The following is a 190,095-nucleotide window of genomic DNA, read 5'->3' as shown; positions in this document are numbered from 1 at the left end:
CGTGTCCGAAAGGGAAACAACCCAGATCGACAGCTAAGGCCCCCAAGTCCATGTTAAGTTGACCAAAGGAGGTCGGACTGCACAGACAACTAGGATGTTGGCTTAGAAGCAGCCATTCATTTAAAGAGTGCGTAATAGCTCACTAGTCGAGCGGTCCGGCATCGAAAATGTCCGGGCATCAAACATGGCGCCGAAGCTTCGGATTGGTGGTTTACTACCATCAGTGGTAGGGGAGCATTCCAGCGGCGTCGAAGCCTCTCTGTGAGGAGGGGTGGAGCTTCTGGAAGCGAAAATGTAGGTATGAGTAACGACAAGACAGGTGAGAAACCTGTCCGCCGTAAGCCTAAGGGTTCCTGTTCAACGTTAATCGGAACAGGGTTAGTCGGGACCTAAGCCGAGGCCGAAAGGCGTAGGCGATGGAAAACGGGTTTAATATTCCCGTACCACCTGACAGCGTTAACGTAAGGCGTGACGCAGAAGCGTAAGGTCCGCGTCCAGACGGAATTGGGCGTTGAAGTGCGTAGGCCGAGGGGTAGGTAAATCCGCCCTTCATATAGGCTGAAACACGACAGTAGGGGGAGCCGCCAGGCAAACCCATAGTGGCCCCGAGCATGCTGCCGAGAAAAGCGTCGTACGTTGCCAAAGGTGCCCGTACCGCAAACCGACACAGGTAGGCGAGGAGAGTATCCTCAGGCGCTCGAGTGATTCATGGTTAAGGAACTAGGCAAATTAGCCTCGTAACTTCGGGATAAGAGGCACTCTCCCCCACTAAAAGCAAGGGAGAGTCGCAGTGAAAAGGCCCAACCGACTGTTTATCAAAAACACAGCTCTCTGCTAAGTCGCAAGACGAAGTATAGGGAGTGACACCTGCCCGGTGCTGGAAGGTTAAGGAAGGTTGTTAATGGGTTCGCCCATGAAGCTCCCGACCGAAGCCCCAGTAAACGGCGGCCGTAACTATAACGGTCCTAAGGTAGCGAAATTCCTTGTCGGGTAAGTTCCGACCTGCACGAATGGTGCAACGAGTTGGGCACTGTCTCAACCATGAGCTCGGTGAAATTGTGGTGCCGGTGAAGACGCCGGCTACCCGCAACGGGACGGAAAGACCCCGTGCACCTTTACTACAGCTTAGCATTGACTTCGGCCAAAACGTGTGTAGGATAGGCGGGAGGCTGCGAAGCGGCGTCGCCAGGCGTCGTGGAGCCACCCTTGAAATACCGCCCTCGTTTTGGTTGAAGCCTAACCCGCGACCGTGATCCGGTCGGGGAACAGTGTTAGGTGGGTAGTTTGACTGGGGCGGTCGCCTCCTAAAATGTAACGGAGGCTCGCAAAGGTGTCCTCAGCATGGTCGGTAATCATGCGTAGAGTGTAAAGGCACAAGGACGCTTAACTGCAAGACATACAGGTCGAGCAGATGCGAAAGCAGGCCTTAGTGATCCGGCGGTTCCGAATGGAAGGGCCGTCGCTCAAAGGATAAAAGGTACGCCGGGGATAACAGGCTTATCTCCCCCAAGAGTTCACATCGACGGGGAGGTTTGGCACCTCGATGTCGGCTCATCGCATCCTGGGGCTGGAGAAGGTCCCAAGGGTTGGGCTGTTCGCCCATTAAAGCGGTACGTGAGCTGGGTTCAGAACGTCGTGAGACAGTTCGGTCCCTATCTGTTGCGGGCGTAGGAAATTTGAGTGGATCTGTCCTTAGTACGAGAGGACCGGGACGGACTGACCGCTAGTGTACCTGTTGTGGCGCCAGCTGCATCGCAGGGTAGCTACGTCGGGAAGGGATAAGCGCTGAAAGCATCTAAGCACGAAGCCCACCACAAGATGAGATTTCCCTTATAGGTCGTTCTAGATGAGGACGTTGATAGGCGGCAGGTGTACGCGTAGCGATACGTTTAGCCGAGCCGTACTAATTACCTATGAGACTTAGATCCATAGTGCGCTTCCGCACGTGGATTTGAACCACAGCGCTCAGGCGCTTGGTGACCCGCTAGGACCCTTCGCTACTTGCATCGTGTCAAATATTTTGAGTACGTCCAGCCGGTAAGGCTGTAGTCGTAGCTCGCCGAGTTCTTGGTGGCTATTGCGCAGGGGAAACACCTCTTCCCATACCGAACAGAGTAGTTAAGCCCTGCTGCGCCGATGGTACTGCGCTAACGCGTGGGAGAGTAGGTCGCCGCCAAGTTCCTTTAGAGCCCCGTTGCCTGATGGCAGCGGGGCTCTTTTGTTTTGGGTATCAGCAATGAGGGGTTTGGCATGCTGCGGCCCATGTCGGGTCGCGGAAGTTCAGGAGGCCTTTGAACCAACTCATGCCCGGTCCGTAGATTCGGCGCGACCGGTATTACTCCATACTCCACGCCCGCATGGCTCGCCCGTCCTCCGATGCCCCTTCTGCTTCCAGTGAGCAAGACCGCACCCTCGTTTCTGAAGCGCTAGAGGGTGGGCAAGAGGCCTATCAGCAACTCATGCAGAAGTACCAAGAACCCATCCGTCGCCATGTGCATCGGATGGTTCGTGATAAGGGGATGGTAGATGATCTCGTGCAGGAGAGCTTTATCAAAGCGTTTACGTCACTCAGCTCTTATTCTAGCGATTACGCGTTCTCGACCTGGCTCTACAAGATTGCGACCAACCATACCATTGACTACCTGCGCAAGCGGAAGCTTTCGACGTTCTCAATAGATCAGCCGGCGCCGGGGAGCGATGACAGTCGCACGTACGAAGTACCCGACACCACCTATCGCCCCGACCGGCATGTGATGGAAGATCAGCGGCGTGAGTTGATTCAACTCGCCATCGACGCGCTGCCTCCTAAGTATCACCGTGTTATCGTGATGCGACACCAGCAGGATCTGAGCTACGACGAGATCGCAGTGGAGTTGGATCTCCCGTTGGGTACGGTAAAGGCACACATCTTCCGCGCGCGTGCACTCCTCTACAAATATCTCCGCGATCAGCGCGAGCATATCTGAAGTGGCAGGGGGGAGTGAAATGGGCGCGAGGAGTGAATGGAAGCGTGTGAAGGCGTAACCAGTCTCGCCTCCCGCGCGTACAGCCGACCATGAGAACCCGACCGACACTCCGGCTGCGCCCCCTTCTCTTGTTTGTGCTCGTAGGCAGCGCTGTGCCGGTGCTAGCGGCCATCACAGAGCGATACTACTTCGAGGTCCCGCACGAGAGAGAGTCGGCGCTGCGAGCTGACTTCGATCTTGCCCTCGGACACGTCACCGTAGCAAAGGCGGAACCGGGCTACCTGTTTCAGGCCGAAGTCGCGCTGGAAGACGAAGGCATGGTGCCTGAGATGAGCTACGAGCGCGATGGTGCGACAGGAGAACTGACGCTCGGCTTCGACTCGGGGGGGAAAGGAGGCGATGGGCTAACAGTTCGCGGATTCAGTATTCCCGAGGACAACGAGTGGCTGCTATTCTTCTCCGACCGCGTCGCCCTCGACTTATCGTTCGAGTTAGGGATGACGGAGGCCGAGCTGGATCTGACAGGTCTGCGCGTGGAGCGCCTCCGAGTCGAGAGCGGGATGGCAAAGACGATGCTGGCGTTCGACGAGTTGAATCCCGTGACCATGGAGCATCTCGACGTGGAAGCGGGGATGACGAAGTTCGTCGGACGGAAGCTGGGCAATGCTCGGTTCGAGCATTTCGCGCTCGAAGGTGGAGCCGGCTCGTTCGATCTGGACTTCACGGGTGGACCGTTGCCGCCCGGAGCCGAGGCTGAGATCGAAGTCGGCGTGTCGTCGCTGCTGGTGAGACTGCCGGAGAACGTGCCGGTCATTCTCTACGCGCCGGACTCGTGGCTGGCGCGCGTCGAGGTCCCGAACGGGTTCATCAAGCGGGGGAAGGGGCTGTGGCACAGCCAGCAGGTGCAGCGCGAAGAGGATGCGTTCATCGTTCGCATCGAAGCGGGAATGGGGAAGGTGGCGGTGAATGTCGAGTGAGGCGCGGCGCGTAGCGTACAGCGGGTGGTAGCTTCCAGTACTTCGTCACGGACCCGTTTGGACGCTATGATCGACCGATATACCCGCCCCGAGATGGGCGACCTCTGGAGTGAGCACGGCCAATTCCAGGCGTGGCTCGACGTCGAACTGGCGGCGTGCGCGGCGTGGAGCGACGTGACCGGCTCCATCCCGAAAGAGGATGTCGAGACGCTCTATCGCGAGGCGTCGTTCGACATCGATCGGATCCACGAGATCGAAGAGACCACGCGGCACGATGTCGTAGCCTTCACTCGGGCGGTGTCGGAGACGCTGGGCGAGGAGCGGAAGTGGGTACACTACGGGCTGACGTCATCGGACGTGGTCGACACGGCGCTCAGCCTTCGGCTCCTCCGGGCGAACGAGCACATCGCCGCCGCGCTCGACCGGATGATCGACGTGCTTGCCGAGCGGGCGAAGGAGCACCGGGCCACGCTGACGATCGGCCGCACGCACGGCGTCCACGCCGAGCCGACGACGTTCGGGCTCAAACTCGCGCTCGCCTTCGACGAGATGACGCGCAACCGCGAGCGCTTTAAAACATCGGCCGAGGATATCCGCGTCGGGAAGCTCAGTGGAGCCGTCGGGACGTTTGCCAATATCCCGCCGGAGGTGGAACGGGTGACGATGGAGCGGCTCGGCCTCCGCCCCGCGCCGATCTCGACGCAAGTGCTCGGCCGCGACCGGCACGCGCACTACCTCGCCACACTCGCCGTGATCGGCGCGAGCCTGGAACGGCTCGCCGTCGAGATCCGCCACCTCCAGCGCTCGGAAGTACTCGAAGCCGAAGAGGCGTTTGGGAAAGGGCAGAAGGGATCGAGCGCGATGCCGCACAAGCGGAATCCCATCGGGTCGGAGAACGTGACCGGGACGGCGCGGCTGCTGCGCGGCTACATGGTCGCGGCGTACGAGAACGTCGCGCTCTGGCACGAGCGCGACATCAGCCACTCCTCCGTCGAGCGCGTGATCCTGCCTGACGCGACGACGATCCTCCACTACGCGCTCCACCGGATGGCGAACATCATCGAGAATCTGGTTGTCTATCCCGAGCGGATGCAGGAGAACATGGACCGGACGCACGGGCTCGTGTTCAGCCAGCGCCTCCTGCTCGGGTTGATCGACGCGGGGCTCAACCGGGAGGCGGCGTACGACCTGGTTCAGCCGCTCGCGATGCAGGCGTGGCGCGAGGGCCGCAGCTTCCGCGCGATCGTCGAGGACTCCGTCGTCACGGAGCACCTCTCGGCTGAGGCCATCGCCGAGGCGTTCGATCCGGCGTACCATCTCCGCCACGTGGACGAGATTTTCGAGCGCGTCGGGCTGGAATAGAGGCAGCCGGAATCGTGCGTTCTTCGGCGCCTTTCAATTGAACGGGGCCGCCGCGTGCCGTACCTTCGTCCGGATACGCCCTTTGTCTCGCGCCGCCGCTATGCTCGTCGAATTCCTGCCCATCTTCCTCATGCTCGTGCTGGCCCTCGGGCTGGCACTCACCCTGCTCAAAGCGGCGGAGTACCTCGGCCCGAGCCGGCCGCGCGCCGTGAAGTCGAGCCCGTACGAGAGCGGGATGGACCCGATCGGGACGGCCCGCGAGCGGTACTCGGTGAAGTTCTACCTCGTCGCGATGATCTTCATCGTGTTCGACGTGGAGGTCGTGTTCATGTACCCGTGGGCCGTCAGCTTCCAGACGTTCATCGAAGCCGGCGCCGGCCTCGGTGCATTCGCCGTCGTCCTCGTCTTCATCCTCATCCTCGTCGTCGGGCTCATCTACGACATCAAGAAGGGCGGGCTGGAGTGGGACTAGGCGGGTCGCCCCGTGGTGAAGTTTTCAGCCACGAATGAAAACCTGTAGCTCGTCCCGAAACGTTCGCCCTGTCCTCCGGTTGGAGTAGTCCTCCAACGTGACCCCGAACCCCCATGCAAGAAGGCTTCCTCACCACCACCGTCGACGCCGTCACGAACTGGGCGCGCTCGAACTCGCTGATGCCCATGCCGATGGGCCTCGCGTGCTGCGCCATCGAGATGATGGCCTTCGCCGGTCCCAAAGCCGACGTGGCCCGCTTCGGCTCCGAGGCCATGCGCTTCTCCCCCCGCCAGGCCGACCTGATGATCGTCGCCGGCTGGGTATCGTACAAAATGGCGCATGTCGTCCGCCGCATCTGGGACCAGATGCCGGACCCGAAATGGTGCATCGCGCAGGGCGCGTGCGCTTCCACCGGGGGCATGCACCGCTGCTACGGCGTCGTGCAGGGTCTGGACAACTTCGTCCCCGTCGATGTGTACGTGCCCGGCTGTCCGCCGCGCCCGGAGGCGATCCTCCACGCGCTGATGGACATCCAGGAGAAGATCCGCAACGAGCACTCCGTGACGATGGACGAGCGCGAAGACGTGCCCGCCATCCGCCCGGCCTCGGCCGAGGAGACCCGCCGCCTCGCCGGCTCGCACGCTTAATCCCCGCTCCCGATGCGCGACGACGTCCGAAACGTAAAGCCCCGTGTGGACCCGGACCAGGAGAAGCAGGTCCTCAAGTTCCACTTCACGCCCGTCGCCCCGCCGAACGAAGCCGAGGCGACGCAGAACCCGCACGCCAAAGCGACCACGCAGGTCGCCGACGTGATCGAAGCGCTGCGCGAAGAGTTCGGCGACGCCGCGGGGGAGACGGTGGTGTACGCGGGCGAGCACACCGTCTACGTGGACCGCGACCGGATCGTGGATGTCTGCCGCTTCCTCAAGGAGTCGCAGGGATTCAACTACCTCTCCGACCTCGGCGCGAACGACCGCTTTACCGAAGAGGACCGGTTCGAGGTGTTCTACAACCTCGTCTCGATGCAGGGACGCAAGCGGATCCGCGTCAAGCTCCGCACCGACGAGGATACGCCGGTGCCGTCCGTCACCGGCGTCTACCGTGCCGCCAACTGGCACGAGCGCGAGGCGTGGGACATGATGGGCATCCGCTTCGACGGCCACCCCGACCTCCGACGGATGTTCATGCCCGAGGACTTCGAGTTCCACCCGCAGCGGAAGGAGTTCCCCACGCTCGGCATCCCCGGCAGCCTCCCGCTCCCGCCGCAGCACACCGGCGGCGCCCTCACCGCCGACCCCTTCGCCCGCGCCCACGGCGACGTCCCAACCGACTAGTTGGAGGTGAGAGGTTTGAGGTTGGGGGCGAAAAACCCCAAACTCCGAACTTCGGACCCCGAACCCGACATGGAAATCAAGAAGCAGTCCTACGACCTCGGTGCCACGCGCGACATGGCCGCCGACCACAGCTTCACGTTCTGGCCCCGCCACAACGAGGCGCTCTACAAGCGGCTCGAGAACAAGCACGTCTACGTCGAGCGCGACGCCGACCCGCTCGAGTCGCAGATGATCCTCAACATGGGGCCGCAGCACCCGGCGACCCACGGCGTCCTCCGCGTCGTCATCCGCCTCGACGGCGAGACGATCGAGACGGCCGTCCTCGATCTTGGCTACCTCCACCGCGGGATTGAGAAGCTGGCGGAGGTGAAGACATTCCAGGAGTTCATGCCCTACACGGACCGCATGGACTACTTGAGCCCCTACTCCAACAATGTCGCGTGGTGCCTCGCCGTCGAGAAGCTCGCCGGGATCCCGGTGCCCGAGCGCGCGCAGTGGATCCGCACGATGATGTCGGAGCTCGCGCGGATCTCGGCCCACCTGCTCTGGCTCGGCGTGGCGCTCATGGATGCTGGCGCGCTCTCCGTCTTCCTCTGGACGTTCAAGTACCGCGAGGAGGCGTACTCCATCTTCGACGAGGTCGCCGGCGCCCGCTTCACCGTGAGCCACAGCCGCATCGGCGGCGTAGCGTCCGACGTGAGCCCCGAGGCGCTGACGCTCCTGCGGGAGTTCTGCGACAACTTCTCCAAAGACATCAAGGAGTGGAAAAAGCTCCTCAACCGCAACCGCATCTGGCTCGACCGCAACGACGGCATCGGGATCGTGACAGCCGAGGAGGTCGTCGAACTCGGCTTCACCGGGCCGAACCTCCGCGCCTCGGGCGTTGACTACGACATCCGCCGCTTCGAGCCCTACCTCAAGTACGAAGAGATCGACTTCAACATCCCGATGCGGACCGAGGGCGACAGCCTCGCCCGCTACTTCGTCCGCATGGAGGAGATGGAGGAGTCGATCAAAATCATCCGGCAGTGCCTCGACCGCCTGCCCGACGGGCCCATCCGCGTCGACAACGCGAAGGAAGCGTACCCGAGCAAGGACGAGGTCTATTACTCGATGGAGGGGATGATCCACGACTTCATCCTCACCGACAACGGCCCCGCCGCGCCGCAGGGCGCCGAGTCCTACCACGCCATCGAAGCGCCGAAGGGCGAGCTCGGGTTCTACCTCGTCTCCGACGGCACGGGCAGCCCGTATCGCATGAAGATCAACTCGCCCAGCTTCTGCAACCTGCAGGGGCTGGAGTACATGCTCGAAGGCGCGATGATCGCCGACACCGTCGTCCTCATCGGCTCCATCGACCCGGTGATGGGCGAGGCTGATAAATAGAACCACGAATGACGAGCGCCGAGTGACGAATGGTTGCTCGCAGCACCCACTCGTCATTCCGCACTCGTAACTCGACACTCGAAAGATGGACGCTTCGCCGAAACCGATGTACCTCCCCACCGAGGAGCCCGAGCGCCACGTCGCGCCGGCCGACCTCGTGTGGACCGCCGACGAGCAGGCGCAGATCGATGCGTGGGTCGCCAAATACCCCACGGCCGACGGCGCCGTGATGTGGGTGCTTTGGCTGGCGCAGGAGAAGTTCGGCTGGCTCCCCGCCGAGGTGATCGAGCTCGTCGCCGACTCGCTGGAGCTGCCGTACGCGAAGGTCTACGGCGTCGCGACGTTCTACACGCAGTACTACAAGAAGGAGATGGGCAAATTCGTGCTCGACGTCTGCACGTGCTTCTCCTGCCAGCTCTGCGGCGGCTACGACATCCTCCACTACCTCGAAGAGAAGCTCGGCATCCCGAAGGGCGGGACGACGCCCGACGGTCTGTTCTCGATCCAGGAGGCCGAGTGCCTCGGCGCCTGCGGCTCCGCGCCGATGCTCCAAGTCACGAACGGCGAGTACGTCCACAACCTCACGCCCGAGAAGTGTGACCGGCTCATCGCCTCGCTCCGCGCCGGCGAGATGCCCGCCTTCGAGAGCGTCACGCTCCCGCAGGACGAGACCGACCTGGGCGGCAACCGCCGCTCCGACGTCGACGTCACCGAGCAGTACGTCACCCCGCCCGTCTCTGAGACGATCCACTAACGCCGTCATGTCGACGCTCACTGCCCCGTCAGACACTCCGCCCGTCCGGCTGCATCGTTGGACGCGGGCGGAGTATGAGCGGATGGTGGAGGCCGGGGCCTTGCGTCCTGACGCGCGGTTGGAATTGATTGCGGGCGAAATCGTCGAGAGAATGAGCCCTCAAGGGAGTCGCCACGCCACCACCGTCCAACTCGTCGCCGCTGCCCTGCGCCGTACCTTTGAAGCCGGCTTCGACGTGCGGGTACAGCTTCCGATTGCGCTCGGCGAGCGGTCGGAGCCGGAGCCCGACGTGTATGTGGTGCGGGGAGCCACGCTCGACTACCTCGACGCCCATCCCACAGAGGCTGTGCTCCTCGTCGAGGTGTCGGACGCCACGCTCGCGCTCGACCGGACGGTGAAGCTTGCTGTGTATGCAGCGGCCGGCGTTCCCGAATATTGGATCGCCAACGTCCCTGAAGCCTGCCTCGAAGTGTACCGCGACCCGGCTGGCGAAACGTATCGTTCGAAGACGACGCTGCGCGCCGGCGCGACCGTTGCTCCTACGGCCCAGCCCGATCACGCGATTCCCGTCGCCGACCTGATCCCCTAGCTCTTACCCGATGGAAGCCCCCAAGCTCAACGACGGAAAAACGAAGGCCGGTGACTGGCGGAACTACGAGCGCGTGCTGCTCCCGCCCGTCCGCGACCTCCACAAGCTCGACGTGTACGAGCAGCAGGGCGGCTACTCCGCCCTCCGTGCCGTGCTCAGCGACGGCAAGTTCGATCCGAAGGGGCTCGCTTCGCACGTCCGCGAAAGCGGCCTGCGCGGGCGCGGCGGCGCGGCGTTCAACACCGGGCTGAAGTGGAGCTTCATGCCGCCCGTCGACCCCGACGTGCCGCGCTTCCTCTGCTGCAACGGCGACGAGTCCGAGCCCGGTACGTTCAAAGACCGGCAGCTCTTCGAGTACAACCCGCACCTCGTCATCGAGGGGATGGTGCTCGCCAACTACGCGATCTCCGCGGCGGCGTGCTACATCTACATCCGCGGCGAGTACGCCCACTGGATCCGCCACTTCCAGCGCGCCGTCGACGAGGCGTACGCGAAGGGCTACATCGGACAGAACATCCTCGGCTCCGGCTTCTCGACCGACATCGTCGTGCACAAGGGCGCGGGCGCATACATCTGCGGCGAGGAGACCTCGCTGATGGAGAGCCTCGAAGGCAAGCGCGGCTATCCCCGCGTCAAGCCGCCGTTCCCCGCGCAGAAAGGCATCTGGGCGCGGCCGACGACCATCAACAACGTCGAGACGCTCGCCCACGTCCCGCTCATCGTGAACCGCGGCGCTAGCTGGTTCGCCGGCGTCGGCGCGGAGAAGCACCCCGGCCCGACGATCTACGGCATCTCCGGCCACGTCGTGAAGCCCGGCGCGTACGAGTACCCGACGGGCATGCTGATCTCCGACCTCATCGACGAGGTCTGCGGCGGGATGCGGAACGGGAAGAAGTTCAAAGCGCTCGTCCCCGGCGGCTCGTCCACGCCCGTCCTCACCGCCGAGATGTGCGCGGGCACGACGATGGACGCCGACAGCCTCCGCGAAGCGGGCTCGATGATGGGCACCGCCGGGATGCTCGTGATGGACGAAGACACCGACATGGTGAGCTTCCTCCGCCGCATCACCCACTTCTACCACCACGAGTCCTGCGGCCAGTGCACACCGTGCCGCGAGGGCACGGGCTGGCTCGAAAAGCTCGTCACGCGCATCGACGAGGGCGAGGGCAACCTCCGCGACCTCGACCTCCTGCTCGAGCTCTGCGACAACATGGAGGGCCGCACGATCTGCGCGCTCGCCGACGCCGCCGCGTGGCCCGTCCGCTGGACGATCCGCCGCTTCCGCTCCGAATTCGAGGCGAAGTGCCGTCAGGCCACCTTCGCCGGGGCCGACCTCGAAGGCGACGGCGCAGGCCGCGCCGCCGAGCCCGCTCCCGTCTCCTGATCCATCGCACCAATCGACACCCAACCCATGCGTCTCGCTGCTCTCGCTCTCACCGCCGGCCTGTTGCTCACAACGGGCTGCTTCGAATCACAAGAAGGCCACGTCGTCACCGATGATGACGCCCTCGCCGCCGTGCCCACGATCCCGGCCGGGTACGACGGCTACGGCGACCCGCTCGACCTCGACGGGGACCTCGTCGCGCTCACGCCTGCGGCGGTGACGCAGGATGTCGGGACGTACAACAACACCGTCGTCCGCGTCGAGGGCACCGTAGCGCAGGTGTGCAAGATGCAAGGGTGCTGGCTGACGCTGCAGAACCCGACCGGGCAGCCGATCCGCGTGCAGGTCCCCCGCGACTCCTCGGGCTACGTCTTCACGTTCCCCACCGACCTCGGCATCGCCGAGGTGATCGTGGAAGGGACGGTGACGGCGGATACGACGAGCGTCGAAACCCTCCGTCACTTCGCCGAGGACGAGGGCCGCTCGCAGGAAGAGATCGACGCCATCACTGAGCCCGAGCCCACGGTCGTCCTCACCGCGCGCGGCGCGCTCGTCAAGCGGCCCGCCGACGCCGTCCAATCGTAACCGTTCTCCGATCTACCGTCACCCGACTGCAATGCCCACTGTTACGATCGACAACCAGCAGCACGAGTTCGAGCAGGGCGACACCCTCCTCCAGTACTGCCTGGACCGGGGGATCGAGGTCCCGCACTTCTGCTACCACCCGGCGATGTCCGTCCCGGCCAACTGCCGGCAGTGCCTCGTGAAGATCGGGACGCCGATGAAGAGCCGGCAGACGGGCGAGATCGAGCGCGACGAGCACGGCAACCCCGTCATCAACTTCATGCCGAAGCTGCAGCCCTCCTGCGCGGTCGACATCACCGACGGGATGGTGGTCCACACCCAGCTTTCGGACGCCGAGGTCGAGCACGGGCAGGTGGCGAACCTCGAACTCCTGCTCATTAACCACCCGCTCGACTGCCCGATCTGCGACCAGGCTGGCCAGTGCCCGCTCCAGATCCAGGCCTACAAGTACGGCCCCGAAGGCTCGCGCTTCGAGTTCGAGAAGGTCCACAAGCCGAAGCGCGTCCAACTCGGCCCGAACGTCACGCTCGACGCCGAGCGCTGCATCAACTGCACGCGCTGCACGCGGTTTACGAGTGAGATCACCGAGACGCACCAGCTCACGATCCACAACCGCGGCGACAAGAACTACCCGATGACCGCGCCGGGCGTCGAGTTCGACGACCCGTACTCGATGAACGTGTGCGACATCTGCCCCGTCGGCGCGCTCACCGAGACGTACTTCCGCTTCAAGGCCCGCGTGTGGGAGATGTCGAAGACGCCGAGCGTCTCGACGTACGGCAGCAAAGGCATCAACGTCGATTACTGGGTCAAGGACAACCAGGTCCTCCGCATCACCCCGCGCCAGAACCTCGAGGTCAACGAGTACTGGATGCCCGACGCCGCGCGGCTCGTCTACACCGAGTTCAACGAGCACCGGCCCGAAGGCCCGCGCATCCTCTACCGCGACGGCGGCTTCGGCCCGGCGACGTGGGAGCAGGCGTACGACGCCGCGGCCTTCCTGCTTAAAGACGTGGACGGCGGCGAGGTCTTCTTCCTCGGCTCCGCGTGGGCGACGGTCGAGGACAACTACCTCCTCACGAAGCTCGCCGACGCCCTCGGCGCGCCGACGCCGCAGTACATCCCCCACGTCGAGTCCGGCGCGGGCGACGACTGGCTCGTCACCGACGACCGCGCCCCGAACGCGCAGGGCTGCGAGCGCCTCGGCATCGAGCCCGCCGACGCGGACCTCCTGCGGTCGCGGCTCCAGAGCGGCGAGATCAAAGTCCTCTACGTGCTCGAAGACGACCCCGTCGCCGCCGGCGTGCTAAGCGAGGCCGACCTCGACGGCGTGCAGGTCATCCTCCACCACTACCACACCACAAACGAGACGCTGCCGTTCGCGAACGTCGCGCTCCCGGCAGCGATGGCCGTCGAGACGGTCGGGACGTACGTCAACGGCGCGGGCCGCGCGCAGCGCCTCCGCCCGGCCAAGGCGATCCGCGGCGTGAACCGGACGCTGATGATGGAGATGGGCGTGAGCCGCCTCGACCAGCAGGGCACGCCGTTCGACCGCTGGCACGACGAGAGCCACAAGGTCGACTGCCAGCCCGGCTGGGCCGCGCTCCCCGAAATCGCCGAGCGCCTCGGCCACGCGATGCCGTACGCCGGCCCCGCCGCCGTGATGGCCGAGGTCGCCGAGCGCGACGCATTCGCCGGCGCCACGCACAAAGCGATGGGCCACCTCGGCGTCCAGCTCGAAGACACGGCACAGCCTGCTTGATTTAACGCCGTAGGGGCGACCGGCCGGTCGCCCCCACCCATCACCCCTCGCCCGCATGGCTACGATTCTCGCGATCTGGGAGTTCATCGATCTCCCGCTCGTCATCTTCATCCTGCTCAACCTCCTGCTCATCTCGGCGTCGGCGCTCGTCTACGCCGAGCGGAAGGTGGCTGCGTTCATCCAGGAGCGGTCGGGTCCGAACCGCGTCGGGCCGAAGGGGCTGTTGCAGCCGTTCGCCGACGTGTTCAAGCTCATCTTCAAAGAGGACATCGTCCCGACCGCCGCGAACCGGTTCCTCCACTCGTTCGCGCCGACGCTGATGGTGGTGATCGCGATGACGACGGCGAGCGTGATCCCGTTCGCGCGCGGGCTCGTCGTGGCGGACATCAACGTGGGCATCCTCTTCATCCTCGCGCTCACGTCGCTCTCGGTCTACGGCGTCACGCTCGCGGGGTGGTCGTCGAACTCGAAGTACTCGCTCCTCGGCGGGCTGCGGTCGTCGGCGCAGATGATCTCGTACGAGCTCGCGATGGGTGCCGCCGTGATCTCGGTCGTGCTGCTGAGCGCGTCGCTCAACATGACGGCGATCGTCGAGAGCCAGAACCACCTCGGCAGCCTCTTCGGGTGGAACATCTTCCGCAACCCCGTCGGCTTCTTCCTCTTCACGATCGCGGCGTTCGCCGAGACGAATCGCGCGCCGTTCGACCTGCCCGAGGCCGAGCAAGAACTCGTCGGCGGCTACCACACCGAGTATTCGGGGATGAAGTTCGGGATGTTCTTCCTCGCGGAGTACGTCAACATGTTCATCGCGAGCATGATCATCGCGACGCTCTTCCTCGGCGGCTACCTCGTCCCCGGCGAGATCTTCTTCGCCGACGCGCTCTACGCGAGCGGGCTCGGCTGGCTGATGGCCGTGCTGCAGGTCGGCGCGTTCTTCCTCAAGTCGGCGTTCATGGCGTTCGTGTTCATCTGGGTGCGGTGGACGCTCCCGCGCTTCAAGTACAACCAGCTCATGAACATCGGCTGGAAGTACATGCTGCCGATCTCGATCGCGAACATCCTCGTGATCGCGCTCCTCGTGGCGGCTTGGCACACGTTCTTCGTCTGATCCGTAGGGAAATACAGATTTTACGCGGGGGCGATTGGTAAAGTCGTCCCCGCGTTGTTTAATGTGGCTTGGCCCGTGCGGAGTTTTCCTCCGTCTTACCTTCCCTCTTCCGCCCACCTCGCCCCGCTCGTCATGGCTGAATCCGCCGTTGCCCTCTCCGAGACCGAACTCCACCGCCTCCAGGACCTCGCTGCGAACACGCTCCGCGGCCTCGCCATCGACGGCGTCGAGAAAGCGAACTCCGGCCACGCCGGCCTCCCGATGGGCATGGCCGACGCTGCGATCGTGATCTGGACCGAGTTCCTCCGCCACAACCCCGCCGAGCCGACGTGGGCCGACCGCGACCGGTTCGTGCTCTCGGCCGGCCACGGCTCGATGCTGCTTTACAGCCTGCTCCACCTCGCGGGTTACGAAGAGATGACGATGGACCAGCTCAAGAGCTTCCGGCAGTGGGGGAGCAAGACGGCCGGCCACCCCGAGAGCTTCCTCGCAAAAGGCATCGAGACGACGACCGGACCGCTCGGGCAGGGCATCTGCAACGCCGTCGGCATGGCGATCGCGGAGAAGCACCTCGCCGCCGTGTTTAACACCGAGGAGACACCCATCGTCGACCACTGGACCTACGTCATCGCCTCCGACGGCGACCTGATGGAGGGCGTCTCGAACGAGGCGTGCTCGCTCGCCGGCCACCTCGGCCTCGGCAAGCTCGTCGTGCTCTACGACGACAACGAGATCACGATTGACGGGCCGACCTCGCTCTCCTTCTCCGAGGACCCCGTCGCCCGCTACGAAGCGCTCGGCTGGCACACCATCGGCCCCATCGACGGGCACGACCGCGCGGCCATCCGCGACGCCATCCACACGGCGAAGGGCGTGCTCGACCGGCCGACGCTCATCGCCTGCCGCACGACGATCGGCTTCGGCAGCCCCAACCTTGCGGGCACGCACGACGTCCACTCCGATCCGCTCGGCGAAGAGGAAATCAAGCTGACGAAAGAGAACCTCGGCCTCCCGGTCGACAAGACGTTCTACGTCGCCGACGAGGTGCGCGAGCTGATGGGCAAGGCAACGTGCGACCTCGCCGAGGCGCACTCCGACTGGAAGACGCGGTGGGACGCATGGCGCAGCGCGAACCCCGACCTCGCCGCGCAGTGGGACGCGATGCACAGCCCGACGCCCGGCGGCGACTGGGAATCCGCGCTGCCGACGTTCGACGCCGACGAGAAGGGCATGGCGACGCGCGCCGCGAGCGGCAAAGTCATCGACGCCATCTTCCCCGTCGTGCCGTCGCTGATGGGCGGCTCGGCCGACCTCACGCCGTCGAACAAGACGCAGGCGAAAGGCGCACAGGACTTCTCGCAGGCGACGCCCGAGGGCCGTTACATCCGCTTCGGCGTGCGCGAGCACGGGATGGGCTCCATCCTCAACGGCCTCACCGTCCACGGCGGGCTGCGCGGCTTCGGCGGCACGTTCCTCGTCTTCTCCGACTACATGAAAGCGGCCGTCCGCCTCTCGGCGCTGATGGAGATCCCGGTGACGTGGATCTTCACGCACGACTCCATCGGCCTCGGCGAAGACGGGCCGACGCACCAGCCGGTCGAGCAGATCGCCGGGCTGCGGGCGATCCCGAACATGTACACCCTCCGTCCGGCTGACGCGAACGAGACCGCCGAGGCTTGGCGCATCGCCCTCAGCCGATCCGACGGGCCGACCCTCCTTGCGCTCAGCCGGCAGGGCCTCCCCACGCTCGACCGCTCCGTCTACGCCTCGGCCGAGGGGACACGGCGCGGGGCGTACGTCCTCGCCGACACCGACGGCGAGCCGGACGTGCTGCTCCTCGCGACGGGCTCCGAAGTCCCCCTCGTGCTCGAAGCGAAAGAGCAACTCGCCGGCGACGGCATCGCCGCGCGCGTCGTCTCGATGCCGTGCTGGGAGCTGTTCCGCGAGCAGGACAAATCGTACCGCGACGAAGTGCTGCCGCCGAGCGTTACCGCTCGCGTCGGCGTCGAAGCCGGCAGCTCGATGGGGTGGCACGAGTGGGTCGGTCTGGGCGGCGCGCTCATCACCGTCGACCGCTTCGGGTCCTCCGCCCCCGGCGATGTGGTGATGCGCCACTACGGCTTCACCGCCGATGCCGTCGCCGACGCCGCGCGTAAGCTGGTCAACGGCTAACCCCTTTTCGCAGACTTGCTGCTCCGCATGTACAGACGCGACACGTCGCGTCTCTACCTCCGATTTCGATGATGCTCTCCGCCTCCATCCTCGGCGCCGACCTCGGCCACCTCGAACGCGACGCCCGCGCCGCAATTGACGCAGGCTGCGAGTGGTTACACGTCGATGTGATGGACGGTCATTTCGTGCCCAACCTCTCGCTCGGTTTCCCGGCGATGCGGGCGATGAAGCGGCTCTCCGACGAGACCGGGACGCCGCTCGACGTGCACCTGATGATCGCGGAGCCGGAGCGCTACGTGGACGCCTTCGCCGAGGCGGGCGCCCACGTCATCACTGTCCATCAAGAGGCGACGCCGCACCTCCACCGCGTCGTGCAGCAGATCAAAGCGACGGGCGCGAAGGCCGGCGTCGCGCTCAACCCCGCGACGCCGATCTACCTCCTCGAAGACGTGCTGCCGCTGCTCGACCTCGTGCTCATTATGTCGGTCAACCCCGGCTTCGCGGGGCAGTCGTTCATCCCGGCCTCGGTGCGGAAGGTCGGGCGGACGCGTGGGCTCATCGATACGCTCGGGGCGGGCGCGCTCGTGGAGGTCGACGGCGGCGTGAGCCCGGAGAACGCGCAGGCGCTCACGGATGCCGGGGCCGACGTGCTCGTAGCGGCGAGTGCGATTTTCGGCGGCGATATCGCCGAGAATGTTGCAGCATTTCGCCAGGCCGTGCTTCGGACGGCTTAAGCCGGCACAGCCATTGCAGATCTCTTGAGCGCGCCCGCGAGGGCGTCTAGCGCAGCCCGCTCTTCTCCTGGGTGTCCTCTTTATGTGACACCGTCCTGGGCTCCGTCCATATCACATCTAGTTGAGGCAGGACATGGGTGACAATACCCCAATCGAAGTGCTCATCGTGGAAGACAATCCGGGCGACGTGGAACTAGCCAAAGAGGCACTTCGGGACACCTCGTTTCCCGTCAACTTGCACGTCGCTCGCGACGGCGAGGAGGCGATGCGCTTCCTGCGGCGCGAGGACGAGCAAGCCGACGTCCCGCTCGCGGACCTCGTCCTGCTAGACCTCAACATGCCCAAAAAGAGTGGCCACGAAGTGCTGGAAGAGATGAAAAAAGACGCGGACCTTCGCCTCGTCCCCGTCATCGTGTTCACGTCGTCCTCGGCGCGCGAGGACATCGAGCGGGCGTACGACCGCTACGCCAACTGCTACATCACGAAGCCGGGCGATCTCGACGAGCTCGTAAAGGTGGTGCGGGCGATCGAGTCGTTCTGGCTCAACGTCGTGCGGCTGCCGCGCCGCATCGCTGCGTAGTCGCGCTGGATTATCACGGGGACAGGCGCTGAGGCATCGTAGATTCGCGGGCGAACCCATCGCTGCCCATGCCCGCCACCGCCCGCGTCGTCCCGCTCACCCCCGTCGATAAGGTCTACACGTACCTCGTCCCGGCGGAGTTCGAGGCGGAGGCCGTCCCCGGTGCGCGCGTCGTCGTCCCGTTCGGGCCGCGCACGCTGACGGGCGTGATCGCTGCGCGAGGCGAGGGGAGCGGCGACCGGCTCAAGCCGCTCCGCGACGTGCTCGACGAGGCGCCGTCGTTCTCGCCCGTGTTGCTGCGGCTGACGAAATGGATCGCGGCGTACTACGTCTGCGCATGGGGCGAGGTGCTGAAGGCAGCGCTTCCCGCCGGCGCGACGGTCGAGAGCCAACGCGTGGTGCATCGGACGGAGCGGCCCGCGCTCGAACTGAATGGCGCGGCGCGGCGTGTGCTCGACGCGCTCGACGCGGGTGGACCGCAGCCGGTGGGCTCGTTGCAGAACGGGGTGAAGGGCGCGACGGCGAGCCTGCTGCGGCGGCTCGAACGCGACGAACTCGTTCGCATCGAGAAAGAGATGGCTCCGCCGTCGGCGTCGGTCAAAACCGAGTGGCACCTCCGGCTCGCCGACGGGATCGACGCGACCGAGGTCGCCAGCTCACTGCGCGGGGCGAAGCAGACGGCCGTCGTCGAAACGCTCGCCCGGCTTAGCAGCGACGGCGAGGCCGAGCCCCGGCAGGCCGACGTGCTCGCCGCGACCGGCGCGTCGAGCGCGACGGTGAAGAGCCTCGTCGAGAAAGGGCTCGTCGAGCGGAGCGAGCGAGAGGCGATCCGCACGCCGTTCGACGCCGAACCGGAGCCCGCGCCGCCGCCGATCCACGCGCTCCACGCCGGGCAGACGACGGCCCTTGCGCAGATCGGCGAAGCGCTCGAAGCGCGCGAGGCGAAGACGTTCCTGCTCCACGGCATCACGGGCAGCGGCAAGACCGAGGTCTACCTCCAAGCGCTCAAGCAGACGCTCGCGCAGGGGCGGACCGGGATCGTGCTCGTCCCCGAGATCGCGCTCACGCCGCAGACCGTCCGCCGCTTCCGCGCCCACTTCGGCGACCGCGTGGCCGTGCTCCACTCGCGGATGAGCGCGGGCGAGCGCTACGACGCGTGGCGCCACCTCCAGAGCGGCCGGTTCACCGTCGCCATCGGGCCGCGCTCCGCCATCTTCGCGCCGCTCACCAACGTCGGGCTCGTCGTTGTCGATGAGGAGCACGAGGCGAGTTATAAACAGTTCGACCCCGCGCCGCGCTACCACGCCCGCGACGTCGCCGTGATGCGGGCGCACCTCGAAGGGGCCGTCTGCGTCCTCGGCAGCGCCACGCCGAGTCTCGAGAGCTACCTCAACGCGAAGTCCGGCAAGTACACCCTCCTCCGCATGCCCGCCCGCGTGCCCATCGACGGGGGCGACGCGGCCGAGCTTCCGCCCGTCGAAATCGTCGACTTGACGTGGGAGAAGAAGGTGCGGCGGCTGAAGGGCGCGCTCTCGCACCCGCTCCGCGAGGCCATCCGCGACCGGCTCGCGAAAGGCGAAGGCATCATCCTGTTGCAGAACCGGCGCGGCTACAGCCCCGTGGTCACGTGCGACGACTGCGGGTGGACGCCGCACTGCCGCGACTGCGCCGTCAGCCTCACGTTTCACAAAAGCCACCGCCACCTCCGCTGCCACTACTGCGGCCGCGTCGAACCCTTACCCACAGCCTGTCCACAGTGTGGATCGGCGGACCTCGCGCAGCTCGGGGCCGGAACGCAGCGCGTCGAAGAGGAACTCGCCGCCGTCTTCCCCGACGCCCGCGTGCTGCGGATGGACCTCGACACCACCTCCCGGAAGAACGCGCACCAGAAGATCCTCGACGCCTTCGGCCGGGGCGACGCCGACATCCTCATCGGCACGCAAATGGTCGCGAAAGGGCTCGACTTCGACCGCGTCACGCTCGTCGGCGTCGTCGATGCCGACACGGGGCTGCTGCTGCCGGACTTCCGCTCGGCGGAGCGGACGTTCCAACTGCTGATGCAGGTCGCGGGCCGGGCTGGTAGGGGGGCGCTTCGCGGTGAGGTCATCCTCCAAACGCGGAGCCCGGAGAACGCCGCGCTCGGATGCGCCGCCGAGCACGATTTCCTCGGCTTCCTCCGCACCGAGATGCCGGACCGGAAGGCGCTCGGCTATCCGCCCTTCGGCCGGCTCGTCGGCGTCGAGTTCAAAGGGCCGGACGAGCGCGGCGTGCAGGCCGTGGCGGAGCGGTGGACGCGGCTGCTCCAGCGTGCGGCGCAGACGCAGGCCGGCGGCACCGAAGTGCTCGGCCCGAACCCCGCGTTCATCGGCCGGGTGAAGAAGCAGTACCGCTTCCACACGATCCTCAAAGGGACGCCGTCGCAGCATGCGTACGCGCTCCCTCGTCTCGTCCGCGCCGTGAACGAGCAGTTCGGGAGCCCGCCGAAGGGCGTCCGCATCAATATCGATGTGGACCCGGTCGGGCTCTTGTAGGAACAACGGTTGAAGTTCGCACGGCGGGAACCGAAAGGGCGGAGGCCGCCGTATATTGCGATCACTGGTTATTAGTCGATCGCCTACGCGAGTGGGCCCGTCGACGAAATAAGGGCAAGTCCCGTACGGCCAGCTCCCCTCGAACTCCGTCAGGGCCGGAAGGCAGCAGCGGTAGAGGGTCGTAGCGGCGCGATGCGGGTCGCTTGCCCTTATTTCGTTTATGCCGCCCGCGGCGCCCCGTCGTAGCTTCCCGCCGCTCTCTTTTTCGCGAACCGCCCAATAGCTATGTCTTCGTACGACGCCATCATCGTCGGGGCCGGACCCGGCGGCGCCACCGCCGCCGCCTTCATGGCCCGCGCCGGCCTCCGCCCGCTCCTCCTCGACAAGGATACGTTTCCCCGCGACAAGATCTGCGGCGACGCGATCTCCGGCAAAAGCGTCGACGTGATGAAGCGGCTCGGGATGATGGACGACATGGTGGCCGCCGAGCAGATCGGGAGCTGGGGCGTGACCTTCAGCGGTCCGTTCGGCGACGAAGTCGCGATCCCGTTCACGAAGATGCTCGATCAGCCCGTCGCGCCCGGCTTCGTGTGCGCCCGGCTGGAGTTCGACCAGATCGTCTTCGAGCAGGCCGTGAAAGCCGGCGTCGAGATCTGGCAGAACGCCAAAGTCACCGGGCTGATCATGGACGACGCCGGCCGTGTACTCGGGGCCGAGGTAGAGCACGAGGGCGAGACGAAGGAAGTCCGCGCTCCGCTCACGATCGGGGCCGACGGGCCCTACTCCACCGTCGTCCGCGCGCTCGGGATGGACCAACTCGACGAGAAGCACTACTGCGCCGGGCTCCGATCGTACTACAAAGGCGTGACCGGTTTCCACGAGCGCAACCACGTCGAAATCCACTTCGTGGACGAAGCCATCCCCGGCTACTTCTGGATCTTCCCGATGGCGAACGGGATGGCGAACGTCGGCGTGGGTATGCTTTCGAGCGTGATCAAGAAGAAAGACATCAAGCTCAAGCCGCTCCTCGACGTCCTCGTCGACCACCCCCGTTTCCGCCACCGGTTCGAGAACGCCGAGCGCGTCGGGAAGGTGCAGGGCTGGGGCCTCCCGCTCGGCTCGAAGCCGCGCACGATGCACGGCGACGGCTGGCTGCTCCTCGGCGACGCGGCGAGCCTCATCGACCCGTTCACGGGCGAGGGCATCGGGAATGCGATGGTCTCGGGCGAGAAGGCCGCCGAGTGGGCCGGCTACGCGAAGTCGTTCAACAACTACTCGGCGGCGCACCTCAAAGGGTACGAAGACGCCGTGCTGAGCTACCTCGGCGACGAGCTCAAGCTGAGCCACGCCATGCAGCGGCTCGGCAACTTCAAGTGGCTGCTCAACAAGGTCATCCAGAAGGCCAGCCGTTCCCACGAACTCGCCGACGCGATCTCGGCCATGTTCGACGACGAGAGCCAGCGGCAGAAGCTCGTCTCCCCGCTGTTCTACCTCCGCGTGCTCACGGCGTAGGAAACCCGGTAGAGGCGGCGCGTTGAAGGCGCATGCCTCCTGACCCTTCCTGCCTCATCGTCGGCGGCGGCCCTGCCGGGGCCGTGCTGGCCCTGCTGCTCGCCCGCCGCGGCGTCCCCGTCACCGTCCTCGAAAAGCACACCGACCTCGACCGTAGCTTCCGCGGCAACACGCTCAACCCGGCCGTGCTGGAACTGCTCGATGGACTCGGGTTGGCCGATCGGGTCCTCGCGCTGCCCCACGCGAAGACGACCCACTTCACCGCCGTCGACGCGGCGGGCGCCGTCCGCTTCGCGGAGTTCAGGGATCTCGACAGCGCGTTTCCGTTCATCCTGCTGATGCAGCAGGCGGACTTCCTGCCGTTCCTCTTCGCCGAAGTCGCCCGCTACCCCCACGCCCGGCTCATCACCGGCGCCGACGTGCAGGGGCTGGTCTGGGAGGGCGACGCGGTGCGCGGCGTGGTCTACGAGCGCGACGGCGAGCGCCACGAACTCCGTGCGCCGCTCACCGTCGCCTGCGACGGGCGAAACTCGGTTGTCCGGGCCGAGGCGGGGCTGGCGGTCAAGCGCTACGGCGTGCCCATCGACGTGCTGTGGTTCACGCTGCCGCGCGCGGCCGACGACGACCGGCAGGCGGGGGCGTACTTCCGCTTCGGGCGCGGCGCGATGCTCGCGCTGATGGACGCCGGGACGCACTGGCAGGTCGGCGCGATCCTCCGAAAGGGCAGCTTCCCTGCCCTTCGCGACCGTGGCCTCGACGCATTCCGCGATGCCGTGGCCGCGACGGCCCCCGAGTTCGCCGACCGGCTCGATGCGCTGACGGACTGGAAGCAGATGGCGCTGCTCGGCGTCGAGGTAGACCGGCTCCGCCGCTGGTATCGCCCTGGCTTGCTCTGCCTCGGCGACGCCGCGCACGCGATGAGTCCGGTCGGGATGGTCGGGATCAACCTCGCCATTCAGGACGCGGCGTGTGCCGCCGAGATACTCGCCGAGGGGCTACAGGCAGGTGATGCTCGTACGCATGACCTCCGCGCCGTGCAGCGGGCCCGTGAGCGGCCCGTGCGCCGGATCCAGCGGATGCAAACCATCGCCCACCGCTTCGTCCTCGCTCCGATGCTGAGCGCCGAGCAGCCCCGCCTGCCAGGGCCGGTCCGCTGGCTCATGGCGCAGCCGACGCTCCGCGGGGTGGTGTCGCGCCTCATCGCGTACGGTCGGTGGCGGGGGATAGCGTCCCGCGCTTTGCCGCCGGCCGTCGGGCTGCGCGAGCCTGCCTTCGAAGCGGAGGCAGCCTAAACACAGAGCGAGCGCCCGTGACTGCTGATCACGGGCGCTCGCCGCAGAACTATGAACTGCGCCGTGCTACTCGGCGGGCATGAGCGTCACGATGGACTCGCTACCGTCCGCGTAGTAGAAGCCGACGGTCAGCACGGAGAAGTCGGGCGCCGCTTTGCCGTAGGCTTTGGCGATGACCTCACCGCTCGAGTCTTCGATCGAGAACGAGAGGGCCTCGTCTTCGAACGAGCCGGAGTGGACGAAGCACTCGGGAGCCTGCTGGGAGATCTCCATGATCTCGGTCGCGTCATTCGAGGAGCACATGCCAGAGCCGACGAAGGCGGACTCGGCGCGGAACGGGGCCGCCTCGTCCTGGATGAACGTGAGCTCGTACTTGACCTGGTCGTCCGACCCGACCCACGAAGCGTAGAGGCTGGGCTCGGCGCCCGGTACATCCACGGCGGTCGGGACGTCCGCGGCGCGCTCGACGGCCTGAACGGGGGTGGAGACGAGGTCCGACTCGGGGCCGGTGAGGCCATCGGCACAACCGCTGAGGGCGAGGGCGCCGAAGCTGAAGAGGGCGATGAGAATACGCATAGTGTTGGGGGTAGGGCGTTTTGGAGTGAATGCGACCCTGGCCGGTACCGGTCAGAGGTTCGCACATCGCCGTCGCACCGACGGGTCGGCAGGGCGAGGGACGAATCGTTGCAGCCGCTATCGGAGATGAAGAGGGGGCGCTAACCTTTTTGGGGATAAAAGGGAATCGCGTCAAGAGATCGGTCCACAAGCGCCTATCGAACGGTTGAAGACGGCTGGGAGGCGGGGTGAGCACGTGGTTGCGGTCGTATCTTCGAGCGCCCCATCCATCACCCCCACCTGGTTATGACCACCGTGCTCGCGCTCCACGTCTTCCTCCTCAGCGGCCCGCCCCCCGAAGGCGGCGGCGGCGGCCTCGCGTCGCTGTTCCTGCCGTTCCTGCTCGTCTTCATCGTCTTCTACTTCTTCATCATCCGCCCGCAGAAGAAGCGCGAGGACACGCGGAAGACGATGATCAGCGCCGTCAAGAAAGGCGACCGGATCGTGACCATCGGCGGCGTCCACGCCACCGTGACGAAGGTCGACGAGACGAGCGTGCTGGCCGAGGTGGACGAGAACGTCAAGCTCCGCTTCGACAAGGCCGCCATCGCCTCCGTCGCGACGAAGGAGTAGCGGGACGGGGTCTTTTCCCCGGACCCTTCACCCGTCGGGCTGAACCCGACACTGCGGGCCCCGTTGAACCGGCACACCAGCGCGGAGCTATGATGACCGACCGACCCCTGTTTGACCGGATCGAAGACGCCCTCGCCGACCTCCGGGACGGCCGCCTCGTGATCGTCGTGGACGACGAGGACCGGGAGAACGAAGGCGACTTCATCGGCGCGGCCGAGGCGATGACGCCGGAGCTCGTCAACTTCATGACGAAGTACGGGCGCGGGCTGATGTGCGTCCCGCTAACCGCCGAGCGCGCGGTCGCCCTCAAGCTCCCGATGATGGAGCAGGTGAACACCTCGCTCTACGACACGCCGTTCACCGTCTCTGTCGATTACAATCAGGGCACGACAACCGGCATCTCGGCCGCCGACCGCGCGAAGACGATCCGCGCCCTCGCCGACGCCACGACGCCCGCGACGGAGTTTGCTCGGCCCGGCCACATCTTCCCGCTCCGCGCGCAGACCGGCGGTGTCCTCCGCCGCGCCGGTCACACCGAAGCCGCCGTCGACCTCGCGCGCCTCGCCGGGTTCGCGCCCGTCGGCGTGCTCATCGAGATCATGAACGACGACGGGACGATGGCCCGCGTAGGGGATCTCCGCCGCCTCGCGGACGAGTTCGACATGAAGCTCATCACCATCAAAGACCTCATCGCGTACCGGATGCGGACGGAGCAGCTCGTCCGCCCCGTCGTCAGCGTCGAGATGCCGACGAGGTACGGGCGGTTCATGCTCCACGCGTACGAAGAGGTGCTGACGGGTGAGGTGCATCTCGCGCTTGCGAAGGGCGAGTGGACGGAGGACGACCCTGTGCTCGTGCGCGTCCACAGCCAGTGCGTCACCGGCGACATCTTTGGCTCTAACCGCTGCGACTGCGGCGACCAGCTCTCGACGGCGCTCCGGCAGGTCGAGCGCGAGGGGCAGGGCGTCGTGCTCTACATGAAGCAAGAGGGGCGCGGGATCGGGCTCATCAACAAGCTCCGGGCCTATAAGCTGCAGGAGGAGGGGCTCGACACCGTCGAGGCGAACGAGGCGCTCGGCTTCCAGCCCGACCACCGCGACTACGGGACCGGCTGCCAGATCCTCCGCGACCTCGGCGTCCGCAAGCTCCGGCTGATGACGAACAACCCGACGAAGCGGATCGGGCTCGGCGGCTACGGCCTCGAGATCGTCGACCGCGTGCCGATTGAGATCGCGCCGAACGAGGACAACGTCGCCTACCTCCAGACCAAGCGCGACCGGATGGGCCACCTCATCCTCGCCGATGCGAGCGCGCACGACGAGGCTGTCCTCGGCGAGATCCTCGGCGACGAGTGAGGCACTTCGCAGCGAGGGGATAGGGTTTTATTTTGTAAGTATTTGTTATGCAGCGTCGCGACACCCTCGGCGCAACTAACGACTCACTCCGCTTGCGTTTCCTCAGCCTGCTCACGGTCCTTCTTTTATCCCTCGCTGCGTCTGAGCTCGCCTCTGCTCAAGACACCCTCTCGGTGGCATCGGACCCGGTGCAGCCGTCCGTAAGAATCGGGGCTGTAGGCGGGCTTACCCGAGCGGGTCTCTACAGGGAGCTGTTCGAGGGGCCATCCTTTGTGGACGACGAGGTGTTCGGCTTCAACGCGGGGCTCACGATACAGTGGCTCCGAGAACGGACACGACTCTCAGCCGAGGTAGCCCTTCGGCAGAAAGGGCAGCAGTTCGGGGGGGAAAACGGAGCGAACGTGTTACGCCTGTGGGACGTCACGCTGGAGGGCTCCTTCGCCTACGTCCTTACAGACGGACCTCGCGCTGGTTTTCTCTTCATCGGTCCCCGGCTAGACGTTCTCGTCAGCAAGAGCTTGAGCGACCCCTCCAACGACTACCTACTCAACGGGCCCGTGACCTCCGTGTTCGGTATGGCGATGGGAGTCGGTGCCGATCTATCGGAGCGGTTCACCCTCGAGTTTCGGTATGACCTCGATGTTCTCCCGTCGTTCGAGCAGTACGACGCTGACCAACGTTGGAGCCGAGCGCTGGAACTCCGGCTCCGGCTCTGGCTGAGGTGAGGTGAGGTACGAGGCGGTGCGTTCACAACGCCTATGTTCTCGGTAGGGCATCGTGGTTGTGGCGGCATGCGTAAGCAGCGACCGCAGGGCGGCGGCGGAGGGCGGCGGGGGAGGCAGCACGGAGCGGACTGGCAGGCTTCTCGGCGTGCGGGGTTGCGCAGAGTAGCGAAGCCCTTGTCGAGCGTCACCCCTTGCGGATCCCGCGAGGGAGTCAGCGGAGCAGCAGGATCCCCACGCTCATGAGGAGCACAAGGGCCGCCGGGAGCGCCTTCATCAGTGGGTCCTTCACTTTGAGGTGCATGGCGAGGGCCCCGAGCATGAGGACGGCGACGACGATCGCGGCCGGTACCACGAGGGCCTCCACCCAGATGCCGAGGAGGAGCGCCACCGCCGCGCCGATCTTCAGCGCGCCGACGAGGTAGAACATCCACTCGGGCAGCCCGTACTCGGCGAACTCCTCCTTGAGCGACTGCGCCCCGCCGCCCCGGTACGATGTCGATGAGCGTGCCCGCACCAGCCACACGTTGAGAAGGCCTAGACTGACGGCCACTTGGAGAAGGATAGAGAGCCAGTTCATGCGTTCACCGGTGGAAAATCGGCAGCTAGGAAACCCCTAAGCTACGCGCTCCGCCCCCAGCGTGCCGATCGCCCATGCACATCGCCTTCCAAGCCGCCCTCGGCCTCTCGGTCGTCCTCTTCCTCTATTACGGTCTCGACTGCCTCTTCGCCGACGGGATGGTCGCCGAGTTCGAGCGGTACGGGCTCAGCCGCTACCGGAAGCTGACCGGGAGTCTGGAAGTGCTCGGAGCAGCCGGGCTCGTCGTCGGATACGTCGTCCCCGCCGTGCTCATCCTGGCTTCGGCCGGGCTCACCGCGCTGATGGCCCTCGGCGTCGCGACGCGGCTCCGCGTCCGGGACCCGCTCCTCGAAACGGTTCCAGCGTTCGTGCTGATGCTGGTCAACGCGTACATCCTCGTCTACGCGCTCGCGCTGCGCCCCTGAGGAAGCGTCGTGCGTGGGTGCCGTCTGCAACGATGCCGTCCCGGAACCGATCCAGCGACGAAGAGGCTCCGGCAACGCCGCTCACGCAGGGGCTGACGTGAACCGACGGTAGAGCGCCTCGACTTGGGCACGGAGGTGGGTGAGGTCGCCGTCGTTCTCGATCACGAAGTCGGCGCGGCGGCGGAGGTCGGCGGCGGGGAGTTGGTGCTGCATCCGGGCGAGGACGGCTTCGCGCGTCACGCCGTCGCGCTCCACCACGCGGGCGATGCGTGTGTCGATTGGCGCGTCGACGACAGCTACGTGGTCGAGCACGCGGTCCGCGCCGGTCTCGAAGAGGAGCGCGGCCTCGTAGACGAGCAGGTCAGTGCCGTCGGCGCGGGCCTTGTCGATGAGGGCGAGCATGCGCTCGCGGACACGAGGGTGGACGAGCGCGTTGAGCCGGGCGACCTGCGTGGCGTCGCCGAACACGCGGGCGGCGAGGTGGGGGCGGTTCAGCCGGCCCTCGGCGTCGTAGCTCTCCGACCCGAACGCCTCGGTGATCGCGGCTCGCAGCGCTGAGTCCTGATGCATCAGCTGCTTCGCCTCGACGTCGGCGTAGACGACGCGCGCGCCGAGTTCTTCGAAGATCCGGCACGCCGCCGATTTCCCGCTGCCGATGCCGCCGGTGACGCCGAGCGTGGTCATGGCGCCACCGTCTCGCCGAACCCGTCGGTCATCAACTGATCCGTCCGCGCCGCCACGTCTTCGGTCGAGGTGAGCTGGCTGAAGGCGCGTTCGAGCGAGGCCGAGGCAGTCACGGTCTTGAGTTCCTCCGGCGAGCCCTCGCCGATGATGTGCCCGTCGCGGATCACGATGACGCGGTCGGCGATGCGCTCGACGGCGTCGAGGATGTGGGAGGAGTAGAGGACGGTGCGGCCGGCGTCGGCCCAGCGGCGGAAGAGGGCGCGGGCGAGGAGGACGGCCTCGGCGTCGAGCCCGGAGAGCGGCTCGTCGAGGAGGAGGACGGGCGGGGCGTGGAGGAGACCGGCGCTGAGGAGCACCTTCTGCTTCATCCCCTTCGAGAAGCCGACCATCTTCCGCTGCGCCTCGCCGTCGAGCTTCCAGTAGCGGAGCAGCGCCGCGAGCCGGGTGCGGACGAGGTCCTCGTCGAGCCCGTACATCCGCCCGATGAAGAGGAGGTATTCCTCCGGCGTAAAGCTCTCGTAGAGGTGGCCGTGCTCGGGCACGAACCCGTAGCGCCGCTTCGCCTCCAGTGGGTGCTCCACCACGTCGATCCCTGCGAGCGTGATGCGTCCGGCGTCGGGCTTCAGCGTGCCCGTGAGCAGGCGCATCGTCGTCGTCTTGCCCGCGCCGTTGGGGCCGACGTACCCGGCGATCTGCCCGCCGCCGACGTGGAACGAGACGCCGTGCAGCACCTCTTTGCCGTCGTAGGCGACGTGGACGTTCTGGACGTGGATCATTCGGTATCTGAGATCAGCCGGGCGGCCACTGCAGGCCGCGCCCGCCGAGGAGGTGGAGGTGGATGTGGAAGACGGACTGCCCGGCCCCTTCGCCGTTGTTCATCACGAGCCGGTAGTCGCTCAGCCCTTCGTCGCCCGCCACGGTCCGAGCCACGGTGAACAGGTGGCCGACGAGCGCCTCGTCCTCTTCCTCGATCGCGTCGGCGCGCGGGATCGGTTTACGGGGGACGATGAGGAGGTGGGTCGGGGCCTGCGGGTTGATGTCGCGGAAGGCGATAACGCGGTCGTCCTCGTAGACGATGTCCGCCGGGATCTCGCCGTCGGCGATCTTCTGGAAGAGGGTTTTGCTCATGGCGGTGGGAGGTGGACGTGAGGGACAGGCAAAGGCTGTGCGCGGGCGGCTGAGGGGAAGATAGGCGGGGCGATGGGGTGCGCACGCGTGCCGTGGAAAGAGCGTGTCTGCACGGCGGCAGGGGAGGAACGAACGGCGGCGGGGCGTGTTCAGAACCGGGACTCCAATCGTTGTTGCACCGACTATGCCGACCGTCTACGCCACCCGCACCGTCCGCTTCAACGCCGCGCACCGGCTCCACAACCCGGCAAAGTCGGACGAGTGGAATCGGGAGACGTTTGGGAAGTGCAACTACCCCAACTGGCACGGCCACAACTACACGCTCGACGTCACCGTGGCCGGCGAGCCGGACCCCGACACGGGTTACGTGATCGACCTCGGCGCGCTCAAGCAGCTCCTCCACGACCGCGTCGTCGACAAGCTCGACCATCGGAATCTCAACCTCGACGTGGACTTCCTACAGGGCGTGCTGCCCTCGACAGAGAACGTCGCCGTGGCGATCTGGAACGAGATCGCGGACGAGATCGCGCGCGATGCGCCGCGCCGTCGGCTCCACGCCGTCCGGCTCTACGAGACCGAAAACAACATGGCCGAATACCGAGGCGAATGACGCAGCCCATGGACGACCACACGAACACCGACCCCGACCACTTCGGCCCCGGCGCCTCCGACCTCGCGACCGACCTCTACTCCCCGGAGCACTACGAGCGCCGCGACATCTACCACGCGGAGAAGACGGAGCGGCTCGCCGAGCACGCCCGCGAGATCCTCCGCCTCGTGGGCGAGGACCCCGAGCGCGAGGGGCTCGCGAAGACGCCGGAACGGGTCGCGAAGGCGCACCAGTTCCTCACCCACGGCTACGGCCTCGACCCCCACGCCATCCTCCGCTCGGCGCTCTTCGAGGAGGACTACAACGAGATGATTCTCGTGCGCGACATCGAGGTGTACAGCCTCTGCGAGCACCACATGCTCCCGTTCTTCGGGAAGGCGCACGTCGCGTACATCCCGAACGGCCGGATCGTCGGGCTCTCGAAGATCCCCCGCGTCGTTGACGTGTTCGCCCGCCGGCTGCAGGTGCAGGAGCGACTGACGATCCAGATCCGCGACGCCATCCAGGAAGTGCTCGACCCGCAGGGCGTCGCCGTCGTGATCGAGGCGCAGCACCTGTGCATGATGATGCGCGGTGCCGAGAAGCAGACCTCGTTCACCGCCACGAGCGCGATGAGCGGCGTGTTCATCGACAACATCCACACCCGCGCCGAGTTCATGCGGCTCATCAACGGGCACTGAGCCGCCGATGCCCGCGCCGAACTACGACGGCCGCCGCTTCCGCACTGTCGCGAACACGGCGAACGGGGAGGTCGGCGCCGAGACCGTCTTCGAGTACCGCCAGGAAGGCGAGGCGGTGTGGGCGACGTACCGTGGCGGCGGCGTCGCTCTCGGCACGCTCGTCGCGACCGTGGACGACGACGGCCGGCTCGATATGCGGTACGCGCACGTCAACGACGCTGGCGAACTCATGACCGGCGTCTGCACTTCCACGCCCGAAACGCTCCCCGACGGCCGCCTCCGCCTGCACGAAGTCTGGCAGTGGACGAGCGGCGACGGGTCGAGCGGCACCTCCATTCTCGAAGAAATTTGAATCCCCCGAGCCCATGACCGTTCTCATCACCGGAGCCAGCCAGGGCATCGGCGCCGCGATCGCCGAGGCGTTCGCCGCCGAACCCGAAGCGCGGCTCGCCCTCGTCGCGCGGACCGAATCGAAGCTCGACGCCGTGGCCCAGCGGTGCCGCTCGCTCGGCGCCGAGGCCGCCGTCTTCCCCTGCGACGTGACCGACGACGAAGCGGTCGCGGCGATGGCCGAGGCGGTGCGCGAGCGGTTCGGGACGCCAGACGTGCTCGTCAACAACGCGGGGTCGTTCGCGCCCGGCGGCGTGCTCGAGATGAGCGTCGCCGACTTCCGCGCGCAGATCGACGTGAACCTCACGAGCGCGTTCCTCGTGACGCAGGCGTTTCTGCCGGCCTTCGTCGAGCGCGGCTCGGGCGACGTGTTCTTCATGGCGTCGGTCGCGTCGATCCAGGGCTACCCGCGCAGCGTGGCGTACGGCGCGGCGAAACACGGGCTCCTCGGCCTCGCCCGCAGCCTCCGCGAAGAGGTGCAGGACCTCGGCCTCCGCGTGATGACGCTCCTCCCCGGCGCGACGTACACCGACAGCTGGGCCGCGAGCGACCTCCCGCCCGAACGCCTCATGCCGCCCGAAGACATCGCCGCCGCCGTCCTCGCGATGCACCGCCTCACCGGCCGCACGGTCGTTGAAGAACTCCTCCTCCGCCCGCAGTTGGGCGACATCTGAGAGACGCAACATGTTGCGTCTCTACGTTCCCACATCGTCTCCATGCCCGATTTCCCCGTAGCCAACAACCCCGAGCAGAGCCGTTTCGAAGCCGTCGTGGACGGCGAGACCGCCGTGCTCGACTACCAACTCGACGGCGACGTAATCGCGTTCACCCACACCGGCGTGCCGCCTGCCATCGACAACCGGGGCATCGGAACGGCGCTCGTCCGCACCGCGCTCGACTACGCCGAAGAGCACGGGCTCCGCGTCCGGCCGATCTGCGTGTTCGTCGAAAGCTTCATCGAGAAGCACCCGGACTACCAGCACCTCGTCGACGGGTGAGGACCCGCGACGATGCTTAGTTTGACGCCTCGCGGAGTTCGAACGGATTGGAGACGCGCTCGCCGAGCGGCGTCGGTACGATGCGCTCCGGGTCTTCCGTCCGGTCCACGCCCAGCACGAGGCGGTACGTGCCCTCGACCGGTAACGTCTCGAACTTGGGATAGAGGTTGTCCGACGGCAGCCCGGCGAGGACGTGCAGCGTGTCGCGGTACGCCTGCCCCGCGCCGACGCGGACCGACGGGCCGAGGCACTGCGTCACGACGGGCGACCACGCCTCGACCCACGCTCCATTGACCAGCTTTTGGAGCGACGGCGGGTTCGGCCCCGGGCAGCCCGGCACGTAGACCGCCCGCGAGCGCGCGTTCGTGAAGGTGAAGGCGATGGGGTCGAGTTCGAGGCCGTAGCCGGTCCGCCGCGCCTCGTAGCGGCCGGCGTCGGTGCGGAAGGTGGTGTCGTCGGTGTCGCTGCTGAACAGGGAGCAGCCGCCGAGCAGGAGCAACGAGAGCAGAGTGGAGAGGCGCATGGTTCGGAGAAGGAAGGGAAACGTGCGAAAGGTCAGGCGACAGTATACCGAGCCGGGGCTCTCCGTTCGGCTTGGGCACGGCGATTTGCACGGGCGGAATCACATCGTTTCCTGACGGGCGCGCCTGAACGCCGGCACCGCGCGGGCGTATCGTGGAGGACACCAACTCGCCTCCCATGTCCGACCTCTTCCAGGCTCGCGCCGACGACCTCCGCGCCGCGAGCGCCCCGCTTGCCGACCGGATGCGGCCCCGCACGCTCGACCAGTTCGCCGGGCAGCCGCACATCCTCGGCCCCGGCAAGCTGCTCCGCCGCGCCGTCGAGGCCGATCGCGTTACCTCCGTCATCTTCTTCGGTCCGCCCGGCACCGGCAAGACCACGCTCGCGCGGATCATCGCGAACACGACGGAGAGCCACTTCGCCACGCTCAACGCCGTGCTCGCCGGGGTGAAGAACATCCGCGAGGAGATCGACGCGGCGCAGCAGCGGCTCCGCCACCACGGCCAGCGCACGATCCTCTTCGTCGATGAGGTGCACCGTTTCAACAAGGCGCAGCAGGACGCGCTCCTCCCGCACGTCGAGAACGGCACCGTCGTGTTCATCGGGGCGACGACGGAGAACCCGTACTTCGAGGTCAACAAGGCGCTCGTCAGCCGAAGCCGCGTCTTCGAGATGCAGACGCTGACGGAAGACGATCTGAGGCAGGTCGCCCGCCAGGCCCTCGCCGACGAGCGGCGCGGCTACGGCGACCGCGCCGTCCGCGTCGACGACGACGCGCTCGACCACCTCGTGAACACGGCGAACGGCGACGCGCGGAGCCTGCTCAACGCGCTCGAACTCGCCGTCGAGACGACGCCGGCAGACGCCGAGGGCGTGGTCCACGTCGACATGGCCGTGGCCGAGGACTCGATCCAGCGCCGCGCCGTGCTCTACGACAAAGAGGGCGACGCCCACTTCGACACGATCTCCGCCTTCATCAAGAGCCTCCGCGGGAGCGACCCCGACGCCGCGTTGTACTGGCTCGCGAAGATGGTCTACGCCGGCGAGGACCCGCGCTTCATCCTCCGCCGCATGCTCATCTTCGCCTCCGAAGACATCGGCCTCGCTGACCCGCGCGCGGTCCAGGTGGCGACGGCCTGCGCCGCCGCGTTCGACTACGTCGGGATGCCCGAGGGCCAGTTCCCCCTCGCCGAGTGCTGCCTCTACCTCGCGACCGCGCCGAAGTCGAACAGCATCTTCGCCTACTTCGACGCGCTCAGGCACGTGCAGAACGAGACGACGGGCGACATGCCGAACGCGCTCAAAGACGGCAGCCGCGACAAGGCAGGGCTCGGCCACGGCGTCGGCTACAAGTACCCCCACGCCTACCGCGACGGCTACGTCCCCGAGCAGTACCTCCCCGCCGAGATGCAGGGGCTCTACTTCTACACGCCGCGCGACCTCGGCTACGAGCGGACCGTCGCCGAGCGGCTCGCCGTGTGGCGCGCGCGCGACGAGGAGGAGTCCGTCGAGAAGCGCGCCCGCCGCTACGCCGACGACGAGGAGTAGTCTCCGACGCCGGGGAGCTGCTTCGTCAGGCCGCTTTGGCTCTGGTCAAGTCCCCTTCCGCGTCGGCCGTGGAGAGCGACGCGCACAGCGACGCGCACGGAAGCTCGAACCAGAACCGGGTGCCCTCGCCGGGCGCGCTCTCGACACCGCAGGTACCGTCCAGCCGCTCCGCGATGCGGCGCACGATCGAGAGCCCGAGGCCGTGCCCCTCGACGGCCTCCGTACCGACGCGCGAGAACGGGATGAACAGGCGCTGCTGGGCGCCGGGCGGGATGCCGGGGCCGTCGTCGTGGACCCAGAACCGGGCCTGCCCGGACGCAGCGGCCTCGGCCCCGAGCGTGACCGTCGGGCCGCCATACTTCGCGGCGTTCGTGAGGTAGTTCACCCAGATCTCCTCGACCCACGGCGCGTGGCCCGACGCCTCCGGCCACGACACCGGGAGCGTGACTTCGCTGGCGTCACCTCGCGCATGCTGGGCCCGGTCCAGCGCCTCCTCCACGACCGCGTCCATCGCGATCGGCTGCGGCTCGACGGCGGTCTGCCGTACGACGGCGAGGAGCAGGAGCTCGTGGACGACGCTGCCCATCTTGCGCGCCTGCCGGACCAGGTCGTCCGCCAGCGCGTGGTGGGCGTCGGGCGGAAGCTCCGGGCCGTCGTCGCGCAGGAGTTCGGCGTAGCCTAGCACGTTGTGGATGGAGTTCTTGAGGTCGTGCGCGACGGTGTGGGCGAACGCATCGAGCTCTTCGTTGCTCGCTTGCAACTCGGCGTTCGCCTCGGAGAGGGCGGCGTTGGCTCGGCCCACCGCGGCCTGCTCTTCGCGCCGGTGCGACACGTCGTGCAGCAGCACGAGGCGGCCGGAGGCGCGGCCATTGCGACCGGAGAGCGGCGAGACGCGGAGGTCGAAGTACCGCGCGTCCGCGCCGTCGCCGACGCGGAACGGCAGGGTGGGAGCCTCGGCGATGGCTTTATCCAGCAGCGGATCCACGTCGTGGAGCGGGCACCCGATGAGCGCGTCGGGCTCTCCCAGAATGCTTCGCATCGCAGGATTTACGTCGGCGATGCGGCCTCGGGCGTCGAGCACGAGCATCCCTTCGTGGAGGGCGTCCACGAGTGCCGCGCGGGCGACGGGCCGGAGGTCCAGGAACTGATAGCGTGCCAGACCGAGCGCGAACGCCCCGGACGAAATGGCGAGGGCGAGCGGGGTGAAGTCCTTCGCGAACGGCCCCAGCCCGAGCAGGAAGCCGACGTTGAGCCCCATCGGCACGAGGGCCCCGGCCACGATCCACCACGAGAGGGTGCGGGCCCGCTCGCCGGCCCCGGCGTACGCCACCAGAATCGCCCCGAACGAGACCGTCATCGCCACCCACATGAACGCGGTCTGCGCCCACGCGAGCGGACCCAGGGTGTACGCGAGTCGGAGGAACGGGCCGTCGGGGACCGCTTCCCACGTTGCCCACACGAGCCGGTGCGCGTCGTTGGTGAGCGCCATCCCGCTGAAGAAGAGGCACCACGCGGCGAGCGCCCCGACCGCGATCCGCGCGGCGCGCGAGAAGCGCTCGGTGTAGCTCAGCACGAAGGCGAGCCACACCGTACCCAGGAGCGAGGCGAACAAGAGCGTCGCTTGCGTGAGGCGGAGGGTCGCCTCCGGCGTCGGCGCGACGAGCGCCAGCGTGTCGCACGCGAGCCAGCCCGCCTCCAGGATCGAGAACGCGAAGAGCGCCCGGCCACCGGGCTCCGCGCGCCGACGCCACGCGAAGTGCGCCACCACCAGCATGAGGATGGTGGCGACCGGGGCGAGGCTGACGAAGACGAGGGATTCCATGAGGCGTTGAAGATAGGCTCTTCTGGAATCGCCGGGTTCTGCGGATCGCTTAACCACCCCCTCGATTGAGGAAACGTGGGAAGGCAGACGCCGCTGGGCAAATCACCGCCGAGGACCGAGTGCGCCCGGCGCCGGCGAGACACGAATGGAGCCGGCCGGGCCCGAAGGTCCGGCCGGCTCCATAGCCGTGCGCTGAGCCGAGAAGGTCAGTCGATGAGGACGACTTTCTTGGTCTGGGAGAAGTCCCCGCTACGGACGGAGACGAAGTACACCCCGGTCGGGAGGCCCCGCGCTTCGAGCCCGAACTGGTGCTGGGTCGCGGCGAGCGGGCCGTCGTGCAGCGTGGCGACCGCGCGGCCGAGCACGTCGTAGGCCTTGACCGTCGCGTGCGCGACCGGCTGCTCGGCCCGGAGCATGACCGTGGCCGAGACCCGGAACGGGTTCGGGAAGACCCCGATGAACTCGAAGGCGCCCGGCGCCGCGTCGGCCTCGTTGGCGACCGCGAACGGCTGGGACTTGAAGCCCGACGTGAGCACCTCGACCCAGTCCGACTTGATGTCGATCGCCCCGTTGTTGATGGACCCGTCGATGATGCCGTCATCGCCGAAGGTGATCAGCCGCGCGCTGGAGGCGAGGTCCGGGTTGACGCCCTCGAACAGGAAGATCCACGCCTCGTTGTTGGTCGGGTCGTCGTCGTCACCGAAGTTCGTCGCGCCGCCCTGGATGAAGTTGGCGACGGTGTCCATGAAGAGGTCGCCCGGCAGGGGGATCATCGCGACGGTCTCGCCCGTGGTGAGGTCCGCCTGGTAGAACCCGGCGCCTTCGCCGTCGCCGGTCGGGACCATGCCGATGAACCGGTTGTTCTCGTTGTCATAGGCGCCGGAGAGCGGGCAGTGGTTCGGGTCAGTGAACGTGATGAGGGGGCGGGCTTCCAGCGTCTGGACGTTGAGGGACCAGAGTTGTCCGCCGGCTTCTGCCGTACACGCCTGGAAACGCCCGAGGAGGATCATCTCGCCGGTGCTGGTGTCCAACCCGCCGTCTGCCCACTGGGGGAGGTCGGCGGAGAAGGGGATCTCATTGCCGAGCGCGTCGAAGTAGGTGATCTCGAGTTCTTCGAGCTGCTCCCCCGTGTCGAAGTTGTACGCGGCGAGCGTATCTACGCCGACGCCCGTCTGGTTCCGGTCGAACTGCTTGACGTAGTAGAGGATGCCCTCGCCGTCTTCGGTCGTGATGACGGTTCCGGCGAAGGCGCTCACGGGATAGGGCTCGATGCACTGCGCCGTGAAGTCGTCGGTGGGATCGAAGCTGCCGTAGCAGTCGCTGTCGGGGCCGGGCCGGTTGTGCATCCCGTAGTTGAGCCCCTCGTCGATCCGCCGCACCTCCACGATGGGCGTGCTGGGGATCACGTCGCTGGGGGTAGACGGCGCCACGGTGGCGGGGGTGATCTCGGGACGCGACTGCGCGGCGGCCGGCAACGCCGATCCCACGCAAAAGACTCCGAGGCTCAAAGAGAGTAGAAGATGTTTCATGAGGAGGATGGGGTTAGGGAGGAAGGGGGGACGAGGAGGCGCATCGGCGAACTCGCCGGCACGCGCTCCACAAAAAGTATAACGCATAGGCTCGTACGTTCCAATGCGGTACGCGATGCCTAATTGCCTTTGCTCGTGTTTATCGCCCCGCCGCCGCACGCGCCGGACGGGAGCCCCACGCACCGGGGGGGGCGCTCGCATCGCACGGAACGCCGGCTACTGGACGACGACGAGCTTGCGCGTGAGCGTCTGCGTCCCGGCGCGGAGACGGTAGAAGTACAGCCCGCTCGGTAGGCCCGCCACGCTCACGTCCACGGCCTGCTCGCCGGCCCCGAACGTGCGGTCGGCGGCGACGGCGACCTCGCGGCCGAGCGCGTCGTAGACGGCGATGCGGACGCGCTGCGGGGCGTCGAGCGAGAACGGGATCGCGGTGCGGCCGGCGACGGGGTTCGGGTACGCTTGTCCGAGCGTCACGCGCTGCGCGACGGCGATGCCCTCGGCGTCCGTCGTCATCGTCGTGCCGTTGACGGCGAGCACCCACGCCACGCCCGGGAAGCCTGCGCCGACGTCCGCGAGGTCCGTCGGCTCGGGCAGGCCGCAGGCCGCGGCGGAGAGGTACGTCGGCCCCGTCTGGCCCGCGCTGTTCGCGCCGTAGAACACGGCGCCGCCGTCGTCTCGGAGGTCCGGCACGTTCCACTCGACGACGAGCACCTCGCCTACGGCGAACGCGCCGGTGATGTCCACGGTCACGACCGAGAGGGCATTCCTTTCCCGTACATCGAACTCGGTTTCTTCGACGCGGGTGAGGTTCGCCCGCGTGAAGTCCCCGTCGAGCGCGTGCAGCCGGAGGTCCGTCGCGAGCGCGCTGGATTTGAGGTCCACCAGCTCGATGCCGATGTCGATACTCGTGACGGTGAAGGGCTCGGTGAGGCCGAACGCGCCGAGGTCGAACACGCGCCAGTAGCTGTTCTCCGCCGTCAGCCCGGAGCTTTCGACGTTGCAGTTGATCGCGGTGCGGGCCACGAGGGTGTCGCTCACGGAGTGGGTGAGGGCGAGCCCGCCGGCGCGCGACGATAGCGCGCGAGGTCCGTGATCGGCGTCCACGTACGGGCCGACGTCGGTGCTGCCTACGGCGTTCGCGAGGCGCTGCGCGAGGGCGGTCTGCGGCAGGAAGACGAGGGCTGCGAGCAGGAGGAGAGCGGGGCGGAAGGAAGGCATGATCGACGTCGTCGGAGCGAGGGGCGCTGGTAATCGCGCGCGGGACGCGCCAACTTAGGCCCCGATCTCCCGATCCACAACCCGACCCACCACAGCGTGCGGGCCGCGCAGCGGGTGTGGGGGCTACGCCGCAAACGCGCCGTCGCGGAGCCACGCCGCCACGGTCCGGGCGAGGGCGATCCGCGTGCTCGAAAAGAGGTGGTCGTCATCGAGCGTCGTTGTGGTGAGTCCGGCCGCGTCCGGGCCGAAGGCGTCGACGAGCGGACGGTGGTGGAGGAGGGGAATCGCCGTCTCGTCGCGCTCGGCCGCGACGAGGAGCACGGGCCGATCCCGCAACGCCGGCACGCGGTCGAGCAGGTTCCAGTCGGCGCGGCGGGCGGCCATCTCCTCGACGAGCCACTCGGCGGTGGCGCCCTGGAGCGGCGGCATGAGGGGCGCGAGCTCGTTGAGGGTGCGGGCGCGGATGTCGGGGACCCGGTGCATCAGCCGGGCGTGGAGCCCGAAGTTGAACGCGGCGAGCCCGGCGACGGCCGGCACGCGGTCGTCCGACGCCGCGGCCATGAGCGCCACGAATCCGCCCATCGAGTGACCGACGGGCACGATCCGGTCGGGGTCGATGCGGAGGGCAGCGGCGTGGGCCTCGTCACGGAGGAAGGCGAGCGCGGCGGGCACGTCGGCGACAGCGCCCGCAATCGAGAACGTGCCGTCGCTGCCCCACGCGCCGCGGTAGTGGAAGAGCGCGACGTTGAAGCCGGCCCGCCGGAGCGCGTGCGCGAGGTCGAAGTTGCGCTCGTTGCCGGGGCAGCCGTGGAGGAGGAGCGCGGTCGGGTGCGGCCCCGGCCCGTCGGCGACGTAGATGCAGCCAAGCAGGCGGTGCCCGCCGCTCTCGAACGTGAACGCATGGAGCGTCGGCGGGTACGCCCGGTCGACCGCCGCCGGGTCGTGCGTGACGGGGTTCATCTATTGAGTGATTGGTCGATTGGCTGCGCCGCTGCTTCGCGGTCGCTGATTGGGTGATTGGGGAGCCCGATCGGCAAGTCACGCTATCACCCGATCAGCGAATAAACATCGTCAGCCTTTGGGGCGGAGCGGGCGCATCATGACCTCGGAGATGAGGTAGTTGTCCGGCCCTTCGATCACGTGGACGACGGTGTCGGCGACGTCCTCCGGCTGCATCGGGTTCGCGGAGCCGCTCGACCCCGCCTCGTCGGCGAAGTGGGTTTCGACGGAGCCGGGGTAGATGCACGTCACCTTGATCCCGTCCTCGCGCAGCTCCTTCATGATGGCCTCGGAGAACCCGCGCACGGCGAATTTCGTGGCGTTGTACCCGCTGATGTTCGGGTTGCCGACGAGCCCGGCGACGGAGGCGATGTTGACGATGTGGCCGCCGAAGCCGCTCGCGGCGTTCTGCGCTTTCATCATCGGGATCGCGGCGCGGGTGCAGAAGAAGAGGCCGGTCACGTTCGTGTCCATCATCACGTCCCACGCGTCGTCGTCGTAGTCCTCGACGGCGCCGAAGCGGCCGAGCCCGGCGTTGTTAATGAGGACGTCGCAGCGGCCGGCGTCGTCGCTCACAGTCTTAAAGGCGCGGTGGACATCGTCGGGGTCGCGGACGTCGCATTCGACGGGGTGGAAGGCGTCGCCGATGGCGGCGCTCACGTCGGCGAGGTCGCCTTCGCTGCGGGCGAGGCCGTAGACCTGCGCGCCCTTCGCGGCGAGGGCTTCGGCGAAGGCGCGGCCGAGCCCGCGGCTCGCCCCGGTGACGACGGCGACTTTGTCTTGGAGGTGCATGAGGAAAGGGAAAAGGGTGAAGGGAAAAGAGAGGCGAGCGCAGACCGCGACGGCTAGCTTCGTCCACACGTCCACACGTCCACACGTCGTCGCGCGGGTATCTTCCAACGGCACCCGTTCCGCTTTGTTCAGCCCGCTTTGTCCGCTTCGTTCTTCCCCGATCCCTCGTTCGAGTTCGGCGGCCGTGCCTTCGGCGCGGCCGAGGTCATCGAGCGGCTGACGCCGTTCATGGACGTGGCGCGGTGCGAGCGGATCGCCGACGTCGTGGCGGCGCGGACGTACCGCGTGGTGCCGGTGCTGGAGCGCGTGCACGACCTCGGCAACGTCAACGCCGTGCTCCGCAGCGCCGAGGGACTGGGCTACGGCGCGGCGCACCTCGTCGACCTGCAAGGCGATGCCGCCGACTGGGCCGCCTCGTTGGAAGACGACGCGGAGGGGCGAGCGGATGGCGGTCCTGTCGAGGGTGGGATGGGGCGGGCGCGCCGCCAGAGCCAGGGCGCCGACAAGTGGATCGATCTCCGCCTCTGGCCCGACGCCGGCGCGGCATGCGACGGGCTCCGCGCGCAGGGCTACCGCATCGTCGCCACGCACCTCGCCGCCGATGCCGTGCCGATTGCAGACGTGGATTTCTCGGTCCCGACGGCGCTCGTCTTCGGGAACGAGCGCGACGGGATCTCGCCCGAACTCCTCGCCCGCGCCGACCTCAACGTGGTGCTCCCCATCGACGGGTTCATCCAGAGCTACAACATCTCGGTCGCCGCCGCGCTCGGGCTCTACCACGCGCGGCAGGACCGGCTCGTCCGGCTCGGCCGCCACGGCGACCTCTCGGCGGGGGAGCAGGAAGCCCTCGCCGCGCGCTACTACATTCGCTCGGTGAAGGCCGCCGCGCTTATCCTCGCGCGACTGGCGGGTTAATCCTCGACGTGGAGCGAGCGCCGACGCAGGCAGGGCACGGAATCCTCGGCTGCGTTACTTTCTGCGGACTTTCTACTTCGTGTCCACGCATTAAACGTCCTCCATGCGCTGCGCCCTCCTTGCCCTGGCCGGGATCCTCTTCGTTCTTGCTCCTGCCGCGCCGGCACAAGATGTGCGCGCGGGGCTGCGCCTCGGCCGGACGTCCAGCACATTCGGAGGCGGGGAGGCTCACTTCTTCATCACCTCGAACCACTTTCGCCACGGCGTGTTCGAGCGCGCGTCGGGGATCGAAGGGATGGGCTTCCTCCGTCTCCCGGTCGTGGCGTCGGTCGGGCTGCAGTGGGAGTTCGGGTACGGTCGCCGGGGCGCGCGCCAGATTCTCGCCAACGGGGCGAGGCGGGACGAACTCGAGTACCAGTTCGGCTACGCGCAGACGGCGCTGCTCCTCCGAGTCGCCGCCGTCGACGGACCGCGCTTCGGGCTCGGGGCACACATCGGTCCCTACGCGGGATACATGACGTCGAACAGCGTGGCGTTCGAGCAGATGCGGTTCGATGGGGAAGTGAACGCGGGCACGGCCGACGACCTCGAAACCCTCCGCGACATCGATGCCGGCCTCATCCTCGGGGCGGACGTCACGCTTAGCCGCTGGTTCGTGCTCGACGCCCGGTTCAGCTTCGGCTTCAGCGACTTCGTCGACGCCGACCGGCTGAACTCATTCGCGCGAAGCCAGCACTCGGCCTTGCGGAACACCTCTTTCGTGCTGAGCGCGGGGATCGCGATCTAGCAAGCACTGCCGTTACTCATCCCCGGACTCACAGCGGCTTTGCATTAATCCAACGCTCCCTCCCAATGCCGCTTACCCGCCTCGCCCTCCTCCCGCTCGCCCTCGCGCTCCTCCTCGTCGCCGGCTGCAAAAGCGCGGACGAACTCTACTCTGAGGGGCAGGACCTCGAACTGCGCGGCGGGTACGAGGCCGCCGCCTTCCGCTACGCCGATGCGGTGGAGAAGCAGCCGGACCTGCAGAAAGCACGCGGCCGCCTGCTTGAAGCCGGCAAGCTCGCCGTCGAGAGCTACCGCGCGCGGCTCGCCGACGCCGAGACGGCGGGGGATTGGGTCGAGGCCGGCGACCTCTACCTCGGACTCGACCGGCTCGTGGGGAGGGCGGGCGAGGTCGGCGTGGCGCTCCCGCTCCCGGCCGACTACGCCACGCAGCGCCGCGCGGGCTTCGAAGCCGCGATCACGACGCTCCTCGACGAGGGCAGCGCGGCCGTCGCGCGCGGCGACTTCGGCGGGGCCATTCAGCGCTACGACCGCGCCCGTCGTTACGAACCGACGCGCGACGACGAGGCCGACCTCGCGCTCGCCTCGTCCGATGCCTACATCGCGTGGTCCGAGGCGGCTGCGGCGCGCGGCGAATTCCGCTCGGCGTACGACCTCGCCGGGCAGGCGCTCGCCTTCGTCCCGCCCGGCAGCGCCGCCGCCGCGCAGATCGTCCGGCTGCAGACCGAAGCGATTGATCTCGGCAGCGTCCGCGCCGCCCTCGCCCCGCTTCGCAATTCGGCCGGACGCGACCTCCCGCGCGGCTTCGTCACCGCGCTCAACGACGATCTCGAGATCGAGCGGTGGACCCGGCCGCCGCCGTTCGTGCTCGTCATCGAGCCGGCCCTCGTCCGCCGCGCCCTCCGCGACCTCGGGCTCGACCGTGATCCACTCCGCCCCCGCGACGCCGCCGACCTCGGCCGCGCCCTCGCCGTGGACGCCGTCTTCGCCGGGGAGATCGAGCGCTTCCGCCGCGTCGCCGAGGAGCGGAAGCGGGAGGAGCGGACGGCCCGCACGGAGGGCGGCGACCGCGCGACGTACCTCCGCATCGAAGAAGAGGTGACGCTCTCCGCCACCGTCGCGTTCGAGATCGTTGACGTGGCGTCGCGGCGGCCGGTGTGCGAGCGTGAGGTCGAACGCTCCGTGCAGCAGCGGATCGTGCGGGGCGAATACGACGGTCCGCTCCGCACGCTCGACCTCGACCGCGACGAGCGCCGCCTCTTCGACGCCGACGAACTCGCCGAGCGCGAGCGGGAGGTGGAGGACGCCCTCGTGGATCAACTCACCGTGCACGTCGCCGAGGCGGCCTACGCGTGCCTGTTGCAGGGCGTCCGCTAGCCCCGTTCTTCTTCCTCGTATCTGCACGCCGGCTGCACGTAAACGTCGCGGAATCAGGGGGCTGTTTCCCTGCGGAATCGTACGTTGAGGGAGGACGCATCGCGTCCCGTCGATCCTTCTCCACCCTCCTCCGGATTGTCATGAAGAAGAACATGGGCACGATTGACCGCGCGCTCCGCTTCGGGCTCGCCGTCCTCGTCGCCGTCCTCTATTTCACGGGCGTCATCAGCGGCACCGTCGCGATTGTGCTCGGGATCATCGCCGTCGTATTTCTCCTCACGAGCTTCGTCGGCACCTGCCCGGCGTACCTCCCGTTCGGCTTCTCGACGCGCGGCAAGGCGGCGCACGGCTGACGGCCGGAGCGGGGAGGCCGAGGCCGCCGTATCCTTCGGCCCGCGCTCCCGGTCTCCCGATGCTCCTCACGTATTACACCCTCACCGCGCTCGCCGCCGAGTGGGCCGCGTCGCTCCCCGGCTCCACTGTCGGAGACGCGTACTCGCAGAACCGGGACGAACTCTCGCTCGCGTTCGACGGGTCCGACACGGAGGGCGCCGAGGCGTGGACGCTCGTCGTCGAAACGCGGCCGGATCTGCGGCTGCTCTTCCGCAACCCCGGCCACGGGAGGGCGCGGCGCAACAGCGCGTCGCTCTTCGAAGCGGCGCTCGGCCGACGCGTCGAGGCCGTGCGGACGGCGGAGCGGGACCGCGTCGTGTTCGTCGATTTGGAGGGCGGAGCGGCGTTTCAGATTCAACTCTTTGGCCCGCGCCCGAACGTGTGGCTCGTCGAAGGCGGGGTCGTGAGGGCGGCGTTTCAGTCGGGCGAGGAGTGGGAGGGCGAGCCGCCGCCTGCGCCCCGCGCCGCACCGATGGTCGCGACGTTTGAGGACTTCGAAGCGCGGTGGCGGGCGAACCGGAAGACCGTCGAGCAGGCCGTCGCGGCGGCGCTCCCGCTCTTCGACCGCACGCTCGCTGCCGAGGCGGTATTTCGCGCCGACGTGGAGACGGAGTCGCCGGGCGATTGTTCGGAGGCCGAGCGGCGGGCGCTGTTCGAGGCGGCACGAGAGATCGAGGCGGACCTCGCCGCGCCGACGCCGCGCATCCTGTGGCGCGGCGGCCGGGCCGAGGCGTTCGCGCTCATCGACCTCCGGCACCGGGCGGACGATGGGCTGCGCGAAGAGCGCTTCGACACCGTCGACGAGGCCGTGCGGATCTTCTCGCGCCGGAGCCTCGCGCAGCAGCGGTTCGACGCGCTCTACCGCCCGCTCGAACAGAAGCTCGCCGCCGCCGCCGACCGCCTTGCCCGCAGCGCCGAGCGGATGCTCGACGAGCTCGGCAGCCCGAGCCGCGCCGCGACGTACGAGACCTATGGCCACCTCCTCATGGCACAGGCGGTGCAACCCGGCCCCGGCTCCGAAGAGGTCACCGTGCCTGACATCATCGGCGGTGGTGAGCCCGTCACGATCCCGCTCGACCGCGCGCTCTCCGGCATCGAGAACGCCGAGCGCTACTACGACAAAGCCCGTCGCACGCGCGCTGCCCGCGCCCACGCCGAGACGCGGTGGGAATCGGTGCAGGCCGACGCCGAAGCTGCGGCAGCGCTGCTCGAATCGCTCCGGGCGACGGAGCGGCTGCCCGATTTGGAGGCGCTGATCGAACAGGAGAAAGACGCGCTCGCCGGGTTCACCGGGCGGGAGGGCGTGGGGGAGGAGCGCGAGCCGTTCCGCCGCTTCGCCCTGCCCGGCGGGTTCGAGGCGTGGGTCGGCAAGAACGCGAAGGGGAACGCCGAGCTGACCACGCGCTACGCGCAGCCGCACGACCTCTGGCTGCACGCGCGCGGCGTGCCCGGCTCCCACGTCGTCATCCGCCGCGACAGCAAGACAGCGATGCCGGACCGCCGCGCCGTCGAACGCGCGGCGGCGCTCGCGGCCTACTTCAGCACGGCCAAGACGCAGTCGCTCGTGCCCGTCATCGTGACCGAGCGGAAGTACGTCCGCCCGATCAAAGGCGGCCCGCCGGGGCTCGTCCGCATCGACCGCGAAGACGTGGTGCTCGTCGAGCCGAAGCGGCCCGAGGGATCGCAATAACCTCACGGCGCGGCGCGGCGTGGGCGCGTACCTTTGGCGCTCTGCCCCTCTCCCCTCGACCGCTTCGCTCATGACCTGGTGGGAAGCCATCATCCTCGGCCTCATCCAAGGCCTCGCCGAGTTTCTGCCCATCTCCTCCTCCGGCCACCTCGTGCTCGGGCAGTACTTCCTCGGCGTCTCGGAGCCCGACATCACGTTCGAGGTGTTCGTCCACTTCGGGACCGTGCTCTCGATCGTCACGGTGTACCGGCACCGGATCGTGACGATCCTCCGCGAGCTAGCGAAGGCGGTCGTGCGTCCGGCCACGCTCCGCGCCGCCCTTCGCCCCGGCCCCATCGAGCACACCCCAGACGAGCCGTTCGCGGCCGAGGTCGGAGCCGCGGGAGACCGCGGGCGGACGCCGTCGGGGGCCGTGCGCCTCGCCCTCTTCATCCTCCTCTCGATGATCCCGACGGGCATCGTGTACGTCCTCTTCGGCGACACGCTCGAAGGACTCTTCGAGTACCCGAAGTTCGTGTGCGGGATGCTGCTCGTGACGGGCGTGCTCCTCCTCCTCATCCGGTTCCGCCCGAACCCCGACGGCCCGTACTCCGCGGGGAAGGCGCTCCTCGTGGGCCTCGCGCAGGGCGCGGCCATGATCCCCGGCATCTCCCGCAGCGGCTCCACGATCTCGACGGCGATCTACCTCAACGTCGACCGGAAGGACGCCGCCGACTTCTCGTTCCTCATGTCGCTCCCCGTCATCGTCGGCGCGACCCTCCTGAAGGTGCTCGACCTCGTCGAGATCGGTGCCGCGATCGACTGGGTGCCGCTCGCGCTCGGGACGCTCGTCGCCTACGCCTCGGGGATCTGGGCCATCAAAGTCGTGATCGCGTTCGTGCAGCGTGGCGACCTCCAGTACTTCGCGTACTACTGCTTCGCCGCCGGTACGCTCGGCCTGCTGCTGATCTGAGGAGATAACGCCCCGCTGATGCCGGTAGAGACGCAGCATGCTGCGTCTCTACGGCAGGCCCCACGCTGGCGGGGAAGCCGGACGTTCCCGATCTGAGACGAGAGAGAAAAACCGAGACGCGGGCTTTATCGATCTGAGACGTCGCCGATACCGGGAGGGTACCCTTCCTCCGTTTTCTGCCTCCCGCTCTCCGATCCATGCCCTACCGTCTCTTCGTCGTCGACGACGACCGCCACTACGCCCGCCTCCTCTCGTACCGGCTCGACAAGCACGACGACCACGAGGTCGAGGTGTTTTACAGCGGGGAGGAGCTGATGGAGCGGATCAGCGGCGGCGGGAGCGCGCCGCCGGACCTCGTGCTGCTCGACATCATGATGCCGGGGATCGACGGGGTCGAGACGCTGGAGCGGCTGCGGAAGCAGCGCCCGGACCTCCCGGTCGTGATGATCTCGGCGCAGGGCAACGTCGAGACGGCCGTCGAGGCCATGCGGCTCGGGGCCTACGACTACATCACGAAGGGGCAGGACGACCTCGTGAAGCTCGACAAGGTCGTCGGCCACATCAAAGAGCGCGTGGCGCTCGCCCGCGAGGTGGAGAGCCTGCGCGGCGAGATCGCCGAGAAGTACGGGCTCGAAGAGATCGTCGGCGACAGCAAGGCGATGGAGGACGTGTACCGCCTCATCCAGAAAACCCTCCGCGGCGACCTCACCGTCGCGATCCAGGGCGAGAGCGGGACGGGCAAGGAGCTCGTCGCCCGCGCCATCCACTTCAACTCCAACCGTAAGCGCGGCCCGTTCGTCGTCGTCAACTGCGCGGCGATCCCGCGCGAGCTGATGGAGTCGGAGTTCTTCGGCCACGAGAAGGGCTCGTTCACGGGGGCCCACGCCCGCCACATCGGCAAGTTCGAGCAGGCCGACGGCGGCACGCTCTTCCTCGACGAGATCGGCGAGCTCGACCTCGACTTGCAGGCCAAGCTGCTGCGCGCGCTGCAGAACCGCGAGATCACGCGCGTCGGCGGCTCCGACACGATCAAGTTCGACTGCCGCGTGATCTCGGCGACGAACAAGGACGTGCTCCGGATGATCGAGGGCGGGCGCTTCCGTGAGGACCTCTACTACCGTCTCTTCCAGTTCCCCGTCACGCTCCCGCCCCTCCGCGAGCGCGGGCAGGACGTGCTCGTCCTCGCCCACCACTTCGTCGAGGCCTACAAAGCCGAGCACGACGGGTTCGACGAGAAGCTGCTCTCGAAGGCCGCGAGCAAGGCGATCCTCAAGCACTCGTGGCCGGGCAACGTCCGCGAGCTGAAGAACGCCGTCGAGCGCGCCATCCTCATCTCCGACGGCGAGCAGATCAGCGCCGAGGACCTGATGCTGGACCTCAACACCGGCATCACGCCGTGGACCGAGCGCGCCGATACGAAAGCCGCCGCGCGCAAGCCGTCCGGCTCGTCCGTCCCGCCGCATACGACGCAACCTCTGTCCACCGGCGACGGTATAGAGGCCGGCGCGTCCGACGATCCCCCGATGCTCTCGGTCCCCGCCTCCGACGAGATCGTCCCGCTCGAAGAGCTCAAGCAGCGGGCCGTGGAGCGGGCCTACGAGATCTGCGAGGGGAACGTGGACCGCGCCGCCGTCGAGCTCGGCATCGGCCGGGCGACGATGTACCGCCTCCTCAAGAAGTACGAGATTACTACGGAGTAGTCACTTGTCAGTCGTCAGTGGTTCTTTGTTGACACCGACTCGACAAGTGACCACTGACAACGGACAACGGACTACCCCATGCGCCTGACCGAGTACGAGAAGCAAGCCCAACGCGAGATCGACCGCTGGCAGCACGGCGAGGCCTCGTTCCTCCAGCAGGCCATCGACTTCGCGATGAAGCCCGTCGACTGGGCCTTCGACCAGGTCGTCCCCGTGGACCTCATCGACCGGCTCTCCGACGCCATCGTCGACGGCCTCGGCGTGCTCAACGACGCCTCCGAGTGGACCTACGAGGAGGACGACGTGCTCGACAAGGCCCGTGCTCGCGGCCTCGACGTGGACACCGTCGACGACCTCCGCGACAAGCCGCTCGAAGAGCTCGACCCCCTCGCCCGCGAGTTCGTCAACCAGAACGCGATCCTCGCCGCCATCGAAGGCGGCGGGACGAGTCTCGGCGGCCCGCTCTTCATCGCTGCCGACATCCCGCTGCTGTTCACGATCAACTTCCGCGTGATCCAGCAGATCGGCGGGGCCTACGGCTTCCCCCTCCGCAAGCCCGAGTTCAAGCCGCTCGTCATCGCGATCTACAACGTCGCCGCGAGTGGGAGCCAGCAGTCCAAGAGCGACGCCGTGCGCGAGCTGAGCGTGGCCGCCGCCGCGTTCGCGCACGACACCGAGTACCGGGGCCGTCGCGGTTCGGGCACGTTCCGCGACCAGAACCGCCACGTCCCGCGCGAGCTGGCGAAGAACCTCGCCGCGCGGAAGCTCGGCCAGCTCATCCCCGTCGCCGGCGCGGCGATCGGCGCGGGCGTGAACTACTGGTTCACCGACCAGACGGCGAAGACCTCGGCCATGCTCTTCCGCGCGCTCTACCTCGAACGCAAAGAGCGGCTGTAGCGGTGGACAACGAGATCCTGTCGTATTTCGAGATGTGCCAGCGGGAGCGGACGAGTCTCCAGCAAGGCATGAACTTCGGGATCGGTGGCGATCACTCTGTCATCCTGACGTCGGTTCAGCACAACGCGCCGTACGACGACCGATTTGAGGACGACGGCTCGACCCTGATCTACGAAGGCCACGACGTGCGGAGAGGTGAAGGAGTCGAGCCGAAGTCTGTGGATCAGACGGCGGTATACCCTACGGGAGCCCTCACACAAAACGGGAAGTTTCACGTCGCGGCGTCAGATTACAAGGCAGGAGTCCGTGAGCCTGAGCGCGTTCGAGTGTACGAGAAGCTGCGCACCGGCATCTGGTCGTACAACGGCCTCTTTCACCTCATCGACTCTTGGCAGGAGCGCTCCGGTCAGCGGACCGTGTTCAAGTTCAAACTGGTCGCCGTCGTGGAGGAGTCCACGGCTCCGATGGCGAAGCTGCCCGAGCGTCGACGGCTCATTCCATCTGAGGTGAAGCGCGAGGTGTGGAAACGCGACGGGGGCCGCTGTGTACTCTGCGGGGCAGAGGATGACCTGCACTTCGACCACGTCATCCCGTACTCCAAAGGCGGAGCGTCCGCTACGACGGAGAATGTTCAGATCTTGTGCGCGCGTCACAATCTGGCAAAGGGTGCTGAGATTCAGTGACAGAGTAGAACGATGTCATTGCGAGCGCAGCGAAGCAATCTCCACGGGATGAGCAGGCCGGAGGAGATTGCCACGTCGCTGTCGCTCCTCGCAATGACGAGCGGGCGGTGCCGCGCCATCGGATCGAACGCGCTCACATCAGGTACCACCGCGACCTCTTCCACGCAGCCGCTGACGATTGATGCCCACGAATTCCTCGTACGATGCCATCGTAATCGGAGCCGGGCCGAACGGGCTGGCGGCGGCGATCACGCTCGCCGAGGCGGGGCAGCGCGTCGTCGTGCTCGAAGCGAACGAGACGGCGGGCGGCGGCGTCCGCTCGCTGCCGCTGACGAAGCCGGGGTTCGTGCACGACTTCGGCGCGGCGGTTTTCCCGCTCGGGCTCGGCTCGCCGTTCTTCAAGCGGCTCCCGCTGGAGCGCTACGGCCTCCGCTGGATCCACCCCGACATGCCGCTCGCGCACCCGCTCGACGGCGGGCGGGCCGCGCTCCTGCACCGCTCGGTCGAGGCGACAGCGGCTGGGCTCGGGCGCGACAGGGCGGCGTACCGCCGCCTGTTCGAGCCGCTCGCCGCCGCGTGGCCGAAGCTGGCCGAGGAGATCCTGCAGCCGCTCGTCCACCTCCCGCGCCACCTCCCGGCGCTCGCCGGCTTCGGCCTCCGCGCGATCCTTCCGATCCAGACGCTCGCCGACCTCGCGTTCCACGACGAACCGGCGCGGGCGCTGTGGGCGGGCTCGGCGGCGCACGCGGCGCTGCCGTTCTCTGCCGTCGGTGGCTCGGCGTTCGGGCTCGTGCTCGGCGCGCTCGGCCACCGTGTCGGCTGGCCGATTCCGGAGGGCGGGGCGCAAGCCATCACCGATGCGCTCGTGGCGCACCTCACGGCGCTCGGCGGCGAGGTCGTGACGGGCGAGCGAGTGACGGACCTCGTCGACCTGCCGGCGACGCGGGCCGTGCTCGCGGATGTCTCTCCAGAAACGATGCTCATGCTAGCGGGCGACCGGCTGCCCGCCCGCTACCGAAGCGCGCTGGAGGGGTGGCAGCGCGGCCCCGCCGCGTTCAAGCTCGACTACGCGCTCGATGGCCCGATTCCGTGGGCGAACCCCGACTGCGCCCGCGCCGCGACGGTCCACCTCGGCGGCACGCTCGAAGAGATCGCTGCGAGCGAGCGGGCCGCAGCGGACGGCCGTCCCGACCCTAACCCCTACGTCCTCCTCGCGCAGCCGAGCCTGTTCGACTCTACGCGCGCACCCGGGGGGAAGCACACAGCGTGGGCGTACAGCCACGTCCCGCTTGGCTCGACGATGGACGTGACCGCTACGATCGAGGCGCAGATCGAGCGGTTCGCGCCGGGCTTCCGCGACCGTGTGATCGCGCGCAACGTGCTCCCGCCCGCCGCGCTCGAACGGCACGACGCGAACCTCGTCGGCGGTGACATCTTCGGCGGGTCGCAGGATCTGTGGCAGGTGGCGGCGCGCCCCGTGTTCCGCCCCAACCCGTACGAGACGGGGGTGCCGGGGCTCTACCTCTGCTCGTCGTCGACGCCGCCCGGTGGAGGCGTCCACGGGATGTGCGGGTACAACGCGGCCCGGTCGGCGCTCCGCGACGTCTTCGCGTGAGGCCAACCGGGCCGATACATCCGACTGATAGCGTAGAGACGCAGCATGCTGCGTCTCTACCGTGAAGCCGAGGCGGCGTCAGTTCTCAAAGAGGGCGGCGTACTGGCCGTAGCCCTCGGCTTCGAGCTGGTCGGCGGGGATGAAGCGGAGCGCGGCCGAGTTGATGCAGTAGCGGAGCCCGGTCGGTTCGGGGCCGTCCTCGAACACGTGGCCGAGGTGGGAATCGGCACCGACGGACCGGACCTCGTCGCGCGTCATGCCGAGGGAGTTGTCCTTCGCCCAGTGGACGTTGTCGGCTTCGAGCGGCTGCCAGAAGCTCGGCCAGCCGGTGCCGGACTCGAACTTGTGCGTCGAGGAGAAGAGCGGCTCGCCGGAGACGATGTCCACGTAGATGCCGGGCTTCTTGTTGTCCCAGTACTCGTTGCGGAAGGGCGGCTCGGTGCCGTCTTCCTGCGTCACGCGGTACTGCATCGGCGTGAGGATGTCCTTGAGCGAGTCCTCAGCGGCGGTGGTGTCGTCCGATACGACGGCCTCAGCCGGGGTTTGGGACGACGCGAGCGCAAAAGCCGCGACGCCGACGACGGCGATCAGGACGAAGAGGAGGGTGCGGGGGAAGGTCGATTTCATGGCGGAGCTCAGAAGGTGGAACAGCAAGGAGGTCGGGACAGCTCAGCAGCGGCGCGGATCAGCCGAGCGGGCCGGGCTCGCCGGCGGCGTCGCCCCAGATCGCTTCGAGGCGGGCGTCACGGCCGCAGCCCTTCCGGTACGAGTAGTAGCGGTCGGGATTCGTGCGGTAGAAATCCTGGTGGTAGTCCTCGGCGGGGTAGAAGTCGGAGACCGGCTCGACGGTCGTCGCGATCTGCTCGTCGAAGCGGGCGTCGAGGGTCTCGTACGACGCCTCGGCGACGGCCTGTTGCTCGGCGTCGCGGTAGTAGAGGACGGAGCGGTACTGCGCGCCGCGGTCGCAGAACTGGCGGTCCACGGCGAAGGGGTCGATGTTGTGCCAGAAGACTTCGACGAGCGTTTCGAAGCTGACGACCTCGGGGTCGTAGATCACGCGGACGACCTCGGCGTGGTCGGTCTGCCCGGACGAGACCTGTTTGTACGTCGGGTCCGGCGTGGTACCGCCGGCGAAGCCGGAGACGACGGAGAAGACGCCGTCGAGCTTCTCGTAGGGCGGCTCCATGCACCAGAAGCAGCCGCCGGCGAAGATCGCCGTGTCGGCCGCCGCGGTGGGCTCGGTGTCGAGCGAGACGGGCTGCGACGGCGCGTTGGTTTGGGCCTCGGTCTGCGATGCCTCGGTGGCGGGGGCGGGGTCCGCGCAGGCGGCGGCGGTGAGGGCGAAGACGGCGACGAGGCCGAGGGCTACGATTTTAGTTTTCATGGGGATCGTCGGCGGATTGGATCGGTTATTTCAGGCAAACAAGCAGGGCCGGCCCAGGTTTCGGGAGCGGGGATGGCGCATGCGCAACGCCGGACGGGATGCAGAATAGGCGAAGCCCCCGTGCCGTGCGCGGAACGGCGTAGCTTGAACGCCGTAGGGCTCCCATTCCTTGTCTTTACTCCCGCTGTTCGAGCGTTCTCCATGCCCCTCGTCGCCATCGTCGGCCGGCCCAATGTCGGCAAGAGCACTCTCTTTAACCGGCTTACGGAGCAGCGGCAGGCCATCGTCCACGACGAGCCCGGCGTCACGCGCGACCGGATCTACGGCGACGCCGAGTGGAACGGCCGGACCTTCGACCTCGTCGACACCGGCGGCTTCGTTGCCCGCTCGGCCGACCGGTTCGAGGCGGCCATCCGCGAGCAGGTCCAGATCGCGCTCGACGAGGCCGACGCCATCATCTTCGTCGGCGACGTGACGACGGGCATCACGGACCTCGACGCGGAGATGGCGACGGTCCTGCGGCGGACGGATAAACCCGTGTTCGTCGTGGCCAACAAGGCCGACAGCGCGACGCGCCGGCTCGACGCAGCGGAGTTCTACGCCCTCGGGCTCGGCGAGGTCTACCCCATCAGTTCGGTCAACGGCAGCGGCACGGGCGACTTCCTCGACGTGCTCGTCGACGCCCTCCCGCCGGAGTCGGACGAGGACGACCTCGACGCCCCGCGCATCGCGTTCATCGGCCGCCCGAACGTCGGCAAGTCGTCGCTGACGAACGCCCTCCTCGGCCAGGAGCGCTCGATTGTCACCGAGATCAGCGGGACGACACGGGACTCCGTCGACGTGCTCGTGGAGTACGAGGGGCAGCCGGTCGTGCTCGTGGACACGGCTGGGCTCCGCAAGAAATCGAAGGTGCAGGAGAACGTCGAGTTCTACTCCACGCTCCGCACCGAGCGCGCGATTCAGTCGTGCGACGTGGCCGTGGTGCTGCTCGACGCGACGCTCGGGCTGGAGGCGCAGGACGCCCGCATCATCCGGCAGGCCGAGTCGATGAAGAAGGGGCTCGTCCTCGTCGTCAACAAGTGGGACCTCGTCGAGAAGGAGACGAACACGGCGCGCGATTTCGAGCGGGCCGTCCACGAGAAGCTGGGCACGCTGAGCTACATCCCCGTCCTGTTCATCTCCGCGCTGACGGGGCAGCGGAAGGAGCGCGTGCTGGAAAAGGCCCTCACCGTCGCCGCCGAGCGGTCGCGTCAGGTCTCGACGAGCAAGCTCAACGAGGTCATCCAGAAGGCCCTCAAGGCGCACCACCCGCCGGCCGTGGGCGGCAACCAGATCCGGATCAAGTACGCCACGCAGGTCCGCATCGAGCCGCCGGTGTTCGCGTTTTACTGCAACCACCCGACCGGCGTGAAGGAACCGTACCGGCGCTACCTCGAGAACCAGATCCGCGACGCGTTCGGGTTCGAGGGCGTCCCGCTCACGCTCGCGTTCAAGCAAAAATGACGGCGCGGGCGCTCGGCCTCGCCGTGTTGCTGACGGCGGCGGCGCAGGCGCAGCCGGACTTCCGGCCGGTCGTGCTCGTCGGCGAGCAGACGCCGCGGCTGCTGGGCGTTGCGCCGGACGAGATCGCCGCGTTCGCCCTGCGCGACGGGGCGCTCGCGCCGATCCCGGTGCAGGTGGACGAGCGGTTCGTCTATGACCTCGCGCGCGCCTATCCGCCCGGCTTCGAACCCCGCGACTGCCCGCGCCACGCGTGGTGCCGCGACCTCGAAGGCCACGTCGTCGAAGCCGGCTACGCCGATCCGAACACCCACGTCGGGGCCGATCCCGATCCGACGTTCGACGCGCTCGACGAACTCGCTCTCATGCTCCGGGACTTTGGCGGGGAGACCGACGCCGACCCGGCCGGCGTGGACCCGGCGACCCGGACCGTGGTGGCGGTCGAGGCGGACGGCGCGACGCGCTATGCCTATCTCTACCGCCGGCTCGCCGGGGCGGATCGCGAGAGCACGAGTACGATTGCGTACGACCTCGTGCTCGAACGCGGCCCCTACCTCGCGACCTACGACCACGGCGGGCGGATGCCGCCGATTCTCGGCTTCCCCTACGGATTCGCCTCCGGTGACCGCGTCGGCTCGAACCCCGAAAACTCGCGCGTCACGACGCCGCACTACCGCGCCCGCTTCGCCGATCGCTGGCTGCTCGACGAACTCGCCGTGGCGGGCGGGCCGGACCTGCTCGACGTAGACATGATCGGGTTCGGGCCGGGGATCTGCTGGCGGACGCCGTACACCGGCTCGCTCAGCGAGGGCGCGTTCGTCGTCAACCGGAGCGGGCCGGTGCGGGCGATCCGGGGCGTCGTCGGGTTCAACAGCGGGCCGCTCGTGCAGCAGACGTGGCTGTTCTACGACCGGCTCATCGAGACGCGCTCGGCGCTCCGCGTCCACCCCGTCCCCGGCGTGATGAGCTACCTCGACCTCAGCGACGCCGCGCGCGGGATGACGTACACCGACGCGAACCACTCCTACGGCGTGGCCGTCGATGGCGAGCCGGACGCGCTGCGGGACGAGGCACCGACGTGGCAGGCCGTGACGGGACCGGAAGGCACGCTCGTCACGTTCCACGCCGTCACCGCCGAAGGCTTCGCGCCCGCCGTCGGGAGCTATTACGAAGACGACGACTTCCCGCCCTATCCCGCCTGCATCGGCGACGATGACTTCGTCGGGGCCCACGGCCTCCGCATCGCCGACCGGATTCCGAACACGGACCCGCGCCACGGCGAGGCGGTCGCGCTCGCGCTCACGCGGCGGATCGTCGTCGGCGGAGCGGTCGAGCCGACCGTCGCCGCGCTGCTCGCCCCGCTCTCCATCACCATCGACCCGAAGTGATCCCATGTTTCCCCGCCCGTACGTCCTGCCCGCCGTCTTCCTCCTCGTCACCGTGGGGTTCGCGCTCGCGGGCTTCACGGCCCTCGCGGGCAGCTTCTTCGTCCTCTCGGTCGGGCTCGCGCTGTGGGCGCTGGGGACGGAGCGCGCGATCCGGCCGCTGATGTGGTTCGGCGCGGGGATCGCCGGCTTCGCCGCGCTCCTCGTCGCCCGGCTCGTGTTCTTTAGCTGAGGCGGTTTTCTGAATCCGTCGACCGCCGCGCGCGTTAGACCGCACCCCCGCCTCGCCGTATCTTCCGGCACGCCCCCGTTTCCTCACCCGCACCTCCGATGGCCGGCACCCCCGTCAACAACGCGACCCCGAACGAACGCAAGCTGAATTTCTGGGAGAAGCTCTACCTCCCGGAGATCTTCAAAGGGCTCGGCTACTCGTTCTCGAAGATGAGCGCGCCGCGCTACACGTTCGAGTACCCGGAGGAGCAGTGGTACCCGCCGGACTCGTACCGCGGCCGGCCCGTGCTCGTGGAGGAGGGGGGGCGCCCGCGCTGCGTCTCGTGCGGGCTGTGCGCCCGCGTCTGCCCGCCGCTCGCGATCTCGATGCAGTCGCACGAGGTGTTCGACGACATCAAGGAGCGCGAGCCCGAGTGGTTCGAGATCAACATGCTCCGCTGCATCTACTGCGGCTACTGCGAGGAGGTCTGCCCCGAGGAGGCCATCATCATGTCGAAGGAGTACGACCTCACGTTCCAGCACCGCGACGAGGCCATCTTCGGGCTCGACCGGCTGCTCATCCCGAAGGAGTTCCTGACGGACCGGCTCGCGTACCTCCAGCGCCAGAAGAACCCGCAGTTCGGACAACACTGGGACTTCAAGCACGAGAACAACATCCACACCGTCCGCAATCGGCTCGACTTCGCCGTGGCCGAGGCCCGCATTGAGGCGAAGGAGATCGACCCCGCCGAGCAGCCGCCCGCGCTCGCCGACGCCCCGCAGTCGTGAACGTCCCCGCCGACCGCCGCACCGCCCTCCTCGACCAACTCGGCTACCTCGTCGCCGAGGTCGAGGTGCTCGCGCCGCTCCTCGCCCGCCTCCCCGCCGATTACCTCGCGGCGAGTCTGCCCGGGGAGCGCTCCGTGCTGGCAACGCTCGCCCACCTCGCCGCGCTCGACCGCGAGGTCTACACGGATCGCCTGCGCCGCATCGTGTCCGAAGACGAGCCCGCCTTCGACGCAGCGGACCCCGACGGCGTGGTGCGTGGCGACTTAGCCGCCGCCCTCGCCGACGTCCGCATCGCGCGGGAAGCTCTCCTTGACGCTTTCGAGCGCGTCCCGGCGGCCGAATGGAGTCGTGCCGCGACGTTCCCCGACGGCGAACGCCGCGACGTGGCCGGCTTTGCCCTCGCGATCGCTCACCACGACGCGGCGGAGCTGCGGCGGCTCGCGTACCGGATGCACGAGAGCCACATCACCGAACGCGCCGTCGACCTCCCGAAGTGAGCGGGCCGTCGACCTCCCGAAGTGAGCGGTCGGCTAGCATCGGGTCGTGTATCGGGGTTCGCACCATACGTGAATCGTGGATGCCCACTAGTCATTCCTATCCCCTGCCGGGGTAGCTTCGATTGCCAGGGTGCCGGAACGGGTCGGCGTAACTCTGGCGCTGCCCTTGCGTCTTTTCTGGGACGAGCCCGCAGCGTGTGACCCGACGCTGGCGACCCCGAGCGGTACATTCGCCGACGAGCGATTCGACGCGTTCTCACTCACCCCTTCCGATGGCAGCCTCGTCTCCCTCCTTCGACGATCTGGCCGTGGCCTTCCGGCACGGCAACGTCAAGCCGCTGTACTTCTTCTACGGCGACGAGGGATTCCTGATGGACGAGCTGCAGGCCCTCCTCGTCGAGCACGCCCTCCAGCCCGGCGAGCGCGACTTCAACTTCGACCTCTTCCACGGCCCCGACGCCGACGCGCGGCAGGTGCTGGCCGCGTGCATGGGCTACCCCGTGATGGCACAGCGTCGCGTCGTCGTCGTCCGCTCGTTCGAGAAGCTGGCCGAGAACCGCGCGTTCAAGGAGTACGCCGAGCGGCCGAACCCCACGGCCGTCGTGCTCCTCCTCTGCGGGAGCAAGCCGAACCTCTCCGCACACCCGTACCGCGCGCTCCGCGAGCACGCCGTCGCCGTCGAGTTCAAGCCGCTCTACGACCGGCAGATGCCGGGGTGGATCGACGCACGTGCGCGGTCGATGGGGATGACGATGGCGCCCGGCGCCGCGCAGATGCTCGCGCAGGAAGTGGGGACCGACCTCCGCACCGCCGCCGCCGAGCTCGACAAGCTGACCGCGTTCGTCGGCGCGCGCACGAACGTGACCGAGGAAGACGTTCTGACGGCCGGGGGCCACCTCCGCGAGTTCAACGTGTTCGAGCTGCAGAAAGCCGTCGGCGAGGGCGACCGGCAGCGTGCGACGGCGATCGTCGAGCGCCTGCTGCAGCAGGCGGCGAGCCGGCGAGGCGAGGCGCTGATGGTCGTCACGATGCTGTCGCGGTACTTTGTAAAGCTGCGCAAGTTGCAGGCGGGCCTCGCGCGCCGCGTCCCCCAGCAAGAGCTCGCGCGGCATATCGGTGTCCCTCCGTATTTTCTGAAAGAATACCAGTTTGCGCTCCGCCGCCTCGGCCCGGCCACGGTGCGGCGCGCATTCGAAGCGCTCCTCGCCGCCGACTACGAGCTGAAAGGGGGGGCCGAGCGCGATGAGCGCCTCGTGCTCCTCCTCGCCCTCGGGCGGGTCCTCGGGCCGGCGGAGGGCGTCCCTGCCAGGCACGATCCTTGACTTCTCGCGTTCCTCCTGACACCCTGGCCGCCGGTGCCCCGGCTGCCTGACACCTGAGACCCACCATGGCGACGAGTACCCTGAAAACCCGCAAGGTCGTAAACCGGAACCAGCTCAGCGTCAAGCCCCAGAGCAAGCACTACGACACGCTGCTCCAGATGAGCGACGAGGACCTCATGGCGCAGTTCCAGGCGGGGACCGTCGAGGCGTTCGACATCCTCGTGAGCCGCTACAAGGACCCGCTCACGAACTACATCTACCGCTTCCTCGGCGACATGAAGGAGTGCGAGGACTTGCTGCAGGAGACGTTCCTCCGCGTCTACCGCAACCGGCATTCGTACCGCCGCATCGCGAAGTACTCGACGTGGCTCTACACGATCGCCGGCAACCTCGCGCGCAGCGAGTACCGCAAGCGGAAGCGCCGCCGGCTCTACTCCCTCCAGAGCGTCAACCGCGACGACGAGGAGTACGAGGTCGAGATCCCGGACGAGCAGTTCTCCCCGGACAAGCACACGGAGAGCACGATCCAGGACCGCCACATCCAAGAGGCCTTGAAGCAGATCCCCGAGGAGTTCCGCGAGGTCGTCGTGCTGCGCGACGTGCAGAACCTCGCCTACGAGGAGATCGCCGAGATCACGGGGCTCCCGATGGGGACGGTGAAGAGCCGGATCAACCGCGGCCGCACGAAGCTCCAGAGCCTGCTCAAAGAGGTGTACTCAGCGAAGGAGGAGTAAGTACGGCGAATGGACGGAGGACGGGCGGCGCTCTGCGGAGGGCCGCCCGTCGTTTCGTAAGGGGGCTCGGTTATCCCGGTGGGGTCGAGTCAAGCGCCCTTCGAACAAATGGCAAAGGCGCGGGGGCGGGGCGTCGCTGCCTTGTTTTCGGCCGGGCCGCGCAGTAATATCCGTGCCGCCCGCGACGGCGCAATGGGCCCTTAGCTCAGCGGTTTAGAGCGCTCGCCTCACACGCGAGAGGTCACTGGTTCAAATCCAGTAGGGCCCACATCCGGAGGCCAGACTGCGTGCTACGCGGTCTGGCCTTTCCTGTACCGGCCGCTCCCCTTTACGCCCCCCTGTGCTGCGGTGATGCACCGTGGCACCCGATTTGAAAGGGGGAGGACCCCGGCTAGGATGGAACCGGACGAACGGTTCAGGCGGTTCAGTCGTAACGTAGCAGCGACGGGTCCGCCTCACAGTAGCGAAGCCGACGTACCAACGCCGGCCGCTGACCGTTCGACCCTCCGCATCGCTCTGCGAATTGCCTTGCGACTCCACTCCTGCCCGCGCTCACCTTCTGCCTCCCCTCATGTCCATCGCCGATCGCGCCGTCTACGCCACGCAGCCCGCCCCGCTCGCTGCCGAGATCGACCAACTACTCCGCGACGCCGAGCCCGCGTCCGTCGAGGGCGACCTCCTCGCGCTCATCGTCCCCGACTCCAACCTCCAGAGTGGAGGGGAGGTCTCGGCGGCCGCGTACAAGCTGCTCGAAGGGCGGAGCTACGAGACGGTCCTCATCGTCGCGCCGAGCCACGACGGGGCCTTCGAGCGCCTCGCCATCTGCAGCGTCAACCGCTACCGCTCGCCCTTCGGGGACATCGAGATCAACGACGCCGTCCGCAACGAGCTCTGCGACGAGGACGACGACATCTACATCGACGACCAGGGCCACTACCACACCGAGGGCGTCGACGTGCAGCTCCCGTTCCTCCAGCGCGTGCTCGGCCCAGACTTCAAGGTGGTGCCGATCGTGATGGGGAGCGAGGCGCCGGCGTTGTGCCGCGAACTCGGCCACGCCATCGGCGAGGTGATGTACGGGCACCGGATGCTCGTCGTCGCCTCGGCGGACCTCCTCAGCGTCGAGGGCGATGCTGCGCAGGAGTTCGAGACCGCGCTAGAGTCGTTCGATACGAGCCGGCTGATGCACCTCCTCGGAAGCGAGCAGGTCCGCGTCGAGGGCATGGGGGCGATCATCGCCGCCGTGCTCGCGGCCCAGTACCGCAAGGCCAACCGGGCGAAGGTGCTCCGCATGGAGCTGCCCGAGGGGGACCGGATCGGCGCGATGGCGTGCGCCCTCTGGCGCGAGTGACCGCCTCCTGCGGCGAGCCCCACGATATCATGCACGACACGTTTCTATGACCGCATACGCAGCAGCATTCAACGATCCTCGTCCCAGCGTCACGGTCATCGGCGCCGGCGCGATGGGGCGTGTGCTGGCTGCCCGGCTGCGCGAGCGGGGCTATCCCGTGCTCGCCGTCATCAGCAGGACGCGGGACCACGCCGAGGACCTCGCCCACGCCGTGGGCGCCCGCATCGCATCGGACAGCCTCCACGACCTCCCGGCGGAGTCGCGCCTCATCGTCTGCTGCATCCCCGACGGCAAGCTGTCGGAGGTGGCGAGCCGGCTGAGCCGGATCTCGCACCCGTGGCGGAAGACGGTCGTGATGCACACGTCGGGCGCGCTCCCCGCGAGCGTGCTGCGCCCTGTCGCTGAGGAGGGCGCGCGGACGCTCTCGTTCCACCCGCTCCAGGCTCTCACCATGACGAGCGGCCCGGAAGCGCTCGAAGGCGTCTACGCCGGGATCGAGGGCGAGCCGCCGTCGCTCGCCGCCGGCATCGAGTTCGCCGTGGGGTTGGGGATGCGCTACCTCATCCTCTCGGCCGATGCGAAGCCGCGCTACCACCTCGCCGCCTCGATCGCGTCGAACTACCTCGTGACGCTCAACGCCGTCGTGCAGCAGGTCTTCCAGTCGCTCGACATCGACCGTTCGACGGCGCAGGAGGTGATGGCGCCGCTCATCCACGGGACGCTCTCCAACCTCGCCGCCTCGTCGCCGGAGGAGGCCCTCACGGGGCCGATCCTGCGCGGCGACCTGGAGACGGTGCACAAGCACGGGCTCGCCCTACGCCGGTACCTGCCTCACCTCATCCCCGTCTATGCGTCGCTCGCGATGGAGACGGTCACGCTCGCCGTCCGCAGCAGCCGCCTCGACCCGGCCCGCGCCGAGGAGATGCTCTCCCTGTTGAGCAAGATGGTCACGATGCCGCTGCCCGTCACGCACGCGGTGCGCGAGGAGGTGGGGCTGCGGCGTGAACCCGTGCGTACGGACTCGTAGGCCCGGGTCAGGAGCATGTGGGCAGAGCCGGGTCGTTATGCGAACCCGCTGTTTAGCAGGCTGTAAGGAACGGTGAAATAGATGGCGTGCGGAACTGCCTTGCTGGCGTCCGGTACTTGCGCGTTCGTTATGTCCAACTACGGCAGAATGAGTCATGTCGGCTCTTTTGCCTCCCATATGGAAGTTTGTATTCCACTCGTTGAAGAAGTCCGGGAGCTTGCCGCTCGCGCCGAGAAGCAGGGTTCCGCGATTGCGTTTCAGTCCACGCTCGCTGCGGCGGCACAGACGGTCCAGCGCGCCCTCCGGCGCGAAGAGGTAGCCGAAGAAGCGGCCCTTTCGCTGGCCCAGCAGGACGCGCTCCGAGGGATGAGCGGCGAACTCCGCGCCGTTTCCGACGTGCTCCAGGCGTCCCTCGACCACCAGGGACGATGCCTCATGCCCGCGGACTCCCACGCGAAGTCGTGGTCGGCGCGGCTCGCCCGCAAGGTCCGCGCGCCGCGCAAGCCCGACCCGGTCCACCGCCCGACGTGGTGGTTCTCGCTTACCGAGGCTATCGAGACGCTGGAGGAAGGCGCGGACCGGATGGATGCGCTCGCCTCCGGCCAGGCCGCCGAGGCGCCGTCGCGTGCGCTCGGCCAGGCCACAGCCGACCTCCTCCGCAGCCACCAAGACCGCCTCCTCAGCGAGGCGGATCGCTGGATCGACTGAGCACGCGCATGACTCGCCGGTTTCGTCTGCCTCTCCTCGCCCTTCTCGCGGCCCTCGTCGCAGGATGTGCCGGAACGAGAGAAGCCGCCGAGCCCGGCCCGACGCCGCTCCCCGCGACGAACTACTACGAGATCGCCACGCCGCTCGGCGCGCTCGTCATCCGGCTCTCCGACGCGACGCCCGTTCACCGCGACAACTTCAAAAAGCTCGTCGCCGAAAGCTTCTACGACGGGACGACGTTCCACCGTGTGATCCGGGGGTTCATGGCGCAGGGCGGCGATCCGAACACGAAGGACGACGACCCGATCAACGATGGGCAGGGTGGCCCCGGCTATACGCTCCCGGCCGAGATCGTGCCTGGCGCGACGCATACCATCGGCGCGCTCGCGGCAGCGCGGCAGGCCGATCAGGTCAATCCCGAGCGACGCAGCAGCGGGAGCCAGTTCTACCTCGTCACGGGCAATGCGAGTCACCTCGACGGCCAGTACACGATCTTTGGCGAGGTCGTCCAAGGCCTCGACGTGCTGGCGCGGATCGAGCTGGCGGAGACGGCGCGGTCGACGGGCCGGCGTGGCGCGGCGGCATTCCGGGATCGACCGTTCGACCCGATCCCGATGACGGTCCGTCCGCTCCCGGACTACGCCGAACTCAGGAGCGCGAGCGGCGGCTGAACCGGCCGCGGTCTTCACTGTATGTAGCGAGGCGCTCCACCGGGGCGTCTCTATTTTTATCCCCTCGTCCCATCACCCGACGCCCCGCACCCATGTCCGACCGGACCGAACAGGAAGCCGTCCGCCGCCAGTCCCTCGACGCCCTCCGCGAGCACGGGGTCGACCCGTACCCCGCTGCGGGGTGGGACGTCACTGACCATGCCGCCGACATCCTCGCCGCCTACGACGACGAGCGGCACGACCCGGAACGGGAGGGGACCGAGCCGATCCGGGTTTCCCTCGCCGGCCGGCTCCGCTCGATCCGGGGTAAGGGCAAAGTGATGTTCGTGGACCTCATCGACAGCACGGGCAAGATCCAGCTCTACCTCAAGCGCGACAACCTGCAGGAGCCCGGCGAGCCCGAGGGCTACTACAACACTGTCGTCAAAAAGCTGCTCGACATCGGCGACATCGTCGGCGTGCGCGGGACGGTGTTTCGCACGAAGATGGGCGAGGTGTCGGTCGAGGCCGACGAACTCGTGCCGCTCGCGAAAGGCCTCCGGCCGATCCCGTTCCCGAAAGAGGTGGACGGCGAGACGTTCAACGAGATCACCGACAAGGAATTCCGCTACCGTCAGCGCTACGTCGACCTCGTCGTGAATCCCGAGGTGCGCGAGGTCTTCCGGCAGCGGGCGCGGCTGATCGCCGAGATTCGCCGCTTCCTCGACGCTCGCGGCTACGTCGAGGTCGAGACGCCGGCGCTCCAGCCGCTCTACGGCGGCGCGGCGGCGCGGCCGTTCACGACGCACCACAACGCGCTCGACATGCCGCTCTTCCTCCGCATCGCGGACGAGCTCTACCTCAAGCGGCTCATCGTCGGCGGCTTCGATGGGGTGTACGAGATCGCGAAAGACTTCCGCAACGAGGGGCTCTCGCGCTTCCACAACCCGGAGTTCACGATGCTCGAACTCTACGTCGCGTACAAGGACTACGGGTGGATGATGGACCTCGTGGAGGAGATGATCGCGGGCGTCACCCAGTCGCTGCACGGGATGCCCGAGGTGCAGGCGAGGGAGACGACGATCTCGTTCGCCCGACCCTTCGCGCGCATCCCGCTCTTCGACGCCATCGCAGAAAAGACGGGGCACGACCTCTACCAGAAAGACCGCGACGAAGTCGCCGCCGCCGCGAAGTCGCTCGGCATCGAAGTCGATGATTCGATGGGCACGGGCAAGCTGATCGACGAGATCTTCGGCGAGCACGTCGAGCCGCATCTCATCCAGCCGACGTTCATCACAGATTATCCGGTCGAGCTCTCGCCGCTCGCGAAGCGGCACCGCGAAAAAGAAGGGCTGACCGAGCGGTTCGAACTAATCTGCAACGGGAAGGAGATTTGCAACGCCTTCTCCGAGCTCAACGACCCGCTCGACCAGCGTGCCCGCTTCGAGGAGCAGGCCCGCCTCGCCCAGGCCGGCGACGACGAGGCCGTCCGGCAGATCGACGAGGACTACCTCCGCGCGCTCGAATACGGCATGCCGCCGACGGCCGGCCTCGGCGTCGGCATCGACCGGCTCGCGATGCTGATGACCGGGCAGGACTCGATCCGCGACGTGATCCTCTTCCCCCTCCTCCGGCCGGAAGTCACAGCGTCCGGAGAAGGGGTGAACGCACCGCAGGAGGTTGGCGGTTCGATGGAGGTAGGCGTGGATCGTAAGAGTAGCTAGACCCAGCACGGCTTGTCATTGCGAGGAGCGTAGCGACGTGGCAATCTCCACGGAATCGGCAGACCGAAGGAGATTGCCGCGTCGCCTTCGGCTCCTCGCAATGACAGTGGAATTATAGGTGCGGCCTTAACCTGAACAACTTCTTTCCGTGTCGAACGGCCGCCCGCGCCCTGTTCCTGATAGCGTCTCGCCCTCGGGCTACGTCGAACTCGTTCGTACGAACGTCAACTTCCGGCGGCTGTGGGGCGGCAACATCGTCTCGCTCTTCGGCGACTGGTTCAACACGATCGCCATCTACCGGCTGATCGAGGAGCTGACGGGGTCGCCGCTCGCGCTCGGGGCCGTCTTCATCACGAAGATGCTGCCGCTCGCGCTCGCCTCGCCCGTCGCCGGGCTGATCGTGGACCGCTGGAACCGGCGCCGCGTGATGATCGGCGCCGACCTGATCCGGGCCGTCGTCGTGCTCGGCTTCCTGCTCGTCGGCGACGCGGCGGACGTGTGGTTGATCTACGCGCTGACGGCGCTACAGGTCACGATCAGCGCCGTGTTCAACCCGGCCAAGAGCGCGTCGATTCCGAACATCGTGCCGGGGCAAGATCTGCTGACGGCGAACGCGCTGATGTCGGCGACGTGGTCGACGATGCTCGCGATTGGTGCGGCGGTCGGTGGGCTCGCCGTCGAGGCGCTCGGGCCGCAGGCCGTCTTCGTGATCGACAGCGCGACGTACCTCGTCTCAGCGTGGTTCATCTGGCGGACGGTGATCCCGCAGGACACCGAGGCCGCCGAGCCGACGGCGACGCCGGTGCGCGACGGGCTCCGCACGATCGTCGAGGGCTGGCGGCGGATGCGCGAGCGGCCGAGCGTCGGGCGCATCGCGCTCGCGAAAGCGGCGTGGGGCATCGGCGGCGGCGCGCCGGTCTTCATGCTCGTCCTCCTCGCCGAAGCGCTCATGCCGGACCAGCCCGCGCTCGGGATCGGCCTGCTGTATTCGGCGCGCGGGCTCGGCACCGGCCTCGGGCCGATCCTCGCGCGGGCGTGGCTGCCCGACGCGCAGCGCTGGCCCGCGCTCCTCGGCGTGTGCATGGCGTTGAGCGGGCTCGGCTACATCCTCATCAGCCAGGTCGGCTGGCTGTGGGTCGTCGTCCCGCTCGTCATCTTCGCGCACGCCGCGAGCGGAGCGAACTGGGTGCTCTCGACAGTGCTCCTGCAGCAGCGCACCGAGGACCGCTTCCGGGGCCGCGTCTTCGCGACGGACTGGCTGCTCGTCACCCTCGTCGAATCGGCGTCGGTGCTGGCGGCGGCGCTCCTGCTCGAATACGCCGTGGCGAGCCTCGGGACGATCATCTTCCTCTTCGCGAGCGTGCAGGTGCTCACCGGGTTCGTGTGGCTGCTGACCGTCGTGCCGGCCGAGCGGCGGCACCCGATCTCCGAGTAGCGGCGAGTTGGCAGCAAGTTTGAAGGAGACGTACCGTTGCGCGTGTTCGTACGCAGCACCCATCGTTTCCGCCTGTTTCGCCCGTTGCCGCCCCGATGTCCGCCACCAATCGTAACACGTCGATCCCGAACGGACATCGACTTCCAGAATGCGAGGGCGGGGAGTGCACGGCGACGACCGCGCGCCCCTTCGAAGCGGTGGCGACGCACCTCCCGGTCCCGCTCGTCCGCCTGCGGCCCGACGGCACGCTCTGCTTCGCGAACGAGGCGGCGGCTCGGCTCACCGGCCACGCGACCGAGGCGATGGTAGGCCGCCCGCTGTGGCTGGAGATCACCCACCCCGAGGACCGGCACCGGCTGACGGGCGCGCTCCGCTCCGCGCTCCGGCAGGGGCATGCGGAGACGAGCATCCGCTTTCAGACGGCCGGCGGCGCGATGCGTCGGGCGAACGTCCGCCTCCAGAGCGAGGGCGACGAGATGAGCGGGGTGTTCGTGGACGTGACCGAGCGCGACGAGATGACGGCCGCGCTCCTCCAGAGCGAAATGCTCTACCAGACCTTCCTCGAACAGAGCCCCGTCGGCATCGCCCACCTCGACGCGGAGGGCGTCGTCACGTTCGAGAACCACCGGCTCCGCACGATTACGGGCGAGGACGCCGACGCGGCGTGGATCGGTCGAGCGCTGAGCGAGATCGCCGGCTTTGACGACCGGCTGTGCGCGCTCGTGATGCGGATGCTGGCCGAAGGGGACCCGTTCACAGCGGACGACCTCGTCGTCATGCGCAGCGACGGACGCAGGCGGATCGCGCAGGTGTACGGTGCGGCGATCCAGCACCCCGAGGAGGGGATCATCGGTGGCGTGCTCATGCTCACCGACGTCACCGAAGAGCGCGAGCGCGAGGAGGAACTCCGCGTGCTCCAGCGCTACGACCAGGCAGGGCTCGCGCTGCGGGACGCGGCGCTCGCGTCCACGTCGGAACCCCACACGTTTCTCGCTGCCGCCGCGCGCATCCTCGGCGAGACGGCGGGCGCCGACTGCGTCGCCGTGCTGCTGCCCGAAGAGGGGGCCGAAAGCTTCGGCGAACAGGCCCGGTGGAGCGGCGCGTCCGATGAATCCGGTACCCCGATCCGGTTCGACGCGGCAGTCTGGGCTTCGCTCTCGAGCGATCCCACGCGGACGCTCCCGCGCGCCGTGGCAGAAACCATTGGGGGCGGAGCCGTAGTGCTGCCGTTTACGGTGGAAGGAAAGCCGGGCGGCATGCTGCTGCTCACGGGGCGCAGCGACTCCCCGGAGCGGTGGGCCCCCGCCGAGCGCCGCGCGCTCCGCCGCCTCGGCGTGCTGTTCGAGACCCTCTGGGGGTGGATGCTGGCCGAGGCTCGCTACCGGCAGGTCGTCTCGTCAGTCGAGGACAGCCTGTTCTCGTTCACTTTTGCCGAGGGCGGGGAGCGATTGTATTCCTTCGCCACGCGGCAGATGGAAGCGCTGACGGGCTATTCGACGGACGAACTCCTCTCCGGCGAGCTCTCGTGGGGCCGGTCGGTCGTGTTCGCCGACGACCGCGATGCTGTGGCGAAGCACGAGGAACGCCTGCGCGCTGGACACGAGAGCCGGCTCGTATATCGGATCCGCACGGCGCAGGGCGGCGTCCGCTGGCTGCGCGAGAGCGCCACGCCCGGCCGCGACCGTACGAGCCACACCGTCGTGGCGGGCATCCTCTCCGATGTGACCGAGGCGAAAGAGGCCGAGGCGACGCTGATTCAGGCGCGGCAGGATGCGGAGTCGGCTACCCGGATGAAGTCCACGTTCCTCGCCACGATGAGCCACGAGATCCGGACTCCTCTCGGCGCCATCAGCGGCTTCGCCGAGCTGCTGCTGGAAGAGGTCGCGGCGCTGCCTGAGGCCCCGCCCGAAGTCACCGAGTTCGCCTCGACGATCCGCACGAGCACGAAGAAGGTGCTCCGCCTCGTCAACGACCTATTCGACCTCGCGAGCCTGCAGAGCGGGCGGATGTACGTGGACCGCGCCCCGGTGGCGCTGCACCCCATCGTCACGCAGGTGACGGCCGGCCACAAAGCGGCCCTCGCCGAACGCGGCGTGGCCCTCGACTTCGACCTCGCGGCGGACGACCCGATCGTGCTCGGCGAGGCGCGGCGGATCGAGCAGATCGTCGAGCACCTCGTTTCGAACGCGGTGAAGTTCACCGAGGCCGGGCACGTCCGCATCGCCACGGGCGTGGACGAGACGGCCGTGCGGATCACCGTCGAGGACACGGGGATCGGCATCGAGCCCGATTACATGGCGGACCTCTTCGAGCCGTTCTCGCAGGAGGACAACCGGCTCAACCGGAACTACGAGGGCTCGGGCCTCGGCCTCGCGATTGTCAAGCGCATCGTCGAAGCGATGAACGGGACCGTCGTCGTGGCGAGCGAGCGCGGCGAGGGCACGCGGTTCGACGTGACCCTGCCCCGCGCCGACGGCTGAGGGGGTACGAAACGAGGGACCGAAGAGCCGAGGATTTGCGGCGGCGCCACCTCCAGGTCGCGCACTCATCGTCTCTTCGCCTCATCGTCTCTTCGCCTCTTCGCCTCATCGTCTCCCAGGCTCTCCAACGCAGCCCGCACGTTGCGCTGGAACCCTTCGAACTTGGCTCGCTTCACCGGGCTCTTGCGGAAGCGGGCGCGGAAAGCCTCGAGGTCGAGCTCGACCCACTCGCGCAGCTCGGTGTCGGTGACGCCGGGGCGGGGGAGGAAGCGCGGCTCCTGCGTCGGGCGGCTGAACTTGTTCCACGGGCACACGTCCTGGCAGATGTCGCAGCCGAAGATCCAGTTGCCGACCTCGCTGCTCACGCCGTCGGGCAGTTCGGCCCCGCGATGCTCGATCGTGAGGTACGAGATGCAGCGGTTCGCGTCGATCTGGTACGGCGCGTCGAGGGCGCCGGTGGGGCACGCATCGAGGCAGCGTGTGCACGAGCCGCAGTAGTCCGGCACGAGTCCGTCCGCCGGCAGCGGCACGTCCACGATCAATTCGCCGATGAAGAAGAACGACCCCAGCTCTCGGTTGAGCAACATCGTGCTCTTCCCGACCCACCCGAGCCCGCTCCGTGCCGCCCACGCCTTATCGAGCACGGGCGCGGAGTCGACGAACGCGCGCCCCGAGATGCCGCCGACCGCCTCGTCGAGCCAAGCGTAGAGCGCGAAGAGCTTCTCTTTCAGCACGTCGTGGTAGTCGTCGCCCCACGCATACCGGCTGATCTTGCCGACCTCCGGCCCATCGGCGTGCGCCACGGGCTGATGGTAGTTGTGCAGCACGGAGATCACCGTCTGCGCGCCGTCGACGAGTAGGCGCGGGTCCACGCGTTTCTCGAAGTGGTTCTCCATCCACTGCATAGAGGCGTGGCGGCCTTCGAGCAGCCACCGTTCGAGCCGCTCGGCTTCGACGTCCAATCGTTCCGCCTTCGCGATGCCGCACGCGTCGAAGCCGAGGCGGCGAGCCTCTGCTTTGAGAGCGTGCGCGATCCGTTCGCGGGCGAGCAGGTCGAAGCCGGGCATCGGGGGACAGGCGGTGGGAGATACAGAGAGGATATGAAGAAAGGCGGGCCTGCGATTGCAGACCCGCCTTCCAAACTACCTGCTTTTCAGCAGAGGAGGGACGACTTACATACCGTCGTCGTCATCCATGTCCATGTCGTCGTCCATGTCCATGTCATCATCCATGTCCATGTCGCCGTCCATCATGGAGTCGAGCTCCGTGCAGGGGACGGGGATGGACTCGGCGCGGCGGCTGCCGGCGCCCTGGTCCTCCTTGTAGTTGTCGTCCGGAGCGACGCCGAGGCCGCGAGCGCGGAGGCGGCTGGCATCGATGCCGTTCTGGACGTAGTACGCTTCAACCGCAGCGGCGCGGCGCTCGGACAGGCGGAGACCATCGCGTTCGCGGCTATCCGCGTAGGCGTTGATGATCGTGCAGATGTCCGGGCAGCGCTCGAGGACGGCGATGTTCTCGTCGAGGCGGCTCATGGCCTCCTCATCGAGCGTGCTCATGTTGCGGTCGAAGTAGACCGTGTTCAGGTCCGTGACTTCGTCGCAGAAGCGATCGACGACCGTGACGGTCATCGTGCACGTGTCGCTGCCGGCCTCGTTCGTCGCCGTGAGGGTGACGTTGTAGGTGCCGACTTCGTTGTAGGCGTGCGTCGCATTGAGCGTGCTGGCCGTCGTGCCGTCGCCGAAGTTCCACTCGAAGGTGACGGGGCGGGTGCCAGCAGACGTGGCCGAGAAGTTGACGGTCTCACCCACATTCGCCGTCATCGGACGGGCGGCACACGCGGAGAGGACCGGGGCTTCCATCGGCGGCTCGTTGACCGTGACGAGGCAGGTCTCCGTGTCGGAGTTAGCCGGGCCGGTCGCGGTGAACGTGACGGTGTAGGTCCCGGCGGCGGAGTAGCTGTGCGTCGCTACGAGGCCGTTCGAGGAGGAGCCGTCGCCCCACGCCCACGAGTAGGTGAGGGGGCCCGAGGCGTCTTCGTTGACGAACGCCGTGAACGTGCCGGCCTGACCCACTTCCAGCGACGTAGCGCAGTCGATGGTCGCCTCGACCTCTTGGACCGCACCGCGGAACCAGAAGCGAGCGCCGCCACCGATGAGGGCGAGCCAGTCGAAGTCGGAGTTGTCCCCCGCGATGCCCTGGGCACCGGGGTTCGTGCCGTCGATAGCGTTATCCGGGAAGAGGAACGCCGCGTTGCCCTCGAGGAAGAGGGAGAACTTCCGGCCGAGGAGGAGGTCGACACCGCCGCCGACGAGGGGGCCCCAGGCGTCGGTGGTTTCTTCAGCACCGCCCGTACCGGGCGCGTTGTCCGTTACCTCGCTGAAATCCGGCTCGAACGAGTAGCTCACGCCGAGCTTGACGTAAGGCGTGATCTTCGAAGACGGGAAGACGAAATAGCGGAAGGCCGCCTGGATCTGCGAGCGCGACTCGACGGCGTTCGTGAAGGTGCCGTCGAAGTCGGTCTGGAGTTCGGGGTAGTTCCCGTAGTTATACGCTACACCGAAGGCGAGCGAGGGCGTGAACTGGTAGCCGATCTCGCCAGCGGCGGCGTAGCCGGGGTCGCTGAGGACGTTGTCGGGGTCGTTATTCGGGGCTCCGTCGATATCGCCGCCGTAGAGGCCGAGGCCTCCGTAAGCGCTGATATAAGGCGTCTTGTACGGGCGTGCGACTTGGGCTTCCGCCACTGTGGCGAAGAGCAAGAACGTTGCGCAGGCCAGCAAGAGCGGAGATTGTAGACGCTTGGTCATAGTGTCTTCTCCTTGGGGTGTGGTTCGGGTGACAGGGGAGTGGATGGCAAACCGGCTGAAGCCGGGTTGTTATTCGCAAGTAAGGTCAGGGGTGGCCTGACACGGAGTATGCGAAATAATACGGTGACATGCAATAAAACGGCGGGGTTCGGGCGCTTTTCTCAAGACGTGCTGAGGGAGAAGAAGGGCCCGGCCGTTACGGTACTAAGGGGCGCCGGGGCTCGGAAGATTGGAGACGGCGAGTGCCGTTTTATCCAAGATTCGGGCGTCCGGCTGTCGCGTCAACTGAGGATCGGGAGACACGGTTCCGCTCGAAGCGGTAGATCAAAGAGCGGAGCCTCGCTGCAGAACGCTGGCAAACGAAGCAGAGCGCTCGACGGAACGAGAATCGAGCCCCCTTACAGCGACGGCCCACACGGCGGAGTGCGCGGTGTGGGCCGTAAGTGAACGTACTAGAGCGCGTTGACCATCTTGTCGAGGTGGCTCTTCGTGTGTGCCGCCTTGTTGGGGGTGATGACCCGCTTCGTGGCGAGACGGTCGAGGTAGCCCTTGACTTCGTTGAGGAGCGGCTCGGCCTCGGCCCGGTTCTCCGTGGCCTCGAGTTGCTTGATCATCGTGCGCATACGCACCTTGTGGTAGCGGTTGCGGGCACGGCGCTTCTCGTTCTGACGGACGCGCTTCTCTGCGGACTTGTGCTGGGGCATAAAAGGAAAGCGTTGATTCGTGCTGAAAGCCGTGCGCGGTTCTTGGTAGAGGATTAACACCATCGGCCGGCGAAGACGCTAATTTAGCACGCTGGGTTTGCGGATACAATGAAATGAAGCGCGCTGCCCGTTAATCCTCGGTAAAAGCGCCCGCGCTTATGACCTCTTTTCTGTTAGACCTCGCGAGGGGCACCGATGAGCCCCGGACCGTGATCGTCGTGGACGAGAGCGGGGTGGAGCACCCGCGCCAGTACCAGCTCCACCCGCGCCGGATCCTCTACCTCGTGGCAGCGGCATCTGGCGTCCTCGCCGTCCTCCTCCTCGCGCTCGTTCTGCTGACGCCCATCCGCACGCTCGTCCTCGGGCCGGACCCGGAGGAGCTGCGCGAGACGGCTCGTCTCAACACGATCCGCGCGGCGGCGCTCGAGGACTCCCTCGCCCTCCAGGACGAATACCTCGCGCGCCTCCGCACCGCCATCATCGGCGAGGAGGAAGAGGGCGAAGACGACGTCGAGCAGCCGGACACCGCAGCGACCCGGGCCGACGCCCGCCCGATGGACGTCCCGACGCGGCCCCGCTCCGACGACTGGGCCGACCACGAGCAGCCCGCCCTCTCCCTCGGCCGCCTCGCTGCCGACCGCCGCGCCGTGCCCAGCGGCGCCGCCGAGGCGTACCTCGCCAGCCTCCAGTTCCCCGCGCTCCCGCCCGTCGAGGGCTTCTTCGCGCGCGGCTTCGACGCGGCGCGCGGGCACTACGGCATCGACGAAGCCGTGGAAGAGGGTACCCCCGTCCGCGCCATCGGCGACGGCTACGTCGTGTTCGCCGACTGGACGAACGATGGGGGCTACGTCGTTGCCGTCCAGCACGCCGACGGCTATCTTTCCGTCTACAAGCACAACAGCCGCCTCCTCAAGCGCATCGGGGACCGCGTGCGGAGCCGGGAAGCCGTCGCCCTCAGCGGCAACACCGGCGAGATCACGACCGGCCCCCACCTCCATTTCGAACTGTGGCGGAACGGGCTGGCGCAGGACCCCCGGCTCTACCTCATCGGACTCTGACTCGTCGGACGCTGACGCCTTCTGCGCCGAGGTCCGCGTGGGATGGGACGGGCGGTTTGTCGCCGAGACCGGACGAAAAGCCGGGGCGTACTATTGGACGGGGCCGGCCTCGTACCGCGAGGCGTACAACCCATTACGTTGCCTCTCCACCACGCTTGACGAACTAGGCACCATGGCCCTTTTTAGAAACGACAACAGCGACCCCACCATGTCGAAGCAGCGAAGCGGCGCTCCGGTCCCTCCGGGGCAGGTCAACATCATCGGACACGGCACCGTCATCGAAGGCGGTCTCCGGGCAAAGAGTGATGTCCGCATCTCCGGAAAGGTGATCGGGAATGTGAACGTCGAAGGCAAGACCGTCGTCACGCCGGAGGGCGTCGTCGAGGGCGAAGTCCGCTCGTCCCACGCCGACATCGCGGGGCGGATCGAGGGGGAGCTGTTCGTGCAGGAGCGGCTCGTGCTGAAGGATTCGGCCGTCGTGGAGGGCAACATCCACACAGCGAAGCTGGTGATCGAGGACGGCGCCAAGTTCTCGGGCACGTGCGAGATGGGCGGGCAGTCGAAGCCCGGCCCCGGCAAGCCCACACCCTCCGCGGCGGACGAGGCGAGCGAAGGCCGTCGCGCCGACCGGCCGGCGGCTCCGCCGAAATCGTAGCCCGCGATGACGCCGGGCGAGCCCCCCGATAAGAGGAACGCGCCCGTCCGCATCTTCGGCAGCTCGATGCGGGAGGCGGGGCCCTACTTCGGCCTCGGCATCGAGATCACGATCTCGATGGTGTTCTTCCTCCTCCTCGGCTACTTCGCCGACGGGTGGTTCGGGACGAGCCCGTGGCTGCTCATCACCGGCATCGTCCTGAGCGTGGTGGCGACGGGGGCGACGCTCTACCGCGTCGTCCGCGAGATGGACCGGGCGAGCGCGGCGAAGAAGGCCGAGAAGGCCGAGAAGGCCGCGAGCGAGGCGCGGGAGGACGGGGGATCGGGGGCTGGCGGGCCGCGGGCGTAACGCCGCGGAACGGGCCGATTCGTCCAGATTTCACCACCTCTCCCCGGCCCCTCCAATCCGCTCCGCTTAATTTGCCCGCCCTGCTCGCAGGAGCGTCCTCGCTCGACGCCACCGCCCCCGCTATGACGACCGACGTACTCCTGTCAATCGTGCTGGGCGGCGCCATCGGGCTAGCCAACGCGCTGGCGAGCTACGGGCTCTACCGCCTCGTTCGGGGCCGAGAGGACAAGACCTTTTACGCGGTCGTCCTCCTCGGCATGCTCGGGCGGATGGGCCTGGCGCTCCTCCTCGTGACGGGGATCGTAGGATTCCTGCCGATTCACCTTTTTGCGTTCATCAGCGCGCTGCTCGTCAGCGTCGGTGCCGGCCTCGCGGTCGAAACAGCCCTGATCCACCGGGGCGCCGCGAAGCGGACCGACGGAGTGGCCGCCTCACCCCGCACCCCGCTGTGACGATCACCGCTGCGACGACCCGGTCTCTACGGGCTCTCCTGCTCTGCGCGCTCGCCTTCGGCGCGGTCGCCGCTCCGGCCCACGCGGCCGGCGAAGGCGAGAAGCTCGACGCCATCGGCCACACGATGGACGGCAACTACCTCGACTTCTCCCCGATGGGGAAGATCGAGCTCCCGCGCATCTTCCTCGTCCGCACCGCCGACGGCTCGCTTACGGTAGAAGCGTTCGGCAGCACGCTCGGCGCGCTGCAGTCCGGCCGCTACATGGTCGTTGCCGCCGACGGACCCGACGGCGCTGCAGCGAACGGCGATGGCGTAGCGAACGCTGACTTCGCCGCAGGGCCTGATGGCGTGATCGATGGCGCGACCGCGCCCTATGGGGCCGGCGAGCCGCCCGACAACGAGCTGACGGTCACGCAGGACGTGTTCGACTACAACGTCTACCTCTATTCCGGGATCGCCCGGACGGACGGCGAGATCGTCGTCGACTTCTCGATCACGCGGCACCTCGTCCTCGCGATCCTCGGCGCCCTCCTCCTCTGCGTCACCCTCATCTCGCTCGCGAACCGCTACAAGCGCGGCGTCGGTCGGACGGAGGCGCCGCGCGGCAAGCTCCAGAATCTGATGGAGACGTTCGTCGTCTATGTCCGCGACGAGATCGCGCGCCCGGCGATCGGGCCGAAGGCGGACAAGTACCTCCCGTACATCCTCTCCGTCTTCTTCTTCATCCTGACCGTCAACCTCCTCGGCCTCGTCCCCTTCAGCGCGACGGCGACGGCGAACATCACGGTGACGGCCGTGCTCGCGCTCTTCACGTTCTTCGTGACGCAGTTCGCGGGGACGAAGGACTACTGGGCGCACATCTTCAACCCGCCCGGGATTCCCGGCTTCGTCAAGGTCATCATGATCCCGATCGAGATCATGGGCCTCTTCATCAAGCCGTTCGCGCTCGCCGTCCGTCTCTTCGCGAACATGACGGCGGGCCACCTCGTGATCCTCAACCTCATCGGGCTGATCTTCGTCGTCGGCGGCATCTTCGGCGCGGTGGCGGGCTTCGGGACGGTCATTCCGAGCCTGCTCCTGACCCTCTTTATCTACGCGCTCGAGATCCTCGTCGCGTTCATTCAGGCGTACGTCTTCACGTTGCTCTCGGCCGTGTTCATCGGGATGGCGGCGGCGGAGCACGAGCATCACCACGATCACCACGTCGAGGGACACGAGGCCGTCGCGCTCGAAGCGTCGGCCCCCCTCGTTCACGGCAACGGGCAGCCCATCGCCACCGACACCGTCGGGACCGAGGCGGCCCTCTCGCCCGCTTGACCCGCTGTATCTCCGATACCCCGTAGCACCCGGGGCGGGCCGCGCCTGCCCTCTTTCACCTACCATCGACCCGGTTCACCCCACACCCAACAGGTACTCATGGATCCGTTCTCGCTTGCTTTCCTCTCCGCCGGCATTGGTGCCGGCCTCGTCGCCATCGGCGCGGGCTACGGCATCGGCCGGCTCGCAGCGGCCGCCCTCGAAGGCTCGGCCCGCCAGCCCGAGGCCGGCGGCGACATCCGTACGACGATGATCATCGCGGCGGCCCTCATCGAGGGCGTGGCCTTCTTCGGCCTCATCGTCTGCATCCTCCTCGCCATCAAGGCCTAAGGAGCGCGTCCCGGCGGGCGGCCTCTGGGAGGCCGCCCGCTCTGCTATCCCCCTCTGGACTCCGACCGAGCTATGACTCTCGCCGCCTCCTTCCCGACGGCCCTCGTCCTCGCGGCCGACCTCCTCTCGCCCAACGTCGGCCTCGCCGTCTGGATCACGCTCGTCTTCGCGACGCTCGTGTTCCTCCTGGGCAAGTTCGCGTGGGGCCCGATCACGTCCGCCCTCGCCGAGCGCGAGGCGACGATCGAAACCTCGCTGACGCGGGCCGAGAAGGCGCTCGCCGAGGCGAAGCAGCTCGCCGCCGACAACGAGAAGGCCCGCCGCGAGGCGGAGCTCGAGGCGCAGAAGATCCTCCGCGACGCCCGCGAGGCGGCCGAGGCCTCCCGCACCGAGCAGGCCGAGAAGACCCGCCAGCAGATCCGCCAGATGCAGGCCACGGCCGAGGCCGAGATCGAACGCGAGAAGCAGCAGGCCCTCGCCGAGCTCCGCGCCGAAGTCGCCGACCTCGCCATCATGGCCGCCGAGAAGATCCTCCACGAGACCCTCGACGCCCCGCGTCAGAAGAAGCTCGTGGACGACTTCATCGCCGACCTCCCGAAGAACTAGCGCGCCCCAGCACGGCGCCGTCCCGTAGAGACGCAGCATGCTGCGTCTCTACCTCCGCCTCCAGATTTACGCCCCCATGAGCGACGCAACCGTGGCCCGCCGCTACGCCCAGGCCCTCTACCAGGAGGCCGAGGCCGCCGGCGACGCCAAGCGCATCGACGAGGACATGAAGAGCGTGCAGGAGAGCCTCGACGCCTCGCGCGACCTCGAGCTCTTCTTCCGCAGCCCCATCATTGCCCGCGAGAAGAAGGAGGCCGTCATCGGCAAGCTCTTCGACGGGAAAGTGGCGCCGCTCATCGTCCGCCTCATGCGGCTCCTCGTGCAGAAGGGCCGCGAGGACATCCTCCCCGCTGTCATCCGTCAGTACGGCGACCTCCGCGACGAGCACCTTGGCGTCGTCGAGGCGACGGTGAGGACGGCGATGCCGATGGGCTTCGACGAGACCGAGGCGCTCCGCAAGGCGCTCGAAGCGCGGACCGGCAAGAGCGTCCGCCTCCGGATCACGGTCGAGCCCGAGCTCCTCGGCGGTGCCGTCGTCCGCATCGGCGACCGCGTCTACGACGGGAGCGTCCAGCACCAGCTCGAATCGCTCCGCGAACAACTCGAAGAGCGCGCTTACTTGAGTAATTAGTCCGTGGTGCATGGTCCGTGGTCCGTCGCTCTCGACTCCGGCCCTCGGCACCAACCCTTACCACGGACAACTGACAACTGACAACGGACCAAACATTATGGCAACGGCAATTCGTCCCGATGAAGTCACCTCCGTGCTCCGCAGCGAGCTCGGCGGGTTCTCCACCGAGACCGACGTCTACGAAGTCGGCACCGTGCTCCAGGTCGGCGACGGTATCGCCCGGCTCTACGGGCTCTCGAACGTCCAGGCCGGCGAGCTCATCGAGTTCCCCGGCTCCGGCGTCACCGGCATGGCGCTCAACCTCGAAGAGGACAACGTCGGCGCCGTGCTCTTCGGCGAGGTCAACGAGGTGAAGGAGGGGGACGAGGCGCGCCGGACCGGCCGCATCGCCTCCATCCAGGTCTCCGAAGGAATGCTCGGGCGCGTCATCGACCCCCTCGGCAACCCGGTGGACGGCAAGGGCCCGATCGGCGGGGAGAAGCTGGAGATGCCGCTCGAGCGCAAGGCGCCGGGCGTGATCTACCGCGAGCCCGTGACGGAGCCGCTCCAGACCGGCCTCAAGTCCGTCGACTCGATGATCCCGATCGGGCGCGGCCAGCGCGAGCTCGTCATCGGCGACCGGCAGACGGGTAAGACCGCGGTCCTCATCGACACCATCATCAACCAGAAGCGGACGCACGAGGAGGGCGACAAGCCCGTCTACTGCATCTACGTCGCCATCGGCCAGAAGGCCTCGACGGTGGCGCAGGTGATGCGGACGCTCGAGGAGGAGGGCGCGCTCGCCTACACGGTGATCGTCAACGCCCCGGCGTCGACCCCGGCCCCGCTCCAGTACATCGCCCCGTTCGCGGGCGCCTGCATCGGCGAGTTCTTCCGCGACACCGGCCGCCACGCCCTCGCCATCTACGACGACCTCTCGAAGCAGGCCGTCGCCTACCGCCAGGTCTCGCTCCTGCTCCGCCGCCCGCCCGGCCGCGAGGCGTACCCCGGCGACGTGTTCTACCTCCACTCGCGCCTCCTCGAGCGCGCCGCGAAGATCACGGCCGACCAGGACATCGCGCAGCAGATGAACGACCTCCCCGACAGCCTGAAGGACAAGGTCAAGGGCGGCGGCTCGCTCACGGCGCTCCCCGTCATCGAGACGCAGGCCGGCGACGTGTCGGCGTACATCCCGACGAACGTGATCTCGATCACGGATGGGCAGATCTACCTCGAGTCCGACCTCTTCAACGCGGGTGTGCGCCCGGCCATCAACGTCGGCATCTCGGTGTCGCGTGTGGGTGGCAATGCGCAGATCAAGGCGATGAAGAAGGTCTCCGGCACGCTCCGCCTCGACCTCGCGCAGTACCGCGAGCTGGAGGCGTTCTCGAAGTTCGGCTCCGACCTCGACCCGGCCACGCAGCGGCAGCTCGCCCGTGGCGCGCGGCTCGTCGAGATCCTCAAGCAGGGGCAGTACCAGCCCGTGCCGGTCGAGGAGCAGGTCGCCATCATCTACGTCGCCGGGCAGGGGCTCATCGACCGCGTGCCGATCGAGAAGGTCCGTGAGTTCGAGAAAGAGTTCCGCGAGCGGCTTCGGATGAAGCACCCCGGCCTCCTCGCCTCGATCCGCGAGACGGGCGTGATGAGCGACGAGGCCGTCGCCGGGCTCCGCAAGGAGGCCGAAGACCTCGCCGCTATCTACACGAACCAGCCCGCGTAATCCCGGACAGACGCCCCGCCGGGGCGCCTCTACCCCCGACTGAACTATGGCGAGCCTCCGCGACATCCGCACGCGCATCGCGTCGGTCCAGAACACGCAGCAGATCACCCGCGCCATGAAGATGGTGGCGGCGGCGAAGCTGCGCCGCGCGCAGGAGCAGATCTTCCAGACCCGCCCCTACGCGTTCAAGATCCGCGAGATGATCGGGCACATCCGCGAGTTCGTGGACCCGACGAGCCACCCGCTCTTCCAGCCGCGCGAGGCCGCCGCGACCGTGCTCGTCGTCGTCGTGACGTCGGACCGCGGGCTCGCCGGGGCGTTCAACGCGAACGTGCTGAAGTCCGCCGAGGCCGCCATCACGGAGCAGTACGACGCGCTGCGCGGCACGCCGAACCTCAAGATCATGGCCGTCGGCCGGAAGGGCCACGACTACTTCCGCAAGCGCGGCTTCACCCTCGTCGGCGACTACCGCGGCTTCTTCAACGACCTCGCCTTCGGCCGCACCGACGCGATTGCCGACCGCGTCGTAGCCGGCTGGATCGACGGCGAGTGGGACGAGGTCGTCGTGGTCTACAACGAGTTCAAGAACACGATCGCGCAGAACCGCATCGTCGAGCCCTTCCTGCCGATTCCGACGACGACGTTCTCGACGCCGGTGATGGAGGAGGACGCGGGCTACCGAGGCCCGGTGACCGACCACAAGGGCGACGTGGACTACATCTTCGAGCCGAGCGCCGAGGCGATCCTCGAGAAGCTGATCCCGCAGTATCTCAGCTACCAGCTCTGGCGGATCGTGCTCGAGAGCAACGCTGCCGAGCAGGGCGCGCGCATGGTGGCGATGGACAACGCCACGAGCAACGCGGGCGAGCTCCTCGACCAGCTCCGGCTGACGTACAACCGCGCTCGCCAGGCCGCGATCACGACGGAGATCATCGAGATCTCGTCCGGCGCCGAAGCGCTCCAGCAAGCGTAGCACATGGCGCGACAGAAACAGGAAAAGGGCGGCCGTCGAGCCGCCCTTTTTCGTTGATGCTACTCCACTGGCGACCCGGCTCTCGTCGTTCTGCGGGCTGTGCCGTGAACGTGGCCCTCTGGGGTCCTGCTGGGGCCCCGCTAGTTGTGCTGTGCTAGACTCAGCGGCTCGGCTCCCGTCATGCGGGGGTACTTCACGTCCAGCCAAACCTCCAAGATGGCGTCCTCCGCCTCGACTCCCGTCACGGAATCGCAGCAGGGCCACAGCGTCGCCGTGCCCCCTGAGCGGTTGCGGCTCGGCTCTCGGTCCTTCCACCGCGCCAGCTTTTTAGCGTCCAAGTTCGGCATGCCGACGTAGAAGCGATCGGCTCGGAGGAAGACGTTGAAGTGGGCCTCGTCATCGTGGGCGACGACGAGGAAGCAGTAGCGAATGGAGGACATGGGAGTCATGGCGTGTTGCGTTGAGTCCCTCCTCGTAGTACAAGCGCTGTGCCTCTGCAGTCCATCAGAAGTGGCAGGGCGTGTGTCCCGCTGGCCTCGGGGTTCCCCGCGCAAACCCCCAATCTGCGCCTAAATGCCTTCAATTTGGATTATTCAGGCATGGAACGGCGCGTTCCGCACCCTCCGAAGCAGCGGGTCCGCCGACCGTGTCATGCTCCGTCGGCTCGTACCGCCCCGCCGGGTGGCCTGCTTCCTTCCTACCCACTTCCTTTCATTTCCTCCCGCTAATGTCAGCGGCGGGTGTAGACGAGCGTCGTCCCGGCGGCTGAGAGCAGGAGTTCGTCGCCCCGCACCTCGTTGGCGATGGTCTTTCCGTCGAGCACACCGAGGATGGCCTTGCTGAGAGCGTCGAACGGCGGCGGGCACGCCCGCTTTGTCGAGGCGAGGTGCGAGACGGCAATCCGTCCGTCGTCGGTGGGTTGCACCGAGCCGCTGAACTGGTTGCAGCCGTCGGAGCCGGCGATGCGGCCCTCCTCGATCCGCAGTGTCGGCACGTCGGCCGCCGGGGTGACAGAGCCGGTTGGCGTCTCCGCGCGCTGGAGGACCCATTCGGTGCCGTCGAGCGACGACTTGGAAAGGACGCAGCCGCTCCCGACAAGCGAGAGCGTCATGAGGTAGAGGAGGAAGCGGAGGATCACGGCGGGGCGGGGTAGGAGGGGGAAAGGGGGCGTCTACGGCCGGGGCCGGTGGACGGGCGGGACGAGCCTTTTTGGAGGCTGCGTCAAAAACGCTCGACCGTTTGGCACGCGGCACGCGCGGGACTATCTTCCGTGCCTGTCCGATTCAGCGACGCCCCGGAGAGGTGGGTGAGTGGCTGAAACCACCGGTTTGCTAAACCGGCGTACGCTTTCAGGGCGTACCGAGGGTTCGAATCCCTCCCTCTCCGCCGCGAACGACCCCGTTCGCTCTGCCCGGCACCGACCCGTTCGGTGCCGGGCTTTTTGCTGGCTAACCCTGCGGATGCGCGCTGGAAAGCGATGATTTCGGGCGGCGGCGAACCACAACAGATAACGAGAACGAGACTTAAAAGAGCGAAGGAACGGCGAAGACTGAAAAAAACTACGCAGGAACGTCGCGTAGAGGAAACGGTTAATGGATTCCTCCATAGGAAAGGGGGGCCGTGCCCCGCGTCTCCTCCTTCGAACCTTATAAATCAGCGCAACGAGTATGTACGTTCCCCGGCAGCAACGGATGTTGGACCAATATCTGGACGAAATCAGCCAGGTAGAGCTGCTCACCCCGGACGAGGAAGTAGACCTCGCTCAGCGGATCAAGAAGGGGGACCAAGAGGCCCTGCACAAGCTCGTCCGTGCGAACCTCCGCTTCGTCGTCTCGGTGGCGAAGAAGTACCAGGGTCAGGGGCTCACGCTCACCGACCTCATCAGCGAGGGGAACTACGGCCTCGTGAAAGCCGCGCAGCGCTTCGACGAGACGCGCGGGTTCAAGTTCATCTCGTACGCCGTCTGGTGGATCCGGCAGTCGATCCTGAAGGCGCTCTCCGACCAGGCCCGGACCGTCCGCCTCCCGCAGAACCGGATCGGCACGCTCTCGAAGATGCGCAAGGCCAGCGCCCGCCTCTCGCAGGAGCACGGCCGCAAGCCCACCGTCGAAGAGTTGGCCGACGAGTTGGAGATGAAGCCGCACAAGGTGGAAGAAGGCTTCCGCCACGGCCGCCGCTCCCTCTCGATGGACGCGCCGTTCTCCGACGACTCCGCCCAGAGCCTCCTCGACGTCATCCCCGACGAAGAACTCGCCTCGCCCGACGAGCCGATCACGGCCGAGTCGATCAAGATCGACGTCGAGCGGATCCTCTGCCAGCTCCAGCCGCGCGAGGCCGAGATCACCCGGCTCTACTTCGGCATCGGGCGCGAGCGTCCGCTCACGCTCGGCGCGATTGGCGAGCAGATCGGGCTCACGCGCGAGCGCGTCCGCCAGATCAAAGAGAAGGCGCTCCGCAAGCTCCGCCGTCACCACGCGCAGGCCGAGATGCGGGCCCACCTGAATTGAGCACGGCTTTCTTCGAAGTGCCCGGCATCACCGCCGTGATGCCGGGTATTTTTATAGCCCGCCTCCACCCTCCATCCCGAACACCTCGACCTCCGAACCGATGGCAACGACGCCTCCTCCTTCCCACGAAGCGTGGGACAACCACGCGCCCGAGCGCATCCCGTCCCGCGACATGCTCTACGAAGAGTCGTTCTACAGCGGGCGACAGACGGCGCTGATCCTCGGCGCGATGGGGATCGGATTCGCCGGGCTCATCGTGCTGCTCCTCGTGGTCGGCTTCGGGGGGTAAGCGGGCTTCGGTGCCTTCGGCGGGTTATTGTGGAGGCGGTGCTGTATCCTTCGGAACCGCTTCCACTAACCCGAGGAGACACATGAAGCTGGAATCATTCATGGAAGACCTGGAGCGACGCAACCCGGCGCAGCCGGAGTTCCTCCAGGCCGTCCGCGAGGTTGCCGAGAAGGTCGTCCCCTACGTCAACGAGCATCCGAAGTACGAGCAGGCGCGGATGCTGGAACGCCTCACCGAGCCCGACCGCGTACTGATGTTCCGCGTGACGTGGGAGGGCGACGATGGCGCGATCCACGTCAACCGGGGCTATCGCGTTCAGCAGAACAACGCCATCGGTCCGTACAAAGGCGGCCTCCGGTTCGACCCATCGGTGAACCTCAGCGTGCTGAAGTTCCTCGCTTTCGAGCAGGTCTTCAAGAACAGCCTCACCACGCTCCCGATGGGCGGCGCGAAAGGCGGCAGCGACTTCGACCCGAAGGGAAAGAGCGACCGCGAGGTGATGCGGTTCTGCCAGGCGTTCATGACCGAGCTCCACCGCCACATCGGCGCGAACACGGACGTGCCGGCGGGCGACATCGGCGTGGGCGCGCGCGAGATCGGCTTCCTCTTCGGGCAGTACAAGCGGCTGCGCAACACGTTCACGGGGGCACTGACCGGCAAAGGAGCCGGGTGGGGCGGCAGCCTGATCCGTCCCGAGGCGACGGGCTACGGCAGCGTTTACTTCGCCTGCGAGATGCTGAACCACCGGGGCGAGGACATCGAGGGCAAGCGGTGCCTCGTCTCCGGCTCGGGGAACGTCGCGCAGTACACCGCCGAGAAGCTGCTCGACCTCGGCGCCGTCGTGCTCACGCTCTCCGACCGCTCCGGCACGGTCCACTTCCCCGACGGGCTGGACCGCGACGACCTCGACGCCATCCTCGACCTGAAGAACAACAGGCGCGGCAGGCTCAGCGACTTCGCCGGCGAGCACGGCCTCGGCTTTTTCGCCGGGCGGACGCCGTGGCACATCCCCTGCGATGCGGCCTTCCCATCCGCCGTCCAGAATGAGATCACCGACGACGACGCGCAGACGCTCCTCGCCAACGGCTGCACCGTCGTCTGCGAGGGCGCGAACATGCCGAGCACGGCGGAGGCCGCGCACCGCTTCGAGAAGACCGGCATCATGTACGGCCCGAGCAAGGCGGCGAACGCGGGCGGCGTGGCGGTCTCCGGCCTCGAGATGTCGCAGAACTCGATGCGCATCTCGTGGACGCGCGAAGACCTCGATGCGCGGCTCCACACCATCATGAAGAACATCCACGCGACGTGCGTGACGTATGGCGGCGAGAACGGCACGGTGAACTACGTCCGCGGCGCGAACGTCGGCGGCTTCGTCAAAGTAGCCGACGCGGTCCTCGCGTACGGGACGGTGTAATCAGGAGGACCGGTATCGTCCGTCGAGCGGGGCCGCCTCGACGGAGGCGGCCCCGCTCGAGCGTCACCCCTTGTCGAACCGACGGCGCTGCGCGGCGAGTTGGGCGCGGACGGTGTCGGTGCGGACATGGCCCGGCGTGCCGGCAGAGCGATACGCGGCGAGCGCCTCGACTGGGTCGGGCACGGCGACGGCGTCGAGGTCGGCGGCGGTGCGGCGGTAGGCGTCGCGGAACGGGACGCCCTGCTCAACGAGGGCGAGCGCGGCGTCGGTGGCGAAGAGGCCGGGGGAGAGGGCGCGTCGCGTCGCCTCGGCGTCGAAGCGGATGCCGGGGAGGATGTGGCGGAGCGCGGTGAAGAGGTCGCGCGCGGCGAGCACGGCGCGCATCACGGACTCCTTCGTGAGCTGGAGGTCGCGGTGGTACCCGCTCGGGAGGTTTGCCGGGAGCCCCAGCAGGAGGTGGAGTTCGGCCGTAAGGCGGTGGTACGTCGCCCGCGCGAGTTCGAACACATCCGGGTTGCGCTTCTGCGGCATGATCGACGAGCCCGTCGTGTACTCGACCGGCAGCGTGATGAAGCCGAACTCGGCGCTCGCGAAGAGCACGAGGTCGGCGGCGAGCCGATTCGCCGTCGCGCCGAGCTGGACGAGGGCGTGGACGACGGCGGCTTCGAGCTTGCCGCGCGTGAGCTGCACGGCAGGGACGTGGAGTTGGAGGCTGCGGAAGCCGAGCCGCTCTGCGACAGCCTCGCGCGGGAGGTCGAGGCGCGGCACGCCGTAGCCCGCGGCGCTGCCCCACGGCGAGACGTTCGCGCGGTCGCGCGCCTCGGCGAGTCCGGTGAGGTCGTCCGCCAGCAACTCGGCGAAGGCGGCGGCCCACAGGCCGGCCGTCGTCGGCATCGCACGCTGGCCGTGGGTGTAGCCCGGCATCAGCAGGTCGTCGTGCGCGTCGGCGTGGTCGAGGAGGGCGTCGGCCGTCGCGGCGGCGTCGTCGGCGACGGCGGCGAGCGCGTCGCGCAGCCAGAGGCGGAGAGCGACGAGGACCTGATCGTTCCTGCTCCGCCCGGCGTGGATCTTCTGCCCGGCCTCGCCGAGCCGCGCCGTGAGCTCGCGCTCGATGACGGTGTGGCAGTCCTCGTCGGCCACCGTCACCGCGAGGTCGCCCGCGAGCGCCTCGTCACGAATCGCATCGAGCGCGCCGCCGATCTGCCCGAACTCATCGCTCGTCAGCACGCCGATCTCGGCGAGCGCCCACGCGTGTGCCCGCGTGCCCTCCGCGTCGTACGGCAGGAGGAGCGTGTCCCACCGCCAGTCCTCGCCGACGGTGAAGCGGGTGACCCAGTCGGCGGCGGCAGTTCCTTTGTTCCAGAGCGTCATCGGGCGAAGTAGTGGCGGATGATCTGTCGGTAGACCTCGACGGCGCGCGTGAGTTGGGCGATTTCGACGTGCTCCTCGGCCGTGTGCGAGAGCTCGCTGCGGCCGGGGCCGAGCTTGACGGCGGGCACGTCGTGGACGAAGACCCAGTCCGAGGCGGTCGGCGAGCCGAAGGGCGTGGGGTCGAGGCCGAGGTCGGTGAGCGCCGAGGCGGCGGCCTGCGCGATGCGGGCGTCGGGCGCGGTGCGGCACGGCACGAGGCGGTCGGAGTAGACGGCGACCTCGCTCTCCAGGGTATCGCGGAAGAGTGCGGCGAGGTCGGCGTGCGTGTACGCGGGCGTCGAGCGGACGTCGAGCGTGAATGTGCAGCGGTCGGGCACGACGTTCTTCGCCGAGCCGCCTTCGATGACCGTCGCCGTGACCGTCGGCGCGCCGAGGAGCGGATCGCTTTTGTCGAAAGCGAACCCGTCGACGGTCAGCAGGTCGCGGGCGGCAACGGTTAGCGCGTTCGTGCCAAGATGGGCGCGGGCCGCGTGGGCGGTCCGGCCGTGCGCCGTCGCCGTGAGGATGAGCAAACCCTTCTGGGCGAGGCAGGGCCGCAGCTCCGTCGGCTCGCCGATAATCGCGGCGGACACGGGCGGGAGCGCCGAGCCGAAGACCTCGCGCTGCAGGTGGTCTAGCCCGTTGTAGCTGCCGCCCGTCTCCTCGCACGCGGTCAGGGAGACGACGATGCGGCCCGCCGGGCGGAAGCCCTCGGCGGCGAGGTCGAGGAGGGCTTGCAGCATCGCCGCGCCACTCGCCTTCGCATCGACGGCGCCGCGCCCGTACACCTTCCCGTCCACGACGATCGGCTCGAACGGCGGGTACGGGTGCTCCGCACTCGGTGGCACTACGTCGAGGTGCGAGGCGAGGAGGAGCACGTCGTCACCGTCGCCGAGCGATACCCACACGTTGTCGTCGAGCCGGCCGACCTCGACGGGCGCGGCCGACGCGCGGGCGTGCCGTTCGACGAAATCGGCGGCGGCCCGCTCGTCGTGGCTGAGCGAGGGGATGCGGACGAGGTCGGCGTGGAGCGCGAGGACGGGCGACGGCATCAGCGCAGCACCGTCCCAGCAGTCGGATCGGCGATCCCGTCGGGCGCGCAGACGCGGACGTGTGGGACGCCCGCCCGCCGCGCCTCGAATCCGACTTCGAGCTTCGGCCGCATCCCGCCCGCGATCCATCCCTCAGCGACGCCCGCCTCGAACCCGCGCACGTCGATCCCTGAGAGCCGGCTGCCCGCGTCGGCGGGGTCGCGGAAGACGCCGCCCGTCTCGGCGACGAGCAGGAGCGTGTCGGCCCACGCCGCCTCGGCGAGCGTGAGGGCGACGGTGTCGGCGTTGACGTTGTACACCCGGCCCGCGCCGTCGGCGCAGAGCGGGGCAACGATGGGGAGGAAGCCCGCACCGAGGAGCGCTTCGAGGACGGCCGGATCGCTGCCCGTCACGTCGCCGACGTGGCCGAAGTCCACGGTTTGGCCGTCGACGTGGCGCGGCGGCCGGCGCTCCACGCGGACGAGTCCGCCATCGATGCAGGAGAGCCCGACGGCCGGGAGGCCGGTCGCCCGCGCTGAAGCGACGAGCCGGGCGTTGAGCGCGCCGCGCATCGTCCAGAGCGCGATGTCGAGGTCGAGGTCGGTCGTGATGCGGCGGCCGGCGACGAAGCGGGGCTCGTGCCCGAGCCGCCGCGCGAGGGCCGTCGCCTGCGGCCCGCCGCCGTGGACGACGACGACCGGCCCGTTGCGGTTGAGCGCGGCCACGCCGTACCAAACGGCGGCGAGCGCGGCGGAATCGGCGAGGAGGGCCCCGCCCAGTTTGATGACAGTCGAACTCATGGCGCAGTCGGAAGGAGGTCCCAGATCCACTCCAGTATAGCTTTCTGCGCGTGAAGTCGGTACTCGGCCTGCAACAAATGGAGCGCGCGCGGGCCGTCGAGCACGGCGCCGTCCACGACGACCTCGCGGCGGACGGGCAGGCAGTGCATGAACACGCCGTCGTCGGTGGCAGCGAGGGCCCGCTCCGTCACGCGCCACGCGTCGAGCGCGGTGCGGCGGGCGGCCTCGGCGCCGCGGTCCTCGTACACGGCCTCGCCGGCCCACGCCTTCGCGTAGACGACGTGCGCCCCGGCAAAGGCCGCGTCCCGGTCGTCGGTCTCGGCGACGGAGCCGCCGCAGCGGGCGGCCGTCTCGGCGGCGAGCGCGTGCACGTCGGCGTCGAGCGCGAAGCCATCCGGCCGGGCAACGACGACGTCCATCCCGAGCCGCGCCGCCATCAGCAAGGCCGAGTTGGGGACGGCGCGCGGAAGCGGGCTCGGGTGCGGCGCCCACGAGAGCACGAATCTCCGGCCCCGCACCTCGCCCCCGAAGCGCTCCGACAGCGCCGCCGCGTCGGCGAGGGCCTGGCACGGGTGCCACCGTGCCGATTCGAGGTTGACGACGGGTACGTCGGAGGCTGCGACGACGGCATGGAACGCGGCGTCGGCGAGGTCAGCGTCGCGGTCGGTAAGCGAGGCGAAGGTCCGCACGCCGAGCGCGTCGACGTAGCGCGAGAGCACGCCGATGGCTTCGCGGACGTGCTCGGCCTTGTCGGCGTCCATCCGCACGCCGTCGCGCCACTCCAGATTCCACGTGCCCTGCCCCGGCGTGAGGACCGTGGGGAACGCGCCGAGGTGGGCGGCGGCGAGTTCCATCGAGGTCCGCGTGCGGAGGCTCGGGTTGAAGAAGAGGAGGCCGAGCGCTTTGCCGCGCGCGGCGTCGGTCCAGCGCCGGTCCTGCCGGTGCGTGAGGGCGCGAGCGAGGCAGGCGTCCCAGACGGCGTCAGGCAGGTCGGACCAACTCGTGAGGTGCGGCACGCGGAAAGGGAAAAGGATGAAGGGGGTCAGAAACAGAAGGGTCGCGGCCTATCCTCCTGTCATCCTGAGCGGAGCGCAGCGGAGCCGAAGGATCTCTATTGAGCGGTCGTTTCGCTGCGAGAGATCCCTCGACAAGCTCGGGATGACATGGGGATAAGGAGAAGGTCAGGCGAGCACGTCGGAGAGGGCGGAGGCGAGGGTGTCGGCTGCGTCGAATGGCGTGACGAGCGGCGGCATGAGGCGGAGCGTGTGCTGCTCGTTCGAGCTTCCGACGAGGATGCCGCGCTCGCGGAGGGCACCGACGACGGGCTTGGCCGGCCGGTCGAACTCGACGCCGATGAGTCCGCCGCGCCCGCGTACATCGACCACGCCGTCGAGCGCGGTGAGCGCATCGCGGAAGCGAGCGAAGAGGGCCTCGGCGCGGGGCATCAACGCCTCGTCGACGAGCGTGTCGAGCGTGGCCGCGACGGCGGCCATCGCCAGCATTCCGCCGCCGAACGTCGTTCCCTGATCGCCCGACTGCACCGTCGCTGCGATCCGCTCGTGGACGAGCGTGGCGCCGACGGGCACGCCCGCGCCGAGGCTCTTCGCGAGCGTGATGAGGTCCGGCGTCACGCCGACGTGCGCGCCGTACGTGAACTGCCCCGTCCGCCCGACACCCGTCTGCACCTCGTCGAAAATCAGGAGCGTCCCGTGTGTGTCACAGAGATCGCGGAGCGCGCGGTAGTAATCCGGCGCAGCCTCGACGATCCCGGCCATGCTCTGGATCGGTTCGAGGATCACGGCGGCGACATCGCCGGATGCGAGCGCGGCCTCGGCCGCGTCGGCATCGCCGAAGGGGACGAAGCGCGTCGCGGGGAGGGCGGCGCGGTACGGCGCGTGGTAGTGGTCGCCCCACGTCGTGGCGAGGCTGCCGAGCGTGCGGCCGTGGAAGCCGCCCGTCATCGCGACGATGGCGGGCCGGCCGGTGAAGGCGCGGGCGAGCTTCAGCGCGGTCTCGTTCGCCTCGGTGCCGGAGTTGCAGAAGAACACGCGGCCGAGCCCGTCGGGCGCGAGCGCGGCGAGCTTCTGGGCGGCCTCGGCGCGGACGGGGCTGTACATCGCGTTCGAGTAGAACAGCAACTCGCCCGCCTGCCGCCGAATCGCATCGACGACGCGCGGCGGGCAGTGGCCGAGGAGGGCGACGCAGTGGCCGCCGTAGAGGTCGAGGTAGCTGTTCCCCTCCGTGTCCCACACCGTCACGCCCTCGCCGCGGACGAGCGCGACGGGTGGCTTGGCGTACGTCGGGAGCGTCCACGCGTCTTCGAGGGCGAACGGGTCGGCGAGGGTGGGTTCGAGATCGGCGGTCATCATCAGACGAGGACGGGCGAGGCCGGCAGCAGGCCCGCCGTCTCCGGCAGCCCGAGGGCGAGGTTGAGGTTCTGGACCGCCTGACTCGCGGCCCCTTTGAGCAGGTTGTCGAGTGCGAAGCCGACGACGAGGTGCTCGTCTTGCACGACCCAGCCGAGGTCGCAGAATGGCGAGCCGACGACGGGCAGCAGCTCGGGCAGCACGCCGGGCGAGAGGCGGACGAACGGCTTCGCGCCGTAGGCATCGGCGAACCACGCCGCGACGTCATCGGCCGTCACGCCGTACGGGAGCTCGACGTGGGCCGTGCCCCAGATGCCGCGCGTCCACGGGCCGCTCGCGGGGACGAACCGCACGGTCGCGCTCGGCCCGAGGAGTTGCTGCACTTCGGCGAGGTGCTGGTGCGCGAGCACTTTGTACGCCCGCACATTCCCGTCGCGCGAGGGGAAGTGCGTCGTGGCGGACGGTCGGCCACCAGAGCCTGAGGCGCCGGTGAGCGCCGTCACGTGCGCGTCGAGCGGGTCGAGGTGACGGGCGAGCGGGCAGAGGGCGAGCGTCAAGCCCGTGGCGAAGCAGCCAGGGTTCGCGACGAGCCTCGCCTCGGCAATCGCGTCGGCGTGGATCTCGGCGAGACCGTACACTGCCTCGGCCAGCCGCTTCGGTGCGGGGTGGTCGAGCCCGTACCAGCGGGGATAGAGCGCCGCGTCCTTCAGCCGGTGATCGGCCGAGAGGTCGACGATGAGCCCATCGAACCCGGCGTCGCGGAGTGCCGACACCGCCGCCGCGCCCTGCCCGTGCTCGGCGCAAACGAACGCCGCGTCGAAGTCATCCGCGCTGTGCGCGTCGGGCGCGACGAACGCGAGGTCGGTGACGCCGCGGAGCGCGGGGTGCGCCGCCGCGACGGGCTGCCCGGCGAACGTGCGGCTCGTCACCGCGGAGATGTCCGCGTGCGGATGGGCGAGGAGCAGGCGGATCAGCTCGGCGCCGACGTAGCCCGCGCCGTGGAGGACGGCAACTCGGAGGGGAGAGGAATCGACCGTCACCGGGCCGCCTCCCACCGCAGGTCGTGCAGCGTCGGCGCGTCGGTGGCGAGGCCGTCGCCGAGCGGGACCTCGAACCGGGCAACGCGCGCGGCGACGAGCGCCGAGAGCCGCTCGGCTTCGCTCCGCGCGTTGATGCCGGGCACGCCGAGCGTGTTCTTCAGGTACCGCCTCCCGACTTCGGTGTCCGTCGCCGGGCCGACGACGACGGCGAGCTCGGCGCGGTACCGGTTGCGGAAGAGCTGGTCGGCGGCCCACGCCCCGGCGAGGTCGGTGGCGGCGAGGACGTGGGCGGCCGTGAGCCGCTGCATCTCCATGTCCTGCAGGATGTCGTCCACGCCGTAGGGCCCGATGATGCCGTCACCGAGTTCGAGCACGATCACGTCGGGCGCGCACGCGTTGAGGTGGGCGATGAGGCCCTTCGCGATCGGCACCATGTTCTGGCCCGTTGAGGCCACGACGCCGGCCTCGGTGAACGTCGCGGTGCAGACGGCGCCGTGGGCGGCCATCGCCCGGACGTCGCGCATGAGCGAGGCGCCGGTCAGCTTGGCGGCGGCGACGCGGAAGCCGCGTTGCGTGAGGCCCGCCACGAGTTCGGCCGCCGCGTGCGTCTTGCCCGTGTTCATCGCCGTGCCGCTTACGAACACGAGCGGCGCCGAGTGCGCGAGGTGCTCGGCCGACTCGATGGCGTGATCCTGAATCCGCGCGTGCCGCCCTTCCTCACTCGTCACGACGGCCCCGAGCACTTCGACGCGGAGAGCCGGCCCGAGGTCGGGGTGGTCGCTCGTGCACCGCCCGAGGATGCCGCCCATGTTGAGGACGTGGAGCGTGTCGCCGGGGAGGATCGTGCGCGGGATCCGCCCGCTGTAGCCCTTGAGCGCCTGCCGCTCGCCGAGGGCTCCGACGAGGATGTCGCCGGCCTGGATCGTGCGAAACACGCCGTCGGCGCCTTCGATCTGGTTGTAGACCTCCTTCGTGTCGAGGGCGCGGACGGCGAGGCAGTAGCCTTCTTCAGCGACGACGTAGGGGGAGACGTGGAGGTGGTGCGAGAGGCCGCAGGGGGAGGTGCTGGATGCGACGTGTTGGGCGGTGTGGGTGGTCATCGGAGGCGGGGTCGGGGCGCGATAAAGCGCTAGGAAAAGGCGAGGAGGTGGGCGGCGGAGTGCTGGTCGCTGGATGGGGCGGCGTCGGCGGTGGTGGCGCGGGCGGCGAGGTAGGCCTGGACGCCGTAGATCCGCGTGAAGCCCTCGGCGTCGCGGCCGTCCCACAGCGCGTTCGTCTCGCCGTAGCGGGCCACACCCGCGTCGAAGAGCGAGTGCGGGCTGGAGGCGGCGAGGACGCGGACGGCGCCTTTGAACCACTCGACTGTCACGGTCCCGGTCACGCGCTGCTGGCTGGAGGCGAAGAACGCTTCGACGTCGCGGAGGACGGGGTCGAAGTACTGGCCTTCGTGGACGAGCATGCCGTAGACGTCGGCGAGGTGGGCTTTGTGGTGCTGCTGCCACCGCGTGAGCACGAGCTTCTCCAACTCGCGGTGCGCGGCGATGAGCGTCAGCGCGGCTGGGGCCTCGAACGCCACGCGGCCTTTGATGCCGAGGATCGTGTCGCCGACGTGGATGCCCCGGCCGACGCCGTGCGCGGCGCCCTCGGCGTTCAGCCACTCGACGAGGGCGACAGGCTCGAACGCCTCGCCGTCGAGCGAGACAGGGCGGCCCTGCTCGAAGCCGATCTCGATGCGGAGCGGCGTGTCCGGCGCGTCGGCGGGGGCGACGGTGTCGGGCCACGCGCTCTCGGGCACAATGCCTTCGGGCGTGTGCGTCTCACGCCCGCCAATCGTCGTTCCCCACAGGCCGCGGTTGATGGAGTAGGCCGTCGTCTTCGCCGGCACGTCCACGCCGCGCTCTGCGAGGTACGCCGCCGACGCTTCGCGCGTGAGCCCGAGGCTGCGGATCGGCGTGAGGATCTCGATGGGCTCGCTCAATTCCGTCTCGGCGAGGAGCCGGAGCGCCGTGTCGAACCGGACCTGGTCGTTGCCCGCGCCCGTCGAGCCGTGGGCGACCGTCGTCGCGCCGAGGCGGGCGGCCTCGCGGACGAGCACGGTGGCCTGGACCACGCGCTCGGGCCCGACGCACAGCGGGTAGACGCCGCCGCGGAGGACGTTGCCCTGGATGAGGTAGGCGAGCACGCGGTCGAACAGCTCGGCGCGGGCGTCGACGGTCGTATGACTCGCGGCGCCGAGGTTGAGCGCGCGCTGCTCGACGGCCGCCAACTCGTCGGGGCCGAAGCCGCCCGTGTTGACGGTGACGGTGTGGACCTCCTCGCCCGTGGTCTCCCGGAGATAGGGGACGCAGAACGAAGTGTCGAGGCCGCCGCTGAAGGCGAGGACGATGGACATGAGGCGGGGGTAAAAAGAGAAAGCGCTGACACCCGGGAGGGCGTCAGCGCTTGGAAAGTCGGGGGGTGATGCGGGATCAGGCTCCGATTTCTACGCTATAGCCGGCCGGGCGACGGGGCGATGCCAGTCGTCGGACGCGTCGAGGCGCTGGGCGGCTATGTGCGAGGGAGCGAATCACATCTCAACGGTACGGGATTCTGCGGAGCCTGTCAATGGAATAGGGGCAGCCTGAGGTGGGCGCGGTGAGATGGTAGCGCTTCCATCGGTCTAATCTGTCCTGTACGCCCATTAAAAAGAAATGGTGAAGCCTCTGGCGATCTCTCGTTTTAAGTCCCTGTTACCGCTCCACAAGCCTGCTCGCATCTCCATGCCTGTCATTGCGAGGAGCGGAGGGACTCGTCCCGTAGCGACGTGGCAACCCCCGAAGGGCTCAGCGCAGCTAATCTCACGCAGGCTGGCAGACCGATGGAGATTAGCTGCGCTGAGCCCTGCGGGGTTGCCGCGCTCCCTTCGGTCGCTCGCAATGACAGTGTAGAGGAGACGCTCAAAAAGGCGAGGGGGTGCGGACCCGCGTCCGGCACCCCCTCTGTGCTGCTGCTCGGCGGCCGGCGTTAGCGCGTGCCGTCCTCGTCGGGGACGGGGAAGCCGCGGTCGCGCATGAGCGCGTCGATCCGGGCGTCGCGGCCCCGGAACGAGCGGTAGGCCTCGACGGGGTCGACGGCGTTGCGTGGGGCGAAGAGGTGCTCGACGAGCTTCGCGGCGAGGTCGGCGTCGTAGAACCCGCCCGGCGCTTCGGCGAACGCTTCGGCAGCGTCAGCGGTAAGCACATCGGCCCACAGGTAGCCATAGTAGCCTGTCGCGTAGCCCTCGCCCGAGAACACGTGGCCGAAGTGCGGCGAGCGGTGCCGCATCACGATCTCGCTCGGCATCCCGAGCCGGGTCAGCGTCTCGCGCTCGAAGGTGTCCGGGTCGATGCTCGCGGGGTCGCTGTGGGTGTGGTAGGCGAGATCCATCAGCGCGGAGGCGAGGTACTCCGTCGTCGCGAAGCCCTCGTTGAACGTCGATGCGTTTTTGATCTTCTGCACGAGGTCGGCCGGGATCGGCTCGCCGGTCTCGACGTGGACGAGGTACGTGTCGATCACGGGGTCGGTGAAGAGCCAGCGTTCGAGGAGCTGCGACTGGAACTCGGTGTAGTCGCGGACGCCGCCGTTGAGCGTCGGGTAGGCGACGTTCGAGGCGAGGAAGTGGAGGGCGTGGCCGAACTCGTGGAAAAACGTCTCGGCGTCGTCCCAGGAGATGAGCACGGGCTCGCCCGGCGCGCCCTTGACGAAGTTCGAATTGTTAGAGGCGAGCACGGTCTTCGCGCCGTCGAACGTCGTGTGGCTGCGGTACGTCGTGGCCCACGCGCCACTGCGCTTGCCGGTGCGGGCGAACGGGTCGAGGTACCACAGCCCGACGAGGTCGCCCGAGTCGCGGTCGGTCACCTCCCACACCTTCACGTCCTCGTGGAAGACGGGCACGGTGCCGTCGGGCACCGGCGTGAACGCGAAGCCAAACAGCTCACCGGCGACGTAGAACATCGCCTCGCGGAGGTTGTCGAGCTGGAGGTACTGCTTAACCTCGTCGGAGTCGAGGTCGTACTTCGCCTGCCGGACTTTCTCAGCGTAGTAGCGGTAGTCCCACGGCGCGATGTCGATGTCCGCACCCTCCGCGTCCGCAATCGCCTGCATGTCGGCGACTTCCTCTTCGACGCGGGCGACGGCGGCGGGCCAGACGGCTTCGAGCAGCTCACGCGCGCGCTCCGGCGTCTTCGCCATGCGGTCTTCGAGCCGCCACTGCGCGTAGTTGTCGTAGCCGAGGAGGCCGACGCGCTCGTCGCGGAGCTGGAGGATCTCGGTGATGAGGGCGTTGTTGTCGTGCTCGTCGGCGTTGTCGCCGCGGCTGTAGTACGTCTTCCAAACCTGCTCGCGGAGGGCGCGCTCGTCGGAGTACGTGAGGAAGGGGTCCATCGACGAGCGCGTGTTCGTGACGGCGTATTCGCCCGCACGCCCGCGCTCCTCGGCCGCCGCGGCGGCGGCGTTCACGAACGACTGCGGGAGGCCCGAGAGCTGGTCCGCGGTGAGGTAGAGGACGTAGCCCTCCTCGTCGGCGAGCACGTTGTTGGCGAAGCGCGTGTGGAGCTCGGCGAGGCGCTGGTTGATCGCCGCATAGCGCTCCTTCGCCGCGCCGTCGAGCGTGGCACCGTTGCGCGCGAAGCCGTCGTAGACGAGCTCGACGAGGCGGACCTGGTCGGGTCGCAGGCCGAGGTCGTGCCGCTGCGCCCAGACCGCCGCGACGCGCTCGAAAAGCCGCTCGTTCTGCGTGATCTTCGAGCCGTACTCGGAGAGCTTCGGCGCCATCCGCTGCTGGATCTCGCGGAACTCCGGCGACGAGCGGTTCGAGCTCCAGATTCCGTAGTACGTGAAGACGCGGCCGAGCGGTTGGCCCGCCCCTTCGAGCGCGACGATCGTGTTCTCGAACGTCGGCGGCGCCGGGTTGTCGGCGATCGCGTCGATCTCGCGGAGGTGATCGGCCATGCCCTGTTCGAGCGACGGTTCGAGCGCATCGAGGTTCATGGCGTCGAAGGCGGGGACGCCGCCGTACGGCCCGTCCCATTCCTGGAGGAGGGGGGGGGATGCGGTGGCGTGCTCGGTCATCGTGGGGTCGGCGTTGGTTTGGGCAAGGGCGCCCGCGGAGGGCAGGGCGAGCGAGGTCGAGAGGGCGGCGGCGAGGACGAGGCTTCTCATCGGGCAGGCAGGCTGGGGCGGCAGAAGGGGACGCGAGCACGTCGGCGCGTGTCCGTTCGGTGGGTAAGGTACCGGCGGATTCAGAACGGAGGAATACGCACGGTAGTGTGCCGGCTGATCACGTAGGCGAGTTGGGGCTGGGGCGAGGCAGGCCGTACCTTCCGGCCTGCGCCGACGGGCTCTGCGACGGCCCCGTTGTTACGCATGGCGGCGTGGCTGAATCCACGAAGCGGTCGATGGAGAGAAGCCTGATGATCACCGTACATCGGAAACCGAACTGCTCGTGCGCTGTCTGCGGAGCGCGGATCTACAGGCGTCCGTCTCAGCTAGCCTGAGGCTCTGTGTTCTGTTCCAGTTCGTGCCACGGCGTCGCGCTGAGGAGAACGAAAACCTGCCCGATCTGTGGCGAGGCCTACTGGGGGGCGAAAGGGACGTGCTCGCGGGCGTGCTCCAACAAGGGCAGGCGAGGGAGCCGATACGCGGGAGCAAACAGGAATAACAAAGCGCTCAAGGGTTGGCTACTCAAAGAGAAGCTCGGGGAGAGGCGAGGGGGACGTTGTGAAGTCTGCGGTTACGACAATTACAACATCCTGCACGTTCATCATATCATTCCGAAGGCGGAGGGAGGCAGCGACGCCCTTCGTAACTTGAAGCTGGTTTGTCCGGACTGCCACATGGAAGAGCATTACGGGCATAGGATCTATGGAGGGTCAAGCCGATAGGTGACGGCAGCGGTCTTGAAAACCGTCGAGGCGCGGAAGCGCCCTTGAGGGTTCGATTCCCTCACCCTCCGCTACGATGTGCCGGGTATGGCCTTTGGGGGCTGGATCCGGCACATCTGCGTTTGGTGCCGCCGGATAACGATGCCATTTACGCAATGGCAAGCGGATAGGCCTTGGCGACCAGCGAAACAGGAGTGACGCAGGCTTACAGGTCGTCTGTCCCGACGAATCGTGCCTCTAGCTCGTCCGCCTCGAGGGCCAGCTGCTCAACTACGCGTTGAAGCGCCGCCACCGAGACGCCCTGCTCGACCACGGTCGAGAGCGCGACCAGCATCGGCTCCCCGTCGCTGCCCCCGTAGAGCTGAGCCGACAGCGCGGGGAGGTCCCCGCTCCGGCGCAGCAGCGCCTCGGCCAGCCCCGCCGGCAGCTCGCTCAGCCCTCGCCCGACCAGGGCCCACACCTCGTAGCTCGGCACGAGTGTGAGGTCGGGGGTGTACGTCGAGATCACCACCAGGTGTGTCCGCTCCCCCGTCGTAGAGAACGTGAGCTTGTAGTCGCCGTCGTCGTCGACGGTGTACTCGTAGCCCGCCTCGTCCAGCAGGCGCTGCAGGCGCGGCGTGGCACCTCCCTCCAAGATTCGGAACGAATCCAGAAAGCGGTCTGCCTCGGGACCATCGGGGCGACGTCCTTCGGTCAGCACCAGGATCTGGTAGAGCATGCGGCCCGAGGCGAACATGCGCGACCGCCCGTAGAGCGACTGCTCAGGTGCGTTGACTTCGAAGCTCCGCCCCGGGACACCGTCGAGCTCAATCTCCTCGGCGTGGCCGAGCGTGCCACCGAAGCCCTGCGCGCCCCCTTGCTGGGCCGCATCGAAGAACCCTGCCAGCTCGCTCGCGCTGAGCGTATCGAAATCGGCCTCTGTCACGGTGTGCATCACGAAGTACGCTGCCTCTCCTTGCTCGAAGGTCTGCATGTGTAGCGTGAGTCCATTCTCGTTGGGCTGAGCCTGGTCGAGCGGCGGACCGGGGAAGGCGATGGAGTAGCCGCCTTCCTCGGAGACGACCCCCGTCCACACGTCGTACTTCTTGACGCCGGCCTCGACGGCGACGGTGAGGCGGTTCTCGGGCGGCGGGAGGATGCAGGAGTAGCGGGGGCTGTACGCGCAGTAGGGGGCGTAGGCCTCGTTGAAGTCGAGCACGACCTCGTCGCCCTCCGGGATCGTGAGGTCGAGGTAGCGGCCGGCGGCGTACGTGGCCCCACCGCTCGTCGCGTCCCGGAAGGGGATGGCGAGGTAGTTGGTGTAGGCGGGGTCCTCGGGTGGGACTACGCTTTGGTAAGCGGCGAGAGTGAGGGGCGCCCCGCCGATCTCGAAGTGGAGCGTGCCGAAGCGCCGGTAGTCGCGGATGTCGCCGCCCGACGTGTTCATCGCGACGGGCTCGTCGCCCTCGACGCGCTCGAATCGCGCCGTGACGCGGTAGGCTGGGTCCACGTCGTAGTAGTCGAGGCCGGAGAACGCGGCGATCTCGTCGGGCTGCAGCGGCGGGGTCTCTGGATCGAGGAAGGCGGTGCGGATCGAGTCGCGGTGCGCCTGGATCGAGGCTTCGTAAGGGGGTGGTGCCTGGGCCTGGGCGACCGCCGGCAGAACGAATAGGGAGACGAGCAGGAGGCTGCGGATCATCCGGTGGTCTGTAGGTCTGGTTTGCTTGAGGTTTGGAGCGCCTGTAGGACAGGGAGCCGCTCGACGAGATCGGCTCGAAGCAGCGGGTTCAGTAGCAAGCTAACGCGCAGCGAGACGGCCGCCAAACCGGCGAGGTGGGGAAGCGCCCTTGAGGGTTCGGTCCGATTTCCTCGCCCTCCGCTACAGGACGCTGGCTAGCAGGCGTGCTGGATCCGGCGTTCTTTCGTCGGGCCGGGCCGGGTGTGCTGCCCCATCCAAGAAGTGGGAGCAACCACGGAGACCTGCGGGCGCGCCGTGCGTACATCGGCCTCCGCCCCTCTCCCTCTCTCTTACGAATCGTGCCTGCTCTTCCTCGCCTCCTGCCCCTGCTGCTCGCTCTCTTCCTGGCTCCGAGCCTCGGGTGCGACGACGACCCCGCGCCGACCGAAAGCCTGGCCGATGTCCCGACCGCGTCGTCGGTGTCGTTCGAGGAGGCGCAGGCCGCGCTCCGCGCCGGCCGGCCGTGGCAGGCCGCGCGCCTGCTCGCCGCTGCTGACCGGGACGCGCTCTCGCCGGAGCAGCGACTCCTGCTCGCCCGCGCCGAGGCGGGCCGCAGCCACTGGGATGCGGTGCTCGACGTGCTCGGCGGAGCGACGGGAGTGGACTCGCTCGAACAGGGCCTCGGGCGCTACCTCCTCGCCCGTGCCCACGATGCAGCGGGCGAGGCGGCCGAAGCAGCGGCGCTCTACCGCTCATTTCTCGACGCCACCCCAGATGCGCGCTATCCCGACGAGCGGGCGGCGGCCGAACTCCGCCTCGGGCTCGCCCTCTTGCGGGCGGGCGAGCAGGCCGAAGGACGTGCGGTGTTGCAGCGTGTCGAAGACGCGATGGGGGCGGCGGGGCTGTGGGTCGACGTCCTCGCGGCCGAGGCACTCGCCGCCGTCGGGGAAGGCGAGGCGGCAGCCGACGTCGCCCGTCAGTATTCCCGAGGCACGCTCGGACTCCGCGCGCGGCGTGCCCAGGTCGAAGCCGCGCGCGTAGCGGGGGACCTCGACCGCGCCCGCTCGCTCGCGCAGGCGGGGCACGGATGGGCGAGGTCGGACGGGACGAAGGCAGAGTTTAAAGTGCTCGAAGGCCGTCTCGCCCTGGAGGCAGGCGACACCGAGGCCGCGCGTGCTGCGCTCCGCCGCGCGATCGCGCTCGACGCATCCGGCGAGCACGGGCAGGCCGCCGCCGATCTCTTGCGCGCAGGTCCGATGTCCCCCGCCGAGCGCCTCGCTTCGGCCCGGGTCTACGCCGGGCTCGGGCTCCACGAGCAGGCCGCCGCCGACTTCCAGGCGTGGCTCGACGCCGGCGTCGGGTCCGCCGCCGAACGTGACGCGATCCGACTCACGCTGGCCGACGTGCTCGTGGCCGGGCAGCAGTACGACGCTGCTCTCGCCGCGCTCGAGCCGCTCGGCGACGACCGGGCCGCGCGCGACCTCCGTGCGAGCGCGCTCAGCCGGGCGGGCCAGACCGCCGAGGCGGCGGCCATCTACCGCGCCCTCGCCGCCGAAGCACGCGGCACGGGGGATGGCGCCGCTGCGCTCTACTTCGCCGCCGACGCCTACCAGCAGGGCGGTGACGCCGACGCCGCGCGCCCGCTCTACCGCGAGGTCGTAGCCACGTACCCCGGCACGCGGTGGGCGGGGCTCGCGACGATGCGTCTCGCCGGCCTCGCCTTCCTCCGCGGCGACTACGACGCAGCGGCCGACTTGTGGGACGGCTACCGGGCGCGCTCGACGAAGGGTGAGTTCGCGCTGCAATCGCTGTACTGGGCCGGCCGCGCACGCGCCGAAGCGGGCGATGCGGCAGCGGCCGGGGACCTCTTCCGCGCCGTCGTTCGTGCGGACCGCGACTCGTACTACGCGCTCAAAGCCAGCGAGCGGCTCGGCGAGCCGTTCTGGCCGCCTCCGATGTCCGCGTCGCCGCCGCGGGACGAGGCGGCCGAGCGGCGTGTAGCGGCGTTGATGGCACCCGTAGACCGTCTCCGCGAGGCCGGGTTCTACGACGCGGCCTCGGACGAGGCCAGCCGTGTCGTGGACCGCGCGGGCTCGGGCCGGGCCGTGCGCTACGCCCTCGCCGAAGCGCTCATCGAGCGGGGCTATACGCAGCGGGCCATCCGCATCGGGGACGGCCTGCGCAGCGGCGGGCGCAACCCGCGCCTGCTCCGCATCCTCTACCCGTATCCCTATCGCGACGTGCTCCGGGCCGAGGCCGAGGCGCGCGGGTTCGACCCCGAAATCGTCGCGGCGCTCGTGCGGCAGGAGAGCCTGTTTGAGGCGCGCATCACTTCCCACGTCGGCGCGCGCGGGCTCATGCAGATCATGCCCCGCACCGGCGCTGCCCTCGCCGCGTCCGCCGGCCTGGAAAACTGGAGCGCCGACGATCTCTACCAGCCCGAGGTCGCCGCCTTCCTCGGCACCACGTACCTCGCCGAGTTCATCGACGCCTACGACGGCTCCCTCCCCGCCGTGTTCGCCGCGTACAACGCCGGCCCGCATCAGGTCGATCAGTGGCGCACGTTCCCCGAGTTCGAGGCCGACGCGGAGCTGTTCACCGAGCGGATCCCCTTCTCCGAGACGCGCGACTACGTGAAGAAGCTGACGCGCAACCGGGCGGTCTACGAAGGCCTCTACGGCGCAGCCGAGTGAGACGGGCTCAGAGGTCCAGCGCGAAGAGCTGCACCGCGTCCCCGTCGGGGTACGTGAACGGCCGCTCGAATGCGAACCCGAGGCCTTCGAGCAGTCGGACAGACGCGGCGTTTCCGGGCGAGACGATGGCGGCGATCCGGTCGAGCCCGAGTACGTCGCGGCCGTACGCCACCGTCGCGGCAGCGGCTTCCCGTGCATACCCTCGGCCCCGATGCTCGGGGGCGAGCGCGAAGCCGAGGTCCACGTCGTCGAACGTCGCCCGCCGGAGGAGCCCGCAGACGCCGACCGGGACGCGCCTTCTTTTCGCCTCGACGAGGTAGAGTCCGATCCCGTGCTGCGCGTACATCGCGACGGCGCCGTCGCGGATGTAAGCACGGGCATCAGCGACGGTTCGGACGCCCCGGTCACCGATGTGGCGCAGCCAGTCGGGGTCGTTCATGAGGCCGAGGACGAACGGGGCGTCGTCCTCGGTCTGGTGGCGGAGCACCAGGCGCTCGGTCTCGATTACATCCATGGCATCGGGGCGGCGTCAGGTAGGTAGAGGGTGCGGGCGGCACGGTGACCGCAGGAAAGTATCGCCGAGGCCTGCCGGATGAGGGCGGAGGTTTATAGGTTGGCGCGCGTCTTCCCGATACCCGGAGTTCTGTCCTTCCCCTCTGCTATTTCGCCCGCCTTCTGCTCCAGACGCTGCTCTATCTCCAGGCCCTCGCCTTCCGTCGCGCGCCGTATCTCGGCGGCCGGCTCGTGCTCGCCGTGCTGAAAGGGCTCGGGCTCGTCTACGCCGTCGCCTCGGCGGCGGCGCTCGGCTTCCTGCTCCCGGACACGCTCTCGGTATGGGCGCCTGGCGTCTCGGCGCTCGTCGTCGTCGAGCAGGCATTGCTCCCAGCGCTCGGGCTGCTGACGGTGGGCCGCGTGCTGTTTCAGGACGTGCCGACGCGGGGGGCGGAGGTGTTTCTCGTCCTGCCCGTCGCGCGGCGGCGCGTGGCGCGCGCGGTGACGATCCGCTCGGTGCTGACGGTGTTCAACGTGGCCCCGCTCGCCTTCGCCGTGCCGTTCGCGGCGCGGACCGTGCGCGAGGCGGCGGGCAGCACGGCCGCGCTCGGGTTCGTGCTCGGCGTCGTCGCGCTCGTGGCCGTGTCGCACGTCGCGGTCGTCGTGTGGAAGACGCGGCTCGGGACGGCGCCGGGCGAGACGGTGGCGGTCGTCGGCGCGGCGCTCGCGGGCGCGGCGGCGGTCACGCTCGCGGCGGGCGGCGTGCTCGGACCGAACGCTGCGTTGACCGCTGTGTTGATCGGTGTGCTCGCCGTCGCGTTCGGGGCGTTCGCGCATCGGAGCGTCGTCGAATCGCTCTACCTCGACCCACCCACACGGGCGCGGCGGGACCGGAGCCCGGGCGCGGTCGGGTTCGAGCGCGCGGGCGTCCGGGCCTTCCTCGACCTCGACTGGCGGCTGCTCACGCGGACGCGCTTCCCGCGCGGCATCATGCTCAACGCCGTCGCGATGACCGTCGCCATAGGCGCGTACGCTTTCGGCTGGAACGCCGAGGCGCCGACGGCGCTGCTGCTGATGGTCTCGACCGGGACGTTCGCGATCTCGGCCGGGCAGTTCGCGCTCCCCTTCGCGAGCGCCCACTACGACCGGCTGCTGACGCTGCCCGGCGCGCTCCGCGCGTTCGTCGTCGCCAAGCTGACGCTGCTCGTCGGGGCGACGGCCGCGCTCGGCGTCCTCCAACTCGGGCTCGCGCTCGCGCTCGCGCCCGAGGCGTGGGCCGATCTCGGCGGGGCCGTGCTGTTCTGCGCGGGCGTGCTCGCGCCCGTGGCCGTGCTCGGGTCGACGTTCGCGCCGAAGCCGCTCGACGTCGAGGACAAGTTCATGGGGAGCCCGCGCGTCCAATCGCTCCCGCCGCAGGTCGTGCTCGCGCTTGCCGGGGCTGTCGCCGTCGCGCTGTTCGTCGGGCTCGGGCCGGACGGTGGGCTCGCGGCGACGTCGGTCGTCGGCGCGGCCGGTGTGCTCGGACTCCCGCTGTGGGCGCGGCTGATCGAGGTCCGCCTCGTGCGGCAGCGCCACGCCGTCGCCCTCCGCTTCCGCTCCGTCCTCTAACGCTGTCCGATGCCCGTTTCGATGCCCGACCTTCCTCCCCGCGCCCACGCTACCGTCGGCGTCTCGGTCGTCGCCACCGACCTCGTGAAGCGCTACGGCGACACGGAGGCGCTAGCCCTCGACCGCCTCTCCATCGCGCCGGGCGAGGCCGTCGGGCTCGTCGGCAACAACGGGGCGGGGAAGACGACGCTGCTCCGGCTCACGCTCGACCTCATCCGGCCGACGACCGGGACGGTCGCCGTCGACGACACCGTCGTCGGCGCGAGCGATGCGTGGAAGCCGCGCGTCGGTGCGTTTCTCGACGCGGGCTTCCTCGTCGACTACCTCCGGCCGCGCGAGTACTTCCGTCTCATCGGCGGGGCGTACGGGCTCCCGGCCGACGAGACGGAGCGCCGCGTCGCGCGCTACGCCGCCTTCCTCGGCCCGACCGTGACGGGAGGCGATCCGCTCCTGCGCGACCTCTCGCTCGGCAACGCCGGCAAAGTCGGCGTCGTCGGCGCCCTCCTGCCCGAGCCCGGCCTCGTCGTGCTCGACGAGCCCTTCGCCAACCTCGACCCCGGCGCGCGCATCCAGCTCGAAGCCCTCCTCCGGCGCGAGCGCGAGCGCGGTGCGACCGTCCTCGTCTCCAGCCACGACCTCGACCACGTCGTCGACGTGTGCTCGCGTGTGTTGGTGCTCGCGGGCGGGCGCGTCGTGCGGGATACGCCCTCGGCGCCGGGCACGCTCCGCGAACTCCAGGCGTTCTTCGCGCGCGGCGGCGCGGATGACGGGCACGCGGTTCTGGACGTCAGCCGGGCGGCGGGGTGAACGGCTTGGCGATGTCGATCACCCGCGTCATCTCCGCGACGGCGTCGAACGTGAGCGCGACGTGGGCGCGCGACGGCCGCCGCCGCCCCGCGCGCTCGAACGAGCGGACGATGTCGGCCCACTCGGCGTCGGGCGTGAGGAGCTCCGGGGTGAGTTGGGTCCGGTGGAAGTCGCAGACGCCGAGGCTGGTGCGGGCGTAGGTCGGGACGTAGCCGGGGCCGCGGAACGTCGGGGCCGGGTGGAGGACGAGGATCGGGTTCCAGTGCGCGGTGTGCGCGCAGTCGGCGAAGGCGCAGGTCATCGGTCGGGACGGGCTCGGAGCGAAGGGCGAGCGAGTACGGCTCCGCGCCCCGTCCGGTTCTGCCCATACCCGACGCGACGGGCGCTCGGTCACGACGGCGGCGTCTCGACCGGCTTGGCGTCGAGGTCGGCGGGCGAGGGCGCGTCCTGCGGGTCGACGAACTGGAGGTAGTGGTTGTAGCGGTCGAGGATGCGTCCGACGTACGTCACCGGCTCGAGCCCGCGGCAGAACCCGTGGCGTACTACGGGGTCCGTGTAGACCTCGCGCTCCGACTTCCGCAGCAGCCAGTAGGCCACGTCCGCCCACTTATTCTTGTCACCGCCGTACTTCTCGGTGAGGCGGCGGGCGTCGTCGACGTGACCGGGGCCGGCGTTGTACGAGGCGAGCACGAACTTCAGCCGCTCCTCCTCGTCGGGCACGCGCTCGGGCCAGAACTCGGTCTGGAGCCAGTCGAGGAAGCGGACGGCCCCGGCCACGTTCTGCGCGGGGTCGTAGGCGTCCGAGACGCCGTACTGCCGGGCCGTCCCCGGCATCAGCTGGAGCACGCCCATCGCCCCGGCCCACGACGTCGCCTGCGGGTCGAACCGGGACTCCTGGAACGCCTGCGAGGCGAGGAGCCGCCAGTCCCAGTCCAGCGTCGGCGCGTGCTCTCGGAAGAGGTCGTCGAAGGGGCCGAGGCGGCCGGTCTCCGAGGCGAGGTACGCGTCGGCGATCCGCTCGCGGTAGCCCCGGCTATCGACGAAGTACTTCTGGTAGAGCCGGTCCTTGAGGCCGGGGTTGCCGTCGATCCAGCCGTTGAGGGCGTCGGCGAGGCCGGGGGCGTTCTTGCGGACGGCCCACGCCACCGCGTACGGGCGGTCGACGGTGGGGACGATGGCGAGGTTGCTGTAGTACGACTCCTGGAGCTGGGCCACGTTCTCGTGGGTCACGGTGAACTCCGCGTCCTCCTCCGCCACCTGCTGCACGAGCATCTCGGCCGAGCCCGAGTCCACCTCGACCACGTAGATCTCGCCCGAAACCGCGTCGGAGATCTCGACCAGACGGTCCTCGAACCGGGTCCCGGCGAGGACGTGGACGGAGTCGCCGGCGAGGTCGCCGGGCCGCCGCACGAGGCGGGCGCGGAGCTCGTGGACCGACTCGTCCGATGCCTCGTCTGCATCCTTATCGGGGCCGTCCTCGACGTCTTCCAGCTTCTCCGGGGCCGCGGCCACGCTGTCCACGAGCGCTTCCACCTCTTCGGGTACGTCCGCCGCCTCCGTCGGCGCTTTGCGCTGGACGACGACGGGGCTCGTCCGGTAGAGCGCCTGCGTGAATCCGACCTTGCTGGAGTCCGCCAGCGTCGGCGTCATCCGCGCCGCGACGACGTCCCCCACACCCTGGTTGAGCAGCACGAACAGGCTGTCGCGGTTGGGCACGACGATGGTTTGCAGGTAGAGGTCGTGCTTATCGGCGAAGAGGCGGAGGTATTCGTACTCGTACCCCATCGGCTCGCCGCGGTAGAGGAAGTAGCTCGTCGAGTTGAACTGCGTGAGCACGACGAGGGTGTCGCGCGCGACGATCTCCGCGAAGTCACGCGCGATGGGCTCGGGGATCTCGATCGTCACCTCGCCCTCGGGGGTGTTGGTGCATCCCGCCGCCGGGAGGAGCACAACGAGGACGAACGCCGCCGCTGCGGCGGACAGGAGGAGTCGGTTCATTGGGAGCAGAAGGGAGAAGGGGAGAGGCGTCACCTCAGAACGAGCCGGATGGCTGGGTGATCCGCACGGAAGGGTTAGCTTCGCCCCCTTTTTCTTCGCCCGGCTCCGCCCGTCCGTATCGCCTCGTCAGAGCACTTCGATCGTGCTGCGGAAGGTGAGGTCGGGCCAATCCTGCTGCGCGCGGTCGAGCCAGAACGCGCTCTCGCCGAGGAAGGCCAGCTTGCCCTCGGCGTCGCGGGCGAGGCTCGACGCCTGCCGCCGCTCGAACCGCTTGAGGGTCTCCACGTCGTCGCCTTCCACCCAGCGGGCGACCTTGTACGGCAGCATATCCATCTTGACATCCACGTCGTACTCCCGGTCGAGCCGCGTCGCGACGACGTCGAACTGGAGCGGGCCGACGGCGCCGAGCACGTAGTCGTTCGTCGTGAGCGGGCGGTAGAGCTGGATCGTGCCCTCCTCGGTGAGGTGGCGGAGGCCCTTTTCGAGCTGCTTCGCGCGGAGCGCGTTCTCGACGCGGACACGGCGGAAGTGGTCCGGCGCGAACGACGGGAGCCCGACAAACTGGAGGTCGTCGCCCTCGCTGAACGTGTCGCCGACGCGGATCGTCCCGTGGTTGGCGATGCCGATGATGTCGCCGGGATACGCGGCCTCGACGCCGCCGCGGTCCTGGGCGAAGAACGCCGTCGCGTTCGCCAGCCGCACGTCGCGGCCGATGCGGGCGTGGCGGACCTTCATCCCGCGCTCGAACCGGCCCGAGCAGATGCGCAGGAAGGCGATGCGGTCGCGGTGGTTGGGGTCCATGTTCGCCTGCACTTTGAAGACGAACCCGGAGAACGCCGTCTCGTAGGGCGAGACCGCGCGCGTCGTCGTCTCGCGCGGCAGCGGCGGCGGGGCGATCTCGGCGAAGAGGTCGAGGAGGGCGGTGACGCCGAAGCCGTTGAGCGCGCTGCCGAAGAGGACGGGCGTCTGCGTGCCCGCGCGGTAGGCGTCGAAGTCGAACGGCGTGCCGGCCCCGGCGAGGAGCTCGACGTCCTCGCGCAGCCGCGCCGCCTGTTTGCCGAGCAACTCATTGAGCAGGGGGTCGTCCGGCCCGCTCGTCTGCACCACGTCGGGCGTGCCGGGCGCGGGGTTGGCGAGGTGGAGCGTGTGGTCGATGAGGTGGTACGTCCCCCGGAACCGGTCGGCCATGCCGACGGGCCACGTCACCGGTGCGGCAGCAATCCCGAGGTGCTCCTCGATGTCGGAGATGAGTTCGAGCGGGTCGCGCGCCTCGCGGTCGAGCTTGTTGATGAACGTGAGGATGGGTGTGGCGCGGAGGCGGCAGACCTCCATCAGCTTCTGCGTCTGGCTCTCGACGCCCTTCACGGCGTCGATCACCATGAGTGCGCTGTCGACGGCGGTGAGCACGCGGTACGTGTCCTCGGAGAAGTCGTGGTGGCCCGGCGTGTCGAGGAGGTTCATCTCGCGCCCGGCATACTCGAACGACATCACGGACGAGGTGACGGAGATGCCGCGCTGCTGCTCGATCTCCATCCAGTCGCTGCGGGCGGCGCGGCCGGTCTTGCGGGCGCGGACGTCGCCGGCGAGGTGGATGGCGCCGCCGAGGAGGAGGAGTTGCTCGGTGAGCGTCGTCTTGCCGGCGTCGGGGTGGCTGATGATACCGAACGTGCGGCGGCGGTCGACCTCGTTGCGGAGGCGGGCCTCGGTCAGCGGGGGAAGCGTATCCGAACTCATGGGGCGCGGGGAAGGAAGCGGGGGCAGCCAAAGGTAACCGCCGAGCCGCCGAACCCTTCCCGCCGCCGCACGCATGCGGGCACCCCGCGCACGGTATTCACGAGGAATGGAAAGCGTCCCCCGTCCGACGAAGGGTTGCACGGGGCCTCAGCGCTGGAGCGAGAGCACCGCGAGGGCGTCGAAGAACCGCTGGGTCTCGGTCGTGTCGGTGCCGGCGGCGCGGAGCACGCGGAGCGCGTCTTCGAGGGCGCGCTCCGCCTCTTCGGTCTGGTTCGTCCGGGCGAGGGCGAGGCCGAGCGCACCGCGCGTGCGGGCCGTCCGCACGTCGTCGTCACCCCAGTCGGCGCGGCGGAGGCGGAGGCTCTCGCGCAGCAGGGGCTCGGCCTCGGCGGGACGGCGCTCGGCGAGGAGCGCGCCGAGGGCGTGGCAGGCATCGCCGACGCGCTGGTTGCCGTCCGGCCACACGGCGCGGTAGAGCGCGAGGGCCTCGCGGTAGGCGGCCTCGGCCTCGGCCAGCCGCCCCTGCGCCTCGTCGATCCGGCCGAGCCGGTACAGCGTCGCGCCGACGTACGGGTGCTCGGGTCCAACGGTGGCGCGGATGAGGGCGAGGTTCTGGCGGAGCGTCTGCTCGGCCCCGTCGAGGTCGCCGCGCGCCTCCTGGATGCGGGCGAGGTTGCCCAGGCTCGCTCCGACCTCGACGTGGTGGGGGCCGTGGAGGGCGAGACGGATGGCGTAGCCCTCGCGGGCGTAGCGCTCGGCGGCGTCGTAGTCACCCCGGTTGTAGTGCAGGCTGGCGAGGTGGTTGAGCGAGTGGGCCACGTCGGAGTGCTGCTCGCCGTAGAGCGCGCGGCGCATGGCGAGCGCTTCGAGGTAGTACGCCTCAGCCTCGTCGTAGCGCCGCAGGGTACGCTTGGCGAGCCCCGCGTTGAGCAGGCTCTCGGCGAGTTCGGCATGGGGTGGCGCGAGGTGAGCGCGTCGGATGGCGAGGGCGCGCTGCGCGAGGGAGTCGGCCGCGTCCACGTCGTCCATCTCGTCGGCGAGGATGCCGAGGAAGTCGTAGGTCGGGGCGAACTCGAGCGCGTCGGCGCCGAAGTGCTGAAGCTGGATGGTGAGAGCGGCGTCGAAAAGGGAATCGGCTTCGGCGTAGCGGCCGAGGCGGTAGTGGACCGCGCCGAGGCCGTGGAGCGTCACGGCGACGTCGGGGTGGTCGGGGCCGAGCGCGCCGCGCTGGAGCGCGAGGGCGAGGCGGAAGAGCGAGTCTGCCGCGGCGTAGTCGCCGGTGTAGTCGCGGAGGCGGGCGAGGCTGACGGCGACGGCGGCGACCTCCTCAGGCGGCGAGCCGAGCGTGCGGCGGAGCCCGAGCGAGGCCGAGAGGAGCGAGTCGGCGCGGTCGTACCGTTCGAGCGTGGTGTAGACCTCGCCGACGACGTGGAGGAGCGCGGCCTGCACGTCGGGCTGGTCGGCGAGTTCGCCGATGCGCGCGGCGCCGCGGTCGAGCACGTCGCGGACGAGGGCGGAGTCGCCGCGCGTCTCGTTCGGGTCGGCGCTCTGGAACACGCCGCCGAGGAACGCCGCCACCTGCGTTGCCTTGGCGGCTTCGAGCTGGGCGCGGTCGCGTTCAGCAGCGAGGCGCGCCGTGTAAAACCCGATGACGGCGGCGAGCACGGCGACGATGCCCGCCGCCGTCGCCACGCCGACGCGGTGGCGCATGACGAACTTCCGCACCCGGTAGCCCGCCGTGGCGCGCCGGGCCTCGACGGGGATGCCGCGCCGGTGGCGGCGGACGTCGTCGGCGAGGGCTTCGGCGGAGGAGTAGCGCGCGTCGGGCTCTTTCGCGAGCGCTTTGAGCGTGATCGTGTCGAGGTCGCCCGCGAGCCGACGCGTCAGCCGCTCGGGCGTCGTGGCCCGCGTGTGGGCGACGCCCTCGGGCGTCACGGCGCGCGGCCCGTCGTCCCCCTCGATCGTCACGGCCTGCCGCACGGCGAGGCTCGGGCGCGGCGGCTCGGCGTCGAGGATGGCCGCTTCGAGGGCGCGCGGATCTTTCCGGTCGAGCGCGTGGGGGCGGCGGCCGGCGAGGAGTTCGTAGAGGAGCGTGCCGAGAGCGTACACGTCGGCGGCGGTCGTGACGGGCTCGCCGCGGACCTGCTCGGGCGCGGCGTACTCCGGCGTCATCGGGCGGAGGCCGGACCACGTCAGCCCCGGCCCGTCGTGTTCGAGCAGGCGGGCGATCCCGAAGTCGAGGAGCTTCACCTCCGGCCCGGCCTCGCCGTCGGTGATGAGGATGTTCGACGGCTTGAGGTCGCGGTGGACGATGAGGCGGGTGTGGGCGTACGCCACCGCGTCGCAGACGCGTTCGAAGAGCGCGAGGCGGGCGCCGACGCCGAGCGCCCGCGCGTCGCAGTACGCCGTGATCGGCTCGCCCTCGACGACCTCCATCGCGAAGTACGGGCGGCCGTCGTCGGCGAGGCCGCCGTCGAGGAGGCGGGCGATGCCGGGGTGCGCGAGGCGGGCGAGGATCTGCCGCTCCTGCTGGAACCGCCGCACGATCGACTCCGAGTCCATCCCCCGCTTGACGAGCTTGAGCGCGACGGCCTGCTCGTACGCGCCGTCGTCCCGCTCGGCGAGGTAGACGATGCCCATCCCGCCGCGCCCCAGTTCCCGCACGATCCGGTACGGCCCCACGCGCTCGCCCTCCATCGAGAGCATCGCCGGGAGGTCGACGGCGTCGACGGCGAGGCCGCGGAGCAGGCTGTGGACCTCGACGTTGACGAGGGAGGCGACCTCGGCGTAGAGGTCGGCGTCGAGCACGCCGTCGGCGTTCACGCAGGCGGCGCGGAGGAAGGCGTCGCGCTCGGCCGGTGAGCAGTCGAGCGCGGCCTCGAACAGGGTCTGGACGGCGGTCCAGCGGGCGGCATCCATCGGCTCGGGCATACGGGGAGAGGGCCTGTACATGGATACGCAGCAAACACCGGCGCGACCGATCACCGACCGCGCGGCCCGCTACTCGGGGAGGCGCTATTCGGGGAGGTCGTCGGCGAGTTCGCGGCTGAGCCACGCCCGCGCGAAGCGCCAGTCCCGCCCCACCGTCGGCACCGAGACGCCGAGGACTTCGGCGATCTCCTCGTGCGTGAGCCCGCCGAAGAAGCGGTACTCGACGACCTGGCTCTGCCGCACGTCGCGCTCGGCCAGCCGCTCGAGGGCCGTGTCGAGCGCGATGAGTTCCTCGGCGCGGGCCTCGTAGCCGTGGCCCATCCCCTCCTCGAACGTGGCGAGCGCGAGTCCGCCGCCGCGCTTCTCCGCGTTCCGCTTGTGGGCGTAGTTGACGAGGATGCGCCGCATCGCCGTCGACGCGATCGCGAAGAAGTGCGCCCGGTTCTGCCACGTCACCCGGTCCTGCTTGACGAGCTTGAGGTAGGCCTCGTGCACGAGCGCCGTCGTGTTCAGCGTGTGGTCGGCGCGCTCGCGGCGGAGCTTGCCGTGCGCGAGCGCCTGCAACTCGTCGTAGACCCGGGGAAGGATGAGGTCGACGGCCGCGCGGTTGCCGTCGCTGAGGTCGGCGAGGAGGTCGGTGATCTCGTGCGCGGGGGCAGTCACGGAGGGCGCAGAGGATGGGGACGTGGGGCGGGGGTTAAAGATAATGTGGTTCGGTAGAGCGCGGGTTTTTTTGACGATGCGTGATCGGTTGGGCACGCGAGTGCTGCGTGAGGAGATAGAGGCCGCCCCGACGGCCCCCCCTTGCGACTCTCCAACAAACCGACCGACCCATGCGCTCCCTCCCGACCTCCCGACTCCGCTCCGCGCTGCGCGTGATGGCCTGCGCCGCGTTCCTCCTCCCCCTCGCCGCCTGCGACAGCGGCGGCGACGGCGATGACAACGGCGACACGATGCCGCCCACGATCCTCAGCGCCAGCAGCTCCGACGGTAGCACCGTCTCCGTCACCTTCAGCGAAGCGCTCGACGCGGCGAGCGTCACGGCCTCGGCCTTTACCGTCACCCCCGGCGCGACCGTCACCGCGGCCACCGCGAATGGCGCGAGCGTCACGCTCACCCTCGCCGCCGGCCTCGACGACGACGAGCGGCGGACGTACACCGTCACCGCGAACGGCGTCCGCGACGCGGCCGGCAACGCCGCCACGGGTGCTTCCGCGACGTTCTCCTTCGGGCAGGGCGGCGGATCGAGCGGCGGCACCGCCGTCGGCGCGGCCTATCCGAACGCGGGCGACAGCCGCATCGTGTTCTTTAACACGAGCGGCGACCGCTTCCTCGTCTTCAACCCCGTCACCGGCGTCTCCACCGACCCCGACGACCTCGACGACATCGAGAACGGCCTCATCCCGCTCGACGATGTCGCCGCCGCCGCGAGCGTGTTCGACGAGGGCGAGACGTACTTCTTCGCGAACGACGGCGACACGTTCACCAACTACGAGCGCGACACGGCGGATTTCGACACGCCGGCCTCCTTCGAAGAGGAGTACGACGAGCAGGGCTACGAACTCAGCTCGATCGGCGCGGCCGTCGAGGGCGACTTCTTCGCCTCGAACAGCATCGTGCTCTTCAACCAGAACGGGACGGAGTGGCAGCTCTGGCAGCCCGAGAACGACTCGTTCTCCGACGTGTTCACGTTCCCCTCGCAGTTCGGCGGCGGCAACGCCCCGATCTCGGCCGTCGGCGCTGCGGTCTACCGCGAAGACACGAACCAGGTCTACCTCTTCAGCCGCGACGGCACGCGGTACACGATCTGGGCCGGCGGCAACAATTTCACCGCCGCCTTCCCGGTCGAGGAACTGGGCGACTACGCGTTCTAGCCGGGGTGCTCCTCCTCCGACCCTCGGCGACTGCGGGGGCCGTCCCCGAGAGGACGGCCCCCGCACGCGTTCTCGGCGCTACGCCGGTTTCGTGCCGCGCACGGTGACGCTCCACACGCCGCCTGCTTCGAAGGCCGCGCGCTCTTCCGCCGCGAGATCCGCCGGCAGCATCGTCTCCGGCACCTCGATCCGCCGCGCTGCCGCGACCTCGACGCGCTTGAACCCTGCCGCGCGGATAAGCTCGAGGTACGCGGCTTCGTCTACGACGCCCGCCACGCATCCGGCGTAGAGCGCGGCCGAGCGGCGGATCGGTTCCGGCAGCATGCCGTGGGAGACGACATCGGAGATGCAGAAGTGGCCGCCGGGGCGGAGGACGCGGTAGACCTCGGCGAACGCCCGCGCTTTGTCCGGGACGAGGTTGAGCACGCAGTTCGAGAGCGCCACGTCGATACTCGCGTCGTCGAGCGGGAGCGCTTCGATCTCGCCCTCGACGAACGTGACGTTGTCGTAGCCGAGCCGCGCGGCGTTCGCGCGGGCCTTCGCGACCATCTCCGGCGTGAAGTCCACCCCGACGACGCGGCCCGTCTCGCCGACGATCCGGCGGGCGACGAAGGCGTCGATGCCTGCCCCGCTGCCGAGGTCGAGCACGGTCTGCCCGTCGGCGAGGCCGGCGTGTTCGGTGGGAATGCCGCAGCCGAGCCCGAGATCGGCGTCGGCGACGTACCCCTCGACGCGGTCGTAGGCGTCGCCGATCATCGAGAGGGCGTCGGCGTCGTCGCCGCAGCAGGAGGGGGCGCAGCAGCCGGTGTCGCGGGTGGCGGCGCGGGCGTAGGTGTCGCGGACGTGCGCTTTGATGCGGGTCGGGTCGGCGGTCGTGGGAGAAAGCGTGGGCGTAGTCATCGGAATACCTGTGTTGGGAGGAGAGGGTGCGGGGCCGAAGCCGCCGCGTTCTCTCCAGTAGTCGGAGATCCGGCGCGATGGACGCACGATTCATCGTGTAAATACGATGAATGCGCCGTCAGCAGTCGTCCGCGCACGATCCGGTGCGCGGACGGTACTCGACGGCCCGCCCGTCCGGCCCGAACTCGACCTCGCAACACGCGCGGAGCAGATCGCCGAGGAGAGCCCGGCCCCGCTGCACGCGGCTCTTCGCGCCCGAGAGCGAGAGGCCGAGCCGGTCGGCAACGGCCTGCTGCGTGAGCCCTTCGAGGTCGGCGAGGCGGACGGCCTCGCGGTAGCCATCGGGGAGTGCGTCGACGAGGGGGACGAGCCACGAGAGCACTTCGTCGTGGACGTCGTGCCCGTCCGGGTGCGGCGCGACGCCCACGTGCGCCGGCTCTACGGCCGGCTCGGCCGCGGCCTCAGCGGGCAGATCATCGGGGCGTCGGCCGTGCGCACGGTAGAAATCGGCGACGGCACGGTGGGCAATCGCGAAGACCCACGGCTGGAGGCGGTCGGGGTGCCGGAGGTCGCTCGCGCCTTCGTGGATGCGGACGAACACGTCCTGCAACACGTCCTCGGCATCGGCCTGCGAGGGGAGACGGCGGAGGAGGAAGGCGAGGAGGCCGGCGCGGAATCGGGTCCAGACTTCGGCGGTGACGGGAGCAGCAGGCGTGTCGGGCATGAGCGTGCGGTCAGTGCGCGTCGCGGAGCATCGCGGCGAAGGCGTCGGGGAGCGGGCTGGCCTCGACGGCGCGGGCGGCGCGCTCGACGTCGTAAGCCACGCGGACGTGCTCGACGGAGCAGTATGCCGCGTCCTCTTTGCCACGCTCGGGGTCGATCGTGAGCAGGACGTAGCCCGCCCGCGCGTCGCCATCCTTCGGCTTGCCGACGGAGCCGGTGTTGACGGCATGGCGGATGTGCGTCCGTCCGTCGGAGGTCACGTACTCCATCGCCCGGTGGAACGGCTTGTGCGTGTGGCCAAAGAGGAGCACGTCGGCGTGCGCGGCCTCCATCATCCGCAGGAAGCTGGCGTCGGGGCGGTCGTCGAAGAGGTACTCGTTCACCTTGCGCGGGCTGCCGTGGACGAGCAGCACGTCGACGGTGTCGGCATCCGCGTCGCGCGGCACGGCGAACGTGAGGCGGAGGTGGCGGGGCAATCCTCGGAGATAGCGCCGCGTCGCTTCCGTCACGACGCCCTTCGTGAATGCGATGCTCTCGGTGCCGCGCGCCCGGTCCTCGTCGGTTTTGTACGCGCAGCCGCAGTCGTCGGAGCCGAGGCCGACGCCCTCGTCGTAGTTGCCGGCGATCGTCGGGATGCTGCGCGCGCGGATCGTGTCCACGACTTCGTTCGGCCACGGCGCGTAGCCGACGAGATCGCCGAGGCAGTACACGGCGTCGACCGAGCCCTCAGCCGTGCGGCGGTCGAGGTCGGCGAACACGGCCTCCAGCGCTGGGAGATTGGCGTGGACGTCAGAGAAAATGGCGAGGGTCGTAGGCATGGCGAGCGGGCTCGGAGAGGTCAAGGCGTGTCGGACTCGGTGAGGGCATGTCGTGGCAGCTTCACCTCCGTCGGGCAGATGTCGCCAGGGACGGCCACGTCGCCGCGTTCCACCTCGGGACCGAAGTATTTCCGCTGGAAGTAGAGCGCGACACTCACGAGCCCGATCAGCACCGGCACTTCGACGAGCGGTCCGATCACGGCGGCGAATGCCGCGCCGTGGCCGATCCCGAAGACGGCCACGGCCACCGCGATGGCCAACTCGAAGTTGTTCGAGGCGGCCGTGAACGAGAGCGTCGTCGTCTTCGAGTAGTCCGCCCCGATCGCGTGGCCCATCCAGAAGCTCACGAGGAACATCACGACGAAGTAGATCAGGAGCGGCACGGCGATGAGCAGCACGTCGAACGGCTGCGCGAGGATGGCCCCGCCCTGGAGGCTGAACATCGCGACAATCGTGAAGAGGAGCGCCACGAGCGTCATCGGGCTGATTCGAGGGATGAACTGCTCCTCGTACCAGTCGCGCCCCTTCGTTTTCAGCAGTACGAACCGCGTCACCATCCCCGCCACGAACGGGATGCCGAGGTAGACGGCGACGCTCTCGGCGATCTGCCCCATCGAGACGGCGACGACGCTCCCCTCCAGCCCGAACAGTGGCGGGAGCACCGTGATGAAGACCCACGCGTAGACGCTGTAGAAGAGGACCTGGAACACGCTGTTGAAGGCGACGAGGCCGGCGGCGTAGTCGGTGTCGCCCTCGGCCAAATCGTTCCACACGATCACCATGGCGATGCAGCGGGCCAGCCCGATCATGATCAGCCCGACCATGTACTCGGGGTGGTCGTGGAGGAAAAGGATCGCGAGGGCGAACATCAGCACCGGCCCGATCACCCAGTTCTGCACGAGCGAGAGCCCGAGGATTTTCTTGTTGCGGAAGACCTCGCCCAACTCCTCGTAGCGCACCTTTGCCAGCGGCGGGTACATCATGAGGATGAGGCCGATGGCGATGGGCACGTTCGTCGTACCGATCTGGAATTGGTTCCAGAAGGCTTCGACCCCGGGGCTGAGGGCGCCGACGCCGACGCCGATCGCCATGGCGGCGAAGATCCAGAGGGTGAGGTAGCGGTCGAGGAAGGAGAGCCGCTTCGTGGCAGGGGGCGTGGCAGGCATAGGAGCGGGTGGCGTGGGGGTCAGCAGCAGTCGGCTTCGCCCGCCGCGTGGGGACGGAGGCCGGCCGTGAACGCGGCGATGGCGTCGGCGAGGCGGGCGACGGCGTCGGGGTCGAGGCAGTAGCAGGAGCGGGGGCCGTCGGTCTCTCCGCGGACGAGGCCGGCGTCCTTCAGCACCTTGAGGTGCTGCGAAACGGTGGCCTGCGCGAGCGGGAGCACGTCCACGACCTCTCCGCAGACGCACGTGCCGCGCTCGGCGAGGGTGCGGAGGATGGCGAGGCGGGCCGGGTGGCCGAGCGCTTTCGCGAACGCGGCGAGGTCGGTGAGTTCGGTGGGAAAGGGAGCGGTGGGAGGCATGATCGCTTGATCGTATTTATACGATGATACGACGTCGGCAGGGATCAGGCAACAGCGCAGCTATGTCCGGTACGCGGCGGCGTTCTGATCTTCGGTACGTTGCGGGTGTAACAAAGCGGCGAGGGCTGCCGTCAAAGCCACCGTTCCCTCCTGCCCCAATCTGCACGTTCCTCCATGATCGTTTTCTTCCGCCGCGCCGCGCTGCTTGCCCTCCTCGGCTTTCTCGGTGCCGGTACCGTAACGGCCCAGACGGCCCCCGCCCCGGACGGGACCTCCGGCGAGGAGATCACCTTCGACGAAGCGCTGCGGATCGGGCTGGCGCGGAACACCTCGCTCCGGCAGGCCGCGAACGTCGCTGAGGCGCGCGGCTTCGACGTCTCCCGCGTCCGCGCCAACTTCCTCCCCGACCTTTCGGCCTCCATCCGCCCGACGCAGCGCTTCGGGCTCGCCTTCGACCAGACGACGGGCCAGCTCGACCAGGAGACGACGCAGTCGCTCGATGCGAACCTCTCCGCGAACCTGAACGTGTTCAACGGCTTCCGCGATCAGGCCTCGCTCGACCAGTCCGTCCTCGAACGCGAGGCCAGCGAGTATTCGCTCGGGCGGGCGCAGCAGGACGTGCTGTTCAACGTGGCGAACCAGTTCCTGCAGGTGATGCTGAACAAGCAGCTCGTCCTGATTCAGGAGGAGAACCTCGAAGCCGACCGGTCGCAGCTCGATCAGATCGAGCAGCTCGTCGAGGCCGGCGTCCGTGCCCGCGCCGATGTGCTCCAGCAGCAGGCCCTCGTCGCCCAGCGCGAGCTGACGCTGCTGCAAGCGGAGTCCGACCTCGAAGTGTCGCAGACGCGGCTCGTCCAGATCCTCCAGCTCGATCCCTTCGGGAATTACACGTTCGTCGCCCCGTCGCTGGAGGCGGCGCCGTTGCAGCCGGGGGCGTATGACCTCGAAGCGCTCCTCACGGCCGCGCTCGACCGTCGCGACGACCTCCGCGCGCAGCAGCTCCAGATCGAGGCGGCCGAGGCGGGCATTCGCGTCGCGAAGGGCGGCTACTACCCGACGGTGAACCTGTTCGCCGGGTACGGGTCAGGCTACTCCAGTAGCGCCACACGGACGGTGGGCGGGCCGCCCCTCCAGATTCCCGTCACCAATAGCGACGGTACGCCGATCCTCCTCGGCGGGGAGCCGCTCACCTTCAACGAGCAACTCCCGCGCGAGGACACGCCCTTCGGCGACCAGTTCTTTACCGACAACCGCGGCGGCTCGTTCGGCCTCTCGATCAACATCCCCATCTTCGACCGCTTCGCGACGCGGGCGCAGGTGCAGCAGGCCGAGCTCACGGCCGCGAACGAGCGCATCCAGCTCGAAAACCTCCGGCAGGACGTGGCGCTCCAGGTCCGCCAGGGCTACCTCGACTACCAGAACGCGGCGAAGCGGCTCGACGTGACGGCCCGGCAGGTCGCCGCCGCCTCGGCCGCGCTCGACGCCGAGCAGGAGCGCTACGACCTCGGCGTCTCGACGCTGACGGAGCTGACGCAGGCCCGCGCCCTCCTCATCGAAGCGCAGAGCTCGCGGGCGCAGGCCGTGGCCCAGTTCGTCTTCCAGAGCAAGCTCATAGATTACGCCACCGGGGCGCTCGACCCGACGGCCCCGCTGTTCGAGTGATCCCCAGCCCTTGCGCCACCCGCACGGACGAGCGCGATCGGGACGGAGCGCCATCCGTACAGACGCCCCGCCGGGGCGTCTCTACCTGACCGAAACCCATGACTACTCCTGCTAAAAAGAACAACACGAAGCGCATCCTCATCGGCCTCGGCGGGGCGCTCGTCGTCCTCGTCGTCGTCCTCGTGATCCTCGGTGGCGGAGGCGACGAGGAAGGCATCGCCGTCGAGACCTCGCTCGTCGAAGTCCGCGCGGTCACGCAGACGGTCACGGCGTCGGGCAAGATCCGGCCTGAGCTCGAGGTCAAGATCTCGTCGGACGTGTCGGGCGAGATCGTCTTCCTCGAACTCGAAGAGGGCGACCGCGTGGAGCAGGGTCAGCTCCTCGTCCAGATCCAGCCGGACTTCTACGCCGCCCAGCGCGAGCAGGCCCAGGCCGGCCTCCTCCAGGCCCAGGCCGACGCCTCGCGTGCCGAGGCCGAGATGGTCCGCGCGCAGGACGACCTCGCACGGAAGGAGATGCTCGCCGAGCGCGGCGTGATCGCGCAGATGGAGCTGGAGGCGGCGCAGACGCAGTTCAAGGTGGCGCAGGCCAGCTTCGAGGCGGCGCAGTACCGCGCCCGCAGCTCCCGCGCCTCGCTCAGCCAGGCCAGCGACCAGCTCCGCAAGACCTCGATCTACGCCCCTATCGGCGGGACCGTCTCGCAGCTCAACGTCGAGCCCGGCGAGCGCGTCGTGGGCACGAGCCAGATGAGCGGGACCGAGATCCTCCGCATCGCCGAGCTCGACCGGATGGAGCTCGAAGTCGACATCAACGAGAACGACATCGTCAACGTCGCCATCGGGGACTCCGCGCGCATCGACGTCGATGCGTACCCGCAGGAGCCGTTCCGCGGCGTCGTAACGCAGATCGCCAACTCGGCCCGCGTGTCGGGCGCGGGGACGCAGGAGGAGGTCACCAACTTCCCCGTCAAGATCCAGGTCCGTGGCTCGTACGACCCCCTCGCCGTGCCCGTGCAGACGGCCCAGGCCGACGACCTCCAAGAGGCCCCGCCGACCGCCCGCACGCTCCGCCCCGGCATGAGCGGCACCGTGGACATCTTCACCGAGACCGTCCCCAACACCGTCGTCGTCCCGATCCAGGCCGTCACCGTCCGCGACTTCAACAAGCTTCACGACGACGAGGAGGGCGATGAGGAAGCGGAGAGCGACGACGAGAACGCCGCCCCGGCCGCCCCGCTCGACGAGGACCTCCGCCGCGTCGTCTTCCTGATGCAGGACGGCAAAGCGAAGATGGTCGAGGTCGAGACCGGGATCTCCGACGACACGCACATCGCCGTGACGCGCGGGCTGACCGGCGGCGAGACCGTCATCGTCGGGCCGTTCCGCACGCTCCGCACCGAGCTCGAGCCCGACGACGCCGTCCGCGTCGAAGAAGAAGAGGGCGAAGGGCGTGGTCCCTCGCGCTCGTAACAACCTCTACGCCCTCAACCCGCAACCGATGTCGCCCGACGACCCCATCATCCGCATCACCGACGTCTGGAAAACCTACCAGATGGGCGTCGAGAAGGTCCACGCCCTGCGCGGGCTCTCTGTCGAGGTGCACCCGAACGAGTACGTCGCCATCATGGGCCCTTCGGGCTCGGGCAAGTCGACGCTGATGAACATCGTCGGCTGCCTCGACATCCCGACGACGGGGAGCTACGTCCTCAACAATCGCGACGTCTCGACGCTCTCCGACGACGCGCTCGCCGCCGTGCGCAACCGCGAGATCGGGTTCGTCTTCCAGACGTTCAACCTGCTCCCGCGCGTGAACTGCCTGCAGAACGTGGAGCTCCCGCTGATCTACTCCGGAATGGGCAAGCGTGAGCGGCGCGAGCGCGCCGCCGAAGCCCTCGTCAGCGTCGGCCTCGGCGACCGGATGACGCACCGGCCGAACGAGCTCTCCGGCGGGCAGCGCCAGCGCGTCGCCGTGGCGCGCGCCCTCGTCAACCGCCCCGCCATCCTCCTCGCCGACGAGCCCACGGGCAACCTCGACTCGACGACGAGCGAGGAGATCATGCGGCTCTTCGAGGTGCTCTACCGACGCGGCAACACGCTCCTCGTGGTGACGCACGAGGAGGACATCGCCGAGCACGCCCGCCGCATCGTCCGCCTCCGCGACGGCAACATCGAGCGCGACGAGCGCGTGGCCCACCCAACGCTGGCCGGGCTCGACGTCGACGCGCTGGAAGCGGCGTAAGGGGCTGGCCTCCACTCATGGTTTTGTGACGTAAAGATTTGCGGTTATTATGCGGCGTCCACGGTCTCCGAACAGCGTGTATGGCGCTATGCATCACGGCAAGCTCGGCCTCCTCGCCTTTCTGATCCTCTCCGCTTGTGACACCTCCGTCTCGACGCCGGATACGGTCTTCGTCGAGCCCGAGATAGAAGTGACAGCCCCGTACGCGCTCGACCTGGACAGCGACGGAGCGGACGACCTCGCGCTCGGAGGTGGGCTCGTCTGCACGAGGGATGTGCCGGTAAGCTCCTGTGCATCCAGCCTCGTACTCCGTGTGGCGGAGGGAGCCGCTACCCTCTACGCCGAGAGCGGTCTAGCCGATGGACTTGAACCCGGCACGGAGGTAGGACCCTATCCCGACATCCGCGAAATTCCATCCGGAACCGAGGATCCTCGCCCATTCTGGTCGCGATACGATAGGAGCCTTGCCAGCATCCACCGCGACATGATAAGAGGCACGAGCCAGCCAGTCAGTGAGGCGATCGAAGCCTACTACGGTATCCGCGTCGGGAGCGGCGAAGAGGTGCGGTACGGCTGGGTCAAGTTGAGCGCCAGGGCAGTGCCGGACGGGGAGGGCCTTCGTTTCGCAGCCGTCGTCCACGCTTACGCGCTGGGCATTCCCAATGAGATCGTCCGCGTTGGGGAGCGCCCGTGATTCACAGCGATTGTGAGGCGGCAGCGCAGGCGGAATGAAGGTTTGGCGAGCCGTATCGATTCTGGAACAGTCGGACGATAGGGTCGAATAAGCCCTTCAGAAGGACGGATCGGCACTGTTGCCGCTTCCGCCCTTCTGTCGTTTTAGGCCTCCCGTTTTTCCACCCTCGCGCTCTCCGCTGTGTTCAGTCCTGCTGCTTTCGTCGCCGCGTTCCTGCCCCTCTTCGTCGCCCTCAACATCCCCGGCGTGCTCCCGCTCTACATCGGGATGACCGAGTCGATGGAGGCGAAGGCGCGGCGCGCGCTCCTGCTTCGGGCGATGACCGTTGCCGTCGTCCTCGCCCTCCTCATGCTGTTCGCGGGCGAGATCATCTTCCGCACGCTCGGCATCACGGTCCACGACCTCCGCGTCGGCGGCGGGCTGATCCTCCTCGTCCTCTCGATCACCGACCTCGTCTTCGGCGACATGAAGAAGCGGCGCGGCGGCAACGGCGATACGGCGCACGACGTCGATGCAGACGATGCGCACGAGCTGGCCGTCGTACCGCTCGGCATCCCGCTCATCATCGGCCCGGCCGCGATCACGACGATCCTCGTGACGCAGGGGCAGTTCGGCCTCGTGCTGACGCTCGGCTCGATCCTCGTCAACATGGCGCTCGTCTACACCGCCTTCGCCTTCGGGCCACGCCTGCTGGCGCGGTTCGGCGCGGGCTTCTCGAAAGCCGTCGCGAAGGTGGCGAGCCTGTTCCTCGCGGCGATTGCCGTGGCCATGATCCGCGCCGGGATCGTCGGGATGCTCGCGCAGCTCACGTCGTGAGTGTGGACGTGTGGACGTGAGCTGGGGAAGGTACCGACTGGTACATTCTGACCACTGACCACTGACCACTGACCACTGACCGTTGCCCATGTACCCCACCGCCGAAGTCCGCTGGTTCGCCGAAGGCCCGCTGCCCGAAGCGGTGGAAGCGTGGTTCCACGCGGCGGCGGGCGAGCGGCCGTGGGAGGCGCGGACGGATCGCTACGTCCGCCCTGCGTCGCCGGACGGGCTCGGCGTGAAGGCGCGCTCGGGCTACCTCGAAGTGAAGCGGCTGGCCGAGGTCGTCGGCGAGGAGGAACTCCACGACGGCGTGACGGGCCGCGTCGAGTGCTGGCGGAAGTGGAGCTTCCCGCTCGGCGCCGGGGCTACGCTCCGCGATGTCACCGGCGATTGGGTGGCCGTGGCAAAGCGGCGACGGAAGGGGACGTTCGCAGTGCGCAACGGCACCGTCGAGATCGTACAGCGGGAGGAGCAAGCGGGGCAGGGCTGCTCGCTCGAAATCGCCGAGGTAGAGGCCGATGGGCAGACGTGGTGGAGCGTCGGCTTCGAGGCGTTCGGCACCTACGATCAGGCCGCGCTCGTGGAGTACCTCCGCCGCGCCGCTGCCCACGTCTTCGCCGCCGCCGACCCGCCCGCGCTCCCCGCCGCGCAGGCGATGAGCTACCCGGCATGGCTGTGCGCGCTCTCGAAGGACGGAAAACAGGTTTAGCGCTTTCCCTCCGCCTCCCACGCGGTGACGAGGCGGCCGGCCTCTTCGAGCCGCTCGTGCGTGCCGACGTCGTGGCAGGTGTGGCCGCCCTCGAACGCGGCGATCACGCGGCCGTGCTTGGCAGCACGGAGGTACGAGTCCATCACGGAGAACTTCTCGCCGTCCTCGGCGCAGAGCATATCCACCATCTCGCGCGAGACCACGTGGACGCCGCAGAAGTCGTAGCGCCGGGTCGTGCCCTGCCGATCACGCATCAACTTCTCCTCGCCGTCAATCGCGTAGCCGGCGAGGCCGCCGTCGTCGAAGACGAGGTAGCGGCCCGATTCGGCGGGCGTCACGGCGAGCGTGGCGAGCGGGCTGCGGTCGTCGGCGACGTGCGCGGCGTAGAGCGCGCGGAGGTCGACGCTCGTGAGGATGTCGGCGTTGTGGACGAGGACGGGCGCGTCGTCGGGGAGGAGGGGCGCGGCCTTTTTGATCCCGCCGCCGGTTTCGAGCGGGCCGTCCGGCTCGTCGGAGATCTGCACGTCCACGCCGAACCCGTCGTTGGCCTCGATGAAGTCGGCGACCTGCTCGCCGAGGTAGGAGACGTTGACGACGAGGCGCGTCGCCCCGGCGTCGAGGCAGCGGCGGACGACGCGCTCGAGCATCGGCACATTTGCGACGGGGACGAGCGCTTTCGGCGTGTCGTTCGTGAGGGGGCGGAGACGGGTGCCGAGACCCGCCGCGAGGATCATCGCGACCATAGAGGGGAGGGGTGATTGGAGAGGAGCAGGGATCAGAGGGTACGCGGCGCGTGTTGGCTTGTGCCCTTCCCGCCAACTTCCCCTCGCAATGTCCCACGCGCTCGGCATCGTCCACGGCTACGGCTTCTCCGGCGCCGGCAGCAACCTCTGGACGCGCAGCATCGTCCGCGCCCTCTGCCACCTCGGCCACACCGTCCACGTCGTCTGTCAGGAGAGCCGCCCGGAGCACTACGACTTCGTCGCGTCCGCGGTGAAATACGACGCCGATGGCGAGCCCGAGACCCTCTTCGAGCGCGAGACGCCGGTCCCCGGCCGCTGCGTCGTCCACCGCCCCGACCTCGCCGTGTTGCCGACCTACGTCCGGCCCCGCACGAACTCGACGTACGTCCGCTCGATCCTCGACCTCGACGATGCGGCGATCGAGGAGTACGTCGAGCGGAACGCGCGCGTGCTGACGCAAGTGGCCGAGCACGTCACCGGGTTCTGCGTCAACCACGTCGTGCTCTCGTCCCTCGCCGTGCAGCGGGCGAAGGAGCGAACGGGCGTGCCGTTCGCCGTCCTCCCGCACGGGAGCGCCATCGAGTACATCGTCAAAAAGGACGAGCGGATGCACGCCGCCGCGAGCGCGGCCCTCGCCGCTGCCGACCGCGTGTTCGCGCTCAATGGCGAGATGGAAGGTCGCTTCCGCGACGTCTTCAGCAACGTCCCTGGCCTCGACGCGAAGGTCGGTCGCCTGCCCGTAGGCGTGGACACCGATCAGTTCGACGTGGCACCGCGCGACGAACGCGACGAGCGAATCGAGGCGCTCCTCGGCTTCGTCGCCGACGAGAAACGTGGGCGAACGGCCGCGCAGCAGCAGGCCCTCCGCGACGCGCTCCGCGACGATCTCGCCGACGCCGACCTCCGCACCGCGCTCGACGCGAGCGCCGACTACGTCAGTTCCGCCCCCGACGCCGACCTCGAAACGAAGCTCCGCGCCGTCGACTGGGACGACGCGGCGGTCGTGCTCTACGTCGGACGGCTCATCACCGAGAAAGGGTTTCCGGCCGTCGTTGTCGCCTTCTCCGAAATCCTCGCACGGCGACCGGACGCGCGGCTCGTCGTGGCCGGCACGGGCGGGCTGCGCGATGCGATGGAGGCGTTCGTGTGGGCCGCGTCGCAGGGCTACCGGCGGCTCGCGCGGCGGATCGTCGAACTCGGCACCGCGCTGCAGGGCGAGGCCGAGCCCGAGCCGCTCCCGCTCGCCGCGCCCTACTTCGACCGGCTCGAAGCGGCGGGCGAACTCGACGCCTACTTCGACCGGGCCGAGCGCCACCTCCGCCCTGAGCACGTCGTCTTCACCGGCTTCCTCGACCACGCGCCGCTCGGCAAGCTCTACGCCGTCGCGGACGTGGGCGTCTTCCCGTCGGTCGTGCGCGAGGCGTCGCCGCTCGTGATCCCCGAGGCCGCCGCCTCCGGCACGCTTCCCGTCGGCACCGACTACGGCGGGATGGGCGACAGCCTCCGCATCCTCGGCGAGGCCCTCCCCGCCGAGGCACGCGCCCTGCTCACCGTCCGCCACGACGCCGAGCACACCGTCGCCGACATCATCGACCGGGTGTCCGACGCCCTCGCCGAGCCCGGCCGCTACGCCGCCGATCTCCGCGAAGCCGCCGTCGCGCGCTACGACTGGCGCGCCATCGCCGACGACCTCGCCGACACCCTCGCCGCGCTCCCGACCGCCGCCGTGCGGTAGTCTTCGGGAGCGCGGCAAGCGCGTTACGGCGTGGGCGCGTCGGCCGGGTCGGAGGCGCGCTGGAAGCGGAGCTTGAGGACGCCCTCGGGCTGCTGCCGGATCGCGTCCGGGACCTGCTTGCCCGGCATCCCGTGGACGATCGTCGTCGCGCCGTCGACGAGCCAGAGCGCGCCGGTGACGTAGCTCGCCTCGTCGCTCGCGAGGAAGGCGTAGACGTTCGCCACCTCTTCCGTCGTCGCCCGCCGCCCGAACGCCGTCGACATCACGACGGTCTCCTCGGCGTCCTCGTCCATCGGGCCGGACTCGGCGTGCGTCCACGACGTGTCGATGGGACCGGGGCAGACGCAGTTGGCGCGGACGCCGTACTTCCCCTGCTCGCCCGCGACGCCCTTCATGAGCGCGTGGATATACGCCTTCGTCGGGCCGTACGGCGTGAACCGGGGCGAGCCATTCCACCCCGCCTCGGACCCGGCCGAGACGATGTTGCCGCGCGTCTTCTGTAGCTCGGGAAGGGCGGCGCGCGTCATGTGGAACGCCGTGTAAATGTTGTTGTGGACGAGCTTTTCGAACGCGTCGATGGGATAGTCCTGCAGCTCGGCCAGCTTCGGCAGCACGCCCGCGTTGTTGACGAGCACGTCGAGCTTGCCGAACGCATCGACGGCGGCTTTGACGCACGCCTCGGCCGTTTCCTGATTGCCGACGTCGCCCGCGAACACGGCGACTTCGACGTCGGGGTACTGCTCGCGGATGTCGTCGGCGACCTCGTCGAGCGGATCGTCGGGGAGGCCGTTGAGGAGGACGTTCGCGCCTTCGAGCGCGAATTTGTGGGCGATGGCTTCGCCGATGCCGGCACCGGCGCCGGTAACGATCGCGGACTTTCCTTCGAGGCGTTTCATGGGGGATAGGGCTGGCTGAGATGAGAAGGGGCGCAGCGTAATGGCTGCGCCCCGAGAGAGGTGAGGAGAAGGCGCGGCCGTCGCAGAAGGGGCGGGAAGACGGCCGCAGAAGGGAGTCGTTTGATAGGTGAGCGACTTCCTGGGTTCCCGAATCGGGAAGGCTTAACGCTGACGCTACAGTCCCACCCCAGCGGCTCCGCGTGATCCGGTCAGCAGTGCAGTCTGGCTACGATGCGGCCTGGCTACGATGCGGCCTGGCTACGATCCCGGTGTCCGTGCGGCGCGGAACGCGGCGAGGCGGGCGGCGGCCTCGGGTGCCCGCTCGTCGTTCTCCTGCTGGCGGAGCACATCGCGGCCGGCGACGAGCAAGGACTCAGCCTCGGCGCGCTGGCCTACTCGGCCGAGCACCTCGCCGAGACGGCTGGCGATGTCGGCGCGGTCGGGGTGATCCGGGGCCAGGCTCTGCGACCGGATGGCGAACGCGCGGCGCAGGACAGGCTCGGCCTCCGCGTAGCGCTCCTGCGCCGCGAGCAGCTTGCCGAGCGCGAGTTGGCTGTAGCCCATCGCCGGGTGATCTTCGGGACCCGTCTTGCGGAAGATGGCGATAGCGCGGCGGATGCCGGCCTCGGCCTCGGCCGTCTCGCCTTGCAGTTCCTGCGCCTGCGATGCCTTGAGGAGGGCCGCGGCGTAGGTCTGGGTCTCGGTCCCGACGGTGCGCGCGTAAATGTCCATCGCCTCACGTGCGGCGGCCTCGGCCTCGGCGTAGCGGCCGACTTTAATGAGCGTCGGTCCGTGGTTGCTGAGCGCGTTCGCGAGGTCCGGACTGTCCGGGTCGACGGTCTGACGGAAGAGGGCGATCGCCTCCTCGTTCATCCGCACGGCGTCGTCGTAGCGCCGCAGGCTGTGATACCCGCTGGCGAGATTTCGGAGCGCCATCGCGATGCGGGCGTTCGTCGGCTCGTAGACCCGGCGGTAGACCTCCAGCTCGCGCTCCATGTAGACGAGGGCTTCGTCGTCACGTCCGAGTTCGTGGAGCACGACGGCGACGTTGCCGTACGCGGCAGCGATCTCGATCTCGTCCGGCTCGTCGGTTCGTTCCGAGATGACGGCGGATTCGAGGTGGGCGTCGAGCGCGCCCTGCTGGTCCCCCTGCCAGTAGCGGACGCCGCCAAGGCTGGACAGCACGGTGGCGAGGAGGGCATCCTCATCCCGGAACGTGCGCGCCGAGGCGAGCGCGAGCGTGAGGATCGAGTCGGCTGGTTCGAGGCGGTCCTGCTGCACCCAGACGAAGCCCAGCTCGTTCTGCACGCGCACCACGTCGGGGTGGCGCGGGCCGTAGAGGCGCTCCCGGAGCGCGAGCGCGCGGACGTGCTGGGCCTCGGCCTCGTCGTAGAGCCCGAGTTGGTAGTACGTCTCGCCGAGCGTGAAACGCATCGCGGCCTCCACATCGGGCTGGCCGGCGAATACCGAATCCAGGTCGGCAGCGGCCCGGTCCAGCAGGCTCACCACGCGCACCTCGCGGCCCTCGACGGTTGGATCGGCCGATTCGAGAAGCCCGATGAGGAAGCCGTTCATGGCGATAGCCTTGGCCGCCTCGGCGCGGGCCGCCTGCGCCTGCCAGAGGGCGACCCCGGTCCCGGTTATGAGCGCAGCGACCACGAGCGCGACGGAGGCCGAGGCCACGCGGTGCCGTCGCAGAAATCGGCTGGCGCGGTAGCGCACCGTCGCGGGCCGGGCCTCGACGGGCAGCCCGCCGAGGTAGCGGCGGAGGTCGGCGGCGAAGTCGGCCGCTGTCGGGTAGCGGCGAGCGGGCTCCTTGGCGAGCGCCTTGCTTACGATCGTGTCGAGGTCGCCACGCAGCGCCCGCGCTCGCTCGGCTGGGGCCGACACGGAGGGCAGTGCTGGAGGGGCCTCGCAGATCACCCGCTCCGTCTGCGAAGCGCTGAGCCCGTCCACGGTGTAGGGGCGGGTTCCGGCGAGCACCTCGTAGAGCACGATGCCGAGGGCGTAGACGTCGGTGGCGGTCGTGATCGGCTGGCCGAGGAGTTGTTCGGGCGAGGCGTAGGAGGGTGTCAGCGGCCCCGAGGAGCCCGTCCGCGTCAGCCCGTCGTCCTCTTCGGAGAGCAGCTTGGCGATCCCGAAGTCGAGCAGCTTCACGCGCGGTCCGCCCTCGGCGTCTTCCACGAGGATGTGCGGCGGCTTGAGGTCGCGGTGGACGATGAGGTGGAAATGCGCGTGCGCGACGGCATCGCAGGTCTGGAGGAAGAGGCCGAGCCTCTCGCGGAGATTCAGCCCGTGCGTTTCGGCGTAGGCCGTGATGGGCTCACCGTTGACGATCTCCATCGCGAGGTACGGTGCGCCGTCGGAGGCGAGGCCGCCGTCGAGGAGGCGGGCAATGCCGGGGTGGTCGAGGCCGGCGAGAAGGGCACGCTCGCGGAGGAAGCGCAGTCGGAAATCGGGAGCGAAGCCGGGGTGGACGAGCTTGAGCGCGGCGTGCTGCGTGAAGCTCTCGTCGTCGCGCTCGGCGCGGTAGACGGTGCCCATCCCGCCGCGCCCGAGCAGCCCCGTCACCCGCCACACGCCGACGCGCTGGCCGAGGAGGGGACTCGGTTCGTCGTCGGCCGCGTCGCTGAACGAACTGGCGGGCCGGGCGAACACGGGTGCGTCGAGCGGCCCGGGCATGTCGTCCGCGTGGTGCGCGAGCATGGCCTCGACCTCGTGCCGGATCTCCGGGTCGTCACAGGCTTCGGCGAGCCATGTAGTGCGCTCGTCGGGAGCCCGTTCGAGCGCATCGGAGAAGAGGGCCGTGACGCGGGCGTAGCGTTCGGTGGGGGTCATGCGGCTTCCGACAGGTTGTGATGGAGCCAGGCACGCGCGACGGCCCAGTCGCGCTTGACGGTTGCCGGGGAGAGGTCGAGCACGTCCGCCGCCTCGGGGATCGTCAGCCCGACGAAGTAGCGAAGCTCCACGATCTCGGCCTGCCGCGCGTCGAGGGCGGTGAGCCGGGTCAGGGCCTCGTCGAGGGCGAGGAGATGTTCGGTGCGCTGCGGCGGGACGAAGAACTCCTCGTCGAGCGAGAGCGGGCGCTGGCCGCCGCCGCGCTTCTGCCGTCGCTGGGCACGCGCGTGGTCGACGAGCACGCTGCGCATGATCCGCGCGGCGACCCGGAAGAAGTGGTGTCGGTTGGCAAACGAACCGCCTGAGCGTGCCAGCTTCTCATAAGCCTCGTGGACGAGGGCCGTCGTGTTCAGCGTCTCGCTCGGGCGGCGACGCATGCGCTGGCGGTGAGCAAGCGCACGCAGCTCCTCGTAGAGGATGGGGACGAGGCGGTTGAGGGCGTCGGGGTCGCCCTCGTGCGCTCGCGCCAGCAGGCGCGTGATGTCGTTCGGGTCATCCATGCGGAGGAGGGCGCGAGCAGAGGTGTCTAAGGTATGAGAGGTTAAGCCTCTGGCCGCCGTGGAACAACAGGTCTGCGAGGTGCCGGCGTCAACGTGAGCCGCTTCGCGAGAAAATATCGATGGGAGGGTAGCCCGCTCCCTTGTCACCTTCCTCGCTGATGCTATGACCTCCCTGCTCCCTCTCCGTCCGTTCGCGTTCGTGCTTCTCGCCGCGCTGCCGCTCCTCGGCGGTCCTGCACTCGCCCAGACTTGCACGCGGACGTGGGCCGCGCCCGTCGACGGCTCCTGGTCCGAAGCCGCCAACTGGACTCCGGCCGAAGTCCCGACCTCGGGTGACGTGGCCTGCATCGACGTCGCCGGCACGTACACCGTCTCCATCGGCGATTTCGTGTCGGTCGCCGCGGGGACGCTCGTCCTCGGCGGCGCGAGCGGAATTCAGACGCTGACCTCGCGGGGATTCATCGGCATCGAGTCGGCGGCGATCCGGCCGAACGGCCGGCTGATGCTCCTCGACATCACGCCCGGCGGCGAGGACGGCCTCTACGCGACCGGCACGGTCCTCGTCGAGGGCGAGGCGACGGTCCCCGCCGGCGTCTCGTTTCTGCGGACGGGCGGCACACTCGACGTGGCGCCGTCCGGCACGCTGCGCGTGGTCGGGAACGGTGCGTCTCCCGGAGGCGCGACGGCGCTGTTCCGCATCCGCGGCACGCTCGAAGCGACCGGCTGCCCGCTCACGTCGCAAGCAGGCAACTGCTCGGTGGGCGCGCCCTTCGAACTCCTCGGTGGGACCGTGCGCGCCGCAGAGGGCGTCTTCTTCCTCAGCGGCGGCGGCACCATGCAAGGCGCCAGTCTCGACGCGAGTGCCACGGGGACGCTGGTGTTCACGAACAGTCAGATCACCGCCGAGGGCGTGATTCAGGGCAGCCCGCAGGGGACGGTCGGGATCAGCGGCGTCAACCTGCTCGCCGGGCCGGCCGGCGCCACGCTCGCCGTGAACGGGACCGGCTTCCAGATGGTCGGCACGTCGTTCCTGCGGAGCGGGGGCGGCTCGTTCACCAACACCGGCCTGCTGCTCAAGGCGGCGACGGGCAGCAACTTCTCGGGTCTCGCCGAGGTGATCGTCCGCAACGAAGGCGTCGTCGAGATCCCGTCGAGCCTGGGGCTTTACGCCGGCAGCGTGCTCCGCAACGAGCCCGGCGGCATCGTCCGCGCGACGGGCGCTGGAAGCCTCGCGGGCGACGGCAACGGGACGGGCCGGTTCGAGAACGCGGGCCTGTTCGTGCTCGACGCGCCGGGCCAGTCGTTCACCTTCAACGACGGCGGGTTCGGCCGCAACTCCGGGCCGTACAGCCGGCCCGGCTCCGAGATGCGCGTGCTGGCGGGCAGGCTCGACCTCGCGGGTCCCGGTTCGCGCAACCTGCCCGATGGCACGACGCTGACCGGGATGGGGGCGCTCGGCATCTTCGGCACGTTCCAGCCCGAGGGCACCGTCAGCCCCGGCACCGACGCGCAGCCGCTCGCGCGTCTCGCGCACGGGTCGTACTTCTACCCGTCGCAGGTGGCAGGCAGCCCGCGCCTCGTGATCGACGTGGACGCCGGAGGGCGGAGCGACACGCTCGACGTGTCGTTCGCGCCGGGCGGCAGCGGCGCGCGTCTCGCCGGGGCGCTCGTGGTGCGCGTGCGGCCGGGTTACGTGCCCGCCGTCGGCGACGCATTCACCATCATCCGCACCGAAGGCACCGTGACAGGCCAGTTTGCACAGATCCTCGTGGATGGCGCGCCAGAGGGCATCGCGTTTGTGACGGAGATCGAAAGCCCGCCAGCGGGCCAGATCGTTCGCCTGCGCGCCGTGGCCGTCGCGCCCGGCGGGCCCATCACGGTCTCGACGACGACGCCTGTCGGCGGGGCCGTGCGGCCGATCTTCCTGACCGGTCCCGGCGCGCCGGGCGTCAGCGCCGCGCGTTTGGAATGCACCGAGTGCCTCGATCCGACTGCCTTCGGGACGATCCCGGCGCAGATCGTCGGCACCGGGACGCTCAAGGAGGCGCGCTTCGATCTGACGAGCCCGCGTGCGTACGGATTCTACGATCTCGTGATCTCGCGGCCCGGTCTCGATGACGAGGTCGTGCCCGTCACCGTCCGGCCCTACCTCGCCTTCGTCTTCGCCGAGAGCGGCATCGCACGAGGCGCGCGCGTCCGGCCGCCGGGCCTGGGCTATAACTACTCGGCCCTCCAAATGGAGCTTCGCACGAATACCGACGAGCCGGCCTTCCACGCGCCGCGCGTCGTCCGTACCGAGCCCGAGTTGTTCGCGCTTTCGCTCGCTGGCCCCAACCCGTTCTTCGACGGCGTGGTCTACTACGAGAGCGTCAACGCGACCGACCCCGAGCGCGCGCCGCTCACGTTCGGCCGGCTCACACGCGGTGCCATGACCCCGCTCACGTTCGGTCTTCGGATCGACCCCGAGGACATCCTGTTCCCTGAGCAGATGCCGACCGGTCCCGACGACCCTCGTATCCCGTTCGGCACGCCCCGTCTCGTCGCGGCGGCTGGAGCCCAGCACCTCTCGTCAGCCCGCACGGCGGCCGTCATCGGCGTGGCGCTCCGCACCTCGGCCAACCAGACACTGACCGACTACATCGCCGCCGTCGACGCCGCGGATGCCGCAGCGGTCGCGATCGCCACGCGCGATGCGATCCAGTTCGGCATCCGCAACTACTACGCCGCGCCGGCCGACCTGCTCGTGCCCGTGATCGCGGCGCTCTCGGCGACCGTCGCGCCGCCGCCCGGCCTGCCGGCCTCGGCCGCGGAGGCCTTCGACCTCGCCTTGGAAAGCGCCATCGACGACGTGGCATTCGACATCGAGGTCGCGCTCATCGAACCGGGGGGCGCTGTGGGCGCACTCGTTCAGGACGAGATCGCCGCACTCTTCCCCGAAGGAACTGGGCTCGACGACGGCTTCCCGGATGTCATCGGCACGGAGGACGACGCGCTGCGGACTGACTTCACGGCGCTTGAGCGATTGTTCTGTTTTCTCGGGTTCGGGGATGCGATCCGGGCCATCAAAGGGATCCCCGGCGGCAAGCCCGGCGGCGGCGGCGGCGGCGCGTGCGAGCCTCCTGCGGCTCCGGCGGATCCCAACGACAAGTTCGCCGAGACGAACCTGACGTGCGAGTTCGGTACGGTCATCGTCGATGGTGAGGAGCAGACCCGGTGCGTCCGCTACTACGTCCCGCTCGATGCCGCCGACGATCCGCTCTTCTACACCGTCACGTTCGAGAACATTGCTGGGGCCACGGCGAACGCCGAGTTCGTCACCATCACCGACGAGATCGACCCGAACCTCAACCTCGCCACGCTCGCCATCGAGGGCACCTCGTCGGACTCGACGTTCAGCTACAGCGTCTCCGGCCGGACCATCACGTTCCGCTTCGTCGGGATCGACCTGCCGCCCAACGTGACGCCGCCCGAGGGCGAGGGCTTCGTCAAGTTCTCCCTCGTCCCGAACGCCGGGCTCGAGGAGGGCACCGAGATCCGCAACGATGCCGAGATCGTGTTCGACTTCAACCCGCCCATCGCCACACCCGAAGTGCTCCACGAGATCCGGCAGACGGCCGATCTCGCCGCGCTCGTCACCGCCCCGGATTTCTTGGAGATCGGCTCGGCGGTCACCTTCGTCGCCACCGCCGCCAACCTTCGCGGCGACGTGGCGAGCGAGGCGACGCTCACGATCATGCCGCCGAACGCCCCGCTCGTCTCGGTCACGCCGACGGCGGGGGAGTGCACGGGCACGGCGCCCATCGTCTGTGCCCTCGGCGACCTGCCGCCGGGCGAGATCGTTTCGGTTGAGGTGGTTGTGGCGCCCGACGGCGAGGGGGAGCTGACGCTGAGCGCCGCCGGGACGACGACAGCGTTCGACGGATTCGAGTCCAACAACGCGGATGCCGCGGTGGTCGACATCGTGCCGGTCGGGAATGAGGACGAGGACTCAGCCTTCCCGCGCGAGGTGACGCTGGCGCAGCCGTATCCGAACCCCTCGCGCGGCGAGGCCACGTTCCGCTGGGGCCTGCCCGAGGCGGGCCGCGTCACGGTTCAGGTCTACGACCTCCTCGGCCGAGAGGTCGCGCGGCTGGCCGACGGAGCCGTCACCGAGCCCGGCTGGCACGAGGTGCGCTGGCGCGGGGCCGTGGCAAGCGGCGTGTACGTCGTCCGGATGAAGGCCGAGGCCGGGCGGCAGACCGTCGTCCGCACGCGGCGGATCGTCGTCGTGCGCTGACAGACCGTCGTCAGCGCGCGGGCCGAAACTTACCCGGACTTCACCGCGCGGGCCGCCCCGAGACGGAACGGGGGCGGCCCGCGCCCGGTTGGAGTTCGGCTAGGTTCGGTAACCCTGCGCGGCCTGCGCATGGAGTCTGGCGGCCCCCGCTTCGTTGCGCTCGTCGCCCGATGCTTCGGCATCTGGGTCCTCGCGCGCCTCGCCGGGACCACCCACTCCACATGCTCGGCACCGCTCGGAGCTACCGGACTCAGCCAGGATAGATTTCCGCCCACGGACCGGCCCTCATGGACGACCAGATCATCATTCGCGGCGCCCGCGAGCATAACCTCCAGAACGTCGACCTCGACATCCCGCGTAACGAGCTCGTGGTGATCACGGGGCTCAGCGGGAGCGGCAAGTCGTCGCTCGCCTTCGACACGATCTACGCCGAGGGGCAGCGCCGCTACATGGAGTCGCTGAGCGCCTACGCCCGGCAGTTCCTCGGCGTGATGGAGCGGCCCGACATCGACTTCATCGACGGGCTCTCGCCGGTGATCGCGATCGAGCAGAAGACGGTATCCCGCAACCCGCGCTCGACGGTCGGGACGGTGACGGAGATCTACGACTTCATGCGGCTGCTCTACGCGCGGGCGTCCGACGCGTACTCGTACCGCTCCGGCCGCCGGATGCGCCGGCAGTCCGACGACGAGATCATCGACGCGATTGCCGCCTTTCCCGACGGGGCGAAGGTCGTCGTGCTCGCGCCCGTCGTGCGCGGCCGGAAGGGCCACTACCGCGACCTCTTCGAGCAGCTTGCCAAGCAGGGCTTCGAGCGCGTTCGCGTCGACGGCGACCTCCGCGAGATCGCGAAGGGGATGAAGCTCGACCGCTACAAGATCCACGACATCGAGGTCGTCGTGGACCGGCTCGTGGTGAAGGACGGCGTGCGGCCCCGCGTCGCCCGCGCCGTCGAACTCGCGCTCGGGATGGGCGGCGGAACGCTCATCGCCTCCGTCATCGGCGGAGCAGAGGAAGCGGGGCAGCTCGGCGACCACCTCATGAGCCGCCACCTCACGGACCCCGAGGGCGGGCTCTCCTACGACGACCCCTCGCCGAACACGTTCAGCTTCAACTCGCCCTACGGCGCGTGCCCGGATTGCAATGGCCTCGGCGTGCGCAAAGAGATCGACCCCGACCTCGTCATCCCGAATCCGAAGAAGTCGATCGCGAAAGGCGGCGTGGCGCCGCTCGGGACGCCGCGCGACATCTGGATCTTCTCCCAGCTCAAGGCCGTCGCCGCGGCGTACGACTTCGACTTCGAGACGCCGCTGAAGGACTTCTCGGAGCGGCAGATGGAGGTCCTGCTCGAAGGCGCGGGCGACGAGCAGTTCGACATCGTCTACGCGTATAAGGGCCGGCAGGTGAAGTACGAGCACCGCTTCGGCGGCGTCTACCAGCACATCGAGCACACGAACGCGAACACCAACTCGGCGACGCAGCGGCGGTGGGCCGAGGCGTTCATGCGCGTCCGCCCGTGCCGGACGTGCGGCGGCGGCCGGCTCAAGCCCGAGTCGCTGAGCTACCGGATCGGCAATACGAAGACGTACGACGGCGACCAGTCGATCGCCGACCTCGTGCAGATGGACCTCCGCGCCGTCCGCACGTGGTTCGCCGACCTCGAACTCGAAGGCCGGCAGGCCGTGATCGGCGAGCCGGTCGTGAAAGAGATCGTCGAGCGCTTGGACTTCCTGCTCAACGTCGGGCTCGATTACCTCACGCTCGACCGCTCGGCGCGGACGCTCTCCGGCGGCGAGTCGCAGCGGATCCGCCTCGCTACGCAGATCGGGACGCAGTTGACGGGCGTGCTTTACGTCCTCGACGAGCCGAGCATCGGCCTCCACCCGCGTGACAACGGGAAGCTGATCGACTCGCTGAGGGATCTCCGCGATCTGGGCAACTCCGTGCTCGTCGTCGAGCACGACCGCGAGATGATCGAGGCGGCGGACTTCGTCGTCGACATCGGGCCGGGCGCGGGCGAGTACGGCGGGCAGATCCTCGGGGCCGGCACGCCGGACGAGCTCGCGAAGGGCGCGGCCGACGACAGCCTGACGGTGGCGTACCTCACGGGCAACCGCCGCATCCCGACCCCGAGCGAGCGGCGCGCAGGGACGGGCGAGAAGCTCGTGCTGGAGGGCGCGCGCGGGCACAACCTCAAAGACGTCACCTTCGAGCTCCCGCTCGGGACGTTCACGTGCGTCACCGGCGTCTCGGGGAGTGGGAAGTCGTCGCTCATCAACCAGACGCTCTACCCGATCCTCGCGTCGCACTTCCACAACGCACAGCTCGTCCCGCTGCCGTACGACGAGATCACCGGGCTGGAGCACGTCGACAAAGTCATCGCCATCGACCAGAGCCCGATCGGGCGGACGCCGCGCTCGAACCCGGCGACGTACACCGGCCTCTTCACGTACATCCGCGACCTCTTCGCGCAGCTCCCAGAGGCGCAGATCCGCGGCTACAAGCCGGGCCGGTTCTCGTTCAACACGAAGGGCGGGCGGTGCGAGACGTGCAAGGGCGCGGGGATCGTGAAGCTGGAGATGAACTTCCTCCCCGACGTCTACGTCGAGTGCGAGACGTGCAAGGGCAAGCGCTACAACACCGAGACGCTGGAGATCCGGTACAAGGGGAAGAACATCGCCGAGGTCCTCGCGATGCCCGTCAGCGAGGCGCTGGAGTTCTTCGAGGCCGTGCCGCGCATCGCCCGCAAGCTCCGCACACTCGACGCTGTCGGGCTCGGCTACGTCCGCCTCGGGCAGCAGGCGACGACGCTCTCCGGCGGCGAGGCACAGCGCGTCAAGCTCTCCAAAGAGCTCTCGCGGCCCGGCACCGGGCAGACGGTTTATATCCTCGACGAGCCCACGACGGGCCTCCACTTCGAGGACATCCGCCACCTCCTCCACGTGCTGCAGGCGCTCGTGAATAAGGGCAACACGGTTCTCGTGATCGAGCACAACACGGACGTGGCGAAGGTGGCCGATCACGTCGTCGACCTCGGGCCCGACGGCGGCGCGGCGGGCGGGCAGATTCTCTTCGCGGGCACGCCCGAAGACCTCGCCGAGCAGGACACGCCGACGGCGCGCTTCATCCGCGAAGAGCTGGAGCGCACGGGAAGTGAGGAAGTCGTCGGGAGCAGCAACGCCTCCTTCAACCTCGACGACTTCGCGGGCGACGACGACACGAGCGACGACGAGATCGAGGACGAGGAGCCAGAAGAAGAGGCGGTGGCGTAAGAAGGGCTGAAGCGCAGAGGGCTTGGGATGGGGCAGTCAGTAAAGTACCTTGCGCCCACTTTCTCCCCCTGCGACCCGGCTGCATCTCTTTACGACCCGGCTCCATGCTCCGTTGCTTCCTGCTCGCGTATAGTTTGAGCCTCTGCGTATTCGCTGTCGGCTTCTCTCAGGCTGCCTTCGGCCAGAACGAGATCGCGGCTTTCGAGGAGGTCTTCGAGAACGTCACGTTCAACTTTCCCCTCGGCATCCGCTTCCCGGACGATGGGACGAACAAGGTTTACATCGCTGAGTGGGGTGGGCGCGTCAAGGTGGTGGACAATGACCCAGACGTGGCGTCGGCGTCGGTCTTCCTCGACATCAGCGAGCGCATAGCGAGTCCAGGCGGGCTCTTGGCTATCGAGTTCCACCCGGACTATGCAGAGAACGGCTATTTCTTCGCTCGATACACGCTCGAAGCGCCAGAGCGGATCGTCCTCTCACGGTTCTCGCGGTCGGCCGAGGACCCCTTCGTGGCAGATGTGGACAGCGAGGTGATCCTGCTGGAGATCGAGACGCCGGGCAACGTTCATAACCACCACGGAGGCGATATCGCCTTTGGTCTGGATGGCTATCTCTACGTCCCGCTCGGGGACGGGGGCGTTCTCTACGATGCGGTCGGAAACGCTCAAGACCGGACGAAGCTGCTTGGCAAAGTCCTCCGACTCGATGTGGACAATCCCTCGAACGGGCTTAACTACGGCATCCCGCCGGACAACCCGTTCGTCGGGAACGAGAAGGGGTGGCGAGAGGAGGTCTTCGCCTACGGCCTCCGCAATCCGTGGCGGCTGACGATCGACCGGCTGACGGGCGAGGTGTGGGTGGGGAACGTGGGAGAGGTCACGTGGGAGGAGGTGGAGTTGATCGAGGCAGGGCAGAACTACGGGTGGCCGATCATGGAAGGCCCAGTCTGTGCCCCCTTCAACCGGAGACCCTGCGACGAGACCGGTCTGACACCCCCGGTCTGGGCATACTCCCACGAGCAAGGCGTTTCGATTACCGGTGGCTACGTCTATCGAGGTGAGGCCATCCCGGCGCTGCGGGGCCAGTACGTCTTCGCTGACTTCGCGTCGTTCAAGGTCTGGCACGTCAGCCGATCCAACCGCTCCGGCGCAGAGCTTCTCCTCCCGGATCAGTTCAACGTCACGACGTTCGGCGAAGACCTCGACGGGGAGCTCTACTTTAACTACTTCCTCAACGGCCGGATCTTCAAAATCACGCCGGGACCCGGCACGACGAGCGCTGAGGGTGATCCGACCGATGATGGCCTCCTCACGCTGGCGGTGTTCCCGAACCCAGCGACGGGGTCGGCGCAGGCATACTTCGAGTCGGAGGCGGGCGAGGTCCGGCTGTCGGTCTACGACATGCTGGGCCGTGAAGTCCTGACGCTCGTCGATGAGCGGGTCGGGCCGGGCACGAGGCGGACGGTCCCGATCAACACAGGCCGGCTGGCATCGGGGCTGTACCTCGTCAGGTTCGAAGGGCACGGCGAGCATGAAGTCAAACGGCTGGTGGTCGCCCACTGATCAGCACGCGCAGGGCGTCGAAAGCTGGAGGCCGTCGCACCGATGTCTGCGGCGGCCTCCGTTCTTGTGCGATGGGCGGTGTGACCTCGCGGGCGACGAGGAGCCCGAGGAAGAGGCGGTGACGAGGGGGGCGGGCACCTGGCGGAGCGCCTTGCGTTAAGGGCGCTATGTTCGCCATCAACAGCCTCATCTTCGCCGGGGGCGTGCTGCTCCTGCTCGGGATTGCGTCGAGCAAGTTCGCCGCGCGCCTCGGCATGCCCGTGCTCGTGCTCTTCCTCGGCGTGGGGATGCTCGCGGGCTCTGAGGGCGTGGGCGGCATCGCCTTCGAGGACTACGCGCTCGCGAATGCGATCGGGAGCCTCGCCCTCGCGCTCATCCTCTTCGACGGCGGCCTCCGCACCTCGCTGGGATCCGTGCGCTCGGGGTGGCGGCCCGCGCTCTCGCTCGCGACGGTGGGCGTGCTGCTGACCTCCGTCCTGACGGGGCTGGCGGCGGCGTGGGTGCTCGGGGTGCCGCTGCTGCACGGGATGCTGCTGGGCGGGATCGTCGGCTCGACCGACGCGGCGGCCGTCTTCTCCGTGCTCCGCGCCAGCCGTCTCAAGCTGCCGGAGCGGCTCTCGGCCACGCTCGAGATCGAGAGTGGCTCCAACGACCCGATGGCGATCTTCCTGACGCTCGGGCTGGTCGAGGTGATCACGGGGGGCGCGGACTCGGCCGGGGCGCTGGTCCTGCTGTTCGTGCTCCAGTTCGGCGTGGGCGCATGCGTGGGGCTCGCCGTCGGGAAGGGAGGAGCGTGGGTCGTCAACCGGATCAACCTCGACGCGGCGGGGCTCTACCCCGTCCTCGTCACGGCCTTCGGGCTGCTGGCCTTCGGGCTGGCGGCCGTCCTCGGCGGCAGCGGGTTCCTCGCCATCTACCTCGCCGGCATCGTGTTCGGCAATAGCGACCTCGTGTTCAAGCGCGGGATCGGGCTGTTCCACGATGCCGGCGCGTGGCTCGGCCAGATCGTCCTGTTCGTGATGCTCGGCCTGCTGAGCTTCCCGAGCCGCCTGCTCGCGGTGGCAGGCGAGGGCCTGCTCATCGCCTTCGTGCTGATCATGGTGGCGCGGCCGCTCGCCGTGGTAGTCTCGGCGCTACCGTTCCGGTTCCGCCCGGCCGAGCTGACGTTCCTCTCGTGGGTCGGGCTGAAAGGAGCCGTCCCGATCACCCTGGCCACGTTCCCGCTGATGGCCGGGATCGAGGGGAGCGCGCTCCTCTTCGACGTCGTCTTCTTCGTCGTGCTCGTCTCGGCCGTGACGCAGGGGTGGTCGCTCCCGAACGTGGCGCGGCGGCTGGGCCTGGTGCAGCCCTCCGACCCCGAGCCGCCGCTCACGGTCGAGATCAACGCGCTGCGGCACGTGGATGGCGAGATCGTCGAGTACACCGTGGCGCCGTCGGCGCGCGTGGCCGGGCAGGAGCTGCGGAATCTCTCGATGCCCGACGGCGTGGTGGTGACGCTCGTGGTGCGCGGCACGGAGGTGATCATGCCGCGCGGGGCGACGCGGCTGCGGCCGGGCGACCACGTCTTCGTCACGCTGCGCCGCCGGCTCAAGCCGGTGATGGATCGGCTCTTCGACCCGTACGCGGAGACGCCGCCGCTGCGGCCGGGCTTCCAGCTCGCCTTCCACACCGACGCCACGCTCGGCCAACTCCACCGCTTCTTTGGCATCCCCGGCCCGACGTGGTCCGAGGAGTCGCTCGGCGCGTACGTGGCCGCCGCCGGGGGAGACCCCGCCCGCCTCGGTCCGTTCGCGCTTACCGTGTCCGACGAACCGGAGTTTGTGACGCTCACGGTGGAGCCGGAACTCCCGGAGTCGCTAGCGCAGCCCGCCGAGTCGGTGCAGCCTGTCGAGGCGGCGTTGGACGAGGGGGGCGAGGTGCCGGACGCTCCCCACGAAGCGTAGGCGGGGTGTGACTTCGGAGAGCGTTCGTGCGGCTCGTTGCGTGGAGGCTCCACCACCCCACCCGCCACATATCGCTGTCCGCCTCATGACTACTCCCACATCTCGCTCGACCCTCTCCCTGCTGCTCCTCGTCGGCATCAGCCTGATCGCCGCCGGTTGTGTGCCGCTCGGGACCCAGACCACCCGGAACGACCGCCGCTACCCCGACACCCGTGGAACCTCGACGCGGGCCGAGCGGGTCATCTACTCGCGCGTTTCCCAGGATGCCAACCGCTACGTCCGCTCGCTCGACCGCGCCCTCCGATTGGATCGGCGGCAGGAGCAGCGCATTACGCAGCTCCTCACCGACCGTGCCTACGACCGCGTTCGCCGCGTCCGCTCGCGGGATCGGGACCGGGCCTATCCCTTCCCGCGCCGCGCCGCCGAGCGCAGCACGCGGGATTGGTGGCGCGACGCCGATAAGCGCATCGAGCGTGAACTCGACCGCCGGCAGCGCCGGGTCTACCGAGAGATCACCCGCGACCTCGAGCGCTCAGCCCGCCGTGACGACCGCGCCCGCCGCCGGGGACACCGCGACAATGACCGAGGGCGCTACGACGACCGACGTCGGAACGACGATGACGACGACGATGATGACGACGACGACGACGACGACGACGGGTGAGCGTGACCGCTGACGGGGAAGCCGCCCGGTTCAGGCCGATGTCGCGTTCCGTTCGCCCGCGCGGACGGCGATGGGCAGCCTGTTCTCGGGCGGCGGTAGCGGGCAGCTGTAGCTCGGGTTGTAAGCGCAGTACGGGCTGTAGGCGTAGTTGAAGTCCAGCACGTAGCGCCCGTCCGGTGCCGGGTCGAAGTCGAGGTAGCGGCCGGCGCTGTAGGTAGCGCCGCCGCTCGTGGCGTCGGCGAAGGGGAGGAAGAGGCGGCGCTCGTTCGGGTCGAGCGGTTGGAAGACGGCGAGGCGGTGGCGGCGGCCATCGAAGGGGAACGAGAACGAGCCGAAGCGGACGTAGTCGCGCGGCTCGCCGGTGGAGGTCGCCATGCGGAGGGTGTCGCGCTGGAGCGTCGGGTCGAGCGTGACGGCGAAGGCGAGCGTCGAGTCGTAGTCGAAGTACGGGAGCCCGCGGAACGCGCCCTGCTGCGTGGGCAGCAGCGGGGTGGCCGGGCTGCGGAAGAGCGAGTCCTTCGCCGCGCGCCACGCCTCCCACGCCGTCACGCGCTCGGGGACGGGAGGGAGAGCCGGCGGATCGGCGGTGGACGCGCAGGCGCCGAGCGTGCACGCGCACGCCCCGGCGAGCAGCAGGAAGAGGAGGGACCGCATCGGGGAGGGGAAGGCGAACGGGAAAGGGCGGAAGCTACATCAACGACGAGGCGCCGGGCCATCGTGCCTCCTGTCCGGCCGGCCGCTCGCACAGGCGTTCCCATCTGCTCGGGTGGTGCCGATCCGCCTTCCAAGCTGCGCCGTTTTTTAGTATATATCGGCCCCGCATCGCCCACCACGACCCCGTCCGTCATGCGCCCCCTCCTCTTCGCCGCGCTCCTCCTCGCCTTCGCGGCCCCCGCATCCGCCCAACTCAGCGCGGACCTCGCCTTTCCCAACCTCACCTTCAGCAGCCCGGTCGGCGTCGAGCACGACCCGGTGAACCCGGACCTCCTCTACGTCGTCGAGCAGCGCGGCGTCATCCGCGTCTTCGACAACGACCCCGACGTGAGCACGACGAGCGTCTTCCTCGACATCGATGACCGCGTCACGAGCGGCGGCGAGACGGGGCTGCTCGGGCTCGCGTTCCACCCGGACTACGAGACGAACGGGTACTTCTACGTCAACTACACGGTGGCGAGCCCGCTGCGCTCGCGCGTCTCGCGGTTCTCCCGTTCGACGGCGAACCCGCAGCAGGGCGACCCCGATAGCGAGCTGGTCCTGCTCGACATCGCGCAGCCGTTCAGCAACCACAACGGCGGCGGCCTCGCCTTCGGGCCCGACGGCTACCTCTACGCCTCCTTCGGCGACGGCGGCTCCGGCGGCGACCCGGAAGAGAACGGGCAGGACCCCACGACGCTCCTCGGCGCCATCCTCCGCCTCGACGTCGACGGCGGCGGCACTGCGCCCGACTGCGGCGGCCCGGGCGCGAACTACACCGTTCCGCCGAACGCGATCGCCGACGGGCCGGGCGGCTCGTGCGACGAGATCTACGCCTGGGGCCTCCGCAACCCGTGGCGCTTCTCCTTCGACCGCGAGACCGGCGAGGGCTGGATCGCCGACGTCGGCCAGGGCGCGTGGGAGGAGGTAGATCGGATGGAAGACGGCGGCAACTACGGCTGGAATACGTACGAGGGCAACGCCTGCTTCGACGGGCCGTGCGATCCCGAGGGCCTCACGTTCCCCGCGTGGGTGTACAGCAGCCAGTCCGGATCGCCCCACTGCTCCGTCACCGGCGGCTACGTCTACCGAGGCAGCGACGTGCCCGCGCTCGAAGGGCGCTACATCTACGGCGACTACTGCAGCGGGCAGCTCTGGGCGCTCGACGATTCGGGCCGTCCGGTGACGAATGAGGCGCTCGCTGTCGGCACCTTCAGCACGCTCACTTCCTTTGGTGAAGATGCGGCCGGCGAGCTCTACTTCGTCCGTCAGAACGGCCGCGTCTACCGCTTCTTCCAGGAGGGCACGTCGGACACCGTCGGGGTGCCGGAGCGTGACGAGGCTTCGCTGCGGCTGGCGGGGCCGAATCCGTTCCGCGGCGAGACCGCGCTGACGTTCGCCCTCGCCGAGGCCGGGCCCGCCCGCGTCGCCGTCTACGACGTGCTCGGGCGCGAGGTGGCCGTGCTCCACGACGGGCCGGCGACGGCCGAGGCGCAGGCGGTGCGGCTGGCGGCGGGTGCGCTCCCGGCCGGCCTCTACGTCGTGCGGCTGACGTCCGGCAGCGCCGAGCACACGCTGAAAGTGATGCTCGTCCGCTGACCGCCCCGCTGACTGCCCCGCCTCCGACCGAACCCACTCCACGACGCATACGATGCGCCCTTTCGCCCCCACGTTCCGCCTCCTGTTCTCGATCATCCTGCTCTGCATCGCCGCGCCCGCAGCGACGGCGCAGGTGACGCTGGAGGAGGTGTTTACCGGCGTCAACTTCAGGCCCATCACGGATCTCCGGCATGACGAGGCCGGGCGGATCTACGTCGCCGAACAGCGCGGGGCGATCCGCGTGATCGAAGGGGAGCGCCCGCTCGGGATCTACCTCGACATCCGGGACCGCGTCGGAGAGGGCAACCTGGAGGGGGGAATCATGGGGTTCGCCTTCCATCCCGACTACGCCGACAACGGCTACGTCTTCGTCGGGTACGTGGCCGGAACGGGGGCGACGCGCCGCACCGTGTTCTCTCGCTTCAGCCGGTCGGCGGATGACCCGCCGGTGGCCGATCCGTCGAGCGAGGAGGTGCTGCTCGAAGTCGCGCAGCCGGAGTTCAACCACAACGGCGGAAGCATCGCGTTCGGCCCCGATGGCTACCTCTACCTCCCACTCGGCGACGGGGGCAACAGCGCGACGCAGGCCGTCAACGGGCAGGACCCCACGACCCTCCTCGGCTCCGTCCTCCGCATCGACGTGGACAACCCGGACCCCGGCTTGCCCTACGGCATCCCGCCCGATAACCCGTTTGCCGGCAGCGATGGGCCGGAGCGCGACGAGATCTACGCCTACGGCTTCCGCAGCCCGTGGCGCATGTCCTTCGACGCGGAGACGGGCGATCTGTGGCTCGGCGATGTCGGGCAGGACAGCTACGAGGAGGTAAGCCGCGTCGTGCTCGGCGGCAACTACGGGTGGGACGTGATGGAAGCGCTGCACTGCTACAACCCGAGGACGGACTGCTCGATGGAGGGCCTCATGTTGCCCGTGTGGGAGTACGACCGGAGCGATGGGCGCTCGGTGACGGGCGGCTACGTCTACCGCGGGACGGCCCTGCCGGAGCTGGTCGGGACGTACATCTACGGCGATTTCATCAGCGGAAAGGTCTGGTCGCTGGCCGTCGACCCCGTGAGCGGGGCCGTCGCGAACACAGAGTTGCTGGATGCGGACTTCCTGCTTTCCTCGTTCGGCGAAGGGGCCGACGGCGAACTCTACGTGCTCGGGTATCTCGGGTCGGTCTATCGGCTCGCTCGCGCGGCGGTCGCGACGGAACCGGGCGCAGTGCCGGAGCGCGAGGCTTCGTTGCGGCTGGCGGGGCCGAACCCGTTCCGCGCCGAGACCGCGCTGACGTTCGCCCTCGCCGAGGCCGGGCCCGCCCGCGTCGCCGTCTACGACGTGCTCGGGCGCGAGGTGGCCGTGCTCCACGACGGGCCGGCGACGGCCGAGGCACAGGCGGTGCGACTGGCGGCGGGCGCGCTCCCGGCCGGCGTCTACGTCGTGCGGTTGGAGAGCGCGAGCGGGAGCTTCGCGCAGCGGGTCACGCTGCTGCGGTGAGGGCTCCGATTCGATGAGGCCGCGCGGCGCGGGTTCTTTTCAGATTCCTCGCCGCGCCGCCAGTGGACCGGCCCCTAATTTGGGGCTCCGCTCTGTCAGCCTACCGTCGCGCTCGTGCTCGTCCCGGACTACAAGAAGCCCGAGGCCCCCGGCCTCTCGATGAACTTCGACAACACGGTCTCGCTCTACCACATCGTGGAGCCGGACCACCCGTTCGAGCGCGCCGCGCAGGACGTCGTCGCCCTCCTCCGTGAGGCGCAGGAGCGCTTCCCGGACTGGCCCCGCACGTTCTACGTCGACATCCTCGGGCACCTCGACGAGAAGGGCCGGTTTGCCGAGGACTTCGTCGAGTTCCAGCAGGAGTTCTTCTTCTCCGTCGTCGCTCCGTTCGTGACGGCGTTTGAACTCCCGCTCACTGGCGGCCTCGTCAACCCCGAGCCGCAGCGCAACGACGTGCCCGACCGGCTCCGCATCGGCGGTGCGTGACGGCAGCGCGTGACGGCGACGGCGCGTATTTTCCGCCGCACGTTCCCCGGTCTACGCCTCTGCCCATGCCGCTCCGCCCGCTCGTCCTCGTCGGCCTCGCCGCACTCCTCTCCGTCCCCGTCGCCGCGCAGGAGGCCGAGCGTCCGCCGCTCACCATCGAGCAGATCACGCAGGACCCCGAGATGTGGATCGGCGCGTGGCCGTCGGGCGTGCACTGGACCGACGCCGGGGACTACGTCTACTTCGCGTGGAACCCGCAGGGGCAGTTCCCGGCCGACTCGCTCTACCGCGTCCGGCCGGGCGACGCCGAGCCCGAGCAGGTGCCCGCCGCCGTGCGCCGCGCCCTCCCGCCGCGCTTCGCCGGCTGGCACGCCGACCGGCTCGCCTACGACGCCGACTTCTCGCAACGCGTGTTCGCCCGCGACGGCGACGTGCAGCTCTACAACCTCGACACCGGCACGCTCCGGCGGCTCACCGACACGCGCGAGCGCGAATCGAACCCACGCTTCTCGCCCGACGGGCAGCGCGTCGTCTTCACGAGGGATGGCGAGGTGTACTCGCTCGACCTCGGGACCGCACTCGTCCGCCAGCACACCGACCTACGTGAGGGGGACGAGCCGAAAGACGCCGAGTCCAGCGCGCAGGATGCTTTCCTCCAACGCCAGCAACTCGACCTCTTCGACGTGCTACGCGAGGCCGCGCGTAAGGACTCGCTTCGCGACGCGGCGCAGGAACGGGAAGAGGCCACGCGCGCGCTGCCGCCGACGTTTTACATCGGGGACCAAAACGTCCAGCAGCTCCAGCTCAGCCCCAACGAGCGGTTCGTCACCTTCGTCCTCGCCACCGAGGCGAAGCCGACGCAGACGAGCATGACCGACTACGTGACACGCTCCGGCTACGCCGAGGAGATGAAGGCCCGCCCGAAAGTCGGCGCGGCGGGTGACACGCAGACGCTCTACGTGCAGGACCTCGAACGGGACACGACGTTCGCCGTCGACCTGAGCACGTTGCCGGGGGCGTTCGACGCGCCGGACTACGCGCGTGAGCGCGGCGAGACGGCGGACTCCTCGCGGACGTTCCTCGCGTTTGGGCCGTACTGGAGTCCTGACGGCCAGTGGGCCGTGCTCGACGTGCGGACGTACGACAACAAAGACCGCTGGATCGCCCGGCTCGACCCCGCGACGGGCGCCGTCACGAGCCTCGACCGGCAGCGCGACGAGGCGTGGGTCGCCGGCCCCGGCATCTCGTGGTGGGGCGGCACGTCGAGCGTCGGCTGGCTGCCCGACGGGAAGACGTTCTGGTTCCAGAGCGAGGCCTCCGGCTACAGCCACCTCTACACCGTCGACGTGGCGACGGGCGCGACGCGCCAGGTCACGAGCGGCGACTTCGAGGTCGAGGACGTGCGGCTCTCGCGCGGCGGCGACTGGTGGTACTTCGGCAGCAGCGAGGGCTCGCCGTTCGAGTGGCACTACGACCGGATGCCCGTTGGTGGGGGTGAACGCGATCGGCTGACGCGGATGGTCGGCCGCAACGACGCCGCGCTCGGGCCGGACGAGGAGTGGCTCGCGATCCTCCATTCCGAGAGCACCCGCCCGCCCGAAGTCTTCGTCGAGCCGCCGCTCGTCGGGGAGACGCCGGAGGGGCGGCAGCCGCCGGTGCGGCAGGTGACGCAGTCGACGACGGAGGCGTGGCGGGCGTACCCGTGGCGCGAGGCCGAGATCGTCACGATCCCCGCGAGCGATGGCGCCGCGGTGCCCGCGCGGATCTACCGGCCCGAGAACCCGAACGGCGCGGCCGTCTTCTTCGTCCACGGCGCGGGCTACCTCCAGAACGTCCACCGCTGGTGGAGCAGCTACTTCCGCGAGTACCAGTTCCACAACCTCCTCGCCGACGCTGGCTACCTCGTGCTCGACATCGACTACCGCGGCTCGGCAGGGTACGGCCGCGACTGGCGTACGGCGATCTACCGACACATGGGCGGGCGCGACCTGCAGGACTACGTCAACGCTTCCGAGTGGGTCGGCGAGGAGTTCGGGATCGACGGGGAGCGCGTGGCGATCTACGGCGGCTCGTACGGTGGCTTCCTCACGCTGATGGCGCTCTTCACGGAGCCCGAGCACTTCGGCGGCGGTGCCGCGCTCCGCTCCGTGACGGACTGGGCGCACTACAACCACACCTACACCGCCAACATCCTCAACACGCCGACGCAGGACTCCCTCGCCTTCGCCCGCTCCTCGCCGATCAACTTCGCCGCCGGGCTGGAGGACCCGTTGCTGATCACGCATGGGCTCATCGACGACAACGTGCAGCCGCAGGACATCTTCCGCCTCAGCCAGCGCCTGATTGAACTCGGCAAGCGCGACTGGGAGCTGGCGATCGCGCCCGTCGAGCCGCACGGCTACACCGAGCCCACGTCGTGGGCCGACAAGCTCCACCGCATCCTCGACCTCATCGAGCACAGCGTCGGTCCGAAGCGGACGGCGGGCGAGACCGAGGGGTAGCATAGAGTGTGTACGGGCGTTCGGGAGTGCTTCCCACGTCAGGTTCGAGCCACTCCCACACGTACACACTCCTACACCCTTCGTCCAAGGTGAGACGTTAGAGTCCACGTCCCCCCTCCTCGGAGGAGGGGGGCAGGGGGAGGTCCGCTACATCTGCCACACCGCACATGGCCCGCAAGCGATTCTACGACAATCTCAAGCGCTTGAAGCCCGTCCGCCGCACGCTCCGCCGCCGCGCGACCCCGGCCGAGCGTGCGCTGTGGCAAATGCTCCGTCGCGGCCAACTCGACGGTGTTCGGTTCCGACGCCAGCATAGCATCGGGCATTTCGTACTCGACTTTTACTGCGCTGAGTTCGGACTCGCCGTCGAACTCGACGGGGCGAGCCACGAGGGTCCTGCGCGGAGGGAGTATGACGCGGAGCGAGAGGCGTTTTTGCGCACGCGGGGTGTCCGCGTGCTGCGTTTCGAGAACCGGCTCGTGTTCGAGCAGCCCGAGACTGTAATCGATGCGATCCGCTTCGTGCTGGAAGAGCGACGGGGGGAGCATTGAGGGGGTGCCGTTGAGGACCTCCCCCTGTCCCCCTCCTCAAAGGAGGGGGGACGTGGACTCCGACGCGGCGCAGGATTGCTGACGTGGCGTAGACTTCGCGTTCCTGCTATCCAACCACTCTTTTCGATGCGCGTCTGCGTGCTCTGTTACCACGTCGAGGATTCCGAGCAGCCGCTCGCGGCCGACGACATCCCGTACGACCCGACGGTCTACCTCGACGGGCACGAGGCGGACCTCGTGTACCTCACGAAGAAGACGGCCGTGCCGCAGCTCATCGCCCTCGCGCGGGAGGGGTACGACGTCTTCCTCAACCTGTGCGACGGCGCGTGGGACGCGGACCAGCCGGGGATCGAGGTCGTGCAGGCGCTGGAGCGGCTGGACCTCCCGTTCACTGGCGCGGACTCCCGCTTTTACGAGCCGTCGCGCGAGGCGATGAAGCGCGTAGCACGGGCGTGGGGCATCGCCGCGCCTGCATCGGTAATGGTCCGGCGGCTGGACGATGTGGTGCGGGCCGAGACGCTGCGGTTCCCGCTCATCGTCAAGCACCCGAACAGCTACAGCAGCATCGGGCTCACGCGCGACTCCCGCGTCGAAACGGCCGAGGCGCTGCGCGAGCAGGTCGAACGGATGATGGAGACGTACGGCGGGGCGCTCGTCGAGGAGTTCGTCGAGGGCCGCGAGTTCACCGTGCTCGTCGCCGAGAACCCCGACGATGCGGAGCAGCCGACGGCCTACGTCCCGATCGAGTTCAGCTTCCCCGAAGGCGAGACGTTCAAGCACTACCACCTGAAGTGGGTGGATTACCACGGCATGCACGCCCGCCCCTGCGCCGACGACGCCCTCGCCGAGCGGCTGAAAGAGGCGGCGCGGCGCGTGTTCGTCGGCCTCGGCGGCGTGAGCTACGGGCGGTGCGACTTCCGCGTCGACGCGGCGGGCGAGGTGTACCTGCTGGAGATCAACCCGAACTGCGCGATTTTCTACCCGCCCTCCGACCCCGGCAGCGCCGACCTCATCCTCCAGCACGACGAAGCCGGCCATCGCGGCTTCGTCGCCCAAATCCTCGCGGCGGCGCTCGCGCGGCACCGGCGCGGGCATGAGCCGTGGGAGGTCCGCGAACGCCCCGGCGGCGACTACGGCACGTTCGCCACCGAGCCCATCGCCGAAGGCAAGACGGTGCAGCACTACGAGGAGCAGCCGCATGTGCTCGTCACGCGGAGCCACGTCGAGCGGCACTGGGACGAGCGGCGGAAGGACTGGTTCGCCCGCTACGCGTGGCCGCTCACCGACGAGGTCTGGGTGATGTGGAGCGACGACCCGGAGGAATGGCGGCCCGTCAACCACAGCTGCGACCCGACGGCGTGGCTCGACGGGCTCGACGTCGTCGCGCGGCGGCCGATCGCGGCGGGGGAGGAGGTCACGCTCGACTACGCCACGTTCTACGGCGAGACGATGCCGGACTTCCCGTGCACGTGCGGTGCGGCGAACTGCCGGAGTACCGTGCGCGGGGCCGATCATCTGGGGCCATTCCTCGTGCCCTACGGGCCGCACGTTTCCGACTATGTCCATACGCGCCGGGCGGAGCGGGAGGGCACCGGGGCGTCCCCTCGACGTTAATCCTCAGTTAAGCCGCTGTGCCGGCTTTCTCTGGGTGCAGGCGGGGTGTATGTTGGCGATGCGTGAGCCCCGTCTCCACCCTTCCGCGTCCCGACTCCCACCTTCTGCATGTCCGCTTTGCGCTCTGTGCTCCGCCGGGTTGGTCCGGTTCTCCTTCGCGTGTCCGTCGCTGTGCTCCTCCTCCTCGGGGCTGTTCCCGCGCAGGCGCAGCCGTTCGAGGAGGCCACGCACGACATCGGCAACCTCGGGTTCACGGTCTCGAACGCCGGGTTCTACGGCAACCCCGCCGTCCGCGGCACCGCCGGCTCCGGCGACCCGTCGATGGAATACCCGCTCGAGAGCGGGATCGAACACCTCTTCGAGGCCGGGCTCTGGGTCGGTGCTCGCCGCGCCGATGGGCTCCTCACCGTCCGCACGGCGGCCGTGACGAGCTCGGCCGGCTACCAGCCCGGCTCTACGGGCTACGAGACGACGCAGGCCAGCCTCATCCGCCGCCAGTCCTCGCTCCCGACCGACCCCGCGTTCTCGCCCCTCGCCATCAGCCAGCAAGACTTCATCTCGACCTTCGTCGACACGGCGAGCGTGGTGCCGGGCACGTTCACGCCGACGCCGGACCCGGCGGGCCAGCTCGGGATGTCGGTCGAGAGCCGGAGCTACGCGTGGAGCTTCCCCTTCACCGAGTACTTCGTCATCGTCGAGCACGAGATCACGAACATCTCCGACCAGCCGTGGGATTCGGTGTGGGTCGGGATGTGGGACGACCTCGTCGTCCGCAACATCATCACGTCGGGCGATCAGGGCAGCGCGTTCTTCAACAAGGGCGCGCGCGGCTTCCTCGGCTATCCCGAGTACGCTGACGACGGCACGCTCGTCGACGCCGCGCCCGACAGCCAGTTCGTCTCGTACGCGTGGAACGCCGGCGGCGACGAGGAGAGCCTCAACACGTACGGCGCCATCACCTTCCTCGGTGCCGAGTGGGACGACCCGAGCGACGGCACGCGCTTCTTCCACCCCTTCTTGCAGGAGGAGTACCGCGCGCTCGGCTACCCCGCGCCCCGCGCCAACCCCCGCTGGTGGAAGTTCTCCGGTACCGGCGTCCTCAACCGCCCGCAGAACGACCTCGAGCGCTACGAGCGGATGACGACGCCGACCCCGCTCAGTGAGCCGCTCCCCGGCGACGCCGTCCCGCTTCGCGAGCGCCTCGCCACCGACGGCCTCACGTCGGAGGGCAACTGGATCAGCGCGTTCTCCGTCGGGCCGTTCCCCCGCGTCGCGCCGGGCGGCACGATCACCGTCACGTGGGCGTTCGTCACCGCGCTCAAGCCCCCCGCCTTCCAGGGGCTCGGTAACCGCTCCGTCGACACCGAAGAGAGCCGGGCGCTTCTGCGCAACAACGTGTTCTGGGCGCAGCGGACCTACACCGGCGAGGACTTCAACTACAACGGCGTGCTCGACCCCGGCGAGGACGTCAACGACAACGGCGAGCTCGACCGCTACCTCATCCCCGAGCCGCCGGCGTCGCCCGGCCTCCGCGTCGAGGTCGAGCAGGGCCGCGCGATCCTCTACTGGGACACGGCCTCTGAGGACAGCGTCGACCCCATCACCGGCCGCCGCGACTTCGAGGGCTACCGCATCTACCGCACCGATCCGGGTGACGACCGCGACGGCAACCTCTTCGGCGAGGCCGACCTCCTCGCGCAGTACGACGCCGCCGGCAACGAGGTTGGCTTCAACACCGGCTTCGACGCGATCCGCCTCGATGCGCCCGTGACGTTCCCCGGTGACCCCCGGAGCTACGCGTACCGCTACGTCGCCGAGGGCTTGCTCAGCGGGTGGCAGTACGGCTTCGCCGTGACCGCCTTCGACGAGGGCGACCTCGCCGCCGGGCTGCCCACGTTCGAGTCGAGCCGCGCGACGAACGCCGTCCGCGTCTTCCCCGGTGCCGACGCCGTGACGGGGAGCGACCGCCCGACGCCCGTCGTTTACCCCAACCCGTACCGCGTGCAGGCCGCGTGGGATGCCGACACCGGCAGCGGGAATGTCGCCCGCAAGCTCTACTTCTCCGGCCTCCCGGCCCGCGCCGAGATCCGCGTCTACACCGTCGCCGGCGAGATCGTCGCCGAGATGCAGCACGACGCGGGGGAGCGCACCGGCAGCGACATCGGCTGGTACACCGCGCTCAGCGGCGACAACCGCGTGACGGCCGGCGGCGAATACGCGTGGGACATCCTCTCCGAGAACGGCCTCCAGATCGCCGGCGGCCTCTACCTCTTCTCCGTCCGCGACCTCGACACCGGCGACACGCAGACCGGCAAGTTTGTCGTCATCCGCTAGCTTCCGCACCCCTGCTCCTCGCGCTCCGGCGCGCTTCCTATTCCTCCGTCCACAATCCGACTCCGACCATGAAAACCGCTACCCGATTGCTCGCCCTCGTGGCGATGCTCGTCCCCTTCGTTCAGACGGCGGCGGCGCAGACCGAGGTGACGATCCGTGAGATCAACAGCGTCCCCACCGAGAACCTCGCCACGCTTCAGGCGCTCGGCATCGACGCGACGCAGGCCGATGTGGACGACAACATCACCTTTCCGCTCGACGGGCAGGAAGTGCTCTTCACGGCCGTCGTGCTCACGGACCCCTTCAACTCCGGCAACGCCTCGTGGGTCGACGCGACGAACACGCCGGGCCGCGTCCACGTCTTCGTCCGCGACACCACGGCGAACTCCGAGGGCTACGCCGGCATGACGATCCAGATCGTCGACGGCTCGGCCTCCGTGCTCACGATGGTACCCGGCTCCGTTTACGACATCATCGGCACGGTCGACCCGTTCGGGACGACGGTCCAGATCAGCCCGAGCGTGTTCGAGCTCGTCGGGACGTACCAGAGCCTCGGCCTGCCGGACGCGATCGTCGAGCCGATCGCGGTCTCGACGGACGACCTCAACCGGGTCGTCGGGCAGGACGGTGACGGCAACGACCTCTACCAGGCCAACTGGACGAACTTCAACGTCTACAACAACGAGTACGTTTTCTTCGACGAAGCCGTCGTTGAGGCGAGCGTGGCCGCCGACGCGGGCCGCCCGAACTTCCAGTGGCGCTCCTCAGGCGCGAGCGCCGTGGTGAACTCCGACGACATCTCGCTCCGCTACCGCAACGACCGCAACGGCGGGCCGGGCTACCCCAACCCGCCCTACGCGACGCGCTCCCCCGAGGACCCGTTCGTGCCGCCGTCCACGGGCGCCGTCATCCAGGTCCAGGGCTTCGTCAGCTTCCCGACGTTCGACTTCGATAACGACATCGAGCCCGGTGCCGCCGCGTTTACCGTCGCGCCGTGGACAGACGACGACCTCCAGTCGCTCGAGTCGCCGCCGGTCTTCGGCGCGATCCAGGGTCCCGACGACGTGCCCGGCGACGCGCCGGTGACGATCTCCGTCGGCGTGACGCAGGGCTCCGCTCCGGTTGCCAGCGTCGTGCTCTCGTACGAGTCGACGGACGGCGCCTCCGGCGACGTGACGCTCACCGACGACGGCTCCGGCGTCTTTAGTGGCCAGGTCCCCGCCGTCGCCGACGGCGCGTTCGTGACGTACTCCATCACCGCGACGGACACCGACGGCGACTCGTCGACGAGCCCCGCCAGGACGTACCGCGTGCTCTTCAACGGCATCCAGCGCATCGAGGACATCCAACTCACCGCGGACGGCGGCCCCGGCGCCAGCCCGTTCGCCGGCATCACGACGACGAACATCGCCCTCCAGGGCATCGTGATGAGCGACGTCGAGACCTCGGGCTTCCTCACGATCCAGGACAACGAGACGCTCGCCCCGTGGACCGGCATCTTCGTCGAGGTCACGGTCGACATCGCGGGCCTCGGGCTCCAGCCCGGCGACCGCGTCTCGGTCTCCGAAGCGACGATCGCCGAGAACTTCGGCGTGACTGAGCTTCAGGACGCCACGCTGACTGTGACCTCGAGCGGCGATCCCTACGCTTACAAGGTCGTCCCGACGGGCGTGCTCGCGCAGGACGACGCGACGGCGGAAGCCCACGAGGGTATGGCGCTTCGCTTCGTGAACGTCACGATTACGCAGGAGAACGCTGACCCGGGCGCTACCAGCACGGGCTGCCCCGAAGGGGCCGGCTTCGGCGAGTGGGCGTTCTCCTCGGACGGCACGGAGGCGAATGCCATCCGCGCCGACGACGCCTCCGACGCCATCGACTGCGGGTTCAACATCGACACGTTCGACGACGGGATGATGGTCGGTGCGATCCAGGGGATCTGGACCTTCTCCTTCGGCAACTACAAGCTGCTGCCGGAGAGCGCGGATGACATCATGATCACGGTCGACGCCGAGAGCGACGCGCTGGCAGCCGGCTTCGCGCTCGACCGCGCGTTCCCGAACCCGTTCTCGTCCGCGACGAAGATCGCGTTCGAGGTCGGCGAGGCCGGCCCCGTCTCGCTCGTGGTCTACGACGTGCTCGGCCGTGAGGTCGCGGTGCTCGTCGACGGCACGCTTGCGGCGGACCGCTACGAGGCAGACTTCGACGCGGGCGGCCTCGCCGCTGGCGTTTACGTCTACCGCCTTACCGCGGGCGACGTGGTCCTCACCGGCCGCATGACGCTCGTCAAGTAATCCCCCCTAGAGCCGATGAGGGGCCGGGTCTGCCCAGACCCGGCCCCTCGCGCTCTTCCTCAACGCCCAACCGATGTACCGACTCAAGGTCTTCCTGCTCTGCCTCGGGCTCCTCGCCACGCCCGCCCTCCTCGCCGCGTGCGACGGCGGCATCTCGGGCGACATGAACGCGAACCAGCCGCCCGACACCGAGCTCGCCGTCCGCGTCTCCGACCTCACCGACGTGCTCGACGAGGACCAGCGGTTCACGAGCCTCGTCGAGGTGAACTGGGCCGGCACCGACCCCGACGGGTTCGTCGAGGCGTTCGAGATCCGGTTCTACGATGAAGCGCAGACCGGGACGATCGGCGACGCCGAGGGGTGGGCGCGGACGACGCGGCGCGACTCGCTCGTGCTCCTCCCGATCCCGCCGGGCTCCCCGATCGCGAACGTGGCCTTCGAGGTCCGCGCGATCGACAACGAGGGGCTCACGGACCCGACGCCCGCGCGGACGGTCTTCCCCGTCCGCAACTCCCCGCCGACGCTGCGCATCAGCTCCGCCGAGGCGCCGCCGGACACGACGTGGCCTGCCGCCTCGTTCGCCTTCTCGGCGGACGACCTCGACGGCGTGATTAACCTCGCCGCCATCGAAGTCGCGCTCAACGACACGACCGCGGGCTTCGTCCGCCTCCCGGCGGATGTCGACTTCATCACGCTCGTCGCCGAGGACCCCGGCGCGGCGGAGACCGAGGCGCGCCTGCTCCTCGGCCGCAGCGGCGTCCCGTCGGAGTTTAGCGTGCCCGGGCTGCGGACCGACGCGGTGAACACGATCTACCTCCGCGCCGTCGACGCGGCCGAGTTTCGGAGCGAGACGGCGGTGTATCCCAACCCGGACCCCGACGCGGGCGAGACGTGGTTCGTGCAGCGCGTGACGAGCCCGATCCTCCTCGTCAACGACTACCGGAAGAGCCGGAACTACCTCGTGCTTCCGTACCACCGCCGGATCCTCGACGAGTACGCGGGCGCCGGGAACTACGACGAGTGGTACCTCGCCGAGCCGTTCCAAGAGGGCTCGACGCAGGTGCTGGCTTACAGCGACAACCTCCCGTCGAACCCGGACCCGACGCTCCGCGCCACGCTGGACTTCTGGGACTATATCTACTGGGTCTCGCTCAACGCTACAAACCGGGCGGTCGGTAACAACCTCCCGCTCGTCGCGGGCTTCCTCGACGACTTCTTCGACCGGGGCGGGAGCCTCTTCGTGAACGTCCCCGTCGGGCTGCCGTCCGTGCCCGAGGACAACCTCGGTAACAGCGCGCTCGCCGTGCTCCCGCTCGCCGGCCTGCTCGACTTCGGGCCGGGGAGCGAGTACGAGGAGTACGCCCAGGCGATGACGCTCGACCCGCGGGCGGAGCTCAGCCCGGCCGACGCGCTCCCGAGCGGCACGACGCTGCCGCCGCTGGAAGCGACGCGGGCGATCCCGCTCTTCGGCTACCCGGTCAGCGCTGGCGCGCGCACGCTCTACACCGGCGAGCTGACGGGCCAGCTCGACGAGGGCAACGTCAACGTGCCGTGGCCCGGCCCCTCGGCGCTGGCCTCGCTCCGCGGCGACAGCCGCGTCGCCCTCCTCGCCGTCCCGCTCGTGCGCGAGCTCAACGGCGGGCCGTACCTCGTCGGGACCGACGGCGACGCCGACGCCCCGATCGAGGCCGTGAAGTTGATCCTCGACGCCCTCGACTTCCCCCGGTAATCCCGCTTTGACTCTCTCCCCACCGCCCATGCGTTTCGCGCTGCGCCTCGCGCTCGTTCTCCCGCTCCTCGCCTGCTCGGTCTCGATCGCCGCGGCGCAGGGCCGCCTCGTCGGCACCGTCACCGACTCCGACACGGGCGAGAGCCTGCCCGGCGTCAACGTCCTCGTCCTCGGCACCAGCCGCGGCGCGGCGACGAACTTCGACGGCGAGTACGCCATCGAAGGGCTCCGCGCGGGGGACTACACCGTGCAGGCGTCGTTCGTCGGGTACGAGACGAAGCAGTTCACCGGGATCGAGGTCAACACCGGTGGTGTCACGACGCTCAACATCGAACTCGGCGAGGCCGTGCTCGAAACCGGCGGCGAGATCGTCGTCATCGGCGAGCGCCCGCTCGTCGACGTCGAGCAGTCGTCGAGCGCGTACACGGTCGGGCGCGATGAGATCGCGGCGGCGCCGGTGCGCGAGGTGCAGGCCGTCGTCGCCACGCAGGCGGGCGTCGTGCAGGACCCGACGGGGCTCTACATCCGCGGCGGGCGGGCCGACGAGACCGGCTTCATCGTGGACGGCGTGAGCGCCAAAGACCCGCTCTCCGGGACGGGCTTCGGGCTCGACCTCGGGGCGAACGCCTTCGCCGAAGTCGAGGTCACGACAGGCGGCGTCGGGGCCGACATCGGCGGGGCCACGTCCGGCGTCGTCTCGGTGACGACGCGCGACGGCGGCGACGAGTTTGGCGGCTCGTTCTCGCACAAGCGCGACAACGTCGGCTTCAACGACGACTGGGGCTCGACGTGGAACCAGGAGATCTACGAGGCCTCGCTCTCCGGCCCGATCCTCCCCGGCAAGCTCCGCTTCTTCAGCTCCGGCCAGGTCCGTTTCTCCGACGAGTTCACGCGCTTCGTCTCGACGCCGACGCAGGTCGAGTCCTCCCTCTTCGACGGGACGGGCTGGATGCCGCGCACCGACAACCGCTGGAGCGGGCTCGGCAAGCTGACGTATCTCCCGAAGCCGGGGATGAAGCTGCAGGGCAGCTACCAGCGCTCGCTTACGGTCAACCAGAACACGCGGATGCTGCAAGTGACGGGGAACGATGACGTGATCCGGCCCGGCTACCAGTACGCCTTCGCGCTCCAGCCCGACAACGCGAACACATACGCGCACGACAACAACATCGCGTACCTCAAGTGGACGCACGTCCTCAACAACCAGTCGTACTACGAGGTGCAGGCCAGCCGGCTCTTCACGCGGCTCCGCGCCGACGCGAACGGCCGCGACTGGCGGCCCGACGACGTCAGCGCCGAGCTCGACCCGGCCAGCATCGTCGACTTCCCGGCCTCGCTCTTCGTCGACGCGAATGGCAACCCCGTCGACCCGAACGTGCTCTACGTCCTCCCCGGGCCGGGCCTCTTCAACAACGGCGGCCTCGCCACGCGCTGGCACGACCACTTCGCCGAGGAGGTCGTGCTCAAGGGGAGCTACACGCGGTTCACCGCGAACCGCGGCTACGAGGTCCGCGCCGGCTTCGACGTGAAGCTCAACGACCTCCAGTGGATCGACATCATCCGCCCGTGGATCGGCGCGCCGATCGTGACGGCGGAGGGCGACACGACGCGCTCGAACCGGCTCGGCGAGGCCTCCGACGTGTGGCGGGTGAAGCCGCGGCAGACGGCGCTCTTCGTGCAGAACCAGTTCCGCTACAACGGCCTCATCGCGAACGTCGGCCTCCGCGCCGAATTCTGGGCGCCGGGCAAGTACGTCGACGACCTCGTGGCCGACAGCGTGTACACAATCCCCACGGCGATCCGCGAGGGCTACCTCGACGAGTCGTTCGGGCTCTTCGGGCTGCGCTGGAAGACGCGGCTCCTGCCGAAGCTCCGCGTGAGCTTCCCCGTCCGCGAGAACCAGGTGCTCTTCTTCAACTACGGGCACTCGATGCGGCAGCCGCACCCGACGTTCGTCTACACCAACCTCGACCCGTTCTACCAGGACCGCTCGTTCTTCGGCGACCTCGGGAATCCGAACCTCAACCCCGAGGTCGACATCTCGTACGAGCTCGGCTTCCGCAACCAGATCACGCAGAACGACGCGCTGACGGTGACGGCGTTCTGGCGCGACAAGTTCGACTTCATCACCGTCGCGAGCGTGTCCGTCCAAGACGCCACGGGGCGGACGACGAACCGCGCGCTCCGTGTCAACGGCGACTTCGCGCGCGTCCGTGGCATCGAGGTCAGCTACATCAAGCGGATCGCCGACTGGTTCCGCGGCCAGATCAACGCCTCGTACTCCCGCGCTACCGGCCTCGCCTCGACCAACTCCGAGGCGCTGCAGGACCTCATCCAGGACGGGAATGTGGACAACACGTTCGAGACGCCGCTCGCGTGGGACCGCCCGCTCGATATCAAGGCGAGCACGACGTTCTCCTACGACCGCCCGAACGCGCTCTGGGGTGTGCCCGGCCTCAACCGCTTCCAGCTCTACCTCTCGTCCACGTTCCGCAGCGGGCAGCGCTACACGCCCGTCGAGTTCATCGGCAACGAGGTCAACCCGTTCACCGGCGACCGCGACTGGCGCCCGATCTACGAGACCGTCGACGACCCCGAGCGGCGGTTCTCCGAGGTCGGCAAGGCGTGGTGGTGGTTCGACTTCAACCTCCAGCGCCGCGTGGCCGTCGTCGGGCAGGACCTCGTGTTCTCGCTCGAAGTAACGAACGTGTTCAACCAGCAGAACGCCGTCCTCGTGAACCCCGTGACGGGCGAGGGCTACCCCGACGTCGAGGCCGGGACGGACTTCACGACGCTCCGTGGCAACAGCGCCTACGACGTGGCGAGCAACCTCCGCGACCCGCGCTACGAGGACCCCAACACGAGCGGGCTCCCGCCGCTCAACCCCGCCCGCTTCCTCCCGCCGCGCCACGTCCTCATCGGCGTGAGCTTCGAGTTTTAACCGGCCGCCCGCATGCGCTTCCTCCTCGTTCTCTTCCTGCTCGCGGCAGCCGCGCCGGCGAGCGCCCAGCTCCTCCCCGCCTTCGGCGAGGACCGGGCCGGGACCTCGGGCTTCCAGTTCCTCAAGGTGCCGGTCGACGCCCGCGGCGCCGCCCTCGGCGGGACCGTCGTGGCGAGCGCCGACGACGCGAGCGCGCTCTTCTGGAACCCCGCCCTCGCCGCGCGCGGCGGCACGCAGATCGGCCTCGCGACGGCCAGCTACGTCGCCGACGTGAAGCTCCACTACGCCGCCGGCTTCACCCAGATCAACACGCCGCTCGGCGCGGCGACGGTCGGCCTCAGCCTGCAGGCGCTCGACTCCGGCGAGATGGACGTGACGACGGAGTTCTCCGGCCCCTCCGGCACCGGCGAGACGTTCCGTCTCGTCGACATCGCCCTCGGTGTGACGGTCTCGCAGGCGCTCACCGACCTGTTCTCCTACGGCGTGACCGGCAAATACGTCCGCGAGTCGGCGGCCGACGTCTCTGCGCAGGCGGGCCTGCTCGACCTCGGCGTGGCGTACCGCGTCGGCGACACCGGCGTCCGCTTCGGCGTGGCGATCCGCAACTTCGGCTTCCAGATCAGCCCCGGCGGCACGATCGCGCGGACGACGCTCGACGGCACCGTAGAGGAGGTGGAGTTCGAGGGGATCGAGCCGCCGACGACGTTCCTGCTCGGCGTGAGCTACAAGCCGCTCCAGGCGCTCGGCTTCGACACAGGCGGGCCGCACGATGTCACTGTCTCCGGCCAACTCACGAACCCGAACGACAACGCCGAGCGCTTCAACATCGGCACGGAGTACGTCTGGAACGAGACGCTCGCGCTCCGCGCCGGCTACGAGTTCGGCCTCGAAGAGGCGACCGTGCCCAGCTTCGGCGTCGGCCTCGTCGTGCCCGGCCTCGGCCCCGACCTCCGCGTGGACTACGGGTTCAACCGGTTCGACCGGCTCGGCAACATCCACCGCATCGGCCTCAACCTCCGGCTGAACTGATCTCGCTGCGCGGGCGCAGCATGCTGCGCCTCGACGCTTCCCCCTCGCGCTTCCGTCTCCCTATGCGCTTCGCCCTCCTCTTCCTCGCCCTCGCCGCTCCGCTCGTCCTGACGGGGTGCGACGGCGTCTTCGGCTCCAAAGACGACGCCACCACCGACGAGATCTTCGACGAGGGGCAGGTCGACCCGACGCTCCTCGACGAGGTCGGCTACGTCCCGCTGAACCCGTTCTACACGCAGGGCGCCGCTGGCGGCACGTTCGACCAGCCGGTCGACGTCTACGTCGGGTACGACGAGTTGATCTACGTCGCCGACGCCGCCGGCCTCCACGTGCTCGACCTCGCCGGGCGCCCGCAGCGGCTCGTCACCGAGGCCGCGGGGCAGCCGCTCCGCGCCATCACCGCCGTCGTGCAGGACCGCAGCCTCGACCTCCTCGTCGCCGCCCGCCGCGACACGACGCTCGGCGACCGGACGTGGGACCTCCCCGTCGTCTACCGGCTGAGCGGCGTGACGACGGGCGCGCCGACCGTCGAGGACATCGTGTGGCACCCGTTCGACGACCGCTCGCGCTCGAACAACCAGTTCCGCGATCCGCGCACGTACTCCAGCGGCTTCTCCGACGAGGACGCCTCCTTCACCGACGTCGCGCCGCTCGCCGATAACAGCTTCTACGTGTCGCGCAGCGGCCCGGTCAATACGCAGGGCCAGGGCCTGCCGTCGATCGTGCGGCCGTTCAACGGCGTGCTCGCGTTCACCGAGGCCGGCGAGAACACCCGCTACATCAGCGCGCTCAGCGCGACGCAGCCCAGCCTCCTCAGCGCGGTCTACCCCTCGGCCCTCGCCACCCCCATCGGCCCGCCGCAGCGCACTACGTTCACCGACGCGCAGGACTTCTTCGTCGCCCAGGACCCGCCGACGCAGGAGGTCCGCTACCCCGTCCTCTCCGTCCTCGTCGTCGAGACGCCGCTCGGCACCGAGTTCCGCGTGAACACCGACCTCCTCGGCGTGACGGCGAACCCCGACAACGGCGACGGCTTCCTCTACGAGGACTTCGGGATGCGCGGCCCGACCGGGCTCGCGATCGCGGCCGACGAGACGGGCTACCTGTTCGCTACGGACGCAGAGACCGACAGCCTCTACATCTTCAACCGCAACGGCGTCGAGGGCGTCGCGCCGCCGCCCGCCGCCGGCTCGATCCGCCCAGTCAACGTGTCGTTCGGCGGCGAGGGGAGCGGGGCGCTCTCGTTCCGCGACCCGCAGGGCGTGGCCTACTTCGACCGCATCGTCTACGTCGCGGACATGGGCAACAACCGGATCGCCCGCTACCGGCTGAACACGGACTTCGAGTAAGTGATCCGTGTGCCATCCCGTAGAGACGCAGCATGCTGCGTCTCTACGGGATGGCACACGGTCCAGTGTAGGACGTCAGCCTTCGGTCCGCAGTCCGGCCGCAACGCGCTCGGCGTCGGCGAGGACGCGGAGGGTGTTGCCGCCGAGGATCTTCCGCACGTCCTCCTCGCTATAGCCGCGCTTGAGCAGGCCGTGGGTGAGGTGCGGTAGCTTCGTCGCGTCCTCCATCCCGCGCGGCAGGAACGGTACCCCGTCGAAGTCCGACCCGAGCCCGACGTGGTCGATCCCGGCGACCTCGACGGCGTGGTCGATGTGGTCGAGGATGTCGGCGAGTGTCGCGTCGTTCGTGCCGTCCTGCGCGATGTACTTCGAGAAGAAGTTGATCATGATGACGCCGCCGTTCGCGGCGAGCGCGCGGAGCATGTCATCGGTGATGTTGCGCGGGTGGTCGGTGAGGGCGCGGACGGAGGAGTGGCTGAGGATGACGGGCGCTTCGGTGACGGCGAGGGCGTCGTAGAACGTCGAGTCCGAGACGTGCGAGAGGTCGACGAGCACGCCGAGCCGGTTCATCGCGCGGACGAGATCGCGGCCCCGGTCGTTGAGCCCGTTCCAGCGAGGTTCGTCGCCGGAGGAGTCGGCCCAGCCGTTCGTGTTGGAGTGCGTCAGCGTGACATAGCGGATGCCCGCCTCGGCGAGCCGTTCGAGGACCTCGACGGAGCCCTGGAGCGCGTGCCCGCCTTCGAGCCCCATCAGCGGCGCCCGCTTCCCCTCGCGCGCGAGCCGGACGACATCGGCCGTGGAATACGCCATCTCGATCCCGTCGAGCGCAGCCATCTGCCGCTCGGCCTCGGCGATCATGTCGAGCGCGCGCTGCGTGGCCGCGGGCGTCTCGCCGTAGGAACGGGAGACGTAGATCGAGAAGAACGGCGCGTCGAGCCCGCCCTCCGTCATCTTCGGGAGGTCGACGTGCTGATCGCCCGCGCGCGGCGGGTGGCGCTCGCCGAAGTCGTAGCCGTCGTCGAGCATGAGCGACGGCGTGTCGATGTGGCCGTCGGTGACGATCGCGTCGTAGTGGATGCGGAGCGCCTCGGCCCACAGCGGGTCGTCGGCGAGGAGGCGGCTGCGCTCGGGCTCGCCGAGGCGGACGGCCCCGCCGTCGCTCAGGAGCGAGTCGGGCACGGCGGTGACGGGCCCACTCTGCGCGGCGGAGTCGGGAGCGCTGGAGCAGGCGGCGAGGGTCGCCGCGAGGACGATGGGGACGAGGCGGGGGAGGGGCACGGGCGGTGGGGTCGAGTGGGGGACGGCAAGATACGGGGCCGATGAATTGCCCTGTGCCGTAACGGGGCTCGGGCTAGTTTGGTACCCTCTGTCTCTGCTCATCGATTCCCCTCCCGCATGCCGCTGGTTACTCCCCGCCGTGGTCTCTGTCTTCTCGCCCTTGCCGCGCTCGTCGCCGTGCCCGCGCTAGCGCAGACCGTCGGCGACTGCGAAACCGGTCGGGCCCAGGCCGACCTCGACGTCAACGACGTCAACGCGCGCGTCTTCAACACCGGGAGCCTCTTCTTCGGCAACGCGACGGTCGCGGGCGACGGCTACCTCGTCCCCAAGGCGGCCGGTCTTTCGCCCATCTTCGCTGCGAGCCTGTGGGTCGGGGGGAAGGTCGACGGCGAGCTTCGCCTCGTGGGCTCGACCTACGCCGACTTCGAGTTCTGGCCCGGTCCGCTCGACGCCGCTGGCAACCCGCCGACTGACTGCTTTCTCTACGACCGGATCTACCGCGTCTCGCGTGGCGACGTGGCGCGCTACCTCGACACGGGCGTGGCGACGGACGACCTCCGCGATTGGCCCGCCCACCTCGGTGCGCCGGTGCTCGACGGCGATGGCGTGGCGGGGAACTACGACCTCGCAGGCGGCGACGAGCCGGCGATCTCGGGCGATCAGATGGCATGGTGGGTCATGAACGACCGCGGCAACGCGCACGTGAACAATCTGACGCTCCCGCTCGGGCTCGAGGTGCGTGTGGAGGTCTTCGCGGCGGCGTCGCTCGCGCTCGCCGTCAACCAGGCCACGCTCTACCGCTATCGCATCCGGTACCGGGGCAGCGAGCCGCTCGACAGCGCCTACGTCGCGATTTTCGTAGACCCCGACCTCGGGGACCCGGCCGACGACTACGTCGGGACGGACACGACGCTCCATATGGCGTTCACGTACAACGCGGACGACGATGATGCGGGAGGTCTCAACGGGGGCTACGGGTCGCGTCCGCCCGCCCTCGGCTTCATGGCGCTGCGGACGCCGGCCCGGCTGCCCGACGGCCGAGACAACGATGGGGATGGGGAAGTGGATGAAGCGGGCGAGCCGTCGGAGCTGTATGCAAACAATGTTTTCTGCCCCGATGGCTTCATCGGACCCTTCAATGCGCTCGGAAACTACCGGTGCTTGGGGGGGCTGCACCGTGACGGGACGCCCGTGACGGAGGGCGGCGATGGGTATATGACCGCCGGTGATACCCTCACGACGTTTTTCCCCGGTGATCCTGTGACCGAGCAGTTCTGGAGCGAGGAGAACATCGACGGCACGGGCGCAGACGATCCGGCGGGAGATCGACAGATGTGGCCGTCGTTCGGGCCGTTTCGGCTAGAGCCGGGCGAGGAGACCGAGTTCACCTTCGCCATCCCCTTCGCACGCGGCGAAGATCGACTCGACTCCATCGTGAAGCTCCGCGAGGCAGCCCGCTACCTCCAGCGCGCCTACGACTTCGGCCTCTTCGAGCCGCAACGCCTGGGCGCGGACTTCGAGCCCACGCTGCCGTCGGCGTTTGCGCTCTCGCGCCCTGCGCCCAACCCGTTCGGCGCGTCCGCGTCGTTCACGCTGACCGTGCCCGAGGGGGCCGAAACGCTGCGGCTTGCCGTCTACGACGTGCTCGGCCGCGAGGTCGCCGTCCTCGCCGACGGCATGCTCGCGCCGGGTGACCACCCGCTCGTGCTCGACGGCGCGCGCCTCGCGGCGGGCGTCTACTTCGTCCGGCTCCAGACGCAGCGGCAGACGGAATCGCTCAAGCTGGTCCGCATCGAATAGCTACTCGATGGTCCACGTCTCGCCAGCACGGAGGAGGGCGTGGAGATCGCCGGTGCCGCGCTTGGCGGTGACGGCGGCCTGCTGCTCGCGGAGGAGCCGCTCGTAACTCGGCCGCTCCTCGCGGTAGAACACGCCGAACGGCTGCGGGAGGTCGTCCTGCCAGAAGATCCGGCCGACGAGCCCGGCGAGCGTCCGGTCGGTCGCGTCGTAGACGAGGCAGTCGTCGGTGGACCACGCGCCGTTCGCGAGGTCGACGGCTTCGAGCTTCAGCCCGTCGAGCCGCAGCCCCTTCGTGCCCTCGTCGTAGACGAGCGGCTGACCGTGCTCCAGGAAGACGGTCGTGTGCGGCTTCGAGTCGCGCTCGGTGTAGCGGAAGAAGGCGCCGTCGTTGAAGATGTTGCAGTTCTGGTAGACCTCGACGAAGCCGGTGCCGGCGTGGCCGTGCGCGGCGCGGAGCATGTCCTGCATGTGCTTCGGGTCGCGGTCGAGCGTGCGGGCGACGAACGTAGCGTCGGCGCCGAGGGCGAGGGCGGCGGGGTTGAACGGGTGGTCGAGTGAGCCGTAGGGCGACGACTTCGTGACCTTGCCGGGCTCGCTCGTCGGGCTGTACTGCCCCTTCGTGAGGCCGTAGATCTGGTTGTTGAAGAGGATCACCTGCAGGTCGAGGTTCCGGCGGAGCAGGTGGACGAAGTGGTTGCCGCCGATCGAGAGCGCGTCGCCGTCGCCGGTGATGAGCCACACGTCGAGCTCGGGATTCGCGCACTTCAAGCCGGTCGCAACGGTCGGGGCGCGGCCGTGGATGGAGTGGACGCCGTACGTGTTCATGTAGTACGGGAAGCGGCTGGAGCAGCCGATCCCGCTGATGAACACGGTGTTCTCCTTCTTCTCCGTCAGCTCGGGCAAGACGCGCTGCACGGCGGCGAGCACGGCGTAGTCGCCGCAGCCGGGGCACCAGCGGACGTCGGCGTCGGAGGAGAAGTCCTTCCGCGTGAGCTCGGACGGCGCGCCGTCGCCGCCGGCGGGCTCGACGAGGCGGCCGGGCGGCATCGCGGGTTTCGCTCCGGGCGGACGCGCGGGCTTGGCGCCGGGCAGGCGTTTCGGGCCGCCGGGCTTCGGCGGGAGCGTGGGCTTCCTGGTCCCTTCCGGCGTCGCCTTTTTCGGCGGGCCGGCGGGCTTCACACCCTTCGGCCCCGCTGGCTTCACGCCTTTCGGCCCGGCGGCTTTCTTCAGGCCGGGCGGGAGCGCGGGCTTCTTGGTGCCGGGAGGCGTCGTCGGTTTTTTCTGGTCGTCGCTCATATCTAAAGTCAGGCTGTCGCTTCGATCATCTGGCGGATGCGGGCGGTGATCTCGCTCGCCTTGAACGGGAGGCCCTGGATTTTGGCGAGGGACTCGACGGGCCGCAGGAAGCGGTCGCGGAGGACGTGGACGAGCTGGCCGTTGTTCAGCTCCGGCACGAGGATCTTCTCGAACCGGCCGAAGACCTCGCTGAGGTCGGGCGGGAGGGGGCTGAGCCAGCGGAGGTGGACGCGGCCGACCTTCAGCCCCTCGGCGCGGGCGGTCTTCACCGCCGCCTCGATCGCGCCCCGCGTCGAGCCCCAGCCGACGACGAGCACGTCGCCCTCGGCGTCGCCCATGACCTTGGTCGGCGGGATCTCGGCCGTGACGCGCTCGACCTTCGCCGCGCGCAGCTTCGTCATCGCCTCGTGGTTCTCGGGGTCGTACGACACGCCGCCGGTCTCGCGGTCCTTCTCCAGCCCGCCGAGGCGGTGTTCGAGGTTCGGCGTGCCTGGCTTGGCCCAGGCGCGGGCGAGCGTCGTCTCGTCGCGGAGGTAGGGGAGGAACTGGCCGTCGCGGTTCGGCTCCGTCGCGAAGTGGACGGGGAAGGCGGGCAGGGCGTCGGGGTCGGGGAGGCGCCACGGCTCGGCGCCATTCCCGAGGTAGCCGTCGGAGAGGAGGATGACGGGCGTCATGTACTTGACGGCGATCCGGCAGGCCTCGTAGGCCACCTCGTAGCAGTCGCCCGGCGTGCTCGCGGCGATGACGGGGAGCGGGGCGTCGCCGTTGCGGCCGTAGAGCGCGAAGAGGAGGTCGGACTGCTCCGTCTTCGTCGGCAGGCCCGTGCTCGGCCCGGCGCGCTGCACGTCGATCACCACGAGCGGCAGCTCGGTGATGATGCCGAGCCCGACGAACTCCGTCTTGAGCGCGAGGCCCGGCCCGCTCGTCGCCGTCACGCCGAGCCGCCCGGCGAAGCTCGCCCCGAGCGCCGTCCCGACGGCGGCGATCTCGTCCTCGGCCTGCACGGTCAGGATGCCGAAGTTCTTGTGCTTCGAGAGGGCGTGGAGGAGGTCACTCGCAGGCGTGATCGGGTACGAACCGTAGAGGATCTCGAGCCCGCTGCGGACAGCGGCGGTGACGAGGCCGAGCGCGAGCGCCTCGTTCCCCCGGATGCCGCGGTAGAGGCCGGGCGGCAGGCTCGCCGGGGCGACCTCGTAGCGGGAGGCGAACACCTCCGTCGTCTCGCCGAAGTGGTAGCCCTTCGTCAGCACGTGGAGGTTCGCGTCGCGGATCTCCGGCTCGTCGGCGAACTTGGCCTCGACCCACGCAGCGGTGTCGTCGATAGGCCGCGTGTAGAGCCACAGCGCGAGCCCGAGCGCGAACATGTTCTTCGACTGGTCGATCTGCTTCGTCGAGAGCGTGGTGTCGGCGAGGGCCTCGCGCGTCAGCCGCGTCAGCTCGACGGGGAAGACCTCGTAGCGGTCGAGCGTCCCGTCTTCGAGCGGGTTCGCGTCGTAGCCGGCGAGTTCGAGCCCGCGGTCCTCGAACGCGTTGAGGTTGACGAGCACGGCGCCGCCCTCGCGCACGCGGCGGAGGTTGACTTTGAGCGCCGCCGGGTTCATCGCCACGAGGAGGTCTACCTCGTCGCCGGGCGTCGAGATCTCATTCGCGCCGAAGTGGAGCTGGAAGCCGGAGACGCCGTACGTCGTGCCGGCGGGGGCGCGGATTTCGGCGGGGAAGTCGGGGAGCGTGGCGAGGTCGTTCTGGGCCTTCGCCGTGGCGAGCGTGAACCGGCCGCCGGTGAGCTGCATGCCGTCGCCGGAGTCGCCGGCGAAGAGGATCGTGACCTCGCGGAGCGACTTCGTGGGCTTGCGGGGGGCGTCGGTGGAGGCGGGGACGTCGGGGAGCATGGGCGTGCCAGGGGGCGGCTCGTGAGCGGGTCGGGCAGTCGGAATCTAACCCTCCGCACTGCGTGCCGCGCAGGGGGCGGTGTTGGGTGTACGCCCCCCACAGTGGGGAGATTCGGCCGACCGCCGGGGCGCGCACCGGGGTCAGGGCGGCCGAATCCACGGAACAGCGTATTCATCGATAGGGTTGCACCTGAACCTAAGACGCGAGCCGCAATTCCACAGCAATTCCCCTGTTCCCCATCCGATAGCGAGGCGCGACCGATGCTGGAGACGATGAGTCGGATCTTCCGAAAGCCGAAGCCCATCCTCGCGATGGTCCATACCGGGCCCTCGCCGAGCGCGCCGGGCTACCGCTCCGTCGAATCCGCCGTCGAGCGCGCCGTCACCGAGGCCAAGCTCTACGCCGACCTCGGGGTGGACGGCCTCGTGCTCGAGAACATGCACGACTTCCCCTGCGTCCACGAGCGCGAGCAGGGGCCGGAGGTGGCCGCGTTCATGACGCGCGTCGCCGTCTGCGTCAAGCGGCAGGTCGGGCAGATGCCGGTCGGGATTCAGGTGCTCTTCCAGGCGAACAAGACCGCGCTCGCCGTCGCCCTCGCCGCGCAGTGCGACTTCATCCGCGCCGAGGGCTGGACCTACGCCCATGTCTCGGACAAGGGGATCGCCGAGGCCTGCGCCGGCTCCGTTCTCCGCTATCGCAAGGCCATCGGCGCGCACAACATCCCCGTCTTCGCGGACGTGAAGAAGAAGCACGCCGCCCACACGTGGACCGGCGACGTCCCGATCGCGGAGATCGCCCACCTCATGGCGCTCCACGGCGCCGACGGCGTCGTCGTCACCGGGATGCGGACCGGGCAGGAGCCGGACTTCGACGACCTCCGCGCCGTCTACGAGGCCACGCCGCTCCCCATCCTCGTCGGCAGCGGCGTCACGGTCGAGAACTTCGAGCACTTCGTCGACCTCGCCGACGGGTTCATCGTCGGGAGCGCGTTCAAGGAAGGCGGGCTGTGGAACGCGCCCGTCTGCGAGCACCGCGTCCGCGCCGTGATCGAAGTCGCCGAGCATGCGCGGACCGCCTACAGCGCCATCCGGTAACGGGAGCCCCGCCATGCCCTTCTACGAAGCCACCACGCAGCAGCTCACCGTTTCCGTCCGGCCGGTCTACCTCGACGACCAGTCCGACGTGTTCGCCAGCCGGTTCGTGTTCGCCTACTTCGTCGAGATCGAGAACCACGGCCCCGCCGAGGTCCAGCTCCTCCGCCGCCACTGGGTGATCCGCCACGGCGACGGGCGCGTCGTCGAGGTCGAGGGCGAGGGCGTGGTCGGACAGCAGCCGATCCTCGCGCCGGGGAGCGCCCACGCCTACAACTCGTTCTGCGTCCTCGAGACGATGGACGGGACGATGGAGGGGACCTACCTCATGCAGCGCCCGAACGGCGCCCGCTTCCGCGCGCAGATCCCGCTCTTCCACCTCCGCGCGTCGGCGAATTAGTTCAGGATGATTCGTCTGACGTATCGAACGGTCTCCGTTGTTGTGTGCCTCCTAGTAGGCCTCCTCGCCGCTGACAGTCCGCACGCGCAAGCAGCCGATAGCTCGGCGTCCAACCCCGAGGCTTCGCGGGTGGTCGTACCCATAGCAGTAGGACTCGAATACTTTGTCCCCACCCTGGGGCACGCCTACGCGGGCGACTGGGTACGAGGGCTACCGCCCCTCGCGGTCACGCTCGCAGGCGGTGCCATCGTAGGCGTCGCCCTCATCGAATGTCGCTGCTTGTTTGATAGTCCCAGACCAACCGCTGTAGTCGCAGTAGGCACCGGGCTCCTCATCGGGCTTGCCGGGCGGGTATGGGGGCTTTACAGCGCCTACCGGACCGCCGAGGATCACAACAACGCGCTCGCGTCGCGCCTCTCGTTCGGCCCTGCACACGAGACTCTGGGGCTACGCTTAGTCGTCCAACTCTGAGACGTACTTAGAGTCCCTAACAAAACCCCTTCATGTCATTGCGAGCGACCAGCGGGAGCGCAGCAACCCCACAGGGCTCGGCGCAGCCCATCTCCTGATTCCAGCAGCCCGGGGGAGATTGCCGCGTCGCTGCGCTCCTCGCAATGACAGCACGAGGAGGTTTTGTTAGCGGGTCTTACCCCATCTCGACGACGATGAGGCAGTCGGCGGTGCGGAGGCGGATGGCGCGCTGGTCGTCGGTGAGCGTATAGTCCTCGATCGCGTCGGGGATGACCTCGCGCGGGGTGTCCATCCGGAAGAGGGCGTCGGCGACGACCTGCCAATCTTCGGGCGTGAGCGCGACGGTCGCGGTGCCGCCCTCCTGCACGTACGGATAGTACGCGAGGACTTTGTTGAGGTGGTTGATGGCTTGCTTGACGTGGAGGCCGGGATCCATCGATTGTGGATTTGGGGTTGCGGATTTTGGACTGGCGCTGCGTCAGGGGTACCCCATCGCCGACCCCACGTTCCGGGTTGCCCCGCGCCGGGCGCGTCCGTAATCTCCGGCGCCGCCCGTCGCTCTCTCGCCCGCCACCCATGCAACTTCCTTCGACAAGCTCAGGACAGGCTCTCGACCGCCCCGTCTCCGCCGACCGCGCCTACCTCGACGTCGTCCGCCGCGTGCTCGACACCGGCACGCGCAAGCGCAACCGCACCGGCACGGACACGATCTCGTCCTTCGCCGAGTCCTACAAAGTCGACCTCGCCGACGGCTACCCGCTGCTGACGACGAAGAAGGTCTACTTCGACTCGATGCTGCGCGAGGTGCTGTGGTACCTCTCCGGCGCCCCGCACATCCGCGAGCTGCGTCAGCACACCGGCATCTGGAACGCGTGGGCCGACGACGACGGCCGGCTCGAAACCGCGTACGGCCGGTTCTGGCGCCGCTTCCCGATCCCCGCCGTCGGCGCCGCGCTCGACGGCGAGGTGTTCGCCGGGCCGGACCACCCGCACGTCCACGCTGAGGTCGACGGCTCGTATTCGTTCGATCAGGTCGGCTACGTGATCGACGAGTTGAAGCGGAATCCGAACTCGCGGCGGCTCGTCGTCAGCGCGTGGCACCCGGCGAACGCGGCCGTGAGCAAGCTGCCGCCGTGCCACTTCACATTCGTGCTGAACGTGCAGGAGGCCGAGGACGGGCAGCAACGTCTCAACTGCCACCTCACGCAGCGCTCCGCCGACCTCGCGCTCGGCGTCCCGTTCAACCTCGCGTGCTACGCCCTGCTCACGCAGGCGATCGCGCAGCAGGTCGGAATCGAGCCGGGCGTCTTCGCCCACACGCTCATCGACGCGCACGTCTACGTCAACCACGTCGACGGCCTCCGCGCCCAACTCGACCGCGAGCCGTTCGACCTCCCGACGTTGGAGATCGCGGACAAGCCGCTCGACGAACTCGGGTTCGACGACTTCCGACTCGACGGCTACCGGCACCACGACGCGATTCGGTTCGAGGTCGCGGTCTGATGGGGGAGCGCACGCGGGCGGAAGTCGTGATCGTCGCGGCGGTGGCGGAGACGAACCGGGTGATCGGCGACGGCAAAGACCTGCCGTGGCACATCCCCGACGACTTGAAGCACTTCAAGCGGCTCACGCTCGGCCACCCGCTCGTGATGGGGCGGCGGACGTTCGAGTCGGTGCTGCACCAGTTCGGGAGACCGCTGCCGGGGCGCGAGAACGTCGTGCTCACGCGGCACGCGGTCCACGTCGACCACCCTGGCATCCACGTCTACTCCTCGCTCGGCGACGCCCTCGACGCCTTCGCCGACCGCGAGCAGATCTCGATTGGCGGCGGGGCGACGGTCTACGAGCAAGCCCTCCCGATCGCCGACCGGCTCGAACTCACGCGCGTCGAGGGCGACTACGACGGCGACACGTTCTTCCCGCCCTTCGAGCACCTCCTCGGCACCGAGTTCGAACTGCAGCACCGCGAGCCGCGCGATGGCTACCGCTTCGAGACGTGGGTGCGCGTACCCTGAGGGTGCTCGTGCGTAGCTTGGTGCCATGCGCGTCTACCTCGATACCTGCGCCGTTCAGCGTCCCCTCGACGACCGGACGCAGCTTCGTATCCGATTCGAAGCCGAAGCGATCCTGAGTGTATTGGATCTCGTCAGAGCCGGTCGGGTGGAGCTGGTCTCGTCGGACGTGCTCCAGTTCGAGACGGAGCAGAACCCGCGTCGAACGCGGCGGGAGTACGCGTTGGGGACGCTCGCAGGTGCCGCTACGCACCTAAAGCTCACCGATGAGGTGCGTCGTCGGGCCGAGGCGTTGAACCGTCGGGGACTTCGGACGTTGGACGCGTTGCATCTCGCTTCCGCCGAGGCGAGCGAGGCCGATTTTTTCTGCACGTGCGACGACACCTTCCTTAAAAAAGCCAAGCGAGAAACCAGAGACCCGACGCGCGTCGTCGCGCCGATGGAACTCGCGGAGGAACTAGAGCGATGGGCATCCCGGCACGACCGCTGAACGAAATCCACGAGGAAGGCGTCCGGCTGCTCGTTCGAGAGATGGGCGCCGCCGACGCCGCGCGGTTCATCAGCCAATTCACGACGGGATCTGGCGATTACACCGAAGAACGAAAGAAGCTCTTCGAAGGGCTAACCATTGACGAGGTCGTCGAATGGTCCAGGCAGCACGAGGCGAAGCGAGAAGACTGAGCGACTCTGCGAGCCGCACGACGGCTACCGCTTTGAGACGTGGGTACGGACCGAACGTGCGGATTAATCGAGTACGTCGGCGTATGCTCGCTCGTGCGCCTGACGAACATCCTTGCCGAAGCTGACGAGGTAAACTGCTTCGATCTGCTCGTCGCTCCGAAGGAAGCCCGCGACGGTGCGCACGGCGATTCCCGCGGCCCGGTCCACAGGGAAGCGGTAGACGCCGCAGCTGATGGCGGGGAACGCGACGGTGGTGCAGCCATGCTCCACAGCCAACTGGAGCGACGTGCGGTAGCAGGAAGCCAGGAGGTCGTCTTCGCCCCGGTCGCCGCTGTGCCACACGGGACCGACGGCGTGGATCACGTAGTCGGCGGGGAGGTCGAATCCCGGCGTGATCTTCGCCTGCCCGGTCGGACAGCCGCGCAGTTGAAGGCACGCTTCGAGCAGCTTCGGCCCGGCCGCGCGGTGGATCGCCCCGTCCACGCCGCCGCCGCCGGCGAGCGCCGCATTCGCCGCGTTCACGATCGCGTCTACCTCCAACGTCGTGATGTCGGCTTGAATCAGTTCGATCCGGTCTGCGGGCGATGGTCTCATGAGGAATGCGTCTCTACCCGGTCATCGTACGGTGAAGGCGTTGCTCACGCGCTCCGCTTCCGGCAGGTCCGTTTCGGACTCGTACACCTCGTCCCGCACGAAGAAGACGTAGCGATACGTCCCGGGCGGGATCTCCGGGAGTCGACTCACGCCGACGTGGAGGCGCACGGCGTACGCGTCCCCGGGTAGGAGTTCGGCAGGCGGAGTCGCGATAGCCGGACAGCTGACTCCCCGTGCGGCGGGTACCCACTCGCCCTGCGCCATCGTCTCCATCAGCACGACGGGGAGCCACACGCGGTCCACGGTGGAGCACCCGCTCCTCAAGACATAAGCGGTCGCGGGGCGCCGGTTCTCGAACGAGACGCTCACCGTGTCGCCAGGGCTGTAGCTCGTCCGCTCCGTTCTGATCACGAGCGCCTCGGCCTGCTGCTCCGCGCTGTCGCAGCCGACGAAGGCGAAGAGGGAAACGATGAGCAAGCAGGATCGGAGGACCATCGGTTCTCTGCTGAAATGGTGAGTGGATCGGCTCGACGCTACGGACAGTGGGAGACACGGATGTTTGTCTGGCGCCCGGCAGGCCCCTCCATTATCTCGTACTCGAAGGCGAAGCACTCGTTCACCGAGACCTTCTCGCCACGGACGTAAGCCGGGGTGAGAAGCGCGGCACGGAGGGGAATGAGCGAGTTTTGGCACGTATTGCCTCCCGGGTCGGAAACGCAGACGGGGCCCCGACGGACATCGGAGTCATAGGTCGAGACGACGCTCCCATCCTCATTCGCAGTGAAGTGGATGATGACGGTGCCTCCGATGCCCGCGCGTCGAGCGAGTTCGGGATATTCGACGGAGGCGCTGAACGCTTCGAACCCTTCGATGGGCACGGGGCGAACGGCCACCTCGCTGTAATGAATGGGCTCGGACGGCTGCGCCGTGGTATCGCAACCGCTGAGCAGGACGAAGAGGCAGAGGAGGAGCAGAAGGCGCATGGGGAGGCTCAACGCGTGAGCGTGACACGGCGGGTGGCGCGGAAGGTCTCGCCGGTGGCGCGGTAGACGTAGAGCCCGGCCGGGAGCGCGGCGGCGTCGAACGCGAGGGCGAGCGGGGCGTCGGCCGAAACGGGCCCGTCGTGGAGCACGGCGACGCGGCGGCCGAGGAGGTCGAACGCCTCGACGCGGACGCGCTGCGGCGTGGCGACGCGGAGCGTGAACGTCGTCGCCGTCGTGAACGGGTTGGGGTAGGCGGCGGAGAGCGCGAAGCCGTCGGCGAGCGGGGCGGACTCGGCGGCGACGGTCGAGGGGAAGTAGGCGCGGCGGACGAGCGTCGAGTCGAGCACGAACGGGTTGGGGTCGTCGCTCTGGAAGCCGGCGATGATGAATGTCCGGTCGTACTCGGCCTGGTCCACGGGGTCGAGCGCGTGCCACGCGCGGAGCGTCTCGCGCTGCGCCTCGAAGAAGGCGTCGCTCGCCTGCGCCTCGTACATCGTGTAGAAGTAAAACATCGCCCGCGCCACGTCGCCCTTGAAGTCCTCGCGCGGCTCGAACGCCGTGTTCCGGTCGCGCTCGCTGTAGCTGTCGATGTCGCTCGTCGGGACGGTGCTCGTGACGGTGTTGTCGATGTACCAGTCGTTCGCGAGGGCGTCGGGGATCTCGGCGAAGGGGAGGTTGCCGCGGTCGGAGTTGGCGCGGACGAAGGTGGGGGCGAGGTGGTGGAGGTCGCGCTCGGCGTTCCCGCTCCCGGCGCCCTCGGCGCGCGGCCAGATGTGCTCCTGGTTGATGCCCTGCGTGTTCTCGCTACCCTGGTTGAACACGTCCTGGCTCGGGTCGCAGTTCGGATCGCAGTCGAACGGCACGAAGAAGCCGGTATAGACGCCGACGACGCCTTCCTGCCCGTCGACGGTCGTGGCCCAGACCGTGTCGTACATCCGGTCTTTCGATGCGGCGTCGCCGAGCACGCTCGACGGCTTGTACGTGGTCACGAGCGAGGCGCGGAGGTCCTCGCCGAGTTCACCGGGGAAGAGGACGGTCTGCTCGGGCTGCGCCGTGGCGGCGGAGGCGAGCAGGAGGAGCAGGGCGAGGCGTAGCGAACGGAGCACGGGCACGGGGAGTCGGGAAGGGTTCAGCGTCCTTCAACGCAGGAGCGACAAAGGTAGCTCCCGACCGGCTCGGCGTCGTGGAGCGCGCGGTATTCTGTCCGTTCATCGCACGGCCGCCCGTGCGGCGAACCGCAGCCGCCGCGCGTCGTTTTACGCGCCCCCTCTCGCCTCGCGCTCGCCATGCTCCTCCGGCTCGCCTTCGTACTCAGCGCCGCCCTCGCCCTCGCCGCGTGCGACCGGGACGTGCCGGCGACGGCGACCGCCGCCGAGGAGCGAGCGGATACCACCGCGCCGCTCGAAACGCGCGCCCAGCCGATCCCCCTCGCCGGACCGATCGCGAGCCGCGCCGCCGAAATCTCCAGCCTCACGTGGCACGGCGACGACCTCCTCCTCCTGCCGCAGTACCCCGGCCGCTTCTCCACGACATCCGATTCCGTGAGCGCGGCCAGCGAAGACGGCGATAGCGGCGCGCTCTTCGCGCTCTCGAAAGTGGACCTCCTCGCGTTTCTCGACGGACCCCGCGACGGCGCGCTGAAGCCGAGGGCGGTCCGGTTCGAAGCGCCGGGCGTCGTCGAGAAAGTCGCCGGGTTCGACGGGTACGAGGCGATGGTGTTCGACGGCGACCGCGTGTTCGTGCTCATCGAATCGACGGGGGCGACGGCGATGCAGGGCTACCTCGCGAGCGGGGCGGTGCAGCCGGACGGGACGGTCCGGCTCGACGCCGCGACCGTGACGCCGCTGCCGCCGCAGGCCCACCTCCGCAACCTCTCGTACGAGACGCTCCTCGCCACATCCAGCGGCGTGATCGCCCTCGAGGAGGCGAACGGCCCCGCCGTCAACCCACACCCCGAGGCGTACCACTTCGACACGGCCTCGGGCGAGCGCGACTCGCTCGCCGTGCCCGCCATCGAATACCGGCTCACCGACGCCACGGGGCTCGACGCCGCCGGCCGGTTCTGGGCCGTGAACTACTTCTACCCCGGCGACCGCGCCCTCCTCCGCCCCGGCCCGGACGCGCTCCGCGCGAAGTTCGGCATCGGCGCGACGCACCGGCGCGAGGCCACCGTCGAGCGGCTCGTGGAGATGCAGTTGGTTGGCGGGGAGATCGTGCTCACCGCCCGGGCCCCGATCCAACTCGAACTCCTCGACGCCGAGCGTGCGCGGAACTGGGAGGGCATCGCCCGCCTCGACGACCGCGGCTTCCTCCTCGCCACAGACACGTACCCCGAGACAATGCTGGCCTTCATCCCCGCCGACCTCTGAGGTCGAATCCGGTAGCATGGTGTCCTTCGTCCGTGGTCCGTTGCGATTTCCCCATCCTCCCTCACTCCCATTCTCCCCGCCCATGACCGACTCCCGCCACGCCCTCTCTCGCTGGAAGCAGATCGGCATCGCCGCCCTTTTCATCGTCGGCTGCGAGCTCGTCGGCATCGTCGGCGCGGCGACGACGGTGACGGGCGATTCGTCGTGGTACGAGACGCTCGCGAAGCCGCCGTTCAACCCGCCGAGCTGGCTGTTCGGGCCGGTGTGGACGGCGCTCTACGCCCTCATGGGCGTCGCCGCGTTTCTCGTCTGGCGTGCGCGGCGCGAGGCAGCGGGCACGGAACGGCAGGATGCGAGCCGCGCGCTCACGCTCTTCGTCGTCCAACTCGTGCTCAACGGGATCTGGACGCCGATCTTCTTCGGCGCCGAGTCGATCGTCGGCGGGGCCGTGGTGATCGTGACGCTGCTCGTCGTGCTCGCGCTCACGGTGCGCGCGTTCTTCGGCGTATCGCGCACGGCGGGCTGGCTGCTCGTGCCGTACCTGCTCTGGGTGGCCTTCGCGACGGCGCTTAACCTCTCGATCTGGTGGCTGAACTGAGCGATGCGGTTATCCGTCGCGGAGGCGGCGGAGCGCGTCGCGGGCCTCGGGGAGCACGAGCGGGACGGTGGCGAACGTGGCCGCCGCCGCGAGCAGGCACCACGAGCAAAAGGCGCGGTGCTCGGTCCACTGGTCGCGCGTGAGCCGGGCGGCCTGCGCGGCGTCGGCGCCGGTCTTGACGGCGGCGAGGAGCGGGAGCCACGGCATCGTCCGCGCCCGGTCCGGCCCGCCGATCGCCGCGAGCACGGCCGTCGCCGCGTACGAGGCGAAGCCGAGCACGCCGTCGGGCGCCGAGAAGTAGGCGTAGGCCTCCTCCGACGCATCCACCTTGTCGGCGTCGAGGAACGGGAGCGGCGGCTCGGGGAGGTGCTTGATGACGCCCATCTGGTAGAGCGAGATCAGCCCCATCGAGCCGGCGGCGGTGAGCGAGAGGGCGAGGACGCCCCGCCGCTTGTCGAGCGCGTCGCCCGTGCCCGTGCGGAGGGCGCGGCTGAGCGCCTTCGGCGAGAGCGGCGAGAGCTGGGTGAGCTTGGCGAGGGCGTTCATGACGACCTCCCGAACAGGCCGAGCGCGACGGCGGCGACAGTCCCGACCCCAGCCGCGATCCAGTTTCGGTTTTTCGTCGCCCACAGCGCCGGGCTCGACGCGCGCGCCTTGCCGTCGAACCGGCCGTGCGCGCCGTGGTCGCGGGCGGCGTCGGCCGGGTCCCAGAGGTTCGTGGGGTCGTCGGGGTCGCGCGGCACGTCGGTCTGCTGGCCGTCGTAGCCGGTCTTGCCGAGGTAGATGTCGAGCAGGCCGGGGATGACCTTGTGCCCGACGATCGCCTGCCACGTCGGCCCGCCGACCCACACTTCGCGCCGTCGCTGGTGCGCGGCGAAGTAGATCGCGTCGGCGGCGACCTCGGGCTGGTAGATCGGGGGGACGGGCTGAGCCTCGTGCGGGAGCCGGCTCTTCACCCACCCGAACTGCGGCGTGTTGATGGCCGGGAGGTGGACGGCCGTGATGTGGACGTCGCTCTCGTCGTGGACGAGCTCGCAGCGGATGGAGTCGGTGAAGCCGACGATCGCGTGCTTGGCGCCGCAGTAGGCGCTCTGGAGCGGGATGCTCCGGTACGCGAGCGCGCTGCCGACCTGCACGATCGTCCCGCGGTTGCGCGGGAGCATCCGCTTGAGCGCGGCCATCGTGCCGTAGACGACGCCGTGGTACGTCACGTCCGTGACGCGCGCGAACTCCTCGGCGCTCATCTTTTTGAATGGGGAGAAGACCGACGCCATTGCGTTGTTGACCCACACGTCGATGGGGCCGAAGCGCTCTTCGACGGCGGCGGCGGCGGCCTCGACGGCGTCGGGGTCGGCGACGTCAGCGGGGATCGCGAGGGCCCGGCCGCCGAGGCGCTCGACGTCGGAGGCGGCGGCCTGGAGGCCGGCCTCGCCGCGGGCAATCAGACCGATGTGGGCGCCGCGCTTGGCGAAGGCGCGGGCGGTCGCGCGCCCGACGCCGGCCGAGGCGCCGGTGATGACGACGACCTCGGGCTTTCCATTCGTGGAAGACATAAGAGAGGGGAGATGGGGAAACGAGAGGGGCGTGCTCTAACGAGCCGACTCCGGCGGAGGGTCCGCGCTCGCGCAGGCGCCGCTCACCGCAGGAGCCGCCGCACGCCGCGTCGGACGAACTCCGTCACGAGGCCGTAGACGAGGTGGGCCGCGAGGCTCTCGGCGTGGACGGAGAGGGGATACGCGGTGGGCGCTTTCGAGAGGCCGAGGGCGGGGACGGCCGCCTCGTCGGCGACGAGCCAGAACGCGGTGCCGAACGGGAGGCCCGCCGCCGCCGTCATCTCCGGCAGCCACTCGGCCGCCGCGCCGTAGGCCGCGCCCGTGCCGCCGCCGAAAGCGTAATGAACGGCCGGTCCGGCGCGCTCTTTCTGCTCGTCCGTCAGCTCGTGGTCGAAGACCCCTTCGGAGATCGCGGACGCCGCCTTCACCGTCGCCGGCTCGCTCGACGTTTCGCCCTCGTCGCTCGGATCGTCGCCGGGGTGGCGGTCCGCTTCGTCGCCGGAGACGGCACGCGGTGCGGCGCTGAGAGCGGCCTGGAACTGGTTCATCGCGAACGACGCGGCGAGGCCACCGGCGAGGCCGGCGACGGCGCCTTTCCACAGGCTGGGCGAGGGGCGGCGGGTGAATCGCATCGGGGGCTTCTCGGGAGGAAGGGGGCGGAAGGGAGGCGACAGCGGGGGGCAGAGTGCTGCAGGCGATGGGCGGGGAGGGTATACCGAGCCCCTGCCTCTTCCGGTCCCGAACTTCGCGTGAGCGGCAAAACATCGCGGCGCGCTCGGCGTAGGGAACCGCATTCTGCCACCCGCCCCATCGCTCGACGTGCTCCGACGCTTCCGCTTGCTCTGCTGGCTCGTCCTCCCCGCTGCGGCCGCGTGCGCGCAGCCCGAGTTCCCGACGCCGGACCCGCTGCCCGACGGCTTCGTCCACCTCCGTGACGTCGCCCCGACGATCGTGCAAGAGATGCGCTACCACGGCCCGTACAACTTCGTCGGCGAGCCCATCGACGGCTACGAGGCGCCGACGTGCATCATCACCGAGCCGACGGCCCGCGCCCTCGCCGCCGTACAGGCCGATCTCGAACGCCGAGGGCTCAGCCTGAAGGTCTACGACTGCTACCGCCCGCAACGCGCCGTGGACCACTTCGTACGCTGGGCCCGGAACCTCAACGACGAGCGGACGAAGCTGGCGTTCTACCCCGACGAGCCGAAGCGCTATCTCTTCTCGCGCGGCTACATCGCCCGCCGCTCCGGCCACAGCCGAGGCAGCACCGTCGACCTCAGCGTCGTCGCGCTCCCCGCGCCGGAGCCGACGGCGTATCCCCCGGCCGACTCGCTCCGCGATTGCACCGCGCCCGCCGGCGAGCGCTTCGCCGAGACCGGGCTCGACATGGGGACGGCGTACGACTGCCTCAGCCCGAGTTCAGCGACCGAGAGCCCCGCCGTCGGCGAGGCGGCGCGGGCGAACCGGCGGATGCTGCGCGCGGCGATGATGCAGCACGGCTTCCGCAACTACACCAAGGAGTGGTGGCACTACACCCTCCGCAGTGAGCCCTTCCCCGATACCTACTTCGACTTCCCCGTCCGCTGAGACGACGCCCATGAACAACACGCTCAAGCACGGCGACCGCGTCCGCGTCCACCTCTACACCCGCGAGGGCATCCTGCTCGGCTCCATCGAAGGCACCGTCAGCGACTTCTCGCCGAACACCGAGGTCGCGCCCGGCGTCCGGAAGAACCTCGTGTGGGTGACGAACATCGAGGGCTACGAACGCCCGAACGAACTCGGTGAGCCCGAGCCCGCCGACGAGGGGTGGTTCGCTGACACCGATATCGAGAAGATCGAAGAGGACCGGCCCCGCTTCTTCAGCAACTGACGCCGCGCGGCGTGGGGGAGCGAGCCGATGAGGAGGCCGAGGGCGGGGATGGAGTGACGGGTTATTGCGTGGGGCGTTAGAAAATGGGGATCATGCCCGCAGGGGTTGGGTAGAGTAACGTGGCTTGGCAAGGGCTCTTGCCTGCTCTCCTCTTCCTTTCTCCCCTCTCCCCTCCGACTATGCCTCTCCGCTACCTCTCCCTCTTCTTAGCGTGGGCGCTCGTCCCCGCCGCACTCGCCCAGCCCGACCTCACGATTTCAGCCACCGCCGAAGACACCGGCGGCGAAGCCGGCGACCGCGTCACGCTCGACTACACCGTCACGCTCGCCGGTGCCGAGGAGATCGAGGACATCCCCGTCGGGTTCTACTTCTCCACCGACCAGACCCTCAGCTCCGACGACGCCCTCTCCGAGCGAGAAGAGGTCGACGCCGAGTCCGACGAGCCCGAGAGCGACAACGAGCAGATCGACATCCCGGGCAGCCTCTCGGACGGTGACTACTTCATCCTCGTCGTCATCGACGACCTCGAGCAAGTCACCGAGTCCGACGAGACGAACAACACCGTCGCCATTCCCTTCTCCGTCAGCGGCGGCGGTGACGGCGGCGACGGCGGCGCCGACCTCGTCGTGACGAGCGCTTCGGCCGAGCCGGCCAGTGCCGACGCCGGTGCCGAGATCGAGGTGGACTACGCGATCTCGAACGATGGTGACGAGCAGGCCGGTGAGTCCTCCCTCGCGTTCTACTTCTCGACGAACCAGACCCTCAGTTCGAACGACGTCCTCGCCAAGCGCACCGACATCGACGAGGTGGACGCGAACGACTCCAGCGACGACGACGAGGAGCTCACGGTCCCGAACAGCCTCGATCCCGGTGACTACTTCCTCCTCGTCGTGGCCGACGACCGGAACGACGTGACGGAAAGCGCTGAGAACAACAACACGTTCGCCGTGCCCTTCACCGTCACCGGTGGCGGCGGCGGCGGAGGTGGCGATGCCGATCTCGTAGTGACGAACGCCTCCGTCGAGCCGATGACTGCCGACGCCGGGGCCGAGGTCGAGGTCAGCTACACGATCGCGAACGAGGGTGGCGAGGAGGCCGGCGAGTCCCAGGTCGCCTTCTACTTTTCGACCGACCGCTTCCTCAGCTCGAACGACGTGCTCGCCGAGCGAGAAGACGTGGACGACCTCGACGCCGACGGGTCCGAGGACAGCGACAGCGACATCACGGTCCCCAACAGCCTCGACCCTGGCGACTACTTCCTCCTCGTCGTGGCCGATGAGCAGAACGACGTGGCGGAGAGCACCGAGAACAACAACACGTTCGACGTGCCCTTTACCGTCACCGGTGGCGGCGGCGGGGGCGATGGCGACGCCGACCTCGACGTGACCAGCGCCTCCGTCAGCCCGTCGAGCGCCGAAGTCGGCGAGGACGTCCAGGTCAGCTACACGATCGCGAACGATGGCGACGAGCAGGCTGGGTCGTTCACGCTCGCCTTCTACTTCTCGACGAACCGGTCGCTCGGTTCCAGCGATGTGGCCGCTGAGAGCATCAGCGTCGACGAGGTCGATGCCGGCGACAGCGAGGACGGCGAGGTGGAGTTCGCCGTCCCGAGCAGCCTCGACCCCGGCGACTACTTCCTGCTCGTCGTGGCCGACGACGGGAACGACGTCACCGAGTCCGACGAGTCGAACAACACGTTCGCGATTCCCTTCACCGTCCTGATGACGACCGCCTCGGAAGGGACGCCGGACGTGGCGTTCCGTCTCGCGGCTCCGGCACCGAATCCGGCGACCGATCGGGTCACGCTCGGCTACAGCCTGAGCGAAGCCGGTCCCGTCCACCTCGCCGTCTACGACGTGCTCGGCCGCCGCGTGGCCACGCTCGTGGAGGCGACGCAGCCCGCCGGCGATCACGTCGCGGACTGGGACGCCTCCGGGCTGGCCTCCGGGACGTACGTCCTCCGGCTGAGCGCGGCGGGCGAGGTCCGCACGCGGCAGGCGACCGTCGTACGCTAGCGGGTATCCGCTCAAGCGGCAAAGGCGGCGGGGCCTCCGGGCTCCGCCGCCTCTGCTTTTTATTGGTGCATTTTACAGCCGGGATGAAGCTCCCGAGCTACGGGCTCAGAGCACGTCGGCGGCGAGGTGGTCGGCGATGCGGTAGGCGTTCGCTACGATCGTCAGCGTCGGGTTCGTGGCGGCGCTGGAGGGGAAGACGCTGGCGTCGGCGATGAAGAGGTTGGCGAGGTCGTGCGCGCGGCCGTTCGGGTCCACGACGCCGTCGGCGGGGTCGGCGCTCATCCGGGCGGTGCCGCACTGGTGGTTCATCACGCGCAGCGGCATCGGCACGCGGAAGAATTGGTCGAAGCCGACTGTGCGGAGCACGGCTTCGAACCGGTCCATCAGCCGGACGTGGGAGGCCTCGTTCGTGAGCCGGTAGTCGATCTCGATCTGGCCGTCGGGGCTGAGGCGAACGCGGTTCTCCGGCAGCGGGAGGTCCTCGCTCTGCACCCACCAGTCGAGCGAGTGAGCGGAGAAGCGGTGTGCCTCCTCGGCGTCCATCCCGAGGTCGGGGCCGATCATCTCGGGGAGGTGCTTGCCCATGAGGTGGACGTGGCCGAGCGGCCACGGGTCCCCGTGTGCGGCGTCGCCGTCGCCCCGGTAGTAGTCGTTGAGCGCGAGGGTTTTTTGGAAGTAGGTCTCGTTCGGGATGCCCATGTCGGCGGAGTAGAACTTCGTCGTGACGTGGCGCATGAAGTGGCGCCCGACGCGGCCCGAGCTGTTCGCTACCTCAGAGCGGAGGAGCAACGCCGCCGTGTTCACCGCGCCGCACGCGAGCACGACGACATCCGCCGTGAACTCGGTCGGCTTCCCGTCGACGATGGCTTCGACGCGGGCGACCTCTCGGCCGCTCGCCGAGGGGACGAGCCGCGTGACGGTGACGCCGGTGCGGAGGCGTACGTTGTCGAAGGCGAGCGCGGGGCGGACGCCGCAGGTCTCGGCATCGGCCTTGAGGAGCGTCGGGTCGGGGTAGCCGTCGAACGTCTCGGCGCCCTGCGAGCGGAACAGCTCGCGGAGGATGAACGGCCCGGCGTTTTCGTTCTCGTGATTGCGGACGACGCCCATCGGGAGCGCGAACGGGCGGAGGCCGGCGCCGCGCAGCCGCTCGGCCACGTCGCCGACACGGGCGGAGTGCGGGATCGGTCCGTGGGGGAACGGGGGGGCGGGCGGCTCCGTCGGGTCCGAGTCGCGGTCGCCGTGGACGGAGTAGTCGGCCTCGGCGCGGTCGTAATACGGGGCGAGGTCGGCGTAGGAAATCGGCCACGCGGGCGAGGGGCCGTCCTCGGTCTGGACGAGGCCGAAGTCCTCCTCGCGGAGGCGGAGCATGGCCGCGCCGTAGGCCTTCGTGTTGCCGCCGACGTGGTAGTACATCGAGGCGCGGAAGTCGAGGCCGGAGAGCCCGTCGCGCCAGCGGTCCTCGGTCTTGTAGCGCTCCTGCTGGTAGACGAGCGCGGGGCTCCAGTTCTCGGCCTCGCGCGGGAGGAAGCCGCCGCGTTCGACGAGCAGGATCCGCTTGCCCGTCGGCGCGAGGGCGCGGGCAATCGCGCCGCCGCCGGCCCCGGCACCGATGATGAGAACGTCCGCGTGCGTCATAGCGAAGGGGGTGCGATCAGCCCGACCACGGCTCTTGGAAGGCGGGGTAGAGCGTGAGCCCGCCGTCGACGAAGAGCGTCTGGCCGGTCATGTACGTCGCGGCGTCGGAGGCGAGGAACGCGATCATCCGGGCGATCTCCTCGGGCTCGGCTACGCGCTTCATCGGGACGTGGTCGGCGACGACCTGCCGGAGCGCCTCGTCGTGGCGCCACGCGTCGTTGATAGCGGTGGAGGTGGCGCCCGGCCCGACGGCGTTGACGCGGATGTGGCGCGAGGCGTACTCGAGCGCGAGCGACTGCGTCAGCCCCTTCATCCCGAACTTGCTGATGGCGTACGAGGCGAACTCGGGCCGCGGGATCTGCTCGTGCACGCTCGACACGTTGACGATCACGCCGGGCCGCTCGGCCGTGCGCGGCGCGTCGACCCACTGGCGGAGCGCAGCGCGGGCGCAGAGGAACGCCCCGCGCAGGTTCACCGCGAGCACCCGATCGAAGTCGTCGATCTCGACCTCGTGCGTCGGGCCTTTGATCTGGATGCCGGCGTTGTTGACGAGCACGTCGAGTCCGCCGAACGCGTCCGTCGTGCGGGCGAACATTGCCTCGACGTCGTCGGCGTCGGAGACGTCGGCGCGGACGGTGAGGGCGAGGAGCGCGCCGTCGTCGCCGACGAGGCGGGCGTCGTCGCCGTCGGTTTCGACGAAGGCGGTGAGGGCGGGGGCGCCGTCGCCGGAGGGCACGGCGGAGGCGAACGCGAGCGCTTCGGCGGCACGGTGGAGCGTGTCGCGGGCGGCGTCGAAGTCGTCGCGCTCGGGGTAGTTGACGGCAACGCGGGCGCCGCGCTGGACGAGTTCGACGGCGGTGGCGCGGCCGATGCCGCTGGAGGCGCCCGTGACGAGCACGGCGCGGCGGTCGAGGTCGGCGAGAGGGGAGAGCACAGGGAGGGGGGATAGGTGGAAGGGCGGCGAGTACGGTGGGGCGGAGGGGATCGTTCCTTGTTGCGACAACTAAGCGCCCGAAGCAGCGGACTATCCGGTCAATGCCGCAAAAATTGATACGACCTCCGAACCTGCTCGGTCGAGGTATCGGCTGCGGCGTGTATCATGCAGCGCACCTCCACTCACCCGGCCTCTTATGCTGCTGCTCAAGTACGTCTTCGTCATCCTCCACATCACGACGGCCGCCGCGTGGTTCGGCCTCGCGCTCCGGCTGACGGGGCAGGCGCGGAACGTCGCCGCCGCGGAGCCGTCCGCCGCCACGGCCCTCGCCGCCGACGGCGCGCACACGGTCAAGCTGCTCGGCATCTTCAGTGTGCTGACGTTCGTGTTCGCGTTCGTTACGTTCTCGGTCGGCATCGCGGGCGGCGCGTCGTACGGGTGGCCGTATCACACGGCGCTGACGCTCATCCTCGTGCTCATCGGAGTGACCTACGGCCTCATTCGGCCGGGCTGGAAGGCGCTCCAACGCGGCGACGCCGGGGCGCAGAAGCGCGTGGCGATGGGCACGGGCATCGGCCACCTGCTGTGGCTCACGCTCCTTATTTTGATGTACTGGACGCAGCTCTCCGTCGCCATCGCCTCCCTCTGAGGTCTGACCGTCGCCGCCCATGTCGTGCGCCTCCCGCCGTGCCGCCCTCGCCCTCTGCGTGCTCGTCGGCGCGGCGGGCGCGAGGGCGCAGGAGGCGACGTACCGCGTCTACCCGGCCCCGGTCGAGAGCCCGACCCACACCGAACCCGCCCCGCCGGCGGATGCCCGCGCCCTCGTCGCCGACCCCGCCGATCCGAGCGCTTCGCCCTTCGGCTGGCACGACACCGATGGCACCCCCGGCCCCGAGTTCACGACGACGGAGGGCAACAACGCCGTCGTCTATTTCGGCGAGCCGGACGGCGTCGCGGACGGCGGGCCGACGCTGGGGTTCGACTTCCCCCTCGCCCTCGCTGACGGGCCGAGCGGGTACGTCGACGCGGCCCTCACGAACCTGTTCTATTGGACTAACTACGCCCACGACGTGCTCTACGCCTACGGCTTCGACGAGGCGGCGGGCAACTTTCAGGAGAACACGTACGGCCGGGGCGGCGTCGGCGGCGACCCGGTCCGCGTCGAGTTGACGGAGGGGACGGGAAACGTCAGCTTCTTCACGCCGCCCGACGGAAGTCGCCCGCGGCTGCGGCTCGCGCTCGCGCCCCTCGGCGATCCGCTGCGGCATGGCGCGTACGACAATGGGCTCGTCGTGCACGAGCTCGCACACGGCCTTTCGACCCGACTTACGGGCGGCCCCTCGAACTCGGGCTGTCTCTCGAATGCCGAGCAGATGGGCGAGGGTTGGAGCGACTACTACGCCCTCATGCTCACGATGCGGGACGCCGACGCGCGGACGGACGCGCGCGGCTTCGGGACCTACGCCCTCGGCGAGCCGCCCGACGGCCCCGGCTCCCGCCCCGCGCCCTATTCGACGAGCTTCGCCGTCAACGACTTCACGCACGGCGACATCGCCACGCTTTCGGTTCCGTCCGGCGTCGGCTTCGTCTGGGCGACGGTGCTGTGGGAGATGACGTGGGACCTCGCCGATGCGCACGGGTTCAGTCCCGACTTGCTCGACGGCGACGGGAGCGCGGGGAATCAGGTCGCCCTCCAGCTCGTCACCGAGGCGATGAAGCTGCAGCCGTGCAGCCCCGGCTTCGTCGACGGCCGCGACGCCATCCTCGCCGCCGACGACGCGCTACACGACGGGGCGAACCACGACCTCCTCTGGGCGGCATTCGCCCGGCGTGGGCTCGGCTTCTCCGCCGCGCAGGGCTCGTCGGCGTCCACTGCCGACAACATCGAAGCCTTCGACTTGCCCCCCGCGACGGACGGCGAACCGGAGTCTGCGCTGCCGAGACTCGTGCTCGACCCCGTTACCCCGAACCCCGCGTTCGGGGACGCGCGTGTCGGCTACGCGCTGACAACGCCCGGTCCCGTCCGGCTCACCGTGTTCGACGTGCGCGGGCGAACCGTCGCCGTGTTGGCTGATGGCGTGCGCGGCGCGGGACGGCACGCGGAGCGGTTGGACACGCGGACTTGGGCGAGCGGCGTGTACCTCCTCAGGCTCGAAGCTGGCGGGACTGTGCAGACGCGGCGCTTCACCGTCGTACGCTGACGCCGGAGAAAACGAGAGCGGGGGCGCCGCTTGTCGCAACGCCCCCGCTTCGATTTCAAGCTCGTTGGTGCTACTCCGCCGTAGCGAGCTCTTTCGCGGGCTGCGGGGCGGCGGCCTGCGCCTCGGGCATGTCGTTGCCGCGCGGCATGAACGACTGGAGGCCCGTGATCTCGCGGCCGAGGATGAGGCCGTGGATATCGTAGGTCCCCTCGTAGGTGTTCACCGATTCGAGGTTGACCATGTGGTGGATCACGCGGTACTCGCCCGTGATGCCGTTGCCGCCCAACATGTCGCGCGCAACGCGGGCGATTTCGAGGGCCTTGCCGACGTTGTTGCGCTTGGCGAGCGAGATCATCGCCGGGGCCGCCTTGCCCTCGTCCTTCAACTGGCCGAGCCGCCACGCGAGGAGTTGCATCTGCGTGATCTCGGTGAGCATGTTCGCGAGCTTCGTCTGCACGAGCTGGTTCGCCGCGAGCGGGTAGCCGAATTGCTTGCGTTCGCCCACGTACTGCCGCGCCCGCTGGTAGCAGTCCTCAGCCGCACCGATGGCGCCCCACGCGATGCCATAGCGCGCGTTGTTGAGGCACGAGAACGGGCCTTTGAGCCCGCGGATCTCGGGGAAAACATTGGCGTCGGGCACAAACACATCGTCGAAGACCATCTCGCCGGTGATGCTCGCGCGCAGCGACATCTTGTTGTGCGTCTTCGGCGCCGTGTAGCCGTCCATCCCTTTCTCGACGAGGAAGCCGCGGATCACGCCGTCCTCGCCGTCGCCCTTCGACTTCGCCCACACCACGCCGACGTCGGCAATCGGGGAGTTCGTAATCCACATCTTCGCGCCGTTGAGCACGAAGCCGCCGTCGACCTTCGTCGCCGTCGTCTCCATCGAGCCGGGGTCGGAGCCGTGGTTCGGCTCGGTCAGCCCGAAACAGCCGATCATCTCGGCACTCGCGAGCTTCGGGAGGAAGCGCTGACGCTGCTCCTCGGTCCCGAACGCGTGGATCGGGTACATCACGAGCGACGACTGCACGGACGCGAACGAGCGGTAGCCGCTGTCGACGCGCTCTAGCTCGCGGGCGATGAGGCCGTAGGCGGTGTAGCTCGCGCCGAGGCCGCCGTACTCCTCGGGGATCGTCGCGCCGAGCAGGCCCATCTCGGCGACTTCGCCGGGGATCTCGGGGTGGAAGACCTCGTCTTGGTTGCCCTCACACGCGCGCGGCTCCAGGTTCTGCTGCGCGTAGTCGCGGGCGGACTGCATGATGAGCCGGTCTTCCTCGTTCAGCATCTGCTCGAAGAGGAACGCGTCGTCGGTGTTGAAGTGGTGCTTCGCCATGGGTTGTTGGTCCTTTGTCAGTAGTCCGTTGTCGTCCGGGCGGCGGATTGAAAGATACATCCGTCTTTTCGTGTCATCCTGAGCGGAGGACCGTAGGTCCGTAGTCGAGGGATCTTTCCGGGAAATGTCGTTCTAGTCTGTCGGGGCCATGCCCGAAGAGATGGGCTTCGCCGAGCCTTCGGGTTCTTCGGCTCGCTTTGCTCGCTCAGGATGACACGAGCGAAAGCCAGCGCAATCATCCCAAATTCCAGTTTACGCCGCGGCCGACCTCGGGGTCGGGGTAGCTCCACGCGACGGCGCTCTGGTCGCAGGCGTACATGCAGGTGCCGCACTCGATGCAGTCCTCGAACTGGAAGTGCACCTGGTTCATTTCGTCGAGCGTGTAGCAGTTGGCCGGGCAGACGTACGTCGTGCACTTGTGCGGGCACACCGAGTTGCAGATGGCGGTGTCGACGAGGATGTGCGGCTTGGCCTCGGCGCGGCCCTGGTTGCGGTAGGCGACCTTGCCCAGCCGCTCGGCGATGCTCAGGGTTTTTACGTCTTCGGGCATGGGAAGCTGGAGCGTTCAGGAAGAAGTTGTCATTGCGAGGAGCGCAGCGACGCGGCAATCTCCTTCGGACTGCTAATGCGGGGAGATTGCTTCGCTGCGCTCGCAATGACAAGTTACAGGGCGCGGGCGGCGCGGGAGCCGAGCTTGACGAGGTCCCAGTAGCTCATGTGCTCGCGGCGCACGTCGCGGAGGATCTGGTACGCCTTGCGCGTCGGCTGGTTGTCGACGGTGAAGAACTCCCGGCCAAAATCGCAGACCATGCGCGGGACGGCGGTGAACATCGCGGGGTTGTGGAGCACCTGCACGGCCTGCTGGAAGCCGCGGAGGTCCTGCA

The 190,095-nt window shown here is 68.8% G+C and carries 167 protein-coding genes, 3 tRNA genes, 2 rRNA genes, 1 other RNA gene and 1 pseudogene (2 of these 174 cut by a window edge); 114 read left to right on the top strand and 60 right to left on the bottom strand.

All coding sequences use genetic code 11. The features are described 5' to 3' along the window. From ABJF88_02365 to ABJF88_02260, 22 genes are all read left to right on the top strand, one after another. A 23S ribosomal RNA gene (locus ABJF88_02365) occupies positions 1–1,926 on the top strand (it extends 1,007 nt beyond the left edge of the window). 140 nt (positions 1,927–2,066) lie between these two features. Further along, a 5S ribosomal RNA gene (gene rrf / locus ABJF88_02360) occupies positions 2,067–2,179 on the top strand. A 178-nt stretch (positions 2,180–2,357) separates the two neighbouring features. Continuing rightward, the gene (locus ABJF88_02355) at positions 2,358–2,966 is read left to right on the top strand and encodes a sigma-70 family RNA polymerase sigma factor (protein MEP0545750.1); all 609 of its coding nucleotides are present in this window, start codon (positions 2,358–2,360) and stop codon (positions 2,964–2,966) included. A gap of 89 nt (positions 2,967–3,055) precedes the next feature. Further along, positions 3,056–3,943, top strand: a complete 888-nt coding sequence (locus ABJF88_02350) for a hypothetical protein (protein ID MEP0545749.1) — start codon at positions 3,056–3,058, stop codon at positions 3,941–3,943. 66 nt (positions 3,944–4,009) lie between these two features. Beyond that, a complete protein-coding gene (gene purB, locus ABJF88_02345; GenBank protein MEP0545748.1) occupies positions 4,010–5,305 on the top strand; it encodes an adenylosuccinate lyase in 1,296 nt (431 codons plus the stop codon). Between the two features lie 100 nt (positions 5,306–5,405). After that, complete coding sequence (locus ABJF88_02340; GenBank protein ID MEP0545747.1) at positions 5,406–5,777, top strand: NADH-quinone oxidoreductase subunit A; 372 nt, start codon at positions 5,406–5,408, stop codon at positions 5,775–5,777. A gap of 113 nt (positions 5,778–5,890) precedes the next feature. After that, positions 5,891–6,424, top strand: coding sequence for an NADH-quinone oxidoreductase subunit NuoB (gene nuoB, locus ABJF88_02335; protein ID MEP0545746.1), 534 nt, complete (start codon positions 5,891–5,893; stop codon positions 6,422–6,424). A 12-nt stretch (positions 6,425–6,436) separates the two neighbouring features. Then, positions 6,437–7,111, top strand: a complete 675-nt coding sequence (locus ABJF88_02330) for an NADH-quinone oxidoreductase subunit C (GenBank protein ID MEP0545745.1) — start codon at positions 6,437–6,439, stop codon at positions 7,109–7,111. Between the two features lie 114 nt (positions 7,112–7,225). Beyond that, on the top strand, positions 7,226–8,497 hold the full coding sequence (nuoD, locus tag ABJF88_02325) for an NADH dehydrogenase (quinone) subunit D (GenBank protein MEP0545744.1): 1,272 nt from the start codon (positions 7,226–7,228) through the stop codon (positions 8,495–8,497). A gap of 85 nt (positions 8,498–8,582) precedes the next feature. Continuing rightward, a complete protein-coding gene (locus ABJF88_02320) occupies positions 8,583–9,251 on the top strand; it encodes an NAD(P)H-dependent oxidoreductase subunit E (protein MEP0545743.1) in 669 nt (222 codons plus the stop codon). 7 nt (positions 9,252–9,258) lie between these two features. Beyond that, a complete protein-coding gene (locus tag ABJF88_02315; GenBank protein MEP0545742.1) occupies positions 9,259–9,840 on the top strand; it encodes a Uma2 family endonuclease in 582 nt (193 codons plus the stop codon). A gap of 10 nt (positions 9,841–9,850) precedes the next feature. Beyond that, positions 9,851–11,224 (top strand): NADH-quinone oxidoreductase subunit NuoF, encoded by a 1,374-nt coding sequence (nuoF, locus tag ABJF88_02310; GenBank protein ID MEP0545741.1) that lies wholly within the window; start codon positions 9,851–9,853, stop codon positions 11,222–11,224. Positions 11,225–11,251: 27 nt separating this feature from the next. Next, a complete protein-coding gene (locus ABJF88_02305; GenBank protein MEP0545740.1) occupies positions 11,252–11,809 on the top strand; it encodes a DUF4920 domain-containing protein in 558 nt (185 codons plus the stop codon). A 31-nt stretch (positions 11,810–11,840) separates the two neighbouring features. Further along, entirely contained in the window at positions 11,841–13,571 is a 1,731-nt protein-coding gene (locus tag ABJF88_02300; GenBank protein ID MEP0545739.1) for a molybdopterin-dependent oxidoreductase, read from the top strand. Between the two features lie 55 nt (positions 13,572–13,626). Beyond that, on the top strand, positions 13,627–14,679 hold the full coding sequence (nuoH, locus tag ABJF88_02295; GenBank protein MEP0545738.1) for an NADH-quinone oxidoreductase subunit NuoH: 1,053 nt from the start codon (positions 13,627–13,629) through the stop codon (positions 14,677–14,679). A gap of 132 nt (positions 14,680–14,811) precedes the next feature. Then, positions 14,812–16,851 (top strand): transketolase, encoded by a 2,040-nt coding sequence (gene tkt / locus ABJF88_02290; protein ID MEP0545737.1) that lies wholly within the window; start codon positions 14,812–14,814, stop codon positions 16,849–16,851. 68 nt (positions 16,852–16,919) lie between these two features. Further along, complete coding sequence (gene rpe, locus ABJF88_02285) at positions 16,920–17,585, top strand: ribulose-phosphate 3-epimerase (protein ID MEP0545736.1); 666 nt, start codon at positions 16,920–16,922, stop codon at positions 17,583–17,585. 133 nt (positions 17,586–17,718) lie between these two features. Beyond that, positions 17,719–18,165 carry a response regulator gene (locus tag ABJF88_02280; protein ID MEP0545735.1) on the top strand — a complete coding sequence of 149 codons (447 nt, stop codon included), beginning with the start codon at positions 17,719–17,721 and terminating at the stop codon, positions 18,163–18,165. Positions 18,166–18,233: 68 nt separating this feature from the next. Further along, positions 18,234–20,696 carry a primosomal protein N' gene (gene priA, locus ABJF88_02275; GenBank protein ID MEP0545734.1) on the top strand — a complete coding sequence of 821 codons (2,463 nt, stop codon included), beginning with the start codon at positions 18,234–18,236 and terminating at the stop codon, positions 20,694–20,696. Between the two features lie 112 nt (positions 20,697–20,808). Beyond that, positions 20,809–20,908, top strand: an RNA gene (ffs, locus tag ABJF88_02270) — signal recognition particle sRNA small type. Positions 20,909–20,981: 73 nt separating this feature from the next. Then, positions 20,982–22,208: a geranylgeranyl reductase family protein gene (locus ABJF88_02265; protein ID MEP0545733.1), complete on the top strand. Its 1,227-nt coding sequence runs from the start codon at positions 20,982–20,984 to the stop codon at positions 22,206–22,208. 32 nt (positions 22,209–22,240) lie between these two features. Next, a complete protein-coding gene (locus ABJF88_02260; protein ID MEP0545732.1) occupies positions 22,241–23,500 on the top strand; it encodes an FAD-dependent oxidoreductase in 1,260 nt (419 codons plus the stop codon). A 66-nt stretch (positions 23,501–23,566) separates the two neighbouring features. Here the strand turns inward: ABJF88_02260 and ABJF88_02255 are convergent, their stop codons facing one another. Next, a complete protein-coding gene (locus tag ABJF88_02255) occupies positions 23,567–24,076 on the bottom strand; it encodes a hypothetical protein (GenBank protein ID MEP0545731.1) in 510 nt (169 codons plus the stop codon). Between the two features lie 285 nt (positions 24,077–24,361). Between ABJF88_02255 and yajC the strand changes: the two genes are divergently transcribed. From yajC to ABJF88_02240, 3 genes are all read left to right on the top strand, one after another. Then, entirely contained in the window at positions 24,362–24,688 is a 327-nt protein-coding gene (yajC, locus tag ABJF88_02250) for a preprotein translocase subunit YajC (protein MEP0545730.1), read from the top strand. 92 nt (positions 24,689–24,780) lie between these two features. Next, positions 24,781–26,043: a bifunctional 3,4-dihydroxy-2-butanone-4-phosphate synthase/GTP cyclohydrolase II gene (locus ABJF88_02245; protein ID MEP0545729.1), complete on the top strand. Its 1,263-nt coding sequence runs from the start codon at positions 24,781–24,783 to the stop codon at positions 26,041–26,043. 92 nt (positions 26,044–26,135) lie between these two features. Further along, positions 26,136–26,768: a hypothetical protein gene (locus ABJF88_02240; GenBank protein ID MEP0545728.1), complete on the top strand. Its 633-nt coding sequence runs from the start codon at positions 26,136–26,138 to the stop codon at positions 26,766–26,768. Positions 26,769–26,979: 211 nt separating this feature from the next. Here ABJF88_02240 and ABJF88_02235 read toward each other — a convergent pair whose 3' ends face one another. Next, positions 26,980–27,345, bottom strand: a complete 366-nt coding sequence (locus tag ABJF88_02235; GenBank protein ID MEP0545727.1) for a DoxX family protein — start codon at positions 27,343–27,345, stop codon at positions 26,980–26,982. A 74-nt stretch (positions 27,346–27,419) separates the two neighbouring features. Here ABJF88_02235 and ABJF88_02230 point away from each other — a divergent pair, with 74 nt between their 5' ends. Next, positions 27,420–27,770, top strand: coding sequence for a DoxX family protein (locus tag ABJF88_02230; GenBank protein MEP0545726.1), 351 nt, complete (start codon positions 27,420–27,422; stop codon positions 27,768–27,770). Positions 27,771–27,851: 81 nt separating this feature from the next. On the opposite strand, the gene coaE is transcribed toward ABJF88_02230, so the two are convergent. The 3 genes from coaE to ABJF88_02215 are packed head-to-tail and all read right to left on the bottom strand — an operon-like array spanning position 27,852 to position 29,582. Beyond that, on the bottom strand, positions 27,852–28,454 hold the full coding sequence (coaE, locus tag ABJF88_02225; GenBank protein ID MEP0545725.1) for a dephospho-CoA kinase: 603 nt from the start codon (positions 28,452–28,454) through the stop codon (positions 27,852–27,854). Next, positions 28,451–29,230 (bottom strand): ABC transporter ATP-binding protein, encoded by a 780-nt coding sequence (locus tag ABJF88_02220; GenBank protein ID MEP0545724.1) that lies wholly within the window; start codon positions 29,228–29,230, stop codon positions 28,451–28,453. Before ABJF88_02220 ends, coaE begins: the two co-directional genes overlap by 4 nt. Positions 29,231–29,243: 13 nt before the next feature. Further along, positions 29,244–29,582 carry a histidine triad nucleotide-binding protein gene (locus tag ABJF88_02215; protein MEP0545723.1) on the bottom strand — a complete coding sequence of 113 codons (339 nt, stop codon included), beginning with the start codon at positions 29,580–29,582 and terminating at the stop codon, positions 29,244–29,246. Between the two features lie 184 nt (positions 29,583–29,766). Between ABJF88_02215 and ABJF88_02210 the strand changes: the two genes are divergently transcribed. Genes ABJF88_02210 through ABJF88_02190 form a run of 5 tightly spaced genes read left to right on the top strand, consistent with a single transcriptional unit; the run spans position 29,767 to position 32,260 of the window. Further along, positions 29,767–30,192, top strand: coding sequence for a 6-carboxytetrahydropterin synthase (locus tag ABJF88_02210; protein MEP0545722.1), 426 nt, complete (start codon positions 29,767–29,769; stop codon positions 30,190–30,192). An 8-nt stretch (positions 30,193–30,200) separates the two neighbouring features. Further along, positions 30,201–30,872, top strand: coding sequence for a GTP cyclohydrolase I FolE (gene folE / locus ABJF88_02205; protein MEP0545721.1), 672 nt, complete (start codon positions 30,201–30,203; stop codon positions 30,870–30,872). Positions 30,873–30,879: 7 nt separating this feature from the next. Continuing rightward, complete coding sequence (locus ABJF88_02200) at positions 30,880–31,224, top strand: n-acetylglutamate synthase (GenBank protein ID MEP0545720.1); 345 nt, start codon at positions 30,880–30,882, stop codon at positions 31,222–31,224. 13 nt (positions 31,225–31,237) lie between these two features. Then, positions 31,238–31,936 (top strand): SDR family oxidoreductase, encoded by a 699-nt coding sequence (locus tag ABJF88_02195; GenBank protein MEP0545719.1) that lies wholly within the window; start codon positions 31,238–31,240, stop codon positions 31,934–31,936. Positions 31,937–31,978: 42 nt separating this feature from the next. Continuing rightward, on the top strand, positions 31,979–32,260 hold the full coding sequence (locus ABJF88_02190; protein ID MEP0545718.1) for a GNAT family N-acetyltransferase: 282 nt from the start codon (positions 31,979–31,981) through the stop codon (positions 32,258–32,260). Between the two features lie 16 nt (positions 32,261–32,276). Here the strand turns inward: ABJF88_02190 and ABJF88_02185 are convergent, their stop codons facing one another. Next, entirely contained in the window at positions 32,277–32,783 is a 507-nt protein-coding gene (locus tag ABJF88_02185; GenBank protein MEP0545717.1) for a hypothetical protein, read from the bottom strand. Positions 32,784–32,959: 176 nt separating this feature from the next. Here ABJF88_02185 and ABJF88_02180 point away from each other — a divergent pair, with 176 nt between their 5' ends. Continuing rightward, on the top strand, positions 32,960–34,330 hold the full coding sequence (locus ABJF88_02180; GenBank protein MEP0545716.1) for an AAA family ATPase: 1,371 nt from the start codon (positions 32,960–32,962) through the stop codon (positions 34,328–34,330). Positions 34,331–34,355: 25 nt separating this feature from the next. On the opposite strand, the gene ABJF88_02175 is transcribed toward ABJF88_02180, so the two are convergent. From ABJF88_02175 to ABJF88_02155, 5 genes are all read right to left on the bottom strand, one after another. Beyond that, positions 34,356–36,152 carry a histidine kinase N-terminal 7TM domain-containing protein gene (locus tag ABJF88_02175; protein ID MEP0545715.1) on the bottom strand — a complete coding sequence of 599 codons (1,797 nt, stop codon included), beginning with the start codon at positions 36,150–36,152 and terminating at the stop codon, positions 34,356–34,358. 206 nt (positions 36,153–36,358) lie between these two features. Then, the gene (locus ABJF88_02170) at positions 36,359–37,582 is read right to left on the bottom strand and encodes a T9SS type A sorting domain-containing protein (GenBank protein ID MEP0545714.1); all 1,224 of its coding nucleotides are present in this window, start codon (positions 37,580–37,582) and stop codon (positions 36,359–36,361) included. Between the two features lie 315 nt (positions 37,583–37,897). After that, complete coding sequence (locus ABJF88_02165) at positions 37,898–38,899, bottom strand: T9SS type A sorting domain-containing protein (protein ID MEP0545713.1); 1,002 nt, start codon at positions 38,897–38,899, stop codon at positions 37,898–37,900. Positions 38,900–39,022: 123 nt separating this feature from the next. Continuing rightward, positions 39,023–39,859, bottom strand: coding sequence for an alpha/beta fold hydrolase (locus ABJF88_02160; GenBank protein MEP0545712.1), 837 nt, complete (start codon positions 39,857–39,859; stop codon positions 39,023–39,025). Positions 39,860–39,970: 111 nt separating this feature from the next. Further along, the gene (locus tag ABJF88_02155; GenBank protein ID MEP0545711.1) at positions 39,971–40,690 is read right to left on the bottom strand and encodes an SDR family NAD(P)-dependent oxidoreductase; all 720 of its coding nucleotides are present in this window, start codon (positions 40,688–40,690) and stop codon (positions 39,971–39,973) included. Between the two features lie 138 nt (positions 40,691–40,828). Between ABJF88_02155 and ABJF88_02150 the strand changes: the two genes are divergently transcribed. The 10 genes from ABJF88_02150 (at position 40,829) to ABJF88_02105 (ending at position 51,695) form a co-directional block, all read left to right on the top strand. After that, positions 40,829–41,605, top strand: a complete 777-nt coding sequence (locus ABJF88_02150) for an RNA methyltransferase (GenBank protein ID MEP0545710.1) — start codon at positions 40,829–40,831, stop codon at positions 41,603–41,605. Between the two features lie 103 nt (positions 41,606–41,708). Next, positions 41,709–42,392: a porin family protein gene (locus ABJF88_02145; GenBank protein MEP0545709.1), complete on the top strand. Its 684-nt coding sequence runs from the start codon at positions 41,709–41,711 to the stop codon at positions 42,390–42,392. 65 nt (positions 42,393–42,457) lie between these two features. Next, a complete protein-coding gene (locus ABJF88_02140; GenBank protein MEP0545708.1) occupies positions 42,458–43,765 on the top strand; it encodes a hypothetical protein in 1,308 nt (435 codons plus the stop codon). A gap of 140 nt (positions 43,766–43,905) precedes the next feature. Beyond that, positions 43,906–44,118, top strand: coding sequence for a DUF2892 domain-containing protein (locus ABJF88_02135; GenBank protein ID MEP0545707.1), 213 nt, complete (start codon positions 43,906–43,908; stop codon positions 44,116–44,118). A gap of 59 nt (positions 44,119–44,177) precedes the next feature. Then, entirely contained in the window at positions 44,178–45,848 is a 1,671-nt protein-coding gene (locus ABJF88_02130) for an NFACT RNA binding domain-containing protein (GenBank protein ID MEP0545706.1), read from the top strand. Positions 45,849–45,918: 70 nt separating this feature from the next. Continuing rightward, positions 45,919–46,800, top strand: coding sequence for an undecaprenyl-diphosphate phosphatase (locus ABJF88_02125; protein MEP0545705.1), 882 nt, complete (start codon positions 45,919–45,921; stop codon positions 46,798–46,800). A 197-nt stretch (positions 46,801–46,997) separates the two neighbouring features. Beyond that, on the top strand, positions 46,998–48,500 hold the full coding sequence (locus ABJF88_02120) for a sigma-54 dependent transcriptional regulator (GenBank protein MEP0545704.1): 1,503 nt from the start codon (positions 46,998–47,000) through the stop codon (positions 48,498–48,500). Between the two features lie 78 nt (positions 48,501–48,578). Continuing rightward, the gene (locus tag ABJF88_02115) at positions 48,579–49,397 is read left to right on the top strand and encodes an EcsC family protein (GenBank protein ID MEP0545703.1); all 819 of its coding nucleotides are present in this window, start codon (positions 48,579–48,581) and stop codon (positions 49,395–49,397) included. Positions 49,398–49,399: 2 nt separating this feature from the next. Continuing rightward, entirely contained in the window at positions 49,400–50,080 is a 681-nt protein-coding gene (locus ABJF88_02110) for a YDG/SRA domain-containing protein (protein MEP0545702.1), read from the top strand. Positions 50,081–50,261: 181 nt separating this feature from the next. Next, positions 50,262–51,695: an NAD(P)/FAD-dependent oxidoreductase gene (locus ABJF88_02105; GenBank protein ID MEP0545701.1), complete on the top strand. Its 1,434-nt coding sequence runs from the start codon at positions 50,262–50,264 to the stop codon at positions 51,693–51,695. 78 nt (positions 51,696–51,773) lie between these two features. On the opposite strand, the pseudogene msrB reads toward ABJF88_02105, so the two are convergent. Continuing rightward, positions 51,774–52,187 (bottom strand): annotated as a pseudogene (gene msrB / locus ABJF88_02100) (peptide-methionine (R)-S-oxide reductase MsrB). A 193-nt stretch (positions 52,188–52,380) separates the two neighbouring features. Next, positions 52,381–53,079, bottom strand: a complete 699-nt coding sequence (gene msrA / locus ABJF88_02095) for a peptide-methionine (S)-S-oxide reductase MsrA (protein MEP0545700.1) — start codon at positions 53,077–53,079, stop codon at positions 52,381–52,383. Positions 53,080–53,280: 201 nt separating this feature from the next. Between msrA and der the strand changes: the two genes are divergently transcribed. The 15 genes from der to ABJF88_02020 all read left to right on the top strand — a co-directional run bounded on the left by der (position 53,281) and on the right by ABJF88_02020 (position 68,891). Beyond that, positions 53,281–54,582, top strand: coding sequence for a ribosome biogenesis GTPase Der (gene der / locus ABJF88_02090; GenBank protein ID MEP0545699.1), 1,302 nt, complete (start codon positions 53,281–53,283; stop codon positions 54,580–54,582). Continuing rightward, positions 54,579–55,967 carry a hypothetical protein gene (locus tag ABJF88_02085; GenBank protein ID MEP0545698.1) on the top strand — a complete coding sequence of 463 codons (1,389 nt, stop codon included), beginning with the start codon at positions 54,579–54,581 and terminating at the stop codon, positions 55,965–55,967. Before der ends, ABJF88_02085 begins: the two co-directional genes overlap by 4 nt. A gap of 4 nt (positions 55,968–55,971) precedes the next feature. After that, positions 55,972–56,196, top strand: a complete 225-nt coding sequence (locus tag ABJF88_02080) for a hypothetical protein (GenBank protein MEP0545697.1) — start codon at positions 55,972–55,974, stop codon at positions 56,194–56,196. Positions 56,197–56,294: 98 nt separating this feature from the next. Continuing rightward, positions 56,295–56,963: an NADH-quinone oxidoreductase subunit I gene (locus ABJF88_02075; GenBank protein ID MEP0545696.1), complete on the top strand. Its 669-nt coding sequence runs from the start codon at positions 56,295–56,297 to the stop codon at positions 56,961–56,963. Next, positions 56,960–57,460: a DinB family protein gene (locus ABJF88_02070; protein MEP0545695.1), complete on the top strand. Its 501-nt coding sequence runs from the start codon at positions 56,960–56,962 to the stop codon at positions 57,458–57,460. Before ABJF88_02075 ends, ABJF88_02070 begins: the two co-directional genes overlap by 4 nt. 272 nt (positions 57,461–57,732) lie before the next feature. Further along, positions 57,733–58,782 (top strand): DNA polymerase III subunit delta, encoded by a 1,050-nt coding sequence (holA, locus tag ABJF88_02065; GenBank protein ID MEP0545694.1) that lies wholly within the window; start codon positions 57,733–57,735, stop codon positions 58,780–58,782. Positions 58,783–58,940: 158 nt separating this feature from the next. Beyond that, positions 58,941–59,516, top strand: a complete 576-nt coding sequence (locus ABJF88_02060; GenBank protein ID MEP0545693.1) for a sigma-70 family RNA polymerase sigma factor — start codon at positions 58,941–58,943, stop codon at positions 59,514–59,516. A 194-nt stretch (positions 59,517–59,710) separates the two neighbouring features. Then, positions 59,711–59,784: transfer RNA gene (locus tag ABJF88_02055), tRNA-Val, on the top strand. Between the two features lie 303 nt (positions 59,785–60,087). Continuing rightward, on the top strand, positions 60,088–60,867 hold the full coding sequence (amrB, locus tag ABJF88_02050; GenBank protein MEP0545692.1) for an AmmeMemoRadiSam system protein B: 780 nt from the start codon (positions 60,088–60,090) through the stop codon (positions 60,865–60,867). 46 nt (positions 60,868–60,913) lie between these two features. Further along, positions 60,914–61,894 (top strand): Rossmann-like and DUF2520 domain-containing protein, encoded by a 981-nt coding sequence (locus ABJF88_02045; GenBank protein ID MEP0545691.1) that lies wholly within the window; start codon positions 60,914–60,916, stop codon positions 61,892–61,894. A gap of 177 nt (positions 61,895–62,071) precedes the next feature. Then, complete coding sequence (locus ABJF88_02040) at positions 62,072–62,602, top strand: hypothetical protein (protein MEP0545690.1); 531 nt, start codon at positions 62,072–62,074, stop codon at positions 62,600–62,602. 8 nt (positions 62,603–62,610) lie between these two features. Continuing rightward, the gene (locus tag ABJF88_02035; GenBank protein ID MEP0545689.1) at positions 62,611–63,273 is read left to right on the top strand and encodes a peptidylprolyl isomerase; all 663 of its coding nucleotides are present in this window, start codon (positions 62,611–62,613) and stop codon (positions 63,271–63,273) included. A 92-nt stretch (positions 63,274–63,365) separates the two neighbouring features. Next, complete coding sequence (gene lysS, locus ABJF88_02030; protein ID MEP0545688.1) at positions 63,366–64,976, top strand: lysine--tRNA ligase; 1,611 nt, start codon at positions 63,366–63,368, stop codon at positions 64,974–64,976. Between the two features lie 148 nt (positions 64,977–65,124). Continuing rightward, positions 65,125–66,411, top strand: a complete 1,287-nt coding sequence (locus tag ABJF88_02025; GenBank protein ID MEP0545687.1) for an MFS transporter — start codon at positions 65,125–65,127, stop codon at positions 66,409–66,411. A 95-nt stretch (positions 66,412–66,506) separates the two neighbouring features. Continuing rightward, a complete protein-coding gene (locus tag ABJF88_02020) occupies positions 66,507–68,891 on the top strand; it encodes a PAS domain S-box protein (GenBank protein MEP0545686.1) in 2,385 nt (794 codons plus the stop codon). A 65-nt stretch (positions 68,892–68,956) separates the two neighbouring features. On the opposite strand, the gene queG is transcribed toward ABJF88_02020, so the two are convergent. The 3 genes from queG to rpsT form a co-directional block, all read right to left on the bottom strand. Further along, positions 68,957–69,958 (bottom strand): tRNA epoxyqueuosine(34) reductase QueG, encoded by a 1,002-nt coding sequence (gene queG, locus ABJF88_02015; GenBank protein ID MEP0545685.1) that lies wholly within the window; start codon positions 69,956–69,958, stop codon positions 68,957–68,959. A gap of 105 nt (positions 69,959–70,063) precedes the next feature. Then, on the bottom strand, positions 70,064–71,695 hold the full coding sequence (locus tag ABJF88_02010) for a PKD domain-containing protein (GenBank protein MEP0545684.1): 1,632 nt from the start codon (positions 71,693–71,695) through the stop codon (positions 70,064–70,066). A 452-nt stretch (positions 71,696–72,147) separates the two neighbouring features. After that, positions 72,148–72,399: a 30S ribosomal protein S20 gene (rpsT, locus tag ABJF88_02005; protein ID MEP0545683.1), complete on the bottom strand. Its 252-nt coding sequence runs from the start codon at positions 72,397–72,399 to the stop codon at positions 72,148–72,150. 158 nt (positions 72,400–72,557) lie between these two features. On the opposite strand from rpsT, the gene ABJF88_02000 reads away from it, so the two are divergent. The 10 genes from ABJF88_02000 to atpG all read left to right on the top strand — a co-directional run bounded on the left by ABJF88_02000 (position 72,558) and on the right by atpG (position 80,470). Continuing rightward, on the top strand, positions 72,558–73,457 hold the full coding sequence (locus ABJF88_02000) for a M23 family metallopeptidase (protein MEP0545682.1): 900 nt from the start codon (positions 72,558–72,560) through the stop codon (positions 73,455–73,457). Between the two features lie 172 nt (positions 73,458–73,629). Then, complete coding sequence (locus ABJF88_01995; GenBank protein ID MEP0545681.1) at positions 73,630–74,112, top strand: polymer-forming cytoskeletal protein; 483 nt, start codon at positions 73,630–73,632, stop codon at positions 74,110–74,112. A gap of 6 nt (positions 74,113–74,118) precedes the next feature. Further along, positions 74,119–74,460 (top strand): AtpZ/AtpI family protein, encoded by a 342-nt coding sequence (locus ABJF88_01990; GenBank protein MEP0545680.1) that lies wholly within the window; start codon positions 74,119–74,121, stop codon positions 74,458–74,460. A 122-nt stretch (positions 74,461–74,582) separates the two neighbouring features. Continuing rightward, entirely contained in the window at positions 74,583–74,912 is a 330-nt protein-coding gene (locus tag ABJF88_01985; GenBank protein MEP0545679.1) for a hypothetical protein, read from the top strand. After that, positions 74,909–76,231 (top strand): F0F1 ATP synthase subunit A, encoded by a 1,323-nt coding sequence (atpB, locus tag ABJF88_01980; protein ID MEP0545678.1) that lies wholly within the window; start codon positions 74,909–74,911, stop codon positions 76,229–76,231. The genes ABJF88_01985 and atpB overlap by 4 nt, the downstream gene beginning before the upstream one ends. A gap of 99 nt (positions 76,232–76,330) precedes the next feature. Further along, a complete protein-coding gene (gene atpE, locus ABJF88_01975; GenBank protein ID MEP0545677.1) occupies positions 76,331–76,561 on the top strand; it encodes an ATP synthase F0 subunit C in 231 nt (76 codons plus the stop codon). 72 nt (positions 76,562–76,633) lie between these two features. After that, on the top strand, positions 76,634–77,167 hold the full coding sequence (gene atpF / locus ABJF88_01970) for a F0F1 ATP synthase subunit B (GenBank protein ID MEP0545676.1): 534 nt from the start codon (positions 76,634–76,636) through the stop codon (positions 77,165–77,167). Between the two features lie 37 nt (positions 77,168–77,204). Next, positions 77,205–77,798 (top strand): ATP synthase F1 subunit delta, encoded by a 594-nt coding sequence (atpH, locus tag ABJF88_01965; GenBank protein MEP0545675.1) that lies wholly within the window; start codon positions 77,205–77,207, stop codon positions 77,796–77,798. A gap of 94 nt (positions 77,799–77,892) precedes the next feature. Then, positions 77,893–79,497 carry a F0F1 ATP synthase subunit alpha gene (atpA, locus tag ABJF88_01960; protein ID MEP0545674.1) on the top strand — a complete coding sequence of 535 codons (1,605 nt, stop codon included), beginning with the start codon at positions 77,893–77,895 and terminating at the stop codon, positions 79,495–79,497. 46 nt (positions 79,498–79,543) lie between these two features. Then, positions 79,544–80,470 (top strand): ATP synthase F1 subunit gamma, encoded by a 927-nt coding sequence (atpG, locus tag ABJF88_01955; GenBank protein ID MEP0545673.1) that lies wholly within the window; start codon positions 79,544–79,546, stop codon positions 80,468–80,470. A gap of 140 nt (positions 80,471–80,610) precedes the next feature. Here atpG and ABJF88_01950 read toward each other — a convergent pair whose 3' ends face one another. Both ABJF88_01950 and ABJF88_01945 read right to left on the bottom strand, forming a co-directional pair. Then, positions 80,611–80,919 carry a hypothetical protein gene (locus tag ABJF88_01950; protein ID MEP0545672.1) on the bottom strand — a complete coding sequence of 103 codons (309 nt, stop codon included), beginning with the start codon at positions 80,917–80,919 and terminating at the stop codon, positions 80,611–80,613. A gap of 281 nt (positions 80,920–81,200) precedes the next feature. Then, the gene (locus ABJF88_01945) at positions 81,201–81,608 is read right to left on the bottom strand and encodes an META domain-containing protein (GenBank protein MEP0545671.1); all 408 of its coding nucleotides are present in this window, start codon (positions 81,606–81,608) and stop codon (positions 81,201–81,203) included. Between the two features lie 158 nt (positions 81,609–81,766). On the opposite strand from ABJF88_01945, the gene ABJF88_01940 reads away from it, so the two are divergent. From ABJF88_01940 to gdhA, 4 genes are all read left to right on the top strand, one after another. Further along, positions 81,767–81,856, top strand: a tRNA-Ser gene (locus tag ABJF88_01940). Positions 81,857–82,137: 281 nt separating this feature from the next. Beyond that, positions 82,138–82,977: an RNA polymerase sigma factor RpoD/SigA gene (locus tag ABJF88_01935; GenBank protein ID MEP0545670.1), complete on the top strand. Its 840-nt coding sequence runs from the start codon at positions 82,138–82,140 to the stop codon at positions 82,975–82,977. A 100-nt stretch (positions 82,978–83,077) separates the two neighbouring features. Further along, entirely contained in the window at positions 83,078–83,266 is a 189-nt protein-coding gene (locus ABJF88_01930) for a hypothetical protein (GenBank protein MEP0545669.1), read from the top strand. An 82-nt stretch (positions 83,267–83,348) separates the two neighbouring features. Next, entirely contained in the window at positions 83,349–84,680 is a 1,332-nt protein-coding gene (gene gdhA, locus ABJF88_01925; protein MEP0545668.1) for an NADP-specific glutamate dehydrogenase, read from the top strand. Positions 84,681–84,743: 63 nt separating this feature from the next. On the opposite strand, the gene argH is transcribed toward gdhA, so the two are convergent. From argH to ABJF88_01880, 9 genes are all read right to left on the bottom strand, one after another. Continuing rightward, positions 84,744–86,051 carry an argininosuccinate lyase gene (argH, locus tag ABJF88_01920; GenBank protein ID MEP0545667.1) on the bottom strand — a complete coding sequence of 436 codons (1,308 nt, stop codon included), beginning with the start codon at positions 86,049–86,051 and terminating at the stop codon, positions 84,744–84,746. Beyond that, complete coding sequence (locus ABJF88_01915; protein MEP0545666.1) at positions 86,048–87,142, bottom strand: M20/M25/M40 family metallo-hydrolase; 1,095 nt, start codon at positions 87,140–87,142, stop codon at positions 86,048–86,050. The genes argH and ABJF88_01915 overlap by 4 nt, the downstream gene beginning before the upstream one ends. Then, positions 87,142–87,921, bottom strand: a complete 780-nt coding sequence (gene argB, locus ABJF88_01910; GenBank protein MEP0545665.1) for an acetylglutamate kinase — start codon at positions 87,919–87,921, stop codon at positions 87,142–87,144. Before argB ends, ABJF88_01915 begins: the two co-directional genes overlap by 1 nt. Next, positions 87,918–88,937, bottom strand: a complete 1,020-nt coding sequence (locus ABJF88_01905; protein MEP0545664.1) for an N-acetylornithine carbamoyltransferase — start codon at positions 88,935–88,937, stop codon at positions 87,918–87,920. The genes argB and ABJF88_01905 overlap by 4 nt, the downstream gene beginning before the upstream one ends. A gap of 165 nt (positions 88,938–89,102) precedes the next feature. After that, the gene (locus ABJF88_01900; GenBank protein ID MEP0545663.1) at positions 89,103–90,290 is read right to left on the bottom strand and encodes an aspartate aminotransferase family protein; all 1,188 of its coding nucleotides are present in this window, start codon (positions 90,288–90,290) and stop codon (positions 89,103–89,105) included. After that, entirely contained in the window at positions 90,290–91,327 is a 1,038-nt protein-coding gene (gene argC / locus ABJF88_01895; GenBank protein ID MEP0545662.1) for an N-acetyl-gamma-glutamyl-phosphate reductase, read from the bottom strand. Before argC ends, ABJF88_01900 begins: the two co-directional genes overlap by 1 nt. Next, positions 91,324–92,427: a hypothetical protein gene (locus ABJF88_01890; protein MEP0545661.1), complete on the bottom strand. Its 1,104-nt coding sequence runs from the start codon at positions 92,425–92,427 to the stop codon at positions 91,324–91,326. Before ABJF88_01890 ends, argC begins: the two co-directional genes overlap by 4 nt. A gap of 29 nt (positions 92,428–92,456) precedes the next feature. Beyond that, entirely contained in the window at positions 92,457–93,719 is a 1,263-nt protein-coding gene (argG, locus tag ABJF88_01885; GenBank protein ID MEP0545660.1) for an argininosuccinate synthase, read from the bottom strand. 611 nt (positions 93,720–94,330) lie between these two features. Beyond that, positions 94,331–96,415, bottom strand: a complete 2,085-nt coding sequence (locus ABJF88_01880) for a M3 family metallopeptidase (protein ID MEP0545659.1) — start codon at positions 96,413–96,415, stop codon at positions 94,331–94,333. Positions 96,416–97,209: 794 nt separating this feature from the next. Here ABJF88_01880 and ABJF88_01875 point away from each other — a divergent pair. Beyond that, positions 97,210–97,298 (top strand) — tRNA-Ser (locus ABJF88_01875). A gap of 134 nt (positions 97,299–97,432) precedes the next feature. Here ABJF88_01875 and ABJF88_01870 read toward each other — a convergent pair. Beyond that, a complete protein-coding gene (locus tag ABJF88_01870) occupies positions 97,433–98,905 on the bottom strand; it encodes a DUF1684 domain-containing protein (protein ID MEP0545658.1) in 1,473 nt (490 codons plus the stop codon). A 338-nt stretch (positions 98,906–99,243) separates the two neighbouring features. On the opposite strand from ABJF88_01870, the gene ABJF88_01865 reads away from it, so the two are divergent. Then, positions 99,244–101,577, top strand: a complete 2,334-nt coding sequence (locus tag ABJF88_01865; GenBank protein MEP0545657.1) for a transglycosylase SLT domain-containing protein — start codon at positions 99,244–99,246, stop codon at positions 101,575–101,577. Positions 101,578–101,584: 7 nt separating this feature from the next. Here the strand turns inward: ABJF88_01865 and ABJF88_01860 are convergent, their stop codons facing one another. Beyond that, positions 101,585–102,091 (bottom strand): GNAT family N-acetyltransferase, encoded by a 507-nt coding sequence (locus ABJF88_01860; GenBank protein ID MEP0545656.1) that lies wholly within the window; start codon positions 102,089–102,091, stop codon positions 101,585–101,587. Between the two features lie 161 nt (positions 102,092–102,252). On the opposite strand from ABJF88_01860, the gene ABJF88_01855 reads away from it, so the two are divergent. Together ABJF88_01855 and ABJF88_01850 are read left to right on the top strand one after the other, a co-directional pair. Further along, positions 102,253–103,677, top strand: coding sequence for a DUF5687 family protein (locus tag ABJF88_01855; GenBank protein ID MEP0545655.1), 1,425 nt, complete (start codon positions 102,253–102,255; stop codon positions 103,675–103,677). Between the two features lie 21 nt (positions 103,678–103,698). Beyond that, a complete protein-coding gene (locus ABJF88_01850; protein ID MEP0545654.1) occupies positions 103,699–104,484 on the top strand; it encodes an ABC transporter ATP-binding protein in 786 nt (261 codons plus the stop codon). On the opposite strand, the gene ABJF88_01845 is transcribed toward ABJF88_01850, so the two are convergent. From ABJF88_01845 to ABJF88_01825, 5 genes are all read right to left on the bottom strand, one after another. Next, complete coding sequence (locus tag ABJF88_01845; GenBank protein MEP0545653.1) at positions 104,465–104,785, bottom strand: hypothetical protein; 321 nt, start codon at positions 104,783–104,785, stop codon at positions 104,465–104,467. The two genes, ABJF88_01850 and ABJF88_01845, sit on opposite strands and share 20 nt — an antisense overlap. 89 nt (positions 104,786–104,874) lie before the next feature. Continuing rightward, positions 104,875–106,482, bottom strand: a complete 1,608-nt coding sequence (locus tag ABJF88_01840) for a transglycosylase SLT domain-containing protein (GenBank protein MEP0545652.1) — start codon at positions 106,480–106,482, stop codon at positions 104,875–104,877. A gap of 126 nt (positions 106,483–106,608) precedes the next feature. Next, positions 106,609–108,216: a peptide chain release factor 3 gene (locus tag ABJF88_01835; protein ID MEP0545651.1), complete on the bottom strand. Its 1,608-nt coding sequence runs from the start codon at positions 108,214–108,216 to the stop codon at positions 106,609–106,611. Positions 108,217–108,363: 147 nt separating this feature from the next. Further along, positions 108,364–111,147, bottom strand: a complete 2,784-nt coding sequence (locus ABJF88_01830) for a serine/threonine-protein kinase (GenBank protein ID MEP0545650.1) — start codon at positions 111,145–111,147, stop codon at positions 108,364–108,366. An 84-nt stretch (positions 111,148–111,231) separates the two neighbouring features. Further along, a complete protein-coding gene (locus ABJF88_01825; GenBank protein ID MEP0545649.1) occupies positions 111,232–111,810 on the bottom strand; it encodes a sigma-70 family RNA polymerase sigma factor in 579 nt (192 codons plus the stop codon). Positions 111,811–111,980: 170 nt separating this feature from the next. Between ABJF88_01825 and ABJF88_01820 the strand changes: the two genes are divergently transcribed. After that, a complete protein-coding gene (locus ABJF88_01820; GenBank protein ID MEP0545648.1) occupies positions 111,981–113,021 on the top strand; it encodes an Ig-like domain-containing protein in 1,041 nt (346 codons plus the stop codon). Between the two features lie 78 nt (positions 113,022–113,099). On the opposite strand, the gene arsM is transcribed toward ABJF88_01820, so the two are convergent. From arsM to ABJF88_01795, 5 genes are all read right to left on the bottom strand, one after another. After that, positions 113,100–113,921, bottom strand: coding sequence for an arsenite methyltransferase (gene arsM / locus ABJF88_01815; protein MEP0545647.1), 822 nt, complete (start codon positions 113,919–113,921; stop codon positions 113,100–113,102). Between the two features lie 118 nt (positions 113,922–114,039). Next, positions 114,040–114,645 carry a sigma-70 family RNA polymerase sigma factor gene (locus ABJF88_01810; GenBank protein ID MEP0545646.1) on the bottom strand — a complete coding sequence of 202 codons (606 nt, stop codon included), beginning with the start codon at positions 114,643–114,645 and terminating at the stop codon, positions 114,040–114,042. Between the two features lie 10 nt (positions 114,646–114,655). After that, positions 114,656–115,462, bottom strand: a complete 807-nt coding sequence (locus tag ABJF88_01805; GenBank protein ID MEP0545645.1) for a metallophosphoesterase family protein — start codon at positions 115,460–115,462, stop codon at positions 114,656–114,658. Between the two features lie 20 nt (positions 115,463–115,482). Continuing rightward, complete coding sequence (gene arsB, locus ABJF88_01800; protein ID MEP0545644.1) at positions 115,483–116,628, bottom strand: ACR3 family arsenite efflux transporter; 1,146 nt, start codon at positions 116,626–116,628, stop codon at positions 115,483–115,485. Positions 116,629–116,648: 20 nt separating this feature from the next. Then, positions 116,649–116,984, bottom strand: a complete 336-nt coding sequence (locus tag ABJF88_01795) for a metalloregulator ArsR/SmtB family transcription factor (GenBank protein MEP0545643.1) — start codon at positions 116,982–116,984, stop codon at positions 116,649–116,651. Positions 116,985–117,158: 174 nt separating this feature from the next. Between ABJF88_01795 and ABJF88_01790 the strand changes: the two genes are divergently transcribed. From ABJF88_01790 to ABJF88_01765, 6 genes are all read left to right on the top strand, one after another. Then, entirely contained in the window at positions 117,159–118,646 is a 1,488-nt protein-coding gene (locus ABJF88_01790) for a TolC family protein (protein MEP0545642.1), read from the top strand. Between the two features lie 98 nt (positions 118,647–118,744). Beyond that, positions 118,745–120,115, top strand: coding sequence for an efflux RND transporter periplasmic adaptor subunit (locus ABJF88_01785; protein MEP0545641.1), 1,371 nt, complete (start codon positions 118,745–118,747; stop codon positions 120,113–120,115). 28 nt (positions 120,116–120,143) lie between these two features. After that, a complete protein-coding gene (locus ABJF88_01780) occupies positions 120,144–120,884 on the top strand; it encodes an ABC transporter ATP-binding protein (GenBank protein MEP0545640.1) in 741 nt (246 codons plus the stop codon). Positions 120,885–120,972: 88 nt separating this feature from the next. Further along, positions 120,973–121,578, top strand: coding sequence for a hypothetical protein (locus tag ABJF88_01775; GenBank protein ID MEP0545639.1), 606 nt, complete (start codon positions 120,973–120,975; stop codon positions 121,576–121,578). A 180-nt stretch (positions 121,579–121,758) separates the two neighbouring features. Then, positions 121,759–122,394 carry a MarC family protein gene (locus ABJF88_01770; GenBank protein ID MEP0545638.1) on the top strand — a complete coding sequence of 212 codons (636 nt, stop codon included), beginning with the start codon at positions 121,759–121,761 and terminating at the stop codon, positions 122,392–122,394. An 88-nt stretch (positions 122,395–122,482) separates the two neighbouring features. After that, complete coding sequence (locus tag ABJF88_01765; protein MEP0545637.1) at positions 122,483–123,103, top strand: hypothetical protein; 621 nt, start codon at positions 122,483–122,485, stop codon at positions 123,101–123,103. On the opposite strand, the gene ABJF88_01760 is transcribed toward ABJF88_01765, so the two are convergent. Next, positions 123,100–123,846 carry a nucleotidyltransferase family protein gene (locus ABJF88_01760; protein MEP0545636.1) on the bottom strand — a complete coding sequence of 249 codons (747 nt, stop codon included), beginning with the start codon at positions 123,844–123,846 and terminating at the stop codon, positions 123,100–123,102. The two genes, ABJF88_01765 and ABJF88_01760, sit on opposite strands and share 4 nt — an antisense overlap. An 88-nt stretch (positions 123,847–123,934) precedes the next feature. Between ABJF88_01760 and ABJF88_01755 the strand changes: the two genes are divergently transcribed. Then, the gene (locus ABJF88_01755) at positions 123,935–125,581 is read left to right on the top strand and encodes a glycosyltransferase family 4 protein (protein ID MEP0545635.1); all 1,647 of its coding nucleotides are present in this window, start codon (positions 123,935–123,937) and stop codon (positions 125,579–125,581) included. 23 nt (positions 125,582–125,604) lie between these two features. On the opposite strand, the gene ABJF88_01750 is transcribed toward ABJF88_01755, so the two are convergent. From ABJF88_01750 to ABJF88_01740, 3 genes are all read right to left on the bottom strand, one after another. Further along, positions 125,605–126,477 carry an SDR family oxidoreductase gene (locus ABJF88_01750; protein ID MEP0545634.1) on the bottom strand — a complete coding sequence of 291 codons (873 nt, stop codon included), beginning with the start codon at positions 126,475–126,477 and terminating at the stop codon, positions 125,605–125,607. Positions 126,478–126,735: 258 nt separating this feature from the next. Continuing rightward, positions 126,736–129,315: a serine/threonine-protein kinase gene (locus tag ABJF88_01745; protein MEP0545633.1), complete on the bottom strand. Its 2,580-nt coding sequence runs from the start codon at positions 129,313–129,315 to the stop codon at positions 126,736–126,738. Beyond that, positions 129,312–129,875: a sigma-70 family RNA polymerase sigma factor gene (locus ABJF88_01740; GenBank protein ID MEP0545632.1), complete on the bottom strand. Its 564-nt coding sequence runs from the start codon at positions 129,873–129,875 to the stop codon at positions 129,312–129,314. Before ABJF88_01740 ends, ABJF88_01745 begins: the two co-directional genes overlap by 4 nt. 163 nt (positions 129,876–130,038) lie before the next feature. Here ABJF88_01740 and ABJF88_01735 point away from each other — a divergent pair, with 163 nt between their 5' ends. The 5 genes from ABJF88_01735 to ABJF88_01715 all read left to right on the top strand — a co-directional run bounded on the left by ABJF88_01735 (position 130,039) and on the right by ABJF88_01715 (position 141,592). Then, complete coding sequence (locus ABJF88_01735; protein MEP0545631.1) at positions 130,039–134,151, top strand: T9SS type A sorting domain-containing protein; 4,113 nt, start codon at positions 130,039–130,041, stop codon at positions 134,149–134,151. Between the two features lie 287 nt (positions 134,152–134,438). After that, on the top strand, positions 134,439–137,423 hold the full coding sequence (uvrA, locus tag ABJF88_01730) for an excinuclease ABC subunit UvrA (protein MEP0545630.1): 2,985 nt from the start codon (positions 134,439–134,441) through the stop codon (positions 137,421–137,423). Between the two features lie 104 nt (positions 137,424–137,527). Continuing rightward, the gene (locus ABJF88_01725; GenBank protein MEP0545629.1) at positions 137,528–138,985 is read left to right on the top strand and encodes a PQQ-dependent sugar dehydrogenase; all 1,458 of its coding nucleotides are present in this window, start codon (positions 137,528–137,530) and stop codon (positions 138,983–138,985) included. Positions 138,986–139,152: 167 nt separating this feature from the next. Continuing rightward, on the top strand, positions 139,153–140,928 hold the full coding sequence (locus tag ABJF88_01720) for a potassium/proton antiporter (GenBank protein ID MEP0545628.1): 1,776 nt from the start codon (positions 139,153–139,155) through the stop codon (positions 140,926–140,928). 85 nt (positions 140,929–141,013) lie between these two features. Next, positions 141,014–141,592 (top strand): hypothetical protein, encoded by a 579-nt coding sequence (locus ABJF88_01715; GenBank protein ID MEP0545627.1) that lies wholly within the window; start codon positions 141,014–141,016, stop codon positions 141,590–141,592. 30 nt (positions 141,593–141,622) lie between these two features. Here the strand turns inward: ABJF88_01715 and ABJF88_01710 are convergent, their stop codons facing one another. Further along, positions 141,623–142,246 (bottom strand): DUF1684 domain-containing protein, encoded by a 624-nt coding sequence (locus tag ABJF88_01710; protein ID MEP0545626.1) that lies wholly within the window; start codon positions 142,244–142,246, stop codon positions 141,623–141,625. Positions 142,247–142,438: 192 nt separating this feature from the next. Here ABJF88_01710 and ABJF88_01705 point away from each other — a divergent pair, with 192 nt between their 5' ends. The 12 genes from ABJF88_01705 (at position 142,439) to ABJF88_01650 (ending at position 162,204) form a co-directional block, all read left to right on the top strand. Continuing rightward, positions 142,439–143,884, top strand: a complete 1,446-nt coding sequence (locus ABJF88_01705) for a PQQ-dependent sugar dehydrogenase (protein ID MEP0545625.1) — start codon at positions 142,439–142,441, stop codon at positions 143,882–143,884. 52 nt (positions 143,885–143,936) lie between these two features. Then, entirely contained in the window at positions 143,937–145,379 is a 1,443-nt protein-coding gene (locus ABJF88_01700; GenBank protein MEP0545624.1) for a PQQ-dependent sugar dehydrogenase, read from the top strand. A 114-nt stretch (positions 145,380–145,493) separates the two neighbouring features. After that, on the top strand, positions 145,494–145,865 hold the full coding sequence (locus ABJF88_01695) for a hypothetical protein (GenBank protein ID MEP0545623.1): 372 nt from the start codon (positions 145,494–145,496) through the stop codon (positions 145,863–145,865). A gap of 65 nt (positions 145,866–145,930) precedes the next feature. After that, positions 145,931–148,366, top strand: a complete 2,436-nt coding sequence (locus ABJF88_01690) for a prolyl oligopeptidase family serine peptidase (protein ID MEP0545622.1) — start codon at positions 145,931–145,933, stop codon at positions 148,364–148,366. Between the two features lie 167 nt (positions 148,367–148,533). Continuing rightward, positions 148,534–148,917, top strand: a complete 384-nt coding sequence (locus ABJF88_01685; GenBank protein ID MEP0545621.1) for a DUF559 domain-containing protein — start codon at positions 148,534–148,536, stop codon at positions 148,915–148,917. 126 nt (positions 148,918–149,043) lie between these two features. Then, on the top strand, positions 149,044–150,531 hold the full coding sequence (locus tag ABJF88_01680) for an SET domain-containing protein-lysine N-methyltransferase (GenBank protein MEP0545620.1): 1,488 nt from the start codon (positions 149,044–149,046) through the stop codon (positions 150,529–150,531). 159 nt (positions 150,532–150,690) lie between these two features. Next, positions 150,691–152,865, top strand: coding sequence for a hypothetical protein (locus ABJF88_01675; protein ID MEP0545619.1), 2,175 nt, complete (start codon positions 150,691–150,693; stop codon positions 152,863–152,865). Positions 152,866–152,933: 68 nt separating this feature from the next. Continuing rightward, positions 152,934–155,156 carry a T9SS type A sorting domain-containing protein gene (locus ABJF88_01670; protein ID MEP0545618.1) on the top strand — a complete coding sequence of 741 codons (2,223 nt, stop codon included), beginning with the start codon at positions 152,934–152,936 and terminating at the stop codon, positions 155,154–155,156. A 73-nt stretch (positions 155,157–155,229) separates the two neighbouring features. Further along, positions 155,230–156,885 carry a hypothetical protein gene (locus ABJF88_01665; protein MEP0545617.1) on the top strand — a complete coding sequence of 552 codons (1,656 nt, stop codon included), beginning with the start codon at positions 155,230–155,232 and terminating at the stop codon, positions 156,883–156,885. 28 nt (positions 156,886–156,913) lie between these two features. Continuing rightward, a complete protein-coding gene (locus tag ABJF88_01660) occupies positions 156,914–159,826 on the top strand; it encodes a TonB-dependent receptor (protein MEP0545616.1) in 2,913 nt (970 codons plus the stop codon). Positions 159,827–159,838: 12 nt separating this feature from the next. Then, on the top strand, positions 159,839–160,855 hold the full coding sequence (locus ABJF88_01655; protein ID MEP0545615.1) for a PorV/PorQ family protein: 1,017 nt from the start codon (positions 159,839–159,841) through the stop codon (positions 160,853–160,855). A gap of 62 nt (positions 160,856–160,917) precedes the next feature. Further along, positions 160,918–162,204, top strand: a complete 1,287-nt coding sequence (locus ABJF88_01650; GenBank protein MEP0545614.1) for a hypothetical protein — start codon at positions 160,918–160,920, stop codon at positions 162,202–162,204. Positions 162,205–162,279: 75 nt separating this feature from the next. On the opposite strand, the gene ABJF88_01645 is transcribed toward ABJF88_01650, so the two are convergent. Continuing rightward, positions 162,280–163,482: a dipeptidase gene (locus tag ABJF88_01645; protein ID MEP0545613.1), complete on the bottom strand. Its 1,203-nt coding sequence runs from the start codon at positions 163,480–163,482 to the stop codon at positions 162,280–162,282. Between the two features lie 117 nt (positions 163,483–163,599). Here ABJF88_01645 and ABJF88_01640 point away from each other — a divergent pair, with 117 nt between their 5' ends. Next, positions 163,600–165,282 carry a T9SS type A sorting domain-containing protein gene (locus ABJF88_01640; protein ID MEP0545612.1) on the top strand — a complete coding sequence of 561 codons (1,683 nt, stop codon included), beginning with the start codon at positions 163,600–163,602 and terminating at the stop codon, positions 165,280–165,282. Here ABJF88_01640 and ABJF88_01635 read toward each other — a convergent pair whose 3' ends face one another. Next, positions 165,283–166,578: a thiamine pyrophosphate-dependent enzyme gene (locus ABJF88_01635; GenBank protein MEP0545611.1), complete on the bottom strand. Its 1,296-nt coding sequence runs from the start codon at positions 166,576–166,578 to the stop codon at positions 165,283–165,285. 8 nt (positions 166,579–166,586) lie between these two features. Further along, positions 166,587–168,467 carry a 2-oxoacid:acceptor oxidoreductase subunit alpha gene (locus tag ABJF88_01630; protein MEP0545610.1) on the bottom strand — a complete coding sequence of 627 codons (1,881 nt, stop codon included), beginning with the start codon at positions 168,465–168,467 and terminating at the stop codon, positions 166,587–166,589. A 273-nt stretch (positions 168,468–168,740) separates the two neighbouring features. On the opposite strand from ABJF88_01630, the gene ABJF88_01625 reads away from it, so the two are divergent. Together ABJF88_01625 and apaG are read left to right on the top strand one after the other, a co-directional pair. Further along, a complete protein-coding gene (locus ABJF88_01625; protein ID MEP0545609.1) occupies positions 168,741–169,562 on the top strand; it encodes a BtpA/SgcQ family protein in 822 nt (273 codons plus the stop codon). A gap of 13 nt (positions 169,563–169,575) precedes the next feature. Then, positions 169,576–169,959 carry a Co2+/Mg2+ efflux protein ApaG gene (gene apaG, locus ABJF88_01620; GenBank protein MEP0545608.1) on the top strand — a complete coding sequence of 128 codons (384 nt, stop codon included), beginning with the start codon at positions 169,576–169,578 and terminating at the stop codon, positions 169,957–169,959. 646 nt (positions 169,960–170,605) lie between these two features. Here apaG and ABJF88_01615 read toward each other — a convergent pair. After that, positions 170,606–170,866 (bottom strand): hypothetical protein, encoded by a 261-nt coding sequence (locus ABJF88_01615; protein ID MEP0545607.1) that lies wholly within the window; start codon positions 170,864–170,866, stop codon positions 170,606–170,608. Positions 170,867–171,006: 140 nt separating this feature from the next. Here ABJF88_01615 and thyA point away from each other — a divergent pair, with 140 nt between their 5' ends. Genes thyA through ABJF88_01595 form a run of 4 tightly spaced genes read left to right on the top strand, consistent with a single transcriptional unit; the run spans position 171,007 to position 173,123 of the window. Then, a complete protein-coding gene (thyA, locus tag ABJF88_01610; GenBank protein ID MEP0545606.1) occupies positions 171,007–171,933 on the top strand; it encodes a thymidylate synthase in 927 nt (308 codons plus the stop codon). Then, a complete protein-coding gene (locus ABJF88_01605) occupies positions 171,933–172,445 on the top strand; it encodes a dihydrofolate reductase (protein MEP0545605.1) in 513 nt (170 codons plus the stop codon). Before thyA ends, ABJF88_01605 begins: the two co-directional genes overlap by 1 nt. A gap of 25 nt (positions 172,446–172,470) precedes the next feature. Beyond that, on the top strand, positions 172,471–172,932 hold the full coding sequence (locus ABJF88_01600; protein MEP0545604.1) for a PIN domain-containing protein: 462 nt from the start codon (positions 172,471–172,473) through the stop codon (positions 172,930–172,932). Beyond that, positions 172,908–173,123 carry a hypothetical protein gene (locus ABJF88_01595; GenBank protein ID MEP0545603.1) on the top strand — a complete coding sequence of 72 codons (216 nt, stop codon included), beginning with the start codon at positions 172,908–172,910 and terminating at the stop codon, positions 173,121–173,123. The genes ABJF88_01600 and ABJF88_01595 overlap by 25 nt, the downstream gene beginning before the upstream one ends. 63 nt (positions 173,124–173,186) lie before the next feature. On the opposite strand, the gene ABJF88_01590 is transcribed toward ABJF88_01595, so the two are convergent. Genes ABJF88_01590 through ABJF88_01575 form a run of 4 tightly spaced genes read right to left on the bottom strand, consistent with a single transcriptional unit; the run spans position 173,187 to position 175,812 of the window. Continuing rightward, positions 173,187–173,717 carry an O-acetyl-ADP-ribose deacetylase gene (locus ABJF88_01590; GenBank protein MEP0545602.1) on the bottom strand — a complete coding sequence of 177 codons (531 nt, stop codon included), beginning with the start codon at positions 173,715–173,717 and terminating at the stop codon, positions 173,187–173,189. Between the two features lie 21 nt (positions 173,718–173,738). Further along, a complete protein-coding gene (locus tag ABJF88_01585; protein MEP0545601.1) occupies positions 173,739–174,194 on the bottom strand; it encodes a hypothetical protein in 456 nt (151 codons plus the stop codon). A 56-nt stretch (positions 174,195–174,250) separates the two neighbouring features. Further along, positions 174,251–174,700 (bottom strand): energy transducer TonB, encoded by a 450-nt coding sequence (locus tag ABJF88_01580; protein MEP0545600.1) that lies wholly within the window; start codon positions 174,698–174,700, stop codon positions 174,251–174,253. An 8-nt stretch (positions 174,701–174,708) separates the two neighbouring features. Beyond that, a complete protein-coding gene (locus ABJF88_01575) occupies positions 174,709–175,812 on the bottom strand; it encodes an endonuclease (GenBank protein MEP0545599.1) in 1,104 nt (367 codons plus the stop codon). Positions 175,813–175,986: 174 nt separating this feature from the next. Here ABJF88_01575 and ABJF88_01570 point away from each other — a divergent pair, with 174 nt between their 5' ends. Both ABJF88_01570 and ABJF88_01565 read left to right on the top strand, forming a co-directional pair. After that, positions 175,987–177,069, top strand: a complete 1,083-nt coding sequence (locus tag ABJF88_01570; GenBank protein MEP0545598.1) for a hypothetical protein — start codon at positions 175,987–175,989, stop codon at positions 177,067–177,069. Positions 177,070–177,151: 82 nt separating this feature from the next. Then, entirely contained in the window at positions 177,152–177,667 is a 516-nt protein-coding gene (locus tag ABJF88_01565) for a TspO/MBR family protein (GenBank protein ID MEP0545597.1), read from the top strand. Positions 177,668–177,676: 9 nt separating this feature from the next. On the opposite strand, the gene ABJF88_01560 is transcribed toward ABJF88_01565, so the two are convergent. The 3 genes from ABJF88_01560 to ABJF88_01550 all read right to left on the bottom strand — a co-directional run bounded on the left by ABJF88_01560 (position 177,677) and on the right by ABJF88_01550 (position 179,852). Beyond that, entirely contained in the window at positions 177,677–178,213 is a 537-nt protein-coding gene (locus tag ABJF88_01560; protein MEP0545596.1) for a vitamin K epoxide reductase family protein, read from the bottom strand. Beyond that, on the bottom strand, positions 178,210–179,220 hold the full coding sequence (locus ABJF88_01555) for an SDR family oxidoreductase (protein ID MEP0545595.1): 1,011 nt from the start codon (positions 179,218–179,220) through the stop codon (positions 178,210–178,212). Before ABJF88_01555 ends, ABJF88_01560 begins: the two co-directional genes overlap by 4 nt. Positions 179,221–179,303: 83 nt before the next feature. Beyond that, on the bottom strand, positions 179,304–179,852 hold the full coding sequence (locus ABJF88_01550; GenBank protein ID MEP0545594.1) for a DUF1440 domain-containing protein: 549 nt from the start codon (positions 179,850–179,852) through the stop codon (positions 179,304–179,306). 187 nt (positions 179,853–180,039) lie between these two features. Here ABJF88_01550 and ABJF88_01545 point away from each other — a divergent pair, with 187 nt between their 5' ends. The 3 genes from ABJF88_01545 (at position 180,040) to ABJF88_01535 (ending at position 183,108) form a co-directional block, all read left to right on the top strand. Beyond that, a complete protein-coding gene (locus ABJF88_01545; protein ID MEP0545593.1) occupies positions 180,040–180,807 on the top strand; it encodes a M15 family metallopeptidase in 768 nt (255 codons plus the stop codon). Positions 180,808–180,817: 10 nt separating this feature from the next. Further along, positions 180,818–181,093: a hypothetical protein gene (locus tag ABJF88_01540; GenBank protein MEP0545592.1), complete on the top strand. Its 276-nt coding sequence runs from the start codon at positions 180,818–180,820 to the stop codon at positions 181,091–181,093. Between the two features lie 179 nt (positions 181,094–181,272). Further along, positions 181,273–183,108 carry a CARDB domain-containing protein gene (locus ABJF88_01535; GenBank protein MEP0545591.1) on the top strand — a complete coding sequence of 612 codons (1,836 nt, stop codon included), beginning with the start codon at positions 181,273–181,275 and terminating at the stop codon, positions 183,106–183,108. 105 nt (positions 183,109–183,213) lie between these two features. On the opposite strand, the gene ABJF88_01530 is transcribed toward ABJF88_01535, so the two are convergent. Further along, a complete protein-coding gene (locus tag ABJF88_01530; GenBank protein ID MEP0545590.1) occupies positions 183,214–184,743 on the bottom strand; it encodes a GMC family oxidoreductase in 1,530 nt (509 codons plus the stop codon). A 16-nt stretch (positions 184,744–184,759) separates the two neighbouring features. Beyond that, complete coding sequence (locus ABJF88_01525; protein ID MEP0545589.1) at positions 184,760–185,677, bottom strand: SDR family oxidoreductase; 918 nt, start codon at positions 185,675–185,677, stop codon at positions 184,760–184,762. Positions 185,678–185,873: 196 nt separating this feature from the next. On the opposite strand from ABJF88_01525, the gene ABJF88_01520 reads away from it, so the two are divergent. Continuing rightward, complete coding sequence (locus ABJF88_01520) at positions 185,874–186,326, top strand: hypothetical protein (GenBank protein ID MEP0545588.1); 453 nt, start codon at positions 185,874–185,876, stop codon at positions 186,324–186,326. A 19-nt stretch (positions 186,327–186,345) separates the two neighbouring features. After that, complete coding sequence (locus ABJF88_01515) at positions 186,346–187,878, top strand: M36 family metallopeptidase (GenBank protein ID MEP0545587.1); 1,533 nt, start codon at positions 186,346–186,348, stop codon at positions 187,876–187,878. Positions 187,879–187,948: 70 nt separating this feature from the next. On the opposite strand, the gene ABJF88_01510 is transcribed toward ABJF88_01515, so the two are convergent. The 3 genes from ABJF88_01510 to ABJF88_01500 form a co-directional block, all read right to left on the bottom strand. Then, positions 187,949–189,211: an acyl-CoA dehydrogenase gene (locus tag ABJF88_01510; protein MEP0545586.1), complete on the bottom strand. Its 1,263-nt coding sequence runs from the start codon at positions 189,209–189,211 to the stop codon at positions 187,949–187,951. 235 nt (positions 189,212–189,446) lie between these two features. Continuing rightward, positions 189,447–189,761, bottom strand: coding sequence for a 4Fe-4S ferredoxin (locus ABJF88_01505; GenBank protein MEP0545585.1), 315 nt, complete (start codon positions 189,759–189,761; stop codon positions 189,447–189,449). A 113-nt stretch (positions 189,762–189,874) separates the two neighbouring features. Then, positions 189,875–190,095: the 3' portion of an FAD-dependent oxidoreductase gene (locus ABJF88_01500; protein MEP0545584.1), read on the bottom strand. 1,105 nt of this gene lie beyond the right edge of the window; only the last 221 of its 1,326 coding nucleotides appear in the window; its start codon lies off the right edge, out of view — the gene reads right to left on this strand; the stop codon is at positions 189,875–189,877.

This window comes from Rhodothermales bacterium, assembly GCA_039944855.1.
Lineage (GTDB): Bacteria > Bacteroidota > Rhodothermia > Rhodothermales > JANQRZ01 > JBBSMX01.
Note: the sequence above shows the minus strand (reverse complement) of the source record. Positions and strands in the feature narration are given on the sequence as shown.

Bases quoted from the DNA above. Each gene is read 5' to 3' on its own strand.
- ABJF88_01600 (MEP0545604.1), top strand. From the start codon at position 172,471: ATGCGCGTCTACCTCGATACCTGCGCCGTTCAGCGTCCCCTCGACGAC.
- nuoH (MEP0545738.1), top strand. From the start codon at position 13,627: ATGGCTACGATTCTCGCGATCTGGGAGTTCATCGATCTCCCGCTCGTC.
- ABJF88_01720 (MEP0545628.1), top strand. From the start codon at position 139,153: ATGTTCGCCATCAACAGCCTCATCTTCGCCGGGGGCGTGCTGCTCCTG.
- ABJF88_02130 (MEP0545706.1), top strand. From the start codon at position 44,178: ATGCTCCTCACGTATTACACCCTCACCGCGCTCGCCGCCGAGTGGGCC.
- ABJF88_01710 (MEP0545626.1), bottom strand. From the start codon at position 142,246: ATGCGGTCCCTCCTCTTCCTGCTGCTCGCCGGGGCGTGCGCGTGCACG.
- ABJF88_01760 (MEP0545636.1), bottom strand. From the start codon at position 123,846: ATGGTCGCGATGATCCTCGCGGCGGGTCTCGGCACCCGTCTCCGCCCC.
- ABJF88_01930 (MEP0545669.1), top strand. From the start codon at position 83,078: ATGGCAACGACGCCTCCTCCTTCCCACGAAGCGTGGGACAACCACGCG.
- ABJF88_02255 (MEP0545731.1), bottom strand. From the start codon at position 24,076: ATGCGTATTCTCATCGCCCTCTTCAGCTTCGGCGCCCTCGCCCTCAGC.
- lysS (MEP0545688.1), top strand. From the start codon at position 63,366: ATGTCCGACCGGACCGAACAGGAAGCCGTCCGCCGCCAGTCCCTCGAC.
- ABJF88_02145 (MEP0545709.1), top strand. From the start codon at position 41,709: ATGCGCTGCGCCCTCCTTGCCCTGGCCGGGATCCTCTTCGTTCTTGCT.
- ABJF88_01880 (MEP0545659.1), bottom strand. From the start codon at position 96,415: ATGACCGAGCACGCCACCGCATCCCCCCCCCTCCTCCAGGAATGGGAC.
- ABJF88_01705 (MEP0545625.1), top strand. From the start codon at position 142,439: ATGCGCCCCCTCCTCTTCGCCGCGCTCCTCCTCGCCTTCGCGGCCCCC.
- ABJF88_02175 (MEP0545715.1), bottom strand. From the start codon at position 36,152: ATGGAATCCCTCGTCTTCGTCAGCCTCGCCCCGGTCGCCACCATCCTC.
- ABJF88_02000 (MEP0545682.1), top strand. From the start codon at position 72,558: ATGACCTCTTTTCTGTTAGACCTCGCGAGGGGCACCGATGAGCCCCGG.
- amrB (MEP0545692.1), top strand. From the start codon at position 60,088: ATGTCCATCGCCGATCGCGCCGTCTACGCCACGCAGCCCGCCCCGCTC.
- ABJF88_02330 (MEP0545745.1), top strand. From the start codon at position 6,437: ATGCGCGACGACGTCCGAAACGTAAAGCCCCGTGTGGACCCGGACCAG.
- ABJF88_01660 (MEP0545616.1), top strand. From the start codon at position 156,914: ATGCGTTTCGCGCTGCGCCTCGCGCTCGTTCTCCCGCTCCTCGCCTGC.
- ABJF88_01550 (MEP0545594.1), bottom strand. From the start codon at position 179,852: ATGCGATTCACCCGCCGCCCCTCGCCCAGCCTGTGGAAAGGCGCCGTC.
- ABJF88_02195 (MEP0545719.1), top strand. From the start codon at position 31,238: ATGACCGTTCTCATCACCGGAGCCAGCCAGGGCATCGGCGCCGCGATC.
- msrA (MEP0545700.1), bottom strand. From the start codon at position 53,079: ATGAAAACTAAAATCGTAGCCCTCGGCCTCGTCGCCGTCTTCGCCCTC.
- tkt (MEP0545737.1), top strand. From the start codon at position 14,812: ATGGCTGAATCCGCCGTTGCCCTCTCCGAGACCGAACTCCACCGCCTC.
- ABJF88_01670 (MEP0545618.1), top strand. From the start codon at position 152,934: ATGAAAACCGCTACCCGATTGCTCGCCCTCGTGGCGATGCTCGTCCCC.
- ABJF88_01780 (MEP0545640.1), top strand. From the start codon at position 120,144: ATGTCGCCCGACGACCCCATCATCCGCATCACCGACGTCTGGAAAACC.
- atpF (MEP0545676.1), top strand. From the start codon at position 76,634: ATGACTCTCGCCGCCTCCTTCCCGACGGCCCTCGTCCTCGCGGCCGAC.
- argG (MEP0545660.1), bottom strand. From the start codon at position 93,719: ATGTCCATCGTCCTCGCCTTCAGCGGCGGCCTCGACACTTCGTTCTGC.
- ABJF88_02165 (MEP0545713.1), bottom strand. From the start codon at position 38,899: ATGCCTTCCTTCCGCCCCGCTCTCCTCCTGCTCGCAGCCCTCGTCTTC.
- ABJF88_02160 (MEP0545712.1), bottom strand. From the start codon at position 39,859: ATGAACCCCGTCACGCACGACCCGGCGGCGGTCGACCGGGCGTACCCG.
- ABJF88_01665 (MEP0545617.1), top strand. From the start codon at position 155,230: ATGTACCGACTCAAGGTCTTCCTGCTCTGCCTCGGGCTCCTCGCCACG.
- ABJF88_01530 (MEP0545590.1), bottom strand. From the start codon at position 184,743: ATGACGCACGCGGACGTTCTCATCATCGGTGCCGGGGCCGGCGGCGGC.
- ABJF88_02125 (MEP0545705.1), top strand. From the start codon at position 45,919: ATGACCTGGTGGGAAGCCATCATCCTCGGCCTCATCCAAGGCCTCGCC.
- ABJF88_01715 (MEP0545627.1), top strand. From the start codon at position 141,014: ATGACTACTCCCACATCTCGCTCGACCCTCTCCCTGCTGCTCCTCGTC.
- arsM (MEP0545647.1), bottom strand. From the start codon at position 113,921: ATGACTACGCCCACGCTTTCTCCCACGACCGCCGACCCGACCCGCATC.
- argH (MEP0545667.1), bottom strand. From the start codon at position 86,051: ATGACGCTCTGGAACAAAGGAACTGCCGCCGCCGACTGGGTCACCCGC.
- coaE (MEP0545725.1), bottom strand. From the start codon at position 28,454: ATGACCACGCTCGGCGTCACCGGCGGCATCGGCAGCGGGAAATCGGCG.
- ABJF88_01640 (MEP0545612.1), top strand. From the start codon at position 163,600: ATGCCGCTGGTTACTCCCCGCCGTGGTCTCTGTCTTCTCGCCCTTGCC.
- nuoF (MEP0545741.1), top strand. From the start codon at position 9,851: ATGGAAGCCCCCAAGCTCAACGACGGAAAAACGAAGGCCGGTGACTGG.
- ABJF88_01605 (MEP0545605.1), top strand. From the start codon at position 171,933: ATGGGGGAGCGCACGCGGGCGGAAGTCGTGATCGTCGCGGCGGTGGCG.
- ABJF88_01535 (MEP0545591.1), top strand. From the start codon at position 181,273: ATGCCTCTCCGCTACCTCTCCCTCTTCTTAGCGTGGGCGCTCGTCCCC.
- ABJF88_02230 (MEP0545726.1), top strand. From the start codon at position 27,420: ATGCACATCGCCTTCCAAGCCGCCCTCGGCCTCTCGGTCGTCCTCTTC.
- ABJF88_02115 (MEP0545703.1), top strand. From the start codon at position 48,579: ATGCGCCTGACCGAGTACGAGAAGCAAGCCCAACGCGAGATCGACCGC.
- ABJF88_01840 (MEP0545652.1), bottom strand. From the start codon at position 106,482: ATGAACCGACTCCTCCTGTCCGCCGCAGCGGCGGCGTTCGTCCTCGTT.
- rpe (MEP0545736.1), top strand. From the start codon at position 16,920: ATGATGCTCTCCGCCTCCATCCTCGGCGCCGACCTCGGCCACCTCGAA.
- ABJF88_01995 (MEP0545681.1), top strand. From the start codon at position 73,630: ATGGCCCTTTTTAGAAACGACAACAGCGACCCCACCATGTCGAAGCAG.
- ABJF88_01625 (MEP0545609.1), top strand. From the start codon at position 168,741: ATGAGTCGGATCTTCCGAAAGCCGAAGCCCATCCTCGCGATGGTCCAT.
- ABJF88_01755 (MEP0545635.1), top strand. From the start codon at position 123,935: ATGTCCCACGCGCTCGGCATCGTCCACGGCTACGGCTTCTCCGGCGCC.
- ABJF88_01595 (MEP0545603.1), top strand. From the start codon at position 172,908: ATGGGCATCCCGGCACGACCGCTGAACGAAATCCACGAGGAAGGCGTC.
- der (MEP0545699.1), top strand. From the start codon at position 53,281: ATGCCCCTCGTCGCCATCGTCGGCCGGCCCAATGTCGGCAAGAGCACT.
- ABJF88_02035 (MEP0545689.1), top strand. From the start codon at position 62,611: ATGACTCGCCGGTTTCGTCTGCCTCTCCTCGCCCTTCTCGCGGCCCTC.
- ABJF88_01690 (MEP0545622.1), top strand. From the start codon at position 145,931: ATGCCGCTCCGCCCGCTCGTCCTCGTCGGCCTCGCCGCACTCCTCTCC.
- ABJF88_01580 (MEP0545600.1), bottom strand. From the start codon at position 174,700: ATGCGCCTTCTGCTCCTCCTCTGCCTCTTCGTCCTGCTCAGCGGTTGC.
- ABJF88_02075 (MEP0545696.1), top strand. From the start codon at position 56,295: ATGGCCGGCACCCCCGTCAACAACGCGACCCCGAACGAACGCAAGCTG.
- priA (MEP0545734.1), top strand. From the start codon at position 18,234: ATGCCCGCCACCGCCCGCGTCGTCCCGCTCACCCCCGTCGATAAGGTC.
- ABJF88_01680 (MEP0545620.1), top strand. From the start codon at position 149,044: ATGCGCGTCTGCGTGCTCTGTTACCACGTCGAGGATTCCGAGCAGCCG.
- ABJF88_01810 (MEP0545646.1), bottom strand. From the start codon at position 114,645: ATGCCCGACACGCCTGCTGCTCCCGTCACCGCCGAAGTCTGGACCCGA.
- yajC (MEP0545730.1), top strand. From the start codon at position 24,362: ATGACCACCGTGCTCGCGCTCCACGTCTTCCTCCTCAGCGGCCCGCCC.
- ABJF88_02320 (MEP0545743.1), top strand. From the start codon at position 8,583: ATGGACGCTTCGCCGAAACCGATGTACCTCCCCACCGAGGAGCCCGAG.
- ABJF88_01745 (MEP0545633.1), bottom strand. From the start codon at position 129,315: ATGACCCCCACCGAACGCTACGCCCGCGTCACGGCCCTCTTCTCCGAT.
- ABJF88_02265 (MEP0545733.1), top strand. From the start codon at position 20,982: ATGTCTTCGTACGACGCCATCATCGTCGGGGCCGGACCCGGCGGCGCC.
- ABJF88_02210 (MEP0545722.1), top strand. From the start codon at position 29,767: ATGCCGACCGTCTACGCCACCCGCACCGTCCGCTTCAACGCCGCGCAC.
- ABJF88_01830 (MEP0545650.1), bottom strand. From the start codon at position 111,147: ATGCCCGAGCCGATGGATGCCGCCCGCTGGACCGCCGTCCAGACCCTG.
- ABJF88_02155 (MEP0545711.1), bottom strand. From the start codon at position 40,690: ATGCACCTCCAAGACAAAGTCGCCGTCGTCACCGGGGCGAGCCGCGGG.
- ABJF88_02080 (MEP0545697.1), top strand. From the start codon at position 55,972: ATGTTTCCCCGCCCGTACGTCCTGCCCGCCGTCTTCCTCCTCGTCACC.
- thyA (MEP0545606.1), top strand. From the start codon at position 171,007: ATGCAACTTCCTTCGACAAGCTCAGGACAGGCTCTCGACCGCCCCGTC.
- ABJF88_01650 (MEP0545614.1), top strand. From the start codon at position 160,918: ATGCGCTTCGCCCTCCTCTTCCTCGCCCTCGCCGCTCCGCTCGTCCTG.
- ABJF88_01860 (MEP0545656.1), bottom strand. From the start codon at position 102,091: ATGGATGTAATCGAGACCGAGCGCCTGGTGCTCCGCCACCAGACCGAG.
- ABJF88_01915 (MEP0545666.1), bottom strand. From the start codon at position 87,142: ATGCCGTCGCCCGTCCTCGCGCTCCACGCCGACCTCGTCCGCATCCCC.
- ABJF88_02350 (MEP0545749.1), top strand. From the start codon at position 3,056: ATGAGAACCCGACCGACACTCCGGCTGCGCCCCCTTCTCTTGTTTGTG.
- rpsT (MEP0545683.1), bottom strand. From the start codon at position 72,399: ATGCCCCAGCACAAGTCCGCAGAGAAGCGCGTCCGTCAGAACGAGAAG.
- ABJF88_01820 (MEP0545648.1), top strand. From the start codon at position 111,981: ATGCGCTCCCTCCCGACCTCCCGACTCCGCTCCGCGCTGCGCGTGATG.
- ABJF88_01655 (MEP0545615.1), top strand. From the start codon at position 159,839: ATGCGCTTCCTCCTCGTTCTCTTCCTGCTCGCGGCAGCCGCGCCGGCG.
- ABJF88_02315 (MEP0545742.1), top strand. From the start codon at position 9,259: ATGTCGACGCTCACTGCCCCGTCAGACACTCCGCCCGTCCGGCTGCAT.
- ABJF88_02185 (MEP0545717.1), bottom strand. From the start codon at position 32,783: ATGCGCCTCTCCACTCTGCTCTCGTTGCTCCTGCTCGGCGGCTGCTCC.
- ABJF88_01635 (MEP0545611.1), bottom strand. From the start codon at position 166,578: ATGAGCGACGACCAGAAAAAACCGACGACGCCTCCCGGCACCAAGAAG.
- uvrA (MEP0545630.1), top strand. From the start codon at position 134,439: ATGGACGACCAGATCATCATTCGCGGCGCCCGCGAGCATAACCTCCAG.
- atpH (MEP0545675.1), top strand. From the start codon at position 77,205: ATGCTGCGTCTCTACCTCCGCCTCCAGATTTACGCCCCCATGAGCGAC.
- ABJF88_01750 (MEP0545634.1), bottom strand. From the start codon at position 126,477: ATGAAACGCCTCGAAGGAAAGTCCGCGATCGTTACCGGCGCCGGTGCC.
- ABJF88_01615 (MEP0545607.1), bottom strand. From the start codon at position 170,866: ATGGATCCCGGCCTCCACGTCAAGCAAGCCATCAACCACCTCAACAAA.
- folE (MEP0545721.1), top strand. From the start codon at position 30,201: ATGGACGACCACACGAACACCGACCCCGACCACTTCGGCCCCGGCGCC.
- queG (MEP0545685.1), bottom strand. From the start codon at position 69,958: ATGCCCGGCTTCGACCTGCTCGCCCGCGAACGGATCGCGCACGCTCTC.
- ABJF88_01735 (MEP0545631.1), top strand. From the start codon at position 130,039: ATGACCTCCCTGCTCCCTCTCCGTCCGTTCGCGTTCGTGCTTCTCGCC.
- ABJF88_02020 (MEP0545686.1), top strand. From the start codon at position 66,507: ATGTCCGCCACCAATCGTAACACGTCGATCCCGAACGGACATCGACTT.
- atpE (MEP0545677.1), top strand. From the start codon at position 76,331: ATGGATCCGTTCTCGCTTGCTTTCCTCTCCGCCGGCATTGGTGCCGGC.
- ABJF88_01685 (MEP0545621.1), top strand. From the start codon at position 148,534: ATGGCCCGCAAGCGATTCTACGACAATCTCAAGCGCTTGAAGCCCGTC.
- apaG (MEP0545608.1), top strand. From the start codon at position 169,576: ATGCCCTTCTACGAAGCCACCACGCAGCAGCTCACCGTTTCCGTCCGG.
- ABJF88_02215 (MEP0545723.1), bottom strand. From the start codon at position 29,582: ATGAGCAAAACCCTCTTCCAGAAGATCGCCGACGGCGAGATCCCGGCG.
- ABJF88_01510 (MEP0545586.1), bottom strand. From the start codon at position 189,211: ATGGCGAAGCACCACTTCAACACCGACGACGCGTTCCTCTTCGAGCAG.
- ABJF88_02355 (MEP0545750.1), top strand. From the start codon at position 2,358: ATGGCTCGCCCGTCCTCCGATGCCCCTTCTGCTTCCAGTGAGCAAGAC.
- ABJF88_02105 (MEP0545701.1), top strand. From the start codon at position 50,262: ATGCCCACGAATTCCTCGTACGATGCCATCGTAATCGGAGCCGGGCCG.
- ABJF88_01590 (MEP0545602.1), bottom strand. From the start codon at position 173,717: ATGAGACCATCGCCCGCAGACCGGATCGAACTGATTCAAGCCGACATC.
- arsB (MEP0545644.1), bottom strand. From the start codon at position 116,628: ATGCCTGCCACGCCCCCTGCCACGAAGCGGCTCTCCTTCCTCGACCGC.
- ABJF88_02045 (MEP0545691.1), top strand. From the start codon at position 60,914: ATGACCGCATACGCAGCAGCATTCAACGATCCTCGTCCCAGCGTCACG.
- ABJF88_01515 (MEP0545587.1), top strand. From the start codon at position 186,346: ATGTCGTGCGCCTCCCGCCGTGCCGCCCTCGCCCTCTGCGTGCTCGTC.
- purB (MEP0545748.1), top strand. From the start codon at position 4,010: ATGATCGACCGATATACCCGCCCCGAGATGGGCGACCTCTGGAGTGAG.
- ABJF88_01560 (MEP0545596.1), bottom strand. From the start codon at position 178,213: ATGAACGCCCTCGCCAAGCTCACCCAGCTCTCGCCGCTCTCGCCGAAG.
- ABJF88_02220 (MEP0545724.1), bottom strand. From the start codon at position 29,230: ATGATCCACGTCCAGAACGTCCACGTCGCCTACGACGGCAAAGAGGTG.
- ABJF88_02190 (MEP0545718.1), top strand. From the start codon at position 31,979: ATGCCCGATTTCCCCGTAGCCAACAACCCCGAGCAGAGCCGTTTCGAA.
- ABJF88_01985 (MEP0545679.1), top strand. From the start codon at position 74,583: ATGACGACCGACGTACTCCTGTCAATCGTGCTGGGCGGCGCCATCGGG.
- ABJF88_02120 (MEP0545704.1), top strand. From the start codon at position 46,998: ATGCCCTACCGTCTCTTCGTCGTCGACGACGACCGCCACTACGCCCGC.
- nuoD (MEP0545744.1), top strand. From the start codon at position 7,226: ATGGCCGCCGACCACAGCTTCACGTTCTGGCCCCGCCACAACGAGGCG.
- ABJF88_01990 (MEP0545680.1), top strand. From the start codon at position 74,119: ATGACGCCGGGCGAGCCCCCCGATAAGAGGAACGCGCCCGTCCGCATC.
- ABJF88_02135 (MEP0545707.1), top strand. From the start codon at position 43,906: ATGAAGAAGAACATGGGCACGATTGACCGCGCGCTCCGCTTCGGGCTC.
- nuoB (MEP0545746.1), top strand. From the start codon at position 5,891: ATGCAAGAAGGCTTCCTCACCACCACCGTCGACGCCGTCACGAACTGG.
- ABJF88_01890 (MEP0545661.1), bottom strand. From the start codon at position 92,427: ATGACCACCCACACCGCCCAACACGTCGCATCCAGCACCTCCCCCTGC.
- ABJF88_01765 (MEP0545637.1), top strand. From the start codon at position 122,483: ATGTACCCCACCGCCGAAGTCCGCTGGTTCGCCGAAGGCCCGCTGCCC.
- ABJF88_01700 (MEP0545624.1), top strand. From the start codon at position 143,937: ATGCGCCCTTTCGCCCCCACGTTCCGCCTCCTGTTCTCGATCATCCTG.
- ABJF88_01725 (MEP0545629.1), top strand. From the start codon at position 137,528: ATGCTCCGTTGCTTCCTGCTCGCGTATAGTTTGAGCCTCTGCGTATTC.
- ABJF88_01540 (MEP0545592.1), top strand. From the start codon at position 180,818: ATGAACAACACGCTCAAGCACGGCGACCGCGTCCGCGTCCACCTCTAC.
- ABJF88_02060 (MEP0545693.1), top strand. From the start codon at position 58,941: ATGAGCGACGAGGACCTCATGGCGCAGTTCCAGGCGGGGACCGTCGAG.
- argB (MEP0545665.1), bottom strand. From the start codon at position 87,921: ATGAGTTCGACTGTCATCAAACTGGGCGGGGCCCTCCTCGCCGATTCC.
- ABJF88_01740 (MEP0545632.1), bottom strand. From the start codon at position 129,875: ATGGATGACCCGAACGACATCACGCGCCTGCTGGCGCGAGCGCACGAG.
- ABJF88_02040 (MEP0545690.1), top strand. From the start codon at position 62,072: ATGGAAGTTTGTATTCCACTCGTTGAAGAAGTCCGGGAGCTTGCCGCT.
- ABJF88_02245 (MEP0545729.1), top strand. From the start codon at position 24,781: ATGACCGACCGACCCCTGTTTGACCGGATCGAAGACGCCCTCGCCGAC.
- ABJF88_01900 (MEP0545663.1), bottom strand. From the start codon at position 90,290: ATGATGACCGCCGATCTCGAACCCACCCTCGCCGACCCGTTCGCCCTC.
- atpG (MEP0545673.1), top strand. From the start codon at position 79,544: ATGGCGAGCCTCCGCGACATCCGCACGCGCATCGCGTCGGTCCAGAAC.
- ABJF88_01790 (MEP0545642.1), top strand. From the start codon at position 117,159: ATGATCGTTTTCTTCCGCCGCGCCGCGCTGCTTGCCCTCCTCGGCTTT.
- ABJF88_01950 (MEP0545672.1), bottom strand. From the start codon at position 80,919: ATGACTCCCATGTCCTCCATTCGCTACTGCTTCCTCGTCGTCGCCCAC.
- ABJF88_01505 (MEP0545585.1), bottom strand. From the start codon at position 189,761: ATGCCCGAAGACGTAAAAACCCTGAGCATCGCCGAGCGGCTGGGCAAG.
- ABJF88_01565 (MEP0545597.1), top strand. From the start codon at position 177,152: ATGACCGACTCCCGCCACGCCCTCTCTCGCTGGAAGCAGATCGGCATC.
- ABJF88_02340 (MEP0545747.1), top strand. From the start codon at position 5,406: ATGCTCGTCGAATTCCTGCCCATCTTCCTCATGCTCGTGCTGGCCCTC.
- ABJF88_01570 (MEP0545598.1), top strand. From the start codon at position 175,987: ATGCTCCTCCGGCTCGCCTTCGTACTCAGCGCCGCCCTCGCCCTCGCC.
- ABJF88_02235 (MEP0545727.1), bottom strand. From the start codon at position 27,345: ATGAACTGGCTCTCTATCCTTCTCCAAGTGGCCGTCAGTCTAGGCCTT.
- ABJF88_02200 (MEP0545720.1), top strand. From the start codon at position 30,880: ATGCCCGCGCCGAACTACGACGGCCGCCGCTTCCGCACTGTCGCGAAC.
- ABJF88_02280 (MEP0545735.1), top strand. From the start codon at position 17,719: ATGGGTGACAATACCCCAATCGAAGTGCTCATCGTGGAAGACAATCCG.
- ABJF88_02305 (MEP0545740.1), top strand. From the start codon at position 11,252: ATGCGTCTCGCTGCTCTCGCTCTCACCGCCGGCCTGTTGCTCACAACG.
- ABJF88_01520 (MEP0545588.1), top strand. From the start codon at position 185,874: ATGCTGCTGCTCAAGTACGTCTTCGTCATCCTCCACATCACGACGGCC.
- ABJF88_01795 (MEP0545643.1), bottom strand. From the start codon at position 116,984: ATGCCTCCCACCGCTCCCTTTCCCACCGAACTCACCGACCTCGCCGCG.
- ABJF88_02300 (MEP0545739.1), top strand. From the start codon at position 11,841: ATGCCCACTGTTACGATCGACAACCAGCAGCACGAGTTCGAGCAGGGC.
- ABJF88_01935 (MEP0545670.1), top strand. From the start codon at position 82,138: ATGTACGTTCCCCGGCAGCAACGGATGTTGGACCAATATCTGGACGAA.
- ABJF88_01775 (MEP0545639.1), top strand. From the start codon at position 120,973: ATGCATCACGGCAAGCTCGGCCTCCTCGCCTTTCTGATCCTCTCCGCT.
- ABJF88_01845 (MEP0545653.1), bottom strand. From the start codon at position 104,785: ATGACCTGCGCCTTCGCCGACTGCGCGCACACCGCGCACTGGAACCCG.
- holA (MEP0545694.1), top strand. From the start codon at position 57,733: ATGGCAGCCTCGTCTCCCTCCTTCGACGATCTGGCCGTGGCCTTCCGG.
- ABJF88_01555 (MEP0545595.1), bottom strand. From the start codon at position 179,220: ATGTCTTCCACGAATGGAAAGCCCGAGGTCGTCGTCATCACCGGCGCC.
- ABJF88_01805 (MEP0545645.1), bottom strand. From the start codon at position 115,462: ATGCCTACGACCCTCGCCATTTTCTCTGACGTCCACGCCAATCTCCCA.
- ABJF88_02260 (MEP0545732.1), top strand. From the start codon at position 22,241: ATGCCTCCTGACCCTTCCTGCCTCATCGTCGGCGGCGGCCCTGCCGGG.
- ABJF88_02140 (MEP0545708.1), top strand. From the start codon at position 42,458: ATGCCGCTTACCCGCCTCGCCCTCCTCCCGCTCGCCCTCGCGCTCCTC.
- gdhA (MEP0545668.1), top strand. From the start codon at position 83,349: ATGAAGCTGGAATCATTCATGGAAGACCTGGAGCGACGCAACCCGGCG.
- ABJF88_01630 (MEP0545610.1), bottom strand. From the start codon at position 168,467: ATGCTCCCCGACGTCCCCGCCTCCACCGACGCCCCCCGCAAGCCCACG.
- ABJF88_01850 (MEP0545654.1), top strand. From the start codon at position 103,699: ATGCCCGACCTTCCTCCCCGCGCCCACGCTACCGTCGGCGTCTCGGTC.
- ABJF88_01785 (MEP0545641.1), top strand. From the start codon at position 118,745: ATGACTACTCCTGCTAAAAAGAACAACACGAAGCGCATCCTCATCGGC.
- ABJF88_02010 (MEP0545684.1), bottom strand. From the start codon at position 71,695: ATGACCAAGCGTCTACAATCTCCGCTCTTGCTGGCCTGCGCAACGTTC.
- ABJF88_02085 (MEP0545698.1), top strand. From the start codon at position 54,579: ATGACGGCGCGGGCGCTCGGCCTCGCCGTGTTGCTGACGGCGGCGGCG.
- ABJF88_01835 (MEP0545651.1), bottom strand. From the start codon at position 108,216: ATGAGTTCGGATACGCTTCCCCCGCTGACCGAGGCCCGCCTCCGCAAC.
- ABJF88_01870 (MEP0545658.1), bottom strand. From the start codon at position 98,905: ATGATCCGCAGCCTCCTGCTCGTCTCCCTATTCGTTCTGCCGGCGGTC.
- ABJF88_02180 (MEP0545716.1), top strand. From the start codon at position 32,960: ATGTCCGACCTCTTCCAGGCTCGCGCCGACGACCTCCGCGCCGCGAGC.